Annotated in this window: 160 protein-coding genes, 4 tRNA genes and 3 pseudogenes; 52 read left to right on the plus strand and 115 right to left on the minus strand. The window is 55.2% G+C overall.

What is annotated here, in order from left to right; all coding sequences use genetic code 11:
- Positions 1 to 213: 213 nt before the first annotated feature.
- The 3 genes from FEAC_RS16285 to FEAC_RS02775 form a co-directional block, all read right to left on the minus strand.
- Positions 214 to 450 carry a hypothetical protein gene (locus tag FEAC_RS16285; RefSeq protein ID WP_052565371.1) on the minus strand — a complete coding sequence of 79 codons (237 nt, stop codon included), beginning with the start codon at positions 448 to 450 and terminating at the stop codon, positions 214 to 216.
- A 290-nt stretch (positions 451 to 740) separates the two neighbouring features.
- On the minus strand, positions 741 to 1157 hold the full coding sequence (locus FEAC_RS02770) for a GNAT family N-acetyltransferase (RefSeq protein ID WP_035392232.1): 417 nt from the start codon (positions 1155 to 1157) through the stop codon (positions 741 to 743).
- 511 nt (positions 1158 to 1668) lie between these two features.
- Positions 1669 to 2901, minus strand: coding sequence for an MFS transporter (locus FEAC_RS02775; protein WP_035392235.1), 1233 nt, complete (start codon positions 2899 to 2901; stop codon positions 1669 to 1671).
- Between FEAC_RS02775 and FEAC_RS02780 the strand changes: the two genes are divergently transcribed.
- Entirely contained in the window at positions 2891 to 3574 is a 684-nt protein-coding gene (locus FEAC_RS02780) for an HNH endonuclease (protein ID WP_081901307.1), read from the plus strand. The genes FEAC_RS02775 and FEAC_RS02780 overlap by 11 nt on opposite strands.
- An 18-nt stretch (positions 3575 to 3592) precedes the next feature.
- Here the strand turns inward: FEAC_RS02780 and FEAC_RS02785 are convergent, their stop codons facing one another.
- Complete coding sequence (locus FEAC_RS02785; RefSeq protein WP_052565374.1) at positions 3593 to 4210, minus strand: GNAT family N-acetyltransferase; 618 nt, start codon at positions 4208 to 4210, stop codon at positions 3593 to 3595.
- 310 nt (positions 4211 to 4520) lie between these two features.
- On the opposite strand from FEAC_RS02785, the gene FEAC_RS02790 reads away from it, so the two are divergent.
- The gene (locus FEAC_RS02790; protein ID WP_152623046.1) at positions 4521 to 4802 is read left to right on the plus strand and encodes a hypothetical protein; all 282 of its coding nucleotides are present in this window, start codon (positions 4521 to 4523) and stop codon (positions 4800 to 4802) included.
- Positions 4803 to 5540: 738 nt separating this feature from the next.
- Here the strand turns inward: FEAC_RS02790 and FEAC_RS02795 are convergent.
- The 3 genes from FEAC_RS02795 to FEAC_RS02805 form a co-directional block, all read right to left on the minus strand.
- On the minus strand, positions 5541 to 6026 hold the full coding sequence (locus tag FEAC_RS02795) for a transposase (RefSeq protein ID WP_052565376.1): 486 nt from the start codon (positions 6024 to 6026) through the stop codon (positions 5541 to 5543).
- Positions 5992 to 6801: a transposase gene (locus FEAC_RS02800; RefSeq protein WP_052565378.1), complete on the minus strand. Its 810-nt coding sequence runs from the start codon at positions 6799 to 6801 to the stop codon at positions 5992 to 5994. Before FEAC_RS02800 ends, FEAC_RS02795 begins: the two co-directional genes overlap by 35 nt.
- Positions 6802 to 6867: 66 nt before the next feature.
- Positions 6868 to 10029: a diguanylate cyclase domain-containing protein gene (locus tag FEAC_RS02805; protein ID WP_035388527.1), complete on the minus strand. Its 3162-nt coding sequence runs from the start codon at positions 10027 to 10029 to the stop codon at positions 6868 to 6870.
- A 147-nt stretch (positions 10030 to 10176) separates the two neighbouring features.
- Between FEAC_RS02805 and FEAC_RS02810 the strand changes: the two genes are divergently transcribed.
- From FEAC_RS02810 to FEAC_RS02825, 4 genes are all read left to right on the plus strand, one after another.
- Entirely contained in the window at positions 10177 to 11325 is a 1149-nt protein-coding gene (locus tag FEAC_RS02810; protein WP_035388529.1) for an acyl-CoA dehydrogenase family protein, read from the plus strand.
- A complete protein-coding gene (locus tag FEAC_RS02815; RefSeq protein WP_035388530.1) occupies positions 11325 to 12179 on the plus strand; it encodes a 3-hydroxybutyryl-CoA dehydrogenase in 855 nt (284 codons plus the stop codon). Before FEAC_RS02810 ends, FEAC_RS02815 begins: the two co-directional genes overlap by 1 nt.
- A 72-nt stretch (positions 12180 to 12251) precedes the next feature.
- Positions 12252 to 13658 (plus strand): glutamate--tRNA ligase, encoded by a 1407-nt coding sequence (gltX, locus tag FEAC_RS02820; RefSeq protein ID WP_035388532.1) that lies wholly within the window; start codon positions 12252 to 12254, stop codon positions 13656 to 13658.
- 82 nt (positions 13659 to 13740) lie between these two features.
- A tRNA-Gln gene (locus FEAC_RS02825) sits at positions 13741 to 13812 on the plus strand.
- A 154-nt stretch (positions 13813 to 13966) separates the two neighbouring features.
- On the opposite strand, the gene FEAC_RS02830 is transcribed toward FEAC_RS02825, so the two are convergent.
- The 3 genes from FEAC_RS02830 to FEAC_RS02840 form a co-directional block, all read right to left on the minus strand.
- Positions 13967 to 15502 (minus strand): 2-isopropylmalate synthase, encoded by a 1536-nt coding sequence (locus FEAC_RS02830; RefSeq protein WP_035388534.1) that lies wholly within the window; start codon positions 15500 to 15502, stop codon positions 13967 to 13969.
- Positions 15503 to 15726: 224 nt separating this feature from the next.
- Complete coding sequence (serA, locus tag FEAC_RS02835) at positions 15727 to 17310, minus strand: phosphoglycerate dehydrogenase (RefSeq protein WP_052565446.1); 1584 nt, start codon at positions 17308 to 17310, stop codon at positions 15727 to 15729.
- Between the two features lie 135 nt (positions 17311 to 17445).
- The gene (locus FEAC_RS02840; protein ID WP_035388536.1) at positions 17446 to 18651 is read right to left on the minus strand and encodes a pyridoxal phosphate-dependent aminotransferase; all 1206 of its coding nucleotides are present in this window, start codon (positions 18649 to 18651) and stop codon (positions 17446 to 17448) included.
- A gap of 29 nt (positions 18652 to 18680) precedes the next feature.
- Here FEAC_RS02840 and serC point away from each other — a divergent pair, with 29 nt between their 5' ends.
- The gene (gene serC, locus FEAC_RS02845) at positions 18681 to 19802 is read left to right on the plus strand and encodes a phosphoserine transaminase (RefSeq protein ID WP_035388538.1); all 1122 of its coding nucleotides are present in this window, start codon (positions 18681 to 18683) and stop codon (positions 19800 to 19802) included.
- Positions 19803 to 19890: 88 nt separating this feature from the next.
- Here serC and leuD read toward each other — a convergent pair whose 3' ends face one another.
- From leuD to FEAC_RS02860, 3 genes are all read right to left on the minus strand, one after another.
- Positions 19891 to 20490, minus strand: a complete 600-nt coding sequence (gene leuD, locus FEAC_RS02850; protein WP_035388540.1) for a 3-isopropylmalate dehydratase small subunit — start codon at positions 20488 to 20490, stop codon at positions 19891 to 19893.
- Between the two features lie 33 nt (positions 20491 to 20523).
- On the minus strand, positions 20524 to 21933 hold the full coding sequence (gene leuC / locus FEAC_RS02855; RefSeq protein WP_035388542.1) for a 3-isopropylmalate dehydratase large subunit: 1410 nt from the start codon (positions 21931 to 21933) through the stop codon (positions 20524 to 20526).
- 114 nt (positions 21934 to 22047) lie between these two features.
- Positions 22048 to 22521 (minus strand): GreA/GreB family elongation factor, encoded by a 474-nt coding sequence (locus tag FEAC_RS02860; RefSeq protein WP_035388682.1) that lies wholly within the window; start codon positions 22519 to 22521, stop codon positions 22048 to 22050.
- A 232-nt stretch (positions 22522 to 22753) separates the two neighbouring features.
- Here FEAC_RS02860 and FEAC_RS02865 point away from each other — a divergent pair, with 232 nt between their 5' ends.
- From FEAC_RS02865 to FEAC_RS02880, 4 genes are read left to right on the plus strand one after another with little or no spacing between them, the layout of a single operon-like run.
- Entirely contained in the window at positions 22754 to 23773 is a 1020-nt protein-coding gene (locus FEAC_RS02865) for a 3-isopropylmalate dehydrogenase (protein ID WP_035388544.1), read from the plus strand.
- Positions 23773 to 24699 (plus strand): branched-chain amino acid transaminase, encoded by a 927-nt coding sequence (locus FEAC_RS02870; protein ID WP_035388546.1) that lies wholly within the window; start codon positions 23773 to 23775, stop codon positions 24697 to 24699. Before FEAC_RS02865 ends, FEAC_RS02870 begins: the two co-directional genes overlap by 1 nt.
- 19 nt (positions 24700 to 24718) lie before the next feature.
- Positions 24719 to 26284: a citramalate synthase gene (cimA, locus tag FEAC_RS02875; protein ID WP_269078247.1), complete on the plus strand. Its 1566-nt coding sequence runs from the start codon at positions 24719 to 24721 to the stop codon at positions 26282 to 26284.
- Positions 26281 to 26742: a hypothetical protein gene (locus FEAC_RS02880; RefSeq protein WP_035388550.1), complete on the plus strand. Its 462-nt coding sequence runs from the start codon at positions 26281 to 26283 to the stop codon at positions 26740 to 26742. The genes cimA and FEAC_RS02880 overlap by 4 nt, the downstream gene beginning before the upstream one ends.
- Here FEAC_RS02880 and FEAC_RS02885 read toward each other — a convergent pair.
- The 15 genes from FEAC_RS02885 to FEAC_RS02955 form a co-directional block, all read right to left on the minus strand.
- Entirely contained in the window at positions 26726 to 28021 is a 1296-nt protein-coding gene (locus tag FEAC_RS02885; RefSeq protein ID WP_160290318.1) for an NAD(P)/FAD-dependent oxidoreductase, read from the minus strand. The genes FEAC_RS02880 and FEAC_RS02885 overlap by 17 nt on opposite strands.
- Positions 28022 to 28091: 70 nt before the next feature.
- On the minus strand, positions 28092 to 28703 hold the full coding sequence (locus tag FEAC_RS02890; protein ID WP_035388552.1) for a hypothetical protein: 612 nt from the start codon (positions 28701 to 28703) through the stop codon (positions 28092 to 28094).
- On the minus strand, positions 28693 to 29943 hold the full coding sequence (locus FEAC_RS02895; protein ID WP_035388554.1) for a hypothetical protein: 1251 nt from the start codon (positions 29941 to 29943) through the stop codon (positions 28693 to 28695). Before FEAC_RS02895 ends, FEAC_RS02890 begins: the two co-directional genes overlap by 11 nt.
- 1 nt (position 29944) lies before the next feature.
- Positions 29945 to 30967 carry a ketol-acid reductoisomerase gene (gene ilvC / locus FEAC_RS02900; RefSeq protein WP_035388556.1) on the minus strand — a complete coding sequence of 341 codons (1023 nt, stop codon included), beginning with the start codon at positions 30965 to 30967 and terminating at the stop codon, positions 29945 to 29947.
- Entirely contained in the window at positions 30968 to 31540 is a 573-nt protein-coding gene (gene ilvN, locus FEAC_RS02905) for an acetolactate synthase small subunit (RefSeq protein ID WP_081900955.1), read from the minus strand. It abuts the gene before it with no gap.
- Positions 31540 to 33246 carry an acetolactate synthase large subunit gene (locus tag FEAC_RS02910; protein WP_052565380.1) on the minus strand — a complete coding sequence of 569 codons (1707 nt, stop codon included), beginning with the start codon at positions 33244 to 33246 and terminating at the stop codon, positions 31540 to 31542. The genes ilvN and FEAC_RS02910 overlap by 1 nt, the downstream gene beginning before the upstream one ends.
- 202 nt (positions 33247 to 33448) lie before the next feature.
- Entirely contained in the window at positions 33449 to 35134 is a 1686-nt protein-coding gene (gene ilvD / locus FEAC_RS02915; protein WP_035388559.1) for a dihydroxy-acid dehydratase, read from the minus strand.
- A gap of 140 nt (positions 35135 to 35274) precedes the next feature.
- Positions 35275 to 36738: an Asp-tRNA(Asn)/Glu-tRNA(Gln) amidotransferase subunit GatB gene (gatB, locus tag FEAC_RS02920; RefSeq protein ID WP_052565383.1), complete on the minus strand. Its 1464-nt coding sequence runs from the start codon at positions 36736 to 36738 to the stop codon at positions 35275 to 35277.
- The gene (gene gatA / locus FEAC_RS02925; RefSeq protein WP_035388560.1) at positions 36735 to 38171 is read right to left on the minus strand and encodes an Asp-tRNA(Asn)/Glu-tRNA(Gln) amidotransferase subunit GatA; all 1437 of its coding nucleotides are present in this window, start codon (positions 38169 to 38171) and stop codon (positions 36735 to 36737) included. Before gatA ends, gatB begins: the two co-directional genes overlap by 4 nt.
- Entirely contained in the window at positions 38168 to 38467 is a 300-nt protein-coding gene (gene gatC, locus FEAC_RS02930; RefSeq protein ID WP_035388561.1) for an Asp-tRNA(Asn)/Glu-tRNA(Gln) amidotransferase subunit GatC, read from the minus strand. Before gatC ends, gatA begins: the two co-directional genes overlap by 4 nt.
- Before the next feature lie 61 nt (positions 38468 to 38528).
- Positions 38529 to 38972, minus strand: coding sequence for a hypothetical protein (locus FEAC_RS02935; RefSeq protein WP_035388562.1), 444 nt, complete (start codon positions 38970 to 38972; stop codon positions 38529 to 38531).
- Between the two features lie 80 nt (positions 38973 to 39052).
- Positions 39053 to 40966, minus strand: coding sequence for a Stk1 family PASTA domain-containing Ser/Thr kinase (locus FEAC_RS02940; RefSeq protein WP_035388563.1), 1914 nt, complete (start codon positions 40964 to 40966; stop codon positions 39053 to 39055).
- A 272-nt stretch (positions 40967 to 41238) separates the two neighbouring features.
- Positions 41239 to 43203: an NAD-dependent DNA ligase LigA gene (gene ligA / locus FEAC_RS02945; RefSeq protein ID WP_035388564.1), complete on the minus strand. Its 1965-nt coding sequence runs from the start codon at positions 43201 to 43203 to the stop codon at positions 41239 to 41241.
- Positions 43196 to 44254, minus strand: a complete 1059-nt coding sequence (gene mnmA / locus FEAC_RS02950; RefSeq protein WP_152623048.1) for a tRNA 2-thiouridine(34) synthase MnmA — start codon at positions 44252 to 44254, stop codon at positions 43196 to 43198. Before mnmA ends, ligA begins: the two co-directional genes overlap by 8 nt.
- Positions 44247 to 45011, minus strand: coding sequence for a glycerophosphodiester phosphodiesterase (locus tag FEAC_RS02955; RefSeq protein ID WP_035388565.1), 765 nt, complete (start codon positions 45009 to 45011; stop codon positions 44247 to 44249). Before FEAC_RS02955 ends, mnmA begins: the two co-directional genes overlap by 8 nt.
- 35 nt (positions 45012 to 45046) lie before the next feature.
- Here FEAC_RS02955 and FEAC_RS02960 point away from each other — a divergent pair, with 35 nt between their 5' ends.
- The 4 genes from FEAC_RS02960 (at position 45047) to FEAC_RS02975 (ending at position 49090) form a co-directional block, all read left to right on the plus strand.
- The gene (locus tag FEAC_RS02960) at positions 45047 to 45640 is read left to right on the plus strand and encodes a hypothetical protein (RefSeq protein WP_035388566.1); all 594 of its coding nucleotides are present in this window, start codon (positions 45047 to 45049) and stop codon (positions 45638 to 45640) included.
- A gap of 75 nt (positions 45641 to 45715) precedes the next feature.
- Complete coding sequence (locus FEAC_RS02965; RefSeq protein ID WP_035388567.1) at positions 45716 to 46528, plus strand: prolipoprotein diacylglyceryl transferase; 813 nt, start codon at positions 45716 to 45718, stop codon at positions 46526 to 46528.
- Positions 46521 to 47831, plus strand: a complete 1311-nt coding sequence (locus FEAC_RS02970; protein WP_052565385.1) for a nicotinate phosphoribosyltransferase — start codon at positions 46521 to 46523, stop codon at positions 47829 to 47831. Before FEAC_RS02965 ends, FEAC_RS02970 begins: the two co-directional genes overlap by 8 nt.
- A gap of 35 nt (positions 47832 to 47866) precedes the next feature.
- Positions 47867 to 49090, plus strand: coding sequence for a serine hydrolase domain-containing protein (locus FEAC_RS02975; protein ID WP_035388687.1), 1224 nt, complete (start codon positions 47867 to 47869; stop codon positions 49088 to 49090).
- Positions 49091 to 49092: 2 nt separating this feature from the next.
- Here the strand turns inward: FEAC_RS02975 and FEAC_RS02980 are convergent, their stop codons facing one another.
- From FEAC_RS02980 to FEAC_RS03045, 14 genes are all read right to left on the minus strand, one after another.
- Entirely contained in the window at positions 49093 to 49746 is a 654-nt protein-coding gene (locus FEAC_RS02980) for a winged helix-turn-helix domain-containing protein (protein ID WP_035388568.1), read from the minus strand.
- 128 nt (positions 49747 to 49874) lie between these two features.
- Complete coding sequence (gad, locus tag FEAC_RS02985; protein ID WP_035388569.1) at positions 49875 to 51275, minus strand: glutamate decarboxylase; 1401 nt, start codon at positions 51273 to 51275, stop codon at positions 49875 to 49877.
- Between the two features lie 69 nt (positions 51276 to 51344).
- A complete protein-coding gene (locus tag FEAC_RS02990) occupies positions 51345 to 52232 on the minus strand; it encodes a serine hydrolase domain-containing protein (protein WP_035388570.1) in 888 nt (295 codons plus the stop codon).
- Between the two features lie 20 nt (positions 52233 to 52252).
- Entirely contained in the window at positions 52253 to 52624 is a 372-nt protein-coding gene (trxA, locus tag FEAC_RS02995; protein ID WP_035388571.1) for a thioredoxin, read from the minus strand.
- A 74-nt stretch (positions 52625 to 52698) separates the two neighbouring features.
- Positions 52699 to 52781: transfer RNA gene (locus FEAC_RS03000), tRNA-Leu, on the minus strand.
- A 2-nt stretch (positions 52782 to 52783) separates the two neighbouring features.
- Positions 52784 to 53290, minus strand: a complete 507-nt coding sequence (locus tag FEAC_RS03005) for a DUF501 domain-containing protein (protein WP_035388572.1) — start codon at positions 53288 to 53290, stop codon at positions 52784 to 52786.
- The gene (locus tag FEAC_RS03010; RefSeq protein WP_035388573.1) at positions 53271 to 53915 is read right to left on the minus strand and encodes an SRPBCC family protein; all 645 of its coding nucleotides are present in this window, start codon (positions 53913 to 53915) and stop codon (positions 53271 to 53273) included. Before FEAC_RS03010 ends, FEAC_RS03005 begins: the two co-directional genes overlap by 20 nt.
- 1 nt (position 53916) lies before the next feature.
- Positions 53917 to 54501 (minus strand): nucleotidyltransferase family protein, encoded by a 585-nt coding sequence (locus FEAC_RS03015; protein WP_035388574.1) that lies wholly within the window; start codon positions 54499 to 54501, stop codon positions 53917 to 53919.
- Between the two features lie 12 nt (positions 54502 to 54513).
- Positions 54514 to 55725, minus strand: coding sequence for an XdhC family protein (locus FEAC_RS03020; RefSeq protein WP_035388575.1), 1212 nt, complete (start codon positions 55723 to 55725; stop codon positions 54514 to 54516).
- Entirely contained in the window at positions 55722 to 56819 is a 1098-nt protein-coding gene (locus FEAC_RS03025; protein WP_052565389.1) for a vWA domain-containing protein, read from the minus strand. Before FEAC_RS03025 ends, FEAC_RS03020 begins: the two co-directional genes overlap by 4 nt.
- The gene (locus tag FEAC_RS03030; RefSeq protein ID WP_052565391.1) at positions 56816 to 57748 is read right to left on the minus strand and encodes an AAA family ATPase; all 933 of its coding nucleotides are present in this window, start codon (positions 57746 to 57748) and stop codon (positions 56816 to 56818) included. Before FEAC_RS03030 ends, FEAC_RS03025 begins: the two co-directional genes overlap by 4 nt.
- Positions 57741 to 58553 carry an FAD binding domain-containing protein gene (locus FEAC_RS03035; protein ID WP_035388576.1) on the minus strand — a complete coding sequence of 271 codons (813 nt, stop codon included), beginning with the start codon at positions 58551 to 58553 and terminating at the stop codon, positions 57741 to 57743. Before FEAC_RS03035 ends, FEAC_RS03030 begins: the two co-directional genes overlap by 8 nt.
- A gap of 27 nt (positions 58554 to 58580) precedes the next feature.
- Positions 58581 to 60953, minus strand: a complete 2373-nt coding sequence (locus tag FEAC_RS03040) for a xanthine dehydrogenase family protein molybdopterin-binding subunit (protein ID WP_035388690.1) — start codon at positions 60951 to 60953, stop codon at positions 58581 to 58583.
- Positions 60954 to 60955: 2 nt separating this feature from the next.
- On the minus strand, positions 60956 to 61429 hold the full coding sequence (locus tag FEAC_RS03045) for a (2Fe-2S)-binding protein (RefSeq protein ID WP_035388577.1): 474 nt from the start codon (positions 61427 to 61429) through the stop codon (positions 60956 to 60958).
- Positions 61430 to 61785: 356 nt separating this feature from the next.
- On the opposite strand from FEAC_RS03045, the gene FEAC_RS03050 reads away from it, so the two are divergent.
- The 9 genes from FEAC_RS03050 to FEAC_RS03090 all read left to right on the plus strand — a co-directional run bounded on the left by FEAC_RS03050 (position 61786) and on the right by FEAC_RS03090 (position 73416).
- On the plus strand, positions 61786 to 62265 hold the full coding sequence (locus FEAC_RS03050) for an NfeD family protein (RefSeq protein WP_160290319.1): 480 nt from the start codon (positions 61786 to 61788) through the stop codon (positions 62263 to 62265).
- A complete protein-coding gene (locus tag FEAC_RS03055) occupies positions 62262 to 63242 on the plus strand; it encodes an SPFH domain-containing protein (RefSeq protein WP_081900956.1) in 981 nt (326 codons plus the stop codon). The genes FEAC_RS03050 and FEAC_RS03055 overlap by 4 nt, the downstream gene beginning before the upstream one ends.
- A 196-nt stretch (positions 63243 to 63438) precedes the next feature.
- Complete coding sequence (locus tag FEAC_RS03060; RefSeq protein ID WP_152623050.1) at positions 63439 to 65775, plus strand: PD-(D/E)XK nuclease family protein; 2337 nt, start codon at positions 63439 to 63441, stop codon at positions 65773 to 65775.
- Between the two features lie 83 nt (positions 65776 to 65858).
- Complete coding sequence (locus FEAC_RS03065; RefSeq protein WP_035388580.1) at positions 65859 to 68954, plus strand: UvrD-helicase domain-containing protein; 3096 nt, start codon at positions 65859 to 65861, stop codon at positions 68952 to 68954.
- Positions 68955 to 68956: 2 nt separating this feature from the next.
- Entirely contained in the window at positions 68957 to 69496 is a 540-nt protein-coding gene (locus FEAC_RS03070; protein ID WP_035388581.1) for a hypothetical protein, read from the plus strand.
- A 6-nt stretch (positions 69497 to 69502) separates the two neighbouring features.
- Positions 69503 to 70123, plus strand: coding sequence for a sigma-70 family RNA polymerase sigma factor (locus FEAC_RS03075; protein ID WP_081900957.1), 621 nt, complete (start codon positions 69503 to 69505; stop codon positions 70121 to 70123).
- Positions 70120 to 70878, plus strand: a complete 759-nt coding sequence (locus FEAC_RS03080) for an anti-sigma factor (RefSeq protein ID WP_035388583.1) — start codon at positions 70120 to 70122, stop codon at positions 70876 to 70878. Before FEAC_RS03075 ends, FEAC_RS03080 begins: the two co-directional genes overlap by 4 nt.
- 48 nt (positions 70879 to 70926) lie before the next feature.
- Positions 70927 to 72486 carry an acyl-CoA dehydrogenase family protein gene (locus tag FEAC_RS03085; protein ID WP_035388584.1) on the plus strand — a complete coding sequence of 520 codons (1560 nt, stop codon included), beginning with the start codon at positions 70927 to 70929 and terminating at the stop codon, positions 72484 to 72486.
- A gap of 123 nt (positions 72487 to 72609) precedes the next feature.
- A complete protein-coding gene (locus tag FEAC_RS03090; RefSeq protein ID WP_035388585.1) occupies positions 72610 to 73416 on the plus strand; it encodes a hypothetical protein in 807 nt (268 codons plus the stop codon).
- Between the two features lie 6 nt (positions 73417 to 73422).
- Here FEAC_RS03090 and FEAC_RS03095 read toward each other — a convergent pair whose 3' ends face one another.
- From FEAC_RS03095 to FEAC_RS03125, 7 genes are all read right to left on the minus strand, one after another.
- Positions 73423 to 74364 carry an HpcH/HpaI aldolase/citrate lyase family protein gene (locus FEAC_RS03095; RefSeq protein WP_035388586.1) on the minus strand — a complete coding sequence of 314 codons (942 nt, stop codon included), beginning with the start codon at positions 74362 to 74364 and terminating at the stop codon, positions 73423 to 73425.
- A 152-nt stretch (positions 74365 to 74516) separates the two neighbouring features.
- The gene (gene treS, locus FEAC_RS03100; RefSeq protein WP_052565393.1) at positions 74517 to 76190 is read right to left on the minus strand and encodes a maltose alpha-D-glucosyltransferase; all 1674 of its coding nucleotides are present in this window, start codon (positions 76188 to 76190) and stop codon (positions 74517 to 74519) included.
- Positions 76191 to 76964, minus strand: coding sequence for an enoyl-CoA hydratase/isomerase family protein (locus tag FEAC_RS03105; protein ID WP_035388589.1), 774 nt, complete (start codon positions 76962 to 76964; stop codon positions 76191 to 76193).
- A 2-nt stretch (positions 76965 to 76966) separates the two neighbouring features.
- The gene (meaB, locus tag FEAC_RS03110) at positions 76967 to 77899 is read right to left on the minus strand and encodes a methylmalonyl Co-A mutase-associated GTPase MeaB (RefSeq protein WP_236684592.1); all 933 of its coding nucleotides are present in this window, start codon (positions 77897 to 77899) and stop codon (positions 76967 to 76969) included.
- Between the two features lie 30 nt (positions 77900 to 77929).
- A complete protein-coding gene (murA, locus tag FEAC_RS03115; protein WP_035388592.1) occupies positions 77930 to 79192 on the minus strand; it encodes a UDP-N-acetylglucosamine 1-carboxyvinyltransferase in 1263 nt (420 codons plus the stop codon).
- A 660-nt stretch (positions 79193 to 79852) separates the two neighbouring features.
- Positions 79853 to 80536, minus strand: a complete 684-nt coding sequence (locus FEAC_RS03120) for a dienelactone hydrolase family protein (RefSeq protein WP_035388593.1) — start codon at positions 80534 to 80536, stop codon at positions 79853 to 79855.
- Between the two features lie 82 nt (positions 80537 to 80618).
- Entirely contained in the window at positions 80619 to 81080 is a 462-nt protein-coding gene (locus FEAC_RS03125; RefSeq protein WP_201773825.1) for a pyridoxamine 5'-phosphate oxidase family protein, read from the minus strand.
- 599 nt (positions 81081 to 81679) lie between these two features.
- Between FEAC_RS03125 and FEAC_RS15060 the strand changes: the two genes are divergently transcribed.
- Positions 81680 to 81931, plus strand: coding sequence for a hypothetical protein (locus FEAC_RS15060; protein WP_152623051.1), 252 nt, complete (start codon positions 81680 to 81682; stop codon positions 81929 to 81931).
- Positions 81932 to 82251: 320 nt separating this feature from the next.
- Here the strand turns inward: FEAC_RS15060 and FEAC_RS03130 are convergent, their stop codons facing one another.
- The 6 genes and pseudogenes from FEAC_RS03130 to FEAC_RS03160 form a co-directional block, all read right to left on the minus strand.
- A complete protein-coding gene (locus FEAC_RS03130; protein ID WP_035388594.1) occupies positions 82252 to 82479 on the minus strand; it encodes a hypothetical protein in 228 nt (75 codons plus the stop codon).
- A gap of 660 nt (positions 82480 to 83139) precedes the next feature.
- Positions 83140 to 83427, minus strand: coding sequence for an AbrB/MazE/SpoVT family DNA-binding domain-containing protein (locus FEAC_RS03140; protein WP_035388596.1), 288 nt, complete (start codon positions 83425 to 83427; stop codon positions 83140 to 83142).
- A 428-nt stretch (positions 83428 to 83855) separates the two neighbouring features.
- Complete coding sequence (locus FEAC_RS16195) at positions 83856 to 84020, minus strand: hypothetical protein (RefSeq protein ID WP_336433120.1); 165 nt, start codon at positions 84018 to 84020, stop codon at positions 83856 to 83858.
- A 150-nt stretch (positions 84021 to 84170) separates the two neighbouring features.
- Positions 84171 to 84527: a maleylpyruvate isomerase N-terminal domain-containing protein gene (locus tag FEAC_RS03150; RefSeq protein ID WP_052565397.1), complete on the minus strand. Its 357-nt coding sequence runs from the start codon at positions 84525 to 84527 to the stop codon at positions 84171 to 84173.
- A gap of 183 nt (positions 84528 to 84710) precedes the next feature.
- Positions 84711 to 84905: pseudogene (locus tag FEAC_RS15070) on the minus strand (transposase); the annotation flags it as partial.
- A 164-nt stretch (positions 84906 to 85069) separates the two neighbouring features.
- Positions 85070 to 85582 (minus strand): hypothetical protein, encoded by a 513-nt coding sequence (locus tag FEAC_RS03160; protein WP_035388598.1) that lies wholly within the window; start codon positions 85580 to 85582, stop codon positions 85070 to 85072.
- 351 nt (positions 85583 to 85933) lie between these two features.
- On the opposite strand from FEAC_RS03160, the gene FEAC_RS03165 reads away from it, so the two are divergent.
- Complete coding sequence (locus FEAC_RS03165; protein ID WP_035388599.1) at positions 85934 to 86269, plus strand: hypothetical protein; 336 nt, start codon at positions 85934 to 85936, stop codon at positions 86267 to 86269.
- Positions 86270 to 86378: 109 nt separating this feature from the next.
- On the opposite strand, the gene FEAC_RS03170 is transcribed toward FEAC_RS03165, so the two are convergent.
- Positions 86379 to 87764, minus strand: coding sequence for a class II fumarate hydratase (locus FEAC_RS03170; protein ID WP_035388600.1), 1386 nt, complete (start codon positions 87762 to 87764; stop codon positions 86379 to 86381).
- Between the two features lie 172 nt (positions 87765 to 87936).
- On the opposite strand from FEAC_RS03170, the gene FEAC_RS03175 reads away from it, so the two are divergent.
- A complete protein-coding gene (locus tag FEAC_RS03175; RefSeq protein WP_035388602.1) occupies positions 87937 to 88881 on the plus strand; it encodes a zinc-binding dehydrogenase in 945 nt (314 codons plus the stop codon).
- Between the two features lie 101 nt (positions 88882 to 88982).
- On the opposite strand, the gene FEAC_RS03180 is transcribed toward FEAC_RS03175, so the two are convergent.
- Entirely contained in the window at positions 88983 to 89285 is a 303-nt protein-coding gene (locus FEAC_RS03180) for a LysM peptidoglycan-binding domain-containing protein (RefSeq protein WP_035388603.1), read from the minus strand.
- A 108-nt stretch (positions 89286 to 89393) separates the two neighbouring features.
- Between FEAC_RS03180 and FEAC_RS03185 the strand changes: the two genes are divergently transcribed.
- Positions 89394 to 89972, plus strand: coding sequence for a TetR/AcrR family transcriptional regulator (locus FEAC_RS03185; RefSeq protein ID WP_152623054.1), 579 nt, complete (start codon positions 89394 to 89396; stop codon positions 89970 to 89972).
- A gap of 435 nt (positions 89973 to 90407) precedes the next feature.
- Here FEAC_RS03185 and FEAC_RS03190 read toward each other — a convergent pair whose 3' ends face one another.
- Positions 90408 to 92066, minus strand: coding sequence for an acyl-CoA mutase large subunit family protein (locus tag FEAC_RS03190; RefSeq protein WP_035388605.1), 1659 nt, complete (start codon positions 92064 to 92066; stop codon positions 90408 to 90410).
- A gap of 87 nt (positions 92067 to 92153) precedes the next feature.
- On the opposite strand from FEAC_RS03190, the gene glpX reads away from it, so the two are divergent.
- Entirely contained in the window at positions 92154 to 93140 is a 987-nt protein-coding gene (gene glpX / locus FEAC_RS03195; RefSeq protein WP_035388606.1) for a class II fructose-bisphosphatase, read from the plus strand.
- On the opposite strand, the gene FEAC_RS03200 is transcribed toward glpX, so the two are convergent.
- The 23 genes from FEAC_RS03200 to argS form a co-directional block, all read right to left on the minus strand.
- The gene (locus FEAC_RS03200) at positions 93098 to 94051 is read right to left on the minus strand and encodes a 2'-5' RNA ligase family protein (protein ID WP_160290321.1); all 954 of its coding nucleotides are present in this window, start codon (positions 94049 to 94051) and stop codon (positions 93098 to 93100) included. The genes glpX and FEAC_RS03200 overlap by 43 nt on opposite strands.
- A gap of 3 nt (positions 94052 to 94054) precedes the next feature.
- Positions 94055 to 94447: a FoF1 ATP synthase subunit delta/epsilon gene (locus FEAC_RS03205; protein ID WP_035388608.1), complete on the minus strand. Its 393-nt coding sequence runs from the start codon at positions 94445 to 94447 to the stop codon at positions 94055 to 94057.
- Positions 94447 to 95895 carry a F0F1 ATP synthase subunit beta gene (gene atpD / locus FEAC_RS03210; RefSeq protein WP_035388609.1) on the minus strand — a complete coding sequence of 483 codons (1449 nt, stop codon included), beginning with the start codon at positions 95893 to 95895 and terminating at the stop codon, positions 94447 to 94449. Before atpD ends, FEAC_RS03205 begins: the two co-directional genes overlap by 1 nt.
- A gap of 2 nt (positions 95896 to 95897) precedes the next feature.
- Positions 95898 to 96755, minus strand: coding sequence for an ATP synthase F1 subunit gamma (gene atpG, locus FEAC_RS03215; protein ID WP_052565401.1), 858 nt, complete (start codon positions 96753 to 96755; stop codon positions 95898 to 95900).
- 51 nt (positions 96756 to 96806) lie between these two features.
- The gene (gene atpA, locus FEAC_RS03220) at positions 96807 to 98333 is read right to left on the minus strand and encodes a F0F1 ATP synthase subunit alpha (RefSeq protein ID WP_035388694.1); all 1527 of its coding nucleotides are present in this window, start codon (positions 98331 to 98333) and stop codon (positions 96807 to 96809) included.
- 12 nt (positions 98334 to 98345) lie between these two features.
- On the minus strand, positions 98346 to 99212 hold the full coding sequence (locus FEAC_RS03225) for a F0F1 ATP synthase subunit delta (protein WP_035388611.1): 867 nt from the start codon (positions 99210 to 99212) through the stop codon (positions 98346 to 98348).
- Between the two features lie 2 nt (positions 99213 to 99214).
- Positions 99215 to 99733, minus strand: a complete 519-nt coding sequence (atpF, locus tag FEAC_RS03230) for a F0F1 ATP synthase subunit B (RefSeq protein WP_035388612.1) — start codon at positions 99731 to 99733, stop codon at positions 99215 to 99217.
- Positions 99734 to 99744: 11 nt separating this feature from the next.
- Positions 99745 to 100020: an ATP synthase F0 subunit C gene (gene atpE / locus FEAC_RS03235; protein WP_211250013.1), complete on the minus strand. Its 276-nt coding sequence runs from the start codon at positions 100018 to 100020 to the stop codon at positions 99745 to 99747.
- A gap of 83 nt (positions 100021 to 100103) precedes the next feature.
- On the minus strand, positions 100104 to 100874 hold the full coding sequence (gene atpB / locus FEAC_RS03240) for a F0F1 ATP synthase subunit A (RefSeq protein ID WP_035388613.1): 771 nt from the start codon (positions 100872 to 100874) through the stop codon (positions 100104 to 100106).
- Complete coding sequence (locus FEAC_RS03245; RefSeq protein WP_035388614.1) at positions 100871 to 101293, minus strand: hypothetical protein; 423 nt, start codon at positions 101291 to 101293, stop codon at positions 100871 to 100873. Before FEAC_RS03245 ends, atpB begins: the two co-directional genes overlap by 4 nt.
- Position 101294: 1 nt before the next feature.
- Complete coding sequence (locus FEAC_RS03250; RefSeq protein ID WP_035388615.1) at positions 101295 to 101636, minus strand: hypothetical protein; 342 nt, start codon at positions 101634 to 101636, stop codon at positions 101295 to 101297.
- Between the two features lie 86 nt (positions 101637 to 101722).
- Positions 101723 to 102940: a glycosyltransferase family 4 protein gene (locus FEAC_RS03255; RefSeq protein WP_160290322.1), complete on the minus strand. Its 1218-nt coding sequence runs from the start codon at positions 102938 to 102940 to the stop codon at positions 101723 to 101725.
- Entirely contained in the window at positions 102864 to 104144 is a 1281-nt protein-coding gene (locus FEAC_RS03260; protein ID WP_035388616.1) for a serine hydroxymethyltransferase, read from the minus strand. Before FEAC_RS03260 ends, FEAC_RS03255 begins: the two co-directional genes overlap by 77 nt.
- 119 nt (positions 104145 to 104263) lie before the next feature.
- Complete coding sequence (locus FEAC_RS03265; protein ID WP_035388618.1) at positions 104264 to 104977, minus strand: L-threonylcarbamoyladenylate synthase; 714 nt, start codon at positions 104975 to 104977, stop codon at positions 104264 to 104266.
- Positions 104974 to 105783 (minus strand): peptide chain release factor N(5)-glutamine methyltransferase, encoded by an 810-nt coding sequence (gene prmC, locus FEAC_RS03270; protein WP_052565408.1) that lies wholly within the window; start codon positions 105781 to 105783, stop codon positions 104974 to 104976. The genes FEAC_RS03265 and prmC overlap by 4 nt, the downstream gene beginning before the upstream one ends.
- Positions 105773 to 106849: a peptide chain release factor 1 gene (prfA, locus tag FEAC_RS03275; protein WP_035388619.1), complete on the minus strand. Its 1077-nt coding sequence runs from the start codon at positions 106847 to 106849 to the stop codon at positions 105773 to 105775. The genes prmC and prfA overlap by 11 nt, the downstream gene beginning before the upstream one ends.
- Positions 106842 to 107813, minus strand: coding sequence for a hypothetical protein (locus FEAC_RS03280; RefSeq protein WP_035388620.1), 972 nt, complete (start codon positions 107811 to 107813; stop codon positions 106842 to 106844). Before FEAC_RS03280 ends, prfA begins: the two co-directional genes overlap by 8 nt.
- 25 nt (positions 107814 to 107838) lie before the next feature.
- The gene (gene rpmE / locus FEAC_RS14495) at positions 107839 to 108057 is read right to left on the minus strand and encodes a 50S ribosomal protein L31 (protein WP_081900959.1); all 219 of its coding nucleotides are present in this window, start codon (positions 108055 to 108057) and stop codon (positions 107839 to 107841) included.
- A gap of 275 nt (positions 108058 to 108332) precedes the next feature.
- Positions 108333 to 110123 (minus strand): transcription termination factor Rho, encoded by a 1791-nt coding sequence (rho, locus tag FEAC_RS03285; protein WP_035388621.1) that lies wholly within the window; start codon positions 110121 to 110123, stop codon positions 108333 to 108335.
- 75 nt (positions 110124 to 110198) lie between these two features.
- Positions 110199 to 111245 (minus strand): threonine synthase, encoded by a 1047-nt coding sequence (gene thrC / locus FEAC_RS03290; protein ID WP_035388623.1) that lies wholly within the window; start codon positions 111243 to 111245, stop codon positions 110199 to 110201.
- Between the two features lie 11 nt (positions 111246 to 111256).
- Positions 111257 to 112537, minus strand: a complete 1281-nt coding sequence (locus FEAC_RS03295; protein WP_035388624.1) for a homoserine dehydrogenase — start codon at positions 112535 to 112537, stop codon at positions 111257 to 111259.
- On the minus strand, positions 112534 to 113811 hold the full coding sequence (lysA, locus tag FEAC_RS03300) for a diaminopimelate decarboxylase (protein WP_236684593.1): 1278 nt from the start codon (positions 113809 to 113811) through the stop codon (positions 112534 to 112536). The genes FEAC_RS03295 and lysA overlap by 4 nt, the downstream gene beginning before the upstream one ends.
- 1 nt (position 113812) lies before the next feature.
- Positions 113813 to 115435: an arginine--tRNA ligase gene (argS, locus tag FEAC_RS03305; RefSeq protein ID WP_052565410.1), complete on the minus strand. Its 1623-nt coding sequence runs from the start codon at positions 115433 to 115435 to the stop codon at positions 113813 to 113815.
- Positions 115436 to 115575: 140 nt separating this feature from the next.
- Here argS and FEAC_RS03310 point away from each other — a divergent pair.
- From FEAC_RS03310 to FEAC_RS03320, 3 genes are all read left to right on the plus strand, one after another.
- A tRNA-Arg gene (locus tag FEAC_RS03310) sits at positions 115576 to 115647 on the plus strand.
- A 302-nt stretch (positions 115648 to 115949) separates the two neighbouring features.
- Entirely contained in the window at positions 115950 to 116906 is a 957-nt protein-coding gene (locus tag FEAC_RS03315; RefSeq protein ID WP_035388626.1) for a daunorubicin resistance protein DrrA family ABC transporter ATP-binding protein, read from the plus strand.
- Between the two features lie 5 nt (positions 116907 to 116911).
- Positions 116912 to 117748 (plus strand): ABC transporter permease, encoded by an 837-nt coding sequence (locus FEAC_RS03320; protein WP_035388627.1) that lies wholly within the window; start codon positions 116912 to 116914, stop codon positions 117746 to 117748.
- Positions 117749 to 117781: 33 nt separating this feature from the next.
- Here the strand turns inward: FEAC_RS03320 and FEAC_RS03325 are convergent, their stop codons facing one another.
- The 3 genes and pseudogenes from FEAC_RS03325 to FEAC_RS03335 all read right to left on the minus strand — a co-directional run bounded on the left by FEAC_RS03325 (position 117782) and on the right by FEAC_RS03335 (position 121738).
- Positions 117782 to 119491, minus strand: coding sequence for a zinc ribbon domain-containing protein (locus tag FEAC_RS03325; protein WP_052565412.1), 1710 nt, complete (start codon positions 119489 to 119491; stop codon positions 117782 to 117784).
- A gap of 51 nt (positions 119492 to 119542) precedes the next feature.
- Positions 119543 to 120145, minus strand: a pseudogene (locus tag FEAC_RS03330) (IS607 family transposase).
- A gap of 72 nt (positions 120146 to 120217) precedes the next feature.
- Positions 120218 to 121738, minus strand: a complete 1521-nt coding sequence (locus FEAC_RS03335; protein ID WP_052565414.1) for a UDP-N-acetylmuramoyl-L-alanyl-D-glutamate--2,6-diaminopimelate ligase — start codon at positions 121736 to 121738, stop codon at positions 120218 to 120220.
- Between the two features lie 17 nt (positions 121739 to 121755).
- Between FEAC_RS03335 and FEAC_RS03340 the strand changes: the two genes are divergently transcribed.
- Positions 121756 to 122637 (plus strand): glycosyltransferase family 2 protein, encoded by an 882-nt coding sequence (locus FEAC_RS03340; protein ID WP_052565416.1) that lies wholly within the window; start codon positions 121756 to 121758, stop codon positions 122635 to 122637.
- Positions 122638 to 122669: 32 nt separating this feature from the next.
- Here FEAC_RS03340 and FEAC_RS03345 read toward each other — a convergent pair whose 3' ends face one another.
- Positions 122670 to 123320, minus strand: coding sequence for a DedA family protein (locus FEAC_RS03345; protein ID WP_052565418.1), 651 nt, complete (start codon positions 123318 to 123320; stop codon positions 122670 to 122672).
- 50 nt (positions 123321 to 123370) lie between these two features.
- Between FEAC_RS03345 and FEAC_RS03350 the strand changes: the two genes are divergently transcribed.
- A complete protein-coding gene (locus FEAC_RS03350) occupies positions 123371 to 123565 on the plus strand; it encodes a Sec-independent protein translocase subunit TatA/TatB (RefSeq protein ID WP_035388631.1) in 195 nt (64 codons plus the stop codon).
- Between the two features lie 440 nt (positions 123566 to 124005).
- Here FEAC_RS03350 and FEAC_RS03355 read toward each other — a convergent pair whose 3' ends face one another.
- The 12 genes from FEAC_RS03355 to FEAC_RS03410 form a co-directional block, all read right to left on the minus strand.
- Entirely contained in the window at positions 124006 to 124263 is a 258-nt protein-coding gene (locus FEAC_RS03355; RefSeq protein ID WP_035388633.1) for a biotin/lipoyl-containing protein, read from the minus strand.
- The gene (locus tag FEAC_RS03360; protein WP_052565420.1) at positions 124260 to 125297 is read right to left on the minus strand and encodes an alpha-ketoacid dehydrogenase subunit beta; all 1038 of its coding nucleotides are present in this window, start codon (positions 125295 to 125297) and stop codon (positions 124260 to 124262) included. The genes FEAC_RS03355 and FEAC_RS03360 overlap by 4 nt, the downstream gene beginning before the upstream one ends.
- 12 nt (positions 125298 to 125309) lie before the next feature.
- Complete coding sequence (locus FEAC_RS03365; RefSeq protein WP_371524600.1) at positions 125310 to 126248, minus strand: thiamine pyrophosphate-dependent dehydrogenase E1 component subunit alpha; 939 nt, start codon at positions 126246 to 126248, stop codon at positions 125310 to 125312.
- A 586-nt stretch (positions 126249 to 126834) separates the two neighbouring features.
- On the minus strand, positions 126835 to 127329 hold the full coding sequence (locus FEAC_RS03370; RefSeq protein ID WP_035388634.1) for a helix-turn-helix domain-containing protein: 495 nt from the start codon (positions 127327 to 127329) through the stop codon (positions 126835 to 126837).
- 489 nt (positions 127330 to 127818) lie between these two features.
- On the minus strand, positions 127819 to 128223 hold the full coding sequence (gene ctaF / locus FEAC_RS03375; RefSeq protein WP_035388636.1) for an aa3-type cytochrome oxidase subunit IV: 405 nt from the start codon (positions 128221 to 128223) through the stop codon (positions 127819 to 127821).
- Complete coding sequence (gene ctaD, locus FEAC_RS03380) at positions 128213 to 129901, minus strand: cytochrome c oxidase subunit I (RefSeq protein ID WP_035388637.1); 1689 nt, start codon at positions 129899 to 129901, stop codon at positions 128213 to 128215. The genes ctaF and ctaD overlap by 11 nt, the downstream gene beginning before the upstream one ends.
- A 39-nt stretch (positions 129902 to 129940) precedes the next feature.
- A complete protein-coding gene (coxB, locus tag FEAC_RS03385; protein WP_052565422.1) occupies positions 129941 to 130717 on the minus strand; it encodes a cytochrome c oxidase subunit II in 777 nt (258 codons plus the stop codon).
- A gap of 8 nt (positions 130718 to 130725) precedes the next feature.
- Positions 130726 to 132291, minus strand: a complete 1566-nt coding sequence (gene qcrB / locus FEAC_RS03390) for a cytochrome bc1 complex cytochrome b subunit (RefSeq protein ID WP_081900965.1) — start codon at positions 132289 to 132291, stop codon at positions 130726 to 130728.
- A complete protein-coding gene (locus tag FEAC_RS03395) occupies positions 132288 to 133184 on the minus strand; it encodes a ubiquinol-cytochrome c reductase iron-sulfur subunit (RefSeq protein WP_052565424.1) in 897 nt (298 codons plus the stop codon). The genes qcrB and FEAC_RS03395 overlap by 4 nt, the downstream gene beginning before the upstream one ends.
- Positions 133181 to 134044: a cytochrome bc1 complex diheme cytochrome c subunit gene (gene qcrC, locus FEAC_RS03400; RefSeq protein WP_160290323.1), complete on the minus strand. Its 864-nt coding sequence runs from the start codon at positions 134042 to 134044 to the stop codon at positions 133181 to 133183. The genes FEAC_RS03395 and qcrC overlap by 4 nt, the downstream gene beginning before the upstream one ends.
- Before the next feature lie 40 nt (positions 134045 to 134084).
- Positions 134085 to 134681: an aa3-type cytochrome oxidase subunit III gene (gene ctaE, locus FEAC_RS03405; RefSeq protein ID WP_052565427.1), complete on the minus strand. Its 597-nt coding sequence runs from the start codon at positions 134679 to 134681 to the stop codon at positions 134085 to 134087.
- A 63-nt stretch (positions 134682 to 134744) separates the two neighbouring features.
- Positions 134745 to 136922 (minus strand): HelD family protein, encoded by a 2178-nt coding sequence (locus tag FEAC_RS03410; protein WP_052565429.1) that lies wholly within the window; start codon positions 136920 to 136922, stop codon positions 134745 to 134747.
- 223 nt (positions 136923 to 137145) lie between these two features.
- Between FEAC_RS03410 and hemE the strand changes: the two genes are divergently transcribed.
- Both hemE and FEAC_RS03420 read left to right on the plus strand, forming a co-directional pair.
- Positions 137146 to 138204, plus strand: a complete 1059-nt coding sequence (gene hemE, locus FEAC_RS03415; protein ID WP_152623064.1) for a uroporphyrinogen decarboxylase — start codon at positions 137146 to 137148, stop codon at positions 138202 to 138204.
- Positions 138201 to 139529, plus strand: a complete 1329-nt coding sequence (locus tag FEAC_RS03420) for a protoporphyrinogen/coproporphyrinogen oxidase (protein WP_035388638.1) — start codon at positions 138201 to 138203, stop codon at positions 139527 to 139529. Before hemE ends, FEAC_RS03420 begins: the two co-directional genes overlap by 4 nt.
- A gap of 76 nt (positions 139530 to 139605) precedes the next feature.
- On the opposite strand, the gene cobT is transcribed toward FEAC_RS03420, so the two are convergent.
- Positions 139606 to 140658: a nicotinate-nucleotide--dimethylbenzimidazole phosphoribosyltransferase gene (cobT, locus tag FEAC_RS03425; protein ID WP_035388639.1), complete on the minus strand. Its 1053-nt coding sequence runs from the start codon at positions 140656 to 140658 to the stop codon at positions 139606 to 139608.
- Positions 140655 to 141137, minus strand: a complete 483-nt coding sequence (locus tag FEAC_RS03430) for a GtrA family protein (RefSeq protein ID WP_035388640.1) — start codon at positions 141135 to 141137, stop codon at positions 140655 to 140657. The genes cobT and FEAC_RS03430 overlap by 4 nt, the downstream gene beginning before the upstream one ends.
- Before the next feature lie 69 nt (positions 141138 to 141206).
- On the opposite strand from FEAC_RS03430, the gene tesB reads away from it, so the two are divergent.
- Complete coding sequence (tesB, locus tag FEAC_RS03435; RefSeq protein WP_035388642.1) at positions 141207 to 142058, plus strand: acyl-CoA thioesterase II; 852 nt, start codon at positions 141207 to 141209, stop codon at positions 142056 to 142058.
- A 71-nt stretch (positions 142059 to 142129) separates the two neighbouring features.
- Here tesB and FEAC_RS03440 read toward each other — a convergent pair whose 3' ends face one another.
- Complete coding sequence (locus FEAC_RS03440) at positions 142130 to 143398, minus strand: citrate synthase (RefSeq protein WP_035388644.1); 1269 nt, start codon at positions 143396 to 143398, stop codon at positions 142130 to 142132.
- 35 nt (positions 143399 to 143433) lie between these two features.
- Positions 143434 to 143889, minus strand: coding sequence for a GNAT family N-acetyltransferase (locus tag FEAC_RS03445; protein ID WP_035388647.1), 456 nt, complete (start codon positions 143887 to 143889; stop codon positions 143434 to 143436).
- Positions 143890 to 143933: 44 nt separating this feature from the next.
- Here FEAC_RS03445 and FEAC_RS03450 point away from each other — a divergent pair, with 44 nt between their 5' ends.
- The gene (locus FEAC_RS03450; RefSeq protein ID WP_035388649.1) at positions 143934 to 144788 is read left to right on the plus strand and encodes a PAC2 family protein; all 855 of its coding nucleotides are present in this window, start codon (positions 143934 to 143936) and stop codon (positions 144786 to 144788) included.
- An 11-nt stretch (positions 144789 to 144799) separates the two neighbouring features.
- On the opposite strand, the gene FEAC_RS03455 is transcribed toward FEAC_RS03450, so the two are convergent.
- The 6 genes from FEAC_RS03455 to groL form a co-directional block, all read right to left on the minus strand.
- A complete protein-coding gene (locus FEAC_RS03455; RefSeq protein ID WP_081900973.1) occupies positions 144800 to 145537 on the minus strand; it encodes an NUDIX hydrolase N-terminal domain-containing protein in 738 nt (245 codons plus the stop codon).
- Between the two features lie 214 nt (positions 145538 to 145751).
- Positions 145752 to 146174: a hypothetical protein gene (locus FEAC_RS03460; RefSeq protein WP_035388650.1), complete on the minus strand. Its 423-nt coding sequence runs from the start codon at positions 146172 to 146174 to the stop codon at positions 145752 to 145754.
- Entirely contained in the window at positions 146174 to 146413 is a 240-nt protein-coding gene (locus tag FEAC_RS03465) for an NIL domain-containing protein (RefSeq protein ID WP_035388652.1), read from the minus strand. The genes FEAC_RS03460 and FEAC_RS03465 overlap by 1 nt, the downstream gene beginning before the upstream one ends.
- Entirely contained in the window at positions 146385 to 147233 is an 849-nt protein-coding gene (larE, locus tag FEAC_RS03470) for an ATP-dependent sacrificial sulfur transferase LarE (RefSeq protein WP_160290324.1), read from the minus strand. The genes FEAC_RS03465 and larE overlap by 29 nt, the downstream gene beginning before the upstream one ends.
- A gap of 68 nt (positions 147234 to 147301) precedes the next feature.
- Complete coding sequence (locus tag FEAC_RS03475; RefSeq protein WP_152623057.1) at positions 147302 to 148051, minus strand: chlorite dismutase family protein; 750 nt, start codon at positions 148049 to 148051, stop codon at positions 147302 to 147304.
- A gap of 253 nt (positions 148052 to 148304) precedes the next feature.
- Positions 148305 to 149930, minus strand: a complete 1626-nt coding sequence (gene groL / locus FEAC_RS03480) for a chaperonin GroEL (RefSeq protein ID WP_035388654.1) — start codon at positions 149928 to 149930, stop codon at positions 148305 to 148307.
- 248 nt (positions 149931 to 150178) lie between these two features.
- Here groL and FEAC_RS03485 point away from each other — a divergent pair, with 248 nt between their 5' ends.
- On the plus strand, positions 150179 to 150967 hold the full coding sequence (locus FEAC_RS03485; protein ID WP_035388656.1) for a glycosyltransferase: 789 nt from the start codon (positions 150179 to 150181) through the stop codon (positions 150965 to 150967).
- On the opposite strand, the gene FEAC_RS03490 is transcribed toward FEAC_RS03485, so the two are convergent.
- Positions 150953 to 151960 (minus strand): glycerate kinase, encoded by a 1008-nt coding sequence (locus tag FEAC_RS03490; RefSeq protein ID WP_152623058.1) that lies wholly within the window; start codon positions 151958 to 151960, stop codon positions 150953 to 150955. The two genes, FEAC_RS03485 and FEAC_RS03490, sit on opposite strands and share 15 nt — an antisense overlap.
- A gap of 47 nt (positions 151961 to 152007) precedes the next feature.
- Between FEAC_RS03490 and FEAC_RS03495 the strand changes: the two genes are divergently transcribed.
- From FEAC_RS03495 to FEAC_RS03505, 3 genes are all read left to right on the plus strand, one after another.
- The gene (locus tag FEAC_RS03495; RefSeq protein ID WP_081900966.1) at positions 152008 to 153366 is read left to right on the plus strand and encodes a trehalose-6-phosphate synthase; all 1359 of its coding nucleotides are present in this window, start codon (positions 152008 to 152010) and stop codon (positions 153364 to 153366) included.
- Positions 153350 to 154096, plus strand: a complete 747-nt coding sequence (gene otsB, locus FEAC_RS03500; protein WP_035388659.1) for a trehalose-phosphatase — start codon at positions 153350 to 153352, stop codon at positions 154094 to 154096. The genes FEAC_RS03495 and otsB overlap by 17 nt, the downstream gene beginning before the upstream one ends.
- Before the next feature lie 514 nt (positions 154097 to 154610).
- Entirely contained in the window at positions 154611 to 155099 is a 489-nt protein-coding gene (locus FEAC_RS03505; protein ID WP_052565435.1) for a TetR/AcrR family transcriptional regulator, read from the plus strand.
- On the opposite strand, the gene FEAC_RS03510 is transcribed toward FEAC_RS03505, so the two are convergent.
- Complete coding sequence (locus FEAC_RS03510) at positions 155096 to 155629, minus strand: NTP transferase domain-containing protein (RefSeq protein WP_035388661.1); 534 nt, start codon at positions 155627 to 155629, stop codon at positions 155096 to 155098. The genes FEAC_RS03505 and FEAC_RS03510 overlap by 4 nt on opposite strands.
- 52 nt (positions 155630 to 155681) lie before the next feature.
- Between FEAC_RS03510 and moaA the strand changes: the two genes are divergently transcribed.
- From moaA to rpiA, 5 genes are all read left to right on the plus strand, one after another.
- On the plus strand, positions 155682 to 156689 hold the full coding sequence (gene moaA / locus FEAC_RS03515; RefSeq protein WP_035388663.1) for a GTP 3',8-cyclase MoaA: 1008 nt from the start codon (positions 155682 to 155684) through the stop codon (positions 156687 to 156689).
- A 47-nt stretch (positions 156690 to 156736) separates the two neighbouring features.
- Complete coding sequence (gene moaC, locus FEAC_RS03520) at positions 156737 to 157222, plus strand: cyclic pyranopterin monophosphate synthase MoaC (protein ID WP_035388665.1); 486 nt, start codon at positions 156737 to 156739, stop codon at positions 157220 to 157222.
- 4 nt (positions 157223 to 157226) lie between these two features.
- Positions 157227 to 157676 carry a hypothetical protein gene (locus FEAC_RS03525; protein ID WP_035388667.1) on the plus strand — a complete coding sequence of 150 codons (450 nt, stop codon included), beginning with the start codon at positions 157227 to 157229 and terminating at the stop codon, positions 157674 to 157676.
- Positions 157677 to 157699: 23 nt separating this feature from the next.
- Positions 157700 to 157772: transfer RNA gene (locus FEAC_RS03530), tRNA-Ala, on the plus strand.
- 594 nt (positions 157773 to 158366) lie between these two features.
- Positions 158367 to 159023, plus strand: coding sequence for a ribose 5-phosphate isomerase A (rpiA, locus tag FEAC_RS03535; protein WP_035388728.1), 657 nt, complete (start codon positions 158367 to 158369; stop codon positions 159021 to 159023).
- Between the two features lie 14 nt (positions 159024 to 159037).
- Here the strand turns inward: rpiA and FEAC_RS14500 are convergent, their stop codons facing one another.
- The 3 genes and pseudogenes from FEAC_RS14500 to FEAC_RS03550 all read right to left on the minus strand — a co-directional run bounded on the left by FEAC_RS14500 (position 159038) and on the right by FEAC_RS03550 (position 161504).
- Positions 159038 to 159712 (minus strand): zinc ribbon domain-containing protein, encoded by a 675-nt coding sequence (locus FEAC_RS14500; protein ID WP_082055613.1) that lies wholly within the window; start codon positions 159710 to 159712, stop codon positions 159038 to 159040.
- Between the two features lie 227 nt (positions 159713 to 159939).
- Positions 159940 to 160462: pseudogene (locus FEAC_RS03545) on the minus strand (IS607 family transposase).
- 154 nt (positions 160463 to 160616) lie between these two features.
- Positions 160617 to 161504, minus strand: a complete 888-nt coding sequence (locus FEAC_RS03550) for a fructose bisphosphate aldolase (protein ID WP_035388670.1) — start codon at positions 161502 to 161504, stop codon at positions 160617 to 160619.
- A gap of 742 nt (positions 161505 to 162246) precedes the next feature.
- Here FEAC_RS03550 and FEAC_RS03555 point away from each other — a divergent pair.
- Positions 162247 to 163635 carry an NADP-dependent isocitrate dehydrogenase gene (locus FEAC_RS03555; RefSeq protein ID WP_052565455.1) on the plus strand — a complete coding sequence of 463 codons (1389 nt, stop codon included), beginning with the start codon at positions 162247 to 162249 and terminating at the stop codon, positions 163633 to 163635.
- A gap of 40 nt (positions 163636 to 163675) precedes the next feature.
- Here the strand turns inward: FEAC_RS03555 and FEAC_RS03560 are convergent, their stop codons facing one another.
- Complete coding sequence (locus FEAC_RS03560) at positions 163676 to 164362, minus strand: DUF1614 domain-containing protein (RefSeq protein WP_035388672.1); 687 nt, start codon at positions 164360 to 164362, stop codon at positions 163676 to 163678.
- A gap of 226 nt (positions 164363 to 164588) precedes the next feature.
- Between FEAC_RS03560 and FEAC_RS03565 the strand changes: the two genes are divergently transcribed.
- The gene (locus FEAC_RS03565) at positions 164589 to 169256 is read left to right on the plus strand and encodes an NAD-glutamate dehydrogenase domain-containing protein (RefSeq protein ID WP_052565441.1); all 4668 of its coding nucleotides are present in this window, start codon (positions 164589 to 164591) and stop codon (positions 169254 to 169256) included.
- A gap of 47 nt (positions 169257 to 169303) precedes the next feature.
- On the opposite strand, the gene bluB is transcribed toward FEAC_RS03565, so the two are convergent.
- Entirely contained in the window at positions 169304 to 169990 is a 687-nt protein-coding gene (bluB, locus tag FEAC_RS03570; RefSeq protein WP_035388674.1) for a 5,6-dimethylbenzimidazole synthase, read from the minus strand.
- 83 nt (positions 169991 to 170073) lie between these two features.
- On the opposite strand from bluB, the gene FEAC_RS03575 reads away from it, so the two are divergent.
- The 3 genes from FEAC_RS03575 to FEAC_RS03585 all read left to right on the plus strand — a co-directional run bounded on the left by FEAC_RS03575 (position 170074) and on the right by FEAC_RS03585 (position 175389).
- On the plus strand, positions 170074 to 171951 hold the full coding sequence (locus FEAC_RS03575; protein ID WP_035388676.1) for an ABC transporter ATP-binding protein: 1878 nt from the start codon (positions 170074 to 170076) through the stop codon (positions 171949 to 171951).
- Between the two features lie 189 nt (positions 171952 to 172140).
- Positions 172141 to 173790 carry an APC family permease gene (locus FEAC_RS03580; RefSeq protein WP_035388678.1) on the plus strand — a complete coding sequence of 550 codons (1650 nt, stop codon included), beginning with the start codon at positions 172141 to 172143 and terminating at the stop codon, positions 173788 to 173790.
- A gap of 228 nt (positions 173791 to 174018) precedes the next feature.
- Entirely contained in the window at positions 174019 to 175389 is a 1371-nt protein-coding gene (locus FEAC_RS03585) for an ISL3 family transposase (protein ID WP_082055614.1), read from the plus strand.
- Positions 175390 to 175518: 129 nt separating this feature from the next.
- Here FEAC_RS03585 and FEAC_RS14505 read toward each other — a convergent pair.
- A partial coding sequence (locus tag FEAC_RS14505) for a transposase (protein WP_152623061.1) occupies positions 175519 to 175727 on the minus strand: 209 nt, incomplete at its 5' end.

Below are 175727 nucleotides of genomic sequence, written 5' to 3' on the forward strand. Positions count from 1 at the left end.
GCCAGCATCTTGGAGAACCTTCTCGAGGCGTTGGATCTCCCTCGCCCTGGCATCGACCTGGGTCTTGCGATATCGCGTCAACTCACGAAGTTCACGGATCTCAGGTGGAGGCACAAGCTTGGTCGTACCATGCCATGGGCTGCGACATCTGCGAGCCACTCGGCATCCGAGAGATCCGTCTTTCTGCCAGGTACGTTCTTCACATGTTGTGCGTTACAGAGCCAGAGTTCGGGGGAAGAGTCCCTCCAATGCGTAGTACACCGGCTTCCAATACACTCCGGTCGCCTCCATCACCACGGTTGACACTCCAGCATCGACGAGGAACCGGGCCAAGTCCTCTAATCCTTTTGCGTGTCGTGTTGAACGTCTCCTTGGAAAGGGTAACCATGCCATCTGGCTCTCGAACTCGCGTGCACGCAACGACGGTGTCACGGTGGACGTCAAGGCCACCCACTTTATCTGCTATCTCCTTCAACTAACAACCACCTCCTTGGTGTTTCAAGGGGCCGTCTCGCCAGGGGGACTACAAGAAAGCGAAATCTAAAGTTCGTGCTCGAGGCGACAATAATTAGTCCTCCTGATTCCCCGCATCAGACTAAAGGCGCGCAACCAAGGCTGCAAGAAACGTTCGATGACTCACGAGACGGTCCACTACAAGCATTACATGCATTTGTGGTGTTCGCTAGTTCATCAGGACTAAAGTCGGATCGCCTCTCACTGCCAGAGAGAATCTACCTCACCTAACTGTCGCTAACGGAGGTGCCAGGTGGATAGAGCCGGAAGCCCGACTCCGCCTTATGGGACAGAGAGCGATAGAAGGCTTCGGCGGTATCGGTAATGAGATCGACTCTCGTAGCCCCAAGCAACGGGAACGCGTAGGATATGATCCCCTTGGCGGCACCGAGTCTGCGATAGGTCTGTTCGACGACGAGAAGTGACAGGTGTGCCTGTATTGCTCTATCCGTTTGGAAGTAAGCGAACCCAATGATATGGCTGGAGGTAGTGGCAACTACGGCCACAACTCCGGGCGCGGTGAAGACTTTTCGCGCTCGATCTCTGTCGTCGGCATAGGAGATCCAACCTTCTTGACGACACAAAGCAAGCACCCCATCGAGATCGCCTTCTTGGTATGCTCTGAACTCGATAGGACTCCGCACGCAATCAGGCTAGCTGGCCATCCAAAATAGGTTGCATCCCAGCTATCGTTCTGCGGGTTTCGTCCGATTCAACCTGTTAGCTCCGGCTCTAAGTCTCATTGTACAGCATAAAGTGACAGGGATCGTTGTTTATATATGCCAGCTGTCCGATTGATTTGGATGTGCAATTGGAGAGGTATACACGGCTAGCTGGATCTTTATGTCTGTCAGCTTGGCCCGAGGTAAGTCAATACGACCGTGAAGCTGGTCGACGTTGTCAGATACCGGTGGCCGGATTCTCGCCGGGTGTCATCGCCCATGAACTGCGAGAGTAGACGTTCCAGTTGTTGCACGCGAGTGTTGCAACGCGCGTCGCTTTGCGGGGCGGCAATCAGGTCAGCCTTGAGCAACGATTGGCTGACTGTGGTCGCTTGGCGAGGGTGTGCAATTCGTTAAAGAAGATCGCGGTGACTGTTGCGGAAGTTGCATGTCCGACCCCACCTTTACAGACGGGGCTCGTACTCTAGTTTGGTCAAGAACTCGTGAGCGGCGTGCGGGGGAGGTTCCAAACCGATCTCACCGACAGGATAACGATAGCTGAGAACACGGTATACACCGCTCCAATGGTAAAGAGCGCTAGCAGTGAGAGAAGGTGCGCGAGCGGCACGGCCAGCACGTAACCGACAGGCAAAAGACCAACTGACGCCAGGTAATCAAAACTCGAAACTCTAGAGATCACCTCCTTCGGAACGTGGGCCTGAACCGAGAACGAATACAGAGCGCCTGAATACTCCAGGCCAGCCCCAGCCAATAGCGATGCCAGCGCAACCCATTCCAGGCTGAGATGTAGTCCCAGTGTTGCAGGGAAGGGGGCCATGAGAACCAAGCTGCCAACGGCAACTCGTAAGGGATGCTTCGCTAAACTCCGGAAGGCCACGACCCCTCCAATCACTCCTCCAACAGCGAGTGCAGCGAGAATAGCTGCCCATCCTGGGGCCCCATGGTAGTACTCTTTGGCAAGGAGTGGGCCCAACACGATAATCGGCGCATAGGTCACCACATGCCAGATCGCGAACTGTAGATCGATGCTCCAGATCCACGGCCGTGATGAAAAGGCGGACCATCCTTCTTTCAGATCTCTGAACACCCCGGTTCTTGTGGGCTGCGACACGCTCGTGGACACGTCGGTTGATTTAGTAGCAGCAAAGATGTAGCTCGCGATTAGAGGAAGGAATCCAGCGATGAGGATGGCCAATGGAGGGGAGGTCAGTGCTACTAGCACTGCTGCAATCAGCGGACCCATAATGCTAGCAAGGTTCCGATAGATGCTCCGTGCAGCATTAACCGATTGGCGTAAGTCCCCGTAGACGTTTGCCTGCACCCAACCATCCATTGACACTCCGAAAAGTGCTGAACCAACGCCGATGATTCCACCGGCCCCTACGTAGGGCCAAATGTTGCGCAAACCAAAGTGGCCAAACAGGCCGAGCGCAATATAGGCAATCCCGGTCATTAGATCCGCCAACACTAGCAAACGTGCACGCGACACTCGGTCAGCGATTATCCCGGCCCCTAGCAGTCCCGCTACCAAGGTGATCGCCTCGCCGCCGAGTACTAGTCCGAGATCGGCAGCCGAATGAAAGATGTCGAGCATCATGAAACTGAGCGCAACTGGGACCATTGCGAAGCCAAGGTTAGCCAGAGCACGAGCGATCAGAAATCTTCGCAGCAACGTGTTTTCAAATAGCTTGCGAATGGATTCCATCCCGATTAGCCTACTTTGTCGGGATTGCGGGGACTTAGGATTCAAGTGGGGAATCTACCTGCCCATCTACCCGGTCTATGTCGAAGCCGAAGACCGATCACGTCATGAGTTCGCCATAGCGGTGGACGAAAACCTACATGGACTTGACCTTGGTTCGATTGATGACTTTCGACGTGAGTACCGTGTGAGTGTGACCAAGATCCGATTGCACCAGCCATCCTTTCGATCACGAGTCCTACACGCCTATAACTCGACATGCGCAATTTGTAGACTCCATCACCCAGAACTACTCGATGCTGCTCATATTCTTCCAGATGTTCATCCGCGTGGAGCCCCGGTTGTACCCAACGGAATTACATTATGCAAACTCCATCATGCCGCCTTTGACCGCAACCTATTGGGGATTCGCCCCGACTTTGTTGTCGAGATAAGATCAGAACTCCTTCGCGAGATCGATGGCCCAATGCTCCAACACGACATCAAGGAGATGAACGGCACTCAGCTAGAGCTTCCCGGGGAGCGGGCTTCACGTCCGGACACGGCCCGTCTTGAAGAGCGATACCAGGAGCTTATAGAGGTCGCTCGACCCCGCCCTTACAGACAGGGCTTACGCTCCCGTTTGGTCAACGACAATACGACAGACGCATTAGGGCCAGCATGCTCTATGGGTTAGATCGCTGTCTGACCCAAGTCAGGCAGACGAGGTTCGCTGCCGACTAGCAGCATCCGAGGCTGGGTTAGAGTAGGTTACTCGATCATCGGTTAATTTCCATTCCAGCCTGATCAGCCCGTAAACCCAAGAGTCAGATACCTCGCCGTTCACAATGCAGTCTTCCCGGAGAGTTCCTTCAAGCACAAACCCGAGCTTCTCCAGTACACGGGCGGATGCCATATTGCGCGTATCGACCTCGGCCTGCACGCGATTCAGGTTCAGGGTGTCGAAGGCCCACAGCAACAGTTTGTGCGCAGCCTCGGTGGCATAACCGTGACCCCAAGCAGTATCGAAGTAACAGTAGCCGAGCGATGCACTCCGGAAGTCTGGATTCCATCCATGCAGACTGCACCAACCGATGAATGCGCCGTCAGAGGCGAGTTCCACCGCCAGCCGCACTCCGGTGGCCTCTTCGGCCTTCTGGCGGGAGGCAGTGATGAACTTCTCAGCGCGGCTACGATCGTTCCACGCAGGTCCGTCCCAGAAGCGGAGAACCTTTGCGTTGCTGTGTAGTGCGAAGAGGTCGTCTGCATCAGCGTCGTCGAAGGGGCGGAGTCGCAGTCGCACAGTCTCCAATGTGGGGGTGAGTAGTGGCATCGGTGACATACTCCTTCTATAACTCTTTGACACCCAACAATTTTCGGAGTTTGTTCTTGTAAGACATTTATCCAGCTGCCGGAGGCAAATCCTATTTACTCGAGGCAAAGTAGGTGAGTGCACCAACTTCAAATTCCAATGATACCAAGAACGCTGACCTGCGGCGGTTCATCGACAGCGTATTGCTACCGAGCGTCGCGCATGAGGAGGAGACCAGAGAGCGGATCGAATACAGCATTTCTATGGGAAACTTTCGGAGTGATTTCCATCAATCGTACAAATCGATACCGGCGAGATGATGGGAGTGGAGATGCTCACCAGGTCTTGTGGTGACGTTGCCGAACCTCCTGATCGTTGGCTTGCAACTGCCCAATCGGTTGATATGGGGTCTACATTAGAAATCGTGATTACGGTTCATGCCTTGAAACAGGCCATCAACAACCCACAACTGTGGAACGCGGCCATGAACCTTGGGCCGCAAGCGCTCACCTACAAGTACACTGAAACCGTGATAGAGCGCAGTCAATTCTCAGCGGCTTTTCGTCGGGCTAATCAAGTGCCACAGCGCACACAGAATGCGCTCGGACGCTGAAAATGCTGGACTGAATTGACCCCTTGTTGCATCATGCACGGTTCGTGATTACGAAATTGTCCGGAAGGAATGGTATCGTTATACAAGGCATTCCAGGTGGACGAAAACGGCGTTGAATGGCAAATGGTGGATCTGGCTGTGGCATCTCCTCTTGACCTCGGACCGAACACCGTTCTAGCCATCTTTCAGTATTGGGTGTGCACCAATTAGCAGAGTGCTCCCGAGTCTGACCCAGCCATGTTATATCAGAAGTACCGCGGATGTTGAAACCCTAGCCGTTGGTGCAAGATCCATGACGACTAGACCGCTGGTGTCGCCTTCAACAGGTGCTTCGACGACTTCCGCCTGAGCCAAACTGAGCAGATCTACCGCAACGGTAAAGGATGCGATCAAGAGCTGACCACATCGTTGGTTTTTCCCGGTTTGAGATTCATTTCAAGTTGCCAAAGGGAGGAGGAAGCATGCTGCGCACATCAATTGACGTTGCCATTGTGGTCATCTTGATCATCGTTATCATTTCGTTGGTCCACTAACTTTTCATTGTTATAAGACCGCCGATTTCATGGCTGATGGCAGTTTGAGCCAACCCGAATCGTCCCAAGTGATTAGCAGTGTCGCTGAGGATCGGGTGAAGGAGTGTCTTGGCATCACGCATAGCGCGGCAAGGAAGAATTATGACAACGGGGTACTCTTGCTCGGGCGTTCACGCATGCCTATTAAGTTGGGCTCTATTGACATTCATGTGGATAAACTCGCCCTTTCATAGGGTAACTTCAAGTCAATCGGTCCACAAGCTAGCATCACCAGTGCGAGGGTAGCCTTGGCGGAGTGAAACCCATACGAGCGGGCAATGATGGAGCGAACTTTGGTGTTGAGTCCCTCGACCCTTCCATTGGATACCCCAAGTCTGATGGAGGCAAGTATCCCGTCTCGATGAGTTCGGATGGTCTTTGAGAGTCGGATGAAACTCGATAGTCGTGAGCGTGAGGCTCGCTTGCACCAGTGATCGAGCATCTCATTCACCTCGTCGATCTCGAGGTCACCAGCAAAGATCGCCCGTAAGGACTCCTTCATCTCATAAGCTCGCCATAGGGCTCCCCCTCGTTGTTTGATGGCTAAGAGGGCTAGTCCTTGACGCTTGGTTAGGGTTCCTGGATTCTTCAACAGTGCCCACCGTGCCCCGGCGAACTTACGGGCAAAGGTAGGAGAGGGAAGCTTTCTCATCGTCCCGCCAGAGATCCTTGCGTACCTCCTCTAGGGCCTCGGTTCCCAACTTAACCACATGAAATGGATCGAGACAGATTTGGACGTTAGGTGCCTTCTCGCGGAAGGCCTTGGCAAAGGCTGGACCGAGATCCATGGTGGCTGCTTTGATCTTGGCAATCCGTTCTTCACCCAGGTCATCGAAGAATTCATCTAGGCTCTTGGCACTTTTCCCCTCTGCCCCGTAGACGATCTTGCCCGTCTCGTGATTGGTGACAAGCGTTAAGTAGTTGTGGTGTTTGCGATAACTGATCTCGTCAACCCCGAGAATGAAGAGGTCATCAAGACGGTTGGGATCGAGCTCTTCAGTGACGACTCGTTCACAGATCGTTCCTACCGTACGCCAGGCGACTCTGAGCAGTTTTGTCACCGTGGTCTTATCCATCTTGGCACATGCCCAAGCTACCAGGTGTTCGAAGTCCCTCGTAAACCGCGACTCCCCAACTGGTCGGGCAAATGGTACTGCCTCAGTGATCACCCCGTGGGTTGGACACCGGAGTCGTCTCAGCTGGCACGAGAGCCACGTCTGGTGAATCCCGATGTCGAGGTGTCTCCATCGGGAGTCGAGCGTTCTCGTGTCATAACAGGACCGGGTCGTATAGGAGCACTTAGGGCATACCAACCGCGATCGGGTAAGCCTGAGCTTTACCAGCAGTTCGTGTGGACGAACTAAAACCTCGATGACGGTGACACTGCGAAGGCCCAGCATCTGCTTAACTAGAGAGGTAGCGCGCACGGTTCTGAACTCCTTTTTGATGGGTTTCCAACACCAAATTTAGAGCTCAGAAACCGTGTGCGTTTCTTATGTGGCTACTTCAGCCTCAAATACCCCCACTGAACTGGGGCTATGGATCAGATCCAGGCCAAATCTATCCACATGAATGTCAATAGAGCCCTTTAATTCATCGACATCTAATAGGGCAACGTTGCTAAGCGATGCGTAACCAGTGCCAAAGTCGTCAACCGAGACTGCAACACCAACGGAGTGTAACATCGCGATCATGGCACGAGCCGAAGCTAAATCATCGAGAGCTACATCCTCGGTGATCTCGATGGTGAAGTGCCATGGCGTCTCGGCCGCAAAGAGCGCCACGTCATCTGCGAAATGGGAGGACAGAAAGTGGGAAGGTGTCACGTTCAGCGAGACGTTGATGTCGGGATGGCCATATGCGACGAGTCGATGATGAACCGCCAGTGCCGATTTGATGGCGTGATTTCCAAGCATTCTTGCTAACTCCGGATCACTTTTTACCTCCTTGAGCACCGACTCAAGCGGCACGCCGTCCCAACGCATTAACAGCTCAACACCAACAATCATGCCCGTGGTACCGTTAACCTTGGGCTGGAGTGCAAACCGGAGATCTCCACTCTCAATAGCAGCTGGCAAACGATCGCGAACCTGGCGACGCAACTCAATGGAGCGTGCCACCATGCCACCAAAAAGATAGGAGCGTGCCTTGCCGGCCGCCTTCGCGGCATAGAGCGCCTCATCAGCATGAGCGAGAAGGCTGGGATAGTCACGTCCATCGGTCACCGACATTGCCCAACCTAATGAGCCGGTAATTCGATACTCCTCCCCGATCTCGTCAACGAGTCCCATCACCCGCTCTACGAGGTTGTCAACGGCACGGTAGTCGGCATCAGCGACGCAGAAGCCAAACTCATCACCCCCGAGACGAGAGACAAAGTCATCATCTTCCACCAGCGTCATCAAGCCCGAACCGAGTGACTCCAAAAACTTATCGCCCGCCCAGTGACCAGCCGTGTCGTTGAGCTCTTTGAATCCGTCCAAGTCCAGGATACCAATAGCCACTTCGCGGCCTGATATCAGCATATGGCGAACCTTTTCTTCGAACGCCAACCGATTATCTAAGCCGGTAAGCATGTCGGTTCGAGCTGCAATGCGTTGGACATTCTTTTCTCGTTCGAGCGCTTGTTTTAGGTTCAAATCAGCGATCCCCTGTTCAACCATCTTTACCACCGTCTCCAACAGAGAGATGACCGCAGGGGTGACAGTGTTTGTTACCTGCGACATGACGGTGAGGGCGGCAAAAACATGTCCGTTCTTATGGACCGGTAGGGCTACTCCGCAGTTCCAACCAAAGGTACGCAGAAAGTCAATCCAAGGACTCACTGCTGCGTCTCCGAGCTCGTCCTGATTCCAGGCGACAGAGTCCGAGCGAATTGCTCGCAACGCTAACGGTCCATCACCGACGTGGTCAAGTGGCACCAGAAGGGCTCCGACCTCCTGTGCCCCCCTACCCGCACTTGCCATCGGAACCAGTCGGTTCATGTCTGCATTCGGCACCGCTACCCAAGACGAAGTGAACACACTCTCGGTCACCAACACATCACAGAAGGACTGCAACAGCTCGGTCTCAGACTGAGCAGACACCATGATCGAGGCACTCTGGAGCACCGTCAGAGTAAGGTTATTCAACCAACGGTTCTCCCACTCTGAGCGATTGTGTTCGACACGCGCGATCGCCTGCCTGATCAACTCATTCATCGAGTAGACAACATCCTCGCCAATGCCATGGTCGGCTTGGTCGTTGATGGCAAAAATCATCACGCCCTGGCTGATGCCACCAATCACGATCGGTAGACGCAGGACCGCGCTTCCGTCAGCCAATAGAGTTGCCACCTCGCCCAAGCTGGTGCGGTAGGGGCTGCCAATGAGACCGTTGGTTATTACCTCCCGCTGCAATCGGAAACATGTCGCCGATGGCCCGAGTGTGTCTAGTCTTCCGGATACCGAAATCTCGAGCTCGACGAGCTCCCTACGTGCCTCATCGCTTAAATCCCCCCACACACCAACGCAGCGCAATAGTTCTGTGCTGGCATCAAAACGTAACATGCAAGCCTGTCGTATTGAGACATCATGTGCAAGGTTTTCCGCGATATCTTCAAGAGCCGACGCCCATTCAGTAGTCATCAAAGATTGGAGTGCGATCTTGGCCTCAACGATCTGATCGAGCAGCCGTCCGTGAGCAAAGGCGGTGCGAGCGTGGAATAGTCGACCCAGCTCCGAACCAAGCGCCCCCATCATATCTTCAATATCGACTGGAGTCGGATCTGACTCACGTCGGTACAGTGCCAACGCAGCGCTCCGATTGAGCGACAGCGGGAAGGGTACGACAATGGCCGAACCGAGTTCAAAAAGCCTTAGTTGGTCAGTCCATATGCCAAAATGATCATCAGAGTTCCGCGGGCTCAAGGTCACATCTCCACTGCGCAATGCGATGCCAGTTGGTCCCTGACCACGTGGGTCGTTAGGGTCAGTTCGAAGATCGAGCGCATCTGCATATGCACGGCCCTCACCTGCCGCGGCCACGATAGTGATCCGTTCGCCTAACCCTGTAGCTGGAGTGCCAAGTGCAGTCGCCATAAAGACAAGTGGGGCTTGCGTTGCTCGTTGAATCATCTCCACCAACTGCTCGATCAGCAACGACTCGGGCATCTGCACGTAGCGATCAAAGAGATTGGCGACCTCGACGATGGTCTGTTGCAGCGCCTCACGAGAGTTCCGGAGGCGTATGCTAGCCTCGCCAGTAGTCGCCAGAAGCTCCTTCTCATGGAGTAGGAGCAGCGCCAACTCATTCGCATTTAACACATCAGCTAACTCAGTGCGGTAGAGTTCATAGATCCTGTCGATCCAGGCTGGTCGAATCCCGACACGGAGATGGACATCAGAGACGCGGGCGATGACTCCATAGTCAACCCGTTGTTCGGAGAACATGCGGATGAACTCGTCGGTTATCACCTGTGCAATACGGTCAGCCTCAGCGAGCTCGTCTTCGTGAAAGATGCCTATATCGGCGACCATGAGCTCACAGAGTTTGGGCTGGAGCCGCCTTAGTGCCTCGACCACACCTGCCGAGATGTGGTGAGTCGGGGCTGTAGGTCCTCCGGGGTTTCCACGTCTTGGAGTAGGATTCGAGTCGAACTCTGAATTTAGCTCCATACCTCAGCTCCTCAGTGGCGCACACCAACACTTACACCATAGAACATACGAATCCAACTTATCCCTTTTTTTATCGGCGGGCGGTGCGTGAACCTAAGGCTGTGTCGAAAACTGGCAGAAGTTGGCGCGAAGGTGCACAATGGAGGAATGACAAACTTTGCACTCAATGAGGAGCACAAGCAGTTTCGCGCGGTACTTCGGTCCTTCGCAGAGAGCCGAATAGCACCCTTCGCGCAAGAGGTCGACGAGAGTGAGAGCTTCCCGTGGAAGAGTTTTGAGGCCTGCAGGGAGATGGAGCTTCCTGCATTGGCGATTCCAGAGGCATACGGAGGGGCGGGGGCGGACAGCATCACCAACGCTATCATGGTCGAGGAGCTTGCTCGCGTCTGTGCGTCAACCTCGCTCACCATGCTGATCTCGAAACTCGGGATGACACCGGTGATTTACTGGGGTTCAGAGGAGCTCAAAAACAAATATCTTCCACGTGTGGCCTCCGGCGAGGCACAGGCATCCTATTGCCTCTCAGAGCCCGACGCCGGAAGTGATGTAGCCGCGATGACAACCAAGGCCGTACGCGACGGCGACCACTACGTCCTTAGTGGGACGAAGTACTGGATTACCAACGCCGGTATCTCGGATACATATACGGTTTTCGCAAAGACCGATCCCCAAGCCGGACACCGCGGCATAACCGCTTTCCTAGTTGAGGCCGATTGGGGAGTCAAGGTTGCCAAACTCGAGAAGAAGCTAGGAGTTAGGGGGTCGCCCACCGGAGAGGTTACCTTCGACGAGGTTAGGGTGCCGATCGCAAACCGAATCGGTGAAGAGGGTCAGGGCTTCTATATCGCCATGGGTACCCTTGATCGATCGCGACCGACCATCGGCGCCCAAGCCGTTGGGATCGCTACCGGTGCCATCGACTATGCAGCAAACTACATCAAGAACCGGCATCAGTTCGGACGCCCAATCGCTGACAACCAAGGAATTCAATTCATGCTCGCCGATATGGCTACCCGGGTTGAGGCAGCCCGCGGTCTGGTCTATCAAGCTTGCCAACTCATCGATGATGATCCCGACGGCCAACTGACCAAGTACGGCGCCATGGCGAAGATGTTCGCCTCGGATGTTGGTATGTCGACTACCGTCGATGCGCTCCAGCTACTCGGTGGTTATGGCTACACCAAAGACTTCCCACTAGAGCGCATGATGCGTGATGCGAAGATCACCCAGATCTACGAAGGAACAAACCAGGTTCAACGTATTGTGATATCCCGTCAAGTGTTAGGGGGCAAGTAATGATTCAGCGTCTCGGGGTCATCGGAGCTGGACTAATGGGATCTGGCATCGCAGAGGTCGCCTCACGGCAAGGTCTTGACGTCATCGTCATCGAGGCAACTGAAGCTACTGCGCAAGCTGGCTCCAACCGGATCACAAGATCCCTCGACCGTGGTGTTCGCTCTGGCAAACTCTCCGAGGAGGCGAGAGCCGATGCATTGAGCCACATCGAGATTACGACCGCGTTCGAAAAGCTGAGCGATCGCGAGCTGGTGGTTGAGGCGGTCATCGAAGACGAAGCCGCGAAACTAGACGTATTTCGACGATTGGATACCATCATCGAGGATCCCACAGCAGTCCTAGCCTCCAATACCTCCTCGATTCCGATCATGAAACTCGCGATGGCGACACAAAGACCGGAGCAGGTGGTTGGCATCCACTTCTTCAATCCAGTGCCGGTCATGCCACTGGTAGAGGTGGTCACTTCTCTAATGACGAACTCCAAAGTCGAGCAGCAGGCTCACGAATTTGCAGGCGGGCAACTTGGGAAGCACGTCATCAAGTCCAAGGATCGCGCAGGTTTCATCGTGAACGCGCTGTTGATTCCGTATCTGCTCTCGGCCGTGCGCATGTTTGAATCAGGTTTCGCCACCGCCGAAGACATCGACACCGGCATGGTGGACGGATGTGCTCACCCCATGGGCCCACTGGCGCTTGCCGACCTAATCGGACTCGATACGACGATGGCGGTTGCTCAATCACTCTATGAAGAGTTTAAGGAACCACTCTATGCGCCACCACCACTCCTATCTCGGATGTGCGAAGCAGGATTACTAGGGCGCAAGACAGGAAGAGGGTTCTACCAGTACAGCTAGCGCTCGCGAGCACCCCACTGCAAGGGTCATAGCTAGGATGGATCTGCAACTGAATGCCCAAAGGAGAAGCTGTTGAGTCCGTCGAATCCAGAGAAGGTCCGCTTTGCTCCGTCTCCTACCGGGTTTTTTCACGTTGGAAGTGCTCGGACCATCCTCTATAACTGGCTGATCGCCAGAAAATCCGGAGGATCGTTGATGCTCAGGATCGACGACACTGATGAGGAGCGAAATCGCGAGGAGTGGGTTGATGGCATCTACCGTGCCATCGAATGGCTTGGTCTCGGTTGGGATGATGGACCAATTCGACAATCCACCAGGATCAGTCACTATCAAGAGATCGCCTTCGACCTCCTCAGGCAGGGCCGTGCCTACTGGTGTGATTGCACCCGTGAAGCTGTTGAGGCGCGCAAATCACCGGGGACACCGCCAGGTTATGATGGCTTCTGCCGAGACCGAGGGCTCTCGCAAGGACCGGGGCGAGCGTTGCGCTTCCGAGTCCCAGATGGCGACGTCGTGGTCAACGACCTTATCCGCGGAGAGGTCGTCTTCCCCCATGGCTCCATAGAAGATTTTGTAATACTAAAATCCTCGCTTGCGCCGCTCTATGTGCTGGCGAATGTGGTTGATGACATTGACTTTGCCATCACCACTGTTCTACGTGCTGAGGAACATCTACCCACCACGCCGAAGGCGGTCTTGATTCACCAAGCGTTGCAGAGCCCTCTGCCACAATTCGGTCACCTCCCGGTACTAGTCAACGAGCAACGGCGTAAACTCTCCAAACGCCGTGACCGCGTGGCCGTCGAGGACTATCGTCAACTAGGTTATCTCCCCGAGCCGATGGTGAACTACCTCGCCCTCCTTGGCTGGAACCCTGGAGACGATCGAGAGTTCTTCAACCTTGATGAACTCATAGAGGCCTTCTCGCTCGAGCGCGTCGGCCACTCGCCGGCCTTCTTCGATGAGCAACGCCTACTTCACTTCAACAAGTCCTACCTCGCAAACCTCTCCCCGCAGGCCTTCCAGGAAGTAGCCCGACCTTTCGTAACCTCTCTAATCACCCTGAACGACGATGGAGAGGAGCGCTTCATCCAAATCGCCGCTGAGGTCCAGACACGAATTGGCACCCTGTCGGAATTGCCGGAAATGATAGGCTTCCTTTTTGAGTTCTCACCCGACTATGGTCAGCTCATCACCAAGCTTCGAACGGATGATGTCAACTATCTGACCCACACCCAGCGGGCGATAGACGACCTGAGCGAGTTCAATGAGGCAGAGGTGGAGGGGTGTCTGCGGACTCTTGCAGTTACCCTCGATACCAGCCTTCGCAAGCTTCAGGCCCCCGTTCGACTCGCCATCACCGGTGCTCCGGTTGGCCCTCCGCTGTTCACCTCCATGGCCATCCTAGGCAGAGATGAGTGTAGCAATCGACTGAAGGCTCTGCTGGATGCAGCGGCAAAGGCCGCACCTGAGAGCTAGCGAGTACGAAAGATTTTCTCGGTCCGAACCCGTCATAGATGGACGGCCCCCTGGGTGTCGACTGCTAGGATCAGAAGGACCTTCGGGGGTGGTGTAATTGGCAACACTGCAGATTCTGGCTCTGCCATTGGGGGTTCGAGTCCTCCCCCCCGAGCTCTCAAGCAGCTTTCGTTACTCCTCCGACTGCTTCGGGTAATCCCGAAGCCTAAGCGAATCAAGCGCAGGCACCTAAAGCCTCGACTCTCTCATGCCATCGATCGACGACGTTCGTGCCTCTCGAATCCCTCTGGCTCCTAAGCATGAGCCGCTCAAGGGGTCTCCGTATTCGAGGCCTTCTCGCCAGCGCGTAGGAGCCTATTGAGTCCGTTGAGGTATGCTCTTGCAGAGGCCTCGACGATGTCAGTCGATATGCCTCGACCAGAGACCTCTGCCTCTGGGGTTTGCAACGTGACCACCACATCTCCGAGCGCATCTACACCGCCGGTAACCGATGCGACCGTGAAGCCGGTCAACTGTGCACTAATACCAGTCGCTTCAGAGAGTGCTTTGCCAATAGCATCAACCATTCCATTACCATTAGCGTCAGCAGTTACCTCTTTGCCATCGATCTTGACTATCACGCTCGCCTTAGCGGACTCCCCCGACACCGATGCGACCGAGAGGCTCACCAACTCGAAACGATCCGCTATCGCGACCCCAAGCTCGTCAGTGACGATCGCCTCTAGATCGGCCTCGGTTATCTCACTCTTGCGATCCGCCATCTCCTTAAAGCGCTCGAAAGCTGCATTCAAGGCATCGCCGGCGAGGTCGAACCCCATGTCATGGAGCGTCGAGGTAAACGCGTGACGTCCTGAGTGCTTCCCGAGGATAATCTGCGATCCCTGCTGTCCGACAGCACTCGCATCGATGACCTCGTAGGTGCTCCGTTCTGCCAGCACACCGTGTTGATGAATTCCCGATTCGTGGGCGAAGGCATTCCGACCAACCACTGATTTGTTGTACTGCACAGGGTAGCCAGTGAGACGAGAGACGAGTCTCGAGGCCTTTGCCAACTCCTCAGTATGGACCTGGGTCCCAAGCCCATCGAAGAGATCAGAGCGTACTCGCAAAGCCATTACCACCTCCTCGAGGGCCGCATTTCCTGCTCGCTCGCCAATACCATTTACGCAGCACTCCACCTGTCGCGCTCCCGCAGCTACGGCTGCGAGCGAATTCGCAGTAGCCAACCCCAAGTCGTTATGGCAATGACTAGAGATGACGTATTCCCCGTGCACATTTCGACGCACCTCCTCTACCATATGACCAAAGTCCGCCGGAATGCCGTACCCGACGGTATCCGGTATATTGATAGTGCCAGCCCCATTATCAACTGCCACCTGCAGCACCTCATAGAGGAACTCCAGTGGAGTACGCGTTGCGTCTTGAGGAGAGAACTCAACATCGTCGGTGTAGCTGCGAGCATGCGCCACTGACGCCTTAACCTCGTTTATAACCGTCTCGTTGGTCATCTTTAGCATGTGGGTAAGATGCGAGGGTGAGGTCGAGATGAAGATATGAATTCGAGCACGCTCGGCATCGCGTAGCGCCTCCCAACAGCGATCAACGTCACGAAGCTGAGTCCGCGAAAGCGCTGCAATTGAAGGACCTTCAACTCTTCGCGCAATAGCTTGAACCGCCTCAAAGTCACCTTGTGACGCTACTGGGAAGCCCGCCTCGATATAGTCCACGTTTAGCCGAGCAAGCTGCTCTGCAATCTCCAGCTTCTCGAGTACGTCGAGCGATATTCCTGGAGACTGCTCTCCATCTCGAAGCGTCGTATCAAAGATAATCACCTGCTCGTTCATCGTTCCTCCTATCTTTCCGATGATGGCCCTTGGAATCTATAATCCTCGTAGCTCATACCTGCTCTTGCCTATTGATCTCTGCTGGCCTCCTTCGAGGAGACTTCCCAGGGAAATAAAAAGACCCCCTGATCAAAGATCAAGAGGGTCTAGGGCGATCACCGTCGGTGATCGCCCTATGTAAGAAGAAGTCCTGCAGTCGTCAGAATACTCATGTTGGCTAGAACTTAATCGACATCCGGAGTAGATCCGACCGACTTTGCATAAATGATCCCTGCATTGCTCTCCAACACCTGGATGACTTCGGTGGAAACAGGACGTGAGACGCTGAGCAACATCAATGCGGTACCATCATCAACTCGTGGAGAGACGGCCATAGAGTCGATGGAGTATCCTCCGTCGCCCAGAACCTTGCCCACCACTCCGATCATGCCAGGCTGATCAAAATTGCGAACCGCGAGCATCGACGCCGAAGGCGGAACCTCAACCCAGTGCCCGTCGACAAGCACGATTCTCGGCTCTGCACCCGTAGCTCCCGCAAGTGTCCCGCCCACAACATGCTCTGGGGTGCGTAGGATCACTAGGTTGCGAAAGTTAAGACTATTTGCGACGGTGGTCTCTCGAATCTCCAATCCACGCTCAGTGGCGAGTTGGGGTGCGTTCACATAGGAGACCGGCTCGTTGAGACCGACAGAGAAGATGCCCTTCAAGACCGAAAGCGTTAGCAGCCGAGTATCTTCATGAGCGAGCTCACCTTGATACTCGATCTCGAGCGATGCTGGTAGGCCGCCGGTTAGCGAAGAGATAAATTGTCCGAGAAACTCTACCAACCCGAGGTATGGACGGACCTGCGGAGAGGCCTCAGCCGCATTGACGTTCACGGCAAACGGAACGAACTCGTTGGCCAGCGCGAGTTGCACCTGTTCAGCGATGGTTATACCAGCCTTATTCTGTGCCTCCTCAGTACTCGCACCCAGGTGCGGAGTGACGACCACAGAATCGAGCGTCAGCAAAGGCGATCCAGTTGGTGGCTCAGTTTCAAACACGTCGAGTGCGGCGCCAGCCACTGTTCCTTCGACAATCGCCGCGTAAAGAGCATCCTCGTCGATTATGCCACCCCTCGCAGCATTCACGAACCGGATTCCGGGCTTCACCTGCGCGAGCAACTCCTTCCCAATAAGTCCTTTGGTTTCTTTAGACTTCGGGAGATGAATCGTAACGAAATCTGCGGACCCGACAAGCTCCGCCAACGAGGTGAGCTCGACACCCATTTTCTTGGCTCGCTCTTGAGAGATGTAAGGATCGTACGCAATAAGGGTCATGCCAAAGGCGAGAGCTCGCTGTGCTACAAGTGCTCCAATCCTCCCAAGGCCAACAATGCCTAGGGTCTTGCCGTATAGCTCCACACCTTCAAACTTGGATCGCGCCCATGTGCCTGATGTTAGGCTCGCATGTGCCTGCGGAATCTGTCGAGACAGCGACAGCAACAGGGCCATAGTGTGTTCGGCTGCTGAGATGATATTGGACTGAGGTGCGTTGACCACCATGACGCCTGCCTTTGTGGCAGCCTCCACATCAACGTTGTCGAGGCCAATGCCAGCCCGGCCTACAACGATAAGGTGAGGTGCATTGGCGATCACCTCGGCAGTCACCTTGGTCGCCGAGCGAATGATGATCGCATGAACATCCTGCACAGCTTGCAAGAGCTCCTCCGGGGATAGATCGAGAGATACACGCACCTCATGTCCTGCCCCTCGAAGGATATCAAGCCCTCGGTCTGCTATAACCTCGCTCACCAAGATGGTAGCCACGTTCACTCCCTGTTGTATAGTTGTAGACCTGCACTTGAGCACCACGCTCAAGCTATCGCCGCATCGGATAACTCGCCCGATCCTCGCCCTTCAAGCCGACAAACACGACTCGGTGTTCTGAGGAAGGAGCTTGTGCTAGAGTCTAGTGACGAAGTCGGCGATCCGGCCAACTCCGTCGACGATACCCTCGTCGGACAGGGCGTAAGAAAGCCGCAAATATCCTGGGGCATCGAAGGCCTCCCCCGGAATCACCGCTACCTTAGCGTGCTCAAGGAGTAGTTCTGCTAGACGGTAGCTAGAACCGATGGCGGCGCCTTCGAACTCCTTATGCAGTATCGCCTCCACAGAGGGAAACGCATAAAACGCCCCTTGTGGCCACATCACCTCAACCCCATCGATCGCGGCGAGCAAGGTGATGATGCTCTGACGCCGGCGAGCAAAGGCATCACGCATATAGCGAGTCGCCTCAGCGTCGGCTGCTAGCGCCGCGATGGAGGCTCGCTGTGAGATGTTTGCCACGTTTGAGCAGAGTTGAGATTGAAGCTTGACGACCCCCTTGGCGATATCGCTCGGTGCAACCACCCACCCAACGCGCCAACCGGTCATGGCAAACGTCTTTGCAACGCCGTTGACCAAGATCAGACGTTGACTTAGCTCCTTGCTGGCTACACTCCCGATTGCAGGGGCACACTCCATCCCGTAGGTCAACTGCTGGTAGATCTCATCACTTACCACGTAGAGGCCCTTTCGATCCGCAAATTCCGCGATCGCTGCCGTCTCCACCTCCGAGTAAACCGCACCCGTCGGGTTAGACGGCGACACGTGAATCAACATCTTTGTCCGTGGGGTGCAGTAACGCTCGAGCAGCTCAGGGGTGACTTTAAAGGCCGTAGAAAGATCGGTTGGAACCGCAACGGGAACCCCGCCAGCTAGACGAACAACCTCTGGGTAGGTAACCCAATAGGGCGCAGGTATCAAAACCTCATCACCCTCGTCTAACAGCGTCATCATCGCCGAGTAGACCGCATGCTTGCCGCCATTGGTGACGATGACTTGGCTGGGCTCAACCGCAAGTCCACTCAGCACTCCGGTGCGCTCCGCAATTAGTTCGCGCAACTCGGGCAGACCTGCAGCCGCCGTGTAATGATGGTTACGCGGATCCCGCGCCGCCTCTAACGCTGCATCAACGATAAAATCAGGGGTTTCAAAGTCAGGTTCTCCAGCCGCGAAGCTTATCAGATCGACTCCACGGGCTAGCATCGACTTTGCAGTCGCATCGATCGCAAGTGTCGCAGATTCGTTAAGCTGTTCGATTCGTGCCGAGATGCGGCCAGTAGCCATGACGTATCACCTTTCGAATTGGAGAAACAATGAGCGCGAGTTCCCGTATCACCCTACCTCCAGACATGCTTCCCTCCGACGGTCGCTTCGGTTCCGGGCCGTCGAAAATTCCAACCTTTTTCCTCGATGGTCTCGCTGAGACCCAAGACACCCTACTTGGAACCTCCCATCGCAGGCCGGCAGTGAAAGATCTCGTCCGAGTCATCAGAGAACGGATGACTGAGCTGTTCGGTCTCCCAGAGGGCTACGAGGTCGCACTTGGGAACGGCGGTGCTACCCTCTTTTGGGACATGGCGGTTCATTCGCTGATCAAGAGCTCGAGCGAACACCTTGTGTTTGGCGAATTTTCATCCAAATTTGCTGCAGCGGCCCGCCAAGCACCGTTCATCGACTCGGTTAAAGAGATCAGCGCCGACTACGGCTCCTGCCCCACTCTCGAAGAGATAGATGGTGTCGACACCTACGCACTTACTCACAATGAGACATCGACCGGCGTTCTTGCTCCACTGGCACGGCCACAGTCGGAGGATGCCATCGTCTTGGTCGATGCCACTTCAGCCGCCGGAGCAGTAGCGGTCGATCCACTAGCATTCGATGCCTATTACTTCTCCCCACAGAAGGCCTTCGCCTCAGAAGGGGGCCTCTGGGTAGCGCTACTCTCCCCTCGTGCCATCTCGCGCTCCGTCGAGACTGTGGCACTTGGTCGTTATATCCCCACCATGCTGGATCTCTCAGTGGCGATCGAGAACTCACGGGAAAATCAGACCTACAACACCCCGGCGATTGCAACCCTCTACTTGATGAACGCGCAGCTCGAGTGGCTACTTTCTCACGGTGGATTGACATACGCCTCCAAGCGTTCAGCTGAATCAGCCGCCATTATCTATCAATGGGCCGAAAAGGCATCCTATGCCCAGCCCTTTGTTGCCGATCCGAGCCTTCGCTCTCCAGTCATCGCTACCATCGACTTTGACGAAAATGTCGATGCGAAAGAGGTCGCAGCCACCCTGCGAGCCAACGGCATTGTGGACACGGAACCCTATCGCAAGCTCGGTCGCAACCAGCTCCGCATAGCGCTCTTCCCGTCGATCATCCCGGACGATGTAGAGGCACTCACCCAGTGCATCGACTTTATCGTCGGCCAACTCTAGGTGGTGCTAACTCCCTGCGCATGACGAGCTGGGCCGATCACTCGCCCCAGCTCGTCATCGAGTTGATGCAAGTCCTTACTGGGAGTCCTTAGCGAGCTAACACTCGTGGCGCCCATACGGGTCGCCGTCGCTCGAACTCGATAATCTTGGACTCCTTGGTCAAGCTAATACCGATCTCGTCCAGACCTGCGAGGAGCCGGGCCTTGGCGGTCGGATCGATAGCGAACCGATACTCGATCGAGCGACTTGGAACGCTCACGCGTTGGCTCTCTAGGTCCACCAAGATCTCGGTAGCAGGATGTTCTGTCACCAGGTCTAGAAGTTGGGACACCTCGTCGGCGCTCAACTGCACGGGCAACAGTCCAACCTTCAAGGAGTTATTGCGGAAGATATCACCAAAGCGAGGGGAGATGACGACTCTGAAACCGTAATCCATCAACGACCACACCGCATGTTCACGCGACGACCCAACTCCAAAATTCTCACGAGCGATGAGGATTGTTGATCCCGCAAACTGGCGGGAATTTAGAACAAAATTGGGATCTTGGCGCCACTCGGAGAACAACCCCTCACCAAAGCCTGTGCGCTCCACTCGTTTAAGCCAGTCACTTGGGATAATCTGGTCTGTGTCCACATCTGAGATCGCCAATGGCAGCGCGTGTCCTCGTAGCTCAGTGATCGGTTCCATTGCTTCCTTCCTTCCTCTCAGGCAAACGTATACTTACGCCAGGTCGCTCGGTGAACTAAAACTCCCTCGAACCGCCGTTGCGGCGGCAACCGCAGGCGAGACCAGGTGGGTTCGCCCTCCTCGCCCTTGACGACCCTCGAAATTACGGTTCGAGGTCGACGCCGCTCGTTGGCCAGGCTGGAGCTGATCAGGGTTCATCCCCAAGCACATCGAGCATCCAGGCTCACGCCATTCAGCGCCAGCAGCGCGAAAAATACGGTCAAGGCCCTCAGCCTCTGCCTGCTCTAGCACTCGCCGGGAGCCCGGCACCACCAGCGTACGCACACTAGACGCCACCCTACGTCCGTCAAGCACTGCTGCAGCAATTCTCAGATCCTCTATTCGCGAGTTCGTGCATGAACCGATGAACACAACGTCGACAGGGATACTTCGCACCGAAGTTCCTGGTGTCAATGCCATGTATCGCAACGCACGACTGGCAGCCTCTCGTTGTGGGGCCAGCTTGTACTGGTCCGGATCGGGGATGGCGCCATCTATCGACACCACCTGTGACGGGTTGGTTCCCCAACTGACCTGAGGCTTTAGCGCCGACGCTTGGATATGAACCTCTTGGTCGAAGACGGCATCAGAATCGGTGGCAAGAGCCGCCCATGCCTGTGTCGCTTGCGAGAACAACTCGCCGTCAGGAGCAAACTCACGACCCTTCAGAAAAGAGAAGGTGGTCTCATCAGGCGCGATCATTCCGGCTCGCGCTCCCGCCTCGATACTCATGTTACAGATCGTCATCCGAGCCTCCATGGAGAGGTTGCGAATCGCCTCACCACGATATTCGATCACATGGCCGATGCCCCCACCTGTGCCAATCTGTCCGATAATGGCGAGGATGAGGTCCTTCGCAAACGTCCCTTCCGAGAGGGCACCATCGACGGTAACCGCCATAGTCTTCGGCCTGACCTGAGCGAGCGTCTGGGTAGCAAGGACGTGCTCCACCTCAGAGGTTCCAATGCCAAAGGCGAGCGCTCCAAATGCCCCATGCGTAGCGGTGTGGGAATCGCCACACACGATGGTCATGCCAGGCTGTGTCAATCCCTGCTCAGGTCCGATAACGTGGACAATGCCTTGTCCTTTGGACCCCATCGGGTAGTACGTGATCCCGAACTCTTCGCAGTTCTTCGCCAAGACCTCGAGTTGCTTTGCGCTTATAGGATCAGCTATAGGGCGATCGATGTGCTCAGTCGGGACGTTATGATCGGCGGTAGCGACCGTAAGGTCCGGTCGTCGTACGCCACGATTCGCCATACGCAGCCCATCGAAAGCTTGTGGAGAGGTCACCTCGTGCACAAGGTGCAGATCGATGTAGATAAGATCTGATTCGCCAGGTCCTCCCTGGTCTACCAGGTGCGACTCCCAAACCTTCTCAGCAAGTGTGCGTCCGACACCCATCGCCTACCCTCCCCTTCTCTCAAAAAACTCGAGATCTCAACTAGGTACGTTGTGCCAGTAGCCTAGACCTGTAGATCTATATTGGTCGCCGTTGCTCTAACTACGTTGCTCGACCTAGGCTCGTCGTATCGAGACGACCTCCACCTTTAGCACGCCGCCAGGAGCCCGATATTCGACCCAATCTCCACTCTTGGCGCCAACGAGCGCTTGGCCAAGCGGCGATGTTGGCGAGACGACCTCGACTCCAGAGCGACGCTCCTCGATCGAGCCTAGAAAGTACTCACCGATATCGTCGTCATCCTCATAGCGCAGTGCCACAATCAGTCCTGGTCGAACGCTATCGGCACTCGAATTCTCGTCAGAGACGACTACAGCATTTTCGAGCAGTGCCTGGAGCTGGCGAACTCTCGCCTCCATTTTCCCTTGAGCATCCTTCGCAGCATGGTAGTCTCCGTTCTCACTGAGATCACCAAGTGCGCGCGCCGATTCAATAGCGTTGGCGATCTCAATTCGGCCAGTCGTAGTGAGTTCGTGCAACTCAGCAACCAAGGCATCATAGGTTGCTTGTGAGATCGTGGTTTCCGTCATGAAAAACACTCTAGCGCCTCGCTATAGTCGTCGCTGGCCCACTTAGGCGTTACCGAACAAAGATAGCCAGTCGCGATTGGCCCTAACCGCCCTTCTCGATGCTACTCTCTGGATAATGGCAAGGCATGACCCGTCGGCTTAGTTGATTTCAGATTTCGGACCGAGCAGCCTACAATTGTCGGATACGGAGAAAATTAAGTAAGGCGGTAGCAGTATCAATGAGGAGACAAGGATGACACATCGCATCGCCGTTATTGGGGGCGACGGTATCGGACCAGAGGTCACCAAAGAGGCGATAAAGGTAGCTCGCGCTGCCGGTGCCAGCTTAGAGACCCAAGATTTTCAACTCGGTGCTGCCCATTACGAACGTACCGCCGAGGTGCTCAAAGACGAGACCCTCGCGGAACTCATGAGCTTCGATGCCATTTTACTCGGAGCTATAGGCCCAGCAATTGGTTCAACCACAGTCCCGTCTGGCATTCTCGAACGAGGCCTGCTCCTCAAGCTCCGTTTTGCTCTTGATCTTTACATCAATCAACGCCCGTTTCTGACACTCGATCCAACACTGACCACTACACACAAACCAGTCGATATGATCGTAATTCGAGAGAACACCGAAGGGGCCTATGTAGGAGAGGGTGGCCTCCTGCGCAAAGGGACTCCCTACGAGGTGGCGACGCAGGGATCGGTGAATACTCGCAACGGCGTCGAACGAGCAATTCGCTTTGCCTTCGATCTTGCCCAATCCAGAGAACGCAAACTACTAACGCTGGTACACAAAACCAATGTTCTCACCTACTCCGGTGATCTTTGGTATCGCACTTTTCTAGAGGTTGCCTCTGAATATCCAGCCGTCATAACGAGCTACAACCACGTCGACGCCGCCTGTATCTACCTCGTCGAGGCTCCCGAGCGCTACGACGTCATCGTCACTGACAACTTATTCGGGGACATTATCACTGATCTGGCTGCCGCCGTCTCCCAGGGTATCGGCTATGCCGCCTCAGCCAACATCAACCCAGAACGCACCGGACCATCTCTCTTCGAACCGGTTCACGGAGCTGCTCATGACCGTGTTGGCACTGGCGAGGCCAACCCTTATGCGGCCATCCGTTCAGCCGCAATGATGCTCGACTTCCTTGGTGACACAGCAATCGCAGCAAAAATTGAACACGCATTGGCAGTCCTGCCTCCGGCAGGGGCAACCACCACTGAAATTGGTGACTTCTATGTAGAAAGGGTGACACACTGATGCCGATACAAGCAATGAAATACGTCTGGATGAATGGCAGACAGGTTCCAGACGAGGACGCCAAGGTTCACGTTCTTACGCATGCGCTCCACTATGGTTACGGAGTCTTCGAAGGCATCCGCGCCTACGACACTCCACGTGGCTCTGCCGTCTTTCGTCTGACCGATCACATCAACCGCTTCTACGAGTCCGCCAAGATTCTCATGCTGGATATCCCGTACGCGCCTTCGGAGCTCATAGAAGCGACCAAACGACTTGTTGAGGTTAACGGACAAGCCTCGTGCTATATCCGGCCTATCGCCTACCTTGGTTATGGCGAGATGGGGCTCAACCCACTCACCGGGTCCACGGACGTCGCGATCGCAAACTGGCCATGGGGTGCCTACCTTGGTGACGAAGGACTGTCAAAAGGAATTCGAGCTAAGATCTCTTCCTTCAAACGCCACGACCCCAACATTATCCCACCCGCTGCAAAGACTACTGGTGGATACATAAACTCGGCGCTTGCCAAAGCAGAGGCGATTAAGGCCGGCTATGACGAGGCGATTATGCTCTCCGGTCAAGGGTTCGTAAGTGAGTGTACGGGCGAGAACATCTTCATAGTCAAAGATAACGTCCTCCTTACCCCTTCGGATGCATCTGGAGCCTTATCGGGAATCACCCGAAAGACTATCGCTCAGGTCGCAAGTGACATGGGTATCGAGACTCGCTACACCCAGTTGCTACGGACAGACCTCTACCTTGCTGATGAGATGTTTATCACCGGTACCGCCGCCGAGGTGGTTCCTGTGAGTTCGGTCGACGATCGAGCAATCGGCAGTGGTGAGCCCGGCAAGATCTCCAAGGAGCTCCAGCGTCGCTACTTCCAAATCGTCACCGGCAATGAGCCCTCCTATGACCATTGGCTCGAATACGTGAAGGACTGACACTCTGCGAACGGTTGACATCTACGATACGACCCTAAGAGATGGGTCTCAGCAAGAGGGGATCTCGCTCACAGTCGAGGATAAGCTTCGCGTCGCCCGCCAGCTCGACAGCTTAGGGGTGCAGTTCATCGAGGGTGGCTGGCCAGGTGCCAATCCAAAGGATGCTGCATTCTTTGCGAGAGCGACCAGTGAACTTAAGCTTCATAGCTCCAGGCTGGTAGCGTTTGGATCCACACGCAGGGCCAACGGAGATGTCGAGAACGACCCGAACCTGCGGGCTCTGGTAGCGAGTGGTGTAGCCGATGTTTGCATCGTAGCAAAGGCCTGGGACTATCACGTAGTCCATGCCCTTCGAACCTCGCTAGAGGAGGCACTGGCGATGGTCCGAGACTCCGTAGCCTTTCTTGTCGGCCACGGGTGCAATGTATTCCTTGACGCTGAGCACTTCTTCGACGGCTTCAAGGGCAACCCGGACTTCGCCATCGCAGTACTCAGTGCTGCAGCAGAGGGCGGAGCATCTACCCTCGTCCTCTGTGACACCAACGGAGGAACTCTCCCGTCAGAGATCCCGTCTATCATCTCCAAGGTCAACGACCAAATTGCACTTCCGTTCGGGGTTCACTTTCACAACGACTCTGGCTGCGCAGTGGCGAACTCGCTCATCGCCGTAGATCTGGGTGCCACCCAAGTCCAAGGGTGCCTCAATGGCTATGGAGAGAGGACCGGCAATGCAAATCTGGTGCCCATCATTGCGGCCCTCTCGCTCAAACAGGCGATCTCCACCATTCCCCCACAGAATCTTCAACTCCTCACCACTACGGCACGCCATATTGCAGAGATCACCAACCTGCCCCTCTCCCCACAGACCCCCTATGTCGGATCCTCAGCCTTCACCCACAAGGCAGGACTGCACGTAAGTGCCATCGCGAGGCGTAGCGACGCCTACGAGCATATCAACCCTGACCTGGTCGGGAACCATAGCCGCTTCGTGGTATCGGAGATGGCTGGACGCCAAACGCTCCTGATAAAGGCTGGTGAACTCGGTCTTGAGCTGACCGATGATGCCACAACATCATTGCTGCAGCGACTCAAGGACCTTGAGCACCAGGGGTACCACTTCGAGGTAGCCGATGGATCGCTTGAGCTGCTTATGCGTCATGCGCTTGGTTGGGTGCAGCCGTACTTCGAGGTCGAGTCGTACCGCGTCGCCACCGATGGTTACCATGGTCCAGAGCTCCTAACCGAGGCGACCGTGAAGGTGAGGGTCAACGACAACCGAATTATCGCCACCGCCGAGGGAAACGGACCCGTACACGCGCTAGATCAGGCACTCAGGCAGGCACTCCAGACGACCTACCCATCGCTAAAGACGATGGGGCTCGATGACTACAAGGTCCGGGTACTCGACACCTCAAGTGGCACCGACGCCGTAGTGAGGGTTCTCATCGACTTCTCCGACTCCGAGACCCAATGGACAACCACCGGAGTCTCGACAAATATCATCGAGGCATCGTTCTCGGCGCTCACCGAGGGCTTTGTGCTCGCACTTGTCAAGACAACATCCAGCGAAGGGAGTGCGCAATGAGCCAACCAGATATGGTCGAGATCAACCAAGGCGAACATGTTCCACGCTACTGGGCCGAACCAGTCAACCCAGTAGAGCTCGCCTTGCATCGACCAGCAGAGCTAACAGGCAGGAAACTAGCGCAAGGTCAGTTGAATGGACGCCCTGGTCCAGATCAAGGTTATGCGCTCTCGCTGTATGAACATCTAGCTGGCACGATCCAAACCATACCTGGTGAACAACTCGCCGATATCCAAGCAGGGGTGGTGGCATGCGCGATGGCTCACGCCGCTGAGCTCGGGCGTGCCCCTATTCTGGCGGACCTGAAACGAGTGCTTGATCACTTTGGTTTCTTTGGAGGTGCAACCTCTGAACAGATCCGCACTCGTCAAGATCGCTTCCAGGGAATTAGCCACAACTACCAGGCACTCCGGCGTATGGTCGCCTTCACCCAGATGGAGATCAACCTCCAAGAATGACTCTTGGACCCTTGCCCCAAGATATGTAGTGCCAAGTCCAGTTAATCATGACCGAGGCCTTGTTGCGCGAACCCAAGAGGGTAACAACGTGGAGCCCCAACCATGCGAGCCAGGCAGGAGTTCCACTAAGCCGTATCCCATGCCCCACCTCTGCAACGGCGGCGCGGCGCCCGATCGTCGCCATCGTTCCCTTGTCGCGATAACGAAATGGGTACGTTGTCTCTCCCTTGGCGAGGGCACAGATCTGTAGAGCTGCATGGCGCCCACCTTGGATGGCAGGTTGCGCGAGCTGTGGAAGTGGGTTGCCACTCAGGTCCGACGCCAAGGCAGTGTCACCAACGGCAAATATATGTTCAGAGCCGATTACTCGCAGATCACCACCGACCATCAGGCGCCCACCCCTACCAGTGGGAAGTCCTAGACGCCCGACGACCGCGGGAACAGCTACTCCGGCCGCCCAAAGGACGAGCCCATTTTGAATCTCACGTCCACTATGGAGCAGAATAACACCAGGCTCGAGTGCCTCAACCGTCTCCTCCAAAAGAACGGTTACACCTCGGGTGCGCAACTCCCGGCGGGCATACTCTGATAGCTCCTCATGGAACGCCTCCAAAAGTCGAGATTGCTGCTCGATGAGGATGACCTTGACATCGTCCGGATTTAGACTGGTGTAATCGGTATAGAGAGCCTTATGGGCAAGTTCAGCGATCGCACCTGCTAGCTCCACCCCTGTCGCACCGCCTCCAACGACTACAAAAGTGAGTGCACCGTCACGTACGCCATGGGCGACCGCCTGCTCGAACTGGCGAAAGAGATGGTTTCTCACATCGAGCGCCTCGTCAAGGGTGTAGATAGCGTGCGAATATTCACGGGCGCCAGCTATGCCGAAGTAATTGGCGGTCGCTCCAACCCCGAGAATGAGGTAGTCATAATCAAGGGTTCGACCATCCTCTAGCACTATGAACTTGCGCTCAGCATCGACCGAGGCCAACTCACCCTGTTCGAACTTCGTCCTAGCCATACTCCGGATCACGGTTCGAATGGGAAACGCGACGTCGCCAGGGTTCAGCCCCGCTGTCGCCACCTGATACAGTAGTGGTTGAAAGGTAGCAAAGTTGTGACGATCCACCAGGGTCACATCCGCAGTAAACTTTGCAAGCTCTTCGACTGCTGCAAGTCCAGCAAAACCCGCACCTACGACCACCACCTTGGGACGGCTCGGAGTACCTTGCACAGGAGCTGTTGTCGCTCTGCGCTGACGGAGTCTTGTCGCTATCATGCCTACCTCCTCGTACTTTGGATCGAGCATAGCTGGCACGCCGGATGCAAGGGCTGTCCTTCACAGTCTCTTAATCTTGCGTCAACCTCATATCCAAGCGGCGTGATTGACGGCTGAGAGCCTGACCCAGCTCAGAATCGGAGAGAAAGACGATCGCGACGCCCGCATCGAGAGCCTGTCTCATTCGCTCAACCACTCCAGTCGAGGCCCGATAGGGTATCGGCGGCGCCACCACCCACACCGGTAGCAATCGAACTAACATCATGGCCAATGAGAGCTGGAATCGCCCATCTGCGTCCAGACTTGCTGCCGCTTCGTTAGCCGAGGAGAGCAGCCCTACCTCATCCAGGACCTCTCGAAAGGACGGTACCCTCCCGAGCCTAGGAGGACCTATCCTTACCGCCAACGCGAGATGTTCGAGCACCTTGAGCGACGGCATCGGTGTAAAACCTGCAAACGCTAGCGCTAATACTGAACGCGCCTCCCGGCTCCCGGCTTTAGCGCCCAACACCGTAATCTGTGCACTCGACTCGAGGCCGAGGAAGGCGCGAACGACAAGGTCCTGTGATCCACCGGTCAGCAACATCGATTCACCTTCGGCAAGGCTCCAGGTCCCGAGACGGACCGAGGCACCCTCGCGGGACACCGATCCACGCACCTCAAGTACCGTTCTAGGAGTCACGGATCTCTCCTTGCCACCAGCTAGTCAACGAGATACCGACTACACCCATGATGACCGAGAAGCTCGTTCCCGTGATCACATACTCGAGAAACAGGCCGTGAACAGCAAATGCATTGTTCAGCTGGACTAGCGGTGCTAGTGCACAACCAGCAAACGCGACCGCGAGCACCCCACTTACCCAGCGTGATTGAACAATCTCCTGATCAGATGCCATCACCCGAAGAGCGACACCGGCGCCTACAAATCCGACTCCGCAACCCAAAGCTAATACCAGCACAGTACCAAAACCAATGAGATAACTCTGCCGCCACGCCAAGCCAACAGCCGTCACGAGCAACAGACTTGCAAGCAAAGCAGGCGCCACGGCGGCACGACGACCATAGGATCCCCGAGTTCGCGGAAGGATGCCGAGAATCCCGGTCGGCTGCACCAGCGACGAGGCGACTGGACTCAGCTCCCAACCCAGCCAGCAACCTAGCCCAGCTACCAGGGGGCCAAGAACCAACATGCCCTCGGAAAGGCCTATACCTAATGGAACGAGCGCCAACGCAGCTAGGACAGCCCTTAACCACGTCAGTCGACCGACGCGAGCTGTACTCAAGGCACCCAAGGATAGCCCTGGGTACCTCAACATCAACGAAAGGCTGAGGGAGTGATCGAGAAAACGACCGTCTGGCGCTGCGGATCGGCGAAGATTAGGCGCCCAGCGCGAGCCAACAAGAACTAACACGGAGGCCAAGAGAGCAATCGCCGAGTACGTCACAGCGTCCTTACCTCGGACCAGGTCAGCCGCTGTGTTCTGGAGACCGAGTGATGCCCCGCTAGCCAAGATCGCAACCGACACAAGTACAAAGACCGCGAGCACAAGATCTGCTAGTCCACTGACCCTAGACCATTGGTGGCACCCCTCCATCCAAATGGCGAGTGCACATCCAACCAGCAACCACGGGGCCGCACTCTGATGGAGGAGGCCCTGATGACTGAGCGAATACCAAACCACTAGCGCGTATACAACAGTCATGCCCGCTACCAGACCCGCGAAAAGTCGGCCCCATCGCGCCCCTAGACTCACAGCACCAGCCGCGAGAAAAACAGCCAACAGACCACCGCCGAGCGCGGAACTCGGCAACGAGTGTACGACCTTATCTAGATCACGATCGAGCACGGCAACCAGAGCCCCCAGACTCAGCGCCCCCCATAGCACCGGTTTACGCCAGGTACGCAGGGTGGAAGCGATCACGCTATCCCCCAGACACCTCGGTCAGTTTTGACTTCGTAGACAGGAACGGCATCATTGTACGCAGAGTCGCCCCCACCTGCTCGACTGATTGATCTTTGGCCTGTTGGCGTAGTTGATTAAATCGAGGTCGACCGGCTGCCATCTCATCGATTAACTCTCGCGCGAAGCTTCCATCCTGAATCTCAGCTAGAATACGCCGCATCTCTGCGCGTGTAGCCTCATTGACTATACGTGGCCCGCGTGTAAGGCCCCCGTACTCAGCCGTCTCTGAGACCGAGAACCACATGCCCGCTAGACCATTTTCGTAAAGGAGGTCAACGATGAGTTTCATCTCGTGCAGGCACTCAAAATAGGCCGACTCCGGCTGGTAACCAGCCTCTACCAGGGTCGTGAAGCCAGCGACAATCAGCTCACTCAAGCCACCGCAGAGCACCACCTGCTCGCCAAAGAGATCGGTCTCAGTCTCCTCAGCAAAGGTGGTATCAAGCACGCCAGCCTTCGTGGAGCCGATACCCCAGGCGTAAGAGAGCGCCAATGCATGACCGTTTCCTTGAGGGTCGTTGGCGACGGCCACCAACGAAGGCACGCCTCCGCCCTCTTCGTAAGTCCTCCGAACGAGATGGCCAGGACCTTTAGGCGCGATCATGATCACCGCAACGTCCTCTGGCGGCACGATCTCACCGAATCGAATATTGAAGCCATGAGCGAACCCAAGCGTCTGGCCAGGACGAAGGTGTGGGGCTACCTCGTTCTCATAGATCTCCTTCTGCACGGTGTCGGGCGCGAGAAACATGATGAGATCCGCCCACTTGACAGCTTCCGGCACTGACAACACCTCGAGCCCACTAGCCCAAGCCTTATCACCAGAGGAGGAGCCTGGTCGAAGCGCAACTCGCACCTTAACCCCTGAGTCAGAGAGGTTGAGTGCATGAGCGTGGCCTTGGGAACCGTAACCAATGATAGCGACACGCGTGCCGCTGATAATCGACGGATCTGCGTCGTTGTCGTAATACATCTGAGCCATTTATGATACTCTTCCCTTCTTAGATCTGCGTGTGGGTTTTGGCAGCTTACTGAGAGCAATCCTACCGGTTCGCTGTAGCTCGATCAGACCAAACTCAGCAAGGAACGCCTCTACATCATCTAGCTTCTCGGGTGACAACGCAAAGACGACTGTAAGTCTGTCCATCGAAACGTCGATAATCTCACCATGAAAGATCTCGACTAGCTCCATCACCTTGGAACGAGCACCAACCTCAGCGTTGATAGTGGCGAGCATGCACTCGTACTCGAGCGCGTCAGCCGGGTCGATCTCGGTGATCTTGATAACGTTGATCAACTTATGCAGCTGCTTGGTTATCTGTTCTAGTGGAACCGTCTCCACATCAACAACTATGGTGAGCCTCGAAAATCGCTCGTCATCGGTTGGAGCCACCGCGAGAGAATAGATGTTGTACCCACGTCGAGAGAACAACAACGCCACTCTTGCAAGCACACCGGCACGGTTCTCGACTAGCACGCTCAGGATATGATGCCTACCCTCAACCGGCGGACGAATAGAGCCAATTGGGACAAGGTTCGAAGATCGATCAACCATCATCGTCCTCTCTGCTGATGCGGAGGCAACACGATGTCATCATTCGGTGCTCCGGCGGGTACCATCGGAAAGACCTTTTCAAAGGTGTCAACACGAAAGTCAATCACAACCGGTCGATCGTCAATCTGATTCGCCTTCTCGATAACTGGGTCCACCTCACTCACCTGATCGACACGAAAACCAACGGCACCCATCGCCTCGGCCCACTTCACATAGTCTGGAAGATCGGGCGAGAGGAACACCTCCGAATAACGCTCCTCGTAAAACATCTCTTGCCACTGGCGCACCATACCAAGATAACCGTTATTCAAGATAGCAACTTTGATAGGGATACGTTCTGCCGTCGCGGTCACCAGCTCCTGCGCAGTCATCTGGAAGCACCCATCGCCATCAATGGCCCAGACCGTACTTTGCGGGCGACCAGTCTTTGCTCCAATAGCAGCTGGCACCGCAAAGCCCATCGTCCCAAGACCCCCTGAGTTAATCCACGAGTTTGGTCGTTCGAATTTAAAGTATTGAGAAGCCCACATCTGGTGCTGCCCCACACCCGAGACCACCACCGTATCGGCTGGCGCCAGAGCTGAGATGCGTTCGACGACATACTGAGGCTTTATGGCTGCACCCGGAAGTGAGGGTTCGTACGAGTACGGGTACTGCTCTTTCCAGGCACGCAACTGGGCGATCCACTCCGATAGATCGGGTGCCTCAGCTGGGAGGTGCCGAGTGATCTCAGGGATCACCGACTTCACATCACCAACGATAGGAACATCAGGCCGACGCACCTTCCCAAGTTCGGCTGGGTCGATATCGACATGTATGATGCGCGCCTTGGCGGCAAAGGCATCGACCTTGCCGGTCACGCGATCATCGAAGCGACTGCCGAGTGCAATAACCAGATCTGCCTGCTGAAGCGAGGTCACGGCAGTGAAGTTACCATGCATTCCTGGCATCCCTAGACACAGTGGGTGCGAGTCTGCGATGACGCCTCTCGCCATTAGAGTTGTCACCACCGGGATGCCAGAGCGATCCACTAACGCCTGTAACTCCGCGGATGCGTTACCTCTAATCAGCCCACCGCCGGCATAGATCACAGGCCTCTTCGAGCTCGCGATCATCGCCGCCGCCTGCTCTATCATCTTCGCGTGCCCCTTGACCGTTGGTTGATAGCCTGGCAGATCCAGCCGGCGAGGCCAGTACCACTCCATGGTGTCATTGGCAACGTCCTTAGGGAGGTCAACAACGACGGGTCCCGGCCGACCGGTGGTGGCAACGTGAAAGGCCTCGGCTATCACCCTTGGTATGTCACTTGCCCGTGTGATAAGCCAATTGTGTTTGGTGACCGACATCGTGATGCCTGTGGTGTCGGTCTCTTGAAACGCATCAGTTCCTATCGAGGTCGTAGCGACCTGACCGGTGATCACCACGATAGGTATGGAGTCAACGTAGGCGTCTGCAACCGCAGTTACGATATTAGTGGCCGCAGGACCACTAGTCACGATGGCAACTCCCGGACGTCCTGTGGCCTGCGCGAAGCCTTCGGCTGCATGGCCAGCACCCTGTTCATGGCGCACAAGGATGTGGCGGATTGGTGACTCCAACAACGGGTCATAGACGGGGAGAATGGCTCCGCCTGGAAGGCCAAACACCGTCTCGACCCCCTGCATCTCAAGCGACTTTATCAGTGCTTGTGCTCCGGTTAACTTCATGGCCGCCTCCTTCATGCATACGCGCAAGCGACACCCAGCGACTAGTTCCTTGTCTTAGAAGGCTCCCTTGAGCGTAGATACGAAAAGACCTCCCGGTAGGGGAGGTCTTGGGCACGACGCTACGAGGAGCCGTGCCCTAACGAAGGAGTACTACCAACGAGCGTCGAATGATCATGTGAAGAAGCATACCCAACCTCATCGACTATCCGCCAGTTACTGCCCCAATTTCTGCTCCCTTTACCAAAAGCGCGTACTTGCCGAGCGCTCCTTCGGTATAGCGGGCGGGCGCAGGAACGAAAGACTGGCGTCGACGAGCAAGTTCAGCCTCGTCAACCAGAAGGTCGATAGCGTGAGTAGGCACATCGATAACGATCCTATCGCCGTCTCGGATAAGACCAATCGGTCCCGCATCTGCCGCCTCTGGTGCTACATGGCCGATACAGAATCCGTGAGTGCCGCCGGAGAAGCGTCCGTCGGTGATCAACGCAGCATCATGCCCACGACCCGCACCCTTCATCGCGCCAGTAACCGCCAGCATCTCTCGCATACCAGGGCCGCCCTTTGGCCCCTCATATCGAATCACTACAACGTCGCCGGCACGAATCTGACCTGCAAATATTGCGTCAAGTGCCGCCTCTTCGCGATCGAATACTCGGGCGATGCCGTCAAAGTGTTCCTGATCGAGCCCGGCCACCTTCACAACCGATCCAGATGGAGCAAGAGATCCGCGCAGGACTGCAATCCCACCAACCTCATGGATCGGGGTATCGATGTTATGCACTACCTCACCATCTGGACGGGGTGGATCATAGACCCGGAGCTCCTCGGCTAGAGTGCGGCCAGTTACGGTGAGGCAATCGCCATTCAACAGACCAGCGTCCAAGAGCTCAGCAAGTACCACCGGGATGCCACCGATGCGATCGAGATCAGTCATATGATATTTTCCGTGCGGCTTCGTGTCGGCGAGGTGAGGAACTCGACTACCAATCCGGTTGAAGTCATCCAGAGTGAGTTCAACCTTCGCCTCGTAGGCGATGGCCAGCAGATGGAGCACTGCATTCGTAGAGCCCCCAAGGGCCATCACGACGGCTATCGCGTTTTCGAACGCAGCTTTGGTCATGATCTGACGAGGAGTAATTCCCAACTCCAAGAGCCTCATCACCGAACGTCCAGCCTCAAAGGCGATATCCTCGCGTCGACGGTCGACGGCTGGCGCAGAGGCAGAGCCGACCTGGGCCATTCCCAATGCCTCAGCAACCGAGGCCATCGTATTGGCGGTGTACATGCCTGCACACGATCCCTTGGTTGGACATGCATTGCGTTCAACGTCGAGAAGTCGTTGGTCGTCGATGCTGCCGGTCGCATAAGCCCCGACCGCCTCAAAGACACTTACAAGGTCAAGGGTCTCGCCACGAAAACGCCCCGGCAATATGCTACCGCCATAGACAAAAACCGATGGTAAATCGAGGCGCGCCGCCGCCATCATCATTCCTGGTAGCGATTTGTCACAACCCGCCAGTGTCACCATCGCATCAAAGCGCTCGGCGTGCATCATCAACTCTACCGAATCGGCGATGACCTCACGGGAGACGAGTGATGAATGCATGCCCTCATGCCCCATGGAGATACCGTCCGAGACGGCAATGGTGCCGAACTCCAACGCCACACCGCCAGCGGCCCGTACACCCGCCTTCGCGCGCTGCGCCAGGTCGGAGAGCACGAGGTTGCAGGGCGTAACCTCGTTCCACGAAGATGCGATCCCAATCTGTGGCTTGGAAAAATCCTCATCATTGAGACCAACCGCTCGGAGCATCGCTCGCGCCGGGGCTCGCCTCGGCCCCTCCGTGACCTCCTGGCTCCGAATCCTGATTGACTTCGTCTCGCTCATAATGTGCTACCCCCTGGTTGTGTGTAATATTGCCGTAACTGTATGCCAATGTAGCGCCATCCGTGCGCCTCTAGTGCTGATCATCCATGGTATGTAGACCAGTATCTCGCGCCGATAGCACCCAAGACGACCAGCTATTGCTAGTCAGTGCTCTTGCGTGCCTCATCACCAAGCTCAACCAAGGCTTGGCGAGCATCGGCACCGGAGATCTGCCTTCCGTATTTACGCATGACCTGTCCAACTAGAAAACCGGCTATCTTCTCATCGCCATCTAGATAGCGCTCCCACTCATCAGCGAAGGGTGCAATAACCTCAGCTACCATCGATTTAATCGCCCGCTGATCACGAGCGCTAAGACCAAGCTTGGCGATCAAATCGGGTACTGTAGCCGCGTCTACACACGCCTCGCGCAAGAGGATTTTCACCTGCGACGCTCCCAGCTCGCCTCTATCTTCAAGAGTCAACACCTCCACAAATCGAGTCGGGGTCAGCTCACCGATCTCGGCGAGCAGTGCGGTTAACTCATTCGCGCAACGGGCTGCTGCTCTGGCTGGAGTGATGTTCGCGTCGATGGCGGCTCGAAAGTAGGGCCAACACGCATCGGCGATCACCGTCTCACGCAGATCACCACTCAAATCAGGCAGCAGACTAGCAAGGTAACCACGACGCGCGCTCGGGAGTTCGGGGAGCTGTGCCCTGCGCTCCTCGATCAGATCGGAGTCCGGTGCCACCGGTGGCAGATCCGGCTCTGGGAAGTACCGATAGTCATTCGCCTCCTCCTTCAGACGTAGGGCACCGGTGACCGAGCGCGCCTCGTCCCAGAACCGTGTCTGCTGAATCATCGCCTCCCCGTCTTCATAGAGGTGCACCTGACGGAGACCCTCAAACTCAAGGGCACGAACCAGCGATCGCAATGAGTTGAGATTCTTGATCTCTACTCGTGTACGAAACCCCGTCTCGCCAATCGGCCGAACCGAGACATTCGCATCGACACGGAGTGACCCCTCCTCCATGCGTCCGTCGCTCGCACCGACAGTCACGAGGATGGCACGAAGTTCGGTTACGTACTCCTTGGCCTCCTCTGGATCGCGAATGTCAGGTGCAGAGACGATCTCGAGGAGCGGAACTCCTGAGCGGTTGTAGTCGATGAGCGAGTACTCAGCCGACTCAATCCGACCGTGACCCCCTCGATGAATCAACTTTCCAGTGTCCTCCTCTAGGTGGGCTCTCTCGATACCTATTACCCGACCTGAAGGCAGTTCAAGGTGCCCTCTGGCGTTGATAGGAACGTCATATTGAGAGATCTGATAGTCTTTGGGCATATCAGGGTAGAAGTAATTCTTTCGGTGGAATTGGCTTCGCTGGATGGTTGCATCGAGTGCCAAGCCAACACGTATAGCAAAGTCGACCGCCTGCTCGTTCATCACCGGCAAGCTCCCAGGCAGCCCGAGACACACCGGGCAGACGGAGGTGTTTGGTTCCTCGCCAAAAGCGTTTGGACATCCACAAAAGAGCTTGGTGGCGGTCTTTAGTTCCGTATGGACCTCCAGACCGATGACGTACTCCCACCCCTCTGCTGGCCCAGTGGTTGTTCGAGTCTTCAACGTAGCCCCCTCTCAACTGCATAAGCTCCTCTAAACAGAAGCTGTTCTGATAGCGCTGGACCGAGAAGTTGCACTCCTATCGGTAGGCCATCAGCGTCGACGCCTGCCGGGATTGAGATGGCTGGGTCACCCGAAAGATTCGACGGTATCGTACAGACATCAGAACGATACATCTCGACTGGATCACTGGAACGTTCGCCTATCCTGAACGCCGTAGTAGGGGATGTAGGACATAGAAGCAGATCAAAGTCTGCATACGCTCGTGCGAACGCTGTGCGCACCAGAGTCCGAACTCGCTGAGCGGTGACATAAAAGGCGTCGTAGTAGCCGGCAGAAAGGGCGTAGGTTCCAAGCATTATCCGTCGCTTCACTTCAGGTCCAAAGCCCTTTGTTCGAGTGGCGATCATCATCTCCTCAACAGTGGAGCCAGCCTCCCTAAGGCCGTAACGAACGCCGTCATATCGAGCTAGGTTCGACGACGCCTCCGCAGGAGCCACGACATAGTACGCCGCCAGCCCGAAGGCAAGTTCATCCAAGCTAATCTCGGCCACGCTAGCTCCCGATTGAGTTAGCACTTCAGCGGCGCGCAAGACCGAAGCCTGTACCTGTGGAGTCGCGGTCTCGACAAGGTTCGTTAATATTCCAACGCGGATACCGCGTACGCCCTCGGCCAATGAAGCCACTAGCGAGGGTGCCACCTCCTGCAGAGAGGTCGCGTCCCTGGGATCATGACCCATAATCGCCTCGGCTACGAGCGCAGCATCCTCAACCGAAGCAGTCAACGGACCGATCTGATCAAGCGAGGAGGCGAAGGCGAGGAGACCGTAACGCGAAACCCTGCCATAGGTCGGCTTAAAGCCCACAACGCCGGTCAAGGATGCTGGTTGGCGAATCGATCCACCAGTATCTGATCCAAGGCTCACCAGCGCCATCCTGGATGCTACCGCCGCCGCAGAACCGCCAGAAGAACCGCCAGGAACTCGCTCCAGATCGTAAGGGTTCTTGGTGATCTTGTAGGCCGAGTTCTCCGTTGAGGATCCCATCGCAAACTCGTCGAGATTCGTCTTGCCGACGACTATGCCATCCTGGTCGAGAATGCGATCAACAACCGTCGCGTTATAGGGAGGGGTCCAGCCCTCTAGGATCTTCGATGCCGCAGTGGTCGGGAACTCCATCGTACATAGATTGTCCTTCAGGGCGACGGGAACTCCCGCCAACCGCCCAAGGGTCTCACCGCGCGACCGTCGATCGTCCTGATCCATCGCCCGCCGATGCGCTGCGTCGAGGTCAAGTGAGAGGAAGGCGTCAACCTCGGGCTCTTGGATAGCGATCTGCTCCTGGTAGGCGTCGATCACCTCGACCGTCGTCACGTCGCGACTCTCTAGTCGGCGCGCCAGTTCGGCGATCCCCCAATCGAGAATCTCATCGTTCATGGCGCTCCTAAAATTCTGGGTACCCGGAAGTACTCATCCTCGGAGCTTGGAGCCATCGCCAAAACGACCTCTCGGTCGAGTCCTGGATGTACAACGTCGTCGCGCAAGAGGTTCACGGTCTCCAAAGGATGATCCATTGGAGGGTAGCTAGAGAGGTCCTCTGAGTTCATCACCTCGATCACCTCAAGAATTCGCGAAAGCGTGCTCTGGTATTCAATAAGTTCTTCACCACTCAATGACAGCCGCGCGAGCTGCGCGATATGAGCGACATCCGCCTGGTCGATCCGATTCGTCATCCCCCTGAGCCTAGACCTCACCTCGACCGAGTCAGCCAGTGTCACGAAGGGAGATAGGACTCTAGCTTGTAATCGCCCTCAACAAGGAGGACATCGGGTCACCTTCAGGCCGACCCGCAAAAACCTGGGTGAGGCCAAGAAGCTTAGTCATATCACCGGTGACCAATATCTTTCCGGCGATAAAGGACTCGATCGCTCGCTGAGGATTGAAATCAACAAAAAGCGCCTTCGCTGTCTCGTAATCGAGCGCCACCGTAAGATCGGCGTTCTCCAACTCTCCAAGATCGAGGTTCATGACACCTGAGGAGGTATCAATGAACGCCTTCAGTGGCTCCTCCTGAAAGGGGCAGCCCGAGATAATCTGGTTCATTTTCAGAGCAACATCCACCCGCATCGGCTCGATGTTGAGTCGATCGGTGATAGCACGAAACTCGTCTAGCCAAGCTGGACTCAAGAATTCATGCTGGCTAAGCCCATCGAGCATCGAAGCATCGAAATCAGTCATCTACTAAACCGCCTCTTTCTCTCGGTCACACTCTACAAGCGACGGAGCATCAACAACATTCCAACGACAGTATTCAGAGATCATGGAATCACCAGAAGGTTTACGCTGGCACCATAGAGTGCGGTCTGGCCTGCACCAGGACTCTCATACTGTACGATGGAACCCCCAAACGGAGCCGACACGGTTCCGACGACAAATCCCTGGCTCTGTAGCGTAGATTCCGCCGTACCGAGAGCATCACCAACCACATTCGGAACACGCACATAGTGGGGTCCAAGCGACTCGACCAAAGTCACGCTTGTCCCCACCGCACTGACTGTACCGGCACTGACCGACTGTGAGATCACATCCCCATTTGAGACCGAATTGGAGTACTGCTTTTGGACGCTATAGGTAAAGCCTTGATTCGTTAGGTCACCCTCCGCAGTCGTAAGCGAGACGCCAACCACGTTCGGCACCGGTCTTGGAGCTGGACCCTTAGATACAATGAACTTGACGACAGAGTGGTATGGTACCTTTTGGTTCACCGGACTCTCACTCATCACGACACCAGCAGGAACGTCAGGTGAGTACTCATAGGTGGGGCGAACAAGAAATCCCTTGGCAGTCAGGGCATGTTGGGCAGTCGTGAACTGAGCCGACTGAAAGGACGCCACGTACACCGGTGCATGACCCTTGGACACGTACAACACTACGCTGCTATCTGGATGGATACTCTGGCCACCGCTAGGGCTTGATCCGATCACGCGACCTGATGGTACCTTGGATGAGTATCGACTCTCGAGAGCAATATGGGCAATCCCTTCGCCTCGTAACCGCTGTGATGCCGATGAAGCTGTCAAGTTGGCGACATCATCCACCTTTATAGTTCGAAGGCGCTGATAGAGGACAGCACCGCCGAGCGCGGCAGCCACGAGGATCGGGAGTAAGAAGAAGAGAAGCCACCACGGACGCCGACTTCCTACCTCCTCCATGTCTTGGGGCGCTGGGGTTAGGCGTGGCGTGTTGCTAATGTCTAGCGCCGACGTATGGTCCGTGTTCTCTCTGGTCTGATCGGCGAGCACAGCCGTACTGTTCTCGTCGCGAGCCAGCGCGAGATGGTCAGTGAGATCGACCGCGACCGTACTGCCGTCGGCAATCCACTGCAAACTATCGTCCATGACCACCTCAGGTGTGGAGGCCAACGTTCCTGCTCCGGGGGCGAACAGCGGCTCCGGATTCGTGAGATCGCGAGCAAAACCGTTCCACTCATGCTCGATCTCGGCCGCACTCGGACGGCTATCGGGGTCACGTGCGAGCATCGAGACGATTGAGCGTGCGACTGGATCGTCAGGAAGAGGGTTTACGACTGGATCCCGCAGTCTTGCAAACGCCAGTGCCAGTTGCGTATCGCCCTGGAAAGGGATCGCACCGAAAAGTGCCTCATAGAGCACAAGTCCAAGCGAATATACGTCACTACCAGGGACCGAGCGTTTCCCTTCGACCTGTTCGGGTGCCATGTATCTCGGCGTGCCGAGAATGCCGCCTCCAGTCTCAGTCACCGTGGTCTCCGAAAGGGCGCGCACGAGCCCAAAGTCAGCGATCCTCACTCGACCACCATCATCAAAGAGCAAGTTGGCAGGCTTAATATCGCGATGTAGAAAATTGCGGTGATGCGAATACGCGAGTGCTGACGCAGTAGCGGCTCCGATCTGAACAACCTGCGAGGTCGACAACGAGCTACCACGAGCATGGAGCTCGCGCAGGGAGCCATTGGAGAGATACTCCATGACAAGGTAGGGCTCACCTTCGTCTGATCCCCAATCGAAGACCTTCATAATGTTAGGATGGTTCAGCTGCGCCGCAGCCTGTGCCTCATCGCGGAAACGCCTCAGAAAGATAGGATCGTCCGCCAGCCCACGCTGCAGAAGTTTTATAGCAACAGTTCGCCCAAGTCGGTCGTCGATCGCGCGGTAGACAATGCCTGCGCCTCCCGAACCTCGTCGGGCCACCACTCTATACCGGTTACTGAGGACCCGGCCAATGTTCTCGTCCGTACCAGTAGCCTTCGCCAGCTCGTTACCTACCTTACGATTACCGCCCGACCTGGCGGTCAGCTCCTTTAATCCAGATATAGCCTACACTGAGACGTTCTGAAGCAATCGCACCAGCCGCACCCAACCTCAGTAAGACCGAAAGCAGCATTTGAGCTAAGAGGCGGATAGACGCCTAAAGATCATATCCTCTACTCTTGCATTCGATCTCTATTCTTGCACTCGCTGGCCGTTCATTCAGAAGAGATGCGGCTAAGCAGCACAGGTAGCTCGATCACCTCGACTCCTAACTGCTGAGCTTTTTCGAGTTTCGAACCGGCGCGCTCCCCCGCCAACAGGTAGTCAGTCTTCCTCGAGACCGACTCGGAGACTCGGCCACCGTTGGCGATGATCAGCTCTCTAAGCTGGTCGCGTGAGTAATCACTGAAACTCCCGGTGATCACAAAACTCTGCCCAGCGAGTCGATCCGAGGCGGCTTGGGGTATCACAGTTGCACCAACCACACCCTGGGCAATCAAACCTGACAACAGCTGAGACCCATAGGGATCATCCCGAAAACCCACAACAGAGCTGGCCACTGTCTCACCAATACCGTCCAGGGCAACTAGGTCCTCGACCTTTGCAACCAACAAATCCTCCAACGATCGCATCGACGCCGCGACCACCTGCGCGACGTGGACACCGACGTTGTCAATAGCGAGTCCGAACAGAATTCGGCCCAATGTCCGTCCACGTGATACCTCGACGCCAGCCATCAAGCGCTGGATCATCTTCTCACCCACCCCAGGGAGCTGAGCAAACTCCTCGGAGCTGAGCTGATAGATATCCGAGGGAATCCCTACGAGCCCAAGTTCCACAAGTTGGCGCGCTCGCATCTCACCAAGGCCGTCTATATCCAGAGCGTCTCTGGAACCAAAGTGACTCAGCCGCTGTACCAGCTGTTCGAGGCAGAACCTGTTAGGGCAGCGGAAATCAGCCTCATCTCCATCCCTCACCAACACAGACCCACAGCTCGGACAGTGATCAGGAAATCTATACTTTGGCAGATCATCGGTGCGAGCTGCAAGCACTGGTCCCACCACCTCGGGGATGATCTCGCCCGCCTTTCGAACAACGACGAGGTCACCAACCCTCACATCCTTTCGTTCGATCTGCTCCGCATTGTGCAAAGTAGCTCGCGCTACCGTCGAGCCAGACACCACCACCGGATCCAATTCGGCGAAAGGGGTAATCTTTCCGGTCTTTCCAACCGATATGTCGATAGCCAGCAACCTCGTCAACTGCTCCTCGGGCGCAAACTTGAATGCGATCGACCAACGAGGAGCTCGTGAGGTAACACCCACCCGTCTCCGATCCACCATCCGATCAGCCTTTACGACCACCCCATCGGTCTCATAGTCGAGATCCGCACGTGATTGATCAAGCTGCTGAACGCGCTCGAAGAGCTGTCCTTGATCGACCAAGGACCCATGTTCCTCAACAGCAAAACCGAGTGAACTCAAAAAGGCTAGAGCCTCATGGTGGGTCTCGAATTGCGTGGGCTCCTCGAGTTGGTAGGCGAAAAAGGCGAGGCCACGGCTCGCCGTGACTCGTGGATCCTTTTGGCGAAGGCTCCCCGCAGCCGCATTCCGCGGATTCGCAAAGGGCGCCTTTAGTGTCGGATCTTGGTTCAGCGCCTGAAACGACGAGCGCGGCAGATAGATCTCACCACGTACCTCGAGCGGAGCGTCATAGGCAATACGCTTCGGAATTGCGTCGACCACATAGATATTCGCCGTGACATCCTCGCCGATCCTGCCATCTCCGCGAGTCGCCGCTTGCACCAGCAATCCACCGTCATAACGCAAGCTCAGTGCCAAGCCGTCGATCTTGAGCTCGACGAATAGAGTTGGCTCACCGCCAAGCAAGCGGGCAAGACGATCGACCCATGCATCGAGCTCGCTAACGTCAAAAACATTGTCGATGCTAAGCATTGGGCTCGCATGCTCGACCGGAGCAAAAAGCTGTGAAGGAGTAGCGCCCACCCGTTGAGTCGGCGAAGTCGCACCTGCTCGCTCGGGGTGCAGTCGTTCAAGTTCGACCAACTCCCTAAACAGAACGTCGTACTCTGCATCGGTCAAGACAGGGGCATCGAGCACATAATAGGCGTAACTCGCTCTGTCGAGCAACGCCCGTAGGTCTTCGATCCGATCAGCCATTGTGGGTTGCCTGCACGGGCATGGTCACCATCGCCGATCCGACGACCAGATCTTCGTGATAGATCGCCACCGTCTGGCCGGGTGCGATGCGTCGTGTAGGCGAGGAAAACTCGAGCTCTGTGGCGCTTAAAACACCTGGGTTAGTAGCCCCGTGCGCGCTCCCTTGGAGCTGGCCCTCCTTTGGCCATCCGTCTCCCAAGTAATCAATGGCCGTGGTCACAGGAAGCCTGTCTGTTAGCAGACGATCGATCGTGCCGATCTGGATGACCCGCGTCTTTGGATCCTTGGCGAGTACATAACGGCGAAGTCCGTCCCCAAGGCCGCCTATGCGTCTCCTTTGGCCGACAGTAACCGCCTCAAAGGGGGTGCTGTCCTCGTACTCATCACCGGTGACGGTGTCTACCACCTTAGTTGCATGGAGCGTCCCCCTGGAGGAGAGAAAACTCTCCTTTCCCATCTTCTGCGAGATGAAACAGACCTCAAGTGAGTCTGGCTTGTCAGCTGTTCGCAGGCCAATGTCTGCGGCAATCGCTCGGACGTCATCCTTGGTCATCTCACCCACTGGAAATAGAAGCTGCGACAAAGAGCTCTTCGGTACCACCGACAGCACATACGACTGGTCCTTCCCGGCATCTACTCCACGACGGATAAGAGGAGTTCCATCGACGTACCCAATCCTTGCGTGGTGCCCAGTCGCCAGATACTCGAAGCCGAGAGAGCGCGCGCGCTCAACCAACGCCTGGAACTTGATGCTACGATTGCATTCGATACATGGATTCGGAGTCTCACCACCGAGGTAGCCACGAACGTACGGCTCCACCACCGCCGTCTCAAACTCCTCAGTGAGGTTGAACACCAGATGCTTGATACCAAGTTGGTGTGCGACAAAGCGCGCGTCTTCGACATCTGCTACCGAACAACAACCTGAATCAGAGGCACCACCCCAAAGTTTGAGGGTTACCCCAACCACCTCGTGACCTTCAGAAACCGCCAAGGCGGCTGCAACCGAGGAGTCAACTCCTCCAGACATGGCAACCATGACTTTAGCCAACGTAAACCTCCAATGCACGCGTTGGGTAGTCGGTCACCACCACATCGAACCCCATACACTGAACTCGTCGTAGGTCCTCCGGCTCATTGACCGTCCACACCCAGACTGCTAATCCCTGACGGTGCGCCCAATCGACTAGATCTTTAGTTAGATACTCACTGCCCATGAGCGTCAATGGCAGCGAAAGAACCTGATAGGGTGGGGATGACACCTCCTGATTCTGATAGTCCTGATACCAACGGATCGACTCTGCACTCGATGCCGCGGTAGCAGTCCCTGAGTAGAGCTGACGAAAGCGACTCAAGGGTGGATCGAGAAACGAAGCGACTACCGCACGCTCGGTCATCGCATACTCTGCCAAGCAGCTTCCAACACGCGCTTCGATCCAAGAATCCTTGCCTAGATCCTCCTTGATATCGATAGAGACCTGGGCGGTACCACTCACGGCGAGGACCTCTTCAAGGGTGGCGATCCCAACCCGCTCTGACGCAACTCCATTGCTGAGGTCGAGATCAGCACGTAGAACTTCAAGTGGGTAATCATGTACCCAACCCTCCATATTCGTGGTAGCGTCGAGACGATCATCATGAAAGACCACCAGTTCGCCGTCCTTGGTTGGGTGGATATCGAGTTCGAGATCGACATTTAGATCAATAGCCGCGCGACGGAACGCCTCGATGGAGGAGGCGACAGCCTCACCCATCCCGCCACGATGCGCCGCAATACGCGGAACCTGAACGCTACTGGCCTTGGTCATGGCAACTCTCCCCAAGCGACTAGAATCTCAGGCGAATGCTCGATCATCTCTTTCTTCGCTTCATAGCTTCGCTCAAAACCTCCCTCAGCTCTTCGATGCTTGAGCGCGCAGGTTTAGAAGAGCAGCTCCACAACGACATGATGCTCGGAGACTTAACCTTCGAGACCTCCTACAGCCTACCGGGCGAGGCCTCGCCGCCTCACGTCCGCGCAGACCTCACAGTAGAGTGGCCGACCTGGAGTCAAGGATCCTACCGAAGTTGGTCGCTCGGCGACGGAATTGAAGATCCGATTGAGATCGTCGTCGAAGTGGCACTCCGTTTCACAGGTCTTAGCGAGCTACCCATGACACCTCAGCAACTTCTTACCCACCTACCGCGCCACTCATCTCAAACCATCATGAATGCACCGATGGAGCTGCAGCGAGTAACGGTTGAGACCAGCTATGACATCACTACTGATGGTTCAGAATTAAGTGCCGAGGTCGTCTATGAGACCACTTGTGTCTTTGATGAGCAGATCATCGAGGACGACGATCGGGTACAAGCAGCGATTGCACAGCTCACTGGATGGATATCCTCGGTTCTCGTTCAGGCGAGCGATATCCCTCTGACCTACTTGCAACTGTGACAGCCCATGATTCCGAATACTGTGTGCGTGGGTTTAGACTGGTCACAACGGAACGGCGACAGGAGCTGAGGTGGTATGAGACCGATACCTATTGATTTTCACATCGGACCGCTCGTGCTCCACACCTACGGTTTCGGTCTAGGCATCACATTTTGGTTCGCCTACTGGTATCTAAGCAGACGATTTCATCACTACGGGCTCTCAACAAAGTGGCTCGAGAAATCCTTCATTTGGATCATCGTTATGGCGGTGGTCGGCGCCCGTATCGTCCACTGCGTAGCCAACATCAGCTACTACCTAGCGCATCCCATCCTGGTCTTTGCAGTCTGGCAAGGAGGGTTGTCATCCTACGGGGGTATCGCCGGCGGGTTGATTGTCGCACTCTATGCGCTTCACAAGTACAACCCAGAGATCTCATTTCGAACAGCAGCAGATGTGACGGCTCCTGTCTTACTCGCAGCGTGGGCAATGGGTCGCCTGCTTGGTCCTCAGCTCATGTTCGCCGGTGGCGGCCATCCAACCACCGCATGGTATGGCATGAAGTACGCTGGCGAGGTTGGCTACCGGATACCGGTGCCCATCTTCCAGTCGATCGAGACCGTCGTCACCTATCTCATCGTGCTCGAGCTATCTCGGGTCTACCCGAGGTGGAAGATGCCAGCACTCTCCGTCGCTGTCTCTGCCTATGGGATCTGGTCGATCGGTCGTTTCTTCGACGAGTATCTGTGGCTCGCCGTCCCAAGAGTGTGGGATGCGGTAGAGGTCTTCGCCCTCATCAGCTTGGCGGCCTCCATCGTGATTATGGTCTTACTCGTGCGAAGGCGAGGAAAAGATGACAACCTCGTCACCCTCCCGAAACCACTTGAGGTTGCCGATTCGCATGGCTAGCGAGACTGCCCTCTTCACGGACAGGTACGAACTCACCATGCTGGAAGCCGCGCTCCATAGCGGGATCGCCAGCAGGCATGCGACCTTCGAGATCTTCGGCAGAGGATTGGCGGGACGTGCCTATGGCGTGATAGCGGGTACAGCACGAATTGCCAGTCTGCTCAATCGATTCACCTTCTCCGACGAAGATCTCGACTATCTAGGTCATAACTCGATCTGCTCTGCGGACACGCTCGCATACCTCGCGAAATTCAGATTCTCGGGGTCCATCTACGCCTACCCCGATGGAGAGCTTTACTTCCCATTCTCGCCTGTTCTGCGACTTGAAGCAACTTTTGCCGAGGGGCTCATCTTGGAGACACTCCTGCTATCGGCACTCAACTTCGACTCCGCGATCGCCACCGCCGCTTCGCGCATGGTTCTCGCCGCGCGCGGCCGAAGTTTGATCGAGATGGGAACTCGACGCACAAATGAGGACGCTGCAGTGGCCGCGGCTAGGGCATCCTATATCGCTGGCTTCCAAGCGACGTCAAATCTCGCTGCTGGGCAACGGCACGCCATCCCAACAGCCGGAACCATGGGACATGCCATCATTCTGGCACACGAGAGTGAGGCGGCCGCCTTCCGAGCACAGAGGGCGGTTGCAGGAGACGCCACTACAGCCCTGGTTGATACCTACGACACGATGAACGGCATACGTACTGCGATTGCCACTTTTGGACCTTCACTGGCCGCGATCCGCATCGACTCCGGTGACCCAGGAGAGACATCAAGGGCCGCTCGAGAGCTGCTCGACTCGCTCGCGGCCACTAAAACCCAGATTATCGTCTCGGGCGATCTCGATGAGGCGGCGATTCTGTCATTAAAAGATGCCCCTATCGACGGCTTTGGCATCGGGACCAAGCTCGTCACAGGATCAGGCGTGCCCACAGCAGGTTTCGTATACAAGCTCGTCGCCATCGAACGAGGTGGAGAAAGGATCCCAGTCGCTAAGCAGTCAGAGGACAAGACCTCTGACGGAGGAGCAAAGACCGCGTATCGACGCACTCGTAACAGGCGTGCAATCGACGAATTCTCGCTCGACCCAGGAGCGTCTATCACATCTACCTCGGCCGACGAGCTACGGCAACTGCAACTCCCTGTAATTGTTCAAGGGGAGGTCGTCATCGACGACGACCTAGAACGTTGGCGGCGATTGCATCAGGAGTCACTCCTCGAACTTGGATCGAGCGAGGATCTTCTGTCAACGAAGACACCGTTGTTGCAGTGTCATTACATCGGACCGGGGACCCTGCGAAGCTAGTACTCCCCTCATCAAAACGTCCCGGAAGGAGCGCTATGACCATTGAGATGACCTCACTCGAAGAAGCTGGCCTTCATCGTCCTCAGGTTGATCGGCTGCTGCGGCACCTCGAGAGTTACGTCGACGCTGGAAAAATACCAGGATTCGCGATCCTTGTCGCTCGAGACGATGCCGTAGCCCTCCGTCACCACTACGGAATGGCTGACCTCGCCACCCAAACTCCAGTTAGCGACTCCACTATCTACCGAATCTACTCGATGACCAAGCCCATCACATCAACCGCGCTATTGATGCTAGCTGAGGCTGGCATGGTGGACCTCAACGACGAGGTTGGCGACTACATCCCCTCCTTTAAGGCTATAAATGTGCTCAAGGGTGGATCAACACTCGAGCCGATGTATCGTCCAGCTACTGAGCCCGTTCGAGTATGGCATCTGCTCACCCATACCGCTGGCTTGACCTACGGTTTTCACAATCAAACCATCCTCGATACGCTCTATCGTCAACATGCGTCAGAGCTAAATCTTCCCGACGACCTCACCCTTGAGGAACTCGTAGATCGCTACGCACAACTCGGACTCCTCTTCGACCCAGGGCATGGATGGAACTACTCAGTGGCCACCGATGTTCTCGGAAGGCTCATCGAGGTGATCAGTGGCGAGCCACTGTCTGCCGCTCTCGAAACGATGGTCCTTCAACCCCTTGAGATGACTGATACGACCTTCGAACTCAATGTCGACCAGCTAGAAAGGGTCGGCGCTCTTTACCTCAGAACCGAGGAGGACGGCATGCATCACCTCGGCGGCGCCGTCCCGGAACGGAGGGTGTTCCCAGTTGACATGGGTGGAGGTGGGCTCTTCTCAACACTCGACGATTACCTCCGTTTTACCCTCATGTTGATGCATAGAGGATCGTTCGGCGGGGTTAGGCTGCTTGGACCGCGCACCGTCGACCTCATGACGGCCAACCACCTACCCGGAGGTGCCGATGTAGTGGACCTCTGTAGATATCGCCCACAACCCATCGACGAACCGGGTGTAGGCTTCGGTCTTGGCGTCTCGGTTGTGAACAACCCTGCAGCTGCCAAGAACTTCACAATCGCTGGCGAATTCGGTTGGGGCGGCATGGCGAGCACCAACTTCTTCATCTCTCCGAAAGACCAACTCAGCGTGATCTTTATGACACAGTTAATCCCGTCAAGCGCCTACTCCTTTGGGCACGAAATTCATCGACTGTTGATACCTGCGCTGACGAGCTAGTATCATCCTCGGTCAGGAGGGTCGAGTGGTGAGACGAACTTGGCGATGTCAACGCGACGCGCACCCTCTGGAATCTCCTCATAGCCATGCGTGCGAGCTGCCGCCAATGAGGCAAAGAAGTCGAACGAAGTATCGAGTTCGCGCAGCTCGCTGATGGTTAGCCACCCGATCCCCTCGTGTAGACCACTGACTTCGCGCCAGTCAGCACTCAGTTGACTCACAAAACGCCTGTAGGCGCGGAAACGCTCCACGATAGTATTGACCATCTGTTCGGCGAGCGCATTAAATCCAGCCGTCGTCTCGCCAACCTCATCGGCGATGGTGATCCCTAGGTATTTGAGCCTCCAAGGACGCTCACGCCGACTCGGGACCTCAACCGGCTCCACGAAATCATACTTGGCAAGTTGTCTCAGATGGAAGGAGCACTTAGCGGCAGTACTATCCAACATGCGAGCCGCCTCGGCAGCGGTGATGCTCTCATACTGACCCAATAGGTCTATAAGCCCCAGACGCAGTGGATGAGTAAGCGCCTTGATGGCGCCGACATCAGCCAACGCCCTTGTGGGGATCGACTCTGTAGGGATCGACTCTGTAGGGATCGACTCTGTAGGGATCGACTCATGGCAACTTGCCCACGCGTCGTCATAGCTTTGCATATCTCCTCCACGGGCTGTCACAAGGGGGATTGGTCCATGCAACCCAAAACAACCGAACCTGTGACGCTCGCCCATGCTAGCAGCGAAATCCTGATGGCTCAACGCCCTAGAGGATCGATAGCGCCACCTTAATGGTGAAAGCCAGCAGCCCTTTGGGAGGTCGGCATCGGCGCATCGAGATCCTCTAGTTCCTCAACTGCTCGCTTTAAATCATCAACGAATAGCGCTGCAAGATCGCTACGAAAACCGTTGCGCAAAACAGCTCGCATAATTAGCTCATCGGAGAGGTTGTCCGGCATCGGGTAGACCGGAACCTGCCAGCCGCGTTCACGCAGTTTAGAGGAGAGGTGGTGAAGATTCCAGTTTGGATTCGAATCGGCAGTCTTTGTCCATGCGACAACCGGCAGTGCATCACCACGCGCGATCACCTCCATCGATGGCAGCTCATCCAGACCAGCTGCGATCAGAGATGCGGTCTGCTGGGTCTCTCGCTGAACCCTTGTGTAACCCTCGAAACCCAATCGTATCAAGTTGTAGTACTGAAGCAAGACTTGCGCACCAGGGCGTGAGAAGTTGAGACCAAACGTTGGCATCTCACCACCCAGGTAGGAGACCTTAAAGATCAACTCCTCGGGGAGTAGATCCTTCGCTCGCCAGAGCACCCACCCGAGGCCAGGATACACTAGTCCATACTTGTGGCCCGAGGTATTGATCGAGTGCACCCGGTCGAGTGAGAAATCCCAGACCAGCTCGGGCTGGAGAAAGGGGGCAACGAACCCACCAGAGGCTGCATCTACGTGGACCGGAATATCGAGATCTGTGTGGGAAGCGAGATCGTCGAGTGCACGACATATATCAGCAATTGGCTCGTAGATACCTGTGTATGTAACCCCAAGGATAGGAACTACACCGATCGTCCGTTCATCGACCACATCTAGAACTCCACCAGGGGTGAGGTAGGGAGCATCGTGACTGATAGGAACATAACGCGGCTCTACCTCGAAGTAATTAGCGAACTTCTCCCACACCACCTGGACGGATGAGCTAAAGACTATATTGGGACGTTCAAGATCCTTGCCCTCAGCACGCCGCTTAGCCATCCACCTCCGCTTCAGCGCCAATCCCGCCAACATACACGCCTCTGATGAGCCGGTCGTCGAGGTTCCAATCACATTCGACGGGTCCGGCGCATGCCATAGATCACCAATCATGGCGATACAACGATCCTCGATAGCGGCAGTCTGGGGATACTCGTCTTTATCCACGATGTTCTTATCGGCCGCCTCCAAGTAGAGCTGGTCCGCCTCCGGCTCCATCCAGGTGGTGACGAAGGTCGCTAGATTCAGGCGTGCCGAACCGTCAAGATCGATCTCGTCGCTGATCATCTGGTAGGCTGTTGCAGCGCTCATCCCTACCGCCGGAATCTGGTATTTCGGTATCTCGTGATCAGCTCCGTCGGCATAGACGGGATTTATCCGTATTCCTTCGGACATCTCCTCAACATCATGGTCGCCGCTTAGTCGGGTCATCTATCATCCTCCTCGTGACCAGACTAGCAGATGCCTATTTGCGCTGGCTGAACGATGATTGCGGCCGGTTTACGATCTGAGCTCGCGAACGATGGCATCATTTAAGTTCGGCCACCGCTCCTTTGCCCACGCTCCGAAGGGCTTCAATCCTGCAAAGACCGCGAAACACTGCTGAATCGGGTCAATCCACAGAAACGATCCACTCTGTCCAAAATGGCCAAAGCTTTCAGCCGACACCAGTGCCCCCATCCAGTGTGCAGACTTGTGGTCGCGCACCTCTGCTCCGAGACCCCAAGAGTTTGGGCTCTGGTGTCCAAAGCCCGGAAGGACACCCGACAACTCCGGCAGGAAAACGGTCCTGATAGCGACCAGTGACTCCAAAGAGACCACCACCTCGAAACACAACGCCGCAGCCAAACCAATGAGATCAGCTAACGTCCCTTGGAGTCCAAACGCGGCTCCGGTCACCTCCTGCGCAGTGATCGTGACTCCAGTTGACCTCGATACGAAACCTGCTCCGGTCATCCCAGCTGGCTGCAGCACCGCCTCTATCGCGTAGTCTTGATACCGGATTCCAGACGATCCCTCAAGGCTACGTCCCAACAGTTCGTAGCCTATATTGGAATAGATCCTTCTCTCATGCGGAGGACGGGATGGTTCAACATGTTGCGGGGCAAGAAGTCTCGGCTCCCCGACCGCACCGGTTTCGAGCCCAGAGGCATGCGAAAGCAGATCCTCTACCGATAGCTCGAAGTCACCGACTCGTGATGTCCGTTGCAAGGAGCCATCTTCAATAGCCACGTGTACCGCGAGTGCAGCTACCAGTTTCGACACTGAAGCCCACGGGTAAACCTCTGACCCTGGGCTACGATACACTACATCCAAGCCTCGAGACCCAAAAACGCCGTAGGATAGCACCTCATCTGGCCCAAGGTATTGCTCAACTGCTTTGCCCATAAAAGCGGTCCTAGGTCCCGCTACTTGACCGCCGCCTCTTGTTCTGCAATTTGACGACGAACCTCATCCATGTCAAGTGCCTCGACTTGCGAGATGATCTCCGCTAGCGCCTGCCGCGGCAGCGCACCTGGCTGTGCATACAGGAGCACCTGATCGCGAAAGGCCATCAGGGTGGGAATCGACATAATCTGGAACGCCTGCGCTAGCTCAGGTTGTGCTTCAGTATCGACCTTCCCAAAGACAATATCAGGATGCTCCGCAGACAGCTCATCGTAAATTGGCGCAAAGGCCCTACATGGTCCACACCATGCTGCCCAGAAGTCGACTAGGACGATTCCATTGCCTTCGATAGTCTCGTTGAAGTCCAGTGCTGTTAAGTTTCGAGTTGTCATCTACTTCCCTTCTCTCTGTAACCTACAACAACTATACCCCCACTGGTATTCCAGCAGTGCAGCAACGGCTAACGTACCCGGAGCGGGAGTCGAACCCGCATGACCCAAAGGTCCGGGGGGTTTAAGCCCCCTGCGTCTACCATTCCGCCATCCGGGCGCTCATGACTCGCATAGCGTCTCTCCAACCAGAGCCTCCAAGAGTGGTCGATCTGACCAATATAGCCTCGCGATAGCCCAAACTCCTACCGGAGTAAAGCCACCAGCCAGGTAGAAGGCGACATGCGCATGGAGACACTTTACACCAGCTCGAGCACCACCTACGCCTCTGCCCTGCATGTGGGCCAACTCGGGGCGCCCGCTACGATAGCTCCGATTTGCAAGATCTAATGCTGCGGCATCAACAGCCGATGCGGCGAGACGTACACCACCAACGGATTCGAGTCGAGAGACCGCCGCCACGAGCTGTCGGTCAACTAGCCAAAACCAATTTGACTGGGGGGTACCCTCTTGGTCGAACGCCGCCAGTTCGATAACAATCGGACGACCATCCGACGACCTCCGTGCGGCGCGAAATGGAATCTTCGCCCCACGACCAAGTTGCTGCTCTACCCAGCTACGGTCATCTGCGCTTGGCGTCCAGCTTCCCTCAGGCGCTCCGGCGTCCACGCCTACGAACCAAGACTGCTACGACGATCAAAACAGCAGCGACAGGTGCAAGCCGTTTTGCTATCGGCTTGGCCAGTACGCGCATGGCATTGAGCTCTGCCGGTTCCTCTGCACGAGACTCCGTCGCCTCCGCAGCAGCACTGGGTTCAGAAGTCTCTGATTCGGCAGGCTCAGAGGATCCACTCTGTCCGATCAGTTCTGCCAACCTAGTGGCGAACTCGCCCATCAGCTTTTCAGATACCTCACCAAGGACTCCACGACCAAATTGCGCCACGCGCCCAGCGATCGTCAGGTCCACGTCGACTGTGACTCGTGTACTGTCGCCATCAGGAATAAGGCGTGCCGTAACGACAGCGCTCGCGTTACCTTGGCCCTTGGTCTCACGCCCTTCAGCCCTCAGGACCGCAATCCGTTTGTCAACGTCCTTCGACTCAAAGCGCGCAACACCTGCATAGTTTGCCGTGATAGGACCGACCTTAATCTTGACGGATCCCTTGTGCTCATCGCCTTCGACCGAGGAGAGTGATGCCCCTGGAAGACACGGAGCGATACGCTCGAGATCAGTCAAGATCTCCCAGGCTTGATCGACACCAACCGGCACTGTGAATTCGTTTACAATCTCCATCTCAATTCCTCTCTATGGCTCGCAGCTGCTCAAGATCCTCACGAGTATCAACATCAAAGGGATCTCCCGAACAAGGGACCTCTACCGCCTCGACTCGGTGGAAAATCGCTCTGGCACCGACATCACCACGACGCTCTAACAGCCCGAAGACCGATGATGCTATCTTAACAGGGTTCCCCCTGACGCCAGCATAGGTAGCAATTGCTACCCCACCGGTCTTAGTGCTCGTCACCGCGTTCCATGCTTCAGCCGGCACCAGTGGCTGATCTCCGAGGCCAACCGTAACCGCCCAAAGACCCATGGCACTTGCCGCATCCACGGCGAGTGCCAATGAGCTTGCAAGACCGTCTTGGGGGCTCGGATTTCGGAGTTCGATGAATTTAGCCGGCAACAGCGAGCTAAGGTTCGAGTCTTGAGTGACGACAAAGTGCGCTCCTGCTTCGACGCTGGCTGCGGCTTCCAGCACCCAGCTAACTATGGGGCGACCGTTCAAATTTTCCAACAGCTTATGCGTCGACGAATCAAACCGACTCCCGAAGCCGGCAGCCAGCACTACCAGGCCGGTGGAGGCGAGTTCTTCATCCATATCGATTCACGCTCACCAGGTCATCACTCCTTCAGTATGGATTGGTCCCTGGGTCTCTGAAAGCGGACCAGCCATACGACGCTCCCGTCGTGCGATGATCTCCGCCAAAATCGAGATTGCCGTCTCCTGAGGCGTTCTCGCCCCAAGATCGAGTCCAATCGGACCTGAGACTCGGTTTCGTACCTCCTCGATCGAGACGCCATCAGCCGCAAGTCGCATCATCCTATCCTCCTGGGTGCGCCTCGAGCCCATAACACCGATATAGCCAGCCTTAGTCGCCAACGAGGCCTCGATAGCTGGAACATCGAACTTTGGGTCGTGAGTGAGGATGCAGATCGAATCACGCTCATCAAGGGTCGCGCCACACTCGAATAGGTAGTCGTTTGGCCATGAAACCACGACCTCGTCAGCCTTTGGGAATCGCTCCTTCGTGGCGAAGACTGATCGGGCATCGACCACGACCACATGGTAGCCAAGCAGTTTTGCTGCTTGGGCAAGCGCATCGCTAAAGTCCACTGCACCAAAGATCAACATCTTCGGAGGCTCAACAGAGACCGCCATCACGACCGCTACCTCGCGCGAGCGCGACTGTCCCTTCCTGCCATACTCGCGTCTCGTACCCTGCCCCTGCCTAAGAACCCCCACCGCATCTCTGGCGACGACACGATCGAGGTCGGGATTGCCAAGACTCCCCACAACCTCTCCATCTCCGAGAACAAGAAGCGAGGAGCCGACAGCTGGAACCGGCACATCGCTGTTCTCATCGGCGAAATACGAACCCGGATCCTCATTGACCGCATAAACAGTGGCGATAGCAAATGGAGTCTCCTCTCGAAGCGCCTCAGCCAGTCGATCAAGGTAGTTTGGCAACTCCGGCTGCACCAGAATGTGAAAGGTGCCACCGCAGGTCAGGCCGACCGCTACAGCTTGGTCATCTGAGAAGCCGAAGGCCAAGGTCGTGGCCTCCCTGGGCGTTGTGCTACCAAGTATTCCAAAGGTTCGCAACACCGGCTCAGGAGCGTCAAGCCTCTGCAGCGCCTCAGCAACAACCGCTCCTTCCACGCACCCACCGGAGACGGATCCTGCGACCTCACCGTCTTCGCTCACTGCCATCAGGGCGCCTGGTTCACGGGGGCCAGACCCTTCGACTGCGACCACGGTCGCTAGCGCGCATCGCTTCCCTTGCGCCCTCCACGCTAACACTCGCTCGATTACATCGATCATTGAAGCTCTCCTTCACTACAGATTACCCTCGCGAGATGTTCAAAGGATCGCACGCTCTCTCCGGGCAGAAACGCGTCGATATAGGGCAGCGCGGTAGCCATGCCACGAGCCAAGGGTGCATAGTCGGTGGCGGCGGCCAACGGATTCACCCACAGAATGCTCTTGGCCAAGCGCGACAGTCGCCCCATCGCCTCCTCCATAACCTGCGGATCGCCACGATCCCAACCATCGGAGAACACTACCACGATCGCACCACGCGCCACCCCCCGGGCCCCATGTTCAATGTTGAACGTCTCCAAGGAAGCTCCCAGTCGGGTGCCGCCAGCGAAATCGTCAATCAGTGACGAAACCTGTGCCATCGCTCGATCAGGATCACTCACATCAAGTGCTCTCGAGACGTTATGAAGACGCGTTCCAAGCGTGAAGACATGAACATCGCCTAAAGCTCGTCGGGCTGCCCACGCAAAGTGCAGGAGTCCCTCAGCGTAAGCGTGCATGGAGCCTGAAATATCAACCAGAAAGAGCAACCGACGAGAGCGCAGACCTTTGCTTAGAAACCGTCTCCGGATCGGCTCTCCACTAGTAGCAACCGAAAGCCGCAGGGTATGCGATAGGTCTAACCGCTGCACGCTGCGGCTCTTCACGAAGCGGTAGCTCCTCCGGAGTGGAGGCGAGAATCGAAAACGCTCAATCAAGCGAAGGGCTTCACGTCGTTCAGCAGCCTCCAGCGAGCGCAAGTCAGCCGACCGTAGACGTTCAACGGCCGAATAGCGAACCACACGCTGCATCTGACCATCATCATCCTGTTCAGCCTCAGGTGCATCTTGGGAGTCAAAACCCACGGTAACCTGCCGAGGAACCTCCTCATCAGGATGTTGGCCAAAGAAATACTCACGGAACACGTTGTCAAAGAGTTCGTTGTCTTTCTGGGATTTCACCAGGGTCGCCCGAGCACACTCGCGCACTCGCTCCTGGTCGTCGATACCAACGACAGCCAGTGCACCGAGGAGATCTTGAGAGCTAGAGACCGGTACGCGGAGCCCACGCACCCTCAAGAGCTCGACAAAACCGGTTATCAACTCCTCAGGCTTCATGCACCAAACCGAGCAAAGGCCTGTTTGATCAGCGTTCCAACGCCGATGGAGGCAAGCCGCTCCTCATCCTCACGATACTTGATCACAGCCCCTAACGTCATCTCGAGCCACTCCGGAGTGACCTCGACCGCCGAGAGGCTTGTCAACGCGCTCGCCCAGTCGATCGCCTCCGCGATCCCTGGTGGTTTAACTAGACCTTGCCGACGGAACTCTTGCACGATGGCGCCAATCTGAGCAGACAACACCTCGCTCGCATCCGGTACATGAAGTCGTATGATCTCGACCTCGCGTTCAAAGGCTGGGTGGTCGACCCATAGATACAGACATCGGCGTTTCAGAGCATCGTGAAGATCTCGAGTACGGTTCGACGTGAGAATCACTATCGGCTTCACCAGCGCTCGTCGAGTACCAAGTTCTGGGATCGTGATCTCAAACGTAGAGAGCAGTTCCAGCAAGAAGGCCTCAAACTCATCGTCTGCACGGTCTAGCTCATCGATAAGCAGGACTGGCGGCCGAGACGGGTCGCTGTAACCCAGCGATCGCAGCAGTGGGCGCTCGACGAGGTAACGGTCCTCATAGAGTTCAGCCTCTAGTGAGGTACGGTCGGTCTGCACACCCACGGCCTCGGTAGCGCGTAGGTGCAGGAGCTGTTTTGCATAGTCCCAGTCATAGACGGCCTGGGTGGAATCGATCCCCTCGTAGCATTGCAACCGGATAAGGTCACTCCCGAAGAGCCTCGACAACGCCAGAGCAAGCTCGGTTTTCCCAACACCAGCATCACCCTCTAGCAACAATGGCTTTTCTAGCGAGAGAGCTAGAAAAGCCACCGTTGCAATTTTTAGATCGGCCAGGTACTCCACCTGTCTCAAACCTCCCGCTAAATCATCGGGGGTCAGAAAACCGAGTTGACTGCTTCGAGACTCAACCAAGTTCGCTCAAAGCCCGTTGCACGAGGACACGTGCCAAGTGGCGTCGGTAATCAACACTCGCATTTATATCAGCCGAAGGTGAGGTTCCCTCGTCAGCGACTGCGGCAGCCTCCTCAACACTAGCGCCAGCGGCCAAACGCTCTTCGACTGCGGTCGCTCGCAATGGAGTTGCCCCCATGTTGATAAAGCTCACATTGGTACGATCACTGCGGACAGCAACCACACCGACTATCGCCCAGTCCTGAGCGCGCCGATTGAACTTTTGGAACGCATACTTAGAAAATCCAGTTGGCACACGAATCTCCGTCAAAATTTCATCAGGCGCGAGTGCCGTCTCCAAGAAACCTTTGAAGAACTCAGCGGCCGGTATAGTGCGACTCCCAGAGGGCCCCTGCACTACCATGGTTGCGCCGAGGGCCAGCAACGCCGCAGGCAAATCAGCTGCACCGTCACCGTGGGCAGTCGACCCACCAATCGTACCCGCATGACGCACCGACGGATCACCTATTTGGCCTGCAACCCTGGTGAGGACCGGGACTTCACGCGCAAGAAGCTCCGAAGTCTCAAGATCTCGATGGCGAGTCAACGCACCGATGGCTATTTGATCACCATCCTTGCGGACATAGGATAGATCGGAGATGCGTCCGATATCAACGAGCATCGAAGGAGATGCAAGTCGTAGCTTCATGAGCGGTATCAGAGAATGCCCTCCAGCCAGTACCTTGGCGTCCTCGTCACTGGAGAGCATCGAGATCGCCTCCGCGACTGTAGCCGCCCTGGCATAATCAAAACTTGATGGATACATACCTTTCCCTTCTGTTGGTTTGCGTCGCTACTTCGAACTTGCCTGTTTAATCAACTGGTAGACCCGTTCCGGTGTCGCCGGCATCGGACAATCAGTCACACCGAGATCCGATAGTGCATCCACGACCGCATTGATGACTGCCGGCGCTGAGCCAATGGTACCCGCCTCTCCAACTCCTTTAACTCCAAGTGGATTGGTGGGTGATGGTGTCACCGTCGAATCGAGCTCAAAACTCGGCATCTCGCACGCTGATGGCACCAGATAATCGGCCAATGAGGCGTTTAGCAGTTGGCCGGAGCTGTCATAAAGCGCCTCCTCGTAGAGCGCCTGCGCAACACCCTGGGTGATGCCACCATGCACCTGACCCTCCACGATGAGTGGATTTATCTGGTTACCACAGTCGTCGACGGCAATGTAGCGAACGAGCTGCACATGACCAGTCTCTTCGTCAACCTCCACCACGGCAATGTGGGTGCCGTTCGGGAAGGTGAAGTTCGGTGGATCCCAGCTAATCGAAGCCTCTAGATTGGGCTCTAGTCCATCCGGTAGGTTATGAGCGGTGAAAGCCTCGAACGCGATCGCGGCCAACGGCAGCTGCTGTTCTGGGGATCCCTTAACGCGGAAGCTGGCTCCAACGTACTCGAGATCCTCCTCTGCAACCTCCATCTGGTGTGCTGCTATCTTCATCGCCTTCTCTATCACCCGCTCTGTTGCCAAGTAGACGGCGGTACCTCCGACAGAGAGTGATCGGCTGCCATAGGTATCCATCCCATATGGAGCGATGGCGGTGTCAGAATGCAGAACCTCCACATCGTCAGGGGAGATTCCCAACTTATCCGCAACTATCATCGACCAACTCGTCTCGTGGCCCTGGCCGTGGGGTGCGGTGCCGGTCACCACCTGCACCTTCGACGTTGGCAAAATGCGGACTGTTGCTGCCTCCCAACCTCCCGCTCCATAGTTCAAACTCGCCAAGACACGAGATGGAGCTAGGCCACACATCTCAACGTAGCAAGAGACTCCAATGCCAAGCCTGCGTGGGTTTCCCGCTGCACGTCGCTGTTCTTGCTCACGACGCAGGTCTGAGTAGCCCGCCTTGTCGAGGGCTTTTTCGAGATTTGCATGATAGGACCCTGAGTCGAACACCAATCCAGCGACAGACTGATAAGGAAACTTCTCTGCGGCGATGAAGTTACGCCGCCGAATCTCCGCCGGATCTAGCTCCAATCTCCGGGCCAACGAGTCCATAGCTCTCTCAATCGCATAGGTTGCCTCGGGTCGCCCAGCTCCCCGATAGGCGTCGGTAGGAGTCTTATTCGTGAACAAGCCTGTGCATGTAAACGAGTAGGCACCAACGTCATAGACCCCGTGATAGAGAAACGCACCGAGAAGGGGTACGCCGGGGGTAACCAACTGCAGGTAGGCCCCCATATCGGCAAGCAACTTCACCCTGACCGCAGTTACCTTGCCATCGGCGTTGGCGGCCAACTCTATATGTTGGACCTGACCACGACCATGGATGGTGGCCATCGTACCCTCACCACGTTCTTCGGTGAAGCGAACGGGTTGCCGCATACGACGCGCAAGCGCTAGGCATAGCAACTCTTCCGCATACACATCAAGCTTGGAGCCAAACCCACCCCCGACCGATGGAGCTATGACTCGAAGCTTGGTCTCAGATATACCGGCCGTGAGCGCTAGCATCACCCTCAAGACGTGAGGTATCTGGGTTGAGGAGTAGACGGTGTAGTCACCCCCCATGGGAGAGGGCACTACCACCATAGCTCGCGGCTCCATGGCCGCTGGAATGAGTCGCTGCTGAACAAATCGTTCACTCACCGTGACAGCTGCATCCCTGAACGCCGCATCAACCGCATCAGGATTCGGCTCTAGTGCCCACACAAAGCTGGTATTGCTCTCAAGCTCTTCATGCGCAAGCGTGGTGTCATTAACCGCCTCTTCTAGTTCAAGGACAGGTGGCAACTCTTCGTAATCTACGATCACGGCACCAGCCGCATCAACCGCTTCCACCTGGGATCGAGCGACGACAGCTACCACTCCCTCGCCTGCGTAGTGCACGTATTCGACTGCGAGTGGATAATGAGCAGGGTTCTTCATCTCCGCAGTCACCGGCCATGCGCAAGGCATAGGCCCAGCCCATTCGGACTCAAGATCCTTGCCAGTAAAAACCCCAACCACCCCAGGCATCGATTTGGCGGCATTCACATCGATACGCTGAATTCGAGCGTGTGCATGCGGAGAGCGGACAACCACTAGATGGAGCGCGCCCGGCACCACAAGGTCATCCGCAAAACGATTTTCTCCTGAAAGAAGTTTTGGATCCTCACGGCGAATACGTCGCTTTCCAATAATCTGTTCCTGTTGGGCAGGATCGGTCATGGTCATAGCTCAGCCCCCATCTCTTCTTTTGCGGCCAACACTGCCTTCACGATATTGTGATAGCCAGTGCAGCGGCAAAGATTTCCCTCAAGACCCTCGCGCACCGTTGCCTCGTCAAGGGTATCATTCTCTGCCAAAATTGACATCGAGACCATAACCATCCCCGGGGTGCAGTAGCCGCACTGTAGCGCATGGTTCTCCTGGAAGGCCCGCTGGAGTGGGTGCAAGGTACCGTCAGCTGAGGCGAGTCCCTCGATCGTGGTCACCTCCCTTCCATCAGCTTGAGCCGCCAAGACAGTGCAAGACTTCACCGATTCTCCATCGAGCAACACCGTACATGCTCCACACGACGAGGTATCGCAACCGACATTCGTTCCCGTCATCCCAAAATCTTCCCTTAGCAGGTGCACCAAGAGCGTTCTCGGTTCAACGTCTGCCGCCTTCTTCTGCCCATTCACCGTCAGTTCAACGCGCACTCATCCTCCTTCATCGGGATCTCATCGTGCAGCCAGGGAGGGCAAACGTGCCCCCACTCGACATTGCCTACCAAATCGAAGCTAGCACGAAACAGTCGCTTTTGCCTTGCTAGCTCAAAAAAGACTCAGGGAAAGATTCAATCCATCCAGCGCCAGGCCGCTAACTCAACAGTCGAAAAGCACCGTGGACGACTCCTCCTGTTTGGAGTCGGCACCTCAAATAGCCTTCTCCAGCTGCGCTGGCAACTTAACACCGCGGCTACTTCGAAATCACTGAACTCCGCTTTCGTGCTCCGCTATCTTTAAAACAACGTGTGTGCTAGAATGGTGACTAAGCGGATAGAGGTTCTATGGTCGTGATCGTCATCGTAGTGGTCGTCGTGGTAGCGGCACTGATACTGGTTGGCATGCACGTTGGCCCGCACGGTTCGATCGTGACAGCATCGATTGGGATGGCAGCTGGCATCGTCCTTACTTTGATGTTGAGTCACTCACACTCCTCGCTGGCGGCGATCCTGTGGAGCCTGGTGGCGTTGTTGTTTATCTCCGTTCTAGCCGTGTTCTTTTTGGGGGTTCGTGGCCTGAGATCTACCCAGTACCATTCCAAGGAGGCCATGCCCGGCCTGGCCAAGCTATTCGATTCGGCAGGAGTGGCGACGTCAAGACTCGACCCAATCGGGACTGTCCAAATCGCTGGTAAAGGCTGGTCAGCCCTGAACGACACCGATGATCCAATTGAGATCGGTACCACCGTCTTTGTCACTCGAGTCGATGGGCTAAAGCTCCATGTCATCCCAGAGGCCCCACGCGGGTCCAACCGAAAGGAAACGCTATGATTGCCGCAGGCATTATCATACTTATAGTCCTAATTATTCTGCTTCTCGTCTTGACACGAACAATCAAGATTTTGAAGGAGTATCAACGTGTCGTGGTTTTTCGCCTCGGTCGCTCGATCGGCTCAAAAGGACCTGGGCTTCTGCTTATCAACCCCATCATCGATCGCTTAAATCTGGTCGATCTCCGCGAGCAGTACTTCGAGATCCCCCATCAGACCGCGATCACGAAGGACAATGCCCCGATCTCAATCGACTTCATCATGTTCTACCAGGTGATCGATCCGGTACAATCGGTGGTCGCTGTTCAAAACTTCTCCGGAGCAGCCTTGAACGTCGCCGCAACTACGCTCCGCAGCGTCGTTGGCGACATGTCGCTCGACGATGTGCTCTCCCGCCGCGAGGACATGAACTCCCTCCTGCGCCTGCGCCTTGATGAGGTAACTGAACGTTGGGGAGTAAAAGTATCGAATGTCGAGGTACGCGAGATCAATCCACCCCCTGCTGTGCAGGATGCGATGACCCGCCAGATGTCAGCGGAACGCACGCGGCGAGCTGTTGTCACCGAATCCGAGGGGCAAAAACAAGCGGCTATCACCGTAGCTGAAGGTCAAAAACAGGCCTCCGTTCTCGCCGCTGAAGGTCAAAAACAGGCGACGATCTTGGCGGCAGAGGCTGAGCGCGAGTCGGCAAAACTGAGAGCCCAAGGTCTCTCTGACGCACTAGAAGCGGTGAACACCAATGCATCACGCTCCGATGCAAATGTGCTTACCTTGCAGTACCCAGAGACGCTTCGTCAGCTCGCCCAGTCGCCATCTACCAAGTTTGTGATTCCAGCAGAGCTCACTGGCTTGCTAGCAACGATGGGGCAGGCGACACGCACCGCCATGGAGATTACCCAACCTCCAAGTGGCGACAAGGGCTTCGTGAAGAATGGAGCTAATGGAAAGCTCGACTCCGGGAAAAGTACGGTCGGCTAACTCGAGCGGCTTCATACAGTCGTGTGAGGTTACTCAAGGAGAATCCAGGGTCGACGCAGCTATGTAAGCCGCATCGACCACATGTCATGTCGTTGCACCAGGTCGCATGCTGCTCGCTAGGCGAATAGACGGCTGGCTAATTGTCGGTTCATGATCCCACACCCGACCCAGCGTGCCTCGACCTACAATTAGTTGGGTGGGCACTGAAGGATATCCTCGATCTATAGCTGTCGTTGCTGAAGGCGACGTGCTTGGTCGAAGCACTCAAGCGCTGATTCAACAGTCACTCGCGGCCCGGATGGGATCACAAAGACTAGATAATTGGCTGGCCACCCACGCCGAGTTCAGTGGACCCAGCCGACCTAGACTCAGGGCTATCATCGACGAGCTCGACCGGTTCGAAGTCGCTCCCGAAGCACTACAGCTGGCTGGCTATCATGGCAAAAGGCTGGCTAACCTCCTAATGAGCTACCACAATGACACCGCAGCCGCTAACGTCACACTCGCCATGGACCCAGCTCCAGGATGGCAACACGCACGGCTAGATTTTGATCTCGCATCGTCTCGAGAACTGGCAGCGCTTGCCGCAACCGCAAACGACGACGCAGTCATCACGATCGCCAACTGGCGTTCACCCGACCTGGACCCAACAACTAAGCGAGCCATTGAACAACTCACTGGCCAAGGCTTTCACCTCCGTGGCCACTTCCAGCAAAGATCACAACCTACAGTCGATCCACGGATCTACCACTTTACAGACCCTGACCAGGAAGTCGCATGGGTGCTAGCTGAAATCATCGCCCGGCTTCACGCGCGAGAGTTGACGGTGCAGGATATCGCGATCTACCTTCCCAGTGACCGAAGCTATCATCGAGCGCTTCGTCACTATAGCTACGCCTACCAGCTTCCGATCGCCATTCACGAGCAGCGCCAGGCGTCTTTCACCACTCTTGGTCGTCATATTCTTGAGCTCATCGAGTTGCTAGACTTGGGTCATGTAGCGGGATCAACTTACCGAAGTCGTCTGCTCACCAATCTCCTTGCGAAATTCGGTACGATCTCGGGCACGGTAGGTCCCTGGAGTGATTTTGTTGACTGGCTGATTCTCATAGTCAACCAGATGCTGCAGAACCCAGACCTCAGTTCACAAGTCAGTTATCTTGACCAAACTCTCGTCGCTCAGCTCTCTCTTCAGCTACAACAGCAGCGGCCAACTGAGAATGTTGAGTTGAGTTGTGAAGACTTTCTGCGCTCTGTGCGCATCCTACTACAAAGCATTGATCTAGCGGATATGCCGCACCACGAAGCCATAACTGTGGCGAACTCTGGTCAACCGATCGGCCATCATCGACTCGTTTTTGTCCTAGGAGCCGTCGACGGCCAATTTCCGTTTGGTCTCTCAGACAACCCAGTACTTCCACTAGCAGTAAGAGATCGGATAGATGGCCTACCAAAGACTGCAGAACTCGTGTTGCGCCAGCGGGCATGTGCCCTTGGCACACTGCAGTCGGCTAGTCAAGAGTTGGTTGTCACCGCTCCGCAGCGAATCGGTACTAATCGCACGCTGCCAAGTCTCTTACTAGCGGAACTCGGTCTCCAATCTCGGCCGGCGCCACCTCGCTACGCAGTCCTCCCGATGGAACGTTCAACTTTGGAGAACATATCTACAGAAACCAATAACCGCCTCACCCAGGCGATCTCGATCGAACGACAACGAATCCACGGGTCTCAACGCTCTGCCCATGGGGGACTGGTCGGTCCGATCACCCTGAGGCCGCTCTCGGCCACACAGCTCGAAGATCTTGGTCAGTGTCCATTCCGATGGTTCGTGAAACATCGTCTCAAGGTGAGGCCGCCTGAGGACGAAAGCAACGATCCCGATCCTCGCATACTCGGACAGCTGGTTCATACGCTCCTTGAGCACCTCTCCCAAGAGAACAACTCGCCCGGAACTCGCGAGATTCTCGAGGAGAAGTTGGACCGACTTGCACCACTCTCGCTCGCTAAATTCACCCCTAACTGGCCTGCAATTCGTGCCGAGATCGCCAAGCAACTCGAGGCATTAACCAGCAATCCTGAGTTCGCGCCCAACGGGATCCAAACACGAGTCGAACTCGAGCTGCATGGGGAGTGGTACGGAATACCGGTGCAAGGACGCATAGACCGTCTCGACGAAGTTGGACCAAAGACGTTCGAGATCATAGATTACAAGTACTCTAAGTCGGCTCCGACTGGAATTCAGGATGCCGATCGCCGTCTGAAGATCGACGTGCAACTATCGGTCTACACCAAGCTGGTAGAACAACAATTTGGACAGGTCATAGGCGCTAAGTACTGTCTAGTGAAGCAAGCAACATTTGTAAAAGCTCCAGGAGTTAGCAAGGGCGAGGAGCCAACCAAAGACGCGGCTGCTCGAATGCTCCTGAGCCTTGGCGATGGTTACCTTCCGGTGGCGCCAGACGCCGAACGCCAAGCCTGCAACTATTGTGACTTTGCTCAAACCTGTCGAATTGCGAGTCAGAATGCCGGTTAGCCACCACATCCGTCCTCGAGGCACTATGGTAAGCCAGCGTGACAGTAACCGGTTTATGCGAACCAGGTGTGGACGCTATCGCCATGACTCAATCGGGATCCATGGTGCAACTCAGTAAGCGCCAACACCAAGCCGTCACCAGTCGTTCAGACGTTGCAATCTCAGCAGGTGCAGGCACCGGCAAGACCCAGACTATGGCGGCACGCTACCTCGCTCACGTTGAAGCGGGGATACGTCCCCTTTCAATCGTTGCAGTCACGTTCACCATCCGAGCAGCTGCCGAGCTTCGCCATCGCATACTCAGCCAGATGCGCGAACGCTATCTCGCTAATGACTCCCGAGTCCTCGAGGTTGAAGTAGCGCCGATTGGGACCATCCACTCACTTTGTCAGCGTATCTGTGGAGAGTTCCCCGACGAATCAGGGATCGATTTTGACTTTCAAGTCGTCGATGAAACCAGTTATCAAAAGCTACTCACACTCGAGATGCCACATCTTCTCGAGCGCATCCCACCTCATAGCTATGAACTCCTCGACTATTCCACCCTAAAATCCTTCATTACCGACTGTTTGAAGGATGTAGAACGTTTTCGAACCGCTGCCAGGGTGGACATCTCCAAGATAAAGGAGTCGATAAGGGCCGCGCAACGTGACGCGGTTGATAGAGGACCTTGGGCGGCTATTGAACATGAGTTGAGTCAGTACCAGGCGCTCAGGACTAGCGATCGCATCGAACTGGCCCGCCTGGATGCACTCTCCGGACTCCGATCCTTGCGACAAGGAGATAGTCGAGGTTGGGAGACACTTTCTCAACTCAATCTCCGCGGGGGTTCTGCAAATAACTGGACTGCTGGAGAATTTGACCTGGTCAAGGAGGGTCTTAGAGGACTAAGGGAGCGAATCAAGGAGCTACCTGAATATGTCCGCATCGGCTGGAACGACACGGATACAGAACACCAAGCCGCCATCCTCGCCCTCACCGAGGCGGTTGAAATCATCGTAAACCAGCTCGTCGACCTCAAGGCAAGGCGTCACATCCTTGACTTCAACGACCTCGAGACACACGCACTCAAGGCGCTGGCAAACGAGACGGTGAGGGCTGAACTTGCCGATAGATGGCAGGCTATCTTGGTCGACGAGGTTCAAGACATCAGCCCGATACAGTACCAAATACTTACTAGCCTCGGGCGTGATGCCACTCTTTCAGCTGTAGGCGACGCCAAGCAATCGCTATACCGGTTTAGAGGAGCTGACCCGGAGCTCTTCAGTCAACAGATCGCCGCCAGTCAGGAACATGTCACGCTTGACGAGAACTATCGGACAGTACCAGCGCTGGTGGACTCGATAAATGCGGTCTTTACTGAGCTCATCCCCGACTACGAGCCACTGAATCCAGTGCGGACGACGAAGTATGCACGCGATCCCGTCGAGGTTATCGTGGTCGACGAGACCAGCGACGCGACCATGCCACGGCGTCGAAAGGTACTAGCGGAGCAGATTGGCTACCGCATCCTCGATCTCCTAGAGGAACCTTTTGAGGTCATCGATCCTGAGACGGGTATGTTGCGCCAAGCTCAACCTCGAGATATCGCCATCATCTCGGCCAGCTGGGGAATGTTGGATCAGGTTGCGGAGGAGCTCCAACGGTTACAGCTACCGGCCAATATCGTAGGTGGAGGTCCACTCCTCACCACCCAAGAGGCACTTGACGCCCTCACCCTCCTCTCCTTCTGCGCAAACCCGCACGAAGACTTGGCTTGCCTTGCACTCGCGCGTTCACCCATGGTCGGACTCAGCGATGCCGAGCTCGCCATCCTTGGTGAGGAGAAGCCACGGTCGACATCTTGGTTCAGCTTCCTCGTAAACCACCTTGGCGAGGATCCTCGTCTCTTACCAATCTCTCGGCTCCCGTTCTCGCCTACCTTCTTGCCACCAAGCGATCAACTCGCTGTCGCCGCAGACCTACTCCTCTATCCCGAGATTATCGCTCGCCTGAACCACCCCGAACGACGAAGGGCCGATTGGACTGCCCTCCTCGATCTCGTGGATCAACGCGCAAACGAGGGTCTTGACACCCACGATATCGTCGCCTACCTACGCTTCGCAATCGATCACGAGGCGCGCATTCCCCGCCCACCAGTCGATACCGACGATTCGGTCTCCCTGGTCACCATCCATGCATCCAAAGGGCTCGAATGGCCAATCACGATAGTGACTGATCTAGACCGCAATCCCCGCAGGACGCCACCCCTCGCCGTCGATCCTCATTTCGGAATCGCCTACAAGCTAAAAGATGAGCGCTCCGGGCATCTATCATGGATCATCGAGCAGCAAAAGGAGGAGGAGCTCGCCGAGGAACGCCGGCGTTGGTACGTCGCAACGACACGTGCACGCGACCATCTCATCCTCGCGCTCGCGTCTACAGATCGCGTAGACCAACTTCTCGAACAGTTCGCCCAGCAGACTGAGATAGTTCAAGTTCGAATCGACGCCACTCCAGCCATACCTCGAGTCGTCCCGGGTGCCGATCCGCCGCGCTATCGAATGCCCGAGGTTGATCTCGCCACCCCCTCTGCAGCTATCAAACATGAGTTGGCAAGTCGGACTCTGAACGATTTTCGCCTCTGCCCACTGCTTCTAGCGACCCCTGAAGCACCGAGGGGTGTAACCAGTAGACTTCGAGCACTGTTTCTCGAACTAGCAGTCGAGGGTAGGTCGATCAGCCTCGGAGATCTTGACTGGCTACCTGCGTCACAGGCCGAATCCCTAATCGCCAGGGCCGGTGAGTATCAGTCGATGCTCTCCGCACACTTGGTCACAGCTCCAGAACTCGCGACTGGAAGAGCAACAATGGCTCAGTGGTCGATCGATTGGGGACCATTCCTATTCGATGGCACCTCGGTGATCGACCTTACGATGACCGACGGCGACGTCGTTGGACTCAGCCTTGCCCACGCCGATCATCCGGGTATTCGAGCCGGAGTCCTCTACCTCGCACAGTCGCGCATCCATTGGCTCTCCTCAACCGAACTTGCTACAATCCATCGCGAGCTGCCACCCCTGATGCGTGAACTAGCTGCGCCGCCATGGGGACCTCGTGACGATCGTGCCTCGACCTGTCGCTACTGTCGTCAGACACACAGCTGTCATTGGGTGCAGTCAGAAGACCATAAGCTCTAGCTGTGTCCACAATCGATCTCGCAGGTTTCATCACCGAAGTAAAAGGGCAGGCGATTCACCAAGGCTTCCATGTGCACGACGAGCGCCACTTTATGGAGACCTACTCGCTTCGCCAATGGTGGGAGGTCGATCTCCATCCCGAATCAGGATGCGGATCGCCTATGGAGCTCCACCTGGCGCTCGATGTCGATCCGCGAGTGTTACTCGCCTTCGATGACGCCTTTGCGACAGCTACCGACCCCTCCTCACTTCCCAACGAGTTCTTCTTTCCGTTGACATTGACTTGGACGCTGCCAGCACCCTCGATCGACCTACTCAACCTTGCGCTCAACCTTGCCGGTCTCACTGGCATGTCGCTACCCCTGGAGGTGGCGGCTACCGATAGCTATGGATCTCCAGCAGCAGCGCCAGAACGCGCCATCAGCGTAACGGCTAGACGGTCGGTCTCGCTCACGAAGATTCTCGAAGGCGAGGAGGTCGTCGATGATACACTCGAGCGCGCGAACGACGTCAGTCTCTTCCTTCTTAAGCTTCTCGAGTAAAACGCGATGAAGCATGAATCCATCCATCCGCGTGCACTGCGTCGAAGAAAGAGCACGGAAACACAACTAAACGAAATGAGTGATGCCTCCTTAATTGTCGCAGTAGCGCGCTACAACCAGGATGCGTTGGCAGAGATCTTCCGACGACACGGAGGTGCGGTGCACGCACTTGCAAAGCGTGTCACCCGCGATACAGCATTGGCCGAGGAGGTTACTCAAGAACTCTTCGTACGCCTCTGGAACGAACCCGAACGTTACGACTCCGCTCGTGGCACACTGCGCACATTTTTGCTGATGCAGGCCCACAGACGTTCTGTCGATGTTATCAGATCCGAGGAGGCTAGAAAAAGGCGTGAGCAGAACGAGTCCGCTTCAATCGCGGCCACATCCTACGATATCGACCACGAATTTGGTGACCTAGCCGATCGAGAGGCGATACGCGGAGCGCTCGAGATCCTTCCTCAAGATGAGCGCCGCGCTATCGAACTAGCCTTCTATCATGGGCTCACCTACCGTGAGGTTGCCCAGCGTCTTGAGCAGCCAGAAGGCACAGTAAAAACCCGGATCCGCACAGGACTCAAACGTATGAATGAAGCCCTCGTATCTTGGAAGGCAGTCGAAACATGACGGAACGAACCGATCTCTCGGGAAAGATGAGTCACCAGGAGGTTGAACAGCTGCTTGGCGCCTACATCATCGATGCGGTGGAGGTAAGCGAACGGTCCGCCATCGAAGTTCACCTCAGTGATTGCGCCATATGTCGCGCAGAGGTGGACGCCCTCCGGTCTACCGTCGGCATGCTAGCGAATGAGGGTGGCCCGGCGCCCACCGCAATCTGGCACCGGATTGAACACGAGATCAATGGAAGCGGAGATGTGGTCGCTTTTAGACCTCCGCAGCGCTCGCGCCTCAGAATCCCAACCATCATCGCCTCTACGGCACTTGGGGTGGCCGCCGCCCTTACCCTGATATTCGGTATTGAGATCCACCGCCTCGACAGCCAAGTAAACCGGCTGGGAACACAGGTTACAACCTCAGCCACTAGAGCGATTGCAACCGCAGCACTCCTCCAACCTGGAGCCAAGCGATTTGCGCTCAAAAGCCCCCATGGCAAGGCCGTCGGAAGTCTGGTAGCACTCCGGTCTGGGGAGGTAGTGCTCACCTCTTTCCTCATGCACCCACTCAAGGCAACCTCAACCTATCAGGTCTGGGCGATCGTGGACGAACACCCAATATCGCTCGGGCTACTCGGGAACCGCCCTACTGTTTCGGTATTCCACACAGGCGGTCGGCATGCCTTCGAATTCGCAATCACCATCGAGCCAGCCCATGGAGTCGCACAACCAACTGGTGCTCCAGTGGCCACCGCTGCTGTCGTCTGACTTAGCCAACGAACAAGGTTCCAGCCGTTCTCCCAGTAGGCTCGAGAGATGACCGATACCTTCTTCAGCCATGTTCGAGCCGCCCATGGAGTCCTCTCCGACCAAATCCGTGAACGCATATCGTTGCTTGAGACCTCTGGACGACTAGAGGCCGAACAACTTGAGAGCTACCAGCTATCGCTAAGTGCATCGGCGCTCCTTGCGATACCTATCATGATCGACTATGCGAACTATGGCAAGCAGGAACAAGCGATAGCCACCCTCTACTGCATGCAGACCCTTCGTGAAACTGCAGCCAGCCTCCTTGCGGCAGGTCTTGTGGATCCATCATCAGTAACAGCTCTGTTTACCACTGAATTCCAACCCTCGGACGAACTCATGGGCATGGTCGCGCTGGATCCGGGACCATCACACCTCGGAGAGGACCTAGAGCTGGTGGCCGAGACATTTCGCCGAGTTGCACTCGATAAAATTGCTCCGGTGGCCGACGACATCCATCGTCAGAACCTAGATATTCCTGAATCTATTCTTGACCAGCTCGCGCAGCTCGGTGCTTTTGGCCTCTCCATCCCTGAACAGTTTGGCGGTAGCTCGAACGAATCAGTCGATGACCTCATTGCGATGCTCGTCGCCACCGAAGAACTTTCACGAGCCTCCCTAGGAGCAGGGGGATCGTTGATAACTCGACCGGAGATACTAGCCAAGGCACTTCTCGCCGGCGGCACCGAGGAACAGAAACAACGATTCCTGCCAGCACTGGCATCCGGAGAACTCATGGGTGCTGTCGCCGTCACTGAACCAGATTACGGCTCTGATGTCGCTCACATAACCACCACCGCAACACCAGTCAACGGTGGCTGGCGCATCAATGGCACCAAGACCTGGTGCACCTTCGCTGGTCGTGCTGAGATTCTTGCCGTACTCGCCCGCACCGACCCTGATCGTAGCCTCGGACACAGAGGGCTCTCGCTGTTCTTCGTCGACAAGACACGATCCGCGGGTGAAAGCTTCCGTCACGAATCCAACCAAGGCATCATTGAAGGCAGAGCGATTCCCACCCTGGGCTATCGAGGCATGCACTCCTTTGAGGTAAGCTTCGACAACGTCTTTGTACCTACGTCCCAACTCATCGGAGAGTCGAGCGGTCTAGGACGTGGTTTTTACCTCCAGATGGCAGGGTTTGAAAATGGGAGGATACAGACGGCAGCCCGTGCGGTCGGTGTTATGGGTGCCGCCTATGACGCGGCACGCGCATATGCAACCACGAGGTCGGTCTTTGGTCAGCCACTAATCAGCTACCAGCTCAGCAAAGCCAAACTAGCCAAAATGGCGGCAACGCTCCAGGCAAGCCGACAGCTTACTTACGCCACCGCACGTCTACTGGCACAACATCAGGGATCTCTAGAGGCATCGATGGCGAAGGCCTATACCTGTAGGACAGCCGAGTGGGTTACCCGAGAGGGGATGCAGCTTCATGGAGGTATGGGGTATGCAGAGGAGTACGCGATAAGCCGTTACTTCGTGGATGCTCGTGTGCTCTCGATATTCGAAGGCGCCGAAGAGACCCTAGCCCTCAAGGTCATAGCCCGAGGTCTTGCACGCCGCTAACCTGGGACGCTACACTGACGAAGGACGAACATCAACCGCACCGTTCGAACACAACGAGTCTGTCAAGCGTGCAATAAGCACTGCCGATGACTCCCAAAGGCGCTGCAAATCGATTGAAAGGAGATGAGTCCATTGCGTAGGCTCCTCGGGAACATTTTACTCGGCATTGGCTTACTCGCAGGAACCATCGCTATCTTTGCTCATCTGTCCCTGTTGACGATCTTCAACCCCAACCGCCTCGCCAACGACGCACAGACGCTCAGCACCAGCAAGACGATTCAATCTGCGATGGCTAGTGGGCTCACGACCTCACTAGCCCCAATCACAGGAGTGGCAGGCATATCGATCTCTCACGCTGAACTTCAGGGGATCATCACGGCAGCTCTCGCACAACCCGCGGTAAGACAACAATTCGTGAGCGCCATTCGCCAGGCGGATGGCCACCTTCTTGGTACCGATCACGCACCTGTAACTATCGGCGGTCCGGGGTTGACCCAGTTCGTCGCCTCAGGAATCTCCCAATACTCTACCTCGCTGGGCACCGCCGTTCAGCAGACCAACCTGAGGATTGCGATACCTGGTGCCGATCTACCGAATCTTGGATTCCTAGCACGTGCGGCCAAAACTGCCGTCCCAATAGCCACCGAACTCGCCGTGGTCCTCTTTCTCCTGGCGCTGATCGTACACAAGGCTCGATCGGCTGTGATAGCTCGCATCGGCAAGTGGCTAATAGCGATGTCTATCGTCGCCGTGCTCATCTTCTGGGCGATACCAACCTATCTTTTGCCTCAGATCCACTTGAGCTGGGCACTTATCGCCTCAATCGTCCTCAAGGCCACCGGGCAAGGCGTCACCGTCTTTTACATTGAACTAGCCGTCTCCGGAATCATCCTGTATCTGTTGTCAAAGGCCGCCACCAAGCTGGTGTAGCCTGCGCTAACCTCGTGGCGTTCGAAGCATGCCCGCCTTTTCGCCGCGCGCCTGAAACTTCATGGCCATCTTCCTGCTCGCCTCGTCGATCATCTCATCGCCAAACATCACTGCTCCACGAGCATCGTCGCTGGTTGCAACAGCATAGGCATCGAGCAGATCGCAAGCCTTATCAAAAAGCTCCTGCGTTGGGCGGTAGACGTCATTTAGCACCTCGACTTGGGTCGGATGTATGGCCCACTTGCCGTCGTAGCCAAGCATTGCAGAACGCTTGGCGTAACTACGCAGCCCCTCAAGGTCAGCGATCTTGAGATAGGGCCCGTCGATCACTTGGATACCAGCAGCGCGTGCAGCCATAAGAATCTTCGAAAAGACATAGTGAAAGTGATCGCCCGGATACTCAGGTACCTCCACCCCTCCAGTGAGCACCGGCATCTCCATAGATGCAGCAAAGTCTGCAGGTCCAAATACAACCGTCTCGATCCTGGGTGAGGCCATGCAGATCTCCTCAACGTTGATCAGTCCAGTCGTCGTCTCGATCTGGACCTCTAACCCGATATGACCTAACTCCAGCCCCGCCTCACGCTCAACTTGTTTCAAAAGCAGATCCGTGGCGACGACCTCAGCTGCACTCTGCACCTTAGGGAGCATGATCTCATCCAGCCGTTCTCCGGCGCCGGTAACGACCTCCAGAATATCCCTGAAGGTCAAGGCCGTATCCCAAGCGTTCACGCGCACGCAGAGCACGCGATCGTCCCAACCTCCGGCAGCAATCGCGCCGGCTACCTTCGCACGAGCGGCCACCTTCTCCGACGGGGCTACAGAATCTTCGAGATCCAAGAAGGTCATATCGGCGGCGATATCGCGAGCTTTGGCGATAAAGCGCTCACTCGACCCAGGGACAGATAGACATGAACGGCGCAATAGTGAACGAGAGCGTAGTGACATGGCTCTATCTTACGCGAAGCACAACACGCTCTCGCTCACGATTCACTGCCAAACAACGGCTCTTCGTAACTAGTACACCCGTCCAATAGCCTCGGAAATCCTACCCCTGCAGTCGTTGCCGGCGCGTACAAACGTCAACTTCATCGATCAACCTAAGCGACACACAGCTCAAACCAGAGGAAGCCGTAGGGGGCGAGAGTTAACCGGTACGCCCCATCGTCCTCAATGACAGGAAAAGGAGTCATGCCGAGGAGCTCCACCGGTACTCGACTGATCCAATCGCTTAAATTGACCGACACAGGCTGCACCTTAGAGGCAAAGTTGAACACACAGAGCACAACTCTCTCATCGCGTGCAAGAAAGCGAGCGAACGCAAGCACGCAATCGTTATCCACCGATAGCAGCTTGAACTCCCCGTCGCCTAGCACCGACTCCCGGTGTCGTACCGAGAGCATCTCCCTAGTCCACCGCAAGAACGACGAGGGGTTATTCATCTGGGATTCAACGTTTACCACCTGATACCCATAGACGGGATCGATGATCGGGCTCGAATATAGCCTCGCCGGATCAGCTCGCGAGAATCCTCCGTTACGGTCAGGAGACCACTGCATCGGGGTTCGAACCGAATCCCGATCGCCGAGATAGATGTTATCCCCCATCAGTATCTCGTCTCCGTAGTAGAGGATTGGAGATCCTGGAAGCGAGAGAATTAACGCGTGCAACAGTTCGGCCACTCGCCGATCATTGTCGATCAGCGGAGCGAGTCGACGACCTATACCGACGTTTCTCCGCGAGATCGGATCACTTGCGAAGGCACTGTATAGAAACTCCCGCTCCTGGTCGGTCACCATCTCCAGCGTCAACTCATCGTGATTACGCAGAAAAATCCCCCATTGGCATCCAGCTGGAATATCCGGGGTCTGCCGCAGCGCCTCAGCGGTTGGCAGGGCGCTCTCGGTCTTCACACTAAGAAAAAGACGAGGCATCAGCGGAAAGTCATAACACATGTGACACTCGTCACCATTGCCGAAGTAGTTCACCACTTCGGAGGGTACTTGGTTCACCTCAGCCAGAAGCACCGCCTCAGGGAACTCAGCATCTACAACCGAACGGATCCGTTTCAAAAAGGTATGCGTTGCAGGTAGGTTCTCACAGCATGTACCCTCTGCCTGGAACAGATAGGCAGCGGCATCTAACCTGAATCCGTCGAATCCTAGCCCGAGCCAATAACGAACGACTTGGAGCATCGCCTCCTGGACATCTGGGTTCTCATAGTTCAGATCAGGTTGATGGTTAAAAAAACGATGCCAGTAGTACTGCTCGCGATCGGGGCAATAGGTCCAATTCGAACTCTGGGAGTCGATAAAGATCACTGGAGCCGACTGGTAGCCACCGTCGTCATCAGCCCAGACATACCAATCTGACTTCGGATTGTCACGCGACATCTTTGACTCTGCGAACCAAGGGTGTTGATCGCTGGTATGGTTGAGCACGAGATCAGCTATTACACGAATGCCTCGTAAATGTGCCTGATTAAGCAGCTCTTCGATATCTGTAACACTGCCATAGGCCGGGTGGACACTGTAGTAGTCAGAGACGTCGTAGCCTCCATCCTTCCACGGAGACGCGTAGAACGGGAGGAGCCAAAGACAGTCGATGCCGAGCCACTCAAGATAATCGAGTTTGGAGGTCACTCCACGAATATCGCCCTGACCATCACCGGTCGCATCATAGAAACCGCGAACGTAAACCTCGTAGAAGACTGCACGTTGAAACCAGGTGCGCTCGTCATTCAACGCGAGTGTGCGCCTCGATGGATCAAGCACCTAACGACCCTCGAACCGGGCCTTGCCAGGCCCATTCTCAAAGAACGACTTGATGCCGATCTCTGCATCCTTTGTTCCAAAGACCTGGCCGAAGAAGGACTTCTCGAGCTCCAGCCCCTCTGCAAGACTGCCTGAAAGTCCAGAATCGATCGCTCGTTTGGCAAACGACTGTGCAACGAGTGGTCCACGAGCAAACTCGGTAGCCCAGGCCACGGCTGCCGCCTCTGCCTCACCATCTGCCACCACTCGATCCACTAGACCCCATGAAAGCGCCTTTTGGGAGTCGATAGCCTGACCCCCAAGGATCATCTCCTTTGCCCTTGACACTCCTATCAGGCGCGGCAGGCGTTGGGTGCCCCCACCACCAGGGATAATCCCTAACGCGATCTCCGGCTGTCCCAGCTTGGCACCCTCACCAGCTACTCTAAAATCGCAGGAGAGGGCGAGCTCGAGCCCACCACCGAGTGCATAACCCTCGATGGCAGCGATGACCACTCGTGGGAGCGTGCTTAGCGCATTAAGAGCCCAGTGGAAGTACTGGCCCATCTCACGTCCTACGGCCATACCACCAAACTCGCCAATCTCTGCTCCGGCCGCAAAAATACGCTTCGAACCGGTAAGAACCACCGCCGCGGGGGGGTCGAGTGCCATGGCGTTGGCATAGGTCCATAGCTCTTCGAGCAATCCTTTCGACAACGCATTGGCCTTTGGCCGGTTTAACCGCAGAATGACGACGTTGTCGTCGGTCTCCTCTCGGACAAGAAACCCGTCCATTTTCACACTCCTTCTTTATCGTCGATGGATAGCTTGATCAAAGCAACCAGTTCAGCCGCCGCCTTCGAGGGCGTCAAAGAACCTTCACGAACTCGATCCCGTAAGTCATTGCGTTCGGTTACCGACTCGACGGCGCTCCGTAGTGTGGCCGATACCAGCCGATCGAACTCCGCCAACCTTCGTGCGGCACGACGTTTAGCCAGCTCACCACTTGATATAAGACCATCCCTCAAGTCTGTGAGCTGTTCAAAGAGCATCTCTACTCCCTCGCCACTAGTTGCTACCGTCTCCAAAATTGGGGGGCGATGATCGTGGGCGCCAAGTTCGAGCATGTTCTCGAGATCCCGCCTGGTGTCGCGAACGCCTGCACGATCGGCCTTGTTAATCACAAATATGTCGGCTATCTCCATGAGACCAGCCTTGTTTGCTTGAATCGAGTCGCCCCAACCAGGATTGATAACGACAACAGTCGCATCAGCCTCGCCTGTAATCTCGATCTCTACCTGTCCCACACCAACCGTCTCTATCAGCACCCAAGGGAAGGCCAGGGCTTCTAGCAGTCGAACGACTCTCGGTACTGCAACCGTCAGACCGCCAAGGTGTCCCCTGGTCGCCAGCGAACGGATATAGACTCCTGGATCCTGAGTGTGACTCTGCATGCGCACTCTATCACCGAGTATGGCACCGCCACTGAAGGGTGAGGAAGGATCTACGGCGACGACGGCGACACTACTGTCGCTAGCACGAATCTGGCTAATCAACCGATCTACCAGGGTTGACTTCCCACTGCCAGGCGCACCAGTCAAGCCAATCACAAATCCCGACTCGGCCTGTTGGGCCAACCATTCGTCCAGATCCCGACTTTCATTCGTTACTGGGCGTTCGACTATAGAAATCAGACGTGCAATCGCGCCTTTATCATTCTGGTCGCGCACCCGCGCAATAAGCTCCTTGGGATCCTCCACCTAAACCTCTACCGTTTCTATCGTTGCCCCAAGTCTGACAAGCGTTTCAGCAAGCGCATCGTAACCACGCTCGATGTGATCTACCGCATTGACTTGGCTCTCCTCAAATGCCGCTAATGAAGCTACCACTAGGGCAGCCCCAGCGCGAATGTCATGTGCAGTCGCCTCGGCACCCAGGAGCCGAGGCACGCCGCGAATGATAATATGATGCCCTTCGGAACGTACATTTGCCCCATAGCGGCGGAGCTCGTCAAGGTAACGGAATCGACCAGCAAACAGGTTTTCGCTGACTACGCTGACCCCGTCAGCTATCGAGAGCATAGCCACCAGCATCGGCTTATAGTCGGTCGCAACACCCGGGTACGGGAGCGTCTGGATATCCACAGCACGCAGTGAGCCATCTGCGATCACATCGATCCACTCCTCGCCTACCTCGATATTCAATCCAACACTGGTAAGTTTTCGAATAAGAATTAACATGTTCGATGGCGCAACACCTTCGATGCGCACCTGGCCTCCGACAGCACCAACCGCGGTCATGTAAGTTGCAGCCACAACTCGATCGCCAATGACACGATGATTCATCGGCCGCAGCCGGTCAACACCTTCAACTATGATTCGTGAGGTACCAACGCCATCTATCTGCGCACCCATCTCGATAAGGGCCTGCGCGAGATCGATAACTTCGGGTTCGCGAGCTGCATTTTCAATCGTGGTCCTGCCCTCCGCCGTGACAGCAGCCATCAAGACATTGTCGGTCGCGGTATGAGAGGGGAACTCAAGTACAATATCGCTACCTGCGAGTCGATCAGCCTTCGCAATCAACTGTCCATCAACAGCCTCCACCACCGCACCGAGCGAGGTGAGTGCAAGCTCATGAATATCGACAGGACGCTCGCCAAAATCATCACCACCAGGGGTAGCCAAGGCAACCTCTCCAGTACGCGCAAGGATTGGCCCCAAAAGCACAACCGATGCACGTATGCTTTTGACAAGCCCATAGTCGGGCCGACTAGCAAGCTCTTCTGGCTCTGGAACGCTGATCTCAAGGCGGTGCGACCCAAGCCATCTGCTATCAACTCCCAACGACACCAAGATCTTCCGCATAATCTCGACGTCGGTGATACGAGGGACGTTATCTAGAACATGCACGCCGGACGCGAGGATGCTGGCCGCCATGAGCTTGAGAACGGAGTTCTTTGCGCCCTGAATCTCGACGTTACCTTCGAGTCCTGTGCAGTGCTGGATACGATAGGCTCGCATGACGTCCTCCTTCTGCCCCGTCTCAACGACCTATGCTAGTTGAGTTCCGAACGTCAATTGCTGGTCTTCTGCGTCCGTACCCAGATGCTTGATTTCAACCGGGAAAGCGCCGGTCAGCTTCGCCTCATCCGGTAAACGCTCTTAACATCTCCTGGTCCTGGAGACCCGGGCCTGTCGGTGCTGTTGATCACAATCATGATCCAGCCTCAGCGCCCGAGAAGATCGGCTACTGGCAACGAGCGAGACACAGATCTCTAAACAGATTTAACTCAGAAAACAACGACACCGTCGCAGTCCACAAGGGTCACGCCCGATCCGACGACCAGTTTCACATTCGCCACTTCAGCGCTAAAACAAGGCGACTATTGGTCTGACCACTTGCCTAACGCCGGTTGAGTCATGGATCAGAGCGAACTAACGGACTCATTGGCTACAATCCACAAAAACACTCGCAGCACTTCTCCGAAGGCTTGCCAATTTTGCAGCTGCAACCACTGCGCCATTAGCTCTCGACATAAATATGAGCCGACATTGCGCACGTCACGCAGCCAGCTCTGGCTTCGAGCTAGACCCAAAACCCGACACCAATTGCCAGCCACTCAACCGACAATGGTCCGTAAACGATGTCGACCTTAGTGTTCAGCAGTAGTTGAGCGCTGCCTAGTCGTTCAGTGAATCACGCAGAAATTGGGTGGCACGATCCCAGGCCTGCATGGCAGATTGCGCGTGATATACCTCCGGGCGATCATCATTGAAGAACGCGTGTTCAGTCCCCGGATATATGAAGAACTCTACTGACTTGCCCATCGACCGCAGACGCTCTTCGAGTTGGCGCACGACCTCGGGAGATGACGGGTCGTCATGTTCAGCGTAGTGGCCCTGGATCGGTGCCTGGATCTTGGCGTAATCGGGCTCCGCGTCCGGCCAAGGAATCACACCGTAGAAAGGAACTACCGCCTTCACGAGTTCCGGCTGATTCGCAGCGAGAACGTAGGCCAAGCCTCCGCCCATACAGAATCCGACGACTCCAACACCACTGTGACCTGAACGCTGTACGAGCTCCTTGGCAGCACCAGCCATCTGCTTAGAGGCATCCCGGAGTTGCAGTGCCATCATAGCTTTGGCAGCCTCATCTGGTTCGGCAACAACTCGCCCATTATAGAGATCTGGAGCCAACGCCAAAAAGCCCTGTGCGGCGAACCTATCACATACATCTTTGATGTGATTGTTGATACCCCACCACTCTTGGATGACGATTACACCTGGGCCAGCTCCAGACTCCGGAGTAGCCAAATATCCTGATGCCTCGTGTCCATTACTCGGAAAGGTAATCATTTCTCCCATACTGAAATCCTAGCAACTACCCATGAGCCTTGCGTGAGCTAGGCCACAAAACCATACACTTCTGCCAGAACACGATCACGAGCTAGTAGCGTCCCTCGAGTTTTCGGTGATCCCAACTAACAAACTCCTCGACAGCTAACGCGAAGGCAATGCGCTTGGGGGCAGAACCTAGGAAGCTCTCTATCGATACCGTCGATGTTCCCGATTGGTAGCGCTCAAAGAGCGTGCGACCCACCAGTGCCACCTGGGATGGACTCTCCTCTATGGCGGCATTCGCATAGATGGTCACTCCACGGAGCTCCTCGTACCGATCTCCCTGTTCAATCAGACCAGTGACGCGAGGGTCCCTCCTCAGGTTGAGCGCCTTTTGCGATTTCGCATAAGTCCAACACCAGATCGTGCCATCTAACAGGCAATACCACATGGCTACCAGATGCGGACGACCATTGGGTCCAAGCGACGCCAAGTTGAGGGTCCTGCCAGAAGCCAAGAAGGCATCACGCTCGCTATCGGTCATCTCAATCAGCGATCGACGTTTCGGCACAACCACTCCTCCCGCGAGAACTTCAGACTCTCACTCTATCGTCGAGACGTAGTCCGCCTCTCATGAGCAAAATCTATTTCAGCTCAGCCAACCATGTTCTGGCTGGGCGATAGAGGCATTCGCCCTCGACACTATCGCACTGGGCAAGCGTGGGCGCGTAGCTAATCATGGCTGTGACTGGCCCGCTGCAATCGGAGCACTAACTAGTATCCCTCCTCAGGAACCATCGGACCCAGATATTTCTGCATAGAAGCGAAGATCTCGTCGGCGCTCTTGGTCTCTGATGAAAGGCTTAGGGTTCTCGTTTCAGGCCTTGGCCCACTTGGTAATCCCTCTGTTGAGTTCGGTCACACTGTGGTGGACGCTGCGTTGTAGGTACTTGGTGGTAAGGGCCCAAGAAGCAGCTCTCTACCTGAAACATCTGCGATGAGTACGTTGGTGTGAAGTGGAACTAGAAAGCGAGGGTGGGCAAGGAGCCAGGTTCGAACGGATTCGGTCTTATGGGCTGCGTAGTTGTCTAAGACAACGTGAACTCTTAAGCTCTTTGGGTACTTTCTTGTCGATGAGTTCTAGCTTGCCAATGAGTTCTAGGAACTGAGATGAATCCTGCACCCCTTTGGGCAGCGGTCATCTTGGTGATGACCTTGCCGGAGACAACATCGAGTGCGCACATTATGGTTGCCGATACCGCCTGCGCTTGTACTGAAGTCCCTCGACGCAGGGGAACCCCTGGCACCACCCGGAGCATGGGTTGGGTACGGTTGAGGGCTTGCACCTCTCGTCTTCTCGTCAACACAGAGGACGATCGTGTGCCTCTGGCGGATTTATATAGATCCCAGCAACGTCTCTGACCTTAGCGCATGAACTCACAGATCATTGGATATGCGTAAAGGTCTCAGACCTCATGGGGCCTTAAGCCGAAAGTTCGCCATATCCTCCCCACCGTAGAAGGAGAGACTCCAGCGGCGGTTGCCATGGTGTTGGTTGGCAGGTGGGTCGATGAATCAGGTGGATTGGTCGTGGTTTCTGAGTTTGACAATCTCGGCGATCTTGTCATCCCCATGGGTCCTAGGTACCCCCGGCCTTGGTGCGTCACCTAGCGATCTCACCCCAAAGAGGGCGAATCTCCTTGGCCCACTTTGAGACCGTGAAGTGAGAGACATCGAGCTCATCAGCGCTTATCGCGAAGCCTGACATGCTCATTGGCCAACAGGGCTATCTTCACTCGCACAACTTGAGCAGCCGGGGCGTTGCGCTTAGCGATCACCGATGGAAGAAACTCTTTGTCCTCGTCGCTCAACGTGGGGACGTAGGTGGGTCTGCGTCCGGTACGCTTCTTGGTCCCTTCCGAATCCTTCGCCGCTCGGGTTGCTTTAGATATTTGCTTGGCCATTGTCATTGCCTCTTCCTCCAAGAGAGCAGATGCACAATGGGTTCAACAGGGGCCAAATATTGAAAATTCTTGTTTCAGAGCGAAACTTTGACTAAGGACACTAAGTTATCCACCCAGAAGAACTAGCGCACCTCACTAAGTTTTCCAAGCTCACACCGCAATAATCGCCACTGCCTATACATCTACTCCTGTAGGTTTTGGAATCCTAATGTTAGGTACACGAACTTGTTGAAACCTCGTCCCGTCTGTCTCCCCGCTCGCTAAGCGTGAGCACTGCCGCCGCAAGGCTGCGCCTTGCGTTGTCCTGGCAAGGATGGTAGGCGCGAAGGATGTCACTAACCGATCATGGTTGTCGGAAGATCTGGTGGCCACCAATCCGTCGCCAGCGCACTGCTAGCACTGAAACTCCATTAGCGGTCACAACTGTGGTCCACTGCCAGGTGGCCCGACCATCAGGAACACTGAAACTCCAAGTCATCTCCAAAATTCCGGGTGCGTTAACAACAGCTTTCACCCGTAGGCTGGCCGGCCATGATGAGGGGTCGCGAGTCTCGATGAAACGATCACAGGCCACATTGAAGATACGGGAAGATGCACGAAATAGCTCACGTTCATGCGCGGATAACCGTTGATAGTCGGTCTTGAACTGATCGGTTCTTTCAACCCTCACGAGTCAAGTTCGGCAAGAAACTCATCAATGCCCTCGCTCACTACAACCCGTCCAGCAGCAATGTCCTCATCTGCTTCGCGCTCCATCTGCTGCCAACGCTCTGTCCAGAACCACGCCTGGTCGGATGGCACGGCAATGTGTGGGCGAAGGATGATCTCGTTCTCTCGCTCGATTACCTCAACCTGTGCTCCAGGCTGATCCAAGCCGAAGTGACGCCGAATCGAGGTGGGAATAGCGATGAGGCCACGGCTCTGCACTGTGACGAAGGTTGGTGTTTTGCGCATGATTGAAGTGTAGCAGTGATACGGCGATACCGCATCGCAGCACTGCGCCTTGCGTTGTCCTGGCTAGGGTATAGTGAGTGGCCCAGTCATGAAATCATGAAACCCAGAAATCATGATTCTCTATTAGAACAGAGGCAAGGGAGAGAAAGAGGATATGTCATGGATGATCCGAACTTCGCCGCCGCCTTTGCCAACGCAGAAGCCTCGTGGCTGATTGAGCCGATCTGCGGGGCCCGGCTAAACCAACTGAATATCGACCTTGCTACCCGGCCTAAGTAAGCAGACACCTCCTCCTTGGATGATCCAGCACCTGGGAAACCTCCTGCCGTCGCGTCAGGTTGTAACGAGATTACTTGCATACACCCCCTGGTAGTCAGGGGTAATGAGATTTCGGATAGCCGCGATCGTCCGGGACGCCGCGATAGGTGTCAGTCGATTCCCAACCCGATGACCATCTCGAGCTGGTCGAGTAACCGGTTGTCGCCCGCACGCCTGAGTGTCTCGATGGTGGGGCGGCGCCAGAGCCAGCAATCCAGGTCAGCCGCCGACCCGGTGAGCGTAGCATCCGCATTGACTACGCTGTCGTCGGCCACGTCGAGGCAAGCCTCGTCCACCGCCGTGCCGTCATCGGGGTCGATACCGGTGAGCCGGCCGAGGCGGACCAACCACGTGCTGGCGTTGTCTCTGGCGTGAAGCCGGATGACGCCGGCGTCGTTCGTGGAGAACGTTGCCCAGTCGGGTACTCACCTGTACATGACGCACAGCGCCTCGTCGATCCCGTCGTCGCTCAGCTGCGCATCCATCGACGTCCGCAACCCAATGGTCAACTCGGCGTCGATCCGGTGGATCAGCGCCTCATGGGCTTGGCGACGGCGGACGAAGGCAACGCTATGGTCATCCGACCAGGTCCACACCCGGTCTTGCGGTGCTGCGGACCCCAGTGCGGAAACGAGCTCTGCACTAACCGCCGAGCAGAACGATAAGAGCTCGGATCGGCTGGCGGGTCGGGCTGGTCTGACCTCTGCGAGAGGTGGCCTTTGCAGTGCCTGACGCACGATGGTGCCCCAGAACCACTGGACCTCAGCGAGGTGCCACAGCAAGTCGTCGGCACCGTTTCGGCGACCGCGGCGGCGAAACGGCCCGACTCATGCGCTAGATGGCTGACGAAGTCGAGGTTGCTGTTCATTGCGCGCAAGCCTAACCGTACCGTCGGTAGGCGCAGGTCAAGGAAGTGGTGTACATTCGATCTCTGGCCATCCCCATTGCACGCGTTCGAGGCTGTCTCACAACGCGCGTTGTCCTCGAGCATGCCGAGCGTGTGAAAGAGCCCTGCCATGAACACACTCTTTGGACAGGTACCTTCGAGCAGAGACGGCCCACTCCACGTACTGATCGATTGCAATGGCATCGACGAGGCGGACGATGGCATCGTCGTTGCGGAACACCCCGACGACATCGGTGCGCCGTTTGATCTCCCGCCACTCGCCAGAACCCTACTTCACAGCCTTTTATCCGGACCAAGAGCGCCGACGATATCTTCGCCTCTATGCAGAAATATCTGGGTCCGATAGTTATGATTTGAACTTCCGACCAAGGACACTAGATGCCCGCACTGATTAAATGTTTGGCAAAGCAACGCCAGCTACAACCGATCAGCCAGAATCGGGGCGAGCTGTGGCCAATGATAATGCCCTGGCAAAATTCTTGCTCCGTCGACATAGACCGGATGTGAGCCGAGCTGATCGACTTGATAGCCAAAGTGGATCGCGTATCTTTGCAAGAGTTCATCGGGGAGTAGACGAACGCTGCAGGTGATGCACTCATGAAATGCTCCCAGATGAAGTGCTGAGTGGGAACTCAGCGCGAGCGGCATCGTTCGAGTCTGGTGTAGATCGCAGCTGCTGAGATGCGAAATCAAACTCCATCCAAACTCTGCCGCCGCATCCGCATGATCGATCGCGCCAAGTACTGAATTGGCGGTACTCCAGATCTCTACCGCCGCTGGCATCATCCGCAACAACTGCACGAGTGCGGGAGCAAGTTCCATCGGATCAGAGGCAGCCTCCGCCAATAGATAACCGAATTCGGTCACGATCTCTGGGTCATCAATCGCAGCGTAACGAGCAAGATAGCGAAAATGTTCTAACAGAGCCATAGGTTCTTAGCCTACGAGCCTTCAGCAGACTGACTAGCACCGTTGGTTCGCGGCGGGCACAATCCGAATGGACCAGATCCACCCTTGCATACTTGCACAGGGATGCTCGCCCATCGCCGACATCATGCGCATGTTGACTCTACTTGGCCAACGACTCGTTGCGCTCAACGCGAGTCACAGACCATCATTCCAAGTACGCAGCCGATGCAAGTAGGACGGCAGAATCAACCAACTCATCGATGCTTCCAAGAGTGGCAGTCCTGAGAAAACACTGAACCACAGTGGGCATATACTCCCTGGTGGTAGCGTTTTAACCAGCTGAAGTTGGAAGTAAAGAGTAAGGAGGAATAGATGCACTACTTCGGACTTGTCATACTTTTTGGGTTAGGAATCTATGCATTGAGTCTTCTCGGAGAACGGGCGTACGTTCGGGCGCGTGAACTCAAGCCACTTGTACAACTGATCCTCGGCATCGCTCTAGCCTGGATCGCCAATGTCAATCTTTGGAGTGGATTCTCAGTCGCCAACCTAAGGGCTGGCTGGATAGGAGTTACCATAACCGGTCTAGCACTCGGTGGGATCGCCTTCTTCTTTGACGCCATTGTTGGCTTCTTCGCTGGCCTTCACCGCAAGATCGAAGACCAGGCAGTCCAGCTTGAGCGCAGCGATCTCAAACGAGTCGCCTAAGCCCTTTGATTGCCTGACACAGAGAGCCGGAGCCTCAAAAGGGCCCCGGCTCTCGGTACTCTGAATCGCAATTTTGAAGAGTCTGCCTATGTACTTTGACAGAGCGACGCTATCGTATGATGCCACCCTTGGTCATCGCCATCACGTCAAGTGCTACATCCACCTCGGCCTCTGACAGCAACCCCTTCTCAAGCACAACTGTTCGCAGATCCTTGTCGGTTGCGAGTGCCTCCTTGATGACCTTCGCAGCCTGTTCGTAGCCAATGTATGGATTAAGCGATGTCCCGATCGATGGCGACGATAGTGCATAGGTGCGGCAACGCTCGACGTTAGCTTCGATACCGTTGACGCACTTGGTTACCATGGCGTCGGCGATCGTCGCCATGATTTGCATCGAATCCAACACCGCAACACCCATGATCGGTTGCATTACGTTGAGCTCGAAATTACCCGCTGATCCACCGAACGCGATCGTGGCATCGTTTCCAATTACTCGAGCAACGACTTGACACATCGCCTCTGGGACCACCGGATTTACCTTGCCTGGCATGATCGATGATCCTGGCTGAAGATCTGGTAGGTGAATTTCGCCCAGTCCACAGCGGGGTCCAGAAGACATCCAACGGAGGTCATTGGCTAGCTTGTAGTAGGCCATGGCCAAAGTCTTGAGCGCGCCAGACAGAAACACAATGGCGTCACGCGCACCATGAGCCTCAAAATGATTGCTGGCCTCCCGAATCGGAACGTTTAGACGCTCCCTCAGACGCATAAGCACGCCGTCAGCGAATCCAGGAGGGGCGTTCAAGCCAGTGCCGACTGCGGTCCCTCCAAGTGGGACCTCACCCACGTCGTCCCGAGCGAGTTCGATCCGAACGATAGACCTACGAATCGCTGCGGCATAACCCGAGAACTCCTGACCGAGGGTGATCGGCGTCGCATCCATGAGGTGAGTTCGCCCTGACTTCACCACCTCGGAAAACTCGGCCGCCTTCCGCTCGAGCCCCTCAACCAGTCGATTCAGCGCAGGTAGCAGGAGTTCCGACAGTTCAAGAAGCACACCTAGATGCATCGCCGTCGGAAAGACGTCGTTCGAGGACTGAGAGGCATTGACGTGATCGTTGGGCAGTACCGGTTTGCCCAATCGAGAGCTAGCGAGCCGAGCAATCACCTCATTCACATTCATGTTCGAGGAGGTGCCAGATCCCGTCTGATAGATATCGATCGGGAACTGGTCATCATGAGCTCCACCGAGCACCTCTTCACATGCGCTGACAATCGCATTACTAACCTCAGCATCGAGGATTCCAAGATCAGCGTTGGTTCTCGCCGCGGCCCACTTGATCCAAACCAAGCCTCGAATCAAAGACATTGGTATTCGCTGACCAGAAATAGGAAAATTCGCAACTGCACGCTGAGTTTGTGCTCCCCAGAGAGCTGTAGCCGGTACTTCGATCTCTCCCATAGAATCGTGTTCAATCCGCATCTCTTCGGTCATGACTACCTCCCAGTTCTCAACGAGATTTTCATACTCAACGCTACCGGAATGGACATCTAAAGTCCACTTACGAAACTAGCTCGCCCCCACACCTCCAAGAGAGGCACGACGACCAAGGCTAGGATGACCCTTAAAGTAGTCTTTTACCCACCCAGACAAGGAGGAGAGTTCAGTGCGTGCACTCATCGCTCGGAACGGTTCAGTAATAGTAGAAGAGGTTGCTACCCCACAACCTGCCCGGAACGAGCTGCTCATCAAGGTAACAAGCGCCGGCATCAACGCCGCTGACCTGCTCCAGGCCCGTGGCCACTACCCTCCACCAGCCGGTTTTGATCCAGAACGCCTTGGGCTCGAGTTTGCCGGTGAAGTCATCGAGGCAGGGTCTTCTGAGCTATCCTTCCAACCTGGTCAGTTCGTCATGGGAGTCACGGGTGGTGGAGCTCATGCAGAGTTTCTTACCGCTCCAGCGAGTGCCTGCATCCCAGTGCCAGCTTCAATCGATCCCATGACCGCAGGCGGCTTCCCGGAGGCGGCGTTTACCGCCTTGGATGCGCTCATCATTCAAGCCAACCTGAGCATCGGAGATCGGCTACTGGTTCATGGTGCCCTCGGTGGCGTCGGTACTGCAGCGGTACAGCTTGGCGCCCTCCTTGGCGCAGAGGTGGTTGCCGTCGTGCGCAACCACGAACAGGACGCGCGAGCCTTGTCTTTGGGAGCACGTAACAGCGTAACTCCAGACGAGATCTCGAGCTCAGGTCCCTATGATGTCATCCTTGAGCTCGTATCCGGCGAAAACCTGGCCACCAACATGAACGCGCTAGCGACCAACGGCAGGATAGTTGTCATCGGCGTTGGGAGTGGTGCCAAAACTCAAATAGACCTACGTCTTTTAATGGGTAAACGTGGAACGCTACGTGCATCGACGCTTCGCGCGCGAAGCTGGGAGGAGAAGGCGTTACTAGCCTCCCGGGTAGAGCATCACCTACTCAGCCACTTAGCAACCGGCGCCTACCGGATACTCGTTGAAGAGCAATTCAACCTTGCCGACGGAGCAGAGGCCTACGATCGATTTAGCAAGCCTGGAAAGTTTGGAAAGATCATCTTGACCACCGAATAGCAAAGATCGGCCGAACTCTGGTTCGGATCTCAGCGATGACTCAACCTAAGTTCGACCCACATCACGCCTGCTTGTTGGCTCAGGCATGCCACACCGACAGATCAAGGACGTGCTGTGGGGACGATGATTCGCTCTCCCGGCCATAAAACGGTACCGTGTGTCTGTACCTCCATCCGTGCCACGATTGGATAGGGATTCGCGTTCGGATCAACTCGCTCAGCGATCGAGACAAGAGTATCGCCACGACTGACGATATAAACCTTCGACGACACATGCTCTCCGACGGCCATAGGTGCAATAATCCGGGTGATCACCACTAGGGCCATCAGCCCCACAACCAAAAGCGTGAGCAACCATTCGAGCGCCTGACGTGGCGATTTGCCTGTCTTCACTACGCTTGCCACCCGTGGATCCATCGTTGATTTAATCATATGCGAACTATAGTTCGAGCCTCAGACACAGAAATTTGATATTCGGATAGCCGGAAGCAAAACAGCTATATACTTTGATCAATGCCCAAAATCATGGCCCCCACAGTTAAGGAACATCACGCACAACGACGACAGGCGCTTCTCGATGCCGCCAAGGAGTCGTTGCTTAATCCAACCATCAGGTCGGTAAACTTTGAGGCCGTGGGTCCTCGAGCCGGACTGAGGCGCAATAGCGTTTACCTCTACTTCCCCTCGGAGAATCACTTAGCGCTCGAACTCGCGGAGGACGTGTTGCCCGGATATCAGGAGCAACTCATCACTGCTATGAAGCGCCATCGTGAACCGCGTGAGCAGATCACTGGCTTCGCGAAGGTTGTCGTTGCCCCAGACGCGAGGCTCGCCCATGAGGTACTCCGCAATCTTGAGAACCGAGATCGCACTCCTGAGATTGCGGCCAAGGTAAAAGAGTACTATCTCAGCTTGGCACGCCCACTCGTCGAGCCGCTCAAGATGCTCAAGATGACTGATCCTGAGAACACTGCGGTGCTCCTGTTCACAATGCTGAGTTCGACTCAGAACGTCTCAGACAAGGTTATTGATGCAAAGGCAGCGGCACGTCGCGCTCTTGCCATAGTTGACACTGTCCTTCCAAAGGGTTAGACAGTCAAGAATCAACGTGTTGAATCACGGGAAGCTCCAAGGCATTGCTTTAGCCTTGGAGCTTCTGTTTTTTAGCGATTAGTTCTCCTTCGCCATGCCTTCGATCTGTGCGCGACTTTATCTGTCCGTGCGCTCATCAATCAGACCTTTAGGTTGCCAAAGTACGAACCCAGGGACTCAGCGCATGAGTTCGTTCGATCACCGCCTACTAGAAACCTTTGCCACGCGGCCAAAGCTATCCTCGGTCTGGTGCGCAAGTTTCTCCAGCGCAGGCTCAAAACACCGTCCAAGTTGTCCTATGAGAGGGAAGGTCAATCCGCATGAATATCGATGGATCCAGATACTATTGCTTGACTGCTGTTAACTCCTCCGCAAGTCATTAGTCCACTTTTGGATTGATGATGAGCTCGGCCGGTATCGGCTAACCCATCAACTTCAGATCCCAGGTTCTTCGTAATATCCAAACACATCCGCAAGCGCTTCCATGACTTCACCGATCGAAACTCGCGCCTTTGAGGCTCGAATAAGCGGTTCCATCAGATTCACCTCCGGGTCTCGTGCGTCCGCCTGCAGGTCTGCAAGCGCACGAGCCACCTGATCTGAATCACGTCTTTGGCGAACATCCTGGAGTCGCTGTACCTGAAGCTTCTCCACCTCTGGGCCGATCACCAAGGTATCGATAGGGTCCTCGTCTTCAAGAATGAAGTTATTGACACCCACAACAATACGATCCCCTGCTGAGATCTTCTTCTCGAGTTCATAGGCGGAGTCAGCAATTCGGTTCACGTGGTAGAAGTTGTCGATACCGATCAATGCACCCTCGAGCATCGAACCGTCACCCAACTCCGCGATCTCGGCGAAGATCTCCTCCGCTTGACGCTCGATCTCAAGTGTCAGCTCTTCGACAAAATATGAACCACCAAGCGGATCAACCACGTTCGTAACACCAGTCTCGTGAGCGATGATCTGCTGGGTTCGAAGCGCGATGCGTGCGGCCTTTTGGGTCGGCAATGAGAGAACCTCATCCATTGAGTTCGTGTGGAGGCTCTGGGTGCCTCCAAGAGTCCCCGCGAGAGCCTCGATCGCAGTTCGAACGATATTTAGTTCAGGCTGCTGCGCAGTCAACGACACCCCAGCGGTCTGGGTATGAAAGCGAAGCAGCCAAGATCGTGGGTCTTGAGCCTGGTAATGATCACGCATCCATCGAGCCCAGATGCGACGTGCAGCGCGATACTTTGCAATCTCCTCAAAAAAATCGATGTGCGCATTGAAAAAGAAGGAGAGTTGGGGAGCGAACTCGTCAACCGTAAGCCCAGCGGCCAACCCTGTCTCAACATAGGCGAAACCGTTGGCAATCGTGAACGCGAGCTCCTCAGCGGCTGTCGAACCTGCCTCTCGAATGTGATATCCCGAGACTGAAAGTGGGTGCCACTTTGGCATCTCTGCGGCTGCGAAGGTCATAGTATCGCGTACCAGACGCATCGATGGGCGTGGGGGGAAATAGTACTCCTTTTGCGCCTGATACTCCTTCAAGATATCGTTCTGCAGGGTGCCGCCTAACTCTCTCCTCGGCACACCGCTTGTCTCAGCAACTGCGACAAAGGAGGCGAGAATGAAGGCAGCTGGAGAGTTGATGGTCATTGAGGTGGTAATCTCTCCAAGGCGAATACCTTCAAATAGAGTCTCCATGTCGTCATAGGTGTCGATGGCGACACCGCATTTACCGACCTCACCCAACGACTTCGGATCGTCTGAATCCCGTCCCATCAGCGTCGGCAAGTCAAAAGCTACCGATAGCCCCGTTCCCCCAGCATCCAAAAGCTCTCGAAAACGCTCATTAGTTTCGGCAGCTGAAGAAAACCCAGCAAACATCCTCATCGTCCATAGCTTGGTCCGATATCCACTCGCATATATTCCCCTGGTATACGGGTAACTACCAGGAAGCTCCTCATCGTCCGGGAGCTCCGAAACAGACCCGATGGCGCCCCGGCTGGTATAAACAGGAGCCAGCTCGATCCCAGACAGCGTCTCGAAACGGTCATGTCTCTTTGGAGCGCGATCATAGCTCGCAACCCACTCATCAAAGCGTGTCATAGACCTCTAGTCTAGTGCTCGTCTCGAAATCATCAAGAAACGTAAGTGTTGACCGAGCTCAGAGAGGCATCCACTACCATACTTTAGATGCTCGACAATTCGCCTCCCGATCGCAACCTTGCCCTCGACCTAGTCCGCGTCACCGAGGCCGCTGCGCTCGCCTCAACCCAATGGGTGGGACGTGGTCAAAAAGAGTCAGCCGACGGAGCAGCTGTAAACGCGATGCGCAGCGTTCTAGATGTAGTCTCCATGGATGGTACCGTTATCATCGGCGAAGGCGAAAAGGACAACGCTCCGATGCTCTTCAATGGCGAGCATGTGGGCGATGGCGCTGGTCCGAAGGTCGATATCGCAGTGGACCCGATTGAAGGTACGACCCCGACCGCAATGGGGCGCGGCGGTGCAATGAGTGTAATCGCAGTAGCCGGTAACGGTTCGATGTTTTTTCCTGGTCCAATCGTCTACATGGACAAGCTCGCAACTGGCCCAGAGGGGGTCGGGGCGGTCTCTCTAGACCTCTCACCACGCGAGAATGTCATCGAACTAGCGAAGGCAAGGCGGTGCCAGACATCAGAAATTACGGTGGCAATTCTCGACCGACCACGCCATCAAGAGCTCATCGAAGAGGTTCGTTCAGCTGGCGCAAGAATCTCCCTAATCGGAGATGGTGATGTCGCAGCCGCAATCCTCACTGCACTGCCGTCCTCGAATGTCGATATGCTCCTCGGCGTCGGGGGTAGCCCCGAGGCGGTCATCGCAGCTGCGGGGTTGCAATGCATCGACGGTGCCATCCAGGCAAGACTCTGGCCGCGAGACGAGGAGGAACGCCAGAAAGCACTAGATGCGGGCTACGACCTGACAGCCATCCTACACACCTCGGATCTCGTCAACTCTCAGGACTGTTTCTTCGCGGCTACTGGTATCACCAACTCAGAACTACTCCGCGGCGTCAGAACTCGCCGTGGGGAGGCGATAACCCATTCGATCGTGATGCGTTCACGAAGCAAGACGGTGAGAACGATCGAGGCCGTTCACCGCGTCGAAAAGCTCAGAAATTTCCATCTAATGGCCTGATTGCCATCTGCTGTCCTGTCAACCGCGGATAGGTCGAAACTCCGCAAACCCAACAGACGAGCGGTATCCGAGCTCATTGTTGTCGCGCCAAGAGGATCCAGACTAGTTACCCACTCAGGAGCCACCACTGCCGTGGCGAATTGTAGGTAGACAAGCAGCTCCTCTACCACCAGCTCCTCGAAGCCGAAGCCGACTAAGTCACGATCTAGCATCACGCTATCGTCGAAAACCCAGACACCATTCGGCCCAGCTATCGCCTCTACCCAACCAAGGAGTTCACCCGAGACGTCGAGCAGCCAAGCACTTACACTCCTGGAATCGCGCCTGTGAGCAACCGGGCTCGATCGCGAGAGCATCACTAACACAGAACGGTGAGAACGCCTGCGACGCCCGCCATAGCCAACCAGAGCCCTCACAAACGGCCGCCAACCTCTTCTACTGCCGCGCGCATCCGCGACTAAAAGGCTCATCTCACTGGCTGACGTCTCCACTCTGTACCGGGACAGACGTTCGTGGAGGATCAACCCCTCCTCAGGCTTAATGTTCTCTACCACTGTCACGTGGGGAACATAGATGCGCGAATCCCGTGATGGAGCCAACCTATCGCGCCAACGCTCAAGCTCGTCACCGCCGGCGACCACCGAAAGGTGTCCTGTTATCCGTCGATTCGCGAACGTATCAAACCCAGTCAGCTCAAGAGTGACTGGTTCCACTCGGGTGCTCAACTCGGCGATCTGGGCCACGAAGCTCCAGGCCTCCGCTGGCGAACAGTCCACCGGTGGAATCAATGTGATGTGCGGAGGAATCCAGTCAAGAGCACCTGAACCCAAGAACCTCCGCAGGAGATTCAGTTCAGACTCGACCCCCTCATCGAACGTAACCGCTAGACAGCAACGAACCCGAGGGGTCACCACCTAGTCGATCAAACTCGCTCTGAGCTCCAACGACCGCCGCTCAGTGTCTGCAAGTGAATCGTCAAGCTCTGCAACCCGTTCTTCGTAGCGCTGTCGACGTCTGTCCAACGACTCCTGCTCTACATTACTGGCTAGCTCGGCATCGTTGGCTAGCACTACAACACGGTTGCCACCAGCGCGAACCAAACCACCATCTATGACGATCTGGAACGAATCGCCCTGCGCTCTCGCCACAGTAGCGAGGCAGACCTCAACCTCACCAACAAAGGGAGCGTGATGAGCGAGAAACGCTACATCCCCGAGGGCGGATCGAAGCGTGAGGCTTTCGACCTCCTCGTCTAGCAACACTAACTCAGGATTGGCGATTACTAAATTGAAGGTCTCCGTAGCCACTAGGCATCCATCTCTTTTGCACGAGCGAGTACATCCTCGATGCCGCCGGAGTTCAAAAAGGCCTGTTCAGGAACACCATCAAGGTCACCACGAACGATCGCCTCGAATGACTCGATGGTCTCGGCAATCGGAACATACTTACCCTTTGCACCTGTGAAGATCTCTGCGACGAAGAACGGCTGCGATAGGAAGCGCTGAATGCGTCGGGCTCGCGACACAGTCACCTTATCCTCCTCAGAGAGCTCATCGAGGCCCAAAATAGCGATGATATCCTGGAGCTCCTTGTAGCGCTGCAAGATCTGTTGGACACTACGGGCCACCTGATAGTGTCGTTCGCCAACGATGTGCGGTGCGAGGATATTCGATGTCGACGCGAGTGGATCGACGGCGGGATAAATTCCAAGGGAAGCAATCTGACGAGAGAGCTCCGTCGTCGCATCCAAGAAGGTGAAGGTCGTGAATGGCGCAGGATCGGTGTAGTCGTCAGCTGGCACATAGACGGCCTGCAGTGAGGTGATCGAACGACGCTTCGTCGAGGTGATTCGCTCCTGCAGGGCACCCATCTCGTCAGCGAGCGTGGGTTGGTAACCCACAGCCGAAGGCAGTCGACCTAAGAGTGCCGATACCTCGGAACCAGCTTGGACGAATCGGAAGATATTATCGATGAAAAGCAGTACGTCCTGATCTTTGACGTCGCGGAAGTACTCAGCCATCGTCAGTGCCGATAAAGCCACACGAAGACGAACACCTGGTGGCTCATCCATTTGACCATAGACAAGCGCCGCCTTTTCGATCACCCCTGACTCTTCCATCTCTAGAAGGAGGTCGGTGCCCTCTCGAGTACGTTCGCCAACGCCAGCGAAAACAGAGACGCCACCGTGTTGCTGTGCAACTCGGTTGATCATCTCCATGATCAGAACCGTCTTGCCGACTCCCGCACCACCGAATAGCCCAACCTTGCCACCCTGAACATAGGGCTCGAGGAGGTCGATAACCTTGATACCAGTCTCGAACATCTGAGCCTTAGGTTCTAGATCATCGAAGGGTGGCGGGTCACGATGGATCTCCCAATGATCATCGATGTCGATGAGCTCCCCTGCGTTCAACGGCTCACCAATAACGTTGAAGACGTGGCCAAGAACGCCAGATCCAACTGGAACCTTGATCCCATGTCCCAAGTCGGTGACCGCAGCCCCCCGACGCAATCCATCGGTAGGTCGAAGACAGATGCAGCGAACGCGACCATCACCAAGCTGACTGGCAACTTCGGCCATAATGATGACTGTATTGCCATCGATCTCCGCCTCCATCGAGACGGCCATGTTCACCTCAGGAATTGACTCAGGCGGGAACTCGACATCTACCACCGGCCCAGCGATGGACACGACTCGGCCGAGAGCCTTCGCCTGTGTTAGGTTCTCCTCGGTCGGCTTCTCTTCAGTCTCCATTGTTACCTTTCATCTCCACTCATGGCGTGGCTACCCTGTGCGAGTGCCTCCGCGCCACCAACTATTTCAGTAATCTCCGTGGTAATGGCGTCTTGGCGGACGCGGTTCATCGCCCTAGTTAGGTTACGAACCAACTCGGTTGCATTATCCGTCGCACTCTTCATAGCACGTTGCCTCGCTGCGTGCTCAGCCGCGGAGGCCTCAAGCAACAGTCCAAAAAATTCGGCCACCACCAACTGGTGTAGCGCGGTATCGATAACAGCCTCTAGCGAAGGTTCAGCCTCGAAATCGAAGTGAGCAACCGTCTCCGATCTGTTGTCGACCACTGAACTCGGGTCGACAGGAACAAGAATGGTCTCCTCGAGTCGCTGAACACCAAGCGAGTAAAACCGGTTCGAGATAACCACAACTCGAGCAATCTCACCAGCATCAACCCGCCTCATAACAGGTCCCATGATCGCATAGGCCTGATCTAGAGTCGGCAGATGGGTTACACCATTTATCTGAACATTACTGGATATACCTCGAAAGTGCAGGTAATTCTCGATCCTACGGCCAATACCAATGATCTCGATTGGTCCTTCGCTCTGCCGAACCTGCTCTTCGTATGCCCTGATAACTGAGCTATTGTAGCCGCCACACAATCCTCTATCAGAGGTTACCAATACCAAAACGGTCACCCCAGCCTGTACCTGAGTCAGCGGCGGGCGATAACTCGGGAGCGTAACCAGCAACTCTCGCGTCACCTCGGAGACCTCCCGAAAATAGGTCCTGGCCCCACCGATACGTCCAACCGCCTTAACGATACGCGACGCCGCGATAAGTTCCATGGCCTTCGTGATCTTCTTGGTCGAGTTCACACTCCTAATACGCCCGCGTAGCGCGCGCTCTTTACCACCCGGCACGAGAAACTAGCCCTGTCCAGAGGTGGCGAACCCACCAGCGAACGTATCGATTGCATCCTTGAGCGCCTGCTTGTCGGGCATCTTGCCGTTAGTCGTGATCTCATCCATCAACTCAGGATGACGCGCCTTCAGAAAGCCGATCATCTCTACCAAAAACTTAGTCACATCAGCAACAGGCAGTTCATCAAGCAGTCCATTAGTGCCGGCAAAAATACTAACTACCTGCTCAGCCACTGAAAGTGGTGCACCCTGGTCTTGCTTTAGCAACTCGGTAAGACGATAACCACGATCGAGCTGTGCCTGAGCATACTTATCTAGCTCAGAGCCAAAGGTAGCAAAAGCCTCGAGTTCGCGAAACTGGGCCAAGTCGAGCCGAAGACTACCGGACACCTCCTTCATCGCCTTGACCTGTGCGGCACCGCCAACACGCGATACAGAGGTCCCGACGTTGATGGCAGGACGGATACCGGAGTTGAACAGATCCGAATCAAGGAACACCTGACCATCGGTGATCGAGATCACGTTGGTGGGGATGTAGGCCGAGATATCACCAGCCTTGGTCTCGATGATTGGAAGCGCAGTTAGCGACCCTCCACCCAAGGCATCACCCAACTTCGCAGCACGCTCTAGAAGGCGAGAGTGGAGATAGAAGATGTCGCCCGGGTAGGCTTCGCGTCCCGGCGGACGGCGAAGAAGGAGTGAGAGCTGTCGGTAGGCATCGGCTTGCTTTGAGAGGTCATCGTAGACAATCAGAGCATGCTCGCCGTTCTCCATCCAGTGCTGACCCATCGCACACCCCGCGTACGGGGCAAGATACTTGAACGGTGCAGCCTCTGACGCCGCTGCTGCGACGATCACCGTGTACTCAAGCGCACCATGATCGCGCAAGGTGTCGACCACAGCAGCGATGGAGGTACCCTTCTGCCCAATAGCTACATAGATACACTTGACCCCTTGGCCGCGCTGATTTATGATGGTGTCTAGCGCTACCGTAGTCTTGCCAGTCTTGCGGTCACCGATGATAAGTTCACGCTGTCCTCGCCCGATAGGGGTCATGGCGTCAATCGCCTTGATGCCCGTTTGCAGCGGTTCGCCTACCGGCTTGCGCTGGACGATACCTGGTGCTTGAACCTCAAGCCGACGTTGGATATCGGATTCAATTGGTCCAAGACCATCAATTGGGCGACCGAGTGGGTCAACCACCCGTCCGAGAAGACCGTCACCAACTGGAACAGAGAGAATTTCGCCAGTCGACTTCACCAACTGTCCCTCAGAGATGCCCGATTCATCTCCTAGGACAACGACACCAATGGTGTCCTCCTCCAGGTTGAGGGCCAAGCCAACCGTGCCGTTCGCAAAGCGCAACACCTCGTTAACCGCCACGGAAGGGAGTCCCGAGACTGAGGCGATACCATCACCAAACTCGAGCACACGACCCACCTCTTCACCAGAGGTCGTCGTTGCGTATTCATGCAGCCGCCGCTGAATTACGTCAGCGATCTCTGACTTGTCAATTTTTAGCTCTACCGCCATCGTCTCTCCTTGTTATCGCCCCGCAAGTAGCTGCTGGGCCCTCTGTAGTTCTCGGGCAACGCTCACGTCATACACGCGATCGCCAACCACCGCGACCATTCCGCCTATCAACGACGAGTCAACCCTCCACTCGACGATCAACTCCCTATGGGTTCGCCGTTCAAGCGTCGAAGCGATCCTGGAACGATAGACGTCACTCGTCTCCCGAGCCATCGTGACCCTGGCAACCTCGCTCTCGACGAGTACCGAGCAATCAGCCACAATCCGCTCCAGAGACTCCGCGAGCGATCGGGGATTCGTCGTCGCAACCACCGCCCGAATCACCAAGACCGCCGAACTCGAGAGTCGGCTGGAAAAGAGATCCTCAACGATCTTCACTCGTTGCACCTCGCTACCACCAAGCCCAGAAAGGGCTCGGCGCAATCCAACGTCATCTGCCAGTAGTTGCAGGACGCTCAACAACTCATCCATCAGCTGCAAACGAGCATCGCGATCGAGCTCGATCATTATCGCCTGTGCGTAACCTCGCGAACGTGCCCCAGTCGCCGTCTCTATCCCGTCACCCAACAGATAGGAACTCTGAAGAACCTGATCAAGCGCTGCCAAGACCTCTGGGATGTCACCTGCAAACTCAGTCTCGATCACATACCCCACCAAGGCGACGATACGCGCATCTACGCGCTCCACCAGGAGCTCGTCGAGCACTGAGCGTCGAACCTCGGGTCGCAACCCACGGTCGATGAGCAGATCAGTGAGTTCAACCGACTCCTCCACCAGCGATACTACTGACGCCAGTTCTTCTCTCGCGTGCGCCAAATCGCCATCTTTGGCCAGTAGGTCTCGAATGGCTATGGCGAATCCACGGGTTCGCTCTCTCATGTCTACTCCGAATCCGCCTCCGCGAGGAACGACTCCACGAGCGGGTCCACCTCACTCGATGCAAGTTCATGTGCGAGAATACGAGTCGATAGCTCGATTGCCATCCCTGCCAACTCACCCCGGAGTTCGAGGACGAGCCGCGAGCGCTCCGCCGCAATCTGCAGCTGAGCCTGTTCGCGAACCAGTTGCGCCTCTCGCTGGGCCTCTGCCACCGCCTCTTGTCGCAGGGCCTCACCGGTTGCTCGCGCATCCTCGATGATTCGCTGACCCTCTTCTCGAGCACGGCTCAACTCCGCCCGTCGCTCCTCCGCAATACGCTCTGCATCGCGGCGAGCTGCCTCAGCCGCCTCAAGGTCATCGCGGATCTTATCGCTACGTTTTGCCATCATGGAGGCAACTGGCGGGAAGGCAAACTTAACCAACACAGCCAACAGAATGACAAACGAGATTACTGACCAAATTACCTCACCCGTAGAGGGCAAAATAGGGTTCGGTGACTGCGTGACTACTCCGAAAAGCACGAGGCTATTCCTTAACCGGTGTACTTCAAGAGGACAAAGACCACGAAGCCGATCAAGGCGAGTGCCTCAGCGAGCGCGAAACCCAAGAAGGCGAGCGACCGAACCGGTCCAGCAGTCTCCGGCTGTCTCGCAATCGCCGAGATCGCCTGGCCGAAGATAATTCCGATACCAATGCCAGGCCCGAGTGCAGCGAGGCCATACGCCAAGCCAGACCCAAGCTCCGCAAGGCCTTTTCGTAAGTTGACATTTGCCGCTACTGCGATAATTGTCGCCATCATGCTATGCATTAACTTGCTTTCCTCTCCATCTAAATATTCGATACCAACTCTTTAATGAGCATTTTTGCTCACGACGAACTTAGACAAACTCCTTAGTGCCCACCTCCCGAAGATTCGCCCAAGTAGACGGCGGTCAGGATGGTGAAAATAAAAGCTTGAAGAAATCCGACGAAGATCTCGTAGCCAGTCAACACAACAAGGGTAGCAGCCGGTAGCGGCAGCACGATCAGACCGATACTTCGAACGAACAGAGCCTCTGAAATAACTGCAAACGTCACCAACAGAAGATGGCCAGCGAGCATGTTACCGAACAAGCGGACTGCCAGAGCGAAGGGGCGAACTATAAAGGTTGACAACAACTCAATAGGAACTAGGAGGATTAAGAGAGCGACCGGCACTCCACTTGGTACGAGTGCCGACTTAAAATAACCGCCAAAACCTTGCTTCTTGATACCTACCACGATAAAGGTGACGTAGACGATCAAGGCTAGGGGGATAGTGACGCTAGTTCTGGCCGTCGCAGGCATCTGGATGAAGGGAATGACCTCGAACAGATTGTTGAAGAGGATGAAAAAGAAGAGTCCGGTAAGCCAGGGTACCCACGCTAGCCCCTCTTGACCCATCACGTCAATAACGACAGAGTTGGTGATGAAGTCGACCGCCGACTCCATGACGTTCTGGATGCCACGCGGGACTAGATTCTGGCGCCGTCCGGCGATGAAGAATAAGACCAATGTGATTGCCGTCGACAACAGCGTGAGAACCGCGATCTTGTTGAACATCAATGCGGAGCCACCAAAGGCGATCGGCTTCCAGTCCAAGAGCTCCGCGATAGGTGGGAAGTTTATGGCTGCGAAAATCATCGAACCAATCTCCAAGGTGCGAGTCCGTCATCGCCGAGTCGCCCTGATACCCTCCGCGCCTCGATAACCACGGCAGCAAGGTGACCGAGGATCACCACTAGACCAAAGACAACGAGATCCATCCATGATGCACGTGCCACAGGGATAATCGCCGCCGTGAGGACTCCAAGACCAACCAACAACGATATAAACGCCGCCGCCATCAGACCTGTCATCCCAAACTTGGCGCCTTCACGGAAGAACAACATCATGATGGCGAAGTTGACCGCCACCAGGGCTAATCCATAAAGTGATGACCACAAACCTCGATCACCGGCGATAGCCCACGAAACCGCTACTGCAACAGGTGCAACGATGAGCAAGCGAACAAGAAAACCCTTGGCGATACTCACCTCAGGCTGGGTAGACGCGCTAGACAAGCTACTTCTTCCTCCTCAGCCATGCATCCGCCTGGCGAACATCGTCTGAAAGCTCGAGATCGGATTCCAATAAACCTGAAACACCGCCCCTCTCTGGGCGACGGGTCTTGACCGGAATCGGGCTGCTGTCGAGCTCCGCCTTTGACCGATAGTACATAGAGAGAATAGATCCAACAACCCCGAAAACGGCTATCCCCACTCCCCATGCCCATGAGTGCGTCCACTGACCGACCACGACGGCTATCACGAGCGAGAGCACCATCGTCCCGAAGGACTCAATCATCTTGGCGATCGCCTCACTAAAACTCGATACCATACCACGGGCCACTGAACGGCTGTCCACGATCGAACCTCTTCCGAACCAAACCTAGAATACTCTACCAGCTATAGGCCAGCCCACTGTCATCCTGGCTAGAACAGTGGGACTCATCAATCAGTCCCAGCATCCTTGCGTCGGATTACCTGCATGGCTCGCCCACTTCGCGAATGTGTCCCCTTTAAATCAGGATGAAACAGGGTATATAGTAGCACTCCCACAGCTGCCACCGCAATCGGGAGTTCGAATCCGAGACCACTCACGTAGGTCGGAAGAAGCGCGAAGGCGGACAGAATAGCCGTCCATGCCCAGAGGATAGCCACCGATCGTCGTGGTCCGTGTCCCATCTCCATCAGGCGGTGATGAAGGTGCTTCTTGTCGGGCGTGGCGAAGCTGACATGGTGAGCGGTGCGACGTAACACAGAAAACACCAAGTCAGCCATTGGAACTCCAAGAATCACAAACGGAATCACCAACGGCGCAAAAAAGAAAAAGGTCTGGTCGGAGACGTTAGCAGTGCGCCCACCCACCACCGACGTACTAGCCGCCAGGAGCAGTCCAAGAAGCATCGCTCCTGTGTCTCCCATAAAAATCTTGGCAGGGTTCCAGTTGTGTGGCAAGAAGCCAACACAGACCCCAAGCACCGCAAACGCAATAATCGGGCCAATGGAGGAACTTGGGAGTTGCCCAAGCGCCTCTAGTCGTAGCGAGTAAAGGCCAAAAGCAAGCGACGCGATCGCCACTATCCCCGAAGCAAGGCCATCAAGTCCATCAATGAGATTGATCGCATTCTCCATCGCTATAACCCAGATAGCAGTGAGCAACGGGGTAAGCGAGTTCGAGAGAACCACTATACCTGCGAATGGCACCTTGAACCAGAACATAGTCACGCCAAAGATCCAAAGCAAAGAGGCCGAAAGCACTTGACCAGCTACCTTTGCCGGTGCTGACAGGTTCCAGACATCGTCGACCACACCTATGCCGGTGATGGCAATCGCAGCAAGAAGTACTCCAGTAGGTTCAGAGGAGTCAATAAACACTGGTCGAAAGGAATGCATCAGGCTGCCCACACCGATGGCGGCCGCAAAACCCACCAGCATGCCAATGCCACCCAAGGTTGGCGTTGGCTTAAGATGGGCCATGCGTCCACCCGGCTGAACCACCTGATTCGTCCGGAAGGCGAGCCATCTGACCAGAGGCACAACCAAGAAAGTAACGACAGCAGCGACCAGCGCCACCAGGACGTATTGCACGCTACCTCTCGGATGGCGGAGGGAACGAACGGCAAAGATCAGCGACTTCGCGTCGAACCTCCTGGCAAGTCTGGTCATCATCGGTACGCAAGACTCGAGAGATCAAGGATGCGACCGTCTTCATCTGGTCAGTAGACATGCCCGCAGTGGTCATGGCGGCGGTACCGAGACGCAGCCCGCTGGTGACAAACGGAGAGCGTGGATCGAATGGAATCTGATTTCTATTGCAGGTTATGCCACTACGATCGAGTCTCACCTGCGCGGTTCGCCCATCGAGCTCGGCGTCAAAATCTCGCAAGTCAACAAGCATAAGATGCACGTCGGTGCCGCCAGAAACTATGCGAAAACCCTCTGCGCTAAGAGAATCTGCAAGCACACGGGCGTTATCGACCACCCGTTGACCATACTGACGAAAGTCGGGGTCCATAGCCTCTCCAAAGGCGACTGCTTTCGCGGCAATCGCATGCTCCAGAGGACCACCTTGTAACCCTGGGAAGATCGCCTTGTCCAGACTCTTTCCAAGATCCTCGTGCGCGATGATGGCAGCACCGCGAGGGCCTCGCAAGGTCTTGTGGGTCGTAAAGGTAACCACATCAGCACCGCGCCCTCCTGACCGTGTGAATAGAGGGTTGGGATAGACGCCGGCAGCTATCAATCCCGCTACATGAGCTGCGTCGAATAGCACCAATGCGCCGACCTCGTCGGCGATCTCCCGAACTGGATCGACCTCGATAATACGTGAGTAGGCGGTTGCACCAATGACGATCAGCTTTGGTCGTTGTTCCAACGCCAGCTGGTGCATCTGATCGAGATCAAGCCACTCTCGGTTCGGATCTGATTCACGAACGCCATAGGAGATAAAATCATATATCTGCCCCGAGAAGTTGACTGGAGAGCCATGAGTGAGGTGTCCTCCTTGATCTAGGCGCATGGCTAGCACGCGATCTCTAGGCTCAAGCAAAGCCAAGTAGGCGCCTGCATTAGCGTTAGCGCCGGCGTGTGGCTGCACGTTCGCATAAGGCGCCCCAAACAGCTGCTTGCAACGCTCGATAGCCAGCGTCTCAACCTGGTCAATAATCTGGTTGCCACCGTAGTAACGCCGGCTCGGATAACCTTCTGCATACTTATTAGTCAGGACGCTGCCAGTCGCCTCCATCACCGCGCGAGATGCAAAGTTCTCGGAGGCGATCAGCTGGAGGGTAGTTCGCTGACGCTCCTGCTCCTCCTCGATAAGCCGTGCGACCTCAGGATCCTGTCTTTGGAGCAACTCAGGTGAACTCAACAGGGAACCCCCTTTTCGAATCATCGACCCCGCACATCACCGAATCGATACCACTGAGTGTAGAGGAAGGCAACTCGAAAACTTGCCTGCATGGTATCGCCATCGACAGCCAGCTCGACTCAGTTGGTCGACCTATCGAGGGGCAGTAGCTCTGGAAGTCGGCCAAGCAGCGTGTCATAGCTCAACTGCCCTTCTCGCACCATCGTCGGCGGTTCGGACGTCAAGTCGATCACGGTTGATCCAACAGCTCCAACACTGCCATAATCAACGGCCAGGGTGAGCCCAGTAGCTCCTATCCCACCACCATCTATGGTCTCGGTCAGCGAGGTGATGACTGCTACTATCTCGGTTGGGGTTGGCATACCATGTCGATTGGCCGACGAAGCCGCAAGCGGGAGGTCGAGACACATCTCTCGCAGCCAATCCAGGGCGGGAACCCTGAAGGCCACCGTTCCCTTAAGTGGGTTGACCGCCCTACCAAGCGGATCATCGGTCTCCACAATGACCGATAGTGGTCCGGGCCAAAGGTCGACAATCGACTCCAACGACCTCAAAACGGCGGATGTAACGAGCCGCCTTGCTGTCGCCACACTATCGATCAAGACAGGCGGCGGTGTGGCACTACTACGTCCCTTAATTTTGGCAATTCGGGCCACAGCCTCGGCATCTCGTGCGTTAGCCAGAAGACCAAAGACGGTGTCAGTCGGGCAAATAATACAATGTCCAGCGTTGAGTTCGGATCTAACCCAGGCGATGGAGGCAGCCTTCTCGCGTTCAAAGATACGACCAGTGCGAAGATCAAAGACCCGCACCAGCGGTGGAGGCGTCGTCATCGCCGTGCTACCACGAATCGATCTCTGCCCACCAAGTCCTGCTTCACGCTAACATCATCGAAACCTGCCGCCACCGCGATCCGTTGCACATCGCTGCCCTGTGATGCACCTATCTCTACCACGATCGCACCGTGTCCCTCCTCTAAGTATCGGTGGGCCTTACCAAAGATGACCTGATAGCATTCGAGACCAGTCGAACCCGCCACCAAAGCACCGGGTGGCTCCCAATCCCGGACTACCGGATCGAGTTTGAGCCACTCATCCTCCGCTATATAGGGGGGATTCGAACAGATCAATCTGAACCGCTCGTCAGAATCCACCGCCTCCCACCAGTCCCCCAGTCTGAGCGTGACCCTGTCATCAAGTCCGTGATTGACAAGATTCATCTCCGCCAGCGCCAACGCGTCCGCAGATGAGTCCGTAGCCACCACCAAAAGATCGGGGCACTCAAAGGCTAACGAAGCCGCAATAGCACCACTCCCTGTGCCCAACTCCAGAACCTTGCCTGAACGGTTATCTCCCAGCTCGGTCAGGATGAGATCAACGATGAGTTCAGTCTCTGGACGAGGTATGAGTGCTCGGTCATCTACATGCAACTCCAACCACCTAAACTGCCAACTGCCAAGTACATATTGGAGCGGTTCACCAGCGTCAAGCCGTCGCCGATAACCGGCAAGAATGGCTGATTTCGAGCCTCCATGGCGGCCCACCTCCTCGTTGGCGGCCCGCTCTAACCAACGCTGCGCCACGCTAGCAGCGTAAAAGCTAGCACCCTCCGTGCGAGCTCCTGGAGTATCAGCGAGCATCGTCCTGGTCTAACAACTGCCGCGATCTCTCATCCTGGATTAGCGCATCAGAGATCTCAAGCAGGTCTCCCATCAGAATCTGGTCAAGGCGGTAGAGTGTCAACTTGATCCGATGGTCGGTAACCCGGTTCTCCTTGAAGTTATAGGTGCGGATCTTCTCGGATCGTCCACCACCGCCGACCTGAGACTTGCGCGTTCGCGAGAGTTCCTCATTCACACGATCCTGTTCCGCCTTCAATAGCCGCGCACGTAATACCTGCAACGCCTTAGCGCGGTTTTGTATCTGGCTCTTCTCGTCCTGCATCGCGACGACGATCCCGGTGGGAATATGGGTAATCCTGACCGCCGAATCAGTGGTGTTGACCGACTGCCCACCTGGGCCAGTGGACCGATAAACATCTATACGCAGATCATTCGGGTCGATCTGGACCTCAACCTCATCTGCCTCTGGCAGTACCGTCACTGTCGCAGAGGATGTATGAACCCTACCCTGCGTCTCGGTCACGGGTACGCGTTGTACCCTGTGAGGTCCCGCTTCGTGCTTCAAACGCCGCCACGCGTCCTCACCCTTGACCAATAGAGACGCGAAGTTGTAACCGCCATGATCAGATGGATCAGCCGCCAGCATCTCAACTCGCCAACCCATCTTGTCGCCAAATCGTTGGAACATTTCAGTGAGGTCCTTAGCAAAGAGATTCGCCTCCTCCCCACCCTCAGCTCCCCGAATCTCAAGGATTACATTACGACCATCGTTCGGGTCTTGGGGTAGCAGGAGGATCTCCAGCTCATCGGTCTTCGCTGCCAATGCAGACTCGAGCGTCGAAATCTCATCCGCCCATAGCGACCGTTCGTCGGCTGGCGCGGCCTGGTAAAACTCAGTAGCTGCCGAGAGATCCTCCTGGAGTTGATCGATATCACGTAGAGTAGCTACAATCTCTTCGAGCGCCTTGTGGCGTCGCGCAACCTCACGAGCGCGATGCTGATCCTGAAATAACTTAGGATCCGACATCTCCTCGACGCTGCGTTGGTACTCGAGCTCGAACTTTTCCAGACGCCCATCAGCCACCGGTTAGCTCCTTGACCTCGATCGAATATGGAATGCATACCAGCCTAGCCAGCTCAGCGAAGATACTCAATGGTTCCTGGTCAAGGACGTAGACTACCTGGCTCGCCTCTCCCTCGGGTTGGCAAAGCACAGCCGTCTCTACAATCAACCAGAGATCAAGCGCACTGCCAAAGCCATAGAAGGTTCCCCCGCCACTCGCGTAGGCACGCGCCCGAGCCTGTCCCACCTCACCATATTCGAGCGGAATAATGCCAGCTCGATGGGGGATGTACAATGAACGCAGCAGTCGGCCCACCGCCACTCGAGAGAAGTCATAACGTCCACTCCGTTTCAACCTCGAAGCGACGAGCGTCTCCACAATCTCGTGCGCAAACGAGAGCAGCGCCTCAGAGGTCATCGCAGTCTCTCGAGCCATCGCCTGATCTCGGGGGTCGACACCCACTACCAACGCCTCCCCCACCATGCCCAGGACAGGAATACCCAGATATTCGGCGAAGAATGAGTCTCTATAGCAAACGTATTCAGGGCTAGCCAACGATCCAAAGACTTGATCCACAAGTCGCTGAAATGGGCCCGGGATCCCTTGGACGGGAACCGGTTCCAAGGCTGGTCGCGAACTCAGCGGCGAGATCTCCACACCATCTAAGACGAGTAGCTCAATCGTTGGGTCGGCCCAGGAGAAGGCTAGCTGCAGATCCTCGACCTTTAGCAACAGCTGGGAGCGATGACTGGCTAAGCTCGTCGGCAGCACGACGCTACATGCAAGATCCGGATAATCCCGACGAAGCAAGATAAGTTGTCCTAGGATCTCATCCATAGGTTCAAACCGAGAACCCACAGCAGGGACAGGCCAAGTGACGATGGTGTCAGCCGTGCGACCGATCCACCAATCATCCCTGACCTGCTCCATCATCTCGAGCTCACCGAATCTTTGTTTGACCGCCGTCTCAAGAAGTGGCTGCATTGAACTCAAGGCTCAAGACATCTAGTTATTGGGCTCGATTCTTCGAGCGGTCACCGTAACGACGCTGGAAACGCTCCACACGACCACCGGTATCCACCAGCTTCTGACGACCGGTGTAGAACGGGTGGCACTCATTGCACAACTCGATATGGAGGTCGGTCTTGGTTGATCGAGTCACGAAGGTGTTCCCACAAGAGCAATGTACCGTCGCTGTCACATACTCTGGATGTATATCGCTTTTCATACTTCTGTCCTATCTTTTCGCTGACGCTTCGTCTGTAGCGAAGCTCTATTACCTAATGGAGGGTGCGGCTAACTCTATGAGCAACCGACCGATCCACTCCAAACAACCCAAACTGGAACTCCAGCACACGCACCCTAGCTCAAAATCGTCGGCTGTGGCGCACCAACTTCAAGGTTGGGCCCCGACTAGGTTCTCCAAGCTGTTGGCGACTGTGCAAGCACCGCCGGTAAGCCTAGCACCCTCTCTAGGAGAATCAAGAACGCAAAGACCGGCGGTTACATTCCCGAACTACGTGCTATCTCCGCAAGAAACTCCGCATTAGAGCGAGTACTGCGAACCTTATCGAGCAACAGCTCAAGTCCAGCCGCAGCCGTCCCGTCCTGTGTAATCGCGTTTAGCACTCGTCGGAGCTTCCAAATTTGATTGAGATGATCCCGAGAGAACAGAAGCTCCTCGTGGCGCGTCGACGACCCATTGACGTCAACTGCAGGATACAACCGGCGCTCAGACAGACGACGATCGAGCTTGAGCTCCATATTGCCAGTCCCCTTCACCTCCTCGAAGATTACCTCATCCATCTTGGATCCGTTCTCCACCAAGGCGGTGGCAAGAATGGTGAGTGAGCCACCCTCTTCAATGTTGCGAGCCGCGCCAAAGAACTTCTTGGGTGGGTAAAGAGCTCCAGAATCGATTCCACCAGACATGATCCTTCCGCTCGCTGGCTGCGCCAAGTTATAGGCACGAGCTAGACGGGTGATCCCGTCGAGGATAACCACAACATCCCGGCCCAACTCGACCATGCGTTTTGCCCGCTCGATCGTGAGCTCGGCCACCTGCGTATGTTCTTCCGCTGGTCGATCGAAGGTGGAGGCGATCACTTCACCCTTTACCGATCGACGAAAATCGGTAACCTCTTCTGGGCGTTCATCTACTAGCAGGACAATTAGTGCGACATCTGGGTTATTACGCTCGATCGCATTCGCAATATCCTTCATGATCGTGGTCTTTCCGGCCTTGGGGGGTGAGACGATTAGTCCACGTTGACCCTTCCCGATCGGAGCGATCAAATCGATAATTCTTGGCGTAATATTTGTTGGGTCAGTGCTTGTCTCAAGCGTGAGGCGTTCGTTGGGGAACAGCGGGGTCAAGTCCTCAAATCGGCGGCGAGCCTTTGCTGTCTCCACGTCTAGACCAGTGACTGTATCCACCCTAGAGAGAGCGGGATACTTCTCAGTCGAACCCGCTGGACGAGCTCCACCGACCACAATGTCCCCACGCCTCAGGCTCATTCTTCGCGCCAACGAGGCAGGTACGTACACGTCCTCCTTCGATGACAAGTACCCTTTGGTGCGTAGAAAGCCGTAGCCATCATCACGCAAGTCAAGAACACCCTGGACGGTAACTAACTCTACACTCTGCTGATTATCCGTACTCTCCGGTCGATCACTTCTCTCTTTTCCACGCCTACTTCGGCGAGACCGACGCGAAGCGCCATCCTCACTGCGAGCGAGGGCAGAAGCCTGCGACTCCTCTGGCTGCGAACGGTTGCTGGCACGCTCAGCGGGATTCACAGTGATCGGTGGGATCAGCGTCGCAAGACCGCCGCGAGATCCATCCGTTCGCCTAGATTCCGACGAACCATTGGCCTGCGAACGCCCATCACCTTCACTTCGTTGAGAGCGCTGGGATCCAGATTGGGAGTGTGAACCCTCCCTTGAGCCTTCCAACCCACCGCGATCAGAGACCACCTGCTCTCGTTGTTCACTCGACGTTGGGTTGGTGGAATCATTGGTTTGATCGAGCTGACGTGAACCATTCGTACTGGCAGCGTTCGACTCGGGTGCATCAGACGACAGACGCGACCGACCACTCCCGGCGGACGTTGAATGCTCAGATGCATCAACATGGTTAACATCGCTAGCTCCGTTTGAGCTACCATGTGACTCAATCATCGATATCAAGTCAGCCTTCCTGAGCCGAGCAGACACCTTCAGATCGAGTTGACGAGCAAGAGTCATAAGCGCCTCTTTGTCGAGCGACTCAAGCGCACCAGACGTTACGTCCATCAGTTCTTTCCCTTCTTTGCCAAGGATCTTGGCAGATGCAATGACGAGGAATCTATCAGTGGTTAGTAACCAAAATCACAGACCAATAGCCTCTGCCACTTCTTTCATTGACGTGCCCACTACCTTCGGAACCTGCACTTGGGATACCGCAGTATCTGGATCCTTCAATCCATTCCCAGTCAACACGCACACAACCGACGAACCAGGAACAACTGGGGTTTTGAGAAGTCCAGCGACTGAAGCTGCTGAGGCCGGTTCACAGAATACTGCCTCGTCTCTCGCTAAGAGTATATAGGCGCTCAGAATCTCTTCGTCGGTTACCGCGGTAATTGCGCCCCCAGACTCATCCCGAGCCTCTAATGCCAGAGACCAGCTCGCCGGGTTGCCGATACGGATCGCTGTTGCGATCGTCTCCGGGTCAGATACTACGGCGCCCCTCACGATGGGTGCAGCACCAGCCGCTTGAACTCCAAACATCCTGGGTCTTCTCTCCGCAAGTCCGGCCTCATAGTACTCTCGATAACCGAGCCAATAGGCACTGATGTTGCCTGCGTTACCAACCGGAATGAACTGGGCATCGGGTGCGAACCCGAGTTCATCAATCACCTCAAAAGCACCAGTCTTTTGTCCTTGCAAACGATCTGGGTTTATAGAGTTCACGATGGTCAACGGATGCGCATCCGCCAGATCACGAACCAGCCGCAGACCCTCGTCAAAATTGCCATCGATCTGGATCACCTTTGCTCCATACACCAGTGCTTGCGCCAATTTTCCAAGGGCGATATGACCCGAGGGTATTAGCACAACCGCATCAATGCCGGCCGCGGCAGCATAGGCGGCGGCACTAGCCGAGGTGTTGCCGGTAGAGGCGCAGATAATAGTAGTACTGCCCTCAGAAACTGCCTTCGAAACCGCCATCGTCATCCCACGATCCTTGAAGGAACCAGTAGGATTCATTCCCTCCAATTTTAGGTATACCTCAGCTCCAACTCGCTCTGAAAGCCGAGGAGCAAAGCGGAGCGGTGTTCCTCCTTCCCCGAGGCTTACGGCACGCGTACTCGGGTCAATCGGCAGAAAAGACCGATAGCGTTCAATGATGCCGGGCCAACGCTCTTTCTTCATGCTTTCCCTCCTCACTCAAGCACTCGCAGCAGCTTGTGTGATCGTTCAATAACATCGAGATCGGCCAGTTCAGCCATCGTCGCCTTGATCGCCGAGAGGCGGGTACGATGCGTCAGAAAGACCAGGTGCGCTAATTCGCCATCAAGTTCGTCCTGTTCCATACGAGCGATTGAGACTAAGTGATGACCGAAGACCTCGCTCACCTGCGACAACACACCTGGAGCGTCTGCCACATCCACAGAGAGTGCGAAAACCGCATCGATTGAGGAGTCCTCCACAAATCGCGTATCTGTCACCATACTCATAGATGCCCGAGTCGAAGTTCGCAAGTTCTTAATTGCGTCGATAATATCAGCCAAAACGGCTGATGCCGTCGGTAAACCTCCTGCTCCAGGACCGGAGAACATCAGTTGGCCGACCGCCGATCCCTCTACAAAAACCGCGTTAAAGGAGCCGCGAACACTCGCAAGAGGGTGAGTCGACATCACGATTGCAGGAAATACCTCGACGCGAATAGGAGCGTCCGGGTCGTCGATATCGCGCTCCGCCTGTGCAAGCAACTTGATCACCCCACCGCTGCGCTCAGCAAAATCAAAGTCCGAAGGCGTGATCCCCCAGATTCCATCCACGTTTACGTCCTCGACATCAACGTGGCTCCCAAAAGCAATGCTCGCTATGATAGCAAGCTTTGATGCAGCATCCCTGCCGGAGAGATCGCCAGAGGGGTCAGCCTCTGCGTATCCGAGCTGCTGAGCCTCTGCGAGCGCAGTATCAAGCGAGATATGTTCCTCCTGCATCTTGGTGAGAATGTAATTTGTAGTGCCATTGACGATACCTACAATTCGAGAGAGGCGCTCACCAAACAGGGAGACTCGCAGAGCCCGAATGAGCGGGATACCACCAGCAACTGCAGCCTCAAAAAAAATATCTCGACTCGCAGCCTCAGCCGCGAGTTCAAGCTCGAGAAAATGAGTACTAAGGATCTCTTTGTTGGCAGTCACTACCGACTTCTTTGCACCGAGCGCGGCTCGGATAGCTCCAAGCGCGAAATCGCCAGGACCCAGAAGCTCTACCACCAACCCAATCTCACCGTCATCTATCACGTCACTCAACTGCGTGGTCAAGAGGTCTTTAGAGATCGGCGCCACTCGCTCCTTCTCGGGATCACGCACAAGAATTCTGCCAATCTCGAGAGGTTCCCCCAGGAGACGTGCCAGTCGATCTCCCTCCTGATCTAGGAGGGCAACAAGTGCGCCGCCTACGGTTCCACAGCCAAGCAAGCCAATCTTCAACCATCTACCTCCAGACGGAATAGGTCATCTATCGTCTCCCGACGCGCTATCAGTCTCGCCTGTCCATGACCAACCAAAACGACAGCAGGTCGCGGAAGCTTGTTGTAGTTCGATCCCATCGCATAGCCGTAGGCCCCAGTCACCGGCGTCATGACTAGCTCCCCAACCTGCAAGTCGGTCGGTAACCGAGCCTCACGTACCAGGACATCTCCTGATTCGCAATGCTTGCCAACAAGTGCGACGGTCATATCGTGCGGATCGAAAAGTCGAGAAGACGTAAAGGCCTCATAGCCACTCCCGTAGAGTACTGGACGTGGGTTATCACTCATGCCCCCATCTACCGCAACATAGGTACGTACCCCGGGAATCTCCTTGATGACCCCTACGGTGTAGACGGTTACAGCAGCAGCCGCCACGATTGCACGCCCTGGTTCGATAAAAGTCTGCTGATCACGCATCCCATGTGCTACGAACGCTTCACGGAGCCAACTCGTCCATTCACCAATCGTGGGTACGCGTTCGTCTCGAAGGTACCCTACGCCAAACCCGCCGCCAATACATAGCTCCTCGACGCCCTCATCCTTGGCGAGCGTGACCATCACGTCTATAGCGTCGCGAAAGGAGCCGAGCGCAAACACCTGAGAACCAATGTGACAGTGCAGACCAGACAGCATCAGGTGAGAGCTCGCCTTGACTCTCGCGATCGCCCGATGGGCGTCACCGTTAGCAAGATTGAAGCCGAACTTTGAATCCTGCTGGCCAGTGCGTACGTAGGCATGCGTATGCGCCTCGATGCCTGGTGTGATCCGAAGCCACACGCTCGCAGACCCTCCCAAGTAGTCGAGCCTATCAATCTCGTCGAACGAGTCAACCACGATCCTGCCAACTTTGGCATCGATGGCCATGCGCAGCTCATCAAAGGACTTGTTGTTGCCGTGGAGGATCACACGCTTCGGTTGTACTCCGCCACGCAAGCCAGCCTCCAACTCCCCTTGAGAGGCCGCATCCCACCACAAACCCTCTTCGCTGATAAGTCGTGCCATCGCAACGGAGGGGAACGCCTTAGACGCATAGATCACCCGACCCCCTCCAAAACCCTCGGTCGCCTCGCGCATGCGTGTTCGGAGATGGTTCTCGTCATAGATAAAAAGTGGACTCCCGTACTGTCTCACGAGTTCACTGACCCTCATCCCACCAATAATGAGTTCCCCTAGCGCATCCACCGCGGCCGTGTGTGGAGCAAGATGGTCAGGAAGAACCCCCAGATCTCCCAACTTACATCTCCTCGAGAGGTACGACTCCGAGGAGACCGAGTGCGGTAGCGATTGCGAGTTGAGCTGCTCTAGCAAGCATCAGTCTGCCATCACGCTCGATCGGCGCCGCGGTCAACACCGGACAATCATGATAGAAGCCGTGGAAATCTGAGGCGGTCTGCATAAGCCAACCCACAACCTTGTGAGGTGCACGTTCCACAGCCGCGCGCACTATCACCGACTCAAGTCTTATCAGATCCTTCATGAGTGCCGCCTCACGTGGATGGGTCAGAGTTGCCAACGATTGTGTAGAGACGTCTTCAACTCGCACGCCTTGATTCTCTGCGTTGCGCAATAATGCTGCAATCCGAGCATGGGCATACTGGATGTAGAAGACTGGATTCTCCATCGATTGCGATTTCGCCTGGGCGAGATCGATCTGAGAAGCGCGATCGATGGAGCTTGACAGGATAAGAAGACGAGTGGCATCACGCCCTAGCTCCTGGACAAGCCAGTCGAGTGGAATTGCGGTGCCAGCCCGCTTCGAGAACTTGACCGCCTGCCCTTGCTCGAGCAACGACACCATCTGGCCGAGCTTGATCTCCAAGCGACTCTCGTCGATGCCAAGAGCTCGGATGGCAGCCATCATTGAGGCGACCTGGCCGTGATGATCGGCCCCAAATACGTCGATCACCAAGGAGTAATCTCGAACAACGAGCTTGTTGTAATGGTAGGCGATATCTCCTGCGAGGTAGGTAAAGTCACCGTTTGATTTGCGCATCACTCGGTCGCGAGTGTCGCCAAAGCGTTCGGAAGCAAACCAAAGGGCACCGTCATGGTCGTAGATGGCACCTCGCTCCTCGAGCTTGGCAACCACATCAGCCACATCACCCGACTCCTCGATAGAAGCCTGTGAAAACCAGCTGTCCATCTCAATTCCTAGGTGTCCAAGCGTGACTCGAATGAGCTCAAGGATGATAGGTACCGCCCAACTCCCGGCCTCCACGACGTCATCTGAACCTTTGTACCTACCAGCGAGGTCGGAGATATACGCACCTTGATAACCGCCTTCTGGAACCTCATCACCGTTGCGCACCGCTATGATCGAGGCTCCGAGCTGCCTGATCTGTCCACCGGTATCGTTGACGTAATACTCCTTGGTGACCCGATAGTTCACGAATTCGAGCAGTCGACTTAATGCATCACCGTAGGTCGCTAGCCAACCGTTGCCGACGTGCAGTGGGCCGGTTGGATTTGCCGAAACGAACTCCACTTGCACGGTTGCTCCATGTCCCAAATCGGGTCGCAGGTACTCATTGCCGCCCGCAAGAAGAGCGGCAATCTCACCAGAAAGCGCGAGAGGAGTGATCCAAAAATTCAAGAAACCAGGTCCGGCGATATCGATCCGGTCGATCATCGACTCGCCGCGCAGTCGGTCTGCGAGAAGTTCAGCTACCCTTCGAGGCTGCTGCCCTACCTGCTTAGCGAGTACCAGTGCTGCATTAGTGGCGTAGTCTCCGTGTTCGGGCGATGACGGCTCGTCCACTGTGACCGCCTTGAAAGTCGTCGGATCAGCTCGCAAGGTATCAAAACTATCCTGAGCAGCGGTATGCACCAACGCTAACAGCCGGTCTGCGATCGCCACCGTCGACTCCTTCACTACTCGAATACAGACATCCCTCGGGACGAAGAGCTTTGAGCAAAGCATATCAGCGCCACCAGCAGAAACGACGCTTTCGCCGCCCTGAAGGCTGGATAACGCTAGACTCGGCTACGCCTCAGTGAGCCCCCGTAGCTCAGGGGATAGAGCACCGGCCTCCGGAGCCGGGTGCGTAGGTTCGAATCCTACCGGGGGCGCTTGGTGCGCCGACGTCATCCGACTGCGGAGCCACGAAACTTGATCTGTGGAGTTCACCTATCCGCAGTCGTAGCTACAAGCCTAGTAGTACGCTCTTCTTTCGTTGAGTTAAGCCCTTGCCAGAGCCATAGATCCAACAACGGCTGAGCCGCGAGAACTTGCCGTTCTTTGTATGTACACCCAGTTAGGAGTCTTCGTCTACCAACTAAGCTTCTAATCGGAAATTTTGTCAATGTCCCATGACGTGTGCCTACCGCATCAGCACCAAGCACCGTTGGTAAGTCACGTAACCGGAGGTGAGATGAGTGTAGCCATCGAGGTTCGCAACCTCCACAAGACATTCAGGGGCGGCGTAACTGCACTCGAAGACGTCAGCTTTCAAGTACAGTCAGGCACCGTCTTTGGCCTTCTGGGACCCAACGGCGCAGGAAAAACAACGATCGTGCGTATTCTTACCACCATCATCATGCCCGACTCAGGCCTAGCAACCATCATGGGGGTCGACGTGACCAAGTCTGCCCAACAGGTCCGAGAGCACCTTGGCCTAGCAGGACAAGCGGCTGCGGTCGATGAACGACTCACTGCCGAAGAGAACCTATTCATGATAGGACGTCTTAATCATCTTCCCAAACCAGTCGCGCGTGCTCGAAGTACTGAACTCCTTCATGACTTTGGCCTTGAGTACGCAGCCAAACGCGTTCTTAGCACCTATTCAGGTGGAATGCGGCGACGGCTCGACCTTGCTGCAGCGTTGGTGGCACAACCTCCCGTCCTCTTTCTCGATGAACCAACTACAGGTCTTGATCCAAAAAGCCGCAATGACCTATGGGAGATCATCGAAAAACTTCTGGCAGACGGAACGACCGTCCTTCTAACCACCCAGTACCTAGAGGAGGCAGATAGGCTAGCCTCACGGATCGCCGTCGTCGATCATGGCTTAGTAATCGCCGAGGGTACACCCAACGAACTCAAGGCGGGTTTCGGAGCCACAGTGCTCGAACTCTCCTTCCAAGATGAAACAATCGCCATCAAAGCCAAAGAGGCGGCCGCAAACTTAGCATCGGCCCCGATCCAGCAGGTCGAGAATCGGCTCGAACTCCCAGTCGCAGACGGAGCGGCCACAACCGCCCTTGTGCTCGGACGCCTCCTTAGCGAGAAGATCAGCCCAACGAAGATTAACCTTCGCGAACCGAGCCTCGACGACGTCTTCTTGGCGCTAACCGATCAACCTGCCACCGTAGCACCAGGGGAGAGATAACAACCATGGCACTCGCAGAGCTAACTACCCAACCACACCGTTCCCGGCTTTACTGGATGGCAGCTGATGCCATCACCATCACCAAACGTAACCTGCTCAATTATGTACGCATACCTCAATCGCTCGTCTTTTCCACTATTCAGCCAGTGATGTTCGTTCTCTTATTCCGTTACGTCTTTGGGGGTGCAATCGGTTCTGAAACCTCCAGACTCGGCATAACCTACGTCAACTACCTAATGCCCGGAATCTTCATCCAAACCATCGCCTTTGGTTCCGTGCAGACCGGTGTCGGCCTGGCCGAAGACCTCCAAAAGGGAATTATCGAGCGTTTTCACGCCTTGCCCATGACTCGATCAGCAGTGCTTGCTGGGAGGACCATTGCAGATCTCATCCGCAACATAGTGGTTATCATAATAATGGTGATCGTTGGATTCCTTGTGGGATTCCGAATTGGAACGAATCTAGGAGAATTTCTTGCAGGGATAGGCATCGCACTTCTCTTTGCCTACGCACTCTCCTGGTTTTTTGCATTGATCGGACTCGCTGCACCCAACAGCGAGACGGCGCAGGTGATGGCCTTCCCGCTGTTATTTCCACTCACCTTCGCGTCATCAGCCTTCGTACCGGTGCAGACGATGCCCTCATGGTTGCGTGGATTCGCTAATCATCAGCCGTTGAGCGTAGCCGTCAACGCAACTCGAAGTCTCATGGATGGCCCCATAGCAGCGCATGCAGCAGGTTCATCAACTGGCGCCCTCGCCATCACTGCTATCATCTGGTGCGTCGGGCTCTTGATCATCATGGTTCCGCTGTCGGTCAATATCTACCGTCGGCGCGTTTAGGGATTTAGCCGCCGCTCCAAAATACATATACATTTATATGCACCTCTTTTGTCTTCGCTCTCCAGCCGCCTTTGAGTGTTCTGCCCCATCCACAGGGACAGAACTAGGGCGAGTCGGTGGTTGGCCACCTCCCACGTCCAACTTGGGTTGTCGTAGTATGCTTGGAGTCCTGCCGTGAGCGGTAGCTCCGTCTTCAACACACGTACCTCGGACACCGTTGCCGGTGGTCCCCAAAGGGACGATACGTGCTCCAACTCGGCTTTCCAGTCGGCGTAGGAACCTCTCATCAAGGATCTTCTTCACTTCCCTATAGGGAGTGAACCGGTTGATCTCGCGATCTTCGATCCTGTTGAGTAGGTTCATGGCAGCTACGTGATCCACATCGCCCTGCCAGTTGCAATCCCAATAGGGATTGCGACAGTGAAACACATCCCCGTGTCGGTTGCCACTATGGACATACCCACACGTTGGATCGGGACATGTTTGGCTGCTGTAGGCCGCGTTGACCGTTTTAATGCCGGAACCTCCGACATAGGCATGTACCGTAATGCGTTCTTGGTTCTCGTTCCTTGCCCATGATGAGCAGAGTCGAGAGATGTTCTTAGACCTGGCCTTACCTTGCAAGCGAGAGAGGTCTTCGATGATGATCTCTCTTGGCCGTTGTGATGGAAGTTGGGGAACTCGTTTCTTAGCTCTGGTCCGGTTCCCTTCCCCGTAGACCACCTCCTTGATCGCAGCGCCGGAAATGGTCTTGAGCTGCGCTCTTGCACGTCTCGTGCGAGCCTGCTGCTTCTTTGTACCCAAGTTGTTGCGTGCGATGTGCTTGGTTCGCCTAGAGCCAGCATCTCTCTTTGATAGAGCGTGAAGTCTGTTCCTTGCTTTGCCGGTCTTGTTCCGGCGCTCGGCCATAGACCTAAGCGCTGGACCGTATTCCTTGCCGTGATGGACTCCCGAGCTATCAGTACAGACCTCGGTGATTCCCCAGTCAAGGGCTACGGCGGGGCCGGTTGCCTTGGGTAGGCGCGCAAGGTCATAGATTACGTGGATGAAGGCTCGCCTGTGTTCTTCGTCTAGTACAACCCTGATATTGCCTGACACCCGAGAGATCCCAGACAGCGGTAGTGAGATGCGCTTGTGGTGGGTTGAGCTAATGACTTTGACGTAGCGTCTGGTTTTGCCTTTGGCTGTCTCATTGTCGACCACCGAATACAGTGTCGAGTCCAAAGACATAGAGCGAGCCTTGACGACGGTTGGCCAGCTACTACCGAGCGCATCACGAATGACACGGTGTAGGTACGAGGCTATCTTCGCTCTCGCGTCAGGAGGGATAGCCACCGTTGGAATCTCTGGTATACCACCACCCATGATCTGCCCAATGGCCGAGTATCGGGCGAGACAGGCGTAGGCATAGTGCCTCTCGTTCTCGTCTGTGAATCGTCGCCAAATCTTTGCCTTGATGTTGCCGATGGCAAAACAGGACTCGATGTGGCGAATGCAGGTATCCACGGCATCAAAGGCGGCTTGGTCTATCAGATGAACGTTGATGCCCTCTGGGTATAGCCCTCGTGCCTTGGCATAGTCACGGAAGCTCTTGCTTCGATCTAATAGCCTCCACAGGCTAGTCTGGCGCAGATGAGCCACAAAGACGCGCTTTGCGTCGGTATAGTGCCCGATCACCAAGCACAGCTCGTCGTACTTCCCCTTGTTGAGGGGCAATGTGGCCAGACGTACCGTGCGCTTCATAGGAATCTAACCATAGGACGAGGCTCTGACATCGAAAGTTCAGACATCGGGTCATGGGCTTACCTCTTTGGCTACCTCCTGAAGCCGTTCCATAACCTGTCTGTTCTTATGACTGCGCGAGCCATAGAGTCTGGCCAAGAATACAGTCACAATCTCGATAACATCATTGGCTAGATCCTCTTCAAAGGTCGAGTCCTCACTAGCGTTGATAACGATTACCTCAGTGCTCACAAAGGGAGGACACCAGTTCCGATCCAAACCGGAGCAGTCGGTCCTTATGGCTGAGCACCAGTCGCCCAACCTCGCCAGAACAGATCCTCGATACGAGCGTCTTTAGTCCTCGTTTGTGATAGTTGAGTCCCGACCCTATATCCGAAATAACCTCATAGGTCCACCCGTTCACAGCGCAGTAGCTCTCCAAGAGAGCTACCTGGCGAACCGAGTCGTCCTTCTGACCATTGGTTGATACGCGAGCATAAGCAATGGTGGTCCTGGCAGGTGGTGTTTTATGAGGCGCAATGGCACGAAGTTTAGCCAGGTCATAACGCCTTCTGCCTCCTTAGAGTACGTACAGGAGGATCAATACGTCCCTCTGTTTCCCATCTCCGTAGCGTCATGGGGTGAACCCTGGAGTTCCTGCGCCGCTACTCCAATGGGAAGTAACCTTGTCGTATAGACATTATGGTAAAGTTCAATCAAGAGTGCTGAGATTGGCGGTATCTGTAGCTAGCCCAGCATCCGGGCTGCTAGCGCCGACCTCGCGACCTCACGATCATCAAGGTAGACGACGGCGGGACCGACTCGCAGGCTCTGTTCGTGGCCCCTCCCCACGATCAACACCGTATCGCCTGCCTCCGCTTGGCTGACCGCAAGTTCAATTGCTCTACGCCGATCGAGCTCAACCACAATCTGTGACGTAGCAACGTCAAGAGTCCCAGCAAGCAGCTGAGCAACAATCTCAGCAGGCTCCTCATCTCCCGGGTTGTCAGCTGTCAAGATAGCCAGATCACTGGTCGCAGCGGCACGACCCAACTCTGGACGCTTAAGGCGATCGCGCCGTCCGCGTGCCCCAGCCACCAGAATCACCTTCCCCGCCGGAGACTGCAGTCTCACGGTTTCGATCAGGGATCGTATAGATTCAGGAGTGTGGGCGTAGTCGACAACTACCTGAAAATCTTGACCTAACATGATCGATTCAAAGCGTCCCGCCACAGCATGGCAATGCTCAATCCCGCCGAATACGTCGTCGCTATCCACCCCGAGGACGAACCCGACCGCCGCCGCAGCTGCTGCGTTGTAGGCATTGTGTGCACCGAGGATAGGAACCGTCAACTGTGTCACCTCTCCCTGATGGCGAAGGAGAAAGCGAGTACCTTGAGGGACTAGCTCGATATCAGATACGATAAAGTCATTCTCCGGACCTGGTCCATAGGTCACGTGTTCAACTGCAACCTGACTGGCAAGCCTTTGACCCCATTCGGTATCAGTCCCAATCACCGCCAGGTTGGTCAGTGTAGGTACGAACAGGCGTGCCTTCGTGTAGTAGTACTGCTCCATAGTGCCGTGGTAATCCAGATGTTCCGGAGATAGGTTCGTAAAGACTGCAACCTCGAAACGCATCGAATCTATGCGATGTTGGTCGATGCCATGCGAGGAGACCTCCATCACCACCGACTCCGTCCCGTCATGGAGCATGTCCGCCAACAAGCGATGGAGATCAGGAGCCTCAGGCGTGGTGTATATGCTTGGGCGATTAAGTCCCGCGAACCTCGACTCTATAGTGCCAATCAAACCAACATTACGATTAGTGCGGCTCAAGACCGACTCGACAAGGTACGAGGTCGTCGTCTTCCCATTGGTCCCGGTAATCCCAATCACCTCAAGCGACTTGGACGGCTCGCCAAAAAAATAACTTGCTACCCGGCCAATCGCATGGCGCACGGATGGAACGACTAGCTGTGGGATTTTCACATCCACCGGGTGTGCAACCATCACCGCTCCAGCTCCGGCCGCAATTGCATCACCAATGAAGGTATGGCCGTCAAAGCGACTCCCTCTCGTCGCACAGAACAGCGACCCAGGTCGCACCTCGCGGGAGTCGAGCGTCAGATCCGTCAGCATTACAGACTCGCCAATGAGCTGCGACGACGGGAGTAGTCTCGCGAGTTCTGCTAGCCCAGGCAATGGGGTCGTTTCGCCGAAAAGCCATAACTCATGAGATGCTAGGCTAGCAGCCAAAGCCGTCACTAGAATCCTGGAAGCCTATGCAAATCTCAGTTGTCGTCACCTGCTACAATGCCGAAGCAACTCTCGCCGATGCCTTGGCAAGTATCGTTGCACAAGAGTTACCGCCATACGAGGTTATCATCGTTGACGATGGGTCCGACGACGGTTCTATCGCCATCGCACAGAGCACATTGCCAAGTGCCACCATTATACGACAGGCGAACCAGGGCGTATCTGCCGCTCGCAACGCCGGGTTAGCAAGCGTAAGCGGCACCGCGATCGCCTTCTTGGACGACGACGATATCTGGCATCCTGCCAAACTGCAAAGGCAGGCCCAGATCCTTGAGCGCTATCCCCAACTAGATCTCATCGCAACGAGTTGGTCGCGCTCCTATCCAACTCCGACTGAGGAACAAGAACTACGCTGGTTGAGCTATCGCGAACTTACGCTGATGAATCAGTTCCAGACGTCCACAGTCCTCATCCGAACGGATCTTGTCCACAAGGTCGGTGGGTTTAACCCGGCGCTGGATTCAGTCGAAGACTGGGCCTATTGGATCGCATGTGCCAAACAAGGTAGTCTTGCTATCCTAGAACAGGATCTAGTTCTATATCGCGACTCCCCAGATGGGGTTTCGAAAGACTTGCGACGATTCTGGAGCAAGTTGATGCACATGCTCAACAATACCGAAGCACTCAGCCTTCTTGACCCTACCGATCGCGAAAGGATCACCGCATGGCACACCCAACGTATGGCCATCGCCGCAATACTAGCCAGCGAACTGCCCTTACTGCCACCGATCCTGCGTCACATGCTCACCACATCACCAATCGCCCAAGCATACGCCATGCGCACGCTCACCTTGCCGTTTCTCAAACAACGCCTCCAACGCAGGACTGCGAGACGGCCAGCGACGTAGACACCTCGATCCAAACTCGAAAGACTCCCGCCTCACTCTTCCGGTGTAGATTCGTCGGATGACGCCTTCGGTCTCCGCAACGGGGGACCAAAATGTCGATAGAGTCCAACACCGAAGAACAAGATCACTACGACGGCTAGTATCACCTCGCTCGTCGTGCTGGCATCCTTCAACACAGACGCATAGTTAGCACCCGCAACATACCCAAGCGCGGTATAAAATCCCGCCCAGCAAATTCCACCAAGCGCATTAAAGAATAGGAAACGCCGGTAACGCATTCCAGCAATACCTGCAGCTCCCGGAATCAGTACCCTCAGAACCGTGGTAAACCGGCCAACGAATACTCCGAGTCCGCCGCGCCGACGTAGAAGATCGATCGCCTTGTCAAGTGACTCGGGCTTTAGGAGCCGTCTGGGAATCTTCCCAATCAACCACGGGCCATACCGGGAACCAACCCAGTATCCAACGGAGTCACCGATGATTGCCCCGGCGGCAGCGATCCCGCCAACCAGCCAAACCGGAAACCGACCCTCCGCTGCGAGAACACCACCTAACACCACCGCAGTCTCCCCTGGAAAAATAAACCCAAGGAAGATAGATGCCTCCAATGCAGGAAGCGCAAAAACCAAAACCAGTGCCAGCAACGAAGGAACTGACAATAGCCGGGAGACCAAAAAGTTCACTTTAGTTGCCCTCTCGTGCTAAGTTAATGGACAAGTACCGAAGGAGTACCATGTTACTAGCAGACATTTTCAGCCCAACCGACCTCATCGTCGTTGTAGTCGTGCTCCTCCTCATCTTCGGAGGCAAACGCCTACCAGGACTCGCTCGTTCCATCGGATCAGCGACATCCGAATTTAAGAAAGGCGTCGACGAAGGAACTCGTACCGAGTCCGCCAAGCCCGACGAAACCACAAATCCAGAGTAAGCTCTCCCTCGTCGCAATCAAGGCAGGACACGAGCGCCGTGCGTAACGGTGGGGCTAGGCGAAGGCTACATTTGCAGAGTCGTCGGTCCGTATGGACAGCACTAGCGCGCTGAGACCACACAGATTCTAAATGAGAGTTGGCCGGGTGTCTTCGAGCATGGTGGCCACGCCTTTTAATCGACTGGGGGGCGATCGCGAACAAGGACTGCAGCCTCAGTAGTCGACCGAGAACTGCCGACCAGCGTCCGCCTGGCGTTGACAACTGCTAAAGATCGACCTCCAAGAAATGGCAGGTAACCGCAGAACGATCATCTCTTAGAAGACATCGATGGAGTGGAATACACGTGCTCGTCTTGAGGTAGGGTATGTTGGCTCACCCAATAGGTTCAAGGGTGTTAACCTGGTAGAGCCGATACAACATATTGCTCGAGGGAAATGCGCTATAGGTTGACCTGTCGAGCCTCGTCAATGTAAGCGACGACGCTCGATTGACGAGCTACCTCTCCTTCGTTTGTGACGATACGTAAAGTACCAGCCATGGGAGCTAATACTTCAGCGTCGAGCTTGTCTACCTGAACCTCTGCGATCAACTGATTTTGAGTCACAAAGTCGCCTTCGCCGACAAACCAAGTGACCACCACTCCTTCTGCATCCGGCTCGGTTCTGGAGAGACTGGGAAAGAGTACCTCTACACTCAAGCCATCACGTCCATGATCGCAGCTGCTATGCGCGTGGGAGTAGGGAGCGTTGCTTGTTCTAGCGAACGAGCGTAGGGTATCGGCGTATCCGGGACACATACACGCCTCATCGCCGATCGCAGTATTCGCGGATCCTTCTCTGCGACGATGGCGGCGATCTCACCCGAAAGACCAAAGGACTGGTAATCCTCATCGACAACTACGAGTCGGCCCGTCTTTGCCACCGACTCAAGAACCGTCTCGGTGTCAAGCGGCACCAGGCTACGGAGGTCGATCACTTCGACCTCTATGCCCTCTTTGGCGAGTTCATCGGCGACATCCAGACTGTGATGAACTGAAAGTGAGAGCGTTACGACAGTCACGTCGGTTCCCGCTCGGGCTATCGCGGCCTTCCCTAGCGGGATAGTGTACGCCTCCTCGGGAACCACACCAAGGGCACGCGTGCTCTTGGTCATCCACGGGAGACCCATGATGCCCTTGTGGAACATATATACGACTGGATTATCGTCACGGATTGCCGAGATCATTAACCCTTTAGCATCAGCCGGCGAACTGGGTACCACCACTTTCATGCCCGGCAGATGAGCGAAGGTACCCCACAGGCACTGGGAGTGCTGAGCACCATCGGAGTACCCACCGCCAACCGCGGTAGTAATAACCATGGGCACCGAGACATTTCCGCCAGATTCGTAATGGATCTTCGCCATGTGGTTATAGATCTGGTCCATCGCCACACCAAAGAAATCAACGAACATCAATTCGACGATGGGGCGCATACCTTCAACTGCTGCACCCGTGCCCAGGCCGATAAAAGCGGTCTCTGAGATTGGAGTGTCGAGAATCCGATCGGAGCCGAAACGCTCAAGTAGACCGGTCGTCGAACTAAAGATGCCACCGTAGGCACCCACATCCTCTCCAAGCACGATGACAGAAGGATCGCGTTCCATCTCTTGCGCGATGCCCTCGACAATGGCCTTAGCGACGGTGAGCTTGCGTGAAGTGGTCTTCTCAGTAGGTACTTCGATTTTTACCATTGTGTGTCTCCTTTAGGAAAATACATAACGAGAGGCTGATGATGGGTCAGGTATTGGGCTCGACTTGGCAAAAGCTACAGCCGCTTCGACGCGAGCCTCGGCGTCAGCTGCAATGTCTTTGACAACTTCGTCATCTAGAACTCCCGACGCACGAAGTCGCGACTCGTATTCTGGTATCGGATCTCGATCAGCTACGGTAGCGAGATCGGAGCGATAGCCCTGCGCATCGCCTTCGAAATGGCCCCAGAGTCGGAGGGTATGGACCTCAAGAAGGGTAGGACCCTCGCCCGAACGAGCTCGAGCGACTGCCCGCCCAGCAGCTGCAAAAACGTCTTCGACTGCGTTATCCTCGATACGCTCCCCCGGCATCCCGTAGGCTCTGGCCCTCTCAGCGTTCGACACCACAGAGGTGGAGACAGAACGAGGAACCGAAATCGCCCAGTCGTTGTCCTCGACCACAAAAACTACGGGAAGCTTCCAAAGTGCCGCCAGATTGAGGGACTCATGAAACGCACCCTGGTTTGCTGCGCCCTCTCCGGTCACGGCAACGGCGACTGCGTTGGACCCACTCCTCTTGAAGGCGAAAGCCTGCCCGAGCGCAGGGGGGTAGCCTTCGGCGATTATTCCAGAACATGAGAAGTGGATTGACGGATCGAAGAGGTGCATGTGTCCACCGCGCCCGTGACCCAACCCATCCTCTCGCCCGTAAATCTCCGCCGCAAGCCGTTCGAGACTCATTCCATGAGCGATGGCGAAGTGATGAGGGCGATGGGTGGCAGTGATCGCATCATCCGGCGTGAGATTGGCGCAGACCCCAGCAGCAACTGGCTCCTGCCCGGCAGACAAGTGCATCTCGCCTGGTATTTGACCTGCACCTATGTCCCAAATTGGGGTCTTGTCAGCATGATACTCCCGCAGAATCGTCTCCTCGAAGGTTCGAATCAACACCATCTGCCGATAGAGGTCAAGCTTTGTCGAATCTTCCACTCTATACCTCCGTTCATCCCCACCGATTAGGAGAAACATCCCGAATAGTACATCTTTCAGCGAAACAATTCAACTGCCTCATTCCGAAGCGTCCTGGAGGCCATCTCGACCTGTGGGCGAATGGAACTAACGCGAAAAGAAATCACTCCCTCAGGATGACGTAACGCAAGCACATCAGGAGTTCTTGAGCTCTAATAACGAAGTAGCACGGAACCTGCACATCCAGCTCATGACGACGGCAGCGCGAAGATATAGTATCACGCCCCAGAATGAGGAGATCGCGTAGCTGTCATGAACATCGCATCAAGGATCAAAGATCGCCAGATCAACCGGTTCACTCGCTATAGGGAAGTGAAGAAGATCCTAGAGGAGAGGTTCCTACGCGCAAATGGAAAGCCGAGTTGGAGCACGTATCGTCCCTTTGGGGACCACCGGCAACGGCGTCCGAGATACGTGTCTTGAAAACGAAGCTACCGCTCAACGGCTGAAACCCCAAGCGAACCACGACAACCCAAGTTGGACGTGGGAGGTGGACAACCATCGACTCGCCCTAGTTCTGTCCCTGTGGATAGGGCAGAACACTCAAAGGCGGCTGGAGAGTGAAGACAAAAGAGGTGCATATAGATGTATATGTATTTCGGAGCGGCTGAGCAGAACTAGCCATGCCCGCAAACCCCGGGTAGTACGCGCAGAACTGGGTGTAGCCATAGCCATCGGGATGGGCCTCTCGGTACTCAACCCATAGAAGCATTAACGTCATATGGGGACGCTTCAACTCCCGGTGTAGATAGCCAAGATCGGGCATTGGTTTGGCCCCAACAGTCGGCGTGCTAGTCCCAAACAATAGGGACTCTAAGCCATCGTCGTCAAGGTCGTCTGGAAGCGGCCAACACAGGCCAGCTTGCTTTGCCCGTTTGACATAGTCAGATACCGTGCTCTTTGGGAGCGAACAGGCTTGAGAGATTTCTCGTATTGAGCGGCGCTCGGAAAGTGAGAGCCTTAGCACTTCTCTGATTTGGCGCATGATGATGCGGGGACGTGACACAATTACCTCCTCGGAAAACTCGTTGTCCGATTCAGTATGGCTACCTCAGTGGCCCACCTTGGCAAGGGGATCCGAAAACTCCGAAACGGGTGTCCGGATTGGACCGAAACGGGTGTCCGAAAACCTCCGAAATCTACAACCGATACGGCGGTGTGATTCGAAAGTGCAGCTCGGGTCGTACCGAGCCTGTTAGCTGCCGAGGATTCACCGCCAACTAGAGAAAGCTACCCTCCCTAAGCGGTTCACGAGCATACGAATACTGTCAACTCATGCCGTTGGTGAGTAGCACTTGGAAAAGCTCGACTCGCATCTTTGCAACTCCATCCCCTGACTAAGCCGCGTTCAGTGAGAAATCCGACCCAGCTAATGTCCGCATCCACCACCGTTGCAGATGACAACACTCCTTGGTAGCCATCAACGAACGTCGCTTAGCTCAGCAAGACTGCTACCTACGGCAATCTAAACGATAAGCACAGACTTCCCGAATGCCTACATGTTTTCCTTTTCCGAGAAGGAGGCACGTTTTGACTCCTGAGTCGCACCGATCGCAGCCCCAAAAACGAAGCCGAGGCCGATAATTGCAAACCAAAGCCCAAATACAAAAGCTAGACCCACTAACCAAAGTCCAATGCCGAGAGTAAATGGAAAGATGGTATTCTCAGGAAATTGCCCAATTACCCCGGTAATATCCTTGGGCTCCACCTCTGTATCCTCGAGGCGCGGTTGCATTCGACGCGACCACCAACCGATATAGAGTCCCGGCATGATACCAAGCCCAGCACTAGCTAGCAACAGAACCGAACCCGTGGATTCGCGGCTCCAGAAGAAGTAGATCAGGAGGGTGAGGACAAAGAAACTACCTATACCCAGGTAAACCCGTGACTCATTCCGCACTTTCGTCACCCCCAGTCACGACGGGAACAGCATCTGCGTGTTCCGGATGATTGATATCCCAGGTTGGACGTGCCGACCGAATTGGCGGAAGAGAATGAAAGTTGTGCGCCGGCGGAGGCGACGACGTCGCCCACTCCAGTGTGAAACCATCCCATGGGTTGTCACCAGCCGGCCTCGGGCGGCGCCAGGAGACGATAAAGTTCAGCAAGAACAAGAACATCCCGATACCCATCAAATATGCCCCTACCGTCGACATTTGGTTCAAGAAGGTAAACCCATCAGTAGGCGAATAGACAGCGATACGGCGAGGCATCCCTCGCAACCCCAACAGGTACTGTGGCATGAAGGTAACCCAAAATCCAATGAACGTGATCCAGAAGTTCCACTTACCTAGCCCCTCGTGCATCAAACGACCAGTGAGCTTGGGGTACCAATAGTAGATACCAGCAAAGCCGGCGAAAATCGTAGTTCCGATGAGCACCTGATGGAAGTGCGCCACCACGAAGTAGGTGTCATGGGTATAAAAATCAATCGGAGGCGACGCCAGCATAACTCCTGTTATCCCACCCATCACGAACGCGAATATGAACCCTACTGCGAACAGCATGGAGGTGTTGAACCGAATCTGCCCCCCCCACATGGTAGCTATCCAGGTGAAGACCTTGATTCCCGTAGGAACAGCGATCAAAAGCGATAGGGCAGAGAAGAACGGCAGCAACACAGTCCCAGTGGTGAACATGTGGTGTGCCCATACTCCCGTCGATAGACCCGCAATCGCTAAAGTAGCAAATACCATGCCTTTATAACCAAATATTGGCTTCTTCGAAAATACAGGTATTAGCTCTGAGACAATACCAAAGAACGGCAAAGCGAGGATATATACCTCTGGATGCCCAAAGAACCAAAACAGGTTCTGCCACATCACTGGCACGCCACCGCCCGCGACACTGAAAAAGTGTGCTCCGAAGTGTCGGTCTGCATAAAGCATGATCAAAGCCGCCGTCAACACAGGAAATGCGATCAGGATCAAGATCCCGGTAACCAGCATGCTCCACGTGAACAGTGGCATCCGGAACATGGTCATACCCGGAGCTCTGAGATAGAAAATGGTAGTGACGAGATTGACGCCGGTAAAGATACCCGAGAAACCAACCAAAGCGATGGACACGATCCAAAGATCGGGACCTGGGCCCGGCGAGTACGGCGATGAAGACAGCGGAGCATACGCAACCCACCCAAATGCCGCAGCTCCAGAAGCGGTAAAGAAACCGAGCAGCATCGTTACGCCACCAGTGAGGAAGAGCCAGTAAGAGAGGTTGTTCAACCTCGGGAACGCCATATCTGGAGCACCAATCTGGAGCGGCACTATATAGTTTGCGAACCCACCGAAAGCGAACGGACCCGCGAAGAGATAGAGCATCATCGATCCGTGAATAGTGAACAGTTCGTTATACGTCTGCAATGAGACAACATGGCCATTTGGATTAAACAGCTGCGTTCTAATCAACAACGCCATAGCACCGGCAATAAACATGAAGGTCAAAGCGGTATACATGTAGTTCTTCCCTATGACCTTATGGTCGACAGAGGTTATCCACTTGTAGAATCCGCCCGGTACCTTCTGCTCGTGCTCGACACTACCAGACGTCTGAACCTGAGGCTCCTGCAATATCGTCATAGTTTCACCTTGACCCTTGTACGTCGAATACTGCCCAACCTAAGCTCCCTGATGCGAGTGTATCCAGGACTTGAACTGGCTCGGGGAGACAACATGAACATAAAACAGCATGTCTGCATGATAAAGACCGCACAGCTGCGAACAGCGACCTACGAAACTTGCTGTGTGCTGAGGTGTGAAGTCAAAATAATTGGTCACGCCAGGCAAGGCGTATCGCGAAAAGTCAAACTCCGGCATGTAAAACCCATGGACTACATCGTTGGATACCAGTCGGAAGGTCGCAGTCTCCCCAACTGGGAGCTCTAATGTTGGGTAGAGATCAACGCCCTTGGTAATCGTCGTAACTCCATACCCAGGGTAATAGAACTTCCAACCCCATTGGAACCCGGTCACGTCGACACGCAGGTTAGGATGCCTCGCCACTGCATCAACCTTGTTTTCCACCCGCACAGTGAAGATAAACAAGATAGCGACTATAACTACCGGAATCACCGTGTAGACGATCTCCAACTTCGTGTTACCGTGAATCTGCTTAGGTATTATCGACTCGCCCCTACGCCGAAAACGGAAGATTGCCAGCAGAAGAAGTATAAAAGTAATACCTCCAACGATGATCGACGCAACAAAAAAGCCTTGGAAAAGGTGAAAGGTACTATTTCCCTGAACAGTATTGCCCTTGAAGGCACCAAAATTTGGCAAGTTACAGGCGGACAACACTAGTCCTGCTCCGAGAATGCCTCCTAACGGTGCAGCCAGCCTGGCCGCCCTGCTGGTAAAGGGATTGCTAGAGACCCTTAACTTTGTCAACTTATCCACGTTCAACCTCAATCTCTCGGAACCTCAAAGACACCGCGAGGAGACTCATCTGTGCTATCATTGGCCACCTCTCCCAATGATTCATCAGCTCCGCCAGGGGCGTGACTCCCTCCTGAAACAAGCGCCCGATACGCCACTTCCTCAGGAAGCTCGTGAAGTTCCTCACTGTTCTCATGCACAGACAGCTCGGCAAAGGCAAATGATCCATCGATGCCACGTCGGATCTCCACCGGTATCTTTGGCTCACCAATCGAGGGGATCTGTGCCATCTCGCGCAACAGAAGATAGGTAACCACGCCTGCTACCAGCGGAAGCACAAACAGCATAATGCGCAAGGTCCATAGCACCAGGTTCAAGGATGTCTCGAACGTGTTGGCCAGGACATCAGTAGCACTAGCTAGGAACAACACGATGTAGAACATCAAAATACCGACACCGACAGAGGTCCGAACAGGATGCTCCCTCGGGCGATCGCAGATATTGTGCTCGCTATGGTCCTTAGTAAACCTTCTCTCAATCCACGGCCAAGCGAACAGCAGCCCGAAGGTGACTCCTGGAAGTAAAACCGCCGGGAAGAACACATTTGGAATCATGTGTCCTCCGTAAGTCGGGCCGAAGACCGCCTCCCAACTCGGCATCAACCGCAGAGCACCATCCAGCCAACCCATGTACCAGTCAGGCTGTACCGCGTAAGAGACCTTGAATGGGATGTAGGGGCCATAGAGCCAAATCGGGTTGATCTGGACAAACCCGCCAAGTGCAGCGATCACCGCAGAGGTTATAAAGAAAAAACCACCGGCTTGGAACGCATACGCCGGCCAAAACGGGATGCCAACGACATTTCGGTTGGTTCGCCCCTTCCCTGGATACTGCGTGTGCTTCTGGTGCCACATAATTGCGAGATGCGCACCAATGAGGCCCGCGATTATGGCTGGGAGAATAAGCACGTGGATGATGAAGAACCTCGGAATAATAGTGGTTCCAGGGAAGTTCGATCCGAAAACAAAGAATGCCAAATAACTCCCAATCACCGGGATCGACAGGATGATCGAAAAAGCAATACGAATACCAGTTCCCGATATCAGGTCGTCTGGCAACGAATAACCAATGAAGCCATTCACGATCGCAAGAATCAGTAGCGAGCTACCGATGATCCAGTTGAGCTCGCGAGGCTTTCGATACGACCCGGTGAAGAAGATTCTCAGCAAGTGGACCACAATGGCCGCGATGAACACATCTGCAGCCCAGTGGTGGATCTGGCGCATGACCAGACCCGCACGCACATTGAATGAGATATTCAGCGTCGAGGCGTAGGCCTCTGACACCTTCTGACCGCGCAACGGTGCATACGAACCGTGGTAGGTGATCATGTGTGAAGATGGGACGTAGAAGAGGGTAAGAAATACTCCAGTGAACAACAAGATCACAAAGGAGTACATCGCGATCTCGCCCAACATGAAGGACCAGTGATCAGGGAAGATCTTATTGAACGAGTTGCGTGCGAACTTGGCTACACCAAGGCGCTCATCAGCAAAATCCGCAGCGTCTATAGCTCTTTCTTCTAGCGTACTCAAGCTCCACGCTCCCAAAACCCAGGGCCAATCGGCTCGTTAAATCCAGACTGAGAGCGCAAAACTCCGCTCGAATCGATATAGAGGGGCAACTGAGGCAGTGGTCTTGGCGCAGGACCAAAAACATTGGTAGCACCGGTCAAGACGTCAAACAAACTCTGGTGGCAAGGGCAGAGAAGCTGTTGTGTGAGCTCCTGATAGAGCCCCACCGGACACCCAGCGTGGGTACACACCTTGGAGTAGGCTAGATAACCCTGGGGTCCCCAGGTCTCACGTCCTGGGCGGGTAACCAAGTTATAATCAGCTGCCCTCACCAAGATAACTTGGTCAATGGCGTTAGTTGGTTCACCCTCAAAGCCTTTCGGAAATACCGTCATCACGCCGCCAACCTCGAGATCGCTTGCTAGAACAACCCGGCCATCAGAGGTGACGAGCTCAGAACCATGCTTCCAGTTCGTGACGAACAGCGACTTCCCTGGGACAGGTCCAAGCGAGCGGAGAAACGGAAAAAGGTTAATCAGACCGAAGACACCCACGGCGCCGCCAAGAAGCCGAAGGAGAAATTTTCTGCGACCAACTTGACCAAGACCTCGGGAGAGCGAGGCGTGCATGGCATCGATGTCCTCGGGTGCACTCTTCATCTCATGACGTTCTTGCACGTATGGGCCCTGGGGGACAAGATACTTACCCCACGAAACGATACCCACGCCAATGCCACCCAACGCCAGAAAGAGGAAGCCTCCCTCAACCTGTGGCTGGCCGCCTACCCAATAGGTGACTCCTAGACCGATAGTGGCTAACACGGACACGATAAAACTGATAGCTACGACCTTCTCCATCAACGGTCTACGCATCTCCTCGTCGCCCGCGCCTTCAAAGAGCTGGGTCTCGCTCATTGAGCCCTTCCTCCGATCCAATACCCTGCTACCATCAACGAACCCAATCCGATCAAAATAGCGACAAAACCCTCAGCAACTGGCCCGACGCCGCCAAGAGCCAAGCCACCGCGATCATTGGGGTGCTGTAAATAGCTGACGTACCTAACGATGTCGTCAACCTCCTGGTTAGAGAAGGTACCCGGCCCAAAACGAGGCATATTACCGGGTCCAGTTCGGATAGCTTCAGCCACCTGGGTCGGTGTCGCCACCGAAAGCGTTGGAGCATAGATATTGTTGGCCAACTGGTCACCGACGCCGGTGATCGTGTGACAGGCAGCGCAGTTCTCGGAGAACAAAGACTCACCCTTGCTCAGGTTGGCTAGTCCGAGATTAGGTGACGGTATGGCGGGGCCACCGGGAGCCAACGAAGCTACATAAGCGGAGACCGCCAGCTGCTGCTGATGCGACAACCGTGGCGGCTTTACCGTAGCCTGCTCAGTAGGGTCTGCGAGTGGCATACGACCTGTTGAGACCCAAAAGTCAATAGTCGCAGCACCCAAACCTTGGAGGTTAGGAGCTCTAACCGATCCCTCTGCTTGTGGACCATGACAGGTTTGGCAATCCTCAGCAAATAGCTGTCTACCCTGAGGGATAAGGCTCTTTGGTGGATTTTTGTAGACGATCGGCTTGCTTGACGATGCACCATGCGACACCGGCTTAGCAGCTACTTTCGCGCTAGTCAGTGCCTGTGAATGCCCCTGGTGCGGATAGAGCGCTACCGTAGCAAGCGCAAGAACAGCCGCACCCGAAGCAATGGAGCCAACAACCCACCTGAGCTGTGACCGTCTCTTAACCTTCTGCTTCATCTGCTCGTTCACCATACCAACCCCTCAACAACACTCACCGCAGCTAACCCACTCAATGAACCAAGAAAAGACATGCATAGAGAGCAACCCAAACAATATCAACAAAGTGCCAATAGTAGGAGAGCGCCTGCAAACCCGGCAGGTGGCGGGACCCTCCTTTAATGCCCTTCAGGCGAAGCAGCAAGAAAAGCATGGCCACAAGGCCGACGATTACGTGCAAGCCATGGACTCCGGACATGACGTAGAACAAGGAACCATAAGCGTTCGTTTGTGGACCAAACTTAAGAGTTGACCATTCAACTGCTTGATTGGCAATGAAGGCACCTCCCATAATGAAGGTCAACGCGATCCACCACATTGCGCTACGTGGGCGATCGTGCTCAGCCTCAAATACCGCTTTCTGCATGGTTACGCTAGACATCACCAGGATCGCGGTGAAGATGCCAGCCTGGAGCGTATCCAAATGAGTACCAGCCGGCGGCCAAGGTGACCCATCGTGGGCCCGAATTGTAAAGTAAGCCGCGAACAACCCACTAAAGAACATCAACTCCGAACCAAGCCAAATAATCGTACCTAGCCCAAGGATGGATGGCTTCGAGAATCGGATCGGCTCCCGCCTCACGGGCGCTGTGACTGTCGTCTCAGCCATGACTATCTACCACTCCCAGCACTCCTTTGTCAGACCAACCCCGACCATTTACGCACACCACGCTCACGCAAGCATGGACTCGACCCATCCTGGGATCGAGTTGAGGAAAAACATAGAGACGGATCGCGTTGCGCGAGTAAGAGCCACGTACATCTCTCGTTGAAGGAGATCACCCTCCTCCGGTACGTCAAACCCAACAAGCGCTACTGAATCGAACTCCATCCCTTTAACCCCAGACACACTAGCTACGAACACTCTAGCTACATCAACTTGGCATTTGCAAATCAATTGAAGCAAATCTTGGGCGCCATCAGGAACTACCAGCGCTACCGTTCCCTCTGATTCTTCGAGCCACGCCTGCACCTGGCGCTCGAGGCGTTCTACAAGATCTACTTGCCGGGCTACAACGGTATCGAGACTCCCGGCTAATGTCCGAATCGGGACCTCAGTCAAAGCCTGACTGCCCAGAATACGGCGCCTAAGATGGTCGGCGACCTCAGCGAGGCGCCGGGGTGATCGATAGTTCATTGGCAGACGTATGAGTTCGAAATCCGACACCCCAAAGGGGCTCAACACCTCGGACCACGATCTCCCCCGGAAGGGGCTTATCGCCTGCGCTAAGTCCCCCAGAATCGTAAGAGAGTCCTTAGAAGTCCTACGGCGAATCACCCTTGCTGCCATCGGCGATATATCCTGAGCCTCGTCAACTATAACGTGACCAAATATCTTGGGATCATGGGCCCCCACCAGGGCGTCTATCTCGTCCAAGAGCACGACGTCTTCATCGCTCCATTGGATCGTCTCCAGGGCTAGCTCGGAGTCCAGCAACAGAGCGTCAATCTCTTCGTCCCGGAGAACCGATCCTCCCGCCAAACGCAGGAGCGACCGATGCTTTAAGAGGTCGAAGAGGAACTCTTCAGCCCGTAGTGACGGCCATATCCGATCCATGACCCTTTGGAAATTCTCGAGTCGACGGAGTTGGAGAACCACGTCACGAATGATGTCCTCCTCTGAGTCTTCGGGCAGCTGGAGTGGCAGGTCAAGATCGTCATCGAAAAGGTTGATCACATTCTCATTCAGATCTGCTGGACTGGTGGAAAGTTGACCTCCTCGAAGAAATTCAATCGCCAACTCCCGGGCCAGGAATGCTTCGACCACCTTGCGTCGCTGGTTGTGACGACCTCGAGCGGAGCTTCCCGCTGTTACTGCACGCTGGCTCAACTCTGGCGATACCACAAGAATGCGCGACCCGAACGGGATGTTCACAGGTCGCTTAAGCGGTCGCTCCCGATCTCTAACCGCCTTTCGCAATACACGTGACATTCGCAGGTCACCCTTGAGGCGCATCGCGATCGGATCAACTCCAGGAGTAGAGTCGACGCGCGGCTCACGAAGCCCGGAGATGGAGCGAACCTCCACCCCACTCTCGCCCAACGAGGGCAAGACCGACCGCACGTAACGAACGAAAGACTCAGAAGGTCCCAAGACGAGTACGCCTTGTCTTTCAAGCCTCCAACGATAGGTATAGACCAGATAGGCGGCACGATGCAGGGCAACAGCCGTCTTCCCGGTTCCAGGTGACCCCTCGATGATGATCGTCCGATTCAACGGTCGGCGAATTAGCTCATCCTGATCTGCTTGGATGGTCTCGACGATGTTGGCCATCTCCAAGGTGCGGGGGCGTTCCAATGCGGCGTATAGAGATGCCCGCCCCACCAACTCGCGGTCGCTTCGATCCGAGCCGACTAGATCTTCATATTCCAAGCCCACCAGATGCCGTTGCGCTACGGCAAGATGCCATCTACGGCGCAGGTTCATCGGATGCAATACGGTAGCCCGGTAGAACGCCTCCGCCACCGGTGCACGCCAGTCAACCACCAGCGGATCTCCGGAGTCATCCGAAAGCGAGATCCGTCCGATATGATACGACGTTTGGACCTTGTCGCCCTCGCCATCATCGGCACTCGGCGCCTCGGCAAGATCGATGCGACCGAACAGCAATGGGTGTGCCCCTACCTCCAAACGAGATAGGCGAGTCAGTGAGGTCTCAATCGTCACGTCACGTTCGAGACGCGCCTGCGGAGTTCCTCCCCTGGGAAGCTCGAGTGCCTGCTGCATCGATTCTTCGATCCTAGACCTCAAGCCATCGAGGGCAGCATATGCAAGCTCCACATAGGCATGTTCCTCCTCGAAGGCTGCCGAAGTCATGCCATCTCGATTGTCCTGTGGATCACGCGCCATCTAGCACCACCACCGTGACGGTGATCCGCCACCCTATCTTTAATCTCAAACTACCCCTACTGCCCTTGACTGCTACTTGGCACAATGTGTGCATCCCGACCATCCACTCTAACCGGTCAATGGGCGGGGATTCACAAGACTGTCCGCTCAAGCAAGAGCTGGCTCGACCGCTGAGCCTTTAATGGGTGGCCGGGTAGACTCGGCAACAAGCGCTATGACAATGATGAACCCTGATCTAAGATCTTCCATTCTTGTAAAAACACTACGTCGAGAATTTACCGATCGCGTGCCTGTCTGGTTTATGCGTCAGGCTGGCCGATCGCTTCCGGAATACCGAGAGATTCGTGGAGTTGACTCGATCCTGAAGGTACTGACCAAACCCGATCTTGCTGCAGAGATTACCCTGCAGCCAGTCAGACGTTATGGGGTTGATGCTGCCATCCTCTACTCAGATATCATGGCGCCGCTTGCAAACCTGGACATCGGCGTCGACATCCGAGCAGGAGTGGGTCCAGTCGTGGAGGAGCCATTCCGATCGATCCGAGATGTCAAGCGTCTAAGACCCCTGGACCCCTCTGTCGACCTCGCAGCAATGGCCTCGGCGGTGGAACTCTGCGTCGACGAACTTGCCGTCCCATTAATAGGATTCTGTGGCGGGCCGTTCACCATTGCAAGCTACCTCATCGAAGGGCGACCGTCGCGGTCGCACGCAACCGTCAAGAAGCTGATGCTAGAGGAGCCCAACGTCTTCCATGAGCTTGCAGATCGTCTCGTTGACATGGCTATAGCGACGCTCACCGTCCAGGTCACTCATGGAGCAAGCGTCGTTCAGATATTCGATTCGTGGATTGGGACACTGAGTCCATGGATGTTTCGAGAGCTGGTCCGTCCACATCTGCAACGTCTAGCCTATGAATCCGTCCAACTTGGTGTTCCTGTCATCTATTTTGGAGTTGAAACAGCCGGTCTGCTCAAAGACCTTGTTGAGCTTGGGTTTCCGGCGTTGGGGCTGGATTGGCGCGTCGACCTCGCCAGCATCGCCACGAGATTTGGCTCCAAAGTTGCGCTCCAAGGCAATCTCGACCCCTCTATCCTCTTGGCGCCAACCACACAAGTCTTATCTGCTACCGAGCAAATCCTTGCCGCATCATCGCAGGCACCTAGCTATGTCTTCAATCTGGGGCATGGTGTTCTCCCTGAGACAAACCCTGAGACCCTCGCAGCCATCGTCAACCTAGTCCACGAACGCGGGGCCAACCTACGAGGAGCGTCTGAGCTGTGAAGGTCATCGTTGCCGGAGGTGGCATCAGTGGGCTCGCTAGCTCATGGGAGCTAATGAGGCTCGGACATGAGGTTACAATGCTAGAGCAGGACGACCGACTAGGTGGGAAACTACAGACAATGATGGTCGACTCGATACGAGTAGAGTTGGGGCCGGACTCCTATCTGCGCAGGAACCCTAGTGCGAACGAACTCCTCAATCATCTTGAACTTGACGAGATATCACCTGCGGCCGGGAAAGCCCTTCTCTATACGTCGACTGGCCGCCAACCTATTCCAGCTGGGCTTAATCTCGGGGCACCAACGCAAGTTCATCAAGCCCTCACAAATCACCTGGTGCCGCTCCCTGCCCGTGTCAGAGCAGCCGCCGGGGTACTTCGCTCTCGCTGGCATACGGGCGAGGAGGGCGACGATCTCGGAGCTATCGTCAGCAACCGTTTTGGGCGCCGCTGGTCTGACGCCAATGTCGAACCCCTCGTCGGTGGTATAAATGCCAATACTATTTACGGGCTCAGTGCCCGTACCAGTGCGCCCGCGATTCTTGCCGGCAAATTACCTGCATCTCCCGGGGGGAGTATGGGGCCCGCCTTTGGTACTCCTTCGACCGGGCTGTCCGCCCTCGTCGCACACCTTCGTCGCGAATTAGAGGCTGGCGGATGTCGGATAGTCACCTCCGCGCCGGTACAGTCCGTAGAACGAAGCTCTCCATCCAACGTCACAGTGGCCACCTCGACGGAGACCTACAGTGGCCAGCGCCTTCTCATCGCCCTACCCTCCTTCAAGAGCGCCTCGCTGCTTGGACCGATTTTTCAAGAGGGGCTAGACCTTCTTCGCTCCATCCACTATTCATCAGTTTCAATGCTCATCGCATACTCGAGCGAACCTCTGCCTCCACAGCTCGCCGAAATCAGCGGCGTACTCGTAGCCAGAGACCTAGGTCTGATGACCACCGCAGTGTCTATAGCATCCAACAAGTGGCCAGATTGGACCGGCCGGGTTGGGACGCTAGTGCGAGTGTCGACTGGCTCACTCTACGATCGTCGCCACCTACGGATGAATGATGATGAACTTAGGGAGACGCTATCGCTGGAGACGAGTCAAATTCTTGGCCATCAATTCAACTGGGCGTGGAATCGCATAGTACGCTGGGATCGTTCATTCCCCCATTTTCGTCCGTATCACGAAAGGCTCATTGCCCAGTTGGATGCTCGCCTTTTCGACCGATTCCACGGCGATATAGCGCTGACGGGCTCCTACGTAAGTGGATCAGGCATACCAACCTGCATCGCCACGGCTAGGTCACGCTCGCGCCAGCTCGTATCTTGAGCCTCGCATACGTGGCGACCGCAACCGCTAAAAACGTTGGAATAGATGCCATTCCAACCCTAGGTCGCACACACAGCTAGCTCTTCTCGGTCACTCCGGCTGAATCAAAGGTAGCCATCTCAGCGAGTACTCTTGCTGCAGCACGCACCATGGGAACCGCGAGCGTTGCACCCGTGCCTTCACCCAAGCGAAGACCCAAGTCAACCAGCGGTTCTAGGCCAAGATGTGCTAACCCGATGCTTGCTCCTGGTTCGACCGACCGATGTCCAGCAATGAGATAGCCGACTACAGCCTCGCTCTCCAAAGACGCCATCAGTGCAGATGCTATAGCGATCACTCCGTCAAGGATCACTGGCGTATTTGCCTCAGCCGCCCCAAGGATTAAACCGGTCAAAAACGCATGCTCGAATCCACCCATACGCGACAACAACTCCGTGGCCCCTGATCGATCGCCTCGATACGAAGAGACGACATGTTCTATAACCGCCGTCTTCTTTGCGAGCGTTCTATCGTCAATTCCAGTGCCTCTGCCGGTCACTCTAGAGGCGCTCGCTCCCGTGACTGTAGCGATCAACGCAGCTGACGGGGTGGTATTGCCAATACCCATATCACCAGTAAGAAACAGATCCACTCCCAGAGACGCTTGCTCCGAGGCAAAGCGCCTGCCTTCGCCAATGAGTGCGTTAGCTACAGCCTCCGACATTGCAGGTTCAACGTAGATATTTCCGGTTACCTCTGCACGCTTAACGGTATGAAGCATCGGTGTAGCTTCAAACACCGCCCGCACCCCACAGTCGACAACTACAACTTGAGCTCCAACTTCGTCAGCAAGCACATTGATTGCTGCTCCGCCAGCGAGAAAGTTAGCTATCATCTGCGCGGTAACCTCTTGCGGCCAGGGAGACACCCCTTCTGCCAACACACCATGATCTCCAGCTGCGACTACCACCATCGGTCGCCTAGGAACCGGCGGAGGACAAGATCGATAGATGCCTGCCAGCTGGACACCAAGCTCTTCAAGTCGACCAAGTGAACCAGCAGGTTTGGTCAAATATCCCTGCAAAAGCAGGGCAGCCTGCATCGAGGTTGCGTCGAGAGCGCTCGTTCCAATCAACTTCTCGTCACTCATGCCTGTCCTACCTCGCTCGTGCTCTTGGATCGGAAAAGCCAGGTGTTGAAGACGAAAAACTTACCCACCCATACAACACCGAAAGCCACCATAGAAGCAAAGTTTACAAAAAGAGCATCAGTGATGTGAGAGAATCCATGGGAATGCGCAAAAGATTGGGCAAAACCGACGGTGACCAGAGAGAGGGCCAGCCCAATAAACGCAAGTGACCAGAACGGTACAACTTCACGCAGAAAATGCGATCTGCCCGACTTACCCCATGCCCAGTTTCGGTTTAGGTAGTACGAAGGTACAGCAGCCACTCCAGTCGCGACTACGTTAGAAACCTCAGCCGAAAAAAGCCGAAAAACTCCGAAAACCAGAAAAAGAACCGCCTCAGTCACTACGACTGATATCACGGAACTTAATGCGTATTTGATAGCCGTAGCGCCAATTTTGGCCACCAACCACCCATAGACTGTGCGATAAAAGGACTGCACGCGCCCAGCCTAGTCGTTTTGCAACGAATGATATCCGCCGCCTACTCAGGCTGCGGAGATAGGAGAACGATGTCTAAAGCTCTTGACGATCTCATTGCCCTTCTCGATCTTGAATCGATCGAGGTCAATATCTTTCGAGGACAAAGCCCACGCGAAGATCGTCAGCGCGTCTTCGGCGGTCAAGTCGCTGGACAAGCTCTCGTTGCGGCAGGACGCACAGTGTCGGCTGACAGGGCCGTCCACAGCCTCCATGCCTACTTCATCCGGCCTGGAGACCCCAGTATTCCACTGCTCTATGAAGTTGAGCGAATCAGAGACGGTAAGAGCTTCAGCACTCGCAGGGTCTTAGCAATCCAACACGGAAAGCCAATCTTTAATCTTTCGGCATCTTTTCAGGTCGATGAGGAGGGGCTCGAGCACCAACTCGAAGCACCCGAGGTCCCAGACCCACTCAGCCTCCCCGACTTTGAAGAGACCATGGCTCCCTGGGCTGACTCGATGGGGGATTGGTACTATCGCCCAAGACCGTTTGAGATTCGCTACGTCTTACCTCCGACGATGGCAAAACTAAAGCAACCGCGAGAACCCAAGCAGATGATTTGGCTACGCGCAGACGGCGAGCTACCCGATCAGCCGCTGCTACATGCCTGCCTCTTCGCCTACGCCTCGGACATGACACTGCTCGACAGCACGCTGCTCCCCCATCAGCTCTCATGGATGGACCGCAGAATATTTGCAGCTAGCCTCGACCATGCCATGTGGTTCCATCGAAACGCAAGAGCCGACGACTGGTTCCTCTACGACATGGTCAGTCCAACCACTCAACACTCTCGTGGCCTAGCTCAGGGAAAGATGTACGACCAATCTGGCAGACTCCTGCTTTCGGTTGCCCAGGAAGGTCTCATACGAGTCCGAGACTGAGCGGTCTGCCACTCATACTCTGCGCTGAATGACAGACCGAGCGGAGCGACAGACCGAAAGCCACGGACCTATTATCTATCAGCGATAGGAACGAAATCTCGCAATTCAGCACCAACGTAGCGCTGCCTCGGTCGTGCGATCTTGGCATCCTGGTCTAGCAACTCCTGCCAATGCGCGAGCCAACCCGACATCCGCGGAATTGCAAACAATACTGGGAACATGTCTACCGGGAAGCCCATGGCTTGATAGATGAGTCCGGAGTAAAAGTCGACGTTCGGATAGAGCTTACGCGAAATGAAGTACTCATCAGAGAGTGCCACCTCTTCAAGCTTCAGCGCGATATCAAGCAGCGGATTTTTACCGGTCACATCAAAAACGTCGTATGCCACATTCTTAATGATCTTGGCGCGCGGATCATAGTTCTTATATACCCGATGCCCAAAGCCTTGGAGACGCCCATGTCCCTCCTTAACAGAGCGAACGAAATCAGGGACGTTCTCCATGCTGCCGATCTCAGTCAACATCTTTACCACCGCTTCATTTGCACCTCCATGGCGGGGTCCATACAGAGCTGCACAGGCAGCAGCAGCAGAGGAGTACGGATCCGAGTGCGCCGAGCCAACCACCCTCATCGCGGTCGTCGAACAGTTCTGCTCGTGATCAGCATGGAGTATGAAGAGAACATCAACAGCCCTAATCAGTCGGGGGTCGGCCTCATAACGTGGTTCCGCAATCTTCCACATCATCGACAGAAAGTTCTCGGGGAAGCTTAGGGCGTTGTCGGGATAGACAAAGGGCATTCCTTGTGAGAAACGGTAAGCGGCTGCAGCCAGCGTCGGCATCTTTGCGATCAAGCGCACAATCTGGCGATGGCGTGCCTCTGGATCAAAAATCTCTTTGGCATCGAGATAGAAAGTCGAGAGTGCTGCAACAGCGGACACCAAAATACCCATTGGGTGAGCATCGTAGTGAAAACCCTCAAGAAAGCGCTTGCGAACGTTCTCATGTATAAACGTATGATGAGTTACCTCACCAACCCACGATGACAGTTGATCCTCGGTTGGAAGTTCTCCATTCAAAAGGAGGTAGGCAACCTCCAGGTATGTTGACTTCTCGGCAAGCTGCTCGATCGGATAGCCACGATAGCGCAGGATACCTGCTTCACCATCGAGGTATGAGATACTACTTTCTGACATCGCCGTGGTGACGAGTGCAGGATCAAGGAACCAAATTCCTGGCAGATGCTTACTCCATTGCTGTGCAGATACCGTACCATCAACGATGGGAACCTCGAACGACTCACCCGTGCGGTTGTCCGTGATCGTGATTGAATCAGCCATTTTTACTCTTTCCACCTCTTCTTGTCTCGTGGCACTTAACTCGCCTCTACTACAAAACGGTACACACTTGTGTCGCGAACTACAAACCCGACCGACTCATACAACCGATGAGCGGCGACTCTACCCGATCGCGAGGTAAGGTCGACAGTTGTTACACCTAGCTCGCGAGCCAACAGTATGGCTCTCTGGGTTAGCAAGCGACCAAGCCCAGCGCCTCGTAGCTCAGCGTCAACCACGACATCTTCGATCCACGCTCGCTGCCCTGTCAAAATCGGAAACACCGCCAAGGTCAGCATGCCCCCTATACGATCATCACTATCTTGGGCGACGAAAAGATGGGATGAGGGGGCGGTTATCATCTCCTCTAGCCTCTCAAGGGTGACCGGAGACGCTCGATCAGAGAGCTGTGGCAACAGCTGATTTATGGCCAATACAAGCTCAGGCGTAGACCTCGCCGGCTGTTCAATTCGCCACTCATTGCTGGTTGTCATCAAAACTCCTTCCGTTCTCACCTTTGGCCACTAGCATAGATACGATGAGAGATATCGTCTGGCACAGGCGGGTAGGCCAACGCCGTAAACCCGCGACGCTCATCGCAGCCCTTTCAGGGTGGACTGATGCGGGCGATGCAGCGACTATCGCCTACAATCAGGTCGCTTCGGCCCTTGCGCTCGCTGATCTTGCCTACCTTGATCCCGAGAACTTCTATGATTTCTCGATGGTTCGGCCGATGGTGACTATAGATCACCACGGAATCTCAGAGTTGCGTTGGAGTACTCTCGTGATCGGCGAGGCAACGATCAAACGGTATGGACCGGTCTTCTTTTTGTTCGGCCCAGAGCCACAGTTCCGTTGGAAGACTGCATCTGCAGAGCTGCTTTCGGTTGCCAACATGCTTGCCGTGGATAGGGTGATTACGCTCGGGTCGTTACTCGCACCCGCACCCCACACCAAACCTCCACGGCTCTTTGGTTACGCGAGCACTCCCGCCGTCGGCGAGCTTCTCCGGCTCGACAGTCCTCGCTACGAGGGTCCCACTGGTTTTCTAAGCGTCCTGCAGTCTGCTGCAGCGACCTTTGGGACAGAGGTTGTCTCGCTCTGGGTTGAGGTACCACACTATCTAAGTCAATTTCCCGCCCAACGATCGGCGCTCGCACTCTTGCGTCAGCTTGAGATCCTCCTCGGCATGGAGGAGGATTTTCGCGAGCTTCGAGAAGAACTCGGCGATACCGATCAAGAGGTGAAGGACTTCGTATCACGCGATCCCGACCTAATCGCCTACATCTCATCACTCGAGTCGAACTATGAGCAAGAGCTCGACGTCCGATCTTCGATTGACACGATCGCGATTGAAGCTGAACGATTTTTGAGAAGACAGCAAGGAGAATAGCGAATTAGTCGCTACACCCTATCCGGCCTAACTGGGTCGAAATAGGTCCTCGGTGGTTCCGACCGATCCCTGATCCAAGCGAGCCACGGTGCTGCGAACAGCGTTCTAAGGTTGGCCGGTAGGTCATCGATCTCGAACCAAGCAACACCGGAGGTCTCAAGTGGGTGCGGAGTGAGTTCGCCGTCATCAGCTCGGCAGAGAAAAATAGAGCTATACATGGCGACCTGAGTGAAGCCGAGTCGCATGCCATCGAGTACAGCGAGGAGATGTGTTGGTGTACAGTGAACGCCCGTCTCCTCTTGCACCTCCTTCACCACGACCTCGGCGGGAGAGTAACCGACATCGGCCCATCCGGTAGGATAAAGCCATACTCCACTGTCTGCTCGTCGAATAAGGAGAACCCTTCGAGATGCATCTAGTACGATGGCACCGACAGCAGTTTTGGGAGTCACATAGCCGGGTATGCCTCGAGGCCCCTCAGCAAACACCGAGGTATCGACCCCACGATCCCGCGCCCCAGCCGCCTCCTGCATCCGAGCTACAACCTTCAGAATTTCCTCGTAGCGCTCTCGTTCGTAGAGCGAATCGCTAAATGCGAGACCCGTTCGCGCGACTGCGGTCAACGAGAGAATCCACGCCGGTAGGTCGTCAATCACCCCCGATGCAGAGGCATTTACGGGATCGAAATCGTCCTGGTTGTCTCCGATATCTTGCCCTGGTCCAGCCACTTGATTCGTTCCTTCGCTCATCATAAGCCTAGGACTGCTACTCTACAGTGGTGGCCATTCAAGAGACCTGCAAACATTATGTCCTCCAAACCCTCCCATCTGGGGAGCGTCTCCAGAAGTGTCGGCTGAAAGCCAACCTCGACCTTCCGTTTGCCTGCCCGCCTGACTGCCTTTTCTACGAAGCTCGCACAAGGGTAACCAAGATCGGTTGGGAGATCCCAAAACGCAAAGATGACTAGCTAGTGGTTGGTTCCTGGGTCAAGACACGCATCCTGCGAGCCTTGGCTACACCCCAGGCAAGATGCGTTGGGCCAAGATCGGTGTCGATATCGACAGCGCTAGCTGGTAACAAACCTCGTCGCTGGAGCGTAGCTGTGCTGTCAGCACAATCGTGTTGCGACAACTCTTCTATAACTAAACGGCGAATAAGTCCCACTGGTGGCTCCTGTTGAGCCTCTGCAGGGCGGCTCAACAGGGTGCTAAGCTCGGCCTCAACCCTGTTCTGTAGCTGTTGGAGCCAATCGAGATCCACCTCTCCTTCTCGAACGAGTTCGGCCTCCAAACGAGCAAAATACGACGGTATCGCCGCCAGAAGGCCTGCAAGAAAAGCCGCTGAAATAGCATTGAACTCCTCCTGAGTTACCTCTTCGCTCAGCATCACAAAGCCCCCTCGCCTCTCTCCATCGTCTCGACTTCAACTCCAATCGCTCTCAACCAGTCTGTGGCATCGACAACTGAACTCTCATCACCTTCCAAAGTGCAGATGATCCAACCAAGATCATCCTCAACATTAGCTCGGTTGATATTAGCCATCACACCAAACCTTTTCACCAGTTCGGCAAGGACCGGCTCGCCAATCAACGCCCCCTCATACCAAAGTTTGACGATCACCTTCATCGCTGCTCTTCCTCCCAAGAACCCGATTCATGGAACCGCTCCGGAATCCCCCAAGATCGAGCGTACTATAGAGAAAGCCAAGCCGCTCGGCCTCAGAGACAATTCGCTCTCGGTTAGCCAACGCAACTTGAAAATCTTCAGGGGGTAGTTCGATCCTAGCGATATCTCCATGATGGCGGACTCTCACCTCCTGGTGACCCATGCGGTGGAGAAACGACTCAAGACGCTCCACAGCGCTTAATCGTTGGATGGTGACTGGCACTCCATATGGAATCCGCGAAGCTAGACAGGCGGAAGCCGGCTTCTCCGCAACAACCTCCAGCCCTAGCGCATGCGCTATCGAGCGAACCATCGCTTTGCCTACACCGCAAAGTACAAACGGTGAGGCCACGTGATAGTCTTTGGCCGCCTGGATCCCAGGGCGAAAATCGCCCAGATCGTCTACATTAGTTCCGACTACGACAGTGGCGTTTCGTTCACGTGCAACCGGGGCAAGCCTCTCGAAAAGGTGACTCTTGCAGACATAGCAACGATTTGGTGCATTTCTTACATAGTCTGGATCGTCGATCTCATCTGTGAGAACCTCGAGATAGTTAAGCGAATATTGCCCAGCAAACCCACGAACACCCTCAAGCGCTTCGTAGGACAGCGATGGAGACACTGCAGTAACTGCAAGAGAGTCGTCCCCGAGAATCTGGTGGCCAAGAGCAGCCAAGACCGTAGAATCAACTCCACCTGAGAGTGCTACTACGACACGTCCAACCTCTTTAAACCAGGATCCTAGCTCACCTATTTTGGCATCAACCAAGGATGTACTCACGCCCTCCACCTCTTTTTTATCCTCTCGATCGAGTACATACGGCCACCATCAGAAAGTTGTTGTTCGAATCACCCACCAGCTACGAGTGAACCAAAAACCAGCTCCGGCTCCTGGATAATTCCAACGTAGAACGGTCCAAATTCCGCATAGGTCGCAGAAGCCTCGTCATAGCGCATGGTGTAGACAACGTCCTTCAGATCATCAGGATGACGAGCAAACAGAGTAACTCCCCACTCCCAATCGCTCACACCGGTAGCTCCCGTCACCAGCTGGGTAACTCGCCCGGCGAACTTACGCCCCGACACGCCATGTTCTCCCATGAGTCGTTCACGCTCTTCAAAATCGAGCGAGTACCAATTTTGTGCCACCGCACGGCGTTTGGCCATTGGGTAGAAGCACCAGGCATCTTTACCCTTCGGCGGCAGCTTGGGATACAGCCGTGGTCGTTTTCGCTCTTCGGTGATATTCCTTGCGTACTCCGAGACTTCGGTAATCGAGAAGAATGAATCGGTGAAGAGCAATCCTGAGCGTCGCAACTCCAGCTGTAGACGTCGCAAGAGGAGGAGATCACGATCGAGAGCCATAACGGCGACCTCGCAGCGATGGCCGAGTCCCGCGACAGTAAGCACCTGGGTGCCACGCTCGACCGCCTGTTTTACCCGTGCCGTCGCTAGCTCGGGATCGAAATCCCTGGTCGCCTCTCCAAATAGATGCAGGACATTAAGACCCTCCACAACCTGAGAACTCGGGGTCTCCGACTCAGCGGTGTCGACCGCCTCGACTTTGGACGTGACCGTCATCTCTTCTTCACTCTGCATACTTACCACTACTCCTCATTAGAACAACCGCGAATAGCTTGGTTGCCGAACCAGAACATCAAGCCTCGATCTCTCTACTTTAGAAACTATGACTGCAGTAACGTCAATCACGACTGTGTCAAGGTCAATGCTTTACCGTTCGATTATGACCCGGTTGGCTGGTCAAGTTGATATAAACCAAGCACCATCAGCCAAAACGTATAATGGGCGGCACTTACTCGTACCGCCCATCAGTGTCAGAAGGTTTCCCTACTTAGAAGTCTTCCATGCCCCCAGGAGGCATGGCAGCCGACTTCTCCTCTGGCTTGTCAACTATCGCAGCCTCTGTCGTCAAGAACAGAGCGGCTATCGATGCCGCATTTTGGAGCGCCGAGCGCGTAACCTTGACAGCATCTATAACTCCAGCTGCAAATAGATCCTCGTAAATGCCGGTCGCAGCGTTAAGGCCGTCTGCCCCGTTCTTCAAAGAACGTACCTTTTCAACAACCACGCCACCCTCTAGGCCAGCGTTGGTCGCAATTTGACGCAGCGGTCCTTCAAGAGACTTGGCCACCAAACGAACGCCGGTAGCTACATCACCCTCAAGCTGCTTGTCGGCGAGTTGGGAGACTGCCTCTTGTGCGCGGAGCAGTGCCACTCCACCACCAGGAACAACTCCTTCTTCTATGGCAGCCTTCGTCGTCGAGACCGCATCCTCGATTCGATGCTTCTTCTCTTTCAACTCCACCTCAGTGGCCGCTCCAACCTTGATGATTGCAACGCCGCCACTCAACTTAGCGAGCCGCTCCTGGAGCTTCTCGCGGTCATAGTCGGAGTCGGTCGTCTCAATCTCATTCCTGATCTGTGCGATCCGCCCCTTGATATCTGCGTCGTCACCTGCACCTTCGATGATGGTGGTCTCATCCTTGGCGATCTCGACTCGTCGCGCACGACCTAGCAGATCGAGTGTGGTGTTCTCGAGCTTCAGACCCACCTCTTCAGAGATGACCTGTCCACCGGTAAGAATCGCCATATCCTGCATCATCGCCTTGCGCCGATCGCCAAACCCAGGCGCCTTAACTGCAACCGACCGGAAGGTCCCTCGTATCTTGTTGACAACCAAGGTAGCCAACGCCTCGCCGTCAACGTCCTCAGCGATAATCAACAACGGCTTGCCGGACTGCATCACCTTCTCTAAAAGCGGCAGTACATCGCGGATAGCCGAGATCTTGGAGCTGTAGTACAGAATGTATGGATCATCCAGGACTGCAGTCATCGACTCAGGATCCGTTGAGAAGTATGGAGATATGTATCCCTTGTCGAAACGCATACCCTCGACGAGATCGATCTCCATCCCAAATGTCTGTGACTCCTCAACGGTGATCACACCATCCTTACCAACACGCTCGATGGCCTCGGAAATCATTTGACCCACTTCGGGGTCTGCTGCTGAGATGGAAGCCACCTGAGCGATCTGCTCTCGCGACTCGGTCTCGCGGGCGAGATTCTTCAAAGACAGCACAGCCTCTTCGACTGCGAGCTCAATGCCAGTCTTTAGAAGCATTGGGTTAGCACCGGCGGTTACATTCTTCAAACCTTCGCGAACCATAGTCCAAGCCAGTACGGTAGCGGTAGTGGTGCCATCGCCAGCGACATCGTCAGTCTTTTTGGCTACCTCTTTAACGAGCTCTGCGCCAAGACGCTCGAACGGATCTTCGAGCTCAATCTCTTTGGCGATCGATACACCGTCATTAGTAATAGTGGGAGCTCCCCACTTCTTGTCAAGAACAACATTACGTCCCTTGGGCCCGAGGGTTACCCGCACCGCGTCAGCGAGCTGGTTCATCCCTGACTCGAGCTTACGTCGAGCCTCATCGTCGAACAGAATCAGCTTAGCCATAGCTACTTTGCCTCCATTGTGTATTTCGAAACTAGTGTCTCTATCCAAACTAGCACTCTACATGCGAGAGTGCTAACTATCTTAGCGAGGCTTTACTGCAGTCACGCCCTCGGCTATCCGTAATGTTGTCATGCGAGTTAATCGATGGGCCCGGTTCCACCTCTGCGGGCGTTCCGCAATGCAAGAGATCGGCGACCGCGACGATCATCCTGCGCGTAGCATTCACGGGACTCCTAGGATGTTAGGTCGTGGCCGTCAAAAACTCCCTCAGTCAAACGAGAACCGTTGCGCTGGTCATACCGGCTCGAAACGAAGCTCCACGACTCCCTCATGTATTGGAGATCGTCACCTCCAATCCAACCGCTATCTTTGATGAGATTATCGTTGTTAACGACTGCTCCGCCGACGCCACTGCCGCAACAACTCGCCAATTTAGAGGCGTGCGCCTCGTATCGCTCGATGACGGACAACCAGGCAAAGGTAGGGCGTTGCAAGCAGGGTGGAGGCAGTCCACGGCGGACGTCATAGTCACCTGCGACGCCGATTTAGGATCCATCCAACACGAGCAGCTGAACAGCCTGGTTAATGCGCTCGTTAACCAGCAGCAGCTCCGACTTACCAAAGCCGCCTACGGCAATCATGCTGACAGCAGTGGCCGAGTCACCGAACTCACTGCCAAACCGCTTCTTGAAGTCTTCTTTCCGGATTGTGCCGACATCCAGTCTCCTTTGAGTGGGGAGATGGCGTTTTATCGTACCGATGTCGAATCACTCGATCTGCCACAAGATTATGGTGTAGATATTGCAATCCTCCTTGACCTCGCAAAGCGTCACGGCAGAAGCTCCATCGCGGAGATTCCTTTCGGCACAAAAAAGCACCCACACCAGCCACTCTCATCACTGTCGATCCAATCCCGACAGGTTATCCGAGCCATCCTAGAACGCGTTGAGCGTCTCCATGGTGGCTTAGAAGATGCAATTCGCACCCCATCCATTAGCCATCTACTTAAGGTTTCTTCTGCCCTAGGCAACTACTGACCTTGCGAGCTCCCCAATCAGCTGGAGCGGATTGGCCAGGGAGCGCTCGATACCAAAGATCTCGGAGAGTGCATATACGCGGTGTCCAGAATGGCGTACTCTCTCTACAATCCGAGAGTCCGCTGTACCAACGATCACCACGACCTGCTTGCCTTGAGATTCAGCTAACATCAAGACCTCACCAACGACCTTTCCATCGAAGGACGTCTCATCAAGGCGTCCTTCACCGGTAAGGACAAGGTCCGCTTCACTGATCTGTCGCGAAAGCTGGATGCGACTAGCGACCTCGTCGAAGCCAGAGGCAAGGACAGCACCGAACGCCATCAATGCACCCCCCAGTCCACCGGCGGCCCCAGTGCCCGCATATTCGTCAAGATCGATCCCATACCATCGTCGGTACCAAGCATGCAACGCTACAAGTCTGGCGCTAAGGAGATCAACCTCCTTTGGCGCGGCACCCTTCTGTGGCGCAAAGACCTCCCCGGCCTGTGTGAACCGCGTTCGAACATCGAGCGCTACCCTTACCGGAACACCGTACGTTGCAAGTTTACGTTGACGCGCCCTTCGAATAAAGCCGAGCCCACCGTCGGTAACTGCAGAACCTCCGCAACCAACAAGGATCGCGGCCGGTCGCCGCCTTAGTGCCTCTTCGAGAAGGATAGCCACACCAGTCGAATCGGCTCGAATAGGATCGTTACCTGCTGCTCCTCCCACCTGGGTCAAACCGATCGTTTGTGCGGTCTCGAGAATCACTTCAACACCGCTGACGCCATGCTCCCTAAAACCCAACCTGGCAAAACAGCCCCGACCAAGAGCATCGACAGTTGGTACTTGCACAAAACGATTGGCGAGGATCTCTAAGAACCCTTCTCCCCCATCGGACAGTGGGCACTCTCTCACCTCATATGAGGAAAGAGCTCGGGCAAGTTCACGACCGATAGCTCGAGCCGACATCGTACCCTTGAAACTATCAAAAGCAGCTAGAACATTCAAGCACACCGCCTCGCCTTACGGGACTACACTAGGAGCCAGCGACAACTATGCCAAACCTCTCCCGATATCTTTTCGTCACCAACAGAGGCCCACTACAGCCCGGGCCCGACAGCCACACTTTGATAAGATCCGGAGGAGGGCTCGCCAGTGGACTCATTGGCCTCATGGATCAGGACAATGCTCAGACAATCCAGTGGCTATTCCCAATATCCGCCGAGGCTGAGCTGCAGGCTGCCAGCGAAGGGCGCTATCAGGCAGTCCAGCCAGGTTTTCACCCGGCTCCAGTCGATGCTCGCGACCATGCTACTGCCTACCAGGCGATCGCCAACGAATACTACTGGTACCTTTTCCATGGACTTTTCGATCTTAGCTTCGAACCCATTATCAACCAGGCATTTTATGACGCTTACGATCGATATCGTAGCTTCAATACTCAGATGGCCGATGCAGCGTGCAGGCTTGATCTGGCGGAGACCATGGTGATAATCAACGACTATCACCTCATGTTGATGCCTCAACTCCTACGCGAGCGCGGATTCGACGGGCCAATAGCACTCTTCTTCCACACTCCGATTTGCACCGCAGCAGAGGCGATGCTCATCCCAACTCGTCTACGTGATGAGTTGGCGCGAAGCTTTGCCGCATCCAGCGTCATAGGGTTGCACGCCGACCATTGGAGACAAAATCTCCTCGAATCCTTCGGTCACCACGGCCCCACCCTGCCGCCAACCGTCATTGCACCTCTACCTGCGGATGCTAGTGCAATCCTCAGCTCACTTACCGACGCAGACATCGCCCAGGAACGTGAACGACTCGAGCCACTATCGATGGGGCTTCCAACGATCCTGAGAGTCGACCGAATTGAACCATCGAAGAATCTTCTACGAGGAGTGTACGCCATCGACGAGATGCTGCGTCACCATCCTAGCGAGGCAGGCAATTTTCGAGCCCTGCTATTTGCCTACCCATCACGGAGCACAATACCTAAATACAGACGTCTTACTGCTGAACTTGAAACACTCGTACGCGAGGTGAACGAGCGTTGGGGACGACACGGTTGGGATCCAATCTACCTCGATCTTTCCGATCATCCATCTCGCAGCCTTGCTAGCTACCAGATCTTCGACGCCTTGCTGGTCAATCCGCTGCGTGATGGACTGAATCTCGTCGCCTTCGAAGCTGCGCTCGCTGCCAAACCTAACGCTCAAATCGTCTTGTCGACCGAGGCCGGAGCAGCCGAGCACATTGGCAGCTGGTTGGAGTTGATCAACCCACTCGATATCGGTGAGACCGCTGACGCCCTCGGCCGAGCACTAAATGGTGGTGACCTTGACCCGGTAAGATCATGGACTCGCCAAAATACCTGGACAAAATGGCTGGAAACCATCAGTGCCGCAGTTCGCTAAATTTCGTGACGCATACCTTGTTCAACCCCGATCAGCGTTGCTGGCCTTCGATTTTGACGGAACGCTAGCGCCGATCGTAGCGACTCCTCACGAGGCTAAACTTGACGAAAATATGTATCAACCGCTCCATGCCCTGGGCGAGTTGACTGACATCGCTATCATATCCGGTCGACCGACTGACTATCTGAGGCAACAATTTGCCGGCCTTCAAGTAGAAATTATCGGTAATTATGGTCGGCCTGAGCGATTGTCTCCAGAGTCACAAGTGCTCCTTCATGAGCTTATAGACCGCGCCCGTAACGAACTCCCCAGCTCTATTTTCGTCGAGTTCAAACCAAGTTCGCTAGCGCTCCATTTCCGAAATGCTCCCGACTTGGAACCTGAGGTCATCCACTGGGCGCAGATTCAAGAACGAAAACACAGCCTCTCGCTTGACTTCGGGAAGTCGGTGGTCGAATTAGCCATCATCAATAGCTCCAACAAGGGCAAGGTCCTCCATTCTCTAGCCAAAGGACGCACTGCGGTGCTATATGCCGGTGATGATTTGGGTGATATCTCCGCTCTCAAAGTACTGCAGCAATTGCAAGTGGCGACCTGTGGTCTCGCTGTGATCTCTGAACAAACTCCGCTGGAACTTTCGACTATTGCCGATGAGAGTGTGACGAGAGATCAATTGGTGAATTACTTGATCTCGCTCATACCCGGAGAGGACGACTGGGAGACTCGATAATGTCCTCATGACGCTTTCATGGACATCCAAGATCGCCCACGCGGCTTAGGCAGGTGAGCGCCCACTGGTTCGCTGTGCTGGTTGGCATGCGCACCTGCACAACCTTGGAACGCATCTCCGCGTACATGTGATTTTTAGTCACACTCGGCTATGCGTTGTCGGTATAGACAGCGGAATATAGCCTGCTACCTGCTTTTATCCTCGCCCGATGACTACACCCTCTGGTTGATGGCTTGACTATGGCCGGTTTGGCGAGTAGATGCGTAAGTTCTGCTGTCGAGGTCTGACCGATCGTCAGCTTCAAAGTTTTAGATAATTAGCTGCGCACATCCGCTTGTTCATAGAATACGTTATTCAGCCCTAGACGCAATAGATTGCGAGCATTCCGATGGACGGCGCCTTGAGCCCTCGTCATTGAAGGGAATACGCTGCAGTTCGATCAACAAAAGTTCAGAATCGACAAATGGCTCCGATAACACTTTGCAACCTTCAAAGTGCAAAGGTGGGTCCAGTTATGGGAAGTGTTCAAGAAACCTGGCGGGAGCGCAGAGAACAAATTTTGCGAGCAGCCATGGAGGTTCTCGTCAATGATGGTGCCAGTAGTTTGACAATCCGTAGCGTCGCGAAAGTAGCCGGAGTCGACCCAGCGCTGATATATCACTACTTCAGCTCCAAAGCAGACCTCTTGGAAGAGATGACCTATATTCCAATCGAGATCGCGTCAGAACTATCAAATCCAACTCGGGATCTAATCTGGAAACTCTCCCTCTTCGAACGCCAGCCAGCCGCACTCTGGATAGCCGCACTAATGATATGTATGGTTGACACGAGGGAACGTGGTTCTGAACAATTTGCTCGCCTCCTCGATCTTCTCCTCCCTAGTGGAGACCGAGCCAAGAGAACAATGGTCGTCGGACTACTGTTTGAACGACACCTGCTTCGCTCGACCGAATGTGAGGGTAAGGCACTGCGACGCTACGCTGAACTTGTTGAAGCAGTTTAGGACTGGCCAACCGAATCCGGCAACTCCCACGGATAGTCACTGTCATAGAACTGCGACGCCAATCCAGAAGGCACCTCAAGAAGCCGCAGCCGCGAGGTGTAGGCGCGCATACTCCCTCCAATCGGTTCTTGCCTCAACATCTCTACTGGAGCTCCAAACGTTGCCCAGCTGGGTGAATGATCCAGCATCAACACGCTGGGCATCCGAAGCACCTCTCGAACAAACCAACGCACCCCGGTAGCCTCCAGACGGTAGAGATCGACAGGTAGCACGACAACAACGCCGAATTCTCCGAAAGCACCAGCTATCGCAGCTTCATGGAGAGCGCAGGCTGGGCCCATCCCTCTATCGAGGAAATAGTCGCAATTCGCTGCTGTACCACCAACCTCAATGACCCTCGGTCCAACCACCTCTATGACCAGTCGAGCAAGCCACTGCGCCTGGGAGGAGGAGCCGCGATATAAGCCCGCCTTATCCCGCCCCATCCGGAGTGAGCGTCCACCAGTCAATAGGCAAACCAAGGGTGCCATCGGAACCCGGTCTACGTACAACACTTCTCCATAGTCACTACGCTACTAGAGTATGGATGTCCGGAAGCACTTGGTAGACAGCTATGGCCGTGAGATTCGAGACCTCAGAATCTCTGTCACTGATCGCTGCAACTTTCGCTGTACCTATTGCTTACCCGAGGAGGGCATTGAGTGGCTCCCACGCAGCGAGCTGCTTACCTTCGAAGAAATCACAGCCATCAGCCGTGTCTTCACTGAACGTTTCTACATCGAGTCGATCAGGTTAACGGGTGGGGAGCCTACAATTCGAGCTCAACTCCCTCGTCTCGTAGCGATGCTGTCGTCGTTGACAAATCATCAAGGGCAGAAGATCAACCTATCGATGACGACAAATGGGGTTACACTCCCGTTACTTGCCGATCCACTCCGCGAAGCCGGTCTCGACCGTATCAACATCTCGCTCGACACCCTTAGACCAGATCGTTTCCTACAGATCACTAAACGTCCCCAGTTCGAACGAGTTCTGGAGGGGATCGAGGCGGCTCAATCTGCGGGTTTCGCGCCTATCAAACTCAATGTGGTGGCCATGAAGGGCGTGAATGACGACGAGATCCTTGACTTCGCCGCATTTGGACGAGACCATGACCTCCAAGTGCGCTTCATCGAGTTCATGCCACTTGACGGCGCAAACGCATGGGACCGAACCGATGTGCTCTCGGCAGATGAGATTCTCGCCCGCATCGAGAGCGTCTATCCAGTTGATCCAATCAAAAGAACAGCCGCTCCCGCCACTACCTATCAATATCGGGATGGCAAGGGCTCCTTTGGGATCATTCCTACGGTCACCAAGCCCTTCTGTGGTGATTGCGATCGGGTGCGATTGAGCGCTGAGGGCAAGATTCGAACCTGCCTCTTTGCACTTGACGAGCACGACCTTCGAGGCCTAGTCCGTAACAACGTACCATCCGAAGAGCTCGTTGCACAGATTGAGTCGATTGTCTCGACGAAGTGGGCTGGGCACTCCATTGGGCGGGTGAACTTCATACGACCATCGAAATCCATGAGTCAAATCGGTGGGTAATCGCAAAATCGCCACCGTCCGGTGAAATAGCCACCTAAAGTGTAGGCATGGCAGATCGAGAGCTCACCCACCTCGACCCATTGGGTCGCGCACGAATGGTTGATGTCACCCCTAAGGAACCTACGCATAGGCGAGCACTCGCTCGTTGCAAAGTGTTCATGAAGCCCGAGACCACCGCTCTGGTAGCGAACAATGCTGTCAACAAGGGTGACGTTTTAGGAGCGGCTCGCATTGCCGGGATTCAAGCGTCGAAACGCACCCCGGACCTCATACCCCTTTGCCACCCACTTTTGATTGGGTCTGTATATATAAACTTCACGTTGGGAGACACATTCGTGGAGGTCGAGGCTCAGGTAGAGACGGTGGACCGAACGGGTGTCGAGATGGAAGCGCTCACAGCGGCATCGATAGCTGCCCTCACGATCTACGATATGTGCAAGTCTTACGACCGCTCGATGGTAATCGGTGAGCTCGCGCTGTGGGAGAAAACCGGAGGAAAGTCGGGCATCTGGCGACGCGAAGAGGGGGAATAGACGAATGCAGCTAGTGGTGGTACTCGTTCTTGTCATCGGATGGTCTCTCATACTTGCACAACCGTTTTTTAGCGCCCGCAAACGCAAGGACTACCTGCGGTCAATTATCGCTTTTCGCCAGCAACTGATAGCCCTCGAAACCGGAATCCAAAGTCGTCCATCGCGCGGTAGCTCTCCTCGTCCTGCTAGACCCATTGCATCGTCATTGACGCCATACCGACGTAGGCAGCGAACTCTTGCATCCCTTGTCATGTCTCTGTTTATTGGGCTGATCTTGGCGACTGTAGCAGCGCCCGTTGGCATCGTCCTCACCACTATCAGCCTGGTCTCAATAGCAGTGTTTCTTACTCTTGCACGGGCGAGCCATAACGCGCTTCGCGCACGAGCACCTTATCCTCCGCAACGACGGGTTGTAGCATCCGCCGCACGCTCATCAGAGAGAGCTATCGCCTAACGACCGGATAGACTAGTCCACGCGGGGGTGTAGCTCAGCTGGTAGAGCGCTACGTTCGCAATGTAGAGGCCGAGGGTTCGAGTCCCTTCACCTCCACCCTGTGCTCTTGACCTGTGTACTTGAGGTCCCACATCTCGTGACCATCTATTATGTTCGTGCGGTACGGTCGACCTCGTTATGGACAACTCACTGGCATTGTCCCAGAATTGCGCTGGGAACCCAGATAGCCGTGGAGTGCGGGGTAGACGCAGACACTGGTAGCTGTGTCACGCAGCCTTTTAGCCGGATTCAACTGCCACTCCGACTTCCATCTGGGTGCCCGCTACGATAACAACGTGCGTCCGGATGACCTTCCTGTTATCCCTGTGCCGAGGTTCGCCCTCCGGAGGCGCCCTGGCCCAAGTGGGACCACCGCTTCTAGGTGCTTGAGCCTCGGGTCAAATTCCTCAGCTACGCTGGGGCCAGATTAGTCAAGCATTTCCACTGGTCGATCGCTTTCAAACGACAGTCGAGAATCGGCTACAAATCGCCGATCAGGTGCAAACAAGCCGCTAAATTGCAGTCAGCACAGCCAAGCGGGACTCCGCGTCCAACTTGGTGAGTAATTCCAGAGGATAGTGAAGTGTCTGGAGCGCGAAGAGAAAAGGAGTACCTATTAAATGCGTAGGTATTTTGAAGCGGTGCGCCTTGATGACAGATAACCAGCTGCAGCGCGAAAAAGAGCTAGCAGCCAAGACGGCGGCAGACCTCGTCGAAGCCGGTATGTCAGTAGGCCTCGGAACAGGAACGACAGTCGCGTGCCTACTCCCGATCCTCGCTGCTCGACGACTATCCATCCGTTGTGTCGCCACCTCACCACAGACCGAAGAACTCGCTCGTCAGCTAGGCATGAGAGTGGAGCCATTCACTGATGTCCGCAGTCTCGATATCGCAATAGATGGCGCAGACCAGATTGCTCCTGACGGATGGCTCGTCAAGGGAGGAGGGGCTGCCCACACGCGCGAGAAGCTGGTAGCCATCACCGCCGCTCGATTTATCGTGATCGCGGACTCTAGCAAACCAGTGGATATCTTAAACGGTCCGCTGCCGATAGAGCTTCTTGCCTTCGGGTTGGGGTCAACTCTTCGTCGATTGGGCAACGTCACTTTGAGGAATTTGCCTCCCAGTCCAGATGGGGGCATCATTGGAGATTACCACGGTCCCCTTGACGAACCCCGAGCTACCGCTACTTGGCTGTCTGGCACTCCAGGACTTATTGAGCATGGGCTATTTCCACCTGAGATGGTGAGTACGGCCATCATCGGACGCGGCGAACAGGTCGAGGTGCGCAACTACCCTCGCTCCTGACCGTCCGATACTCATCAGCAATCCGTGTTCATGGGCGCCAGCCGCTCCGAAATACATATACATCTATATGCACCTCTTTTGTCTTCGCTCTCCAGCCGCCTTTGCGTGTTCTGCCCTATCCACAGGGACAGAACTAGGGCGAGTCGATGGTTGCCCACCTTCCACGTCCAACTTGGGTTGTCGTGGTTTGCTTGGGGTCTAAGCCGTTGAGCGCTAGCCTTCGCATCCAATTGGATATTCCGGCTTTCGATCCGGCGTAGGAACCTCTCCTCTAGGATCTTCTTCACTTCCCTATAGGGAGTGAACCGGTTGATCTCGCGATCTTCGATCCTGTTGAGTAGGTTCATGGCGGCTACGTGGTCTACATCGCCCTGCCAGTTGCAATCCCAATAGGGATTGCAACAGTGAAACACATCCCCGTGTCGGTTGCCCCTATGGACATACCCACACGTTGGATCAGGACATGTTTGGCTGCTGTAGGCCGCGTTGACCGTTTTAATGCCGGAACCTCCGACATAGGCATGTACCGTAATGCGTTCTTGGTTCTCGTTCCTTGCCCATGATGAGCAGAGTCGAGAGATGTTCTTAGACCTGGCCTTACCTTGCAAGCGAGAGAGGTCTTCGATGATGATCTCTCTTGGCCGCTGTGATGGAAGTTGGGGGACTCGTTTTCTGGTGTTAGTGGACATCTAAAACTGCACGGTGACGGACAAATAATTGCACGCTGGCGGACACCAAAACTGCATGGCATTGGTGGGCTCCTAGGGGCCTAGGCACCTGGCGCGGGTAAGCATCCACAACAAGCAGGCTCCCCATACTTGCCCCTGTTGAGTGACAACGTGGCTAGGCGTACCGTGCGCTTCATAGGAATCTAACCATAGGATGAGGCTCGGACATCGAAGGCTCGGACATCGGGTCATGGACTTACCTCTTTGGCTACTTCCTGAAGCCGTTCCATAACCTGTCTGTTCTTATCGCTTCTGGAGCCATATAGCCTGGCCGAGAATACGGTCACAATCTCGATAACATCATTGGCTAGATCCTCTTCAAAGGTTGAGTCCTCGCTAGCGTTGATAATGATTACCTCAGTGCTCACACAGGGAGAACACCAGTTACGATCCAACCTCGCCAGAACAGATCCTCGATACGAGCGTCTTTAGTCCTCGTTTGTGATGGTTGAGTCCCGACCCTAGATCAGAGATGACCTCGTAGGTCCACCCGTTCACAGCACAGTAGCTCTCCAAGAGAGCTACCTGGCGCACTAGGTCGTCTTTTTGACCGTTGGTTGATACGCGAGCATGAGCAATGGTTGCCCTGGTAGATGGAGCCTTATGAGGCGCAATGGCACGAAGTTTAGCCAGGTCATAACGCCTTCTACCTCCCTGAGTGTGCACAGGAGGATCAATACGTCCCCCTGTTTCCCATCTCCGTAGCGTCATGGGGTGAACTTAGAGTTCCTGTGCTGCTACCACAATGGGGACCAACCTAGTCATATAGTTACAGTAAACAACACTCAAGAGTGCTTAGGTCAGCGGTATCAGTTGTGTGCCCGTCGCCAGCAGCAAAACTCGCCCAGGGCGACAAGGAGATGATTCAGTCGATCGACGCTAAATACACCTGTTCGATGGCGCTGTTGAGTTCGGAGGTAAACGCCTCGTCACTCATATCAACATGCAGCCCCTGAGTGAGAGCTCGCGAGAAGCTCGCGATCATCCCGTGGTTGCGGGCGAGCCGTTCGCTAGCCTCATCACGAGTGTATCCTCCAGATAGCGCCACCACCCGAACTACCCGTGGGTGCGAAATTAGCGAGGCATAGTGGTTATCACGTTCAGGCAGAGTCAACTTCACCATGACCAACTTATCTTCGGCTAGAGCGTCGAGCCTCGCCTTCAATGCATCGCGCAGCATATCCTCTGCCGCCTGCTTATCCGGACTGGCAATGTCTATCTCGGGTTCAAGTATGGGTACCAAGCCCTTCGCCAGGATACGATCTGCAATCTCGAACTGTTGATCCACCACAGCCTGGACTCCGACGGGATTAGCAAGTCGAATAAAAGACCGCATTTTGGTTCCAAACACACCCTTAGCGACAGCCTTGGCCAGTAGTGCGTCCAAGTCCGGCATTGGATTCATGCATCGGGCACCATCGGCTTCTGGTGCAAGTCCCTTATCCACCTTTACAAAAGGCACAACATGCTTGTTATTCCACAGGTAGTCAGCTGCATCAACACCCTCGAACCTTCGGTCGATAGTGTCCTCGAAGAGGATAGCGCCAATCACGCGTTCACCTGTAAAACAAGGACTGGTGACGATTCTCGCTCGCATCGCATGCATGAGCGAAAGCATCTCATCGTCAGAATGGTAGGCCTCACGGGGAATGCCATACGATGCGAGCGCGCCTGGGGTGCTTCCACCACTCTGGTCGAGTGCAGCGATGAAGCCCGCTCCATGCGCCATCTGATCAAGCTGTTCCTTATTCATCTCAATTCTCCGATCTCAAGAGGTTACTCACGGCTATCTGCAAAACCTGAGTTCTTCGCTCACCCTAACACGGGCGCATTTCGATCGATCCATCTAATGTCAACTGATCAATATTATGACAGTCAGACGACGCCACCACAGGTAGCGCATCCATTGACAAAAGTACTTTTCGTCAATGGGTTAAAACGTTGTCCTTGCCTTCAATTTTGGGGCATCACGTGATCATGTGTAGTCTCTCAACCCGCATGGATTGTGGCACGCAACCAGAGTCGAGGAGGCGTCGGGGACTTACCTTCCAGCTGTGGACTCTTAGCTCTAGATTAGATCTGGAATACTCTCCACGACTCTGATAATAGGGGTCCCGCCCAAAAGGCATGAGCCAGGACAGTTGTCAAGATTCGTCATGCGTGCTGGTGGTGACGGAGGGACTGATTTTGATATAAGAACCACAATTGGTTCAGTCGTCATCGCAAACTAAGGTTCAGGGCCAGCTGCCAAACCGTGGAGGTTGGCGCTACGCTAGCGAGCAGAGTCGGTCTGTTGTCCCAACTCGCTGTCTCTTTTGGCAGCCCCGGTAACCGTCGTCTACAATTTGAGTGACGAGAGTGTAACCACAGCGGTTCGGTTCCCCAAGGCAATTCGGCCTAAGAGACGAATCAACGATGGACTAGGAGCAGACGTGAGCATTGCCAGTAAAAAGCACATAACCGTGGCCGAAGGGGACGGCATTGGGCCCGAGATTATGGAGGCAACGCTTCGCATCCTCGCCACAGCGGGTGCCGATCTCGATATCGAGCGGATCACCATAGGCGCTAATGTCTTCGATCAAGGAATATCATCAGGAATCGAACCTGGTGCTTGGGACTCGCTACGCCGCACCAAGGTACTCCTGAAGGCACCAATCACCACTCCCCAAGGTGGTGGGTTTAAGAGCGTCAATGTCACCATTAGGAAGACCTTTGGTCTCTATGCCAATATCCGACCGTGTATTTCATACGCACCTTACATACCTACCCAGCACCCTGGAATGGATCTCGTGATTATCCGCGAGAATGAAGAAGATCTTTACGGAGGGATCGAACATCGCCAGACCCAGGACGTATTCCAGACACTCAAGCTCATTACTAGGCCCGGCAGTGAGCGCATTATCCGCTATGCCTTCGAGTATGCACGTCGCTATCATCGTCGCAAAGTAACAAGCTTCACCAAAGACAACATCATGAAGCTCTCTGATGGAACCTTTCATAAGATTTTTAACGAAGTGGCCGAAGAGTACCCTGACATAGAGTCAGAACACTGGATCATCGACATTGGAACAGCCAAGCTTGCGACCGCACCCGAGCAGTTCGATGTCCTGGTGCTTCCGAATCTGTATGGTGACATTCTCTCTGATGTCGCCGCAGAGATTACAGGATCGGTTGGACTGGCGGGCAGCGCCAACATCGGTGAAGAGATCGCCATGTTTGAGGCTATTCATGGTTCCGCACCTCCGCTCGCAGGTAAGAACGTGGCTAACCCTTCTGGTCTCCTAATGGGGGCCGTTCTCATGCTGGTACATCTCGGCTTGGGGTCGACCGCGACTAGCATCCATAACGCTTGGTTGAGAACCATCGAGGACGGCATCCACACCCCAGATATCTACACCGAGAACCGTTCGACAAAGCAGGTTGGGACCGATGCCTTTGCCGATGCGGTGATAGAGCGGCTAGGCGAAACCCCACAGAAGCTTCCCTCCACTCTTTACCCCGACTCAGAGGAACCGATCACCGTGAAACTGCATGATCGTCCCATAGAGGTGAAGACCTTGGAGGGGATCGACATCTTCGTCGAGTTCCGAGGTGAGGTGGACGATCTTGGACACCAAATTGAGGCACATCTCAACCCAAACCTCACGCTCGTAATGATCAGTAACCGTGGTCAGAAGGTATATCCCAACGGTGCAGCAGAAACTTTCTGCGTTGACCATTGGCGGTGTCGTTTCCAGGCGAGAGAGCCCGGGATCGTGCTCTCCACGGCAGACCTCATCGATCAACTTGCTCGTCTCAATGCCGCTGGACTCCCGTTTATCAAGACTGAGGGCCTGTTTGCTTTCGACGACATCCCCGGCTATTCGTTGAGCCAAGGACAGTAGAGGCAGCCCACCCTAACAGCGCTTGCCGATGCTTGTACTACTAGATGGATGCCAGCAGTACCGCCAATAGGCCGGCCAGAAATATCCCATCGAAGGTTCCTGCTCCGCCAATCGAGACGATCGGGGCTCCTAGAGTTCGCGTCTTGTTGAGATTGGCGAGGTCGGCACCGAACAAAACTCCCATAACCCCAATTATGTAGGCAAGAGCTGCAAGATAGTGGACCGTTAGCAAGGAGGCAAGAATAACTGCTATCAGAGCTGGCAGAAAGATGGGGACGGCGATCCCCACCCCACGAATCGGACGAGCAAGAAAGCGAACCACTACCGCTGCGATCACTACACCAATCAAGGCCACGAGCTCTAGATGGTCATGAATGGTCAAGTAGATCGAGAGTACCGCTGGAATCAGGGCGCCCCCAACATTCACCGCAATAGTGGTCTCGCTTGGACGCAATGGAGTGGGAATGGTATAGCGAATGCCCAGGAAGCTAATCGAGCGTTCAGATGGCTGCTCGACGGCATTGTGCAACCGTGCCACTGGTACATTGACGAAACTTCCAATAATCGTTGCCGCCAAGGTAACAAGCAGCCATCCTGGTGCAATGCCGATCCGTCGGTAGGCGAAGCCGAGTAGATCGAACGCAAGCAGCACTGCGAAGACTGCCAATAAGAAAGTAAGAGCCAGATAGAAGGGCCAAGCAAAAACCCAATAGAAAGATCTACGCATGATAAGACTCCTTCCATTTAATTCCAACCTAGCATCGTCGGACAATCGGCCACGGTCATTGTTCATCCGGCCAGCAATCAAGTCAGCTAGGCAACGTGCCGATGAGCAGCGATGCAAACAGCTGAATCCTGCTCGCAGCTTAAAAACCACGAACTAGATAGCGTGACGATCCAAGCGACCGATACGCTAGATTAGAGGATAGATCTACTCGACAAAGGAGTCGAAGTTGACACTTACATCAAAAAGGCCTACCAAAAATCCGGTTTTCAGTGGGTTGAAGGAACGGCTGAGGGAACTTGAATCCCAGTTAGGTACGCCGGATAAGCGGAAGGCGTTCCTAGGTTTTGCTCGATCGTTCACCGCGCACATCGACCCCGAGGAAGAGACGGCGTTCTCTACTGATTTTGTCGTTTCGGCACTCATCGCTCAGCTCCATACTCTGGATGCCATCACTGCCGATGATATGTGCGTTATGGAGGTTGTCCGCGGGTCGGACGTGCTGCGCGTTCGCTGTCAACCCGACGGGATCTCCGAACTAGAGTCGGTCTTCTCGACTATGCGGGCGCCGGGCACCATGGTGTCCATAGTCAGCAACGACATGGAATTTCTTGTCGACACGTTCCTGCAGACGATTCGCGAGAAATCAGATCGACTCACCACCATACACCCCATTCTCGAACGCTCCGATCTCGTCGACTACGGATGTAATGTGAGCTCTGCTCAACCCACCGAACTTCTATCATTCTTTGCTGCCCAGTTCCCTATAGCGGTGACCAAAGTCGAAGCTGAACAGCTCCTTCGAACGTTGGCAAAGCGCTATCAACAGCTCTATCACTTCAATCGAGACCGCGATCGAATGCTCTCCGATCTCCTGCATCTGATCGAGGAGCAAGAGTTTCCGATGAATGGGAAGACAGAACCCCCAGTTAGTAACTCTGCATTCTCGCACTTCTTGCCTTTCGCCGAGATAAGACGTCCGAAGAAGGGTGAGCGACTCGACCTCGGAATTACGCGCGAGGATGTCGCCATCGATCGTCACTGGCCCCGTGGCCTCGGCTCAAACTATCACATCCAGGTTCTCCCGGCTCGATCGGAGATTCTCGACTTCTCCCAGCTCCGCGCGGTCTCATTTAAGACCCCAGAGGGAGAGGTTGACTTTGTCGGGATTTTTCGGCCCCAGCGAACAGGAGCAATCGGACTCGCGGCTCCGGAGGTGGCGGATCGTCTCGATACTGCTCGCAAACGTCTAAACCTTCTTCCAACAAGCCATTCGTATCGAGTTTTGCAAGATTTTGTGACCTCGCTCAACATTGACACGGTCCTAGCGTTGCCGATCAACGACTTCCTTGAACTCGCGCGATCAGGTCTCCTAGTCGAAGAGGTCTCACGCACCCAAGTATTTCTGAGTCAGGCACCAACCGGACCACGGCGTTTGCTGGTACTAGTTCCAGGCGACAGAGTCGAACTAGGCATCGAGGATCGAATCGATGATACGTTGGCGAACTACTGCGACGGGGTACCTAAGCGTGTAGGTCGCTTCTTCTCCGAGCGCCGTCTGGTGCTGGAGTACATCCTCCTCGGTTCCCTGACCCCAGATGGGTTGGACAAGCTTGCCGAAGAGCTCGATCGAGTTACCACTCCCTGGAGGACTCGCATTCGATCGAAGCTACGTCAAGAGCTAAACCCTGACCTGCTACCAAAGGTGCTGGGTGCGCTCGATCTTGTCGCGGAATCAGTCGAAGAGAGCTATCAGCAGGAGGAGAACGATAGTTTTATCATCTCCGATCTTACTGCAATCGCCTCTCTGTTGGAGTCCGACCGCCGGCTCTCCTCTCGACTGCTGGTTGATGTTAATGGAGAGCTGAGGCTCCACCTAATCTTGCTCGGAAGTCGACTATCGCTCTCGCAAATCCTTCCTGTGATTGAAAATTTTGGTCTCAAGGTGCTAGATGAACAACCATATCGCGGTCGTTCTGGCAATCGAGAGCTTTGGATTATAGATCTTGGGCTAGTCGTTGAAGACGATGATTCTCTCGAGCGCTTGAGAAATGGGCGCGTCAGAGAACGAGTAGAGCAGTCGCTAGCCTCCATCTGGCACGGAGAAGAGGAGAACGACCAGCTCAACCAGCTCGCAATAGCGGCCGAGCTGAACCCAGAAGAGATCTCGGTAGTACGCGCACTCGCAAGCTACATGCGGCTCACAAACCTCGGATACTCCGAAGCGTACTGCCAGCAAGCGCTGGTGAGTCAGCCAACACTAGCTCGAATGTTGGTTCGGCTGTTCTATACCCGTTTCGACCCTGAGGTTTCTGACCTTGACCGTGGCGAGTCCAGCGATCGGTTGATCGCCTCTTTGGAGGAGGCACTTGGCAACGTGACCTCTCTAGACCAGGACAAGGTTCTGCGCGGGATGAAAGAACTTATTCTCGCCATGCTGCGAACCAACCTGTTCCAAACTGATCGCAAGGCAGTTGCGTTCAAAATCGACCCTCGGATGCTGAGTTTCTTGCCAGAGCCAAAGCCTCGCTACGAGATCTACATGCGTAATGAGACTACGGAGGCCGTTCACTTGCGGGGCGGTCCAGTCGCCCGAGGCGGAATCCGATTTTCCGATCGCATGGAGGACTTCAGGACAGAGATCCTGGGACTCATGAAGGCACAGACAGTGAAAAACGCTGTCATCGTGCCGGTTGGATCCAAAGGCGGCTTCATAGTCAAGGACCTCGATCCAAAGGGTCGGAACGCCACCAAGATCGAGCGATCTTACCGAGTATTCATGGAGACACTCCTCTCTTTGACCGACAATCTTGTTGACGGTAAGGTTGTGCCACCAGAGAGAACCGTACGTCACGACGGCCCTGATCATTACCTTGTGGTGGCAGCTGACAAGGGAACCGCCACTTTTTCAGACATCGCCAATGAGATCTCCATCAACCATGGATATTGGCTTGGTGATGCGTTTGCATCCGGAGGATCGCATGGATTCGATCATAAGCAGATGGGTATCACTGCAAAAGGGGCTTGGGTATCGGTCGAGCATCTCTTCGATGCCGTCGGCATCGATGTGGCCCGAACCCCGATCCGCGCAGTGGGCATTGGTGACCTATCTGGCGACGTCTTTGGCAATGGCACCTTACGGTCGCACCAGCTCAAGTTAGTAGCCGCCTTTGACCATCGCCACATCTTCCTTGATCCAGACCCTGAACCTGAGGTTTCGTGGCAGGCACGTGCTGCCATCTTCTCACAAGGGGCCGGCACGAGTTGGGAGGACTATCCAGAATCCGCCATATCGACGGGAGGCGGTGTCTTCTCTCGCAACGTGAAGGCGATCAAGATCTCTCCCCAGGTTGCCGAGGTTCTCGAGATACCAGTAGGTTCGTATGAGCCCAATCAGCTGATCAGACATATCCTCCAGGCGCCAGTAGACCTACTCTTCAACGGTGGCATCGGCACCTACGTCAAGGCATCAACCGAAGCCAATATCGAGGTCGCCGACAAGGCTAATGACTCTGTTCGTGTAAACGGCAACGAGGTTAGAGCACGTGTCATCGGTGAGGGGGGCAATCTAGGGATGACACAACTCGGTCGCATCGAATATTGTTTGAGTGGAGGTCGGTGCAACACCGACTCGATCGACAACTCGGCCGGTGTCGACACCTCTGACCACGAAGTCAATATCAAAATCGCACTTGACGCTCTTGTTCACCAAAATGAACTCTCCGTGGATCAACGCAACGAAGTGTTGGCCCAGTGCGTCTCCGAGGTCGAAACACAGGTGCTTGCCGATAACGTCTATCAGAATTGGGCTCTCTCGGCGGCCGAGGTTCGCTATGACCATTCTTGGGGAGAGATCACCCGTCTGCTCACTCATCTTGTCGACTCTGCTGGACTCGCACCCGGGGTCGAGCATCTGCCGAACCCGTCGGTGATCGCGGCGAACCCACCGAATAGAAAGTTAACAAGAGCCGAGCTCTCTATCATCATCTCGTACGTAAAACTCGACCTCAATCAGCAGTTGATGGAGAGCTCGCTCCTCGATCACCCGTTAACCGACGGCCTCTACGAGGAGTACTTTCCGTTGCCCGTTCGCCAACGGATCAGACAACTCTCGTTACGGCATCCTTTGCGTCGCGAACTAATAGCTACCACGATCGCAAATGTAATCGTCAACCATGTTGGTGTCTTTGGAGTTCAGGCGATCGCAGCTGCAGCTAACATCTCGATCGTTAAGGCAGCTGAATATATCTACTTAGCCCTCCTCGTCTCCGATGCGCGCGCTACGGTTCGTCGTCTTCTCTGGTCAACTGGAGTATCGTTCGAGGCAAGGATGGATGCCTACCTTGGCTTCCAGGATCTCGTTTGCACGTCAGCTCTCGAACTCCGCCTCGTCGTCGACGAGCCCGAAAGGCTATTCGACAGTGAGGACCTGGGCGAACTCACCAACCGGGTTAAGACCGTTGCTCACGCACTGAGTACGCGTGATGACCTGCCGACTAGCTGGCAGCAGCGTCGAGAGTTCCTGACTCAAGCCCAGATCGACTCCCAAATCTCCGATCTCCTCGTCCCAGGACGGACTCTCGCCCTGTATCTCTCGTTGCTGGTAGATCAAGGTAACAGCGTGGGCGATCTTGAGGAGTTTGCCGACTCTCTCTACCAGCATGAACTCGCTAGTGGTATTGTCACCACCCGAGAACTCCTCTCGGACGTGCCTACGACCGATCTATCGTCGATCCTCGCACAACAACAGGTGCAGGATCGGCTAAACAATCTCTCTCGTTCCATCTACCATGGGCAATCGTTTGTTGACAGTGTCAAGAATGCAGTTGGATATGTTGCTGAGAATCTAGAGCGAGGAGAGATGCTACAAGCCTTGCTAGAGAGTCTTAAGTTCTAGCTTCGCTACCATCAATTACGCTAGCGGCGCAGCGATCACGGGGACTCTCATTTGGTCTTCTCCGCTACCTCGCCAGGCAGATCAACGAGACGCTCTATGTCGACGTGCTCTCCAAACCTACCCATATGCACATGCGGGCGCAGAGGGCGTCGGGCCTGCCAATTCAAGCGTTCGAGGTCTGGTATCTGTTCAAAATGGGTAACTGGGCCGAGGCAGAGCCAAGCGATTGGTCTGATATTCGCCGGCAGCCCTACGAGATCGGCCAGGAAGTCCTCTCGATAGAACGAGACCCAGCCAACTCCAATGCTCTCTGCAGTGGCCGCAAGCCAAAGATTTTCGATCGCGAGACAGACCGAGTACAGCCCTGCGTCATCGATCGCATGTCGACCAAGCACATGCGGAGACCCTCGCTGTGGATCGTAGGTGACGACTATGCCAAGGCTCGCCTCTAGGATTCCTTCGATTTTGATCCTCTGAAAACGTTCACGAGCGTCGTCATCCAGCATGGATTCGAAGGTGGTCCTCTCCTCATAGACATGCTCGTAGAAGGCGCGTCTTGTTCCCTCTGACTCGACCAAGACAAAGTCCCACGGCTGTGACATTCCTACGCTTGGAGCGCCGTGGGCCGCGGCTAGGACTCTGCCGAGCACTCCGGAGTCAAGTTCCGCGCCGGTGAACTGTCCACGGACATCGCGACGTCCAAAAATAACCTGATAGAAACTATCTCGATCCACGAGTTCCCCTTCTCTTCCAAAACCTCGCCTCAGGCTACTAGCCTTTTGGGAATGCATACAACCAGACGACGCCAGTGAACACAATGCGTGGCCTTCGGAACAGGAGCTCGACTCCGGTATCCGTAAAGGACATCGACAGCCGAACGCTTGGCCGCGCTTGGCAGGTTACCAAAGAATTTCGCTTTGGGATCACCCTGTACTTGCTGGCGATCCTTCTGGCGGCGCTCTTCGGCTCACTGACTCCTCTACTATTCAAGGATCTTATTAACAATGCCATTCCTCGAGGTTCTGTCCACCTTCTGATCATCTACGCCGTCATTCTCGGAGTCCTAACCTTGGCCCAGACTGGGGTTGGCGTACTCAGCCGTTATCTTCAGTCGGTGATCGGCGAGGGGATTATATATCGGCTTCGGATTCGACTCTTTGAACACATGCAGACGCTCTCTCTCAGCTTTTTCACGCACTCTCAAACCGGCTCCATCATCTCTCGCGTAAACAACGACGTGGTCGCCTCGCAGCAGGTAGTCGGTACACTCGGATCACTCGTCTCCGACGTGGCGACTCTTGTCTTCACACTATTTTTCATGTTCGAGCTTTCACCGCAGGTGACCATTCTCGCTCTGCTCATCGTACCGGTACTCATAGCCTTGGATCGCCTACTCGGAAAGAGATTGACGCGATATGCCCGAGTCCAGATGCAGGCAAATGCTGAGATGTCCGCTTTCGAACAAGAACGCTTCAATGTATCCGGTTCACTACTGGTCTCTTTGTTCGGCAATCGGAGCAGGGAGTCAGAGCAGTTTCGGACCCAGGCGGCCGAGGTCAGGGAGGCGGGTATTCGCTTCGCCCTTTTTGGACGTCTCTACTACAGCACCCTAGCACTCATGGGTGGTATTGGCACTGTGGCGGTCTACGCCATCGGTGGAGACGAGGCGATCCACCATGTGCTCACGCTCGGGGCACTAGTCGCCTTGGCGCAGTACGTCACAAAGCTCTTTGCACCGCTAACCGATCTCTCCTCGGCCCGTGTGAATCTATTGCAGGCGCTAGTGAGCTTTGATCGTGTCTACGAGGTGCTGGATCTGACTCCAGAGGTACAGAACCCCACGCAGCCGATCCACCTACCCAAACCGGCCGGCCAGATCAACTTTGAGCACGTAAGCTTCAAGTATCCCTCCGCCACACCATTAGCCAGCCTCGCCAAGAACCCGGTCGCAACCGAACCCGTGAACAATGACTATGCCCTATTCGATGTCAACATGACCCTCGAACAGGGCACCATGACCGCACTCGTTGGACAGTCAGGTGCAGGCAAGACCACCATAACAAATCTGATCACCCGTCTATACGACCCTACCGATGGATCGATCAGCTTCGACGGCGTTGATCTCCGTGCGCTCGACATTGAGACACTGCGAATGCTCATTGGAGTCGTGTCCCAAGACCCGTTCCTCTTTCACGACACCGTCAGGTCCAATCTGTTGTACGCCAACATTCATGCTACCACCCAGGAGCTGTCCGCAGCGGTGGAGGCGAGTCAACTTGCAGAGCTGATTGAACGACTACCACAAGGCCTAGATACTCTGGTAGGAGAGCGTGGGTATCGACTATCAGGCGGCGAAAAACAGAGGATGTCGATCGCCCGCGTGCTGCTCAAGGATCCCAAAGTGGTCGTGCTTGATGAGGCGACCTCGAGCCTTGATTCGACAAACGAGGCTCGCATCCAAGAGGCGATTGGGCGCACGCTCAAGGGGAGAACATCGCTTGTGATCGCGCATAGGCTCTCGACCGTACTCGACGCTGACATGATAGTGGTCCTAGATCACGGTCGGGTAGCTGAGGTGGGTCCGCATCGAACGTTAATTGAGCGCCGTGGTCTCTACGCTGAGGTCTTCGAGCGCCAGTTTCGGACGCCGGATACCGCATCCAGGTCCGATCAGATCACCCAGACGCCGGAATAGTCCGTCAACCATCATGGTCTGAAGCGCACTAAACACAGCTGCAATCAAATAGGCGATGAGAATTTACCTAAAGCGACCACCAAGGCCCTCAACCTGTACTAAGTTAGGCGCAATCGGAGTTGAAGTTAACTCCGATGGGCTGTGACAGGCTCGTAGACAACTACATGAGAAGTCAGGGGGACCTACTCAATGCAAACAAGTAAACCCGCCGAGGGAGGGCGACTGCGACGCGAGATGTCGTATATCGACCTGAGCTTTGCCGGACTCGGTGCTATCATCGGCTCTGGTTGGCTCTTCGGCGTTCTCTACGCGGCAAACTACGCTGGCCCAGCGGCCATTCTCGCATGGATAATCGCTGCCGTCATTGTTATCTTCATTGCGCTCGTGTATGCAGAGCTTTCTGGCATGTTGCCAGAAGCCGGTGGAATCACGCGCTTTCCGCATTTTACCCATGGATCGCTCGTTGGCTTTATCATGAGTTGGGGAGCCTTCCTTGGTTATGCAGCGGTTCCAGCTATCGAAGCTGAAGCCGTAGTTCAGTATGCGCAACACTACATAACCTCATTCCAGAACAACAGCACCTTAGACTTCATCGTTGAGGCGATCATTCTCCTCATCTTCTACGCGATCAACGTCTATGGGGTCAAGGTCTTTGCCAAGATCAATAGCGTGGTCACGTTCTTGAAGTTCATCACGCCGACACTGACGATCATTGTGATCCTCTTTGTCGCCAAGCACTGGGGCAACTATACAGCTACCACGACGCATGGCTTCATGCCCTATGGGACAGCAGGTATCTTCATCGCAGTCTCCTCGGGTGGAATCATTTTCTCGCTACTAGGTTTTCGCCAAGCCGTAGACTTGGCTGGCGAGGCGAAGAATCCCCAGCGTGACGTCCCGCGTGCCATCCTTACCGCCATTCTGCTTGGTGCGCTCGTATACACCCTGGTTCAGGTGGTGTTCATCGCAGCTCTTCCGCCAAACGCAATAGCTAAAGGCTGGGCATCGCTGGCGTATACATCACCTTTCGCACAGGTGGCTACCATTATCGGTCTCGGCTGGTTGGCGTCGATTCTCTATGCTGACGCCGTCCTTTCACCGTCAGGTACCGGACTGGTCTATCTCTCCTCTGGCGGACGTGTTGTGCTCGGCTCCGCTCGCAATAACTATCTTGGCAACAAGTTCCGCGGCATCTCCGAGCGCTTCGGTGTTCCAATTTGGGCGATGTCGATCACCGTACTTTTCGCCATCGTCTTCCTCCTGCCGTTCCCAAGTTGGCAGAGCCTTGTGGGAGTCATCTCTTCCGCAACTGCATTTACCTACGTCATGGGTCCTGTCTCGCTTGCGGTATTTCGCAAGTACCACAACGACAAGTATCGCCCATTCAGACTGGGTGGAGCCAAGGTATTCGGCGTCCTCGCCTTCATCGGTGGTACCCTGATTATCTACTGGTCGGGTTGGGCAGTTGACTGGAAACTGGTGGTTGGGATTCTCGGCGGGACCGTCGTCTATCTGATTGCCTCAGCTCTCGGTGCCCCAGTCGAAAAGATCACGCGCCAAGATTGGCAATCTGGGATCTGGCTTCCGGTCTACCTCCTTGCCATGATGGCCATCGCTTACTTTGGTGCGGCGAGGTTTGGTGCTCCATTCAACAACCACAAAGGTTTGATTCACTATCCCTTTGACCTCATCGTTGATGTCGTTGTCGCCCTGGTCTTTTATGCCTGGGCTGTCGCCTCTGGCAGAAACAGCGACGATACTGAACAGGCTTTTGTCAGAGCTTCTACGCTTAGGCGTGGAATACAAGAGGGTGAAGGCGAGGCAAGCCTTGCTGACTAGCGGTCTGTAGATGAGAGCTTAAATCCACGGTTCAATCAGAGGGCGGCGCAGGTTCGCGCCGCCCTCTAGCTCTTTTTAGCTCCAGCCCTCATATGAGACGTACAGCACCTCGTTCCAGATGAGCTAGCCACCGAGATAGTATGGGACTTCGGATTTAAGTGGGGAAATTAGTCGGGTATAGCCACGCACTAGGGGTGAGTTTGGGAGGGTCACAGGGGCTCTGCCAGAATGGGATTAGTAACAACTCATCACTGGAGGACCCCTGTGGAACAAAATCCTATCCGCATTGCAGAGATCTTGCTCGGTCTAAAGGACGTCAATTTGATTGGTGTCGAGGATCTGGGTGACGAAGATTCAAAGACACCCCTTCGGGTCCATATCGAGTGTCTGGGTGAGCGGCCAAAATGCCCAGTCTGTAATGGGATGAGTTATTCCAAGGGAGGCTCACTAGTAGAGCTGATTGATCTACAAAGCTTTGGCCGTCCCGTAAGGCTCATCTGGCACAAACGCAGGTGGGTGTGCAAGGATGAGACCTGCATCGCCCCGTCATGGAGTGATGTGGACACTAGGATCGCAGCCCCAAGGCTAAAGCTCACCGATAGGGCAGCTAGATTCGCAACCCGAGTGGTTGGTAGAGACGGGCGATCGGTGTCATCGGTAGCCAGAGAACTCGATTGTGACTGGCACACGATCAATGATGCTGTCATTGCTTATGGGACTCCTCTCGTTGAGGATCCAAATCGCTTTGGTAAGGTTCGTGCACTCGGATTAGATGAGACCCTGTTCTATCGCGAGGGTCGCTATCGGACCCAGAAGTGGTCTACCTCAATCGTGGACGTTATGAGCGCAACCCTTCTTGATGTAGTTCCTGGTAAAGGAGGTGCGGAGCCAAAGAAGTGGATAGCTAGTCAGCCCAGGGAGTGGCGTGATGATATCAAGTGGGGAACCCTTGACCTGGCTGGTTCCTATAGAGCGGTATTTAAAGAGGCGTTACCCAACGCTGTCCTGGTGGCCGATCCATTCCACCTCATAAAGATCGCCAACACTCGCCTTGATGAGACGAGGAGACGAGTACAACAGAACATCCTTGGTCACAGAGGCAGAGGTGGGGATCCGCTCTATCGCATCCGGCGACTCCTTAATATGGCCAAGGAGAAGCTCACCGAGGGTGCCAACGATAAACTTACTCGCTTCCTTGAGGCTGGAGATCCAGATAACGAGGTAGCTACCAGCTGGCGAGCCAAGGAGTCCTTACGAGAGCTCTATACCTATCGTGACCCAAAACTCGCCAGAGACCACCTCGATGCCCTCATCAGTGACTTCACCGATAACCAACGACCCCCAGAGGTCCAACTACTTGGGAGAACCTTGAAAAGCTGGCATGATGAGATCCTGGCCTGGCACAGCTCCTTTGTGACCAATGGACCGACAGAGTCGATGAACAATCTCATTAAGCGGATCAAGCGCATCGCCTTTGGGATGACAAACTTTGCAAACTTTAGAATCAGGGCGCTCCTTAGCGCTGGTAAGCCCGACTGGTCACCACTAGACACTGTTACCCCGGTGACAACGCAGCTCTCTAGCGCACTTGGTTCGTAACCCGAACCAATCAACCCAATAAGTAAGACATCAGGGAGAACCCCTTGTCCCCTCTTGCCCGTTCACGGGTTGTGTAGCTTAGGCCTCTCCAAATGACGGCCCCAATCTGGCCAGTCACCTCAGATGCGTTCAACAACTTGCCGATTCCTGGTCGATCTTGGTACCGGATTGCCGCTTATTTCCGAAGACCCGTTTTCGTAAGTTATGACAGATTGAGTGCAGCATCCATTCCGTTTGGGCTCCCGATAGTCCTCGAAGGCGTAGGTGGCCCGCTTTCTGTCTAACTTTCATCTGTCCAAATACTGGTTCGACGATAGCTTTGCGTCTTGCATAGTCGA

Origin of the sequence: Ferrimicrobium acidiphilum DSM 19497 (assembly GCF_000949255.1) — a bacterium.
In the GTDB taxonomy this organism is placed as follows: Bacteria; Actinomycetota; Acidimicrobiia; order Acidimicrobiales; family Acidimicrobiaceae; genus Ferrimicrobium; species Ferrimicrobium acidiphilum.

Bases quoted from the DNA above. Each gene is read 5' to 3' on its own strand.
- FEAC_RS02780 (WP_081901307.1), top strand. From the start codon at position 2,891: ATGGATTCCATCCCGATTAGCCTACTTTGTCGGGATTGCGGGGACTTA.
- FEAC_RS02775 (WP_035392235.1), bottom strand. From the start codon at position 2,901: ATGGAATCCATTCGCAAGCTATTTGAAAACACGTTGCTGCGAAGATTT.
- FEAC_RS02785 (WP_052565374.1), bottom strand. From the start codon at position 4,210: ATGCCACTACTCACCCCCACATTGGAGACTGTGCGACTGCGACTCCGC.
- FEAC_RS02790 (WP_152623046.1), top strand. From the start codon at position 4,521: ATGCTCACCAGGTCTTGTGGTGACGTTGCCGAACCTCCTGATCGTTGG.
- FEAC_RS02795 (WP_052565376.1), bottom strand. From the start codon at position 6,026: ATGAGAAAGCTTCCCTCTCCTACCTTTGCCCGTAAGTTCGCCGGGGCA.
- FEAC_RS02805 (WP_035388527.1), bottom strand. From the start codon at position 10,029: ATGGAGCTAAATTCAGAGTTCGACTCGAATCCTACTCCAAGACGTGGA.
- FEAC_RS02810 (WP_035388529.1), top strand. From the start codon at position 10,177: ATGACAAACTTTGCACTCAATGAGGAGCACAAGCAGTTTCGCGCGGTA.
- FEAC_RS02815 (WP_035388530.1), top strand. From the start codon at position 11,325: ATGATTCAGCGTCTCGGGGTCATCGGAGCTGGACTAATGGGATCTGGC.
- FEAC_RS02830 (WP_035388534.1), bottom strand. From the start codon at position 15,502: ATGAACGAGCAGGTGATTATCTTTGATACGACGCTTCGAGATGGAGAG.
- FEAC_RS02840 (WP_035388536.1), bottom strand. From the start codon at position 18,651: ATGGCTACTGGCCGCATCTCGGCACGAATCGAACAGCTTAACGAATCT.
- serC (WP_035388538.1), top strand. From the start codon at position 18,681: ATGAGCGCGAGTTCCCGTATCACCCTACCTCCAGACATGCTTCCCTCC.
- leuD (WP_035388540.1), bottom strand. From the start codon at position 20,490: ATGGAACCGATCACTGAGCTACGAGGACACGCGCTGCCATTGGCGATC.
- leuC (WP_035388542.1), bottom strand. From the start codon at position 21,933: ATGGGTGTCGGACGCACACTTGCTGAGAAGGTTTGGGAGTCGCACCTG.
- FEAC_RS02860 (WP_035388682.1), bottom strand. From the start codon at position 22,521: ATGACGGAAACCACGATCTCACAAGCAACCTATGATGCCTTGGTTGCT.
- FEAC_RS02865 (WP_035388544.1), top strand. From the start codon at position 22,754: ATGACACATCGCATCGCCGTTATTGGGGGCGACGGTATCGGACCAGAG.
- FEAC_RS02870 (WP_035388546.1), top strand. From the start codon at position 23,773: ATGCCGATACAAGCAATGAAATACGTCTGGATGAATGGCAGACAGGTT.
- FEAC_RS02880 (WP_035388550.1), top strand. From the start codon at position 26,281: ATGAGCCAACCAGATATGGTCGAGATCAACCAAGGCGAACATGTTCCA.
- FEAC_RS02885 (WP_160290318.1), bottom strand. From the start codon at position 28,021: ATGATAGCGACAAGACTCCGTCAGCGCAGAGCGACAACAGCTCCTGTG.
- ilvC (WP_035388556.1), bottom strand. From the start codon at position 30,967: ATGGCTCAGATGTATTACGACAACGACGCAGATCCGTCGATTATCAGC.
- ilvN (WP_081900955.1), bottom strand. From the start codon at position 31,540: ATGGTTGATCGATCTTCGAACCTTGTCCCAATTGGCTCTATTCGTCCG.
- FEAC_RS02910 (WP_052565380.1), bottom strand. From the start codon at position 33,246: ATGAAGTTAACCGGAGCACAAGCACTGATAAAGTCGCTTGAGATGCAG.
- ilvD (WP_035388559.1), bottom strand. From the start codon at position 35,134: ATGAGCGAGACGAAGTCAATCAGGATTCGGAGCCAGGAGGTCACGGAG.
- gatA (WP_035388560.1), bottom strand. From the start codon at position 38,171: ATGAACGATGAGATTCTCGATTGGGGGATCGCCGAACTGGCGCGCCGA.
- gatC (WP_035388561.1), bottom strand. From the start codon at position 38,467: ATGACGAATCGGATCGACCAGGCGGATGTCGCTCATATCGCGCAGCTC.
- FEAC_RS02935 (WP_035388562.1), bottom strand. From the start codon at position 38,972: ATGACTGATTTCGATGCTTCGATGCTCGATGGGCTTAGCCAGCATGAA.
- ligA (WP_035388564.1), bottom strand. From the start codon at position 43,203: ATGGCTGATCGGATCGAAGACCTACGGGCGTTGCTCGACAGAGCGAGT.
- FEAC_RS02955 (WP_035388565.1), bottom strand. From the start codon at position 45,011: ATGACCAAGGCCAGTAGCGTTCAGGTTCCGCGTATTGCGGCGCATCGT.
- FEAC_RS02960 (WP_035388566.1), top strand. From the start codon at position 45,047: ATGCTCGATCATCTCTTTCTTCGCTTCATAGCTTCGCTCAAAACCTCC.
- FEAC_RS02965 (WP_035388567.1), top strand. From the start codon at position 45,716: ATGAGACCGATACCTATTGATTTTCACATCGGACCGCTCGTGCTCCAC.
- FEAC_RS02970 (WP_052565385.1), top strand. From the start codon at position 46,521: ATGGCTAGCGAGACTGCCCTCTTCACGGACAGGTACGAACTCACCATG.
- FEAC_RS02975 (WP_035388687.1), top strand. From the start codon at position 47,867: ATGACCATTGAGATGACCTCACTCGAAGAAGCTGGCCTTCATCGTCCT.
- FEAC_RS02980 (WP_035388568.1), bottom strand. From the start codon at position 49,746: ATGCAAAGCTATGACGACGCGTGGGCAAGTTGCCATGAGTCGATCCCT.
- gad (WP_035388569.1), bottom strand. From the start codon at position 51,275: ATGACCCGACTAAGCGGCGACCATGATGTTGAGGAGATGTCCGAAGGA.
- FEAC_RS02990 (WP_035388570.1), bottom strand. From the start codon at position 52,232: ATGGGCAAAGCAGTTGAGCAATACCTTGGGCCAGATGAGGTGCTATCC.
- trxA (WP_035388571.1), bottom strand. From the start codon at position 52,624: ATGACAACTCGAAACTTAACAGCACTGGACTTCAACGAGACTATCGAA.
- FEAC_RS03010 (WP_035388573.1), bottom strand. From the start codon at position 53,915: ATGGAGATTGTAAACGAATTCACAGTGCCGGTTGGTGTCGATCAAGCC.
- FEAC_RS03015 (WP_035388574.1), bottom strand. From the start codon at position 54,501: ATGGATGAAGAACTCGCCTCCACCGGCCTGGTAGTGCTGGCTGCCGGC.
- FEAC_RS03020 (WP_035388575.1), bottom strand. From the start codon at position 55,725: ATGATCGATGTAATCGAGCGAGTGTTAGCGTGGAGGGCGCAAGGGAAG.
- FEAC_RS03025 (WP_052565389.1), bottom strand. From the start codon at position 56,819: ATGAAGCCTGAGGAGTTGATAACCGGTTTTGTCGAGCTCTTGAGGGTG.
- FEAC_RS03035 (WP_035388576.1), bottom strand. From the start codon at position 58,553: ATGTATCCATCAAGTTTTGATTATGCCAGGGCGGCTACAGTCGCGGAG.
- FEAC_RS03040 (WP_035388690.1), bottom strand. From the start codon at position 60,953: ATGACCGATCCTGCCCAACAGGAACAGATTATTGGAAAGCGACGTATT.
- FEAC_RS03055 (WP_081900956.1), top strand. From the start codon at position 62,262: ATGATTGCCGCAGGCATTATCATACTTATAGTCCTAATTATTCTGCTT.
- FEAC_RS03065 (WP_035388580.1), top strand. From the start codon at position 65,859: ATGACTCAATCGGGATCCATGGTGCAACTCAGTAAGCGCCAACACCAA.
- FEAC_RS03075 (WP_081900957.1), top strand. From the start codon at position 69,503: ATGAAGCATGAATCCATCCATCCGCGTGCACTGCGTCGAAGAAAGAGC.
- FEAC_RS03080 (WP_035388583.1), top strand. From the start codon at position 70,120: ATGACGGAACGAACCGATCTCTCGGGAAAGATGAGTCACCAGGAGGTT.
- FEAC_RS03085 (WP_035388584.1), top strand. From the start codon at position 70,927: ATGACCGATACCTTCTTCAGCCATGTTCGAGCCGCCCATGGAGTCCTC.
- FEAC_RS03090 (WP_035388585.1), top strand. From the start codon at position 72,610: ATGAGTCCATTGCGTAGGCTCCTCGGGAACATTTTACTCGGCATTGGC.
- FEAC_RS03095 (WP_035388586.1), bottom strand. From the start codon at position 74,364: ATGTCACTACGCTCTCGTTCACTATTGCGCCGTTCATGTCTATCTGTC.
- FEAC_RS03105 (WP_035388589.1), bottom strand. From the start codon at position 76,964: ATGGACGGGTTTCTTGTCCGAGAGGAGACCGACGACAACGTCGTCATT.
- murA (WP_035388592.1), bottom strand. From the start codon at position 79,192: ATGCGAGCCTATCGTATCCAGCACTGCACAGGACTCGAAGGTAACGTC.
- FEAC_RS03120 (WP_035388593.1), bottom strand. From the start codon at position 80,536: ATGGGAGAAATGATTACCTTTCCGAGTAATGGACACGAGGCATCAGGA.
- FEAC_RS15060 (WP_152623051.1), top strand. From the start codon at position 81,680: ATGAATCCTGCACCCCTTTGGGCAGCGGTCATCTTGGTGATGACCTTG.
- FEAC_RS03130 (WP_035388594.1), bottom strand. From the start codon at position 82,479: ATGACAATGGCCAAGCAAATATCTAAAGCAACCCGAGCGGCGAAGGAT.
- FEAC_RS03140 (WP_035388596.1), bottom strand. From the start codon at position 83,427: ATGCGCAAAACACCAACCTTCGTCACAGTGCAGAGCCGTGGCCTCATC.
- FEAC_RS03160 (WP_035388598.1), bottom strand. From the start codon at position 85,582: ATGGCTCTGTTAGAACATTTTCGCTATCTTGCTCGTTACGCTGCGATT.
- FEAC_RS03165 (WP_035388599.1), top strand. From the start codon at position 85,934: ATGCACTACTTCGGACTTGTCATACTTTTTGGGTTAGGAATCTATGCA.
- FEAC_RS03170 (WP_035388600.1), bottom strand. From the start codon at position 87,764: ATGACCGAAGAGATGCGGATTGAACACGATTCTATGGGAGAGATCGAA.
- FEAC_RS03185 (WP_152623054.1), top strand. From the start codon at position 89,394: ATGCCCAAAATCATGGCCCCCACAGTTAAGGAACATCACGCACAACGA.
- FEAC_RS03190 (WP_035388605.1), bottom strand. From the start codon at position 92,066: ATGACACGCTTTGATGAGTGGGTTGCGAGCTATGATCGCGCTCCAAAG.
- glpX (WP_035388606.1), top strand. From the start codon at position 92,154: ATGCTCGACAATTCGCCTCCCGATCGCAACCTTGCCCTCGACCTAGTC.
- atpD (WP_035388609.1), bottom strand. From the start codon at position 95,895: ATGGAGACTGAAGAGAAGCCGACCGAGGAGAACCTAACACAGGCGAAG.
- atpA (WP_035388694.1), bottom strand. From the start codon at position 98,333: ATGGCGGTAGAGCTAAAAATTGACAAGTCAGAGATCGCTGACGTAATT.
- FEAC_RS03225 (WP_035388611.1), bottom strand. From the start codon at position 99,212: ATGAGAGAGCGAACCCGTGGATTCGCCATAGCCATTCGAGACCTACTG.
- atpE (WP_211250013.1), bottom strand. From the start codon at position 100,020: ATGCATAGCATGATGGCGACAATTATCGCAGTAGCGGCAAATGTCAAC.
- atpB (WP_035388613.1), bottom strand. From the start codon at position 100,874: ATGATTTTCGCAGCCATAAACTTCCCACCTATCGCGGAGCTCTTGGAC.
- FEAC_RS03255 (WP_160290322.1), bottom strand. From the start codon at position 102,940: ATGACCAGACTTGCCAGGAGGTTCGACGCGAAGTCGCTGATCTTTGCC.
- FEAC_RS03265 (WP_035388618.1), bottom strand. From the start codon at position 104,977: ATGACGACGCCTCCACCGCTGGTGCGGGTCTTTGATCTTCGCACTGGT.
- prmC (WP_052565408.1), bottom strand. From the start codon at position 105,783: ATGCTCGCTGATACTCCAGGAGCTCGCACGGAGGGTGCTAGCTTTTAC.
- FEAC_RS03280 (WP_035388620.1), bottom strand. From the start codon at position 107,813: ATGCAGCCACTTCTTGAGACGGCGGTCAAACAAAGATTCGGTGAGCTC.
- rpmE (WP_081900959.1), bottom strand. From the start codon at position 108,057: ATGAAAAGCGATATACATCCAGAGTATGTGACAGCGACGGTACATTGC.
- rho (WP_035388621.1), bottom strand. From the start codon at position 110,123: ATGGACGTAACGTCTGGTGCGCTTGAGTCGCTCGACAAAGAGGCGCTT.
- thrC (WP_035388623.1), bottom strand. From the start codon at position 111,245: ATGAAGAAAGAGCGTTGGCCCGGCATCATTGAACGCTATCGGTCTTTT.
- FEAC_RS03315 (WP_035388626.1), top strand. From the start codon at position 115,950: ATGAGTGTAGCCATCGAGGTTCGCAACCTCCACAAGACATTCAGGGGC.
- FEAC_RS03320 (WP_035388627.1), top strand. From the start codon at position 116,912: ATGGCACTCGCAGAGCTAACTACCCAACCACACCGTTCCCGGCTTTAC.
- FEAC_RS03325 (WP_052565412.1), bottom strand. From the start codon at position 119,491: ATGAAGCGCACGGTACGTCTGGCCACATTGCCCCTCAACAAGGGGAAG.
- FEAC_RS03340 (WP_052565416.1), top strand. From the start codon at position 121,756: ATGCAAATCTCAGTTGTCGTCACCTGCTACAATGCCGAAGCAACTCTC.
- FEAC_RS03350 (WP_035388631.1), top strand. From the start codon at position 123,371: ATGTTACTAGCAGACATTTTCAGCCCAACCGACCTCATCGTCGTTGTA.
- FEAC_RS03360 (WP_052565420.1), bottom strand. From the start codon at position 125,297: ATGGTAAAAATCGAAGTACCTACTGAGAAGACCACTTCACGCAAGCTC.
- FEAC_RS03365 (WP_371524600.1), bottom strand. From the start codon at position 126,248: ATGGTGTTGATTCGAACCTTCGAGGAGACGATTCTGCGGGAGTATCAT.
- ctaD (WP_035388637.1), bottom strand. From the start codon at position 129,901: ATGACGATATTGCAGGAGCCTCAGGTTCAGACGTCTGGTAGTGTCGAG.
- FEAC_RS03395 (WP_052565424.1), bottom strand. From the start codon at position 133,184: ATGAGCGAGACCCAGCTCTTTGAAGGCGCGGGCGACGAGGAGATGCGT.
- ctaE (WP_052565427.1), bottom strand. From the start codon at position 134,681: ATGGCTGAGACGACAGTCACAGCGCCCGTGAGGCGGGAGCCGATCCGA.
- FEAC_RS03410 (WP_052565429.1), bottom strand. From the start codon at position 136,922: ATGGCGCGTGATCCACAGGACAATCGAGATGGCATGACTTCGGCAGCC.
- hemE (WP_152623064.1), top strand. From the start codon at position 137,146: ATGAACCCTGATCTAAGATCTTCCATTCTTGTAAAAACACTACGTCGA.
- cobT (WP_035388639.1), bottom strand. From the start codon at position 140,658: ATGAGTGACGAGAAGTTGATTGGAACGAGCGCTCTCGACGCAACCTCG.
- tesB (WP_035388642.1), top strand. From the start codon at position 141,207: ATGTCTAAAGCTCTTGACGATCTCATTGCCCTTCTCGATCTTGAATCG.
- FEAC_RS03440 (WP_035388644.1), bottom strand. From the start codon at position 143,398: ATGGCTGATTCAATCACGATCACGGACAACCGCACGGGTGAGTCGTTC.
- FEAC_RS03445 (WP_035388647.1), bottom strand. From the start codon at position 143,889: ATGACAACCAGCAATGAGTGGCGAATTGAACAGCCGGCGAGGTCTACG.
- FEAC_RS03450 (WP_035388649.1), top strand. From the start codon at position 143,934: ATGAGAGATATCGTCTGGCACAGGCGGGTAGGCCAACGCCGTAAACCC.
- FEAC_RS03455 (WP_081900973.1), bottom strand. From the start codon at position 145,537: ATGAGCGAAGGAACGAATCAAGTGGCTGGACCAGGGCAAGATATCGGA.
- FEAC_RS03460 (WP_035388650.1), bottom strand. From the start codon at position 146,174: ATGCTGAGCGAAGAGGTAACTCAGGAGGAGTTCAATGCTATTTCAGCG.
- FEAC_RS03465 (WP_035388652.1), bottom strand. From the start codon at position 146,413: ATGAAGGTGATCGTCAAACTTTGGTATGAGGGGGCGTTGATTGGCGAG.
- FEAC_RS03475 (WP_152623057.1), bottom strand. From the start codon at position 148,051: ATGCAGAGTGAAGAAGAGATGACGGTCACGTCCAAAGTCGAGGCGGTC.
- groL (WP_035388654.1), bottom strand. From the start codon at position 149,930: ATGGCTAAGCTGATTCTGTTCGACGATGAGGCTCGACGTAAGCTCGAG.
- FEAC_RS03495 (WP_081900966.1), top strand. From the start codon at position 152,008: ATGCCAAACCTCTCCCGATATCTTTTCGTCACCAACAGAGGCCCACTA.
- FEAC_RS03505 (WP_052565435.1), top strand. From the start codon at position 154,611: ATGGGAAGTGTTCAAGAAACCTGGCGGGAGCGCAGAGAACAAATTTTG.
- FEAC_RS03510 (WP_035388661.1), bottom strand. From the start codon at position 155,629: ATGGCACCCTTGGTTTGCCTATTGACTGGTGGACGCTCACTCCGGATG.
- moaA (WP_035388663.1), top strand. From the start codon at position 155,682: ATGGATGTCCGGAAGCACTTGGTAGACAGCTATGGCCGTGAGATTCGA.
- moaC (WP_035388665.1), top strand. From the start codon at position 156,737: ATGGCAGATCGAGAGCTCACCCACCTCGACCCATTGGGTCGCGCACGA.
- FEAC_RS03525 (WP_035388667.1), top strand. From the start codon at position 157,227: ATGCAGCTAGTGGTGGTACTCGTTCTTGTCATCGGATGGTCTCTCATA.
- rpiA (WP_035388728.1), top strand. From the start codon at position 158,367: ATGACAGATAACCAGCTGCAGCGCGAAAAAGAGCTAGCAGCCAAGACG.
- FEAC_RS14500 (WP_082055613.1), bottom strand. From the start codon at position 159,712: ATGTCCACTAACACCAGAAAACGAGTCCCCCAACTTCCATCACAGCGG.
- FEAC_RS03550 (WP_035388670.1), bottom strand. From the start codon at position 161,504: ATGAATAAGGAACAGCTTGATCAGATGGCGCATGGAGCGGGCTTCATC.
- FEAC_RS03555 (WP_052565455.1), top strand. From the start codon at position 162,247: ATGGAGGCAACGCTTCGCATCCTCGCCACAGCGGGTGCCGATCTCGAT.
- FEAC_RS03560 (WP_035388672.1), bottom strand. From the start codon at position 164,362: ATGCGTAGATCTTTCTATTGGGTTTTTGCTTGGCCCTTCTATCTGGCT.
- FEAC_RS03575 (WP_035388676.1), top strand. From the start codon at position 170,074: ATGCGTGGCCTTCGGAACAGGAGCTCGACTCCGGTATCCGTAAAGGAC.
- FEAC_RS03580 (WP_035388678.1), top strand. From the start codon at position 172,141: ATGCAAACAAGTAAACCCGCCGAGGGAGGGCGACTGCGACGCGAGATG.
- FEAC_RS03585 (WP_082055614.1), top strand. From the start codon at position 174,019: ATGGGATTAGTAACAACTCATCACTGGAGGACCCCTGTGGAACAAAAT.